We start from the raw sequence: 230,686 nt of genomic DNA on the forward strand, positions 1-230,686 counted from the left end.
CAACAACCTGCAGCGCATCCGTGAGCTGGCGGTGCAATCGCGCAACGCGAGCAACAGCGTGAGCGACCGTACCGCGCTCAACAACGAAGTCCAGCAGCTCAAGGATGAAATCGACCGGGTAGCTTCGACGACCGCCTTCAACGGTATCAAGCTGCTCGATGGCACATTCACCAACCAGGCGTTCCAGGTTGGCGCCAACGTCGGCGAAACGATCTCCATCAGCGGCTTGGTCAACGCCCAAAGTTCGGCTCTGGGCTCCACGACCAGTACCACCGCCAATGTGACCGGCGTCGCCGCCACGGCTTTCACCGCGATCACCGCGGGCGACCTGACCATCAACGGCACCAGCGTGGGCGCGGTTGCCGCCGGGGGTAACGCCGCCACGCAGGGCGCCAACATTGCGGCGGCCATCAATACCGTGACAAATACCACTGGCGTTATTGCGACAGCCGATGCGGCCGGCCTGGTATCGCTGACCAACATGTCGGGCAGCAACACGGTCGTAGCCTTTGCCGGCGCCTCCGCCACCACGGCAACCACCGGCCTGACAGCCGCCACGACTACCGCGACAACCACTACAGTGGCCGGTTTTTCAGGGGTGGATATCGGCAACACGTGGGGTGCCGACATTGCCATTGCCTCAATGGATTCGGCGCTGAGCGCGCTCAATGCGGGCCGTGCGGATCTTGGCGCTTATCAGAACCGTTTTTCATCGGCGATTGCAAATGTGCAAACCGCAGCGGAGAACCTGACCGCATCGCGCAGCCGTATCGTCGATACCGATTTTGCGGCGGAAACCGCTACATTGTCGAGGAACCAGGTGCTGCAACAGGCAGGTACGGCGATGCTGGCCCAGGCCAATGCCATGCCGCAATCAGTGCTGGCACTGCTGAGAGGTTAACAGGTAGGTGATTAACCGGTCATGAGCCGGTTGTCAGGAGCGAATCCGGGGGTGATCCCCCCGGATTCCAGTTTTGGAATCAAATTCTTTGTAATCCGATTTCGACTGAAGTCCGATTACAAAGACGGCATCGAATCGAATAACCCCGGCCGGATCGCTCGCGTGTGTCCGGCAGCATGGTAAATGGGATCATAACGAGGACAGGCGGGAGATAGGCATGGGTATATCCGCACCGGGCGTTGGTTCAAATCTGGATGTGAATGGCATTGTCAGCCAGTTGATGGCGGTCGAGCGGCAGCCACTTGCATTGCTGGCGAAACGTGAATCCGATTATCAGGCGAAGTTGTCCGCATACGGGACACTGAAGAGCGCATTGGCATCGTTTCAGACAGTGATGGAAGGAATGGCCGATGGGTCCAAGTTTCAAGCGCTCACCGCCAATCCGGCGGATACTTCCGTATTGACCGCCACGGCCAACGCCAGCGCCAAGGCGGTGCCGGGCAGCTACTCAATAGAAGTGGAGCAACTGGCGCAACAGCAGAAAATCCGTTCCGAAGGCTTTGCCAATACCGCCAGTATGGTGGGCAGCGGCACCTTGACGATTCAGTATGGGAATTACGATAGCGGTACCAACAGCTTTACCCTCAACGGCGCGAAACCGGCGCAAACGGTGACTATCGATCCGTCCAACAATACGCTTGCCGGTGTGCGCGATGCGATCAATACCGCCAATATCGGCGTTAGTGCGACGATCATCAACGATGGCAGCAGTAACAGGCTGGTGCTGACTTCCAAGGATACAGGCGCCGCCAGCAGCATCAAAATCACCGTCGCTGATGATGATGGGGCCAATCTGGATGCGGCCGGATTATCCCGGCTCGCTTTCGACCCGGTGGCCGCCGCCGGAACTGGCAAGAACCTGACGGAGGTCCAGGCAGCGCAGGATGCCAAGCTTGAAATCGATGGAATTACCATCAGCAAGGGTTCTAATACGATTACCGATGCAATTGAAGGCGTGACGCTCAATCTGCTCAAGAGCAATCTCAACACCCCCACCACGCTTGCCGTCGCACGTGACGGTACCGGTGTGAAGGCGGCGGTGGAGGCCTTCGTCAAGTCTTACAACAGCATCAATCAAACACTGGCGGATCTCAGTTCCTACAACGCGGCGGCAAAAAGGGGCGGTATATTGCAGGGTGACTCGGCAGCCTTGTCGATCCAGACCCATATTCGCGCCACGCTGTCAGCTGCGGTGGGGGGCACGGGGAGCGGCATTGATTCATTGTCGCAGATTGGTGTCGCCTTCCAGAAAGATGGCAGCCTGGCACTGGACCCCACCAAACTCCAGAAGGCCCTCGACAATGGCTTCGATGGTATCGCCGGATTGTTCGCGGTGCGCGGCTCTCCGACAGACAGCCTGGTTAGTTATAGCAGCGCCACCGGCAAGACGGCAGCCGGAGATTATGCGGTCGCAGTTACGCAACTTGCGGCACGGGGCAGCCTTGTCGGCAGCCAGGCGGCGGGATTGGGCATTATCGCCGGGGTCAACGACCAATTGAATATCAATGTGGATGGCGTGGCGGTCAGCGTCACCCTTGCGGCGGGAACCTACGCGTCGGCGGATGCGCTGGCGGCCGAAGTGCAAAGCAAGCTGAACGGCGCCGCGGAGTTGATGGGCGCCGGTAGTTCAGCCGTGGTTTCACAAGCCGCCGGGGTACTCAGCATCACATCCGCGCGCTACGGTTCCGCTTCAAGTGTCACGATTACCGGCGGCAACGGCGCCGCCGGTCTGATGGGTGCAAGCCCTGCGTCAACGGCCGGCGTGGACGTGGCCGGCACTATCAATGGCGTAGCCGCGACTGGCGCGGGACAGACGCTTGCGGCGGCTTCCGGGGACGCGTCGGAAGGCTTGCGCATCGCTATTAATGGCGGTGCGCTCGGCGCCCGCGGCACCGTCAGTTTCTCGCGCGGTTACGCCGATCAGTTGAATACCCTGGTGGAAGATTTGTTGACGAGCGATGGCATCATCGCCAGCCGTACGGACGGTATTAACGCCAGCATCAAGGATATCGATCGCCGTCAGGATGACTTTAACCGCCGCCTGGAGGGGATAGAAGCGCGTTACCGTGCACAATTTACCGCGCTGGATACCATGCTCAGCAGCCTGAACCAGACCAGCCAGTTTTTTGAGCAGCAACTGGCCAGCCTGCAGAAAAACAATTCTTAAAAAGGAGATACCTGATATGTATACCGCATCCGGCTACGGCATTCATGGCATCAGCGCCTACGCCAGGGTTGGTCTGGAAACCGGCGTTATCGCAGCCAGCCCACATAAGCTTATTCTGATGCTGTTCGAGGGCGCCCGCATCGCATTGTCATCCGCGCTCATTCATATGAAAAATGGCGAGATCACCTCCAAGGGACAAGCTATTTCCAAAGCCATCGCGATCATCAGTTCCGGCTTGCAAGCCAGTCTCGATATCAAGGCTGGCGGCGAACTATCCCAGCAGCTCCATGCTCTCTACGATTATATGAACCACCGGCTGTTGCAGGCTAATCTGCATAATAAACCCGAGTATATCGAGGAAGTGGTCCGCCTGCTGGGTGAGCTGAATGAAGCATGGGAGGCGATAGGTTCATCACCTTTGCCACAAGCGGGGCATCCCGGTGTGCAGGCAGCTGGGCTTGCCGCCGGCTACGGAAAGGCATGAGTCCCATGAACAGCATAGATACGCTCACTGCCTACCAGAACATTTCCAATGTCACCGGCGAAATGGCCGCGGCCGCGCGAGCCGGCGAATGGGACAGGCTGACGGTGCTGGAACGCCATTACGCCGCCCTGGTGTCGCGTCTCGCAGCCGCGCAACCCGCGCGGCTTACAAACGATATGCTCCGCCAGAAAATCGAATTGATTCACAAGATCCTGGCTGATGATGCTGAAATACGCAGCTACACGGAACCCTGGCTTGGGCGTGTGCAGAATTTACTCGGCAATGCGGGGATGGAGTGGCGTTTACGCCGGGCGTACGATCAGGAGCCGGGCGGGGCGTAACAAACCGGATGGGGGCAGCGAATGAATCAAATCAATTTTTCGCTGTTCTTCTCCCGTAAATCCTGGAAATCTTGATATGTCTGCGTTCAACGCGCTCGCTGCATTAACCCGTATTTATCCCAGCCTGTCACTGACGCGCCGTCAATCCGGCGATGCGCCGTTGCTGGCAGGTTTGGAACCGGGCCAGCGGTTACGGGCCACGGTACAGAACAGTCTTGCCAACGGTGAGTTCATGGTGGCGCTGGATGCCCGGAATGCGGGAAATGCGGGGAGCGGGCAGACATTACACATGAAATTGCCCACAGGTGTGCGTTCAGGTGATGTGTTGAACCTGATTTTTGTCTCCCGCGAACCCCAGCCAACATTTACGCTCACAACGGATACAGCGTCCGCGGGCGTATTTTCGCGATTGAGCGAGACGGGCCGCCTGATCGACAGTCTGTTGCGCCACCCGATCTTTCCGGGTGGTTCCGCAGCGTCCGCCGGCGCGGCCACCTTTCAATTTCCCTTGCTGGCCATGCCGCCGTCCAATGGCATCGATCTGGCCCGCAGCCTGGAGAGCGCCCTTGGCCGTAGCGGGCTATTCTACGAATCCCATCTGGCGCAGTGGCTTGCAGGCACAAGATCATTGGCGGAATTGTTGCTGGAGCCGCAGGCGCGCCTGTCGGGACAGCCGATCCGGTTTTTTGCGGATGCCGGGCCGGATGCGGCCATTGCGCTACGCAACAACAGTGCAGATGACGTCAGCCCCGCTGATGCCACGTTCACATCCGAGGCACCCGATCCCGTTCACCCCTCAGCCTTGGCACTGGTGCGGCAGCAACTTGAAGCGTTTGAAATGCGTCATTTTGTCTGGCAGGGCATGGCGTGGCCCGGGCAGACCATCGCATGGGAGGCGGTCGAGGAAACACCTGAAAAGCATGAGGAACGGAATGGAGCGGATGAGCCATCCACAGCGTGGCAAACTCGCTTGCGGCTGACGTTGCCTAATCTGGGAGCCGTTACTGCCAGCCTGCGGCTCGACGCATGCAGAGGTGGAGAGATGAGCGGGGTGGATGTGCGTCTTACCGCGGCGGAGCCGGTGACGGTAGCCGCTTTACGGGCTGGGATCACGCCGCTGGCAAATGACCTGGAGGCCGCCGGCATCAAACTGCTGGGCATGGGGGTGGATCTTGACGAAGAAACCTGATCCACGCGAAGCGGCCGTGGCGCTGGCCTACCGTGCGGGCCAGTCCGCTCCGCAGGTGGTAGCCAAGGGACGTGGCCTGGTTGCCGAGAGCATAATCAGGAAGGCGCGAGATCATGGCATCTACGTGCATGAGTCGGCTGAACTGGTGTCGCTATTGATGCAAGTGGATCTGGATCAGCATATTCCGCCGCAACTTTACCGGGCAGTAGCGGAATTGCTCGCCTGGCTTTACAAGCTGGAAGCGGGTGCGGCCCTTTCATTTCCCTATAAGGCCTTGCCTTCGCCATCTGCATCCACCGGAGGAACAGAAGCTCTTTTGCTCGACAAACCCGGTACCTTGCCGGATAAGCCGGTAAACCGATAAATGGCGGCAGCGTGTGGAAATGACGAAAACATATGAGGCAAGCGCAAGCCGCGCCACTATTTAACATTACACCGGCATGTTCATGATGTCCTGATATGCCATGACGAACTTGTTGCGGACCTGCAGGGTGTATTGGAGCGAAATGTTCGCTTTTTGCATCGAGATCATCGCCTCGGTCAGATTGGCGCCGGGTGCGCCCATTTCAAAATCCTGCATGAGTTTTGCGGCGTTTTGCTGCGTGTTATTGACCTGATCCAGCGATTGCTTGAAGACTGTGCTGAAATCAACGCGTCCACCTTCATTCGTTTCCCGCGTGCCTGGCGTGGTTGCGCCGGATACCGGTTTGCCGGAGGCCACCGCTGCACCGGCGCGCAACTGCGCCAGCATTGTGTCTATCTTCGATACATCCATATGGCTCCCATTTTTCATTCGGAATATACGCACGATAGCATTCCCGGCCCAAATCCGTGTTCTGAAATAGCGGGAAAATTTGCTTCTGTTCCCCGCATTAAATTCGGATGGGGCATTGATAATGCTGTCATTCGGTTAAAGCAAGCGTTGTGTCCAATAGATTAGGCGCAAGTTGCGTTCGAGACTGCGAGCAATAAAAACACTTTGATTGATATTGAATCCCCGGGGAGAGCATGATGACGGCAGGCGCGGAAGCGGTTGCGATAAGCAGTCCAATGAGTTTGAGTAGCCCACAGATTTTTCTAAGCCGGATGTCCAGCCAGCAAAAGATGGGCTTTATGGTAGCTGTTTCCGCCATCATTGCCTTGTTCGCGGGCGGCTGGATATGGAGCCAGGCTCCCGATTACAAGGTATTGTTCAGTAATGTATCCGACCGCGACGGCGGGGCCATCATCGCCGCCCTCCAGCAAATGAATGTGCCGTATAAATATGCCGATGGCGGCGGTGCCATCCTCGTGCCTGCCAAGGAGGTGCACGATGCCCGTCTCAAGCTCGCCGCGCAAGGGTTGCCCAAAGGCGGGTTGGTGGGCTTCGAACTGATGGAGAATCAGAAATTCGGCACCAGCCAGTTTCTCGAACAAGTTAATTTTCAGCGCGCGCTCGAGGGCGAACTTGCGCGTTCGGTCCAGTCGCTGGCGGCGGTCAGCAGCGCCCGCGTGCACCTGGCCATGGCCAAGCAGTCGGTATTCATGCGTGAACAACAAAAGCCCAGCGCCTCGGTGCTGGTTAATCTTTACCCGGGACGCACGCTCGATCCGCAGCAGGTGAACGCGATCGTACATCTGGTATCGAGCAGCGTGCCGAATTTGCCCATCAAGAATGTGACGGTGGTGGATCAGACCGGCAGTCTTTTAAGCAAAACCGATGAGGCCAACCCCGGTACCGGTCTGGACCCCAACCAGCTGAAGTATGTGCAGGCGCTCGAGCAGAGTTATGTGAAACGGATTGAGGCGATTCTTATTCCGATCGTCGGGCAGGAAAATGTGCGTGCCCAGGTTGCGGCGGATGTGGATTTCGCCCATTCGGAGCAGATGGACGAGCGCTACAAGCCCAATCAAACGCCGGAAAGCGCCGCGCTGCGTAGCCAGCAGACGTCCGAATCGACGACTACCGGCCAGGGCGAGGGAGGGGTGCCCGGTGCGCTTTCCAATCAGCCCCCCGCAACCGCGACAGCCCCGATTACGACCACCCCGGCTACGCCGCCCGGCCAGACGCCGGCACTTGGTTCACCTGCCGGTGCATCTGCGCCAGCAGGTGAGCCCGCCACCCCAACCACGCCGCCGCCACCCGTCAATACGCGCAAGGATGCCACGACCAACTACGAAGTGGACAAAACCATTCAGCATGTGCGCAAGCAGATTGGCGGGATCAGACGGCTATCGGTTGCAGTGGTGGTGAATCACCGCAAGGTAACGGATGAGAAGGGGGTAACCCGCATGCAACCGCTGGCTGAAGCGGAAAAGGCGCAGGTCATGGATCTGGTGAAAGAAGCCATGGGTTTCAGCAGGGAGCGCGGCGATACCCTGAACGTGGTCAATAGCCCCTTTACGGATATAGAGAAAGAACCTGTGCCGGAGCTTCCCTTGTGGCAGCAGCCGGAGATGATCGAACTTGCCAAGGAAATCGCCAAGAATGTACTGATCGGTGCGCTGATCCTGTATCTGGTGCTCGGCGTGCTGCGGCCGATGCTGAAGCGTATGACTCAACTGCCGGCGCAGGCGCCCGCATTATTGACCGGGAACAATGAGGATCAAGAGGCGCCATCGACATCTGCTCTAACACAAGCGCCGCCGCCTTCCCAGTATGATGAAAAATTGGCCCTGGCCCGGCAACTGGCGCGGGACGACCCGAAGATGGTGGCGACCGTGGTCAAGAAGTGGGTGGCTGGCCATGACTGAGCTGGGCGTTAATAAAAGCGCGATCCTGCTAATGTCGCTGGGCGAGGACGAAGCAGTGCAGGTGCTCAAGCATCTTACTCCTCGCGAGGTGCAGAAGGTCGGCACCGCCATGGCAAAAATCAAGAACCTGAGCCGGGATCAGATCGATAGCGTGATCACGGATTTCTGCAGCCAGCCGAAAGATAAGACCACCGCCCTGGCTCTCGACCCGGAGAATTATGCCCGCTCTGTGCTTCATAAAGCCCTGGGTGAAGACAAGTCCGCGGACCTTATCAGCCGCATCCTGGAAGGCAGCGACACCAGTGGCATAGAGGGCCTCAAATGGATAGATTCTCCATCCGTGGCGGAACTGATCAAAAGCGAACATCCCCAGATCATCGCCACCATCCTGGTGCATCTTGACCGCGATCAGGCAAGCGAGATCCTGGGACAGCTTCCCGAACTGCTACGTAACGACGTGCTGCTGCGCATCGCCACGCTTGACGGTATCCAGCCCTCGGCATTGCGGGAGCTTAACGATGTTCTGACCGACCTGCTGTCGGGTAGCGAGAATATCAATAAAAGTCCGGTGGGGGGTACCCGCACCGCGGCGGAAATCATCAATTTCATGGGTAGCGCGGCCGAGACTTCCATACTCGACAATTTGCGGGAGTTCGACCCGGATCTGGCACAGAAAATAATAGACCAGATGATCGTGTTCGAAAATCTGATGGATATCGATGACCGCGGCATACAGTTGGTATTGCGCGAAGTCCAATCCGATACGCTGATGGTCGCGCTGAAAGGCGCCGCGCCGGAACTGAGGGAGAAGATATTCAAGAACATGTCCAGCCGGGCTTCGGAAATGCTGCGTGAAGACCTGGAAGCAATGGGCCCGGTGAAAGTGCGCGAGGTGGAGGCCCAGCAAAAGCAGATATTGCAGACCGTCCGGCGGCTTGCGGATGAAGGTCAGATCGCATTCGGCGGCAAGGGCGAGGAGAGCTACGTTTAAAACGTGGCTGCGGTAGTTGATCGCTATTTAAAGCTTCCGCTCCCATCAGGGAGGGAATGACAAAGGAAGAAACAGTCATGGCCAGTCAGATTATTCCCAGAGAACGCCTCGCCACCTACGAGCGCTGGGAGATGGGTACTTTCGAAAAAGCCGCCGCCACGGGATCCGCATCCAGTTTCGGAACCGAGGAGCCGGAACAGCCGACAGCGGTTATTCTGCCCACGGTCGAGCAGATTGAGCGAATACACCAGGAAGCGCAGCATGAAGGCTATGCGGCGGGATACAACACGGGTCGCGAGGCGGGTTACGAAGCAGGCCGCGAGCAGGCCGCGATGGAAGCGGCCAAGCTGCAATCCCTGTTCAGCAGTTTCCAGCGGGCACTGGTTGACGCCAACCGGACCATCGGCAACGATTTGCTTACTCTGGCCCTCGATCTCGCAAGACAAATGGTACGCGAGGCCCTCAAGGTGAGGCCGGAACTCGTATTAGCAGTGGTACGCGAAAGCATTCACAATGAGGCGGCATTCAGTCAGCCGCCACAGTTGTACTTGCATCCGGAAGATGCCGCGCTGGTGCGTGAACACTTGAGCCAGGAACTCAACGACGCTGCAGTCTGTGTGGATACTCGTCTGGAGCGCGGCGATTGCAAGGTGAAGACCGGCAGCGGCCAGGTCGATGCCACCCTCGCTACCCGGTGGCAGCGTATCGCGCAAGCGCTGGGGCAGAATAGCAGCTGGCTGGAACAATCCTGATGCCATGAGCGAAATAATCCAAGCCATCGTCCATTCTCCTGCCGACCCCCATGCCGGACAGTGGCGCAACTTCCTCAAGGGTTGCGGCGACGCAGCCGTTGCCGCGGAACCCTTTCAACGGTCAGGTCATCTTACCCGCGTCACGGGGCTGGTAATGGAAGCGGTGGGACTCAAGCTTGCGGTGGGGAGCGGATGCACGGTGCTGATGCCCAACGGCAACAGGGTGGAAGCGGAGGTGGTTGGGTTTAACGGGGACCGGCTTTATCTGATGCCGACCCAGGACGTATTCGGGCTAACGCCTGGCGCCAAGGTCGTTCCGTGGGAAAACATCACGAACCCCGCGACATTGTCCGAGCCCCGTGTTGCCAGCCATCCGCGCCGCCGCGCATCCGATCGGGTCAGGCATTTCCCGGTTGGGGAAGGCTTGCTGGGGCGGGTGTTGGACGGTGTCGGACGCCCGCTGGATGGGCTTGGGCCGCTAAAAGCGGAACGCGAAGCGCCGCTCGTAAACCAGTCATTCAATCCGCTTGACCGGGAACCCATCAGGCAAATACTGGACGTCGGGGTGCGTGCCATCAATGCGCTGCTCACGGTGGGGCGGGGTCAACGCATGGGCTTGTTTGCCGGCTCCGGAGTAGGGAAGAGCGTTCTGCTCGGCATGATGGCACGCTATACCAGCGCCGATGTGATCGTGGTCGGATTGATCGGCGAACGGGGCCGCGAGGTCAAGGAATTCATCGAACAAATCCTCGGTGCGGAAGGGCTGGCCCGCTCCGTGGTGGTGGCCGCGCCTGCCGATACCTGGCCCTTGATGCGGTTACAGGGCGCCTCCTACGCCACGTCCATTGCCGAGTACTTTCGCGACCAGGGCAAAAACGTGCTGCTGATCATGGATTCGCTCACGCGCTACGCCATGGCGCAGCGGGAGATTGCGCTGGCGATCGGGGAACCCCCCGCTACCAAGGGGTATCCGCCTTCCGTATTCGCCAAACTGCCGCAACTGGTGGAACGGGCGGGGAACGGTATCAAGGGCGGGGGCTCGATTACCGCGTTCTATACCGTATTGACCGAAGGAGACGATCAACAGGATCCGATCGCCGATTCGGCACGCGCGATTCTCGATGGACACATCGTCTTGTCGCGCCAGCTTGCCGAAAGCGGGCACTATCCGGCTATCGACATCGAGGCTTCAATCAGCCGCGCCATGTCCGGCCTGATCGCACCCGAATATTTCGAGCAAGTGCGAGGTTTCAAGCAGCTTTACGCACGTTATCAGCGGTCGCGCGATTTGATCAGTGTCGGGGCTTACGCGCCGGGGAGCGATCCATTGCTGGACCGGGCGATCGTATTGCATCCGCAGCTGGAGGCGTTTCTTCAGCAGAGTATGTTCGAGTGTGCGAGCCACGTGGATAGTGTGGCTGATCTGGGTGCATTGCTGGCCCCGCAAAGCTGATTCATTCCAATTGAACCAGATGGGGATCTGACTGAAATATGCCGAAACAATCCGCTTTGGATACTCTTCTTGAGCTTGCCCAGACGCGCACCGATGATGCAGCGAAACGACTGGGCGCGCTCAACGCGCAAGGTGTCGACATGGAAGCCAAGCTTGCTCTGCTGGTGCAATATTGGCAGGAATATTCTTCCCGTTTTCAGGCTTCGATGAAGCAGGGAATAACGGCATCCGGCTGGCGCAACTACCAGGAATTTCTCGACAAACTTGATGCCGCCATCGTGCAGCAACGCGGGCTTCTGGCCGCGACGCAACAGCGTGTCGAGAACAGCCGGCTTGATTGGCAATCGGCCCGGCGCACCCTTAAGTCTTATCATACGCTCGCGCAGCGTCAGATGAGAGTGGAATTGCTGCATCTGGCCAGGCACGAACAAAAGGAAACTGACGAGTACGCGGTTAACGCGGCCGCCCGCCCGAAAGAATAGATGTACAACAGATCAATTACATGACAACCGGGAATACGCTATGCTAACCTTACCCATGTTGCAAAATTCGCCGAATAATACGCCGTCCCCCGCAGTCAAGAATACCGTCAACACCGCCGTTGCCGACGAGGAGGACATGCAGACTGCCAGCTTCGGCAAGGTGCTGGCTCAGGAAATGAGCGGGAAGGGCGAAACTCGCTCAGTGGATGGGAATACAAAGGCCGGCAATATTCCCGAAGATACGAAAACTGCCGGTGATTCGAGAAATATGGCCGATGCCAAGGATTCAAAGGTATTGGAGGACTCAAACGATGCGAAGGATTTAGCGGATTTAAGTGGATTGGAAGGCTCAGGGGATTTGAAGGATCTGAAGAAGGATAGTGTCGTCAATAGCCCGGAGCCACAGGAAACAAGAGAAATGAAGCTGGATGCGGTCACTGGCTCTCCCCAATGGGCGGGTCTCGCGGGTATCCTGCATGGCCTGATCGCCGCATATCGGCCTGAAATCCGAACCGATGCTTCAACCGGCAGCGATGCCGGAGACGATGTCCTAGCTGCCAATACGTTAATTGATACAGAGAAGGATCGAGCAACCACCATTGAGCATCAGGCTGGCCTCTTGGTCATGCAGCCCGGTCTGGCCGCTGCGCAACTTGATAAAGACGGAAGAATGAGATCACCGAGTGCAGCGGCTTCTGCGGTTGCCGATACTACCGATCCGGTATCAGAGATAGCCGGAATTCCGGCTGCGGTACCGGCACCATCCGCAGGAGCGAAAAATACCTCCGAGATTCACGATATCCGGAACGGGATGGCGATCCCGCGGGAATCGGATACCAGGCGGGCTGACCCGCAACAAATGGAATTCAAGGCGTCGGCATCCGATCCATCCATCAACACCGCAGGGCTTGGGAAATCACTGTTGGAACTCGCATCCGGCGCACCCAGGGATTTACCCGCAGTGGATTCATCCGTCACGGGATTGCTCAATATGCCGGCGCCGTTGGGTGCCGCACCTGTTGAGCACACCGTTGCGGCTGCTTCCGGTGGTGTTCCCATTCATGCTTCACTTGGGCTGGAGACTCGTGTCGGTGCGAGCGGTTGGGACAATGCCCTGGGGCAGAAGATTCTGTGGATGGTTTCCAACCAGCAGCAGGTTGCGGAGTTGAATCTCAACCCGCCTGATCTGGGTCCTTTGCAAGTGGTTCTGTCCCTTTCAGATGACCAGGCCAGTGCGACATTTGTTTCGCAGCACGCCGATGTGCGGCAGGCACTGGAAGCCGCGCTGCCGCGACTCAGGGAAATGATGGCGGACAGCGGAATCAGTCTGGCCGAGACCACCGTCAGCGCCGATGCCTCGCAACGGCAGGGTGGATTCGAGCAGCAGGATCGCTCTGGTGCGCGCCACGTAGGAAACAGGGAAACAGCGGGCGCGTCAACCGTCAGAACCGCCGATATCGGCATGAGCCGTATTCCCGCAGGAGGGAACCGGCTGGTGGATACTTTTGCCTAGTCTGTCGGATTTAAAGAAGCGAAGCGAAAATGCGGCTGGGTGACCCGGCCCCATGCTTTTACCCCGGATCTTGCAGCGGCTCCTTTTAAGTCCGAGGCTGCCAGGCGAAACCTGCCTAAAAGAAACACGTTGTTATCCCGCTTCTAAAGAAAGCGCCCGCACCGTTGTTATGAAGTTATTGCTACTGAGATCATATTATAGAGATCGGCATGCATAGCACCTACAATTACTGGCTGGTCGCCCTGTCCCTTGTGGTGGCTACGTTTGCTTCTTATACCGCCCTCGATCTATCGAATCATATTTCCGTATTGACCCGGCCCAGGCTACGTCATATATGGCTCGCCGGCGGCGCGGCGGCGATGGGGATCGGCATCTGGTCGATGCATTTTATCGGAATGCTCGCTTTCTCGCTGCCAACTCCGCTCGGCTACGATTTTGCAATTACCTGCTATTCGCTGGCAATCGCCATATTGTTCTCCTATTCCGTGCTGTATATCGTCACGCAAACAAAACTGACACTTTTGCGTCTTCTCACAGGCGGCACCTTGATGGGCTTTGGCATCTCCGGCACCCATTACATCGGCATGGTCGCCATGCAGATGCGCCCTGCGATTCACTACGATCCAGTGCTGTTCGTCGCTTCGATTGTCATTGCCATCGCCGCGGCCAATGCCGCCCTGTGGATTGCGTATACGCTCCGGGGCGCGGATCAGACCCGCTTGATCGCCAAACGCATCGGCGCCGCCTTCTTGATGGGTATCGCGATTACCGGGATGCACTACACAGCCATGGCTGCTGCTCATTTTTCGCACGATTCGGTGAGCGGCGCAGCGAACGGCATCGATTCGCAATGGCTTGCCGTCACCATCATTTTACTCACCTTCACGATCCTGATCGTGACGCTCATATTGTCGCGTTTCGATGCGAGAACCAATTTTCTTGTGGGCTCGGTGTCTCAGCTTAATAGACAGATCGTCCACTTGGCAACGTTCGATACCTTGACGGACCTGCCAAATCGCTGGACGCTTATGGAGCGGATGGAACGCGCGATTCATACTTCCAAGCGCCACCAGAACATGTTCGCCATCCTGTTCATGGATCTCGACGGGTTCAAGATTATCAACGACTCACTGGGGCACTCAGCGGGCGATGAAATCCTGAAGGCATTTGCACAGAGGTTGCTGCATTGCGTGCGTAGCGACGACACGGTCGCCCGGTTGGGCGGTGATGAATTCGTGGTGTTGCTCGAAAACCTTGCGTCTCCGGATGACGCCGCGGAAATGGCGGATAGCGTGCTCAGTCGCATGCGCCAAGGCCTATGGGCCGATAGCCAGCCCCTGCAGGTAATGCCGAGCATCGGTATTTCCCTGTTCCCGCAAGATGGCGATACCGCCGAAGTGCTGCTCAAGAACGCGGATGCTGCGATGTACGAAGCAAAACGTGGCGGACGCAGTACATATCGCTTCTTTGAGGCAAGCATGAATGAAGCAGCCACCCGTACTTTACAGATCCAGCATGCCTTGCACGAAGCACTCAAAGCCGGCTATTTTTCCTTGTATTTCCAGCCAAAATTCCGTGGTGACAATGGCGAGCTGACGGGTGCCGAGGCACTGCTCCGCCTGCACCATCCAGAGCTCGGGTTTTTGTCACCGCTGGAGTTCATTCCGATTGCCGAACGCTCCGGGCAGATTGTCCCGATAGGCTACTGGGTTGTGCGCGAAACATGCCGGCAAATACGCCGTTGGAAGGAAAATGATCTACCAGCGATCAAAGTGTCCATCAATTTATCGCCTCGCCAATTGGAGCAATCGGATCTCGTCGCCACAATGCTGGATATCGTCCGGTTCGAACAGGTCCCATGCGAGCAGATCATGTTCGAAATCACCGAGACCGTGGCCATGCAGGATGCACCCAAAACGACCAACATGATCCGTGAGTTTCAGGAAAACAGCTTTGAAATCTCAATCGATGATTTCGGGACCGGCTATTCAAGCCTTGCCTACTTGCAACGCTTTCGCGCCAAGCAGCTGAAGATAGACCGTTTCTTCACCAATGGCCTGGATGACGGTCACGAAGGCAGCATCATCGTTTCCGCGATAATCAAGCTTGCCCATACGCTCGAGATGGATGTGGTGGCCGAAGGCGTCGAAACCGATTCGCAATTCGCTAAATTGAAGGGGATGATGTGCGACGAAATGCAAGGGTTCCTTCTCGGCAAACCCGTGACTGCGGAAGAACTCAGCGCTTTTCTGCATCAGCAGACGAGCCAAAATTTGATCAAGTTCAAGGCGCGCAAGGAGAGTACATAGTAAACCCGTTTTGGCCAGATGCCTGTTACACCTGCGGTATCGGGTCGATGCAACTATGGGTACCTAGCGGTGCGGCAATCGCTCGCCAACTTCATTGGTCTTCCGCGAAGACGACGTTGGCCTCTGAAATCCCCGAAATCCGTTTCTCATCCTTGCATTTTCAATTCTTAAAGTCCGGCGGGCTCCAAACCGGCATATTCATGCGTCGGACTTTCAGTTCTCCAGTTTTTGCATGGACGGTGTTCCGGCACCAAGTTCCGAGATAATGCCCTTTTCCCTCTCTTTTTTCCGCATTATCCACCTGCAATTGGTTTGATAATTCGCATCACACTATGCACGGGACACAATCATGACAAACAAGGCAAACGCGCAAGACAAGGGAAACCGGGCGGAAACAAAATCCGGAGGCAAAAAACTGACCCTGATTATCGCTTCGGCGGTGCTGCTGCTCGGAGCCGGAGGCGGCGGCGCGGCGTGGTATATGATGAGCCGCACCCAGGATGGAGCGCAGCCCCAAGCAAGGCAGGAGCCGCCGGTTTTCGTAAATCTGGAGACATTCACCGTCAATCTGGTGTCCGAGCACGGCGATCAGCATCTTCAGACCAATCTGACCCTGAAAATGGAAAGCCCCTCCGCAGCTGACTTGATCAAACTGCATATGCCGGAGGTACGTAACCGCGTCCTGCTGCTGCTTTCCAGCAAGGCGGCATCCCAAATCGCCGGTGTTGACGGCAAGAAGAAGCTCGCTTCCGAATTGCTTGCAGAAATAAAGCAGCCATCCGGCGAAGGCAGTCCCACGCATGCCGTTCAAAGCGTACTTTTTACTTCGTTCGTCATTCAGTAGTTATTGATCATGAGCAACGATTTTCTTTCGAAGGAAGAAGTGGAAGCCCTGCTCAAGGGCGTTGTCGGCGATGACGCAGGCGGCGGGACCAAGCCAGTCTCAGGCTTCCGCCCGTACAATCTGGCAACTCAGGAACGCATCGTGCGCGGGCGCATGCCCACGCTTGAAATCATCAATGAGCGTTTTGCACGGCTTTTACGCCTTGGCTTGTTCAATTTTCTGCGTCGCAGCGCGAACGTCACGGTCGGTCCGGTGCGGGCAATTAAATTCAGCGAGTTCGTGCGCCATCTGGTGGCGCCGAGCAATCTGAATCTGGTGCATGTCAAGCCACTCCGTGGCACATCGCTGTTTGTATTCGACCCGACACTCGTATTTCTGGTGGTGGATAATCTGTTCGGCGGCGATGGCCGTTTCCACCCTAGTTCAGAGGGCCGCGATTTCACGCAAACCGAGCAGCGCATTATTCAGCGACTGCTTAACCTGGTGTTTGACAGCTATGGCAAGTCGTGGCAACCGGTCTATCCCATCGAGTTTGAGTATGTGCGGGCGGAAACGAACACCCAGTTCGCCAACGTGGCTACCCCCAACGAAGTGGTCGTGGCTACCACTTTTGAGGTCAGTATCGGCTCGGCAGTGGGAGAAATGCACATATGCATGCCGTACTCCATTCTCGAACCGATTCGCGACCTGCTATCCAGCAGTATGCAGGGTGAGTCGCTGGAGGTGGATAAACGCTGGGTAGGCCGGCTGTCGAAGCAGGTGCAGGCGGCCGAAGTCACGATGCTGGTAGATCTGGCGCATGTGCAGGTCACGCTCGATCAGATACTCAACATGCAAGTCGGCGATGTTATTCCGCTGAATATCCCCGAGCTGGTTACCGCCAGTGTGGATGGCGTGCCGGTAATGGAATGCCGCTATGGTATCTCCAATGGCCAGTATGCGCTACGCATGGAAAGAATGCTTGGCCCAGCCATAGGCGAATGATGTCCGTCGAACGCCGCAATTTGTCGAAACGACCCTTTACGAATAAACCCGAGGAGCCGAATATGCCCGTCAATAAAACCAGCGCCGCCCGTATGACAGAGCAGCAAGATACCGCAGTGCCCACCGTTGCTGAAGACACCGTCGCCCCGGCCCAGATTTTTGAACAATTCGGCAGCACGCAGACGGTGGAAATCCATAATGATATCGACATGATTATGGATATACCGGTCCAGCTTACTGTCCAGTTGGGGCGCACCAAAATCGCCATCAAGAACCTGCTGCAGCTGGCCCAAGGCTCGGTAGTGGAACTGGACGGCCTGGCGGGCGAACCCATGGATGTACTGGTCAACGGCTATCTCATCGCACAGGGGGAAGTGGTTGTGGTCAATGAAAAATTCGGCATTCGTCTGACGGACATCATTACCCCGAGCGAGCGCATTCGCAAACTAAACCGCTAGCTCCTGAGGAAGATCGCCATCGTGATGGATTCATTGTGTCGCATCACCACTACGCTTCGTCCGCAAAACGGCGAGGCAGCTCACCGGATGACGCCAGTCCGGTCAGCTCTCCTGTGGGTGCCCGGCTATTGCGTGTTTCCGGCCAGCGCCGCACCGGCGGGTGCCGCGCCGGTTGCCGACGGCGGCATGTTGCAGGTCATGCTCGGACTGGGACTGGTACTTGCCGTGATAGCCGGCGCCGCATGGCTGCTAAGGCGGTTTGGCGGCATGCCAAGAGGTCCCGCTAATGCCATCAGGGTTATCGGTGGTTCAGCCGTCGGTCAGCGCGAGCGGGTCGTGCTGTTGGAAGTTGCCGACACATGGCTGGTAATCGGTGTGGCACCGGGTCATGTAACGGCCTTGCATAGTATGCCAAAAGGGGAAACCGCCGCTATTGATGATGCCACAGACCATGCAGCGGGAACCAACACTCATTTTTCCGCGTGGTTCAGGCAGGTGATGGAGAAGCGGAATGGAAAATAACAAGGTGCGGGCTGTAACCCGTATTGCACTGGGAGCGGCTTTGCTCGAAACATCGTTTGCCGCGCTGGCCGAAGTGCCCGGTCTGCCCGCATTCACCAGCACACCCACTGCGGGTGGCGGGCAAAACTATTCGCTGAGTTTGCAAACCCTGCTGCTGCTGACGGCACTTACTTTCCTGCCCGCCGTGCTGCTGATGATGACCGGCTTCACCCGCATCATTATCGTCCTTTCACTGCTGCGCATGGCGCTCGGTACCCAATCCTCGCCTCCCAATCAAGTGCTCGTGGGGCTGGCGCTATTCCTTACTTTCTTTGTCATGGGTCCCGTGTTCGACAAGATCTATACGGATGCCTATGAGCCCTATACCAGCAGCAAGATTACGCAGGCACAAGCGCTGGAGAAAGGTGCGGCGCCGCTCAAAGCCTTCATGATGAAGCAGACCCGGGAAGCGGATCTGGCTCTGTTCGTCAAGCTTTCCGGCCATCCGCAACTGAATGGACCCGAAGATGTGCCGCTGCGGGTACTGGTTCCCGCCTTTGTCACCAGCGAATTGAAAACCGCATTCCAGATCGGTTTCGCGGTGTTCATTCCCTTTCTTATCATCGATATGGTGGTGGCGTCGGTGCTCATGTCCATGGGTATGATGATGGTATCACCCGCCCTGGTGGCGTTGCCGTTCAAGCTCATGCTGTTTGTGCTGGTGGACGGATGGCATATGCTGATTGGTTCACTGGCGGAGAGTTTCTATTAGCGGTCGATGGACCGGCCGGTAATCCCCCACCAATCGATCCAGTTTCGTTACTAATGATCATCAAGGAGAAAACTATGACACCTGAAAGCGTAATGACTCTCGGCCAGAAGGCCATGGAAGTGACCTTGATGGTCTCGGCGCCCATGTTGCTGGTGGCGCTGGCGACCGGACTGGTGGTGAGCATTTTTCAGGCCGCAACGCAAATCAATGAAATGACGCTATCATTCATCCCCAAGCTGGTGGCGCTGTTCGCAACCATGGTGCTGGCCGGTCCCTGGATGCTCTCCGTAATGGTCGACTACATGCGGCAAGTATTGGAGGGAATTCCCGCGATGGTGGGGTAGCGATAACGACGGCATATCGCTTAAAGCATTCGATGGATTTAGCGCCTGACTGGTAAATGATCACCATCAGCTACGCCGATCTTACCGCCTGGATCACTTCATTCGTGTGGCCGCTGGCGCGCATCCTGGCACTTCTGGCGGCGGCGCCGGTACTCGGAAACGCAGCCATTCCAACGCGGGTGAAAATCGGGCTTGGGGTGCTGATCACACTGATCGTCGCGCCCGCTATCGGGCCGATGCCGAAGGTCGAGCCAGGTTCGCTCGAAGGGCTGCTTATTCTTTGCCAGCAGATCATTATCGGGCTTGCGATGGGCTTTACGGTGCGCATCGTATTCAGTGCCGTGGAAATGGCCGGCGAAATAGCCGGCCTGCAAATGGGGCTGGGTTTTGCCACTTTTTTCAGTCCCCGCAGCGACGGCAGCACACTGGTGGTAGGCCGGTTTCTCGGCCTGCTGGCGACACTCACCTTCCTTGCCATGAATGGCCATCTACTGATGTTGTCGGTGCTGGCAGAGAGCTTCAATGTATTTCCCATTTCCGCGGAACCGTTCTCGGCTGGCGGCTGGAAGATGCTTGCGGGATGGGGTGGCAAGATTTTCGAGGCAGGGTTGGGACTTGCGCTGCCCGTGGTCACGGCATTGCTTATCGTAAACCTCGCCCTGGGCATTCTCACCCGCGCCGCACCCCAGTTGAATATCTTCGCAGTGGGTTTCCCGATCACGCTGATGGTGGGAATGGCGGCACTGATGTTATCTCTCCCTTATTTCATTCCGGTGATCGAGCGGCTGGTTACCGAAGCGCTGGAAACCATGCTGGAGATAGCCCGCGCCGCCTCCGGCCATTTACCCGAAGCCTCTTCACCCAGCCCGCCTGCCGCCTTGCCCTGATTCAGCCTGTCGGGAACGACGTAGGGAGGTGCATTCGCTAATGTTTCCTTCCGATATTCGTCCGGCTATTTTTGGGTAGTGTGACGGAATGATCCGGATTGAACTTTCCTGAATTGATGCTACAGTTAATTACAGAGTAGATATGTGAAGTATGCTGTGCGCAGTTTTTCGCCGCCAGGCCGTTTTTTCGTTGCCATGATCCCGGGAGCCGCATGATGCCAAAAATCGACCACAACACCTTTATCGACCGTTTAAAGGGAAAGTCCATCGACGCCGCCGCATTGCAGGGCGCTTATCCTGACTTGAACGTGAGGACCATCGCTGCAAATGGCATTATCACGGGCACAGCACAGAATCTCGAGAAATTGTGGGAGGTCATCGATAATTATGATCACGATGGAAACGTCAACACCATTTCCGATGCGCCGGCCCTGTCCATAGCGAAGTGGCTGTTTGACGAGGCAGGGAACACGGCATCTTCCGGCGGCGGAACGGGAAATTGGAAAAAAGTGGCTGAATTTGGCGACAGGAGTATCACCAGTAATAGTAACGCTCATAGATCCGCCATCGACAGCACCGGTATTGGCCTCTACTATGGGGATCATTCGTCTTTCCGGGAGAATATCCTGAGAGGGGACCGCCAAGGCCTGCAAATGCAGTTGGACGCCATGGGTGCGGGAAACTGGCGCATGGAGGCCATCGAGCCGGGGTCCGTTATTATCGAAAGCGCATCCGGCCAGTCTGCCCGCCTTCAGGAGAGCTCATGTATTGGCTGGGTAATGCAGAATGCCAAGGGGGCCTATGAAGGTGCCGGCATGGGTGCGCGTTTCGCCGAAATCGATAGGAGGGTGAAGGATGCCGATCTGCGCGGCACCATCCTGTGCGAGGAATTGCAGAAAGATGGCTGGACGGCTGTTTTCTACTCGCCGCGAACTGCCGAAGATCTTTCGGATTCGGGTGAGCGCGAGAAGCTTGGCGCGCTCAATATGGCAAAAGCAGGCGCCCGCGTGTGGAAGTCGCCCGTCGCGGAATCGATGGGTGTGCGTTGCGACGCGGTTATTTCCGGCTATCGCGACATCACACCGGACCCCAGTACCGAGGCTCTGCTGGAGAAGCTCGAGAATGCGCCCTTTTTCGTTGGTGTTGCCAATGGCGGCATACATACTTTTGTAGGACACAACGGGAGCGTTTGTGATTTCCACTGGACGGCGCAGCCGGATGACAAGAATGCCATGACCGAAAATCCCGTTCGCGAATGGAAATGGGATACGGGCCTCTACATGGTGCCTCCGGGGTACTGGTAAAATGTCGTAGCCGGCGCAGGAATTTAATTTTTACCAATTCGATCCATTCCATCCATCCAAAAGGATAGGAATAAGTCATGAGCACTTTCCGAGAAGCTTGAGGTAACGCAAATGCCAGACCGGTTTGCGGTATTGATTACTCTGCTGGTGACACCCCTGATCGTGGGTTGCGCCCAAATCAAATCATTTACGGTGGCGCCAAGTACCGTTTGCCCCGGCGAAACAGTCAGGGTTGACTGGCTTACCTCAGGCGCCGCGGACAATGTAACATTGGACTCGGTTCCGGTGCTGGCTGGCGCGGGAGAGGTACCTGAGGAAGGGTCACGCTTCTTTACGCCCGCGCAAAATACACGTTTTATACTCAAGGTTCCGGGCGTCCTGAAGAATGCTCAACGTGAGTGGGATATGCAGGTACTCCCGAATCAGAGTTCCAGGCTGCTGGGAGGTATTGCCCAATGTGGCGGCGAACCTCCATCGGTATCGGCTTCATTTACGATTCAGGCCAAGGATTCTTCATCACGTGTCCGCGCTGTATTGATCACGAACAACTACCCCCGGCCGTTATCGATCAGCAAAGATGGCATGGAAGTCGCTATTCCACCAAATGGCGCAACGGATGGCTTCAAAAACATGCCTATAATCGGAACCTGGATAGTTCGTACTCCCGTCGGCCCGGATGAAGCATGCGATAACGCACTCACGGCGGTTGCACGCAGGCTGACTATCAAGACACAGATGACTTGCGAGGAATAATCCATGGCGATCCTCGATCAGATTGAGACCATTGTGATCGTGATGCTGGAGAACCGTTCTTTCGACCATATGCTGGGTCATCTCAGCATCGCCCGGTTCGGCAACCGAAAAGATGTCGCGGGTCTGGTCGATCCCGAAGCAAATCTGGACTATACGAACTTTCTCGATGGCCAGGGCTACCAGCCGTTCGAGTTGAAGGATGGACCCCTGCTGCATGATCTGCCTCATAGCAGATCTCTCGTGGGGGCTCAGTTAGGGGCGCCCGGTGCTCCCTTTACGATGAGCGGTTTTGTGGAGGCATACTATCGTGCCACCGGAAGCAAGGTCAACGATCCGCCACCAATGGGTTTTCTCTCGCCTGCCGATGCACCCATGTCACGTTTTCTGGCGGCGCAATATGCCGTGTGCGACAACTGGTTTGCGCCGCTGCCAACGGATACCCAGCCCAACCGTTCGGTGGCTTACACGGGCTACTCGCTGATCGAAGATACGAAACCTCGCCCTATTCCTACCATCAAGGGTAGCTTCATTTTCGAATGGCTGAAAGATCATAACGTCAGTTGGCGCGTGTATCACTGCGGAATATCCTTCTTCACGCTGTTTGATCGATTTGATGAAGTGCTGGGGCCCAACTTTCGCAGCTTCAGGCATTTTCCGGGAGATTTCGAGTCCGAGCCGGTATCGGAAATGCCAAAAGTCATATTCATCGAGCCTGAATACACCGATTCGCCTGTCCATTTTGGCTGGACCGCCAATGACAATCATCCGCCCACGCCTGTGGGTCCCGGCGAAAATTTTCTGCGTGATATCTACAGGCTGCTGACCAGGGATACCGACAAATGGAATCGTACGTTATTGATTACCATCCATGATGAGCATGGCGGGTTCTTCGATCATGTTCCGCCGCTGGCGATTTCCACCCCGGTGCCGCCCGGCGCGCTTTTCTCGACGGGATTCGAGAGTACTGGCCCCCGGGTCCCGGCGCTCATCGCATCGCCCTGGATTGCGCCCGGCACCGTATTCAAGGGTGCGATGGACCATACCTCCATATTGCAGCTGCTGTCCGAAAAATTCGCGGGCACCCCGGACTATAATGAGGAAGTCGAGCGGCGTAGAAGATTGGGCATACAAAGCGTGTCGCAAGTCCTGGCTCAGCCACTTGCCCAGCCGAGAACCGATAGCCCGCCCCCGCCACAGGATATTATTTCAAGTTCTGTCGTGCTGACGCCGTCGACCGAGCCGCAGACCGATAGTCAGCAGGCTTTTACCGAGGCGGCGAAGAAACTATTGAGATACGATCGCACGCGTGCGGTCGAAAAGTATCCAGAACTTGTGCATATGCCCCCAGAATAAGATTTCGGGGAATGCAACCGTATCCAGACGCTGGCAGGCTGCTAACCAAGTGCTTTTGCGATGCGCCGTAACGCGTTTTCCAGGTTGGCCATGTGGGTGGCGAAGGAAAGCCGGATATAGCCTTCGCTGCCGAAGGCCGACCCAGGCACCACCGCCACACCGCCATGTTCGAGCAGATATTCGCTGAAAGCAATATCTGTAGAATCCTTAGTCACCCCTTTGGCATGCAATCCGCTGATTGCTTCCCGGACATCGGCAAAGGCATAAAATGCACCTTCAGACAAGAGGCATTTGACGCCAGGGATGGCATTGAGTGCGCTGGTTACGAACCGATTACGTTCCTTGAATGCTTCCACCATGGGCACAATACAGGACTGATCGCCATTAAGCGCCACTTCCGCGGCAGCCTGCGAAATGGAGGCGGGATTGGAAGTGCTCTGGGACTGGACGTTTTCCATGGCAGTAATAATATGCGCCGGACCGCCGCAATAGCCAATGCGCCAGCCAGTCATGGCATAGGCCTTGGATACGCCATTAAGCACGAAGGTGCGGTCATACAGGGCAGGGCAGGCATTGAGGATATTCACGAACTTGCCGCCGGTAAGCAGGATATGCTCGTACATGTCATCGGTTGCGATCAGGATATTCGGGTATTTCAGCAGAACTTCGCCCAGCGCTTTAAGTTCATCGAATGTATAAACGCCACCGGACGGATTACTGGGGCTATTGATGACGAACATCCGGGTTTTGGGCGTGATGGCTTTTTCCAGTTGCGCCGCGGTAATTTTGAAGCCCTGTTCGATACCGGCTTCCACAATCACCGGCTTGCCCCCGGCAATCAGAACGATGTCGGGATAGGAAACCCAGTAGGGTGCTGGAATGATGACTTCGTCGTCCGGATCGATGACGGAGAGCGTCAGATTGAAGAAGCTTTGTTTGCCGCCGCACGAAACCAGAATTTGTTTTGCGGTATAGTCAAAGCCGTTTTCACGCTTGAATTTGGTTATGATGGCATTTTTCAGGCCGGGGGTGCCGCCTACCGCCGTGTACTTGGTCAGACCTTTATTAATGGCGTCAATGGCTGCATCCTTGATATGCTGCGGGGTGTCGAAATCCGGTTCCCCGGCCCCAAGTCCAATGATATCCTTGCCTTCCGCCTTGAGCCGGGCGGCCCGGGCGGTGACAGCAAGGGTGGGGGAGGGCTTGATGGCCTGAACGCGCTTTGAGAGTTCCACGATAATGTCCTTAGTGTTCTTGCACGATGCGGACTGTGCCCGCATGATAGATATGAGCCGAAGAATTAATTAACCGAATATTATACCTGTGATCGTTACCTTCCCCAATAGCCCTTACAAGCTGCATCAATCATTTACGCCCGCAGGCGATCAGCCTGAAGCCATCGACAAGCTGGTGGAAGGGATAGAGGACGGCCTCGCGTTCCAGACCCTGCTGGGGGTGACGGGTTCCGGCAAGACCTTCACCATGGCCCACGTAATCGCCCGGCTTGGTCGACCCGCGATCATCATGGCGCCGAACAAAACGCTGGCGGCCCAGCTCTATGCCGAAATGCGCGAGTTCTTCCCTGAAAACGCCATCGAGTACTTTGTATCCTATTACGACTACTACCAGCCGGAAGCCTATGTTCCTTCGCGCGATCTGTTCATCGAGAAGGATTCCAGCATCAACGAGCACATCGAGCAAATGCGCCTGTCCGCCACCAAGGCGCTGCTTGAGCGGGATGACGCCATAATTGTCGCCACCGTATCGTGCATATACGGCATCGGCGATCCGGTGGATTATCACGGCATGATTTTGCATCTGCGCGAAAATGAAAAAATTACTCAGCGCGAAGCCATACAGCGCCTGATCGAGATGCAGTATGAGCGCAATGAGTTTGAGTTCGGCAGAGGAACCTTCCGGGTGAGGGGCGACGTGCTCGACATATTTCCGGCGGAAAGCTCCGAAACCGCGGTACGCGTGTCGCTGTTCGATGATGTGGTCGAAAGCATGGTGCTGTTCGATCCGCTCACCGGACGCACGCTGAAACAAGTATCGCGTTATACGGTTTATCCCTCCAGCCATTATGTAACACCCCGGAGCACGACCTTGCGCGCCATTGGCACCATCAAGGAAGAATTGAGGGAGCGCATCGATTTTTTTCAGCAAAACCATAAGCTGGTCGAACTGCAGCGCATCGAACAGCGTACCCGTTTTGATCTGGAAATGCTCAATGAGCTGGGTTTCTGTAAAGGTATCGAGAACTACTCGCGCCATCTTTCGGGGAAAAAACCGGGCCAGCCACCGCCCACGCTTATAGATTATCTGCGGCCCGATACGCTGATGGTGATCGACGAGAGCCATGTGACCATTCCACAAACAGGCGGAATGTATAAGGGCGATCGTTCCCGTAAGGAAAATCTGGTGGAATATGGCTTCCGCCTGCCTTCCGCGCTGGATAACCGCCCGCTGCGGTTCGACGAATTCAGGAAAATGATGCCGCAAACGGTATTTGTCTCCGCCACGCCGGCGGAATTCGAGCGTGTTCACAGCGGCCAGGTGGTGGAGCAGGTTGTGCGTCCCACAGGCTTGGTGGATCCGCAGATTGAAATTCGCCCGGCAACCACGCAGGTTGACGACCTAATGTCGGAAGTCAGCCTGCGTACCGCCAAGGGTGAGCGGGTGCTGGTGACGACACTGACCAAGCGCATGGCCGAGGATTTGACCGATTATTTTTCCGATCATGGCGTCAAGGTGCGCTACCTCCATTCCGACATCGATACGGTGGAGCGGGTGGAGATCATTCGTGATCTGCGGCTGGGAAAATTTGACGTGCTGGTGGGTATCAATCTGCTGCGCGAAGGGCTGGATATTCCGGAAGTGTCGCTGGTGGCGATACTGGATGCCGACAAGGAAGGATTTCTGCGTTCGGAGCGCTCGCTGATCCAGACGATAGGGCGGGCGGCACGCCATATCAACGGCACCGCACTTCTTTATGCCGATAAAATTACCGATTCCATGCGCTGCGCCATGGATGAAACCGAGCGCCGGCGCAATAAGCAAATCAAGTTTAATCTTGAGCACGGCATCACGCCCCGAAGTGTGCACAAACGTGTCAAGGATTTGATCGATGGCGTTTATAACATCGAAACTGCGCAGCAGCATCTAAAGGCTGCGCAAGCGCAAGCCCGTTACGATTCCATGAGCGAGGTGCAACTCGCAAAAGAAATCAAGCTACTGGAGAAACAAATGCTGGATTCCGCAAAGAACCTTGAATTTGAGCAGGCAGCACACTATCGGGATGAGTTAAAAAGACTAAAAAACAAGCTGTTCGTGGGGTTTGTTGAACCTGAATCTGAAGTAAGCCAGGAAAAGACAGCGCCATTCAAGAGAAGGGCGCTTAAATGATAAAAAAATCATATGCATAAACTTTAATATTAAAGTTAATTATAGATTATTTTACGATTGTTGCAGAATTGACAAAAATAATCTGGTCGAAGGTACGATTCAGTGTCTTGCTATTGAAATTTTTCATGACCAGACTTTGTTCAAAACGCACACGATCGCCTACTTTTACCCGGGTCGTAGGTGCCGCAATCCAGAAACGTTTCTCGGTGGTCGCCAATTCCATATAGGTATAGCCGGGCGCATCCAGGGTGGAAAGGACCTTGCCTTCGTTGCTCGCCATACCCGCCGCGGTACCGTCGCCCGGTTTCTCGGCAGCCGCATGCAAAGGGTGCAAAGGACTTGACAGTGCAATTCCGATGGAGAGAGCGACTACAAAATAAGATATTTTCAAAAGCGCCTCCGATATATTGGGTAAATTTCACAGACGGCATGATACACCTCAATTCCCCGGAGTTTCAATCGGTACCGGGTTAAATACTGAGCGCGTTCCTGGTAAAATCGGGATGGTTTCACAATATTAGCGCATGGAGGGCTGGATCATGGAATTGGAATGGAAAGTAGTGGATGAACATCATCAGGAGGTCTTTGTAGAGAAACACGTCAGAGGCCTATTTATAGAAAAGCATGTCAGGGGCCTGCTATGGATTACATCTGCCGGTTTTTCATTCTGGCATAGCTACCCCAACCCGGCGGTGGATCTCTCTCATGTAAAGAGCGTTGATGAAGCAAGGAAAGTCGTGGAGGCCGCGCTTTGTTTAGAGGAGTACTCGGCTCCTTCAGCTAACTCAGGGGGTTAAGGCTGCGGACGCCCGCAACCGGGTTCATAAAACTAAGGTTTTCCAGTCCAGGGATCGGCCTTGGTATCACTCCGGGAATTAGTTTGGGAACCGGCTCCAGGAACGCTTCTGGGATCAAAGACAAAAATGGAGGGTGCTGAACCGTCCAGCACTGAGGACGAGCCTGGTGCGGTACGTTGCATTACGGTAATACCCGGCCCCAGAAATGATTCCATGGCAGGTTGGTCGGGTTGTTGTGAAGATTGTCCGGCATTGATACCTCCCGCCTTGTTTTTACGGGCACAGATGGCGGCACCTTCCTCTGTGCTGCGTCCCGCTTTTTGCTCCGCAGCTTCACAGGCCAGTGTTTGATAGACGGACATGAATTTCGATGCTTCCGTGTAACGGCCGGCTTTCATCAGTTCCTGCACATGGAGTTGCGCCTCCCTGAATTTGCTTTGAGCATCGGGCGTTTGATAAATTGGATTTGTTTCTTCGGCCTGGGTAGTGGTTGTAATCAGCGCCACGAAGATAGCCGGAATGATAAGTTTCACGTCTTCTCCTTTTTTATTGAGATGGATTCGGCTCTGGTCCGATAAGGAGCATTGCCGGTAGTTTCTGATAACTAAAAAACGTATCCCGAAATATAGCCCAATCTTACTACTTCATCGGCAGTCTTGCGGCAGTAGAGCTTGATTACAGATTGCCGACATTTCACATCGTCAATTATCCTAAATCCGGTAGCAACGCCTTTTCCAAGGTAAGAGTCAAATAATATGAAATATTATCAATCATGATACCGAGCTATTAAATGAGTGGTCAACTATCGGATCAAGAATTATAAAAGGCGGGGTATTGCCCGTGAATAACTTTCCCGATTTAGGCATAAAAATCTACATTCTGCCGTACTGCGATTGGCGTGGATGCAAAGATGTCCCAACTGGGCAGGAGACTTATTAGCGCCCGGAAATTTGAAGAAAATCGGATGGACAGCAAGAAGTTTACTGCTGAGCCTATAGACAGCGCTTATGAGCGTATCTGGAGTGAATGCGACGTTGAATCACGGAAATTGGCTTAAGGCGGATTCAAACAGGAGTAAACAGGATCTGAGCCCGAGGATTCAGCTAACAGGAAAAGTGGAATCAGGACAATGTAATAGCCCTGATCCTGCTTCTCATTTTTTGCGGTTGCGTGCAGCGAGCAGACCGATCAAACCGATACCCACCAGTAAGAGGCTGCCGGGTTCGGGCACCGCACTTACATTATTGAATCGCAAGGGTATCTGTTCCAGATGTTTGGGACGATCGCCGTCCAAGGCGAGCTGGGAGGCGATAGAATCAGGAAGACGGCCCGGCGGCGGAGTCCATACTTTACCAGAGGTCCTCTGATGTGTTTGATTGGAGGGGTGATCCGCATTCTTGCGCGGCGCCCAAGTGTTGCCAACGGCATTGCCATTTGTATGATTCGACGGATGATTTGCTTTTTCTGTCGGATTCCATTCCTGGCCAAATGCATTATTATGAGCCTGATCCGGCTGGCTCTTGTTTTTTTCGGCTGCCTGAGCTCCGCCCGCCAGAACACTCATCAATATCATGATCCCCATTGTTGCGCGCATCGTCATTCCCTCTATTTTAAATGAATCTTTCTTTTTTTCGTCAGGACAATTGTTATAAAGCAATAATCGGGCCATCATCATAAGATGATGAATATATTAATAAAAAGTGAAACGATAGAGCTCCATAGGAAGCTTTTTCAAGGGGACGTAAAAGTATCCGACAATTTATGCAAGGCTAATCAGGGGTTTAGTAGGAAAGAAACAGGACGGAATAGGCTTGCTCGTATGTTTCGTAGCGTGCAGTTTTTCCGTTGGGATTCTGAAAACGGCTCGGGATTGCGGCGGGGGGATGTAAAAGAGGCCCGGCAAGGAGTAGTTGGCCTGTGCCGGGCCAGTGGTATCCACTACAAGAGGGAGAAAAAAGCGGATACCAGTGTGCATTGTCTTCTTCTTCGACTTTAACTTCTGTACGGAGCCACACATAAAAGCGCATTACCTCGCTTGCGATCGATTTTTTCAGTCCGGACACTAGAAGTGAATGGGAATCGATTAAATTTGACAGGATCTCGCAATAGTTAATTTGCTCATAATGTATATTATGTTAAATTATGTATAATTTAAGAGGCCCAATAGCAATTTCCACATTTCAAAGAAATTTATAGTTAGGTCATTGGAGGGAGTACATCCTGAGACAGGATGTCACGCAATTTACTACCTTCCGGCTGACTCCAATCTTGAGCAAGTTCAGCCATGAGGGTGTTTGTTGCCGTAAGCACTACCCCTTCTTTTTCCATACGACGACGAGACATATCTTCAGAAAGCTCATAGGGTGAGCCTGATGCGTCCATAACCGCCCGTACTTGGTAACCCTCATGAGAGGCACTAATCCCGTGAACTGGTGAGAACTACAGGAATATTCAAAATTTTAGCGGCTTTAGCAAGAGCCAAAGTATTTCGCTTAACTACATCAAGAGGGATGTTATACATTATTCTCTCTTCTCTTCTGTCTTTGTATATGCGGGCCACTTCGCAAACGCAACAACCCACAGCAGGACCAGGATACCTCCAGGAACTAGTGCCAGTAATGAAAATACGGGCTTGAAACCTGCCCGGGCGAAAATTTTCCAAAATGGCACGACGACGAAAATTGCGACTCCGATCAGCCAAGGTACGATCTCAAATTCATCCATGTAACCTCCTGAAATAGATTGATGTTCAACAGTTATTAGCCAAGTAGAACATGTTAACGAGAATTGCCGGGCTGACTTCTTTTATATTCATATGTAATATCTTGCTCTGTGTGCGGCTACATGTATGTCTTTCCGCACAAATCTTATTATCGTTACCGCGCAAGGATAAAGTCTACTCCGCCCGGGAGATTGCCGGCCAGATCCTATGCGTTATATTGCACCCGCATCGGTCGTTGCAGATAAGAAGAAATTATCGGTTTGGTATGATGGACGATGGCAAGCCAATAATATCATTTTGCTCATGCTGCTTGGAAAGTTGGAAGGAATACCGGGCTGACCAAGGTGCTGTGTTTTAGGCTTAGCGGGAACTGCGGCTGTTACCGCTTGAAAGTAGCGGCCAGCTCTAATGTCCCGATTCTTGTGCGTTACGTGGTTGTTGGTTGCCGCTATGAAGGTTCCCTCCTCTACCGATAAAACTCCTGCAAATTTCTCCACTTCGTTCCGTGCGCGAATATCTTGCATGTCTTTTTCGCGCACAATTATATTTCAAGGATAATGACACTATTGACTCTACAAACCAGAATCCCATTTTTTCATGCACCTCTCAATTATCATTCCAGCTTTTAATGAAGAGCGGCTGATTGAACGCTGCCTGCAATCCATTTCCGTATCGCTTACGGCGAATTACAAACCTGGTTTTACGTCCGAGATTATCGTGGTCGATAACAACTCCACCGACAACACGGCCAATCTGGCAAGGCAGACAGGCGCACGGGTGGTTTTTGAGCCGATCAATCAGATCGGCCGCGCGCGCAATGCCGGCGCGGCGGTGGCGACGGGCGACTGGTTGCTGTTCGTGGATGCCGACAGTATTTTGAATGCCGGATTGCTTGCCGATATCTTGCGGCTGATTGAAGACGGCAAGAGCGTGGGTTGTGGCAGTACGGTAAAAATGCAGGGATTGCCATGGTGGGCGCACTGGCTATTGCAACTATGGACACGCATATCGATTCTGCTTCGCTGGGCGGCGGGCGCATTGGTGGTATGCCGTAGCGACGCTTTTCGTGATGTGGGCGGTTTCAATCAGGAACTCTATGCCGCCGACGAAATAAGCCTGAGCCAGCAACTTAAGAAGTGGGGCCGGCAACGGGGCCTTCAATTCGCCATCCTCACCAGACATCCTCTGGAAACATCATCGCGCAAGGCGCAGCTCTATTCCGGGCGAGAGATGGCTGGCCAGATCCTGCATGTCATCCTGCATCCGCGCCGGTCGCTGCAGGATAGAAAACAGTTGCCGATCTGGTATGACGGGCGACGTTAAATCCGGATTTCACTAGACCGTCCTGCGGTATCTTTTAATGTTTCAAGTTTATTCCGGGTTTCTGCCGCATAAAACTTTCGGAGGGATTCAGGCGAACCCCTTCAATGCGGCACCAGCCAGGCCATAGATCAGCACGGCCAATAGAATCACCGCAGCAAAACCCAGGTGAATGGCCAGCAAGGTAGCGAGGACAGCTCCCACCACCGAGGCGAAGCCATTGATGGCCCACGCCCAGGGGATGGCATCTTGCGCCGTGCTTGCCAGCCGCATCATACCGGTGGGAAAAGGGATTCCCATGCATACCGCCAGCGGCGCGATCAGCGCCACGGAAATCGCTATTTTTGCCGGATCGGATAAATGGATGAGCCCTTGAAACACGCTCGGCAGAACGGCAAGGTAGATCACCGAGAGGGTGGCTATCGCCACTACCGCGAGGCTGACATTCCGGTTGCTTCCCCTTCCCCGCCATCGTTCGGCAAGCCAGCTGCCCACGCCGGCAAACACCAGAAATGCGCACAACACGACCGCCACCGCATAGAGAGGATGCGCCAGAAACAGCACAAACTTCTGGATGAATGCGATTTCCATGAACATGAAGGCCAGGCCGATGGCAAGAAAGTACAGCGCCACCCGCAGCGTGGGCAGTGCGCGGCGGCGCCTCGATACTGCAAGGGGCGCCAGGACAAGAAGGATGCTTGCCACAAATGCCTGCAGCAGCGTCGCCACCAGTAGTGGATAGCTCCAGTCAAGGAGCGCCATTCCGCCCTGCTCGCGCAAGGCGAATAATTCCGCGGCGGCGTTCCACTTGAAGAAGTGGAAAAAATAAGGCCGATCGTCCGTCGCCGGTTCGATGGAGAATTTGTACCGGTCGAGGAATGCCTGCCGTTCCGTGCCCAGCAGCGCAACCGCTCCTTCGTAGAAATAGGGCTGCGCCAGCAAGTTATAACGATTCGCCTCGTCAGCGCGCATCCCGGGATAGTAAGCCACGTCGAAAGAACGCGCGCGGCTGAATTCCTTGATTGCCGCGATTTCGCCGGATGTGAAATCGCTGTGCTTCACCAGCAGCGTGACGGTCTTCCAGCCACGTATCATTGCCAGCCGCGCGGCAGGGTTGGAAACACCCGCCCGCTCCAACGCGGCCACGGCTGTTGCAAACAGTTTCAGGGAATCGCGCGGCGGCAGGCTGAGCCAGCGGGTGACAGCCAGCATGCCGCCGGGAGTCAGACGGTTGAGGTAGGTCTGCAATGCCTCGACCGTATAGAGATAGCTTTCGCTCAGACCATATAGCCCGGCGGAGGCGACACCAAATGAATCCAGCAACGCCACCTGAATGAGATCATAACGGTCATCATGGGTGTTGACGAAGCCGCGTGCCTCACCTTCATACGTATGTACTTCAGGCCGGGCATAGAGGTTTCCGGCGAAACCACTAAAGCGGCGCTGCACCAGATCGATGATGTTGCGATCAAGCTCCACCGCGTCGATCTTGCCGGCGCCGTGGTAAAGCGCCTGCAATACATCACCGCCCGCCCCTGCCCCCAGCACCAGCACGTGTGGCCGGCTGTGCGGCTCATTCAGCACATGATAAGGCAGCGCCGAGGTAAGTTGGTCCAGATAGGCCAGCGGTGCGAGCGTGCCGTCAAATCGCGTGATCACGGCCGGGCCGTTTCCGTCCACGAACACCGCCAGTTGCGGCGGTGGTTCATCCATGGCGTTGAGGCTCATCCCCGGCGCATGACGGAAGGGAATGCGGCTGCTTTCCACTACCGTAATCTGCCCCAGCGGGCTAGATCGTTCCTCGATTACCCGCATCCCGGTGATATTCAAGGTCTGGCTCAAATCCTTGTAGGTGGAGGGATGCGTTAGCATCCAGTTGCCGGGTGGCATCGCTGCCACTATTAAAGCCAGTCCAAAAAAAACCTTCGCCATCCATTTCGGCCGCATCTCCAGCTCGATGACAGCGACGGCGGCAGCCGCCAGGCTCAGCGCCGTCAGGACAATCAGCACTTTGTGAGGCGGCATGACATAGAGCAGGCCAATGACGCCCAGGCTGCCCGCTCCTGCGCCCAGAATGTCAAATGCATAGATGCGCCCCGCGTTGCCGCCGAAGTGCCACAAGACCAGACCCATGCACAGCCCCCCGAAAAAGAAGGGCAGCATCATCAGCAGATAAATGGCGAGCAGCTTGGCCGGCTGGGTTCCATCCCACAGCAGTTCGAGTGGATTGAAGGGAACTTGTTGCGCGAGCAGAAACGCCAAGGGCATCAAGAAAGCCGTGCTCGTGGCGGCGATGAGATATACGGCGCCGATGTGAGGTGCAATTTTTTCCTTCAGCAAGGCGAGCGCTGTACCGCTTGCCCCAAAGCCCAGCATGGCCGCGCTGATGATCATGTAGGCGAAGTGGTGCCACAGCACGATGCTGAACAGGCGCGTCAGCAGCACCTCATACGCCAGCAGGCAGCTGGAGAGCAGGCCAATGGCAAAAAACGGCGGCTTCAGCACCGGCATGCCGGGGTTCCCGATATCCGCCTAATGTTTGCCAGTGAGCGGGACGAACGCCACCGGCGCAATTTGATGGCTGGTTACCGAGCCATCCATACGCTTCTCCACCAGCATTAAATATTGGGTCATGAATTGCGCACCGAGCGGAATCACCATGCGGCCGCCCGGTTTGAGTTGTTTGATCAGAGGCGGCGGGACGTGGCTTGAGGCGGCCGTCACCACGATGGCATCGAATGGTGCCGCTTCCGGCCAGCCATAGTAGCCGTCGCTCAGCTTTACCTTTACGTTGCCGTAGCCAAGAGATTTCAACCGCTCCGCCGCCTCTTTTTCCAGCGGTTCAATAATTTCGATGCTGTAAACCGATTCGACTATTTCCGCCAGAACAGCGGCCTGATAGCCTGAACCGGTGCCGATTTCAAGAACTTTATCGCCTGCCTTGACCTTTATCAGGTCGGTCATCAATGCGACGATGGTCGGCTGTGAAATCGTCTGGCCATGGCCGATGGGAAGCGGACGGTTGAGATAGGCAAACGCAGCCAGCCAACCGGGCACGAAACGGTGCCGCTCCACTTTTCCCATTGCCGCCTGGACTGTAGGGTCGAGCGTGAAACGATCATTGGCGGTTATATCGGCCAGTATCTCCTCAACCATTTTATGGCGTTTTGCGTCGAACTCCTCGCCATGCGATGGGAAGGCGCAACAGAGATAAAGGAATGTGCCCAGGATGAGATGCCTCATGTCTTCATTAAAGCAAATTCCTGGCAGGATGCCAGGAATCTCCGAATAATCCTATATCCGGCAATGGATCGCTCATTGTCTTGCTGGGTGCTATGATTCACGAAATCTACCGAGCAGCGCGCAAGGATTCCGCCGCATTTGTTTATGACCGATACCGATAACAGGCCAACGAAGAGAGTGAGATGACGATAGCTTCCGATCTCTTGCATCAGCATATTCAGACGTTTGCCGGAAACAACACGCAATGGCAGACACTGATCGCCGATGATCTTTTGTGGGAGCTGCCCTATGCGCCCTCCCTTGGCCATCCAGCAAGGCTGACGGGACGCCAGGAGGTGATGAATCATGTAACGTGGTTTTTGGAGGCAGTAGAAAATTTTCATTTCTTCGACGCCAGGGTCTACACCTTAACCGATTCGGAAGTGGCGATTGCCGAATTTAGTGCAAAAGGCCGTATCAAGTCTACAGGACGTATCTATGTCCAGAATTACGTGCTATTTCTGCGGGCTTCGGAAGGAAAAATCATATTCCTACGGGAATATTTCGATCCCGTGCAGGCGGCCAAGGCTCTGGATACGCCGATTCTCGGTATCGAATCCTGAGAACAACGAGCGCATTCGGGCGCGATGAATTGTCAAGGTTAACAGTTGGAGGAAGCTAGGCGAAGCGTGTTTTTCGACAGCTTCGTGCTGGCGCCACAGCGGATTGATGCTGTTATAGCGATCCACTCGCTTACAGAAATTGCCTTTCCACCATGCTCCGCAGCCAGGGCTGCGACTTCTTCAAGCGAATCATCGGTTTTTTCATAGTTGAGAGCCAGGCAAGCTCCCTGCTTGGCAAACCGTTTTGCCGTTGCCAGGCCGATTCCATGCGATGCTTCGGTAATCGCTACGATATTATTTTCCACAGTCATGCCCCTTTCTCAGTATGCCATTGCACAATGGGCATGAAAGTCAGATAACCGTCAGGAAGGACACGCCATGGGCTCCGACAAAACCATCTGCCCGGCTTTCTCCCTGACCCGGGACTCCATAATCCGAGGAATAAACACGGGATACGCGGTTGCGATGCCAGGTGACCATCAGTTCCCGCAAAGGCATGACCGCCTGATGAGTTTCACCATACAGTTCCCTGTGTGCGGCTGGTAGCCGGTACCACGGCACTGATGCGCGTTCATGGTGCGCGTTGTGGTAGCCGAAGTTGAGCGTCAAGAGATTCAGGATGGGGAGATCGGCCGAAATCAGGTTGGAATAGGTATTGGCCTGCTCATATTTGCGGTCTCGGGAATGCGGAGGCAAGGGCTGTTTCGCATCAACGAAATACTGGTCGAAAGTATGATGGAAGGCGTCGAAGAAGTTCAATACATGCAGAAAAAGACCATACGAAAGGATATACAGCAAGAGTGCTTTGACAGACCATATCGCCAATGCCGTGAGCAATGCGCCTCTCGATATCAGCATCAGTGCGGAGCGCTTCAGGAATTTCCGCTGGGACCGCACAAAAAACGGGCGCCATATGACTTGCAGATGCATCACCACTTCTGTTGCAGGAATATATGCCCATTCCAGTATGAATAAGGCGCGCCTTAGCAGTGGATGTCTGCGCATCAGGCCTTTGAAATCAAAGCAGGTAACGTCAGCCCGTTCCCGGTGGTGCCTGATATGCATATGTCTGATGCGCTCAAAAGATGCATAACATGATCCTGCAATGAAGTTCATCCATTCGCCTATGTAACGATTGGCTGACAGACTGGAAAAGAGCGTGGCATGGGCAGCTTCATGCATTAGATAGGCCGCCAGGATCATCGTCTGGACGCAAAGTAGCACGCCAATGGCATTGATTGCGATGTTGTCCAGTCCCATCAGCCAGAAGGACAGAATCCATCCAAGGCTTGTCCAGGCTAGCACCAGCGTATTGGGGATGGCGCCCTCTTTTTCACGAAAGAGGGGGCGCCGCCCGACAGTATAAGCATTCATTATCTGAATTCCCTTTAATAAATTACAATGCGATAAAACTTTACCCTAGATTTGAATACAAAACAATATATAGATTTATATGTAGTTTTATGTGTATAATTCATTCCATCATGTTTTGCATCTTCAGGGTGCGCTGACTGTGGATGGAATGCAGGAGATATCGAATTGAAAAAAAGCAGAGGAAGACCGGCAGCTGGAAGTCATAAGGATCAACAGGACGAAACCAATAAAAGATTTCTGCTTGCCTTGCGGGAACTGGATGACGCGTGGGTGAGCATTTTCAAGGAGACCGGGTTCAGCGATATCTATTTTTCCCGGCTGTTTACCGAATTATGGTTAAGAGGTGGAAGTGCCGTTCCAAAGACTGACGCCTATGGCCTTGTGAAAGGATTAAGTCCTCAAACAGCAATGAAATATATTCGCCGTGCCATAGACGAGGGTTATCTGGAGGAAATCGAGAATCCGGTGGACGGGCGTTCACGGCTGTTACGCATGACGCCACTCCTCAAAAGCCGAATGGTGGACGTCATCAATCGCGCCAGCCCGGCTTTTCAGGCGGCATTTGGGGCTTCTTGATTTGGCGGTGTCCGCTATCGGCCGAAAGCAATGGGATGGACCCCTCCTCCCCGAAAGGGTACCGAGGTGTCCTCCCAGCAATAACCGTAAAAGAATTGGATAGCTAATTCCTTTATTGATCGATACTTTTTTATAGATAAGGAGTAGCGTGAAATGCAGGGTATCAAACGTAAGCTCGTTTATGCTTTTTCATATGAGCTCATTGCCGTGGGGATTACCGGCAGCGGTCTAACCGTTCTGGCTGGACATGATATGGTGCGCGCAGGGATAGCGGCGGTAGCGCTGTCCGTCATCGCCCTGATCTGGAACCTCCTCTATAACACCGCCTTCGAATGGTGGGAAGCGCACCAGGATAAACGTGGTCGTGGGATACTTCGCCGTATTGCCCATGCCACGGGGTTCGAAGCAGGGTTGATCATAGTGCTGGTACCACTACTTTCCTGGTGGTTACAGATATCCTTGTGGCAGGCTTTTTTGCTGGATTTAAGCCTGCTTGCGTTTTTCCTGGGCTATACCTTCGTATTTAATTTTGTGTTCGACCGCTGGTTTGGTCTGCCTGCCTCGGCAATACCGTAAATAAGTTGAGCTGATACAGTTATTTATCATGCCTTTAGTGTGACAAAAGGGAAGCCTTATGCACCGAAGGAATCGTGGATGCCAAGTGGGATTCCTTCCTTGGTTTCGTCCGTGTTTCGTGTAACGTTCCGTTAGCCTAAAAAGATTGACGCAGCAAGCTTACTTGGGGGAGTTCGTACATAGCTACAAAACCCGCTACGTAAACACCTAGCGGCTATGCCTGATGTGATGATGCAGCAGTGTGCAAGGCTACGGCGGTGCAGACAAGCACCGCCGGATTAACTTCGTTTGGTCGGGAGCGAGATCGGGCCGGTTCTTGCGGGATTGTTACAACCCGGTTGCAGACTCAGGCAGCTGCGTGTTGGCTGCGTGGTTTTGATTGAGCTTCGCAGCCATTTGACGATGCTGGGCTGCTACTTTTGTGCTCGCTTCCACGCTTTTCTCGTAATCACGGATCAGCGCCGAGGTATGCGATTGAAGGTCCTGAGCTTGCCGGCCATAGAGATAGCTCTTGTTTTCATATTGCTCCAGCAGCTCTTTCTGCTCCTTCACCTTTGCCTGCATCTGCGCGGCGGTATTCTCATAGTATTTTGCAATGGACTCATGGTCGCTGCGGGTAACGGCATTCTGAGCGGCAGCCCGAATTTCCGGGGTATCGATAGGCTGGGCTGCCACGACCGATGAACTTGCCGAAACCAGGATACCAATCATGGACAACGCTGCGACGGCATTTCCAAATTTTGTTTTCATGGCGGCAACTCCAAATAGAGTGAAAGTGATGCCATCCTACCTCAGTCAATACCCTGAGTATATTGGGGAAACCCTGGTTTTTTACTCAGTGTTTCCCTTAGAAAGAAACCTAAATCAGTCAAGGGGTTGGGAGCGGATATCGTGATCATGCTGCCCATGAATGACACACGGGGATTTCGCGCCCCGGCCAAAGCTGCGCCGGAGGTTCTTGAAGCTTTGAATCCTCAATACATTACACAGGCGCCCCCCAGACTGGGCGGGATTCTCCAGGTGTCACTTAGTGCACTGAAAATGAGGGGATCACGGGCTTCGCCTACGATTTTTTCGTTTCGTGAGCTGCCGTAGAGTTGGCAACCAAGCGGCAAAATCGAGCAAATAATGAATGGATAGCCGAGCGTGGCGACACGGTGCTTCAAGGGGATTGGGTTGGAGATTCCAGGGGATGAGGGATTACCACAAGTCCCCCAGCACCCTGTTGATAATAAAGAGCACCACGGCAAGGGCAATCAAGCCTAATAACGGCCGATTCTCCTCGATTATGTTGGTCGCCAGGCCGGATATCCGGGCGGACCGGCGGAGATAATAAAACGCGACAATAACGCCAACTACCAGCGCCGCGTACAATAATTCCACATACCCTGTTTCATAATACCATTCGTTGTTGTCCATGCTAACCATCCTGGATCAGCAGTTGACCACTTGTTTATTATCCATTTTATTACCCGTTTTCCAGCCTGGCGCCATGGCCCAGAAAAATCAGGCGGAGCGAAGCAGCTTCAGCAGCGCTTCTGCGCCAGGCCCTGAAGAAGCTGGATTCTGGCCGGTTACCAGCTTGCCGTCCACCTGGACATAGGGAACCCAGTTGGCAGCCTTGCTATAGATGCCGCCCCGTTCCTTCAGCCTGTCTTCCAGCAGGAAAGGTACCACTGTGGTCAGGTTCACCGCCTCTTCTTCCATATTGGTAAATCCAGCCACATGCTTGCCTTTGATCAGATATTCGCCATCTTTTCCTCGCACATTGACAAGCGCGACCGGGGCGTGACACACAGCGGCTACCGGTTTATCAGCCTTTACGAAGGCCTCGATCAGCGCGATGGATGCCGCGTTATCGGCCATATCCCACATGGGGCCATGTCCGCCAGGGTAGAAAACCCCATCGAAATCATCCGCCGACATGTCAGCGAGTTTTTTCGTGTGGGCAAGTTCAGCCTGCGCGGCGGTATCCGTGCGGAAGCGCTGCGTTAACTGCGTCTGATTTTCGGGTAGATCGCTTTTCGGATCGAGTGGCGGTTGGCCACCCTTTGGCGAGGCCAGCGTAACCGCCGCGCCGGCATCCTTCAGCACATAATAGGGCGCAGCGAATTCTTCCAGCCAGAAACCCGTTTTTTTGCCGGTGTCGCCGAGCTGGTCATGCGACGTGAGAACAATGAGCACCTTCATGGCAGACCCCCTGTCTTTGAGAAAACTTTTTCTGCTTGCCGGAAAATACAGTAACAAAGAATGGATCAATAAACTATGTTTTTATCTTGAATTTCCCACATTGGATGTGGAGCCAAACCCAGTCATCAACATGGTTCTCCAAATCTACGCAGGTGCTGGCGGCAGGTTTGCGATCATTTCGTCGCCGTTTTGCCACTGGCGCGGCATCCATAGACCCGGCTATGGACTTTTTCCAGTTGGCAAGCCTGTCGCAGCCTACCTCACCCTCATCCCGTGTCCTGACCGTGTCCTGACTATCGGATTAAACCGGCTGCTCGCACCGGCGATAGAAGCGCGCGTATATCGGATTCCCAGCCCTTGAATTTTTTTGCCGCATGTTTTCTTTGCGCTGCGGTTGCGGTGCTATGCAGGCTTGCTACAAAAGCGCAGTTATACCGCGATAATCGTTCTGTGTATTTTCGATAGTCATCATTGGGCGAGCGGTGAATACGCTCGACATAAGCGCGCAGCGCAGCCTGCGCCTTTCCCTGATTTAAGCCATTCCCGCTCAATTGACGCAGTACCTGCAGGAAATCCTGCTGGCGCCGTTGACGTTCGGTATTCCATATATTGACGTCATAGGGCGAAAGGGTTACCAACCGGGTGATAAGTTCTTGTTGCGTATGATCGAGATCACCGTAGAAAAACTCTGCTCGTTCAACTGTGCGCTTGATTGATTTCTTGAGCCGCTGAGAGGCGTCGCCCCGCAGATTTTCGTCCTGGAATTCCTTGTTGGACTTGGCGTAGCGCTGCTCGATATTCTGTATCTGCTGTGGCGTCAGCGTCGAGGCAATTTCCACGGTTGCCGGTGTGGCGCGCTCGAATGCCTCGTCCATGTAGCCGCGTACTTCGGTCCATAAGCCGCACGTATGCTCGGCTGTGATATCTTCCACAACGAGATTTTGCGCGTGAGCAAGCAGATTGGCGTATTCGGGCAAGTGCGCACGCCGATGCCAGGCAAACCACTGTGTGAGCGCTTCACGGGTGCGTGGTTTTTGCGCATCGTTGAAATCGACGAAGCCGTCAAGCCACCAGTAAGTCAGATAATCCGCCTGGTTGTAGCCAAGGCGCATTACGCTGCATCCCGCAAAGGTAGACAAGACCAATGCGAGCACCACGACTATTGGCCACTTCAAAGAAGGTTTAATCATGTCTATCATGCGCTGCACGACGATCCGGACCCTATATTTTCGATAGCGCTACGATACAGTCAACTCCAACAGAAATCTATTCTCGGCTTTATTTGCTCTGACGGGAAGATGCGGGTAGGCTTTGAAAAAAATTCGGACGCTCTTGACAATAAATGACGGAAACCTACGACGTGGTCGTCATCGGCGGTGGCATCCACGGTGCGGGCATTGCGCAAGCGGCTGCCGCGCGGGGTTTTTCGGTGATGGTGCTCGAGCAGACCGCGATCGCAAGCGGCACCTCCAGCCGCTCCAGCAAGCTCATTCACGGCGGGCTGCGCTACCTGGAAAGCAGGCAATTTTCGCTGGTGCGCGAATGCTTGCTTGAACGCACGCTGCTGCTCGAGCTTGCGCCGCAACTGATCGAGCTTAAACCATTTTACATTCCGGTATATCGGGATACCACCCGCCGTCCCTGGCTATTACGCGCGGGTTTGAGTCTTTATGCGGTGCTGGGTGGCTTGCATCCGGCAATGCGCTTTCGCCGCGTACCCCAAAACCAATGGAAGAAACTGGATGGGCTGAACACGGCTCACCTTGAAGCCGTATTTCAGTATAACGACGCGCAGACCGATGATGCGGCGCTGACTCGTGCGGTCATGCGTTCGGCGCAGCGGATGGGTGCCCAATTGAAAATGCCCGCCACATTTACCGGCGCTCGTCTTGGTGGCGAGTTCAACACAATCGAATACCGCCATGAGGGCGAAATTGAAACGTGCAAGGCGGCGGTCCTGGTGAATGCGGCTGGGCCATGGGTGCGGGAGGTATTGGAGCGGATAATACCGGTTCCTTCGCAGCTCAAAATCGAGCTGGTGCAGGGTACCCACGTCGTGGTGCCGGGCACACTTGCACAAGGAATTTATTATGTCGAGGCAAAAGATCGGCGGGTGGTGTTTGTAATGCCCTGGAAAGGAAATATATTGGTGGGCACGACTGAATCCATATACCAGGGCGACCCGGCGGATGTCAGACCGCTCCCGCACGAAATCGCTTACCTGATGGAAACACTCGCACATTATTTTCCGCACTATCGATCCGGGCAATCTATCCTTGGAGCAACCGCGGGTTTGCGTGTTCTCCCCTCGAATGAGGGCGGAATCGGGGAAGGTGCGATATCCATCAATGCCCGCTTGCGTGATACGATTCTGCATTTTGACCGGCAGAGTCACCCTCGCCTGCTTACCGTGTATGGCGGCAAGTTGACAACGTACCGCCTGACGGCTGAGCGGGTGATGGCGCATCTGGCAGGCATACTGCCGGCGCGTGGAGTGGTTGCGGATACGCGTCATCTGAAGCTGACTGAAACTGATTAGGTTGTGATAATGATGTCCGTCAGCTCAATTTAGTGGATCGGGAGTGACTCTCACCCTTGACGACCCGCGCGCCATGATGGCCATCGATATCCGGCACCCGGGCGGGCCGGAGGTACTAGTGCCCACCTCACATCCGGTTCCTCAACCGGCAAAAGAACACATTCTGATCAGGGTGGAGGCGGCCGGGGTCAATCGTCCCGATATTTTTCAGCGGCGCGGGCTGTATCCACCACCGCCTGGGACCTCCGAGATTCCCGGGCTTGAGGTTGCAGGGGAAGTCACCGTGCTCGGGGATGGAACCAGCCGTTTCGCTGCGGGCGACAAAGTGTGTGCGCTGGTCGCCGGTGGCGGCTATGCCGAATACTGTACCGTGCATGAAAGTAATGCGCTGCCAATCCCCCAAGGCTTCAGCATGATGGAAGCGGCGGCCCTGCCGGAAACGTTTTTCACCGTTTGGGCTAACGTGTTCCAGCGAGGCAAACTCAAAGCTGGCGAAACGGTATTGATTCATGGTGGCTCCTCGGGCATCGGCACGACCGCCACGATGCTGTCGAAGGCGTTTGGCGCGACTGTGGTGGTGACTGTAGGCTCGGAAGAGAAACGAGGGGCATGCTTGGCGCTGGGTGCCGATCTCGCCATCAATTACCACACACAGGATTTCGTCGAAGAATCAAAGAAGTTTACCGGTGGCAAAGGGGTCGATGTCATCGTCGATATTATCGCCGGCGACTATGTCGCCAGGAACTACAAGGCGGCTGCGATGAATGGGCGTGTTGTACAAATTGGAGTCCAGAATGGTCCCGCGAAGGAATTGAATCTGATGACCATGCTAGCCAAGCGTCTTACGCATACAGGGTCGACGTTGCGATCCCGTAGCATTCCCGAGAAAGCACAGATTGCACGCGAACTGGAGCGCGAGGTTTGGCCGTTATTGAATGAAGGAAAATTAAGGCCCCTGGTATTCAGGGTTTTCAGGCTGGAAGAAGCGGCGAAGGCCCACGCATTGATGGAATCCAGCATGCATATCGGCAAGATTGTTCTGACGATCGATGCTCCGCATGCGAAGCGCAATTTGTAATACTACCCTCAACCCGAGAGTACTCAATACACTCTCACGGATTCGATGAGGTAGCGATCGATTTTCCGCGGCGAGCAATGATGCTCATTAGCGCCAGTCCGGCAAGCAGCATGGCATTCGTCTCGGGCTCAGCCACCGCGGTTATTTGCAAGGCAACGAACTGAGTAAATTGCGCGTTGTTGAAGTTGTTGTCCGATACGAGAATCAGGGTTTCCATGCCATTGATTTGCGGGCCGAAGGTAATGCCTTCTATATTATCGAGCGCCAGCGGAGTGCCATCGTCATGCTTCAGGTCGGATAGGTCAAGCAGCAGAGTTTTGGTCACGGCATTGATGTTTTGGCCAGAAATCGATTCAAGGCCAGAAACATCGGTGGCGTTTCGCGCATCGGCGTAAAACAGGCGAATGGTATTGCCGGTGGCCGGTGTGCCGGGTGTCTGGGCGCCAACCGCAAAGGAGCGCTCGATAGTAATAAACTGGCGATCGCCCACCACAATAAAATCAGTCAGCCCGTTGGTGGCAAACAGACCTGCCGGAACGGGCGCGATGGCAACCGGCGACACATCATAAATATACTCGGCTTTTGACTGTCCCGTTGCGATGTCGAAGGACAGGATGCGCGAGCGGGAGCCGCTGGAAACGGATGCCGGCAAGCTATCCTGGGCCAGACCATTTTCGGTAGCGGTGTACAAGGTGTTGCCGTCTTTTGAAATAGCCAGATTTTCGAAGCCCAGGTTGTTGTGAACGCCCTTGTCGCCTGCGGCAAGTCCGGCAACGGAGCCGGAAGGGTGATAGCGATCGGGTACGGCGAAATCGCGCACCTGGCTGCCATCCGTGTTCATCTCCCGTACAGTGGGATTTTGAAATCCGGCCCCGCTGCGCTGGCCTTCATTGCTCCAGTAGATCTTGTTGCGAGCGGGATCGAAGCGTAACCCCTCGGGATCCACCGTGTTTGCCGCGAAGGCGCCGCCATCCGCTTTCTGAATGGTTGTAACCGTGTTGAAGCTTACGCCGCCCTGACCTGGAGCGGATGAGCGCCGGAACTTCTCGAGATCCAGGCTCAACTCATAAAAACGGGCCGGATTGATATTGCTACGGTCATCACTGATGGCAAAGTATCGCCCTGTGCCAGGGTTGTAATCCAGGGAAGATAGGCCACCAATTGTGGTGCCACTGAAGGTTGCTCCGGTAGGGATGATTTGTTGGCCCAGATAACTCAGCCTTGAATTTACTGAGAAATCGATCGCTTGGACTGGGGCGGCACTGGTGGCAAATACGCTGGCGGCGAATACGACGGCACACGTTGTTCGAATGAAATCCATTGCGGAAATCCCTCGTTTCAGGTTTGAGACCAAGTTACTATTTTGGACCCTCCAGATGTCAGTTATGTGATGGGAGCCATGTTCCCTATGCCCCATTGGGCATATTTCGTTCCAGCCTCTAAGGTTGAGTCTTGCTGTTATTTGCGGCTGGCTTACTTTTGGAGGTTGGCCTGGGGCCATACCTCAAAACTCATCGGGCCGATGCGTGCATCGTCAATAGTGTAGTTGCCCGCGCCCCGGTACGTGGCTCAGCTACACCTGAAGCGAAGCCGCCAGCCATGGTTTCCCGGAAAGAAACGCCTGTAACGGATTCGCGCCTCTGTGTTGCGCGAGGATCGGACGGCGTTGAATTCATCGCGATCCAATGTACGATTTTTCGTCTCACTATTTGTCGTTCTTGACGATGTTTTTTTCGTTGGTATCGACGACAAAGACGGCCAGTAGGCGTGCGGGCTGAGTCTTGCTGTTATTTGCGCTGACGCCATGATGATCGCCAGGTAGTTCGGCGAAGTTCTCACCGGCGCGATAAACCTTTTCCGGACCGTCATTGACTTTACTGCGAATTTCTCCCTCCAGGACAGTTGCATAGATGAAAGCCGACTTTGGGTGGGTATGTGCTGGCGATGAGCCACCGGGCTGGTATTCGACAAGCACGCCTTTCATGCTTTTGCCGGGCACGTTCGGAAGAACGTGATCAAACACTACCGTTACCTTGGATTTATCAGTGGGCGAGCTATCGGCTGAGGCTGCGCTTACGGAAAGTGCTGCGAAGGCAACTCCGCAGAAAAATCTGGCAAACATGGTGTTCTCCTTTCGTTGATAAAAATTAATGGATACAAATCCACCGCATGATGCCCTCCTCTCCATCTATCTGATCGGATCAGAAGACATATTCATTGATCAGGCCTGGACATTCCCAGGCGGTACTTCTCCGGGCTGTGATTCCTCCGTCCTCGGCCCCGGCTTCTCTCGGCAGATAATAAGACCCCCCATAACCACCAGTTTTTGCTACTTTTATGGCGATTATCCAGGCGTCGTTGCTCGCTATTATTTTTGGACAGAATGGTTCCCCAGTGTATTTATTGTGGTTTAAGAGTGGGGTACCCTTCAATATATACCCAGTCGGTTTGTTTTGCCGGCACATGGCAAGGAAGACAGCTTTGCAGATAACCTTTGGATGTATTGATCTTTCGGTTTTTGGCTTCAAACAGCGCCCATCCCCAACCTTCCCCCCAGTTGGCATTGCCTTTGAAACGACCTTTTGTATCCTTGATCATCACAAACCAGACATTCGTATCGCCTGCCCATAGCGCCGGTCCAGTGGTCAACGTACGTGAGCTGATCTTGCGGATTTCCTTGATTAAAACTGCGCCATCGGGAAATTGGCCAGTTTCGAGAAATGCCTTGACTACCTCCGGCTGTGTGTAAACATCGTGAAAACCATAGCCTGGCGCCTTGGCATCATTAACCACCCATGAGCCTAAATGACTCCAATACGGTCGGTAGTTTTCAGGCACGCTGATTTCGCCGGTTTTATTGACATAAGTTGTATAGGTTTTGGTTGCAAGATCACTTGCCTGGGATTGATAGGTAAGCAGAATTCCGGTCAAGCCCAGGACTACGGCAAAAAAATAGTTCATTGCATATTTCTCCATTTCGCCTGTTAGAAAGTCTACATGAACCGGCTCAACCCTTCCTCCAGCCTTCTATCTATGTCACTTTCTTGCCGGTTGCCGTGTGATCGGTGATCGTTATCAGACAGCTTCGAAAGCTCGGAGCCCACGGCCCCGGACCATCTACCACCAAGATCCCATACTGTTTCATTACGTAGCTCCTGTTTGGTTGAAATCGCCATGCTCACGGCTTTACCGGATAACGGCTGGAAGTGGCAATGCGATTCCAGGCATTGATGACTACCGAAAGCCACTCGACAGCCGATATTTCATCTCTTGACAGATTAGCTGTTGCTTGCTCGTAGACGGCATCTGGCACTTGCCCGTCAGAGATCAGTGTAATTGCTTCTACCAGTGCCAATGATGCGCGTTCCTTTTCGGTGAAATACGCCGTTTCCCGCCAGGCTGCCAAGACACTTATGCGATCGCTTGATTCGCCACTGGATAGGGCGTCTCGAGTGTGCATCCTGATACAGAACGCGCACTGGTTGATTTGGGATGCACGAAGGCGCAACAGATGTGCAAAGCCATCCGGGATGCTTGCGGAAGCTGCGGCCTCGGTCGCTAGCTTCTCAAGGCCAATGACTGCTTGGTAAAGCGCTGGAGCGGATTTACCCAAATTGATTCTTTCTGGCATGAAGTCTCCTTGACTGTATGGACAGGGTTAACGAATAAGCTCACCGGCCCGGCACGCAATACCTGCCGGCAAACAGCGGAAAACAAATTACGCAGCCGGGTCCGATACAGCGCTGGGTTCGGCGTGCCGAACCTTCAAGATCGACGACCGCCGAACTCATCCATGTGGAGTGGCACAAATTCCCGGACGCTCATTGTCAGTCGGCCGGTCACCCGCTCCACGCCGTCCGCCTGCTCATGACTATCTCCAGTAAAAGTTTGTCGATGGACCGTCTACCTGACAATGCCATTTCCGCATATTCATTTCATTTATAGGTGGGGATAAAGAAAAATCAAGCTAGAAAATGACCAAAGTTTTGCAGAAGGTGTTGGCGCAGCCTCACTGGGAGGCAGGCTCACACTCCGCGACTATGCTGCGCCGATTCCGCGGATATGGGAACACGTGAACCCCTCCTATATGGACGGTTTGATCCGGATATGATGCGCGATCTGTTGTGACCGGAATGGCGGGCTGATGACACGACTGTTGGTCTACCCTGATCGCAAGGCATGCATTAATTTCCATCCTCTACTTCGCACTTTTTCAAAAAACGATAGTCAAAATTAAGGGAGGGAGATTTTAAGTACGGAGGTCATCATGAAAACAATGCTTGAGATTTTGATGACGGCGCCGCCGGAACAAGTGACGCGATGCAAAATAGCCTTGGTGGAAATTGCACATGGCCACTGGGATGCCGCTGCCTCGACAATGGAAGACGCGATAGACGAATCTGAAGCGGGAGAATGGGTGTTTGATTGCATAGAAATGCGGGATTTTTGCCTGACCATGGATAGAGTGAAATGCCAGGGACTAACCGGTATAGAGCGGACTGAATCAGACAGGGTTTATTTAGTGGTCTGAACGCGTAAGCCAGGTGTCGAAAGGATAAATGTTGTGCTTTGGTAGTTGTTCTACCAAGTTCTCTTTTTTTTCTTGATAGATACCAGCCAGGGTGGCATGTTGCAGAATGCGTGGCCGCTATTAGTTGCCCGTGGTCGAAATACGAAACTCACGGACCGTTTCCAACGCACGTAATTCTTCCGCAAGAGCTGACGTGCTGCCGGGATTGGTCGTTCGAATATCCATGCGATATTCGAACAATCCGGCTTGGGTAATGCGATAACTTGTATTTGCAATCGTAAACCCATAATTAGATAAAATATTCTTTACTTCTTCTTCCGGCATCACGTTATTCCTGTCGAAGCTGACGTGATATTGCGCGTACGACTGCATGGGCACCCGATCTTCAATCAGTTGAAATAGAGTGAGAATCCCGATTGCGAGGATGGTCCCTACGATGGCGGGGAAATAAAATCCTATGCCCATCAGGATACCGATCCCGGCCGTAATCCAGATGGAAGCGGCGGTCGTCAACCCGCGAATGCTCAATCCTTCCTTGAAAATCACTCCAGCGCCAAGAAAACCTATGCCCGTCATGATCCCCTGAGCCATCCGGGTTGGATCCGTCCGCACACTCCCAGGCGGCATGCCGGGCATCCACATCCATTCATACAGCGCCACCAGCATCAACAGGCTGGACGCTAGGCATACAAGCGCATGAGTTCGGAAACCGGCGGGATGGCCGTGCAGGCTTCTCTCGAAGCCGATGGCCCCGCCCGCAATGAGCGCTCCAATCAGATGGAGGGTGATTATGGAATATTCAGCACTCATACCAGCCCCAAGATTTTGGATCCGGTGCCTGGGCAATAAAACTTCCCGCCGGATAAATACTATTCCCCCGATAGCATTTCCATCTTCTACCGGGCAACAGGAGGATGCTCGCGAGCTCCCTATAGTTGTTTTGGTCTGGCTATCTGCTTGAGATCATGCAACGCCGCCACTAGCGCTGATGTTTTGTCCCGTGACCCAACCCGCTTCGTTACTCACCAGAAAAAGTACCACCCCGGCTATGTCTTCCGGCTCACCCACACGGCCAACAAATGACATGCTTGCCATACGCTTGATGGTTTCCTCGCTTTTGCCGGTGGTAAACATTTCCGTATTCACCGGCCCCGGCGAAACAATATTGGCGGTAATGCCGCGCCTCCCCTGTTCCTTTGCGAAAACGCGCGTCAGCTGTTCCACGGCGCCTTTGCTGGCCGCGTAAGCCCCATAATTCGGCAGCATCAGCCGGGTGACAGTACTGGATAGGCTGACTACCCGGCCGCCATCCGCAAGCCGGGTTGATGCCTCGCGTAAAGCATAAAATACGCTCTTGACGTTGATATTCAAAACCCGGTCGAAATCCTCGTCGCTGATCTCGGCCATGTTCCTGGAAATAAGCACACCCGCATTATTGACGAGAATATCCACGCGGCTGAAGTGTTCGATAGCCGTATCGAAAAGCTTGCGCATCTCAGCCGAACTGCTGACATCCGCTCTGACCGGAATCGACTCGCCTCCTGCTTCCGCGATCGCGGCGCAAACGGCCCCGGCGGCCTTCTGGTTGCCAAGATAATTAACGATGACTTTCGCACCCGCACCCGCCAACGTTCTTGCAATCCCCGCGCCGATGCCACGCGACGCGCCGGTGATAATGGCAACTTTATCCTGAAGTGGTTTTTTCATTTTCGTGACCATGGCCGGCATCTTGCCGGTGCAATGTACTCGACGTTTGCTTCTTACTGGAATCGTATTCCTTGAATCCTATGCACATTGTTTCTTCGCAATCTCCGCCACATGCCTTCCCTGAAAACGGGCAATTTTCAGCTCATTTTCCGAGGGTTGGCGACTGCCATCGCCGCCAGCCAGCGTTCCCGCACCATAGGGTGATCCACCGGTAATCTCATCCATGTTAAGCAGTTCCTGACAGGTATAGGGAACGCCTACAATAATCATGCCTTGATGCAGCAAGGTGTTATGAAAAGACGTAATAGTGGTTTCTTGTCCGCCATGTTGCGTGGCGGTGGAGGTGAACACGCTGGCGACCTTGCCGGCCAGGCCGCCACTCAGCCACAACCGGCCGGTCTGGTCGAGAAAATTGCGCATCTGCGCACACATGTTGCCAAAACGGGTAGGCGTGCCGAAGATGATCGCATCGTACGTGGGCAATTCGTCCACCGTGGCAATAGGTGCAGCCTGGTCGAGCTTGGCGCCTGCTTTTCGCGCCACTTCTTCTGGCACCAGTTCGGAGACGCGCTTGATGGTAACCTCGGTGCCTACGACGCTGCGCGCGCCTTCGGCTACCGCTCCCGCCATGGTTTCGACGTGACCATACATGCTGTAATAAAGAATAAGAATTTTTGCCATGTCATGCCTCCCTTTTAGAATGTACCGATGCGTCGAATATCGTTACTGGAAATATAGGAATCAGGAATAACTTTCTGCAAAACTCAGTTCCACGCCGTTTCCCGCCGGATCCTTAAGGAATAATTGGCTGATTCCCATTGAGGGCACCCGGCCTGTCGTGAATGGGATGTTATGCTGTTTCAAGCGTGTTTCCATTTCTGCACGGTCGGTGCAGGTGAACGCCACATGATCAAAAGTGGTGGCGGTATGCATGAGGCGCGCTTCATTGGGCCGTGTCTGGCTCAGATGGAGAATGCATTGATTCCCGGCATAAAGCCAGTAGCCAGGAGTCCCAAGATCCGGCCGCTGGCCTTGCTGAAGCCCAACTATGTCGCAATAGAATGCCTTGAGTTTATCCATGAGATCACGCGGGGCGCGCAGATTGAAATGGTTGAAACCAATCGTAGTCATAGGAATTCCCGGTAGTTGGCGCTCAAGATGGGCATCATTCACGCATGTCGGGTTAGCGTAGCGTAACCTCCGACAATCCAATCATTCTACTTTTGCAGATCTATTGCTGGATCATACTCATCCGACTGCTTATGATATGTTCTTTATATGTCTTCATGTTAAGTTATTTTCTTAAACCAAAATATCATGTTTTCGCCTAATGAGGTTTGCAAGTAGCCTATTCGTTATTGCTTGGCCCCGCTATTTTTCAGTAATTCCGCGGTGTTATGGTGTTGCCTGGCCACCGCCCATTTCAGGGCGGTTCCTCCCAACTCATTGCTGATATTTGGGTCTGCCCCATTTTTTAGCAGGACCTTGACGGTATCGGAATGATTCCCTCTTGCCGCCATCATTAATGCCGTTGTCCCGTTATCGGATGTCGCGTTGATCGGCGCGCCCCCGTCCAACAGCAACTGGACAATTTTCGGGTGTCCGCCGGTTGCGGCATACAGCAGTGGATTCCATCCCGGATGATTGATCTCGGCACCCTTGATATAAAGTTTCTCTACGATATTGTAGAGGCCGTTGTAGCTGGCAAGCATGATGGCGGTTTCACCATACTTGTTGCGCAGATTGAGCTTGGCGCCTGCGTCTATCAAAAGATCCACCAGCTTGGCATTTTTATGCCGGACGGCCACCATCAGCAGCGTATTTCCCCGCTCATCCGGCGTGTTGGGATCGGCACCCTGGGTCAGCAGCTTTGCTATATCCGAAATTTGATCGTTTTCCACCGCCGAGCGTAAATCTTCATAGGCCCCTGCCGCGGCAAGCGGCGGCTGGCACAAACTGGCGGCGAGCAGAAGGCAAGCCAGGGAAAAGGGCTTTCTTGACACATTCATCATTCAGGCTGCCTTGAAAAGGTTGAAAAAATTAGCTGTCGTGACTGTAGCGACCTCGTCCACGCCGATGCCGCGCAATGCTGCTATTTCTTCCGCAACGTGCCGTACAAAGGCAGGTTGATTCATCTTGCCGCGATGAGGTACGGGAGCGAGATAAGGCGAATCGGTTTCTATCAGCATTCTTTCCAGTTTGATCTTTTTGGCGACATCCTTGAGCGCAAGGGCATTCTTGAAGGTGACAATGCCTGAAAAAGAAATATAGAAATTCATTTCCATCGCTTGCTGCGCCACCTCCCAGCTTTCCGTAAAGCAATGCATCACTCCGCCGACATTATCGGCGCCCTCCTCCGCCATGATGCGTAGCGTGTCCGCCGCGGCTTCGCGGGTGTGTATGATGAGCGGCTTGCCAGATTGCCGTGCCGCGCGTATGTGCTGGCGGAAGCGTTCCCGCTGCCACTCCAGGTCGCCTTTCAGGCGAAAATAATCCAATCCGGTCTCACCGATGGCAATGACTTTGGGATGGCCGGCCAGAGACGCTAGCTGCGCTGCCTGCGGCTCCGTCAGGTTTTCATAATCGGGATGAACGCCGACGGATGCAAACAGGTTCGAATGGGCTTCCGCCAGTGCAAGTACGCGGGGAAAGTCTTCGAGATTAACGCTCACGCAAAGCGCGTGGCTGACCTTATTGGCCTTCATGCCATCCAGCAGTTCGCCGAGATTGCAGGCAAGATCGGGAAAATCAAGATGGCAGTGGGAATCGACAAACATGGGTCATAATAAGAAAGGGTCGCAAAGTTGAACAGGGCCGGGTAGCTTACTATACCCCTCGTTCATATCCCCTAGTCATGCCTGATTTGGGCCGGAAGATGCGGGGGCAATCGACATCACGTAGGAAAACAGCATTTCCTCCAGAAATAATCTGGGATTAAGCGGATGATGCGCCAGCCGTCGTGTTGCATTCAAGGTACGCAAATAAGCCGCCAGCGCGCGTGGATCGATCTCCGATGCCAGTGATTTTATGGTGGCAAGCATATCCAGATGGTAGCGGATTTTTCCGGTAGTGCAAAAACTCATCAAATCATAGCACCATTTCTGCAACCAGTTGACCAGTGTGGGTAGATCCAGTTTCTGCATTTCCTCTGCCAGCACGATCGGGTTGAAGTTGCCCGGTGCGCTGATTTGCCTGATGAACGCCTCATGCCGCGCAAGATAATCGTCATCGTTGAATTCCAGCGCGGCCAATGGTGCGTAGCCTGCGGAAGCCAGACATGTCGCCGGATCTTTGACCCCCTGCTGTGCAAGCCAGGCAGTTGCCGTTGCGGGATCGGGTGCTGGCATTGGGATTTGGCGGCATCGGCTACGCAGGGTCGGCAGCAGATGTTGCGCGTGGTGCGTTACCAGAACGAACAATGTCAGCGGCGGCGGCTCCTCCAGATTTTTCAGCAAGGCATTGGCGGCGGCGGGGTTCATTGTTTCCGCCGGATGAATCAGGACAACTTTGTAGCCATTCTGATGACTGGATATATTAATGAAATCGGCAATGTCGCGGACTTGGGCAACGGTGATTTGTTTGCTGGGTTTTTTCTTGGATTTTGAACCACCGGGCTCCCCGGCAAAATCCGCGAGAGGTTCCATCTCGGCGCCCATTCCCGCGTCTGCGCCGCCCTCACTTGAACTGTTCTCGGATGATCCCGCCATTGCCATTAGTGCTTCCGGCTCGATCAGGCGAAAATCCGGATGACCGCCCTGTTCAAACCATCCGCAGCTTCGACAGTTCTCGCACGCATATCCTTCAATCGAGGGTTTTTCGCATAGCCAGAACTTCGCCAGTTGGCGGGCGAATACGAGTTTGCCGATTCCTTGTCTGCCCCTCAGCAACAAGGCATGGCCCAAGGACGCGCTGTCTTGCGTCAGCATTCGCCATGTCTCTTTTTGCCATGAGAATATATTGTTCATTAACAGATAGATATAATGATTTGATCAAGTGATTTCTTAACTTCTTCCAGAGGCTGGGTTGCATCTATCACACTTATACGCTGGGGAAATTTATGCGCCCGTTCCAGATAAGCGTCTCGTACCTTTTCAAAGAATGCATCCTGCTCTTTTTCGAACCGGTCAGCCGGTTTGATGGCATTTATCCGTTGCCTGCCTACTTCGACGGTCACATCGAAATAAAGCGTGAGATCGGGTTGAAATTTCCCTTGTACCCATTGCTCCAGACTATCGAGTTTCTGCATTGCCAGACCCCTGCCTCCCCCCTGATATGCAAAACTTGCGTCGGTGAAGCGGTCTGAAATCACCCAGTCGCCTCGCGCCAGAGCCGGAAAAATGACCTTATCCAAATGCTCCCGCCGTGCCGCGAACATCAGCAGCGCCTCGGTTTCCGCGTGCATTGTCCCATTATTGTCGAGCAGGAGTTCGCGTAAAGCCTCTCCTAAAGGGGTGCCTCCTGGCTCGCGTGTCACGACGACGGCTTTTCCCTTACTCCGAAGAATATTTTCCAGCCAGCTGAGATGGGTACTTTTGCCTGCGCCGTCCAAGCCTTCGAGCGTGATGAATTTACCGGGGATCATATTCGTGACGGAAAAAACCATTGTCCATTTTGCAGTGCAGTTTATCTTATACTCGAAGGCGGCAATAGCCCTTGCCTCATTTTGCTGGAAACCAATGAGGCGGAAACCATCATGACAATTGATTTATAATTGGAAACCTGCGCTAAAAGGTATACCATCAACGCAGGGAACCACTACCGCTGCCGTAGCGTTGGCATAGTTTCTCACGGAAGGTATAAAAGCACTCAGGAGCTTAACCATGGCTTACAATCGTAGCAGCTCATTGGCCCGGTATATCGGTTTGGTGGCGTTGATGTCCGGCATCTGCTTACCCACCGCTTATGCCGAGCCGGAACCGCAGGCGGCGAAGGAGGCATCCGAGAGTCGTTCTGTCAGCGAACCCTTGACGGATTTCGAGAAGATGGAATTGCACTATCGGCGCTATAGCACCGCCGCCAATAATATGGCTGAGTTAGTCAAACAGTTGAACCAGAAAATTCAGGATGTCTCCCTGGCCGCCAAGACCGTTGAAGCAAAAAACAATTCCCATAACAGGCGTCTGCTGGAAGAAAAATTACGCCAACTGGAAAATACCCGCACATCTGTCAGCCATCAGTATGCGCAGCTGCACTCGCAGATGCAAAATGAATATCGCAGCTACACCGCCTTGAGTAGCGACCTGAAGGCCCAATACAACCCGGGCAGCGACTCAAAGACCCCAACGGAAACCGCCACAGACATAAAAACCAAGCCTGTGAAGAAAGACTCAACGGCTAAAGACGCAAAAGCCAAGAATGCAAAGGCCAAGGATTTATCCAGCGAGCAAAAAATCAAGGAACCTCAAGCGGCAAACCTTCCCGCTAACGATCCGCAAATCCTGGACTTGGATACAGCGGAACTTAGGGCGAGGCGCGATGGACGAAAAAATTGAATCCAGCCCCCAGTCCCAACCTCCTCTGCTTCAGCACCGGTTTTAAGTCCTATCCTGCTAAGTTATTGACTTTCAATTAGATCCGGCGTGGGATAGTAGGTGTTTTGTCACGCCGGCTTGACCGGGAAGCCAGTCCAAACAAAATAATGACGTGCCTAGAAGGTCACTGGACGGGCCGAGCACCGGATCAATCATATTATCGTGAAATACCCCATACTTCAGCCAGACGCGCGTCACGGCCGCAATTACTGCGGTAGTACGAATAGCGAATCGGGTTCTTGATGTAGTAGTCCTGATGATATTCCTCCGCCGGATAAAACGTGGTAGCGGGCAATATTTCCGTTACGATAGGTTGGGTAAAACGGCCGGAGGCTGCCAGCTCTGCTTTGGATGTTTCGGCTTGCCGCTGCTGATCGGCATCATGATAGAAGATCGCGCTACGATATTGCGAGCCGTCATCGCAGAATTGACGGTTGGGTGTAAGCGGGTCGATGGTTGGCCAGAATGCCGTTAATAGCTTGGAGAAGCTCGTTTTCGCGGGATCAAAACGCACCTGCACCGCTTCGATATGTCCGGTTTTTCCCCCCGATACCTGCTTGTAGGTCGGGTTAACGGTCTTGCCGCCAATATAGCCTGACGTGGTGGATATCACGCCCGGTACTTTGTCGAAATCCGCCTCTGTGCACCAGAAGCAGCCTCCGGCGAAGGTGGCGATACCCACCGGTGATCCCGATGGAAGATCAATGTTTGCGAACTTGCTGCCCGTATCCGTGCGCGTGTCTGGCTGTCCGCATGCGGCTAACGCAGCGACCAACAGCACCAGCGCCAGCAGCGTGCCCCTGTGCTTTGGAGCGGTGGATTGAAAGCGAGCAGAATGATAACGAGTATGATCCTGGCCACTCATGATCAGGTCCTGAGTGCCGGTAGCGGTTGGCCTTTTAGGACAAACCGCAGGGCGAGCCCGTTATTGCACCAGCGCTCCCCGCGGGGAAGCGGTCCATCTTTAAACACATGGCCCTGATGCCCGCCGCAACGCGCACAGTGGTACTCAGTACGCGGCAAGATCATCTTGAAATCGCGCGTCGTGCCAACATGGCCCTCAATGGGCTGCGTGAAACTGGGCCATCCTGTGCCGCTTTCGTATTTATTTGCGCTATCGAACAACGGCAGGTAGCACGCAGCGCAGAGGTAAGTGCCTTTGCGGTCTTCCTTATTAAGCGCACTGCTCCCCGGCGGCTCGGTATCCTCCTTGAATAGCACATTGTAGGCTGCGGGCGAAACCAGGCCGCGCCATTCTTCATGCGGCTTTTTCAGAGGTTTGATGGAAATCGTACCGGATGAACTTGGCACGGTTGCACTACGGGAACATGCCGTGATCAACGGCAGTGCGGCCAGCGTGGCGAGACTTTGAAGTACGGCGCGTCTTTTCATAGGAATCTCCTCGCATTGCCAATTGGACCTTGAGCGCATGCTATGGTTCTTGGGAAGGAAATAGCATTTAAATCATCCGAGTCATTGCTCAAACTACGCAAAATGCAATCCCGTCGGATGCCATTTGCAAGAGGCGCAAAGAAGGTCTGATGAGCTGCGTGAACGGGAATCTTCACAATATCTTAACTAAAACAAAACAATTTCATCACATAAACTATGTTAAATGGGAGCTGGGCTTATCCATCCAAAAAAAGATGTGTCGTAATTATTGCGATGTATCCACCGCAAATTACGAACATAAAGCTTCCCGGCTTGCGCCAGGGAGGGATGAAGAAACCCGACTGCGCCGGGAAGGGAGAAACCTGCACGTGGCATTGAAATTCTTGTAAATTATTTTAGGAGAACTATCATGCGACATATCCGATCCCGTCTGCCATCATTCACCGCAGGAATTGTTTTTGCTCTTCTATCCATCCCCGCCTCGGCCGTTCCATTTACGGTGACCAATCTGGTAACCGATGATCAGACCATTAATACTGCACAGATCACCGATTCCGATCTCAAGAATGGATGGGGGCTCTCTTTCGCTCCAAGCGGTCCATTCTGGGTCTCCGCAAATGGTACCGGCACCTCGCCTTTATACAGCGTAAATCCGGTCAGCCAGGAAACCACCAAGCTGCCATTAACGGTTTCGATCCCCGGTAGTGGCGTAACCGGGCAAGTATTCAATAGTAGCTCATCTTTCAACGATAATCGCTTTTTATTCGTAACCCAAGATGGCACGGTTGCCGGCTGGCGGCCGGCTTTGGGCACCACAGGACTTATACCAGCTGAAACCATCGTGCCAACGTCAACAGCAAATCTCTATACAGGTGCGGCCATTGGTAGCGTTTCAGGGAACAATTACCTCTACGCCGCCGACTTTAAATCCGGCATGATCGATGTTTACAAGGGCACCGCGGCGGCACCCGCATTGACGGGTACGTTTACCGACCCGGGGCTTCCCTCTGGATACGCGCCTTTCAATATTCAGAATCTTGACGGGTCGCTCTATGTCGCCTATGCACTGCGTGATAACGCTACTAACGATGAAGTTGCGGGACCTGGATTGGGTTATGTCGATAAATTCACCTTGAATGGCGATTTTGTGGGACGAGTCGCGTCAACCGGCACGCTGGATGCGCCATGGGGGATGGCGGTTGCACCAGCCTCTTTCGGCGACATGGCGGGTAACCTGCTGGTGGGTAATTTTGGTGATGGCCACATCAACATTTATGATTCGACTACTTTTGCGTATCTGGGACAAGTGCTGGATGCCAATAATCAACCGGTCGCAATCGATGGTTTATGGGCTATTTCACCGGGAAATGACACATTGGCCGGGAGCAGCAGCCTATTGTACTTTACCGCGGGACCCAACGATGAGACCCACGGGGTATTAGGTGTTCTGACACCGGTACCGGAACCATCGGCTTATGCGATGATGCTTGCCGGGCTGGGAATGCTGGGGTTGCTGATCAGACGCCGTACCCTGGGATAGAGACGTTAATATCCTGATAAATCAAATATATCATATATCTAACCGCTGGTAAAAAGAGTACAATCGAGGCTGTCCGTTGCACATCGCAAGGTACTTGACTTTATTTTTTAATGGCCTATTATGTAAAGTGTTGGATGAGTAGTTCCTCTCCTTTGTAAGTGGAAACTATAAACCCGAACCCGTTCATGCGGTTTCGGGTTTTTTTTATGGACGGACTATCGATCGGAAATTTACGGAGCCTGACCCAACACGCATGGCAAACCGATGTCACGCAGCATCAAAGAGAATATCGCTATGCTGCGAATCTTATTTGCGATGTCCGAGCACCAGCCCCGCGATTTCTACCCCAATACCGAGAGCGAAAAGAAGTGCGCCGATCCAGATGTTTTCGGGTGCGAGAAACATCAGTACACCCCCCAGAATAAGCAGTGCGACGGACAAGAATCGTTTTGCGCGAGGGTTTCTGATCATGGCTGCAAAGAAACACTTCAGGCAGACAATCTAATTGTAGATTCAAATCAGGAAAATACTAGTGAATAGAACTATTTCGTTGTCAATATATGCATTTTGCCCAATCCATAGCAGCTCCATCTACATAATCGAAACAGAGAAGCATGTTGGGAATACTACCGGTTGCAGTCACTTCCTGTAGAGAATTATGCATTATTATTGCCACTGCCAAATGACGAACCTCGTCTCGAAACCTCAAGACGAAGTTCGTTACCTGCATACGCTCTAAGGAAACCGGAATTCACGCCTTTTGAAATCGCCAGTAAAGCGTTGAAGCGGACTGTCCGGTGTTCCTGCTTGATGAAATCGTACTCTACTTACATTCCCCACGCGCATTTCAACCGTTAAGCGCTCAAGATTCCAGTTATCCCCAAAAGCGCCGCCACCAAAAGTCGTATCAAGGCGAATCCCTATGACGTCATTGAATTGCGTACTCGCTGGCAGATCCAAGCCAACATCTTGGCGCGAATGGTCGATCCAACGCCTTCCTTTGTTTACGTTTGGAAAATCAATCGTCGTTCCATCTCTGAAAAGCACAGCTACATGGACGTTGTCATTGCCACCTCTCAAATCGTCGCCGCCGGTCTTGAACTTCACCACTAGTTCGGCATGGGCTGCGTCGATTACGGGAGGGATTTTGGGAACATATTTCTTGTCGACGAAGTAGGCGAGCCACTTCTTATCCATTCTCTCAAGATAATGCCAGCGCTTAGCATCCAGATCAGGCGCGAGTGTCAACGTTTCATTTGGAAAATTAGGATCATAAATTTGAATACGAAAATCTTCTTTGTGATCTCCCAGGTCGCCTTTATAGCGGCCCATATGGTATCCAATCGCCAATACCTGATGATCACCTGCGCAATCGTCCCCACAGCTTCTAAGTCCCAATGGAGCGGGCTTGTTCGAGTCAATTAATTGCCGCAATTCGTCGATTCGACCTCCGGCCTTAGCCTCCAATCCCCAATTGAAGAATTCATCATTCCGTGCGCCAAATGGGTTAAACGTTAGCTCCGTCCATTTATCTGCATTTGGAAAAACAGACTCTTGCTGCCGACCATAGATATAACTCTCTAACATAGTACTCTGAGCCGGTAGATAAGTTTGCACCGGGACAGGTATATGCGCATTAAAGTAATCGAGAGCTGAATAAACCATTCCCCCACATAAGCCACCAAATGTGATATCGAAAACGGGAGTAACATTGATAAATTCATTTGCGAATTTGAATCCATCCCGCCTTGATTCGAATGTTGTCATTGTGGGTGCTGACAAGATATGCACCTCAGTGGTACGCGTACCCGTACCATTCTTCTGAATAACGAATAAATCGCGCCTCGCCGCGACTCCGAACGCAAACCTGCCATCTGTCTCATGAAGTGCTGTTCCTGTCTGCACTATAAAACGTTGATAATTACTTTCTGCGGACAGGATATGCACCTCGGTGGTATGCGTGCCTGTACCGCTCTTCTGGATAACGAATAAATCACGGTTCGCTGCAACGGCGAACGCAAACCTGTCATCTGTCTCTTGGAGTGCTGTTCCTGTCTGCACTATAAAACGTTGATAATTACTTTCTGCGGACAGGATATGCACCTCGGTGGCATGCGTGCCTGTACCGCTCTTCTGGATAACGAATAAATCACGGTTCGCTGCAACGGCGAACGCAAACCTGTCATCTGTCTCTTGAAGTGCTGTTCCTGTCTGCACTATAAAACGTTGATAATTACTTTCTGCGGACAGGATATGCACCTCGGTGGCATGTGTGCCTGTACCGCTCTTCTGGATAACGAATAAATCACCGTTCGCTGCAACGGCGAACGCAAACCTGTCATCTGTCTCTTGAAGTACTGTTCCTGTCTGCACTATAAAACGTTGGTAATTACTCTCTGCGGACAGGATATGCACCTCGGTGGTATGCGTGCTTGTGCCGCTCTTCTGGATAACGAATAAATCACCGTTCGTTGCAACGGCGAACGCAAACCTGTCATCTGTCTCTTGAAGCGCTGTTCCTGTCTGAACTGAAAACAATTGATAATCGGCCATTACGAACTCCTTCCCTAGTGTGTAAACATTACAAGATTCGGCTTTTGCACAGTGACAATGCTCCTGGAAGCAAATCTCATCAATAGCTAATTTCACACATAGGTCTTACTAAAACCATTATTTGACATGGACTAAATTTCTAATTCTTTACATGAAGCCGTGCCACCAGCTCGCCGCGCGAGCGTACACCTAGCTTGCGAAAAATGGATTGCACCTGGTTGGCGACCGTATGCTCGCTCGTTCCTCTACGCTGCGCGATATCGGCGTTGGTGGATCCGGCAATCATGAGAGCGGCCACTTCGCGCTCGGTCTCGGATAGATTCGCGATGTGCCGGGTATTAACCAGGGGATAGTTGCCTGTGAGCAGCCGTTCTCCCACAACCGAGGTCTCGGCCAGCTTGCGCCTCAATCCGCTTGGCGCGAAGAATGCCACCAGTTCGGTCCGGGAAGCCATGCCCAGCTTATCCTGCGCACGGGCGGTGCAGTTGGTGATGGCCGAGTCCGAGAGTCCCAGCGTATACGCTATTTCCTTCGAGGCATGCCCCAGCCCCACATACTCGGCGACTTGCCGCTCACGTATCGTCAAGCCGCGCGGATCGGGGTGAGCGGGATCGTTTTTGACGGCCACGACAAAACGGCGTCCGTCGCTATCGAAGCGATCGATCATCGACCAGCGCCCGCTGACCAGGCCTTCCCAATTCCCTAATGCTTCATCCACTTCCATTCGTCCCGCATGAGTCCGCGACCGCTCGATACGGCGGACAGTTTCACGCAGATTCTCCCTGGCGTCATTGTCCTTTGCAGGCCCCCGGGCGTCGTGCAGGCTACCGCCCGAATCGAATATCGCCTCGACTTCGGGTGAATCGACGGTGAGAGCGGCGGCCTTGCTGCGCAACCGGATCGCTGCCCCCACATGTGCGGCGATCTTGGGCCAGCGCCGTCTTTCCTCTTCGGTCGCTCTCGACGTTTCCTTGAGCAGCATTCCAATCGATACCCCACTGCTTACACCCGACTGGCAATTGATGACCAACAGGTCTTGCACCCGGCCTCTGAGCAGTTTCATGAACATCTTGTGCATGTCCGGCAACCGGGGAAACACGAGCTCACTCGCTGTCGCAATGACAACGCCCGTGCGATAGGTCAGATCCAGGGATTTCTCCGTTGACAGGGCATGGGACATGCGTGCAGCATAGATCAGCGCCTTGGAGGTGCCTTCGGAAAAACTGCCCAGGGAGAAAGAAGTGGGAGTGCAATTGAAGGTCCAACCAACGGGCTCGCTGCCACGGGCGAGGATCGGCGATGCCCGGTCCAAGACCCGTTTCAACCAGACGGAATCGGTGTCTTCCAGGGTGTAGCTTTCTTCGACGAGAGAAACCCAATCGGCGCGCCTGCTGCTCAATTGGCACCGTTGGGCCCAGGATGGCCAGTCCGGAATAGGGAACTTCGAAGCTGGACCTTCAGGCTATCGATCCAACGGACAGAACCTGCAAGCGTCATGCTGGCGAAAGCCGGCATCCAGCAGCGTGTGGCGTCTGCCTGCCAATTTAGGCTGGATTCCGGGTCAAGCCCGGAATGACGGGATTCATGGTCTTTTCTCATGACATCGATAGTGGATTTGTGGATTCGTACAAAGCTCATCTTTAACATAGTTGATGAGAATGGGATGTCAAGGTTGTTTCTACCTAAATAGCGCTGGAATCTGAGTATGGGCCGCCCGTTTTTTCGACTGCGGTAAAATGCGCATCTTTCTCAAATTTGCTCCATGAAAAAATCTTCTGCCACATCCAAGGTGGACGCTGCGCGGCGTCTAGCCAATCTGCCAAAACCCGTTTATCCGGAAGATCTGCCGGTGGTGGCACGGCGTGACGAGCTCATGCGCGCGATTCGGGGAAATCAGGTGGTGATCGTGTGCGGCGAAACCGGTTCGGGCAAGACGACGCAGTTGCCAAAAATATGCCTCGAACTCGGGTGCGGGGTGGCGGGGATGATCGGGCATACGCAGCCGCGGCGCATCGCGGCGCGCACGGTGGCGGCGCGCATCGCTTCTGAACTCAAGAGCCCATTGGGCCACGCGGTGGGTTACAAGATACGTTTTTCCGACAAGGTAAGCTCGGGCACTTATATCAAGCTCATGACCGACGGCATTCTGCTAGCGGAAACCCAGGGCGACCCTTCCCTGCTCGCCTACGACACTATCATCATCGATGAGGCGCATGAGCGCAGCCTCAACATCGATTTTCTGCTCGGCTATCTCAGGCAGCTATTGCCCAAGCGACCGGAGCTGAAGCTGATTGTCACTTCCGCCACCATCAACGCGCAGCGTTTCTCGGCGCATTTCAACGATGCGCCGGTGATTGAAGTATCCGGCCGAATGTACCCGGTGGAAGTGCGTTATCACCCTGTCGGCCTGGATCAGAATAAAACCCGGGATGGAGACAAAGAAGATGAAGGCGATCTTGAGCAGGCCATTCTTGATGCGGTGGACGAAACCAGCCGTTCGGGCGCAGGTGATATTCTGATTTTTCTCCCTGGCGAGCGCGAAATCCGGGAGACCGCCGAGGCATTGCGCAAGCATGCGTTCAACAGGCCCGGCTCGGGTCATGGTGCAGGCGTGGGCGCCGAGATTCTGCCGCTATTCGCGCGTCTGTCATACGCCGAGCAGGAGCGCGTATTCAAGCCCGGCGGCTCCAGCGTGAGGCGCATCGTGCTGGCCACCAATGTGGCCGAGACATCGCTTACCGTGCCCGGCATTCGCTATGTGATCGACACGGGGTTGGCGCGTCTCAACCGGTACAGTTACCGCAACAAAGTGGAACAGCTGCAGGTGGAAAAGATCTCGCGCGCTTCCGCCAACCAGCGGGCGGGACGTTGCGGGCGGGTGATGAGCGGGATATGTATCCGCCTCTATACGGAAGAAGATTATCTGGCTCGTCCGGAATTTACCGACCCCGAAATTCTGCGCTCGTCGTTGGCCGCGGTGATTTTGCGCATGAAGTCTCTAAAAATCGGCGAAGTCGAGAATTTCCCGTTCCTGGAACCCCCTCTTCCGCGCATGATCGCGGATGGCTACCAGTTGTTGGCGGAACTCGGTGCGGTGGACGACACGGTGGACAGCGGTAAGATGCTAACCCGCATAGGCTGGCGGCTGGCGAAATTTCCGATCGATCCCAAAATAGCACGCATGATATTGGCAGCCAAGGATGAGAATTGCCTGAGTGAAGTGCTCATCATTGCTTCCGCCTTGAGCGTACAAGAGCCGCGTGATCGGCCATTCGAGCGGCAGGAAGCGGCGGACCGGGCACATCAGCGATTTCAGGACGAGCGCTCCGATTTTCTGGGCTATCTGAAGCTGTGGGATTTCTATGACGAGTTATTAAAGCATAAAAAATCCGGCCGCAAGCTGATGGCGCAATGCCAGGAGAATTTTTTGTCCCATCGCAGGATGCGCGAATGGCGTGAAATTCACGGCCAATTGCATGCGCTGGTGATGGAAATGGGGCTCAGGCCCAATCAGGTTCCCGCCGGTTACGACGAAATTCACCGCGCGCTGCTGGCGGGGCTGCTCGGCAATATCGGCTTCAAGACCGAGGAGGACGGCGAGTATCTGGGTGCACGCGGGATCAAGTTTTCCATTTTCCCCGGCTCCGTGCTGAAGAAAGCCAAGCCGAAATGGGTGGTAGCCGCGGAGCTGACCGAAACCACAAAGCTCTACGGACGCTGCGTGGCGAAAATCGATCCGCTCTGGGTGGAAAGAATCGCAGGCGGGATATGCAAAAAGCATATTTTTGATCCGCATTGGGAAAAACAGCCGGCGCAGGTAACGGCCTACGAACGGGTGACTTTGTACGGCCTTACGGTAATGCCGAAACGGCGGGTTTATTACGGAACCATCAATCCGAAAGAAGCGCGTGAAATTTTTATCCGTTCGGCGCTGGCAGCGGGGGAATACGTCACCCAGGCACCGTTCTTCGAGCATAACCGCAAGCTGATCGCCACCGTGGAAGCGCTGGAACACAAGGCTCGCCGCCAGGATGTACTGGTGGACGAAGGGGAAATTTTCTCCTTTTACGACGCCATTGTCCCGAATGGCATCTGCAACGGTGCGGAATTCGAGAAATGGCGCAGGCAGGCGGAGCGGGACAATCCGCGCCTGCTTTATCTTACCCGGGAAATCCTGATGCGCCACGCGGCGAACAGCATTACCGGGGAACAGTATCCTGACAGCATCGTCGCGGAGGGTACCGATTTGCCGGACGGGGTTGCGCTGCCGCTTGCCTATCGCTTCGATCCGGGACACCTACTGGACGGCGTGACCGTCACCGTGCCGTTGCCGCTGCTCAATAAGCTGGATACGGCACGATTCGACAGGCTGGTTCCCGGCTTGATTCGCGAGAAGATTACCTGGTATCTGAAGGCGCTTCCCAAGCAGATACGCCGCCACGTGGTGCCGATACCGGAGTTTGTGACCCGGTTTCTGGAAAATGAGGATTCAAGCATTACCGCGTCGCACCCATCCCCGCTCCTGCCCACATCTCTGGCCGATGCGTTATCCCGATTTGTTCAGGCCAAAACCAGGGTTGCCGTTCCGCAAGATGCGTGGCGAGATGAAGAACCACCGCCTCACCTGCTGATGAATTACAAAATAGTCGACGATGCGGGGCAGGAGCTGGCGATGAGCCGCGATCTCTCGCAGCTCAAGGCGCAGCTCGGCCGGGCGGCGCAGTTGACATTCTCGCGGGTGGACCCGGGGGAGCGCCTATCGATCGAACGCGACGATGTGAAATGTTGGGATTTTGGCGATTTGCCCGAAGAGATCGCTTTTACGCGCGCAGGCAAAAAACTTACCGGTTACCCGGCGCTGTCGGAGCGCGAGGGGAAAGTGGCTATCCATTTGTTCGATACGCGCGAGCTGGCTCGAGGCAGCATGCGCGGCGGGGTGCGGCAGCTGCTGCGGTTTGAGCTCAAGGAGCAGCTAAAGCAACTGGAAAGGAATTTGCCGGGATTGAACCAGGCGGCCTTGCAATTGCAAACCCTCATCAATCCCGGCATGCTCAAGGAAGACATGCTGAATGCTATCGTGGACCGTGCCTTTATTGCGGACGATGCGCTCCCGCGTGGCGAAAAAGATTTCATCGCACAGCGGCAGCGAGCAAGGGTGCGCCTACCCGCCGTGACCGAGGCCGTTACGCGGATCGTGCAAAACGCCGCCAATGAGTGCCAGCCGCTGCTGATGAAATTGTCCATGGCTGGCGGGAGTTTTACGAAATCCAGAGGTGATCTCGCGGGTCAACTGCGTCTGCAACTGGATAAGCTGGTTTACCCGGGATTTCTGGGCGCCACGCCATGGGACCGGTTGCAGCATCTGCCGCGTTATTTGAAAGGCATGGCTCTGCGGCTCGACAAATACCTCGCCAATCCGGAGCGCGACAGCCGCCATGGCGGCGTTGTCGCCGGGTTGTGGAATCAGTACGAGCAACGCCTGGAGCGGCATCGCAAGGCTGGAATCAACGACCCTATTCTCATCGAATTCCGCTGGCAGATCGAAGAATTGCGCATCTCGCTATTCGCCCAGGAATTGAAGACGCCCTACCCTGTTTCCGTCAAGCGGCTGCAGAAATTATGGGAAGAAATACGAGCCTGAAAGCACGCCGGCATCCTACCGGTAGCCCGCATAGCGTATTATCGCTCAAGCTGCTCCCAAGCTAAATCAGAGCAGGCTGACGTGCTGAGCTTTCCTTATCGGACAAAGTTTCAAGCCATATCTGAATATCGGTTTTAGCCTGTTCGATCAATGCGATAAAACCTGCTATCGCACCGGCCGCATCCGGTGAAACGGTCTTTTGCGACAGCTTGAACGATTGCTTGCCCAGCAACCTGGAGTCCTCGCGTGAAAAAGCACTTACCGCCAAGCTCATCAAAACGTGAGAACTATTCGCCGCCTCGAATTGCTGTTCGAATTGCATCAGCTGTATTTGCAACGTGAAGGGCTGCATCCCGGCGATAATTAATTGTCGCTCCAATAATAAGGGCAACGGCGCTTCCCAGCGATCCCGATGATAATAGCGGATGATGGTGGCATCTTCATAAAGCAAGCGGTAGCGTATCCGTTCATCCCACAGCCAGACCGGTGCATCCAGCGAAATCATGACGCTGTCAATAATCCGTTCCGCACCCGGGCCAAGATCGTGACTGACCGGCGACTCGCGCTTGGAACCAATACTGCAGGCGGAAATGGTTATGCTCATGGCCACTGCCAGTAGATTCTTCATGAATCGGTTCATGGCGACCCCTTGAAGTTCGGCTCGCCAGGTGCGTACGGGAGTGGCTCGGCCCCAAGCAAAAAGGCTTGCGGTTCCGTCTCCAGCATCGTCGCTACGCGATCGAAGCGGCGTGTAGCAGCTTGAATTTGCAACATTAACGTGTTGGCTCGGGGCAAGGTTGTTTGCAACAGTTGCCGACCGACAAAAGTGCCTGTCTGCATCAATTCACCCGACTGTTTGGAAAGCGCCACCAGTTCTTGCCGCATTTGGCTGCTCAACTGTTTGAATTCGCCTGTCAACCCATTCACCTCGGCTAGCGTGCGCCGGGCATCCGCCGTTAACGACGGAACTTGAGCGAGCGCTTTACTGGCTTCATCCTGCAATGCGTTGAATCGTCCGGTGGCGGATTCGACATTGATCAGGATCCGTTCTGCATGTCGGACGTTGTTTTCATTCAACAGCCGATTCAGGCGGAGCAGCAGTTCATGGGTTTCATTGACCGTACCCTCGCCGGACACCGATAACCGGTCGATGAGCGAAGGCTTGATCGGAATGCTGTTCTCAGGATCATCGCCATTCAGCAGCGGTTCGGGATTATCACCGCTATCCTTGAGCGCGATTAGCGTTAAGCCGGTAACGCCCTGAAGTTCCAAAGTCGCATAAACGCCACGGGTAAACTGCACAGCGTTATCGATTTCCATCGGTACAACGATAAGGTCGGGATTGTCCGGGGCGAAACGCACGGCGGTCACTTTGCCTACCGCTATGCCACGATAATAAACGGTGGAACCGGCCTTTAGCCCGGTCACCGAATCGCGGGTCTCGGCAATATAAGTTTTGGTTTGCTGCTGGACATCGCCCAGCCAGATAATAATGATCACAATCCCGGAGATCAGTGTGACCATAAATAAGCCGGTGATCAACGCATGGCTGTCTTTACCATGAAGAGCCTCCATTGAGGTGAATATTCGTTGTGCGCGGTGATTATGAAAAAATTCCTGGATAAAAGGATGGTCGCAGGCGAGCACCTTATCCAATGTGTCGAAGGCAACTAGGCGATGGTCCGCCAGCACCGCGACTTTAGTGCACAGGTCTCTTAGAATATCCAAGTCATGCGTGACCATAACCACGGTGAAATCGAGCTCTTGATGCAGTTGCCGCAACAAGGATACGAAATCCTCGCTGGCGATAGGATCGAGGCCGGAAGTCGGCTCGTCCAATAACAGTAATTCTGGCTCCAGAATCAGCGCCCGGGCCAGTGCGACCCGTTTGACCATGCCACCCGATAATTCGGAAGGCTCGCGCATGGCATCATGTGCGTTCAGTCCAACCATGCCCAGTTTCATGCACACCATTTGGCCGACCAGGTCTTCGTCATCAATGCCCAACTCTCGCAGCGGAAATGCGATATTGTCGAACACGTTCAAGGCGCTGAACAAAGCGCCACCCTGGAATAACACACCGGTATGATTGCGCTTCTTCCTGCATTCGACCCCGGAGGTTTCCTGTATCAGTTCGCCTAAAACTCTCAGTTTTCCCTGACTGGGCGTTTCCAGACCAATCATTTCGCGCAGTAGGGTCGTCTTGCCGCTGCCGGAGGCCCCTACGAGAGACATTATTTCGCCCTTCTCGAGACACAGGCTGATATCCTGATGAATCAATTGTTCACCGAAATAGGTCCAAATGTGTTCCAGTTCTATGGCGCACGGCTTTTTCATGGGAACCCCACATTCCTGAACAGAATGGAAAACACGGTATCGGTAAGAATCACCACGGTAATGGCGGTTACCACGGCACGAGTGGTTTCATTGGCGAGGCTTTCAGTATTCGGCTTGATGAGAAAACCGAAATGGCAGGAGATCATCGCGATCATCATGCCAAACGTCATTCCCTTGCCCAAACCGATATAAAAATTGGCGATCGGCACCGCCGTGGGCAGGTGATCAAGAAATTGCCGATAGCCGATATCCAAAGTCAGGTGTGCCGAAACCATGCCGCCGATAAGGGCTAGCGTATCGGTCCAGACGATCAGTAGCGGTAAGGCGAGGGACAGCGCGATGACTTTGGGCAAAACCAGCCGCATCGAATGGGAAACACCCAATGCCGACAGCGCGTCCAGTTCTTGGGTAACGCGCATGATACCAATTTCGGCAGTCATCGCTGAACCGGAGCGGCCGGCGATCAGAATGGCTGTAAGCATCGGCCCCAGTTCGCGTATGATACTGAGTCCGAGCAAGTCGATAATATAGATTTCCGCACCGAACCGTTGCAGTTGCAACGAAGACAGATAGCTTATCGATAAGCCTACCAGAAAGCCCACTAGTGCCGTGATGCCTAGGGCGTTGGCGCCGGTTTTGTAAATGGTTAACGATATTTCTTTATAAGGTGCGGCGCGTGGATGCCGCAAAAGATAAACACTATCGAGGATCAACCGGCCAAACAAGGTCACCCAGGCGCGGAAATGACGATAAAAACCCTGTAGCCACATTGGCTTGAAACGCAATGCCTTAACAAAATCCAGCAACATCGAATGGGGTACTGGAATATTACGACCATGCCAATGGGCAAATAACCGCTGGTGTTCCGGGCGCATGATCAATCCAACCGGCAATTTTTCGCCCCAAGCCTGCCAGAGTAGAAAAGCCGCCGCGCTGTCCAGCCGTTCGATGTGGCTGATATCCCACTGTTTATCCTTGGCTTTACCCAGGCTTTTAATCGTCCGACGTAAATCAGGGGATGCCGCTAGCGTACGCAGAATCCATGGACCTTCCAGCATGATCAGGTTACCGCCGAACTCCTCTGGAAGGACCAGAACAGGCTCATCAGCACCATGTAAGTTACTGTCAGTCATAAAACGCTCATACAGGGACGGCATTTATTTCAATTGATCGTCGATCGACAAAACCTTACTGCCCGATAAATTGAAGAATGCTGTTTTCTAAGCTCATCTGTGTTAATAGTAGACGATTTGCTTTAGAAAATCCGGACAAAGTCCAGCAAGACGGAGCGTAGATAAGTCAGTCCAAAACGCCTGCATATGCTTTGTTCGAAATTCGGTAGGTTTAATGGACTAGAAACGCTTCAGCGTGACGCCGGAACCGGTATCCAGCGTATTTAACCACGCCGCGATTTGCGAGAGGTTTTCTCCCGCGACGTATCGCCCGTGATTTCTGGGCGATACGTTTCCCACACTTCATTGTATTATTTGCTAGGCTTCACGAGTATCGCGTTTCTTCCTGATCCGGGGAGGATGGATCATCCTCAATTGGGGGAGGGGTTGTTACTGGTAATTCACTCTGCGATAGTTTGCCGTTAGATGATATTCGCCGCCGGGAGCGATTTCCACCACATCCAGGTCGGCGTTGGCAGTTTCGACACACAGAAAGCGCTCGTAATCATCATCCTTCAAGTCGCCCATTTCCGCCGAGATTTTTGCCCACGGATTCCACACCACGGCGGTATTGCTGCCTTGGGAGGTAATGCGAATCCTGCGGTCTAGTACGACGTCATCGATTATCAGCTCACCTTGAGCCTTCCGATAGATACGGTCGACTTCTGCGCCGATGGATACCGCGCCGGCCTGAAGCTTGTGGGTAGCGTTATCGGCTTTATCGATGTATTCAAGCCCATCCAGCCCCAGAACGGCCGTTTGATCGATATGCCCGACCTTGAAGTAGGTGTGAAATGCCTGGGTTATAAAAAACGGCTGCTTATCGGTATTGGTGTTGCGTGTGGTTAATTCCAGATTCAGCGAATCTCCGATCGTAATCTCCAGCGAGAGGTTGAACGAATGCGGCCAGATCACCCTTGTTTCGGGCGTATCGACCAATCCCAAGGTAACGATGGTGTCGCCATCTGCGGTAACGCCTGTCCGTACCACGTTCCAGAAACGATTTCGCACAAAACCATGCGCGGGGCGGCCGAGTCCATCGGGGTCGGGACCGAACCACGGCCAGCAAATCGGGACGCCTCCCTTGATGGCCTTGCCAGGCTGGTAATATGCCATTTCACTGAGGAACATGAGGTTGTGCGAATCATTGGCGGGCTGAAAAGAGAGAACCTGTCCCGCGTAGACCGAGATAACGGCGCTGGCTTTGTCGTTATCGATTTTGATAAAGGGGAATCCGCCCTTACCTTCGACGAATTTAAGTTGATCATCAATAGCATACTCGGCATTCAGTTGTTCGATATTCATAATTTCACTATTTCTTGCTAAAAAAAATCATCATAACACGCCAGGATTGTTGCCGGGGGCGGCATAGGGGCTTGCCGGCGATCAGCCGCACCAGGTGCTGCGTGCTATCGCAGCAAAATCAGTCTTGGAATTGCGTCCGGACCTGTCCATACGATAGCATTTTGCCCGAACTCCCTGCCGAGCGCTCGTGACGTTTCAAGATCGAGTCCGAGCACAAAGTAACTTTTCTCTGCCGGCCATGCACCAGAGGGGTCGCAGCCCTTTCCCTCCAGGATCGGGCCTGCCTGGGCCAGGCAGGCCAGTTTGTCGCGCAGACGCATGCAAGCGGCAAGGTTATGCGCATGATTTTGCGGCACACTGAATGGGTTGCAGGCGGTGATGAAAGCCGCACAGCGATGATCCGATGCGGCGAGAAGCCGCGATAGCGGCTCGGAATATTCATCAATCCGCAGGGCGATTGTACCAGTACCGAATCCCGCCGCTGCTGTTACTCGATACCTGGTTGCGCGGTAAGCAGCGATCAGGTCCGGAGAAATTTCAGATTGTGTCAAAAGTAAGATTTCGTATGACGTTGCATGGGTTCCCGGCAGCAAAAACATTTGGCGGGATATCCCGGGTGACCACACTGCCCGCCCCGATAGTGGTACCGCTCCCAATCGTTACGCCGGGATTGATAATTACGCCACCGCAAATCCAGACGCTATCTTCGATGGCGATGGGTTTGGCGGCCTCCAGGCCCTTATTGCGTTCTTCCACGGCCAATGGGTGCGTTGCGGTATAGATCTGGACATTCGGCCCCAGGAACACATTGTTGCCAATAGTCACTTTCGCGCAATCGAGAATGGTACAGTTGAAATTGGCATAAAAATTATCACCGATGCGGATGTTGTATCCGTAATCGCAGTAAAATGGGGGTTCGATTTCAGCCTGCCCGCCCAACGCGCCCAGCAGCTCTTTCAACATGGCAACACGCTTTCCGATTTCGTCCGGAAGCGTGTCGTTGAATACTTTAAGCAATCTTCGGGCTCGTTTTCTTTCGTTACGCAATAACTCATCGCTGGATCGATATAACCGTCCCGTACTCATCTTATCTTTTTCCGTCAGCTGAGCCACCTTTATCTCATGATTTCAAGCCAACGGCGGGAAATTTGAATCCGTTTCGTGAACTCCGGCAGGCTGCCAGCATTGTTGTCACCGTTGTTGTCAACTGCGGAGCATCTTATTCGTTGATATAAAATCAGAGTATCGATCTCTCGAATGGTCACCGTTACATGGAATTGCGGATCAATTCAGTTGCATTATGCAATCGATCTATTATACTTTCATTGTGCAACTGATCGCGGACAGGAACGGCTATTATCTGGCTAGCGGGATGTTGAATGTTTGAGTTTCGGGTATCGAATACTATAAGATAGAAGTTCTGAGTCCGCATATCGGATAGTATATATACCTAACCCAGTCTCTAGTAAGACAATGAAATCTGTGACGGTGAGTTTTTTCCATGGGAATAAGACAAAAATCGGCTCAACCCTAGTGTTTTTGCCGGTTTGGCTCCGACGCTCAAAAGCGTGGAACCGGGCAAACGTAGACCAGGAGGAGTAATCAATGATGATCAAGCAAGCGATGCAGGCCGGTGTATCGGTCATTACCGTCGTCATGGCGCTTTATTGCGGCGCCGCGGTTGCGCATGGGAAAGTGGCTATGGAAGAAGATACATGCATGCGCCGGCTCGGCGACAACAGCATGGTGCATTTAAGCGCTTACCAGCCACAGCATGAGCCAAGCGACCAGTACTGCACAGAGATACCCAAAGAAGGCAATACTTTTCTGGTGGTGGATCTCGTCGACCAGGCGCTGCGCGATATTCCGATAGGAGTAAGGGTAGTGAGAGGAACCAGCGAGGCGGAAGATGAGACGGTGACATATTTACGCCCGAGCTATCACCCTGATGGAGTGATCAGGGGAGAGACCAGCCTGGATCAGGGACTCTATACGGTATTTATTACTGGAGAGTCGGTGCCTCCCGTTCACTATCAGTATCCATTGCGGGTAAAGATGGTCAATTATGCGAATGTTTTTCGTGCCTCGATAGGGCCACTGATCGCCATGCTGCTGTTGACCCTGTTCACTTACAAGGTCATGAAATCAAAGCGCGTACAGAATTGGCGATCTTCCCGTCGCTCATAGGCGATTGAGGAGTATGTTCACATTGCCATTTGTGTTGAGAGCTGCCGAGAAAGATCGGTTTCGGTTTTAGCCGCCACAATGTCCGGAGCGTCCGGAGCCGGGCGCCAGACCGGAAAAGCAATCGTGGAACAGAAACCGCGGTATGGGGTGGCTGCTGGGTCCGTGGTCAGCGATAATAAAAGGTCCGGTCATGAGTAAGAAGGACAACGAAAAGAAAACGAACGAGCCACTGCCGCCGGAGCTATCCAAAAAAGACTATGAGGAGACGCTCTACAGACTCCAGGTTGAGCTCGTCAAGCTGCAACGGCACTTTATCAAGTGCGGCGACAAGATTCTGATTATCTTCGAAGGGCGAGATGCGGCCGGCAAAGACGGCACCATCAAGCGCATCGTTCAACATCTGAGTCCGCGCGAAACGCGCGTCGTGGCGCTTGGCAAGCCTTCGGACAGAGATCGCAGTTCATGGTATTTTCAGCGTTATACCCCATATCTGCCCGCGGCACAGGAACTGGTGTTGTTCAACCGCAGCTGGTACAACCGGGCGGGGGTGGAACCAGTAATGGGTTTTTGCACGGACACCGAGTATGATGAATTCATGACCTCGGTGCCGGAGTTCGAACATATGCTGGTCCGCTCGGGCGTTAAACTCATGAAGTACTATCTCGACATCAGCAAATCGGAGCAGGCGGAGCGGTTGGATGCTCGCAAGAAGGACCCGCTCGCGCAATGGAAGATCAGCGCGCTAGACGAACATGCAATCAAGAAATGGAAGGAATACAGCCTGGCACGCGACAAGATGTTGGCCCATACCCATAATCTCACGACACCATGGACAATAGTCCATGCCGACGATAAGCAGTTGGCGCGCATCAACATCATCAAGGATCTCCTCAGCCGCCTCGATTATGAGAATAAAGACGAACGGCTGGTCATGCCGGACAAGCGCATCGTGATGGAATTTGAGATTTCATTTATTGAGCACGGTGTGCTGGCGTCGTAATCAACCCGGAGTTGCCGCCAGGCCAAAGTTCAACCCCCATGGTGCCGTCGGCGCCTGATCGCTATTCGTAGCCGCACCTTCACAAGTCATCATCGGAGTTATCGCTGCATGGATTATTGCAATAATGTTGCAATGATCATGGTCTACAATTGCTAATGGAGAGACAAAAAATGAGACGAATACAGCGGTTTCCGGGTCAGGCAATGCTCATCGCGATCATCGTATCGGGGCTGCCCGTTTGGGCGCATGAGCCCGGTGCTCATGTGCATGGCCGTGCAGCGCTGGAAATTGCCATTGACGGAGCGGTGGCACAGGTCAACTTGAATAGCCCGCTGGATAATCTACTGGGATTCGAGCATGCCCCGAGAAACGAAAAAGAGCGTCAAGCCATCAAAGCCATGGCATCGAAATTGAATGAAGCCAGCAGCCTTTTCGTTTTCACGCCGGCAGCCCAGTGTCGATTGGAATCGGCTGATTTGAACTCTCCCGTACTTTCCGCGGACTTGCTGCCACCTGCCTCCGGTTCCGGCAAAAGTGCTGATAAAAATAGCGGAGCATCCGAATTTTCCCCGCCCGCCTCTTCCGCTGCCGTCGATGCGCATGCGGAATTGGACGCCACCTGGCAGTTCCAGTGCGCGAAGCCACAGGCCTTGCAAGGAGTCGATGTGCAGTTGTTCCGGATGTTTCCCGGTCTGCGGCGTCTCGATGTCGCCATAGCGGGCCCCAAGGGGCAGTCAAGCACGAAGTTATCGCCTGAATCCACCCGCTTAAAATGGTAATTGAGTGGGTGGATGAGGAATGAGTCCATTTGTGATCGATATTCAGAATCTGGTTTTTCAATGGCCTGGCAAGCATGGTTTTCGTCTGTCGATCCCTCAATTTCTGGTAAGACGCGGGGAGCGTGTTTTTCTGCAAGGCGCGAGCGGCAGCGGTAAAAGTACCCTGCTGAGCTTGCTGGGCGGTGTCCTGCAGCCGCAGCCATGCCACCTGCGCGTGCTCGATACCGACTTGACAACGCTCACATCCAGCGCTCGCGACCGGTTTCGTGTAGATCATGTTGGTTTCCTGTTCCAGCAGTTTAATCTGGTGCCATATTTGTCCGTGCTCGAAAACGTGCTCCTGCCTTGCCGATTTTCGCAGCGCAGGCGGCGGCAGGCGCTTGAATCAGCAACCTCGCTCGAGCAGTCGGCGGACCGGCTGCTGGGTCAGTTGGGACTGGATGCGACGCTGGCGCGGCAACCGGTAACCGCATTATCGGTTGGGCAACAGCAGCGTGTGGCGGCTGCTCGGGCACTGATCGGCCACCCCGAGCTGATCATTGCCGATGAGCCGACTTCCGCACTGGATGCGGGCCGGCAAGCGGAATTTCTTGATCTTCTGCTGAGCCGCTGCGATGATGAGAATGTCACGCTGATCTTTGTCAGCCATGACCAGCGGCTGGGATCCCATTTCAGCCGCACCGTCGACTTGAATGAATTGTGCGAAACCACAGCCCTCTGACCAATCGAATGGAGAGAAAAAATGTCACTATCACATAATCTTAAAGTAGTGGGTGCAGCCGTTGTACTGGGTGCATTGATGAGCGTCGAGGGCATGGCGGGCGCCGATACGGTCATAAAAGTCGATGGCTCCAGCACCATGTATCCCATCACGGAAGAGGGGGCAAAGAAATTTCAGACGACCAAAAAAGAGGCGGTCAAGGTATCGGTCGGCATCTCCGGTACCGGCGGTGGCTTCACGAAATTCTGCCGTGGTGAAATAGATATCGTCAATGCTTCCCGCCCCATTCAAAGAGCGGAAATGAAGGCGTGCAGCAAGGCTGGTGTGCAATACGTCGAATTGCCGATGGCGTTCGATGCGTTGACCGTAGTGGTGAATCCGAACAATACCTGGAGCAAAACCATGACCGTTGCCGAGTTGAAAAAAATATGGGAACCCGCCGCTCAGGGTAAGATTACCAAATGGAGTCAGGTAAATCCGGCATGGCCTGATGAAAAATTCAAGCTCTATGCCGCAGGCCCGGATTCCGGCACGCTCGATTACTTTACGCAAGCGATTGTGGGCAAGGCCAAATCCAGCCGTAGCGACTTTACGGCATCCGAGGAGGACAATAACACACTGATGCAGAATGTGGCTAAGGACAAGAATGCGCTGGGGTTCGTTGGTTTCGGATACTATATGCAGAATCAGGACAAGATCAGCGCTGTCGCGGTGGATGACGGCAGAAACGGCGGAGTTCTTCCCTCCGCTGAAACGGTGGAGGACGGAACCTATCAACCTTTGTCACGCCCCATCTTCATCTATGTGAACATGAAGGCGGCGGAGAAACCCGAACTTAAGGAGTTTGTCGCATTCTATATGAAGAATGCATCCGCCCTGGTAAGGGGATTCCAGTATATTCCACTACCACCCAGAGCCTACGCCGCCAACATGGAATTCTTCAAGACGAAGCGGTTGGGAACGGTATTCGATGGCTTTGTGCCAGGGGGTCTCACCCTCGATGACCTGCTCCGGCGAGAAGCCCGCTTTTATGAAAATTGATCATCGCATTGCCGTCACCTGCGATTCGCGATTGAGGCTCCATTCGCGACGAACCGCCAGCTTGAATGAATTGTGCCGAAGTGCGGGGGAAGCGGGCTGAAATCGCTGTTTTCCCTTGCATTTGCCAGCGCGTGGAACCGGCGCGCCACGCTGGGATTGATGGCGGTCAGTATCGCGCTTTCGGTCATGCTCCTGTTGGGCGTAGAGCAGTTGCGCACCCAGGCGCGCGAAAGCTTCTCGCAGTCCATATCCGGCACCGATCTGGTGGTGGGTGCGCGCACCAGTCCGATCCAACTCATGCTCTATGCCGTGTTCCGCCTGGGGGATGCCACTCATAACATCCGCTGGGCAAGCTTCCAGGCGATGGCAGCACATCCGGCGGTGGCATGGGCGGTGCCGATTTCCCTGGGTGATTCGCATCGCGATTTCGCGGTGATAGGCACCACTTCCGCTTATTTCAAATATTTTCGTTATGGCGATCGCCGACTGCTGGCATTTGCGGCTGGCAAGCCTTTTACGGATATTTTTGACGCGGTTATCGGCGCAGATGTCGCCGCGCAGCTTGGCTACCAGGTGGGTGACAGTATCGTGCTCAATCATGGCGCGAAAGGCCTCGGGCTGACCGAGCACGCCGATAAACCGTTTAAGGTGAGCGGCATTCTCAAGCGGACCGGCCTACCCGTGGATCGGAGCGTTCATGTCAGTCTCGAGGGTATTGAAGCCATTCATCTTGACTGGCAAGGTGGCGCTCCGATGCCTGGCGTATCCATTCCGGCGGAATATGTACGTAAATTCGACCTGGCTCCAAAGGAAATTACGGCGGCGCTTATCGGGCTGAAAAGCCGTGCGGGGGTTTTTCAGATGCAGCGGTTCATTAATCAGTACAAGGGAGAGCCATTGCTGGCGGTGCTTCCCGGCGTAGCGCTGGACGAGCTGTGGTCCATCGTCGGCATTGTCGAAAAGTCGCTGCTGGCTATTTCCGCACTGGTGGTTGCGGTGGGTCTGAGTGGGTTGGTGGCTGTTGTGCTGGCCGGCCTGGGCGAACGCAGGCGCGAACTGGCCATTCTGCGCTCAGTGGGTGCCGGCCCGCGCGTGGTTTTCCTGCTGTTGGCCATCGAGGGATTGATGGTGGTCGTGGCTGGCGCATTGCTGGGTGTACTGGGCCTGGCCGTGCTCAGCCTCTTTGCCGCGCCTGTTCTGGAGGCTCGCTTGGGGATTTCGCTGGCGGTAGGTATGCTATCGGCCGAAGCTTGGCAACTACTGTTGCTTGTCATGGCAATTGGGTTTCTGGTCAGCCTCGTACCCGGTTATCGCGCCTATCGGTTATCCTTAAGCGATGGTTTGACGCCAAGATTATAAAAAAGGATATCAATATGACTGTTTCTCAGTACGTCGCCCTTCCTCGTTTTTTCATTCTATTTTTAATCGCCTTGCTGGTTTTTACCGCACAAATAGCCATCGCGGCGGATAAGGATTATAAGGTTGGCGATCGATTGTCAGCGCCAGCGCCAGGCGCGGCCAAGAATAAATCTGCGCCTTCGGCACCCGCCTCAGCCGGTTACAAGGAAAAGACCTGGGATGATCTGATGCCCAAGAACTGGGACCCGATGGCGCCGCTGAAAGGATTGAAGCTGGACAATCTTAAGGATGGCGACCCCCGTGCCATCGAAGCGCTGGAAAAAATACGCGCAGCCTGGAATAACGCACCCATCGAGCCCGCCTTGGATGGTGAGCGTATCCGTATTCCCGGCTTCGTCATTCCCCTGGAGCGAGCAGGCAACAATGTCAGCGAATTCCTGCTCGTCCCCTACTTTGGCGCGTGCATCCATACGCCTCCGCCACCCTCCAACCAGATCATTCATGTGCGGACATCGAAACCCCTGGCCAATATGCGCACCATGGATACCATGTGGGTCAGCGGGGTGATGCATGCCGGCAAGATCGACACGGAAATGGGCCAGGCGGGTTATCAATTGAAGGCTGAGTGGATTACGCCTTATCCGTAAAAACCATGAACAGGAAGCGTTGGGACATTACCCTCCATTGAGAGAATGACGGCAGATCCGTGACGCCGCCCTATCGTCATGGATTGACTGCGTTTTTCCAGCAAAGCTCATCACCTTGTCGATATCTCTATTGATAATAATATCTCATTATATTATAATCAAACTGTTCAAATCATTTTCGCTATAACGATAACGCATCTTATCCTGGAGTTTCCATGAAGAACCTATTCTCCGGCTTGGCCTTAACTGCCGTGCTTGTCGCGCCCCAGGCCGGCCATGCCTTCAGTTACGATGTGCGGGTGGGCGTCTCGGGCGGACAACTCACGACTGGATTTCATGCTCATGGCAGCCTGCCCCCAGGCGGTGGATTCGCCAATGATTTCATAACCGGACAGAATTTGTATCCGACTGATTTTGGCGATTTTGGCGGCGGGCCATCGGCAACCAACGACCCTGGGTTCCAAAGTTTCGCCGGCACCCTCGCCCCCGGGACTGTCGTCTCTATCCAGGGAATAGGAAGCCTGGAGTATTGGACACCCGCAAACCAGACGTGGGCAGCGCCATCCAATGGCGAACTGATACGGGTGCACGGTGCGATCCCGACGGATATCGCCCTGGCTTATACTTTCTGCCAGAGCGGAGGCGTGCTTTGCGACCCCGCTCTGGCCGGTCAATATCCATTTTATGCCCAGGGTACCCACTTTTCCGCAAACGGCATTTCCGGCCCCAATCCGGCGATTATCGACGACGCAGATTCTCAGGGAGCCTTCCATGCACATCTGGATTGGTTTATCGAGAATCCTAATGGAACACCCGCTCCCGGCGCATACCTTGCCACCTTTGCATTGGTTGCGGATGGCTATCTTGCATCGGAGCCGGTCAAGGTGCTGTTCAACTACGGATTGACGGATGGGCAGTACTTGCTCGCTTTCGAATCCCGCATACAACCCGTTCCCGAGCCTTCCGCTGTGGCACTCATGCTTGCCGGTCTCGCGTTTCTGGGATTATGGGTCCGTCGGCAATCGGTGTTCGTCTGATCAATCCGGCTTTGGCGTCGCCTGGAACCGAGCCCAACCCCCTTGCCGTTCAGATAATGTCCTGGCAACCATTCTTCTCTCAGCGGCGTATTCCTTGAGGATGATCCAGCGGTATTCCCGTACCGAATAGCGGAAAACGCACTCCCCGGCTCTCAGAAAACCAGTTCTATACCCAGTTCGATGCTTCGCCCGGGTTCCGGGCTGAAGTTTCTCAGGAAGGAGGTCGAGCTGCGGATCTCCTCGTTAAGCAGATTGCGGGCCCGCACAAATACGGACGCTGGCCGACCCATTACCTTGTGCCGGTAGGATGCATGCAGGTTCAACAAATTGTAGCCCTTGGTTTCGGTTTCATTGACGCCTGCCCTGTCCTGCGCATTGGCATGCGTGTAGCGGATGCGTGCCGACCATGGCCCGGAGGCTGTGGCCAGCTGCACTCCATAGCGCAAGGGAGGTTGCCGAGGCACGTTTTCATTTATCGCGGTAAGCCTGGCATGAACATAATCCGAAAATAGAGTGACTTCCACTGGCGGCACGATATCCGAGAGCATACGCAGCGTTGCTTCGGCTTCGTACCCCATGAAACGTGCGCTGGCTTGCTCATAATTAATAACCGGCAGGCACTCATCGAGACTCACGCAACGCGTTCGGAATCGTCCTTCGTCCGCGTCGAAAAAAATATTGGGAATGCTTCGCTGAAAGACGAAATTATCCACGTCATTGAGAAACAAGGCCCCGTTGAGGCGTATCCATCTCGCATCGGCGTTCCAGGTCAAGTCTAGACTCCTCATCGATTCCACCTTCAGATTAGAATTGCCGACATCAAAAGTGTGAGTCGCCAAGTGCGGACCGAAGGAATACAGCTCATGCACTTCCGGCGCTCGCTTGGATCCTGAAAAGATGATGCCGACCGCACTTTTGTCGGCATACTGCCAGGTCAAGGAAATGGAACGGCTCTCCACGCTGAAACTACGGCCAGGAAAATTGAGAATCCGTCCATCGACAGTCGATTGCGGACCCGCCACCAATCTCAGTTGATCGTAGCGCCAGCCACCCTCCAGACGCAGCGTGTCGGTAATATCGAGCCGTTCGTGGATATAGGCGGCGGTGCTGAAGGTATTCGTTTCCGGGATAAATGCCTCGGCTCCAAGCGCGGAGAAATCGCGGTTCATCATTTGGCCGCCAACCACACCGGAAATGCGTGAGCCCAGCCGATGCTCCACTTCCAGACGCCCATCCAGCGCCTCGTTGCGAAAAGTGGTCGCGATGCTGCTGCCGGCTTTTTCATGATGCCGGTAGTGAACCCGGCTGACGTTCAGCCTGATACGGTCGATCCATTTGCCTGATCCCCATAGCTCCATCCGGCCGTCGTAACGGCGATTGGCCAGATCGATGCTCACATCGCTGCTTCCGCCCCCATGGGAATGCGAGCCCGCACTGGGGGGAATGCCATAGGTATTATCCAGCATGGTAGCCGAGGCCCCCACCATTCCCATGCCGGCAAACAATGATCCTCCCACGCTGCCACCCTGCGACTGTGCGCCGGTATTGGCGACATGGCCGCAGGTATTGCGCATATTGATAAGGCCGAATTGCTGCTGAATGGCCTTGTCATCGACCGCGCAGCCATTGATGGAAATGTTGTCACGGCGACGCATGAATCCATCGATATGCATCGCGAATCTGCCGGTGCCCGCGTCGACCTTGAAGGCATTGGTGCTTTCGTTGCCATTAGCGTTATAGCGCGATTGCACCATTCCGGTAATCACCTGTTTGGGGATACGCTGGGGAATACGGTTGTCTATCACATTCACGGCGCCGCCGATGGCATTGCCACCATAACGAATGGTTGCCGGGCCTCGCATTACCTGTATTTCATCCGCCAGAATGGATTCAATGCTGGCGGCATGATCCGGGCTGAACGTTGTCGCGTCATGCGTGGCAAGTCCATTGCTCAGGAGGCGCACGCGCGGGCCCGACATCCCTCGGATTACCGGCAGGCCAACCCCCGGGCCGAAGGTCGAATTGGAAATGCCGGCTTCGTCACTCAGCGTCTCCCCAAGCGTATTGCCTGCACGTTCCCTGAGTGTGTCGCCACGCAGCTTTACAGTCGGCCTGAGCGGTTCACGCGGCCCCTCCTCCGGTGCCGCCTTGATTTCTATCGGCTTGAGTGTCGTTTCAGTTGTGGCAGCGGCGGGCTGGTGTGCGGCTGTCTGTGCAAATGCCGCTGGTAAAGAGACTGTCATAACAGAATTGATAATTACGAACCATGACAGCGTCAGGCACGGCACACGCAGGGTTGAATACATAATCTTAATTTAGCGATTAGCGACAGCCTGATTGTTATTATTCCTTCCGCTGCCAGCCACTTGCGCGCGGACTCGCCCGGCTTGCCATCCCCCAGATAAGCCAGATATATGCCAGAAGAATATATCGTAGAAAAATAAATCTGGCTTTATCCCCGTATCTTCAAAGCATCAGAGCATTCGGCGATGCTGGTTTCAACAATTTCCAGAATAGGAGCGGCGATATTGTTGACAAAGCCCACGGCGTTTATTACATTATTGATAACGAGTTCTCAGTAGTATTATAAGAGTTCTCGTTTTGAAAGACAATCTCATCAGGCGACATAAATGCTTGAGATTCATTAGGCAACCCAAACTATAGGAGTGATACGATGTTCAGACCCATGCATGTGACTTTCGGCGCAGCGCTCACCACGCTGGCCATGATGATTTCTCCTCAGGTTCTCGCGCAGCACGCCGATATCGAGGCGGTTGTGGTCGGCGGCAAGCTGATTGTCGATGAGGAAAATACCGCGCCGGTCGCATTTGGAACCGGCTACAAGATTTTTGAAGGAGACTTTGGCGATCTGCCGGGCGGGCTTACGGGAACGGACGACCCAGGGTTTTTGGCGCCCTCTGGCACGTTTCTCTCCGGGGAGCAGCTCTGGTACCATGCCCTTGGCACTTTGAGCTTCTGGAATGGCACGAGTTGGGCGGCCGCTCCAAGCGGAATTTCGCTGACTGTCGAAGATGTACTGGGAAATGAAACACTCATTTCATCCCTCGGTGCAACCAATCCATATGGAGTCATCGATCAGGTCGACTCTACAGGCGGCATTCACGCTCATATCGATTTCTCGATATCAAGCGTTAATCCGGTGGGTGCCTATCTCGCGACTTTTGAACTTACCTCGCGCGACGCCTCCGGTAATCTGCCTTCTCCCTATCTGGATGGCGACCCGTTTCAGATTGCTTTCAACCGTGGGCTGAGCCACGAGGCTTTCGGGGCTTCCATCAGCGCCCTGGTATCTCCTGTTCCCGAGCCTCAAACCTATGCGATGCTTCTGGCCGGCCTGGCGTTATGCGGTGCCGTCGCCAGGCGCCGCAAGGAAATAGCCGGATAGCTGCCGGCCTCCCGATCAGTTTACACATATCTATCTCTTTTTATCCGCAACCCGTTTCAGGGTTGCGGATACCTCCTGATAAATACGCTATCGGTAAAAATAGAAGCATATCCGGAAATTACATGGCTTTCTGTCCAGCTCGGAGCAACCATGGGAACCGCCCGTGGGATGATTTCCGTAGTTGAGCCGATCGACATGGTTACGCCAAGCTGGATATCAGCGTTTCCGGGCTTGCCGAGCAGGCGGCAAGACAGCACCCAAAACTAGATCCGGTTAAGAATGATTCTGCTCTGATTGTTCCAGACGACATCAGTCAGGTTGGAAAAGCGGGTGATCATCTGCGCTGCGATACCGCCGGCAAACAGCCCCGACCAGCTCAGGATCACGAAACCCCAGTGCAGCGGTGCGCTGAAGAGCTCTTCCATAAACCAGAAAGCATGACCCCATTCGTTGAAACCGACGTTAGGCAGGATCATTAGCGGTCCTGCGATTGCCATTACCAAGGGAAACGAGACGCCCCTGGCATATAACGGCAAGCGGGTCCTGGCATACAAGAATGTCGCCACTCCGCAGGTGATATACATCGGGAACGAGCCATAAAATACAACGATATGGCTGGGGGTGAAGCTGGTATCCCGGATGATGACTTGATGCCAGGAGGCGTCCTGCTCGGTGAAGAAGCTGCCGCCCCAATAAACTCCGAAGAGATAGATGCCGGCCCACATGAGCAAGTAAAAATTACGCTTGATCTCCAGTTTCGGATCCAGGTTAGCCAACTCCTCCTCGGTATCCCGTGTTTTCCAGATCCAGCCCCAGGTAGCCAGCGCAAAAACCGGCATCACGATCATGTGCGCCCGCCATAGGCCCATCCAGACCTTTTCAAATTCGGGCTCCATCGAATCCATTCCATGTGAATACGCAAAGGTTCGCTGGTACCAGATCCAGAATATTGCTACGGCCAGCATGGCTAGCAATCCCATCTTGTAATACTTCGAATCGTACCACTGAGACATGTTGTCTCCGCGATCCAATTCTTCTACCGCCGCTTTCGCGTCTCTCAATGCTGTTGACATTTGAATTCCTCCTATTCCGTAATTAAAACCAAAACTGCTGGACGGATGGTCAGAGTCCTCGATATAAACCGGCATTGCGCCGACGGACAGGTATTCAGAGTCCAACTGCGGACGGGTGGTCAGAGTCCTAAGATGACAGGCAAACCTGTATGCTTATTGATGCATCCGAGTTTGCCTTGCCAAGTACGGCCTGTATCACTTACCTACTGTTTGTGGCATTTGGCCGTCATGAATCTCATAATTGGGCTGAGGTTATTGCGCCATTTGGCGATGGGAAGCAGCCTCCTCCATATTTGATCGCGCAGCTTGCTCATACTTGCGTATCAAGGCCGCGGTACGCGATTTCAAATTGTGGGATTGCCAGCCATACAAACGCATCTCCTCATACTGTTCAAGCAGTTTCTTTTGTTCATCCGCCTTGGCTTGCATTTCCCTGGCGGCATCTTCAAAATGCTCTACCAAAGCACAATGTTCGCTTAGAGATGCAACATTCTGAACAGCTGATTGACTAGAGGGAGTTTCTGCTTTTACGGCATTTATTGGCGCACATACAGCCAATAAACCAAGTAGAGAAAAAGCCGTAAGAATATCTTTTGCTTTTTTGCCGAGAGTCGTTGCCATTTTGATTCTCCTGTTCCAATTGATTAGATCAATATCGGACGGATAGTCAGAGTCCTTTTACTTCCGGACAGATGGTCAGAGTCGTAGGAGTGAGTCCATATTAACCCCGATGCCACTATGGAGATATTGGGGAAACCCTGATTCGATACTAAGGAAATGCTTGATTTTGTACTAAGGGAAATCCTTAGATAATGGAAAAAATCAGAAATACAATCCGATACTGGAGCTTGATCGCGAGATAAAAATTCAACAGCAGCAGCTTAAAGAAGCGCAATTATCATAGATAAATTCGAGGATCCAGACTGTCAATCCGGAGCTCCGGAATTGAAGGAGGATCAGCTCATCCAATGATTTTAGGGATGGCCTTTCTCAGAAAACTCATGAGCGCGCTAAGAAATTGGAATCTTTCGCCAGCTGCACCGAAGGAGATCCTAGCTGTCCCGAGCCACAATAAATAAATCATTGGAAAGAATTACAGCACCTCCCTTTATTGCCTCGGATTCCTCCGATGCGCAAGCAGGCGATACCATATGCTCTTCCTCCGCTTGAACCATTGGCCGAAAGGAAATCACTTCCTGCGCCGCTAATTGGAAACAACTTCAGACGAGTAGCGGAACATCCGGCATGCTCCATTCAAGGTTTGGGCTGACACTCGCTGCATCGGCCATAAAGAATCAGATCGTATTTTTCGATTACGAAATCGCGAGGGACCAGAAGATTGCTCTTCTTGATCCTCTCGTGTATGTCGAATACCCTGCTGCAAGCACTACACTTGAAATGATAATGATCGCCTAGCTGGGTCATCTCATAGCGATCTGCCTCGCCAGGTAGCTTGACCGGCAAAATCCAGCTCTCGGCCGTCAAGTCCTTCAATGTCCGATAAACCGTTGCGATGCTCAGTGACGGCACTACTGCCTGCCCCGCCGCGAGTATTTCCTGCGTGGAAAGCGGCCTTCCCGCTTCCGAGATGGCATCAAGAATCGCATTGCGCTGCCGGGTATTACGTTCCATGGATTCCCCTCAACAATATCGATTTCGGGATGGGTTGCTGGCGATATCAGCACAAGCAGCCCAATCTTTGGTTCATGGCATTAACAAGCCTTGACTATATGCTATTGATAACTTATTATCAATTAATCCATGTCGATCATGATATAGAAAAATTGGATCCTAATAGAGATGAAAGTAGTAGCACATGTTCATTTTATAACTGTAAAAGGAGAAAGTATATGCGGCTTACATTGAGAAGCACTGCTATGAACCTGGCAGGCCTGCTTATTCTGGCGTCGTTCAACGCATCAGCGTCACGGCATGATGAAGGTATTGGTTTTTACGTCGGTTACGACGGGCTAGCCACGATTGCTTCCGGCACCTACGGCGAACTCCCCAACCCAAACTCAGACCGCCTCACCCTTCTGCTCGACCACGGCAATCACTTTCATGGCATCGGGGCATATAGTTACAGCGGACCGGCGGCTGCACCGAAGGTATTGTCCACCAGCCCCAATAATCGTATTCCCGAAATTTCTTCGCGCGAGGAACCGCTTTCCCTGGCAGCGGGTAGCGGGCTCTATGCCGGAACGTTGCGAACCCATATAGACAGCTCCGAATACAGCTATCTCGGCATCGCTTCCATCCAATCCCTGGCGGGCCATTCTTCAGGCAGCACTGAAGACGTCCTTTTCCATAGCAGCAGCGATCGCTGGTCGGGGCAACTGGATAACGCTGAGATCGGCCTAAGATTGGTCGAAAGCACTCCAGGACTGCATATTGGAACCGAGACAACGCGGGATATTTATAGCCATGGCGACCTATTCACGCTGGGAGCAGGCAACAGCTTCGAATTCAAGCCGATTTACTGGGTCGATGAAAATGCCGCGGCGGGCGTTTACTCGGCAACATTCGAATTGTTGAATATGGGCGCGAATTCAGCTTTCCAGGACTCAGGCACGTTCCAATTCGATTTTGCCGTTTCACCGGTGCCGGAACCGAGCTCTTATGCAATGCTCGTCGCAGGCCTGTTTGTATTGACATGGACAGCGCGCCGACGAACCCAGTATTGATTTAAGCATACCCAGTTTCTCCTGACCAACCTGAGCGCTGGCCACCCACTTAGCCAGTTAATCTGCCAACTATCGGCCAACTAAGCAGCCAACTAAGCAGCCAACTAAGCGAGATCGTTATGACAATAAGGGATGAGCGTCTGCCGGTTACGGTCCTTTCCGGCTTTCTGGGTGCAGGCAAGACTACGTTGCTTAATCACGTTCTGGCGAATCGTGCAGGATTGCGTGTAGCAGTGATCGTGAATGACATGAGCGAAGTGAATATCGATGCCTCCCTGATTGAAAGAAGCACCGAGAATGCGGGAGCGGCATTGTCCCGCACTGAAGAAAGGCTGGTCGAGATGAGCAACGGCTGTATCTGTTGCACGTTGCGCGAGGATTTACTTACGGAGGTGCGCAAGCTCTCGGTGGAGGGGCGCTTCGATTATCTTTTGATCGAATCGACAGGAATCGGCGAACCGATGCCTGTCGCGGCAACGTTTGATTTCCGGGACGAAGAAGGCAGTTCGCTAAACGATATCGCGCGCATAGACACCATGGTCACGGTGGTGGATGCAGTTAACCTGCTGGATGATTTCTCAAGCGAGGATTCGCTGGCGCAACGCGGCGAGGTTGCGGGAGACGAGGACAACCGGACGTTAGCCAGTTTATTGACCGAGCAAATCGAGTTTGCGGATGTCATTGTGGTAAGTAAGGTGGATCGAGTCAGCCTGAATAAATTGAGGGAAGTGACCGGCGCGATCAAGGCATTGAACCCGGTGGCGGAAATCGTTTACGCCGAACATGGTGATGTTCCCTTAAGAAAAATTCTTGGCACCGGCCGATTCGATCTGGATCGTGCCAGCGGCATGGCGGGCTGGGCTAAGGAGATGGCTGGGGAGCATACCCCGGAAACAGAGGAATACGGCATCAGCAGTTTCGTCCTGCGCATACGCCAGCCCCTCCATCCCCAGCGTTTTGCAGCCTTTCTAGAAATGCCGCTGCCGGGTGTATTACGGGCTAAAGGCTATGTATGGTTGGCCAGCCGGCCGGAATGGGCAATATCCTATTCACGTTCCGGCAATACTGCTGCGGTGGAGCCGGTGGGGCGGTGGTGGGCGGCGGTACCGAAACAACGCTGGCCCGCCGAGGGAAGCCATGAGCGAGCCTTGATAGAGCAGAATTGGCAGCCGCCCTACGGGGACCGTATCAATGAAGTAGTCTTCATTGGTCGCCATAAGGATTGGGATCGGGCATTGATTGAAATGGCCTTTGCAACATGCCGCCTTACATCCACGGAAATCCGCAAGGGTGTGGAGCATTGGCGCACACTGACGGACCAGTTTCCTGAGTGGACTGCCACGGTGGCATCGACAGGGGAGGAAGCGAACCATCCATGAGTGCGATAATCCCGGAGACTTTCGGTGAATGGCATCATTGCATCGAGCATGACTGTGGCATTCGGTTGACCGAAGAATTCATCCAAGGGCGGTTGATGGTATTGCGCGACTCGCAGCATGAGGAAACACAACGTTTTATTCGGCACTATGGGGAAGCGCACTGGCAAAGAACCGTGAGCTGGTTTGAGCGTGCAAATAATGACATTCATCGCTGACGGCACATTATCCGTGGCGGGCAGCTTCTTATTGGTGAGAGCCATGAAAAAAGAACGATCGCCTGATCTTACAAAGAAAGCTATTCGCGCGGTCCCGCCGGGCGAATATATGTGCCCTGCACAGCTGGGGTTCTTTCGTCTCCGCCTGGAAGACGAACGGAACAAGCTGCTGGAAAATGCGCAAGGCACGCTTGAGCAGATGCAGGCCATTGTTTCCGAGCCTGATCCAAATGACCGGGCAAGCACGGAGGAAAAATTTTCCCTTGAGTTCCGAGTAAGAGACCGGGAGCGTAAATTACTTAAAAAAATCGAGGATACCCTTTTGCGCATTGAAAACGGCACCTATGGCTGGTGCGCGGATACAGGCGAACCCATCGGCCTCCCCCGTTTGCTGGCGAGGCCAACAGCCACGCTCTGCATTGAAGCACAGGAGCGCCACGAACTTCATGAGCGAAGCTATGGCATCTAACGGTTTCTCCCCCGTAAACAGATGCGAATTCCGGGATAAGCAGTCTTCGTCCATGCCTGCCAGCGTACTTGAAGAACCTTCTTCTACAGCCCATTCTCTTCAGCGGTATGCATGGACAACGCGCCAACCGGATGAGCTGCCCCGGATTTTTGATGCCGGCATTCAGGTTGTCCGCTGGCAACGGCAGGAGGAGCAGGCTATCAGGGCATATTTCCAGCATGCACTGACCAGCGGCGCTCTGGGCAGCGGTTTTCGTACAATTATTGGGCTGGGTGAACGATTAAAATCCGCCTTTCTGCCAAATCTACCTGGTCAGAATGCTATCGTTGATGACATCTGCCAGCTTTCAGATATCTATTCGGAACTTCTTGGATGCGACGCGGTGGGCCTGCGCCTGGAAATTCTCCATGGAGCGATGTGCCCGCGCTTTCACGTGGACCGTACCGGCATACGGCTGGCTTGCGCTTACCTCGGTTCGGGTACGGAATGGATCGACGACCGATGGGTCGACCGCAGCAAGCTTGGCCTCGGATCAAACGGGGTTTCCGACGAAGTTTCCGGTTTGTACGATCACAGAACCATGGTGGAAGCAGCCGCGCCTTTTGATGTGGTGTTTTTTAAAGGCATACTATGGCAAGGGAATAATGGAAGGGGCGCAATCCATCGCTCGCCAGCTGTCGCGCCTGGTAACGGGCCACGTGTCCTCCTCGTAATAGACGCGATCTGGAATTGAGCGAGGAAGAGGAGCGGCAAATCCTAAAGCGGGCTATCGTCATTAGCCGGATCAATATCGATCTGATGGCATTGAACTTCTGAGCAATGCAAGGGCTTCTCAATTCAGCAAGATTTGCAAGCCGCCGAGCCAGCCTGCCGCGATAGTCAGCAGCAGTCCCGGAATAACCTGTGATGCGAAACGGCTGCCGCCGTTCGATGCCGCCAACACCATTTTGGTTATGGTGTTTGCGCTCATGGCAAGAAGGATAGGCAATAGCGTTTCGGCGGGTTTAAGCTTACCTCCGGCAGCTAGCGAGGCTACCGACACCGCAGGCGAGTGCGTATCGGCGAAACCGGCGATTGCCGTGCCGGCAATCAGCCCCGCGCTGCCCAGCCAGGTATTGAGTGCAGCAGCGATCAGGAGAACCGCCCCCATTGTCGACGCAAGGATGAGCGCGCTACGAAAGCTGAAGGCCCTGCCCATCTCGATTGTTTCAGGTGCTTTTTGTCGCAGCGCCTTTATAAAAAACCATGCTCCATAGGCCACCGCCATCAGCCCCGCCAATATGAGCGGCATCGCCATGGCGGCAAGCGTGGCGGGATGGGTTACGCCAAGCACAACCACCATTTGCACAATGGTGGCGACAGTCGAGAGAACGGCACCTCCTACCGCAGCTGGCATGAGCTCCGGTTTCTGTTTTGCGAGCGCACCCATGGAGGCTATCGTCGCCGAACTGGATACGAATCCCGAGGCTAACCCAGCCACGGGCAATCCATAGCGCGGACCAAACAGGCGCAAGGCGATATACCCGCCTGCACTGATCGACATCATCAGTACCACGATGATCCACAAAGTATGCGGATTGATCGCATTGAAGGGGCCCATGTAGCGGTCCGGCATGAGGGGCAGCACCACCAGCGCCGCTCCGGCAAGAACCAGTGCATCATGCAGTTCCGCTTCGGTCAGGGTTTTTCGCACGAAGATGTGAATGCGGGTTCGTGCCGCGAGCAGCAGTGCTACCGTAACACCGAGGCTGGATGCAAGCAGCGGTTCGCGCATGGCAAGCGCGCCAAGCAATAGTGTCAGAAGTTGCACAAATTCGCTTGTAAGACCAGGATCGCGTTGACTGCGCGTGCGAAAATAACCCAATGCGATGAAGCCGGCTACCGAAACGGTTACTACCGCAAGTAACGGAATTCCCCCTAATTGGAATCCAATCGCACCTAGAAGAGCTGTGATCGCGTAGGTGCGAATTCCCGCCGGGGCGCGGTCCCGCCCCCCGCCTTTCCTGCGTTCGCGCTCGACGCCTATCAACAGGCCAATGCCCAGCGCCACGGCGACTTGCATCCAGTTATCGGTGAGAGAGGTCATCGTGGCAATCAATTCCGACAATACCGCGGCGCAACGACGAGGATGACATCCAAAACCCCAGTTGCATATGCTCCGCGGAAGTAATATCTAGATTGTTTTCGCCGGTCCCTGCCTAATAAGAAGCGTTTCTCCGGCCATCCCTCTCCATCACCATCGTGGGAAACCATGGATCATGAATCACATGGAGCGGGTGAAGCCAGGCACGGCCCATCGAGTTGTCTCCGCACCTTGCCCGCCAATACCCGCAGGTTGAGCTATGGCGTGCGGTCCTAACGAACTGCGCTTCTCCGGGGTCATATCAGAAGGCTATAAATTATTATAGTGTACTAACTACCCATTTTCTGGCTAAGGCGCCAAGCGTTCTTAAGACACTTTAAACATAACAATGTTGACAAAGTGTCCAGCGACTGATAGGCTATGTCCACGTGCCGCACTTTGCCCACGCGTTCTTCTCATCGTAGCGATGAGATTTTTCAAGCAGGTGTCGTATGAAAGCCACCCAATATGTAGCGCTGGCATCCATGCTCGGTTTATTGGCCGCTTGTGCCCCGATGAGTCCCCACGAGGCAATCCACAGTCCCGTTCTCCGTAAAGCGGTTCAAAGTGCAAGAACCCGCAGCGACCATACCGCCTTGTGGAAGCATTTTGAGAAACTGGCTCTGGAGATGCGAGTAAAGGCGGAAGAGCAAAGACAATTGCTCGAACATTACCAGGAAAAGAGTTATCTCTATGGGCGGCAGGCACAAGATCGGCAATCGCATACATGGGCTTTGATGAACAGGTATGAACTGGCTGTCGAACGAAGCCTTGCCGAGGCGGATTCCCACCGGCGAAAAGCAGCGAGCCTCGCGCGGGATGATCAGGGCGTTTTTGTCCGGAAAACGACTAATGCTCCCACTGAGGTAAAGTACAAGCTGCGCCTGAATGACGACATAGGTAGCAATTAGCGGGCGTAACAACTCGATAAATAACTCGCTGCATGAATTCATGGGTTTCATCGATGGATATGCGATCAAGCAGGCCTGGATGCAACGCTGATGAAACGAGTTGCGCCGGATGAGTCAAAAGGTGGAACATCGCAAAGGAGCAAATGCAAATGCGGACAGATTTGGAACCAGTGGAAAATAAAGCGCGCGTGAGATGCGACGATGCATTAATGGAAGCTCATGCGTTGATTGATTGGGAAGGGCTTCGCGGCGGCCTTGTCGAGGTCTATAGGCGCGAGATCAACCAGAATGGAGAGCAAAAACCCATCGACCCGGTGATCATGTTCAAAGCAGTATTGCTGGGCCAGTGGCACAGCCTGTCGAATCCGAAGCTGGAAGAGGCGCTGCATATGCGTACCGACTTCATGGACTTCTGCGGTGTGGGCGGCTTTGATGATGCGCCGGATGAAACCATGCTGTGCCGCTTTCGCAATCGCCTGATCACATCGGGCAAGCTGGCCGGAATACTTGCTGGCGTGAATGCGGAGTTGCAAGCCAACGGCATCGTGATCAAGAATTCACATAGTCCAGCCACTGCCCCCATTCGCATGCAATCGCCCCCTTTTTCCACAGGCGACACGATGAGTGGCAATCCAAATATCGCGGAGGCCCCCAAGGCTGACGAAATTGCCGGCAAGTCAGTTAAAATGACGATAGAATATCCAAAGTTGGCCAGCTTTACCAAGATCCGGCACCTTGAGCCGGATGCGACCTGGGTCGGAAAAAACAGGAAAAAATACTCTGGCTACGTCAGTTACGCAAGTGTGGCCAATGACGATAGCTATATCCCAAGAAGCGCCCATGGCGGCCAGCAAAAATAAAATCGGTTTGGCGTCTTATGCCAGGGAGGCGGTATTGGTAAAAAAATGGTTCCCGCTCATACTTCTTATTGTTTTTACAGTAATCAGCATGGCTGCATTAACTGGATTAGCGAGAAATCTGGCCCAGAGAACAACCCTTCTCAGTGATCCATTATGCCGGGTGGTATGGAAAAAGAAAAAGCCATCTCTGCTTGCACAAACCATAGCCCAGGCAAGAGAGCTGCAAACGGTCGAGAAGTAGTTTTCCTGCTTTATCACGCGTGCCGCCGGGCAAGCGGTAGGTACGCCGAGTGCGCCAAAGGCACGGTAAGGCAGGCAGGTGTCGATGCTGACGGAGTCCTCATGGCGGGAGGCATCAGGCTTCCACGTCGGCTATGACGGGCTAGCGGTGATCGCTTCGGCGGCATCGCTAGCCGCTGGCGTTCGGGTAGTCTTATGGAGAATACTTTTCTATTCCAAGAAGAATCAGGATCAATAAGGGTACAAAGCCGATTATGAAAATTGCAAGCCGCGCTCCCATCAGGTCGGGAAGCATGATTCTGCCACGGTTGCCCCACTTCAGAATCGTCGCATCCAGGTAACCCGACAATTCGGCATAGAGATAGCTACCCGCCAGCAGGCCCATGATGCCTGCAATCGCATCGTAATTGCCCTGCCCTAGCGCCGCGGCGCCAGTGCCGGGGCAATAGCCCAGCAATGCGAAGCCAGCACCAAAAATCAACCCCCCGATTATGTTTGCAGCATAATGCGTAGGCTTTACGTGCAGCTGCACGAGTCCCATGCGATGCATCGAGAAAATGCCGATCATGCCAACGGCAATCGCAGTGAGCATGATCTTCATTACCGTGAAATCGGTCAGAAAAAGCGCTCCCAATAATACGTCATATTTGGCAACACCGCCCTTTTGGAGCAGAAAACCGAATACGATACCAAAAATAAGCCCAAGTACAAGTTGCCTGGGTCCATTTGCCTTTTCTCGCAACGGCTTTTCCGATGTCTCTTTTTCATTTTTGGGTTTCTCCCGAGGAATCGGGAAAGTAACGGAGAGAAACATTTCCTGCGCTGTTGGCGTAATGGGATTCACGGCGGATGGCATCTATATGCTGAACATCAGTCTTGCGGTGACAACGCCACCCGCAAAAAAGCATATCAGCGCGATCCACGAACCCACCGAGAGTTGCAAAGTTCCACTAATGCCGTGCCCGCTCGTGCATCCGCCTGCGAGCCGCGCACCAAACGCCATGACCGTGCCGCCGATAAACGCCACCCCCAGGCGCAACGTGCGACTCGAGCCAAAGCGCTCTTCCCACAAGGGCGGTATCCATTGCGCCGTGATCTCGCCCCCTGTATAAGCGGCCAGAAAAGCACCGAGGATGATGCCGATCATGAGCATCACCCCCCACTCAATCTGCGGTTTTGTTTCCTGAAAAAACTTGAGGGATTCGGTATGTCCCTTGGAAAACAGGTTTCCTATAAGGCCGGCAATCCGCGCGAAAGACGTCGAGGCACCAATGGGCTGGTTGGAGAAGTAAAATGTCGCCATCGAGAGCACCCCGATGAGCGCTCCGACCAAATAGGGAGACCATGCACCGCCGTCATATTCCATCGATGCCTCGCGTCAGATTCAGGTAGCCCCCGGTGCACCTGATGAAGTTAATGCGGTGAAATAGCGCCTTCATTCAATCTTCTCCATCTCATTCCTCATTGATTTCTGCGATCAATACTTTATTTTCAGAAGATTCCTCCTTGTCCCCATTGCGGCTAGCCCCACTCCCAGCAACGCCAGGGAGATGGGCTCCGGCACTGGCGCGACCCGGGTGAAAATTGCCGACGAGTCGCTCATCAGGATCAGATTGGGTCCATTAATTCCATTGATCCTTCCGACGGTATTGATGCCGCATTCCAAGCCACCTAGCGTATTGGAGCCCACGCCATTTATTAGCGTGCCAGCGCCATTCTTGAAGCAGGATGATGGGTCGGTCCGTGAAAAGGGAGCATTGAACAGGGTGTGGAAATCGAGATTGAGTCCGGCTGCCAGCCCACCAGGAAAATAGCGTGGATCAAGGCTCTCAACAGTTATTCCGAGCGTATCGTTCCCAACTGCTGTGATGCTTTTCACGCCCGGGTAATTGCCGGAACCAAAATTATCGAGGCTGCCGGGCGGCACATTCCGGGCGGAAATTGCCGTTTGCCCTGCGGAAGGGTTCACCGTGCCGGATAATATGAGTACGGGGTCGCTATTCGTGGCATCCGGCCCGAACCCAGTCCCATTCCCCATGTTGGCGTCCGGCGTTGGATCGAAATACAATCTGAAGAAATTGTCGCCGCCCCTGATCGTACCCAGTACAACACTGTTGCCTACGGTGGAGACTACTTGTTGCTGATAGCCTGCAATATATGTCCATCCGTTCGATCCCGGGTTCCCGGTGCTACCGCCGTTGCTGTCCAGGAACCCGCCGAGCGAAGCATGGGCGTAGAGTTGGAACACATTTCCCAGAGGATGGGTAAGTATTGACGCATTACCGACCGGCGTCAACAGCGTGTTGCCGGGCGCCCAATCCAGGCCTTTCACATCTATCGCGGAACCAGGGCCGCCGCCATCGGCATTAATGATAATTGCATGCGATGCGGTTGCCAGCATCATAGATGCGATGGCGAAGGATAGTTTGCGTTGCAGGCTCATCATAGGCTCCTGAAGTCTGGTCTGGTATGTGGTTGGGGTTCCCTATTCAATAGCCTGAGAAATTCGCTACCATAAAAAGTATAGCTTTGCTGCTCACCATGCCACGGCATGCCCGCAACGTAGAAACAAAGCTGGATGACCCTGTGTAGTTTACTTTGTGGTTACCCCATTTTCCAATGGCAGATCCCGCCCTTCCCACGCACATAACCCCCCCAGCATGTTATAAATCCGGGTAAACCCATTCCGTTCCAGGATGCTGGCAGCCAGCCCGGCCCGGTGGCCGACGCTACAGTGAACCACCAGTTCGCTGTCTTTGGGAAGCTGGGGAATGTTGTCCTCCAGATAGCCCACAAAGGTATGGAGGGCGCCCGGTATGTGTTTTTTTATCCATTCACCATCATCCCGTACATCGAGCACGTTTGTTTTGCGGTCCTGCATCCAGTTGGCGCATTCCTCGGCACTGATGGTGCCCAGCCCGTAGATGGGTAATCCCCGCTCCCGCCAGGCTTCCACGCCGCCTGCCAGCATGCCTTCCACCCGGTCGATGCCGATGCGGGACAGGGATGTCACCGCCTCTTGAATATGGCCCGGCTCATCGAGCACGAGAAGTATGGTCGTGCTTTCATCCGCTATCCAGCCGCCGAAGGCCGGAAGTCCTCCCAGCCAGATGTTGTAGGATAGGGGAATATGCGCCGCCGCAAAGGCATCTGGCGAGCGGCAATCGATCACGATTGCATCCTTCATCTTTTCCTGGAACTCTTTGGGTTGAAGAACGCGAAATTCCGCCGATAATCCGGGTGGTCTTCCCCCCATCAGGTTGACCCGTTCCATATGGGAGAAATAGGGCGGGCGCGGCAGCTTCTCGGCCATCTTGTGATCGACGAATTCCATACGGCTTACCTTGAAGACGAGGTTGGTTTCTTTTTCGATACCCAGCGTGGAGTCGTCGCGCTTGGAAATATTCCCGCCGCAGGCCGAGCCGGACCCATGTGCCGGAAAAAGCAGGGTCTGGTCACCCAGCGGCGCAATCTTTCGGTGAATGGAATCATAGAGAATGCCGGCGTTTTCACCGGTCTTGTCCGGATCCGGCAGATCGGTGCGCCCGGTTTCGCTGACGAAAAGCGCGTCGCCGGTGAAGACGCCCCAGCACTTATCCTTGGTATCCTGCGGATAGACGGCATACGTTACGCTTTCCGGCGTATGGCCGGGCGTTTCAAGTGCAACAAAGCGCGTGGTGCCCACCTGGAACTCTTTTTTATCCGCAAGCTTGACATCCGAGTGGCCGAACAGCTCATGCGTGCCCGTCACGATTCTGGCGCCTGTCATTGCGGCCAGCGTTCGCGAACCGAATTCAAAATCTTCCTGACGGTGCGTTTCGAAAATATAGGCGATGCTCAAATCATTTTTCTGGGCGAGTTCCAGATATTCGTCGATATCGCGCCGCGGGTCGATCACTACGGCGAGCCCTTCCCCGCACCCAAGCACGTAAGAATTCTGCCCCAGGCCTAAAGCTTTTAGTCTTCTGAAAAACATTTGTTGCCCCCTGCCCTGGCTCAAGCTCGATAAATCCGGTTGGATTTGATTGAAGAATACAGCGTCTACAGACACTTTCATGTTTGGACCATTATGTTACGGGTGCTCCATATTGATCAGTGCGCTGGGGCACATAATCCAGAAGGTGAGGCTACGTCTCGAAATAAGCCAGCATTGGCGGCTGATGAACGCTATTCGCAGCAGCCCGATTGATTTCTATGGGGTCAGACTCGATTGGCTTTAGAGCTCTACAGCCGCCAACGCTTCGGGAATGATTCAGGTCGTAAGTATCCACAAAATGATTACTTCGAGGTCGTAGCATCCCCTAAATAACCACTTTTAGGTCGCGGGATTCACAAAATGACCACTTTAAGGTTGAAATATTCACAAAATGACCACTTTGAGGTCTCAATATTCACAAAATGACCATTTTCAGGACTCAATATTCACCAAATGACCACCAATATGCAATATTTCCCTGACAAGGGGTGTGGTAACTTGATTTCGTCCTTAAAAAGGAAAACTTGGAAGCTCATGGCACTGCAACTCACCATCCATACGATTGACGTCGAACAGGAAGAAAGTGCGCTCGTTGTTGCGGCAGATGTAGCAGCCGGGCGACAACGAACGATATTGATCGATGGCGGACTACTCGGGTATGCGGAGACAGTCCACAACTTTATCAATCCCATCCTCAGAGGTTACGGTTACTCCCTCGATCACATTCTCCTCAGCCACTACGACAAGGACCACTCAGGGGGAGTCATAGGACTCCTGAATGCGGACAACATGCGAGTCGTAAGCGAAGCTATTTCGAATGCGGTGGCAAATGCGGCGCAATGGGCCGCAGTAGGCACGCGCCCCCAGCAAATCGCCTGTGGAGCTGTGGCTGCGGCGGCGACCATCCTCGGAGCGTACCGCCTGAACGTGCACAAAATCCTGACAATGTGCCAAGTTGTTTTTCCCCGAGCGGTCGGGAAGACCGACGACGAGGCCGCCGAGATTGGATTTAACTATGCCCTGGAGCATACCAACACGCTTCAGAGTTTTCCCACCCTGCAGGTCGGCGAAACTGGCAGATGCAAAAATATCGCAAAAATATCCTCGGTCGCTGCGGCGATTGCCATCGCGTCGGGAAACAATCCGGCGACTGCAGCCTTCGGCGCCATCTTCCTCCTGATTGGCAAAACACTTCCTAATCAGCCACGGTTCGATACCGCGGGTCGATACTGTAACGTCCATCTTATCGATATCAGGCAACCCATCTGGCCATCACAATCTGCCAGATATATACCACCGTGGCGATCGGGCAAATACCTAAACATAACGAAGGCGAATCGGATGATAACGCCTGACATAAACCGGACCCTGACAACGCCTGTGTCAGGGGACGAGATTCTCCGGAATAGCTGGGCCGGTCCGACTCCCGCTTCCCCCCATTCTCCTGGGATATTCTGCCGGGCGATCAACTCCTGGGTTTGGCAAGGGATCGGCAATAATCCTGTTCAGACCGTTTGGAGGCGCAAGGCTGCAGGCCGCACGCCTAAACTTGAGTCGTAATAATTGCCAGTTTTTTACCGAAGGTATAAGAGGAAAATAGTATGAACCAGATAGTACTTATTGCGTTACGCAGGCCTTACACCTTCGTGGTTCTTTCAATTCTGATCGTCATATTCGGAATCCGGGCAATACGGCATTCGCCGACAGACGTCTTTCCCACTATCAAGATTCCCGTGATCTCCGTAGTCTGGGCTTACGCCGGTATGTTGCCGACGGATGTGTCGGGTCGGATCACTTTTTTCTTCGAACGCTTCTTGACCTCGACGGTGGAAGGTATCTCGGACATCGTCAGCCAGTGTTACTACGGCATCAGTATCACGAATATTTTTTTACAGCCCCACACCAACCTCCCTGGCGCAGAAGCGGAAGTCACCGCCATAGCCCAGACGATTGTCAAGGCGCTGCCGCCGGATATTTCCCCGCCCATGATCATGCGGCTGGAAGCCTCTCAGGTAGCGGTTGCCAGCCTGCAGGTTACCTCGGACGAGATGACGCCGGCAGACCTCTATAATCTTTCTTATAACCAGCTCAGGCCCTTGATTGTCGTGATCCCCGGGGCAATTGTTCCGCATCCTTACGGTGGAAAGCCCAAGCAGCTTCTGGTATCCCTCGATCAAGACAAGATGCTGGCCCGCAATATATCGCCAACCGATGTCCATGCGGCTTTCGATCGCCAGAATATCGTGCTGCCCGCGGGCGATATGAAGATAAAGCAGACCGACTGGATGGTCCAGACAAACGCGATGCCGCCGGAGATTCCGGAATTCAACGATATTCCGATTAAAAGGGAAGGAAATTCGTTCGTTTTCTTGCGCGACGTCGCCGATGTTCAGCTGGCAGGGCCGCCGCAAACAAACTCCGTCATCGTGGACGGCAAACAGGCCGTCATTATTGTCGTCATGAAAAGCGGCGAGGCGTCGACCCTGGACGTGGTCGACGGCATCAGGGCAACCCTTCCGCGTATCAAGGAGATCGTGCCGTCCCATGTGGACGTTAGAATCATCACCGATGCATCGGTCTTCGTGCGGGAATCCATCAACGAGGTGACGCATGAGATGCTGATCGCGGGCCTGCTTGTAGGTTTGATCGTCATGCTCATGCTTGGCTCGTGGCGCCCCATGATAGTCGTTACGACTTCCATTCCGTTGTGTATTCTGACCTCCCTCATCTTCCTGCAAGTGCTGGGCGAGTCAATGAATGTCATGACGCTGGGCGGATTGGCGCTCGCCGTAGGGATTCTCGTCGACGATGCGACAGTGATGATCGAGAACATCGATACTCACCTGGAAATGGGCAAGGAACTCGACGAGGCAATCATCGATGCGGCAAACCAGATCGTTATTCCGACGCTGCTCGCCACGTTATGCATATGCATTGTCTGGCTGCCACTATTCACGCTTTCCGGCGTATCGGGCTATCTGTTCAAGCCAATGGCGCTGGCGGTGATATTTGCCATGCTGGCGTCCTTCATCCTGTCGCGTACGCTCGTGCCGACCATGGCGAAATATCTTATCAAGCATCCCCACGCCGAAGAACACGAAAAGGAAGGCCACCATGGCGAGGAACAGCCGCCGGGGCAGGCGCCCGGTTTCAAGGAGAAGTTAAAATATCATCTGGGGGCTTTCTCCCGTTTTCAGCAGGGATTCGAGGCTCGATTCCTTCAATTCTGCGGCTGGTATGGCGGGCTGCTCGAACGAACCATTGAAAATCGCCGCCGGTTCGTAACGATCATGCTGGCTTTCGCGCTCCTCTCTCTTATCCTGTTCTACTTCAACGGCCGCGATTTTTTCCCGGAGGTCAGGTCGGGGACCATCCAGATGCATATGCGGGCGCCTCTCGGCACGCGGATGGAATCCGTAAACCGCATCACCACGCTCGTTTCGGAGGATATCTCGCGCATGCTTCCCGGGCAGGTTGAAGGCGTCATCAGCAATTGCGGCTTGCCCGTCGGGCCGCATAATCTGGCTTTTATTCCGACGCCCACGATCGGGACGCAGGACTGCGACCTGACGATCACTCTGTTCGACGACAAATCAGCGGTGTGGGATCTCCGGAAAATTATCCATGACGGTTTGAAGGAGCGCTACCCGGGGAGCGAATTCACCTTCCAGCCAGCCGACCTGATAGCGAAAATCTTGAATTTCGGTGCCCCTTCTCCGATTACCGTTCAGGTTAACGGGATGGATATATACGGCAACTACGAATACGCGCGCAAATTGCAAGGCAGGTTGCGCAAAATCGCCGGCTCCTCCGACGTGGTGATCCAGCAAACCATGCGCACGCCCACCATGTTTGTTGAAGGCCAAAGGACATACGGACTCGGTGTTGACAGGAGTGAATCCGATATTGCCCTGAATATGTTGTTGACGACTAACGGAAGCCAGCAGATCGACCAGAAATACTGGCTGGACCTGAAGACCGGCATGTCATACCAGATCAACATCTATCAGCCTCAACCTTGGGTCTCAAGCACTAATGAGTTGAACAGGATTCCTGTGAAGCCGGTGGGTGAGGCAGGCCTGGATCAGGATTATCAGCTCCTGGGCAACCTGACGCAGAAGACGCCGGTAGGCACGCCCGGCCTGGTCACCCATAGGGGCATCATGCCGTTGGTTGAAGTGTATGTATCCGCCGAAGGACGGGGGCTGGGCGACGTGCTGGACGACGTCAAGAAAATCGTCGCGGAGATGGACGAAGAAGTACCGCGCGGCTCCGATGTCCAAATCGCCGGCCAGGCCGCGAATATGGTTACCACCTATGGCGAACTGCTTGTCGGCCTTGCAGCGGCTGTGGTGCTGATCTATCTCTTGCTTGTCGTCAATTTTCAATCATGGCTGGTTCCCTTCATCATCATTACAGCCCTGCCCGGCGCTTTGGCAGGCATTGCCTGGGCCCTGTTCCTGACCCAGACGAATATTTCCGTCCCTGCGCTGACAGGCGCCATCATGGCCATGGGAACGGCCACGGCAAATTCCATACTGGTGGTGTCCTATGCCCTGGAGCGCATCGAAGCGCATGGCGATCCGCTGCTAGCCGCCATCGAGGCCGGCAAAGCCCGGATTCGCCCCGTTCTCATGACGGCGGCGGCCATGATCATGGGCATGCTCCCGATGGCGTTGGGAGGATCCACCAATGCGCCGCTGGGCCGTGCAGTGATTGGCGGCTTGATGTTTGCAACGGTATATACCCTGTTCTTTGTCCCGGCTGTGTATGCCATCATGTATTACGCCCGAAGCGTTTCTAAAGATAAGGAAAGCATTCCTGGCGACAAGGAAATCGCTCCTCAACTCGGAAATTCCTGACATGGAAAAATCACGTAAAAAAAGTACGCTAATTATTGCGATCGCTCTGTTTGCTTCTGTTTTCTATCTGGGTTACCGAGTGGTTGAATCCCGTAACCATATGGATTCTTTAACAGAAAAGGCGAAGGAAAATGATGTTCGGACTGTAGCTATCGTCCATGCCGAACCGCTGCCTGCCCAGGAAACCATCCAGCTTCCGGGTACCATCGAGGCATGGTTTCAGGCGCCGATCTATGCCCAGGTATCCGGTTACGTCAAGATGTGGCACAAGGATTGGGGGGCGAGAGTCAAAAGAGGAGATGTCCTTGCCGAAATCAATGCGCCGGCGCTCGATGCGCAATACCGGCAAGCCAAAGCCGATCTGGCGTCGGAAGTGGCCCTTAATGATCTGGCCATACTTACCGCGGACCGGTGGATAGCCTTGCGCAAGAACCAGGCGGTATCCGAGCAAGCGATTTCGGTAAAGGTGGCTGAGGCAAAAGCCCAACAGGCAAAAGTCAATGCCGCCGCGCAGAATGTCCGTAACTTCGAGGCATTGATTGGGTTTAAGACGATTATTGCACCGTATGACGGCGTAGTCATCAACCGTGCCATTAACGTGGGTGACTTCATCAATAAGGAAGGCACTATCAGCACCCCGCAAGGTGATATCCGCAATCTTTATACTGTCGCGGACATCAGCCGGCTGCGTTTGTTTGTCAGCGTGCCCGAGCGGTTCGGCGCCCTTATGCATGATGGCCTGAAAGCCAACCTGACGGTACCGCAATTTCCCAATCGGCGTTTCACTGCCGAATTTCTGACCACTGCTCGCGGCTTCGATGTGAGCACTCGTACGGTGGTCACCCAGTTCGTGATTGAAAATGAAGAGAAGGATCTGTGGCCCGGCTCCTATGCATCAGTCAACCTGACCGTGGATGTGGAGAACAAGCACCTCTCCATTCCATCCAGCTCACTGGTATTTGATGAGATGGGGACGCGAGTGGCCGTGGTGGATGACAACAACATTGTTCACTTCAAGCCGATCAAAATACAAAGAATCCTTGATGCTACTGTCGAATTAAGCGAGGGTATCTCAACAGAGGACCGGATTATAAATAACCCCAGCGCCGCCATACTTGAAGGCGACAAGGTGACCATCGTAACGCCTGCACCGGGATATGACATGATCAACAAACCAAAAGAGCCGGCTCAGGAGTCATCGAAACCAGCTTCCCATTCGAAAATGCCAGATCCGGGATCAAAACAAGCCTTAAACGGATCATATGCACCATGACTATGATTGACTTGCGGCATAAAAAAGAAACTCGTATTTCAGATCTTTGTCGTCTCGGCGTCAGATTTGGTGGTTTTCTATTTCTGACAACCCTGGCGGGGTGCGCCTCCCTTCCTTTTCCTGCATTCGATCTGTCACCCACTTATAAATCGACCGAATTTGTTGTCCCGGACTCCTGGGAGGGAACGAGTGATTTCGTTAAGGCTAATCCGTCGGATGATATACTCCGGCCCGACTGGTGGACACTATATAACGATCCAATACTGAATGGTCTTGTGGAACAGGGGATTGCAGCCAATCCAGACTTGCAGGCAACAGCTGAACGGTTCATTCAAGCGCGCCATTCAATGATGAAGGCGCGGTCTCGATATTTCCCCCAGCTCGGCTTTGGGTTCGGCGGCAGTAATAACAAACAATCCGATCATACGCTCTTCCGTGCTCCTGGAGAACCTGACAGCGATACCCAGGTATTGATGGAGGGAATTGCATCCTGGGAACCGGATTTCTGGTCGAGACTTCGGAATGAGGCGCAAGCCAGGATCTATCGTGCTGAAGAACGTGCGGCGGATTATGGGCTCGCGCGCCTTATTTTACAGGCGGAAATTACATCAAATTATTTCACGCTGCGCGGATTGGATGCGCAAATCGCGATTTACAAACAGTCGATTGATCTTTACAAGTACTCATTAGCCGTTGTAGTGACTCAGTTTGAAGGCGCGATCGCCTCTAATCTCGACGTGGCACGGGCCGAGTCGCTGCTGTTCGCTACCGAGTCAAAATTGGCCCTGATGCACGGTGAGCGCAAGGTGATGGAGCAGGCCATTGCAATCCTGCTTAATCTCGCTCCGGCCAGCTTCAAGATCGAGCCAGTAGACGATCTCCTTACCACGAATTTTCGCCTTCCACAGACGGTTCCATCTACTCTACTTGAACGCCGGCCCGATATTGCCGCAATGGAGCGCCGGATGGCACAGGCCAACCGCACCATTGGAATTGCACGTGCCGCTTTTTTTCCGAATGTAGCCTTCCGGCTGGGAGGAGGATTCGAGGATGCCGGACTCAATCTCCTCAGCCTGGCTAACAGTTTCTGGGCCTATGGTTCCTCTTTTTCCATCCCGCTTTTCCAGGGCGGATATCGTCGGGCCCAATTGCAACAATCGTGGTCGGTCTATCGCGAGACGGAGAATTTATATCGTTCGACCGTGTTGAATGCCTTTCGTGAAGTTGAAAATAACCTGACCCAGACGTATTGGATGACTATTGCTGCCGAGCGGCAGGACGCTGCCGTGGGAGCCGCACGTACAACACAAAACCTTACCATGGACCTCTATAAGGGCGGTTTGGCCACCAGCCTTGAACTCATTTATGCCCAGCTCGGCACACTGACGTCAAGCATCGATTCTGTACAGATCAAGACTGATCGGCTGAAAGCATCGGTGGCGCTTATTCGTTCGCTTGGAGGAGGCTGGAACCGCGATCAATTACCCGCTGACCATGAAATTCAACCCTTTGGCATATTACAATATACGGGTCTTGATAAGCCATCACCCGCCGGAGGAATTGATGTCAATGTGGACTCCGAGGACAGAAACAACAAAAACAATAATTTTACAAAGCCCCTGATTCCATCTGTGGGTAATGGCGATAGAAACAGCAAAAACAGTGATTTTACAAAGTCAATAATTCCATACGTGGGTAATAATAGAGATAGAAACAACAAAAACAATTTGACGGCTCCCTGGGTTCCCTATGCGGATAATAGCGATAGAAGCAGCAAAAACAATAATTTGACACAACCCGCAGTTCCATAGCTATATCTTGCAAGAGTTCCGCAGCTCTTTGATATGCCTGGTTAGGTGGAATAGACGTTGAACTGTTTCCCTAACCTACCAAGGGGGAGCCCGGCTCTGCCGGGGAGGCAGTTAAAGTTTGACATTAACTGAGGAAATATCTGGGTGAGAGGCGTTCCGCAAACTGGCTATCCAGAAGGAGAGCCGGATAGAGGAGCGGCATTTGATGCCGGATCGCGAACACATGCGGATAAGGATTCCGCCGAAGCATGCGGTGTCACAGGTAATCGGGTTTATCGAAGGTGTAGTCGTCAGCTGTAGTAGTCTAGGCTTCATCTGACAGTTACCCGGTTTGACGGGTGCAATGCGTCAGATCAGATTCAGCTTCAGCTATACTCGTGCTTCAAGCCGCTTAGCTCTTTTTTCATCTCCTGAGCCTTTCACCTTACTGGCTCGGTTAAAAGAAGTTCGTCGGAAATCATCTTTAGCTCAGAGCGCCACCCAACCTGGGCAGCTCGATCACTATTCGATCAATCAAAGACAGCGCTCTATCAAGGAGCAGTTCGGGGGTCATCGGTCATGCCTCATTGTCCTGCCCGGGCCTTTCATTTCTCCGGACATAAAAGCCTCATCAATTCTTCCCCCATGCTCTTCGGGGCTATATCTATGTATTCAATATCTTTTTCTGGATAGGAATATGAAAGAATAAGAGCTCCATTTTTACCATAGGCATATATAGCCGTCCTAGCAAACTTATGTTCATTACAATTTATATTTCCCTTGGTTACGGTGTAGGAATAGTCCTTAAAAGAAGGGTCCACTGCAATTGATTGTCTTAAAACCTCCTCTGTTATCACAAATTTTTCCCATATGGAAATAACACCATTTCCCAAGTCCTTTATTTTGCTGTCATCGTAATAAGCAGGTCCGGTGGTGCCAAGTGCAAACTGTACCCATTTCGCACTTGCGCTTGTGGAAAAGATTACTATTAACATTGCTGCCAAATACCTCATTTTGGCATCTCTACCATGTCATGAGAAATCCTGTCAGGCATCAACCTAAATGGCGTTTTCATTTTCTCTCTTTTTGTCGGTCATGTGGTCGTCGGTAATATCTATTGTACGGCTTCCCCGAAAAGAGAAAAACCCCGAGGGCTGGCCCATTGGAATTTTATTTCTGCCAGCCACGCGACAAAGGGCAGTTGCCGCTGGGCTGTAATAATTAACTGCTTGGTTACGCTCATTGCTACTGCCATTCCTGCTATTTACGCTATTACACAGTCGAGTTTACCTGACTTGAATTGCCGGCGGCGTTTTTCCCGCGCCTGCAAGGATGCCTCTGGTGGCTGCCTTATCCGCAGCAGTCTGATTGCATCTGGACCGGCGGACATTTGACGGTCCCAAAGGAACAAAAGACACAACAATCGCCGGGATGGGGGCGCAGCAGAACCTTACAGCTGCTGCATTCATAGTAGAACTGGCAGGCATGGGTCGGCATGATTTCCGGCTTGGCATATCCGCAGTGCGGGCATGTCAGAACTGATTCCAGGATTGGCAAATTGTGAATCATAAAGAGACTCGAGCAGGCATGTTACGGGTGCCTACTGGTCGGTGCACTGGGGCACATAATCAGAATATGAATTATCACACGGCTTACCTGAGCGATGGCGCCACAATGAATTAGGAAGCTATGGATGAGATTGATGGAGATAGATTAGTCCGAATTGACCATAGACAGAGATCTTGGCAAAACCTAATTTTAAAATGACGACTTGATGAATTGCTTGACTTGAATCATATGAATATTGTGATGCAAAACTTAGCTTGCGGGGAAGCACGCGCATGGAGAACGGGTAATTCCCTGAATGGATTATGGATTTCGGCTTCGCTTATTTCTCTTCATAGGAGGCAAAGAAATGTTAAAACGAATCACAGTCCCTGCCGCGGCGATCATGGCGATTATCGGATATCCTGTACATGCCCAGGAAGTCACCGTCCCTAATACCGCCGCAAGCTTTTCCGCAAGCGCAATACCGGTGACAGCAGGAACCATCGATTTCTGGGCAAAGTTGAGCGGTTTCTCTGGAGCTATTCCTAATAATGGCCCGCATTTCTTTATTTTCAATCACGATTTGACGAACTATTCGGTAGGGTTTACTGCAAATGATGGGACGGGCAATCACGGACTGACGGGTATAGCGGGGCGTCAGTTTCATACGGGGTCGGTAGGCAACTCCTATGAGGATATACTGGGTACCGGAGGTGAGGACACATGGCATCACTACGCCCTGAAGTGGGACCAAGACGGTCTTGCTGATGTTCCAAATCAAAAAGTCGCTGTATACCTCGATGGTGCATTGGCATCAGCCAGTTGGGGGATGGGGGGTGGTTTGTCGGTGGGGACGTTTCCCGCGCTGCCGGGTGGGACCTTAAATTTGATCACTGGCGATACGACTATTGGGAGGATTGCCATCGATGAATTCAAGGTTTTTGATGGCAACAACAACTTGGTGCTCTACAACACTCTCGATTCCATCAATGATGTTACACATAGCGCTGTAGGATCGAATGGGTCATTCAACGGATTCGGTGACCCCACATTTGTTACAGGGATACTTGGAAACGCGTTGGAAGCCACTCCAGTCTATCTCCTGGCTCCGATTCCGGAGCCTGAGACTTATGCCATGATGCTGGCTGGGCTTGGACTGCTTGGCTTCATAGGGTGTCGCAGGCAAGTTTCCCCCAGGTAATCGACGCTCAAATCAAATCCAGGCCGGGAGCATCAGCTCCCTGCTTGTGCGACTACCACATAGCTGAAGCGGCTGGCGCATTGGAATCTTTTGCTGGCAGCCCTGGGAACTGAAATATCCACCTAAACTACCCACAAGTTCGATAGCAGATCACCTTATTTTTCCGTTTTTCCTTTATGTTTGATTGCCAGGGCTCAGCAACTCACATGAAAGAGTCCGATGGCTGAGCCTTTAGCCTTGTTCCAGTGGTGAATGGCTTTGGGAGTGGGTGAAAGCTCGATCCGCACGTTCTCCTTCTTGAAGTACTCGGAGGCTTCTTTAGAGAGCCTTACATTGTCATTGTGGCCTGAGCCAATGATGAGCCGTTCGGTCCCTTTTTCGAATATGTGCTCAGCCTCGTCAAGCGAGATTTTATGAGATGTGCCGAACACCGCCTTGGATAGTTTTTTCTTTCTCTTCTTGATCTTGCCTGAAAGCCGGATGAGAACATCATGTTCGATCTCAGATCCATCTATAGTAATGGAGCCAAATTTAGTACCGTCAATTTTGGGTTTCATAATAGCATTCCTGTTGTTTGCGCCTAACGTTTGATCGAACGGACCGCAAAGGCCGCAGGCTGGAGGGTCCGCTCGATGGAAGGGCTGGGGTCGTGCGGCGGCAAGCGCCCCATCTTTGTCGATCCGGTCCTATCTTCCGTAGGGTCTATCCCGGAACTTCTTGCCAGGCATCATTCCTTGGCCTGGTCCGCCATCTGGCGCTGAGCTTCCGCCAATTTCCTGTTTGCTTCCGCGGCCTCCTCATAGAGGCGCGCCAGTGCCTTGGTATGCTCTTTCAGATCTTCGGTCACCCTGCCGTAGTAATAGCTGTGACCCTCGTATTCCGCAAGCCTGTTTTTTTGTATTTGCGCCTTTTCCTGCATTTTTTTTGCCGCGTCTTCATAATGCTTGGCCAGCGCGTTATGGTCCGCTTTGGTCTTGGCATTGCGAATGGCGCTTGACATGTCCATGGGATGGGGATCGAGATGCGCACACGACGCCAACGAGCCGAGGACAACCAGGGTTGCGAAGACGCTTTTGAGTTTCATGATGTACCTCCGTGATGGGGTTGATATGAAAAAAAGATAATACGCGGGAACATACGACTGTATTTCATAAATTGATGCGATTAAGCCGCAAGGCATTGGTGACGACGGATACCGAACTCATCGCCATGGCGGCACCGGCGAACATCGGCGACAGCAGCAGCCCGAAAGCCGGATACAGCACACCGGCTGCCAGTGGAATGCCAAGCGCGTTGTAGCCGAAAGCAAAGGCAAGGTTTTGCCGGATGTTACGCATGGTGGCGCGTGACAGCACGATGGCCCGTTCAATGCCTCGCAGATCGCCCTTGACCAGTGTAATGCCCGCGCTTTCCATTGCCACGTCGGTGCCGGTGCCCATGGCGATGCCGACTTCGGCTTGGGCCAGCGCGGGCGCATCATTGATGCCGTCGCCCGCCATCGCGACGATGCGGCCTTCCGCCTGCAAGCGTTTCACGTGACCGGCCTTGTCCTCGGGAAGCACTTCCGCCAATGCCTCATCAATGCCCAGTTGCCGTGCCACCGCATCGGCGGTGCGCTGTGAATCGCCGGTGAGCATGACGATATGCACGCCCAGATGCCGCAGTGCCGCGATGGCTTCCGGCGTGCTTTCCTTGACCGGGTCGGCGACTGCGGCGATGCCGGCGGCCATGCCGTCTACGGCGAAGAACATCACGGTCTTCGATTCCGCACGCCAGGTTTCCGCACGCGCTTCCCAACGCTGTGTATCCACATTATGCTGTGCGAGAAAATTGCGGCTGCCGACCAGCACGCGCTTACCATTGATATCGGCTTGCACGCCGAGACCATTGATGGCACTGAAGGCTTCCGCCGGGCGTGGCGTCAAGCTGCGTGCTTTTGCACCCTCAAGAATTGCAAGCCCGATCGGATGTTCGGAAAGCTGCTCTACGCCGGCGACCAGCTCGAGAGCTTCATCGTCCGCGAACCCCTCGGCGATGAAATCAGTCAGCGCGGGGCGCCCCAACGTCAGTGTGCCGGTCTTGTCCACCACCACGGTATCGACATCTCGCATACGCTCGATCGCATCGGCATTGCGGAACAGGATGCCCACGCGCGCGCCCTGCCCCATCGCGACGGTCATCGAGATGGGTGTGGCAAGACCGACCGCGCAGGGGCAGGCGATGATGAGAACGGCAATGGCATTGAGAAACGCGTAAGCAAATTTTGGCTCCGGGCCGAGAAACCACCATGCCAGCGCCGTAACGATGGCGATGGCAATGACGCTCTGGACGAAATAGGCGGCGATGACATCCGCAAGCCTCTGGATGGGCGCACGGGTACGCTGCGCTTCCCCGACCATATGGACGATACGTGCCAGCAGCGTGTCGGCGCCCACGCGCTCGGCGCGAATGATCAGCGAACCATTGCTATTCATGGTCGCGCCAGTGACTTTGTCGCCCGTGACTTTGGCCACCGGCACCGGTTCGCCGGTAATCATGGATTCATCCACCCGGCTTGAGCCTTCCAGCACCGTCCCATCGACAGGAATTTTTTCTCCCGGTTTCACACGCAGCCGGTCACCGGCGACGACCTTCTCAAGCGCGACCTGTTCCTCCGTTCCATCGTCACTCAATCGCCATGCCTGGTTAGGCGCGAGCTTCAGCAATTGCTGGATTGCCCGGCTGGTCTGGCCCATTGCACGCGTCTGAAGGTAGTCACCGAGTGTCACCAGCGTCACGATAACCGCCGCTGCCTCGAAATAAGTCCCCACTGCGCCATCGTGGGCGCGGAACGCCTGCGGAAACCAGCCAGGCATGAGGACCGCCGCGAGGCTGAAGAGATAGGCGAACCCCACTCCCAGACCGATCAGCGTGTACATATTGAGTGCGCGGTGCAGGAGCGAAAGCCAGAATTTGTGCAGGATCGGCCAGCCGACCCACAGCACGACGGGTGTCCCCAGTAGGAATTCGACCCGGCCGCGTGCATACGGCTCGAGCCCGAACGGTTCATGAATGCCCATCATGGGCGCCATCGCGAGCGCCACCAGCGGGAGCGACAAGGCGATGCCGGCCCATAATCGGCGCGCAAGGCCGCGCAATTCCGAATCGTCGGCTTCCGTGCCGCCTGTACCTGCAACAGGTACCAGGGCCATGCCGCAGATCGAGCAGTCGCCCGGCGCATCCCTCAGGATTTCCGGGTGCATGGGGCATGTCCATTGGCTTCCCGCGGCTGCCTGAGCGGGAGCTGGAGGTGCGGCCGCGTGCTGGCGATCGTGCGCGTGTTCGTGCCGGTGATCGTGTGATGGATGCGTAGGGTTCATGCCTGCATTCATTTCTGACTTTCGGTGAAATCGCGCCGTGGAATCGGGCTCGGTCAGCTATCGTTGTGAACCATAATTCATATTAGACCAGCTTTTACTGTTTGGACAATTTTCGGAAATTATTGTGTTGCCGGGCAGATTGAGGGTTACTTGCTCCGCCCGGCCGCCAAAGCCACCTGGGAACAGCTGCCTGCGCTCGTCAGGCGCATGTCATACTTCCTCTTGCTTGCGCAGATTCCATTCCTTCACCAGCGCATAGATGGCGGGGATGACGATCAAGGTGAGCAGGGTCGAGGACACCATTCCGCCGACCATGGGTGCGGCGATGCGTCGCATCACTTCCGAGCCCGTGCCGCTGCCCCACATGATCGGCAGCAGACCCGCCATGATCGCCACCACGGTCATCAGCTTTGGGCGCACGCGCTCGACCGCGCCTTCCATGACTGCCGCATACAGGTCGGCCACCGTCGGCTTGCCTCCTGTGGCTGCGCGTTTCGTCTTGATGGCTTCCCAGGCATGGTCGAGATAGATCAGCATCACGACCCCCGTCTCGGCGGCAACGCCGGCGAGCGCGATGAAGCCCACGCCTACCGCGACACTGAGGTTGTAGCCGAGCAGCCATATCAGCCAGACGCCGCCCACCAATGAAAAGGGTACCGAGAGCATGACAATGAAGGTTTCGGTGAAGCGGCGGAAATTGAGGTAGAGGAGCAGAAAAATGATCGTCAGGGTGAGCGGCACCACTACTTTCAGCTTTTGCTGAGCCCGTTCCATATATTCGAACTGACCGCTCCATGTGGCATAGTATCCCGGGGGGAATTTAACCTGCTCGCGTACCGCTTGCTGTGCCTCGGCCACGTAACCACCGATATCGCGGTTACGAATGTCAACGAAGATGTATGCTGAAAGCAGTGCGTTCTCGGTGCGAATGCTGGGCGGCCCCTTGACCGTTTTGACACTGGCCAGCTGTCCCAAAGGGATCATGCCGCCGTTCATGATCGGTATCAGGATCTGGCTGGCAATAGCCGATGGATCCTGCCGCAGTTCACGCGGATAACGCACGGTGACACCGAAGCGCTCGCGGCCCTCCACCGTGGTCGTCAGCATCTCGCTTCCCAGGGCTACCGAAATCACTTCCAGCAGGTCGCCGACCGCTAGGCCATAGCGGGCAAGCGCCAGACGGTCGGGCTCGATATCGAGGTAGTAACCGCCGGTCGTGCGTTCGGCATAGGCACTGGTGGTTCCAGGCACCGTTTTTACAACAGCCTCGATCTGCCGGGCGAGCTCCTCCATTTCCCCCAGGTCCTTACCGAACACTTTGATGCCGACCGGGGTGCGGATGCCGGTAGCGAGCATGTCGATCCGGTTTTTGATGGGCATGGTCCAGGCATTGCTGACCCCCGGTATCTGCAGCGCCTGGTCCAGTTCGGCAATCAGTTTGTCGATAGTCATGCCGGCGCGCCATTCACTCTCCGGTTTCAGGTTGATAACGGTTTCGGCCATTTCCAGCGGAGCCGGGTCAGTGGCCGTATTGGCGCGTCCGGCCTTGCCGAACACCGAATCGACTTCAGGAAAGGTCTTGATGATCTTGTCCTGGGTCTGCAACAACTCCGCGGATTTGGTGACCGACAACGCCGGCAACGTAATTGGCATAAACAGCAAGCTTCCCTCGTTCAACACCGGCATGAACTCGCTGCCCAGTTTCATCGCCGGAAATACCGAAAGTGCAAGCGTGATCAGGGCCATTACAATGGTAAGCTTCTTCCAGCGCATGACCCAGGCGATAACGGGGCGGTAAATCCATATCAGAAAGCGGTTAACGGGGTTTTTCCGCTCAGGCATGATCTTGCCGCGGATGCAAAGGAACATCAGTACCGGCACCAGCGTGATGGAGAGCAGCGCCGCCCCCGCCATGGCGAAAGTCTTGGTATAGGCGAGCGGCGCGAACATGCGCCCTTCCTGCGCCTCCAGCGTAAATACAGGCAGGAACGAAACCGTGATGATCAGCAGGCTGAAGAATAATGCGGGCCCGACTTCGCGGCAGGCGTCGATCATGATCTGCAAGCGGGGCGCGCCCGGGGGAGCGCGCTCCAGATGTTTGTGGGCATTCTCGATCATGACGATTGCGGCATCCACCATGGCGCCGATGGCGATGGCGATGCCGCCCAAGCTCATGATATTGGAATTGAGCCCCAGCACATGCATGGCGATCAATGCGATAAGCACGCCGATTGGCAGCATTATGATCGCCACCAATGCGCTTCTCGCATGCATGAGAAACACCATGCAGACCACGGCCACGACGATGCTCTCCTCGATCAGGACCCGTTTCAAATTGTCGATGGCGCGGTGGATCAGGTCGGAACGGTCATAGACAGCCTGTAACGACACGCCTTCCGGCAGGCCGCTGGATATTTCTTCGATCTTGCTTTTCAGGTTGTCAATAACATCAAGCGCGTTCTGGCCGTAACGTGCCACGGCGATGCCGGAGACCACCTCACCTTCACCGTTCAGCTCCGCGATCCCGCGCCGTTCGTCCGGCGCCAGTTCGACCCGCGCCACGTCGCGGACCAGCACCGGCGTGCCTTGTTCCGCCTTGAGCACAAGATTCTCGATGTCGGCGATGCCATTCAGGTAGCCACGGCCTCGCACCACATATTCGGTCTCCGCCATCTCGATCACCCGCCCGCCCACGTCGCGATTGCTGGCGCGGATCACCGCGGCGACCGTGTTGAGAGGAATGCCGTATGCCTGCAGTTTGCGCGGCTCTACCGTGACTTGATAGGTTTTGACAAATCCGCCCACGCTCGCCACCTCGGCCACGCCTTGGGCCTTAGTGAGCTGATAACGCACGAACCAGTCTTGCAGGGTGCGCAGTTCCGCCAACGTATGCTGGGCAGCGACCACAATATATTGATACACCCAGCCGACCCCTGTGGCATCCGGCCCCAAAGTGGGGGTGACGCCGCGCGGCATGCGCCCGGCCGCAAAATTAAGATATTCAAGCACCCGGCTCCGCGCCCAGTAGATGTCGGTGTGGTCCTCGAAAATGACGTAGATAAAGGAGGCGCCAAATACCGACAACCCTCGTACCACCTTCGATTTCGGCACGGCCAGCATGGCGGTGCTCAAAGGATAGGTAACCTGGTCTTCCACCACCTGCGGCGCCTGGCCTGGATATTCGGTGTAGATGATGACCTGCACATCCGAGAGATCGGGGATCGCATCCAGCGGTGTGCGGAATACGGCGTAAATACCGAGACTGATCACGAAGGCTGTCGCCAGCAATACCAGGAATATGTTGCGCGCGGACCATTCGATAATTCGGCCCAGCATGTCAGTGTCCACCCTGATTGCTGGCGGCTGAACTTGCGCCCAGCGGCTGGATGCGAACGATGACGTATTCGCCAGCCGGCTCCTCGATTATCTTGAAGTCCACCCTTTGACCGGGCTTCAGCGGCCGCAGCAATGCGGGATCCTTGGTGCGAAAATCCATGGTCATTGCCGGCCAATTAAGGCTGGCAATCGGATCATGGGCGATGGTTACCGTCGCGTGCGCCCAATCCATCGCTTCTATGCTGCCGACGCCATGATGGTTCGCCGGCATCGATGCACCTGACGAAGTGCCGGGTTTGACCTGTTCGCTTGCGCCAGGCGTGGAAGCCGGGGCGTTGTAGCCGAAGCCGTTGAGTGCCGCCCTGAGATTGCTCTCGGCGTCGATCAGAAAGTTGGCGCTGACCACAACCGCTTCTCCCGCGGCAAGCCCGTCCAGCACTTCAGCGTAGCCCTCCGCATGTATGCCCAGTTTTACCGTGCGCGGCTCGAACCGGCCTTCGCCCAGAGCCACCAGCACCAGCCGCCGCGTGCCGGTATCGAGCACCGCCGAGTCGGGCACGGCAAGCACCTTGTCCTTGCTGTGGAATGAAGCGAACTCCACTCTCCCGTACATGTCCGGCTTGAGCAGACCTTGCTTGTTAGGGAGTTCGATGCGTACTTTGGCGGTTCGCGTCTCCGGCATCACCGTGGGGTAGATGAACGTCACCTCGCCGTTGAACACTTTGTCCGGATACGCATCCATCCTGATGGTGGCGCTCTGTCCCCGATGCACCATGCTCAGATCCTGTTCGAAAACGTCCGCCAGCATCCATACCTTGGTGAGATCGGCAATCTGGTAAAGTATCTCTCCGGGCATGAAGCGTTTTCCCTGGATTGCAAGTTTTTCGATCACCACGCCGCTGGCTGCGGAGCGCAAGGTGAGATACCGCCTGATCTGACCTTCCTGCTGCAGCATTTGCAGGTCGGTCTCCGATATGTCCCAGTTGCGCAGTCTTTGCAAGGCATTTTCTGACAGCCGCTGCATGCCTGCCTGAACCTCCAGGCCGCTCCCCTCGACCGATTGCATCCCCTTCCTGGCGATGAGATATTCATGCTGCGCCGTGATGAGTTCAGGGCTGTACACTTCCATCAACGCTTCCCCTTTGCTTACCGCCTGGCCGGTGGTATTCACATGGAGCCGCTGAATCCAGCCTTCGAACTTGGGTGCCACGGTGTACAGCCGCCGCTCGTCCGTCTGCACCGTCGCCACCGCCCTCACCGTGCGGGTGAGTTCGCGCAGTGCGGCGATCTCGGTTTTCACACCCAGCTTTTGCACTTTCTCGGTACTGATCTTCACCACTGAATTGTCGGATGGGGGTTCTTCTCCCTCGTAAACCGGGAGATAGTCCATCCCCATCGAATCTTTCTTGGGCAGCGGTGAAGTGTCGGGGTGTCCCATCGGGTTGCGGTAATAGAGAACCTTGCCCTGAGTCTTGCCCTGTGGTTTTGTAGCCTCGGGCGCCGGTTTGGACGGCATGAGCGCCAAGGCGGGCGATTTGCCGCTGCCCCACCAATACCCCGTGGCCAAAGCCATCGCAGCCAGGATGATGACCGCTATTAATTTGGCAGCGGTTTTCATAGAGGCTCCGCTGGTGTAGAAGGATTAATCGGCGGTTTGCCGGTGAGCCAATCGATTTCCGCAAGCGCCTTGTTATAACCGGCCATGGCTGCCGCCAAACTGATTTCATAGTTGAGCACCGTCATCTGGCTATCGAGCAGCGTGAGGAAGTCGACGCGATTGACCCGATATGCGGCTAACGCCGATTCAACCGTAAGCCGGGCCTGCGGCAGAATGGCGGTTTGGTAAAGCCGCGCCGATTGCAAATTTTGCTCAGCCAGCGCCATCTGCTGACGCAGGCTGGCGGTCACCTCATTGCGCTGCGCTTCGTACAGGCTCTGGGCTTGATCGCGCTTCGCCACGGCTTCCGCGATGCGCGGCGTGAGCTTGTTTTCCCGCCACACCGGCAGATTGACCGCCACGGTCAGGGTCACCATGTCCGGGCGCCGGGAGCCGTCCAGCATGTTGTCGCGCTGGCCGTACGCCAAGCGCACGTCGAAGTCGGGGTAGTAATTCCTGCGTGCCAGATCCATCGCTTTTTCGTTGCGCGCAACAATACTTTGCAGTGCCAGCAATTGCGGCCGCCGCGAAAGAGCGGATTCCCGCAGCGATTCCAGGCTCAGGATTTCTTCCCTCAGTTGCGGCGGCTCCGGTACCGGCACCGGGATATTTGCGTTTCGGCCAAGCGCACGAATGAGCTCGGCTTCGATCGCAGGCCGTTCACGCGCGAGCCTGAGCAGTTCATCCACTATTCTGGATACCTGCGTCTGCGCCTTCAGCGCATCGGCTTGGCTTCCCAGTCCTATTCCATAGTGTTTCTCGGCGATGTGGAGAAGATCCTCCAGGATCAGTTTGTTTTTCTCGACCAGCCGGGTCCTTTCGAGCGTGAGTCCCAGATCGAAATAAGCGACCTTGATATCCCGCACCACACGGTTCACGGTTTCCTGGTGGCCGTAGCCGACGCTCTGCGCATCCTGGGTGGCGACATCCTTGCGTAAACCTCGTTTACCTGGGAATGGCAGGCGCTGGGACAGACCAATCATTTTCATGGTCATGTCTTCGCGATTGAAAGTCGATGAAGTCAGCGGCGCATTGACCACTCCCGCTTCAAGCACCGGATCGTCGAGCGCTTCCGCGGGTGCTATTCGCTGGCTTGCGGCCTCTCGCTCCCGTAGTGCGGCCCGAATTTCGGGGTTGTTCTCCAGTGCCTCCGAAATAAGGGAAGAAAGGAGAGGGGAATTATCGGCGTTTCCCGTTGCGGGGGCCTTTGGAGGGGCGGCCGCGAAAGTCTGTATACCCGCTTCCATGCGGGTGCCGCCTGGGCCCTCAGCTTGTGCATTGACTGAGACCATTGCCCCGGCAAGCACTAGGACAATGGCTTCGCCGCGGATCAATGCGAATCTCCCTTTACAGGTACCTGTTTCCGAAATTTCACGATGACGTAATTTGAACCTGATTTTTCCATGAAGAACTCCACCGCATCGCCTTCCTTCACATGATCGGCTAACGCGCGTTCCTTGAGGCGAAAAGGCATGGTCATTCTTGGCCAATCCAGCGCGGGAATAGGATCGTGATCGATTTTTACCGTGGCTTTGGCCCTATCCACATGCAAGACGACTCCCTTCGCCGGAATGAGATCCGAAGATGTCGTATTTCCGGATACACCCGCAACGACTGTGCGCTCGTTTTTTTCCAGCATGGGTTCTTGCTTCGGGGAAAGCCGTTTATCGGGAACTGCTGACCCGGACTGAGTCGAGAAAGCAACCCGCACCGTATCGGCCGGAGCTGCGAGTGTTGGAGCAGCTATGGATGCGAATACCAGCCCCAAGTGCAACATGACAGAGAACGGAATATTCATTCTGACCTCCTGGAAATTTGTAACCGCTGCGATACCGCGTCCGCAATGGCCGGATAGCGGTTACCGCTTACGACCTGTCGAACCTTGCACCGCAAAGGCGCTGCGCTCGGATGCAGGCTCAATAAAAGTTAAAAACGATGGTTTGCCCTTGTTACAGGCGGATTTCTTCTGTCGAAGAATTAAGCGAGAGGAGGATGCTGCGGTTGCTGAAGAATGGCTGAAGTAAAGCGGGAGTCAAAAGCGGTGGCGTAAGAGAAGCTGCTGGTGGAGATCAACGAGGCGTGTGTTGCGGGAAGCAGTGTACTGAAACTTGCGTAGCAAGGGAGGCTTTCACACGGCAGGCTGGATGTCATGTCACTGGGTGCATTGTGCGTCGCCGAAGCTTCCTCACCCTCATCGTGAAGGTCGCAAGGGGCAGTAACGGCGGGAATATCAAGGCTTGCGCCCATTTGCTTCGCCTGCACGCACAACGGCATGATGGCGGCGATCGCGCCTTGCAGCGGGAGCCACAGCATGATTAAAACCAGTAGAAGCTTTCGTCCGGACACCATGATAGTCTCAGTATAGGTGACTTTTCCTGTGAGAGGCAAGCTGTCTGTAAGCGAGACCCCGTTTTATGGTCGCACTAAATTGGATAAATACAAGATCCTGCACTATCATGGCACCCATTCGCCCCCCTTCTCCATGCCTGATATCGACTCATTTTTTGCGCCCACCGGTCCGCTTGGCAAAACCGTGCCGGGCTATCGCATGCGCGCGCAGCAACTGGAAATGGCACAGGCAATTGCGGGCACCATCGCCGCCAATACCATCCTCGTTGCCGAGGCGGGTACCGGCACAGGCAAGACCTTTGCCTATCTGGTGCCGGCGTTGCTGGCGGGGGGCAAGGTGATTATTTCCACCGGTACCAAAACCCTGCAAGACCAGCTTTTCAATCGCGATATTCCTACTGTGCGGGCCGCGCTCAAGGCGCCGGTTACCGTGGCGTTATTGAAAGGGCGCGCCAACTATGTGTGCCATTATCATCTGGAGCGCACATTGCAGGATGGGCGCGCAAGCTTTGCCAGCCGTGAGGAAGCGAAGTATCTGCAGCTGATCGAGCGTTATGCGGGTGTGACCCAAAGCGGCGATAAAAGCGGTCTGAGCGAAGTGCCTGAAAACGCCGAAGTCTGGCAACGGGTAACTTCAACGCGCGACAATTGCCTGGGTTCCGATTGCCCGAACTATAAGAATTGCTTCGTCATGGAGGCGCGCAAACAGGCGCTTGCGGCGGATGTGGTGGTTGTCAATCACCATCTTTTTTTCGCCGACGTGATGCTGCGTGACGAAGGATTGTCGGAACTGCTGCCCGCCTGCAACACGGTGATATTCGACGAGGCCCATCAATTGCCCGAAACCGCAAGCCTGTTTTTCGGCGAATCGGTGAGCACCAGTCAATTGCTGGAGCTCGCTCGCGATGCCGAGGCCGAAGCACTGCTGGGCGCGAAGGATTTTGCCGCTCTGCCCCCGGCTATTGCGGCAATGGAAAAATCGGCGCGTGATTTGCGCCTGACAATAGAAGGCGAGAATACGCGCATGCCGCTGGCCGCGGTGATGCAAAACGGCAAATTCGGTGGCGCGCTGAATGAATTGATAGGCAACCTCGATGCGCTGGGCGCAATGCTGGAAACCCAGGCAGAGCGCTCAGAGGGGCTGGAGAACTGCTGGCAGCGCGCGCGTGAAATTGCCGGCGATATCAAGCGTTGGCGCGACCAGGCCGAAGCCGAGGGATTCGTGCGCTGGGTGGAAGTGTTCAGCCACGCGCTGCAACTCAATGCCACCCCGCTTTCCATTGCGGAAATATTCAACAAGCAATTGAGCGGTTCGCCGCGTGCCTGGGTTTTCACCTCCGCCACATTATCGGTAAAAGGCGATTTCTCGCATTACAATAGTGAAATGGGCTTGAGCACGGCGTCGAGTGCCGCGCAATCCGCCTGCTGGGAAAGCCCCTTCGATTTCGCCAATCAAGCTCTGCTCTATGTGCCAGCCGGCCTGCCCGAACCGAACAGCCGCGAATACACCGAAGAAGTTGTCAAAGCGGTGCTGCCGGTACTGAAGGCGAGCCGCGGCCGCGCATTTTTCCTGTGCACCAGCCTGCGGGCGATGCAACGCGTGCACGAATTGCTGCTGGTGGCGTTTGAGCGCGAGAAACTCGACTACCCCATACTCTTGCAAGGCCAGGGTTCGCGCTCCCACATGCTCGAACGCTTCCGCAAAATGGGCAATGCCGTGCTGATCGGCAGCCAATCCTTCTGGGAAGGCGTGGATGTGCGCGGCGAGGCGTTATCGCTGGTGGTGATCGACAAACTGCCCTTCGCGCCGCCTGATGATCCGGTGCTCTCGGCGCGCATCGAGAAAATCAACAAGGAAGGACGCAATGCCTTCATGGAGTATCAACTGCCACGCGCCGTCATCAATCTCAAGCAAGGAGCGGGACGGCTGATTCGCGACGAGACCGACCATGGCGTATTGATGATCTGCGACCCGCGCCTCATCACCAAAGCCTATGGCAAAAGGATCTGGCAAAGCCTGCCACCGATGAAGCGCACGCGTGAGTTGTCGGAAGTGGAGGAATTCTTTACGAGAAGTGATGCGCTCGCTCAAAGCGAATAATATAAGCTCGATTCCGTATTTATTCTTATGAAGACTGCTGCATCCGTGGCCTGGAGCGGTAGAGGACGGCGAGTAGACCGATGCCAAGGAGAATCCAGGCGGAAGGCTCGGGTACGAGCGTTACTGATGCGGAGGCGTAACCTTCGGGCCAACCGTTACCATACACAGTCCAGTGATGCGTCAAGGTTAAATCGGCGCCAGGGGTTATTTGCGAAACATCAACCGGCCTCGTTAGGTCGCTTAAAATCGTTAGGTCGCTTAAAACAATGTTCGGATTTGGGCGGCCAGTGATAAAGTCTCCTTCTGCAAAGTCACCCGTAACACTCAATTCTCCTCCATCGACATTAACAGTTCCTTGCGCAATCATCTTATTGGAGTTTGTTTCAAAGAACTGAAAGCTGTATTGGGCGTTGCCCGCTCCCGCCGCCGATAGCTGAACGGAGGGAAGGAGAATATTCTGCGATCCATCGTTCCCTGTTTTTACAAAATCCGCAAAGCTCGCATGGATGGCGACAAAACCATTCGCTCCGAATGAATCTGATCCTCCCCCCTCCCCGACTGCCTCACCGAAAACTTTTAAATCCGGCTGTACTGAAGCGCGAGCTACACCATAGCCTCCTAGACCCGCACCGACCGCTCGAGTGCTAAGCGTCGTGGAGAGGCTTCCTTCTACGCTGTCCATATCCTGAACAGGCTCAAGGAATGAACTTGCTGCAAAAGCGTGAACGCTCAACTCCGCTGTCTTGGCCAAGGCGGGAGGGTTGAAAATCAATGACAGAATGAATAAGGGAAGAGAGATCTTAATCGGCATGATCGCTAGCTAAAAAATTGTTCCGATCCTGGACCGGAACATGACTGCTGTTTCCTCAATTGTTGCCCTATTGATGCGGACCTCTAAGCCGACGCTCCGTTGCGCCTTGCCATGAAGCCGACCAGGCCCAATCCGGCCAGCATCAGGGCGCAGGATGCCGGCTCCGGGATAGTAGAAATGAGAGTAGCGATTACCTGCCCCTGATTATTGATCCCCTGAGCATTGCTTAGATAGCTCCCACTTGAAAGATCTGCAATCGAATTAAGATCGATCATTCCCACGCCGTCGGGACCGGTGATGAAGGCGTGGTGAAAACCATCTCTGGAATAACTGACTCCCACTACCTGCCCGGAATCGTTGATACCGTTAGCTTCGCTTTGAAACCCGTCCAGTGTGCCAAGATCGGTCATTTCCATGCCGTTGGGACCAGTGATGAAGGCGTGGCTAAAACCATCTACGCTACTCCATCCTGCCACCTGTCCGGATTCGTTGATAGCGGAAGCTTCGCTGACAAGCCCACCCAACGTGCCGAGGTCGGTCATCCCCACGCCGTCGGGTCCGGTTATGAAGGCACGGCCATAATTAATGAGGTTACCGTATTCATCATAATCGACTACATGGTAATTTCCCGCCACCTGTCCGGAATCGTTGATGCCTTGAGGGGCTTTTTCGCCGAGATCGGTTATCCCTGCGCCATTAGGCCCGGTGATAAAGCCGCGCCAAGAAAGATCTACTATATTGGAAGCTTGTCCCACCACCTGTCCGGAATCGTTGATACCATAATAACCGAAGCCGCCCTCCGTGCCAAGATCAGTCATCCCTACGCCATTAGGTCCGGTGATGAAGCCATGCGGGCCTCCATCCGCGGCTATACTTGTTCCCGCTACCTGTCCGGAGTTATTGATGCTGCGGGCTTCGCTGTAATTCCCGCCCAGCGTGCCAAGATCGGTTACCCCTACGCCATTAGGTCCGGTAATGAAGACATGTATATGACCATCAAAGATACTCCTTCCCACTACCTGTCCGGAATCGTTGATGCCGAAAGCGACGTTGTTGTAATTCCCCCCTCTCGTGTCAAGATAGGTTATTTTGCCGTCAGGATTCACGATGACTTGGGCCTCACGAGTGTTTTGGGCAAAGGCCGAAGACGCGAAGCCGCCACCAGCACTAATGCCAAGGGCTATCGCAAGGATTAAACCATGGGCTCCGCGAGCCTCAAAGATGCGGATGATTTTCATGGGAATCGCTCCGGTAAAGATCGAACAATTGATGAGCAAAACCTATCTCTATTGCCAGTATTCCGTCTATCATCAGGAAAATGATAGGGAACACTGGATACCTTGCATCGCGAAGCAACGGGAAGTTTTGACCGTCATGGTTTCCTAGAGCAAGCATCCGCTCCATCCCTGATGCGGGTCCCCTCTAAGCTGACGCTCCGTTGCGCCTGGCCATGAAGCCGAGCAGACTCAATCCGGCCAGCATCAGGGCGTAGGATGCGGGCTCCGGGACTATCGTGGCAATCACCTGCCCCTCATTATTGATCCCCTGAGCACTGGTTAGGTTGCTCCCACTTGGGAGATCCGCAATCGAATTAAGATCGATCATCCCTACGCCATTGGGCCCGGTGATGAAGGCGTGATCATCATTATCACTTGCGTATCTACTGTATCCCACCACTTGCCCGGAATCGTTGATGCCGTATGCAACGCTGACAGGTCCGCCCAGTGTGCCAAGATCGGTCATTCCTACGCCATTGGGCCCGGTGATGAAGGCATGAACAATATCAGGTGCGACCTCAGAGTATCCCACCACCTGTCCGGAATTGTTAATACCGAAAGCGTGGGTATTTCGCCCACCCAGCGTCCCAAGATCCGTCATTCCTACACCATTCGGTCCGGTGATAAAAGCGTGCGTGGTAAAAGTGTTAGCGGTTTGGCTGTTTCCCACCACCTGTCCGGAATTGTTGATGTCAAGACCAACGCTATGGACAAACCCGCTCAGGGTGCCAAGATCGGTCATCCCTACGCCATTAGGCCCAGTGATGAAGGCGTGGCTATAACCACCATTTATCTTGTTACTGCCGGATCCTGTCACCTGTCCGGAATCATTGATGCCGTAAGCGTCGCTGAAGTCCAGCCCACCGAGATCGGTCATCCCTACGCCATTGGGCCCGGTGATGAATGCCTTGGCATGATTATCACTGTTTCCCACTACCTGTCCGGAATTGTTGATACCGAAGGCGTAGCTATAACGCGCGCCCTGCGTGCCAAGGTCGGTCATCCCTATGCCGTCGGGCCCGGTGATGAAGGCGTGGGCAGTATAAGGTGCGACATCAGAGAATCCCGCCACCTGTCCGGAATCGTTGATACTGCGAGCATCGGTGAAAAACTCGCCCAGCGAGCCGAGATCCCTCACCTTGCCGTCAGGATTCACGATAACCGCGGGATGGGCGAAGGCCGAAGACACGAAGCCACCACCAACACTGATGCCAAGGCTTATCGCAAGGATTAAACCACGAGCCCCACGGGCTTCAAAGATGCGGATGATTTTCATGGGAGGCGCTCCGGTAAGATGGGCTCAAGCAGGCCGGCGCAAGGCGCATTTGATAACCAGAAACATATCACCGACAGGATCGAGCCGTTGTTTAATAGGCGGACAAGATACTTTAACGACATATATACTTATATATCCATGATTTTTACGACTGTAAATCTTCCGATCGGACTATAGCAAGCCCTCTCCTTTTCGGTGATGTGTTGATCCGGCATTGCCGGAAAGTGGCGCCCACAAATCCCTGCAGGTTTTCCTATTCCGGGTGCCAGGCATTTCTCTGTCACCCCGCGCACAGCAGAAGGCTGTCAATAATCAATGAGGATACGGAATGGCGCTTTCGAAGCAAGTGCGACAAATTGTCGCGCGGCAATATGCCGCATTCCTGCATCGATAAAAATCGATTATTCTGATGGCGGATACTATTTCAAGAGCTGGATAGTTGCCACGCTTAACAAGAGTGTCTGTCATTGCGATTCAAGTGTTGTCGCAAGCTTGTAGTTCCATGGTTGTTTTACGTGTTACTTTCCTTCAAATTCCGGGTTCGTCGCACCTTGCTCTAGGTGTTACGAACCCTTCTCTTTTTCAGAAATATGACTTACTGCCATCGAGTGCGGGAATTTCTTGCATCAACTGTCTTTGATAAAACGAAATGCGGCAGCCCTCAATAGATGTCAGCCAACCCGATGATAAGTACTGCGCGCGAACGCTTCCACCCTCCCGGCAGCGCGCTATCCAACAATTTGCCCAGGTATCGTTCTGAGGGCAAGACGCACGGGAAAACAGGCATTTCCTTTCCATACAGCCTTAACATCTGGATTGCTCGATGACCTTTCTGGGCAAGGCCGAGATGATGGCAATTGCCGGGCGGCCAAACGATCGCTGGGGCCAGGTCGGGTGTTGTTTAAGTGGATGGCAAGACTCTTTTCCAAGATCCAGTGTTGCTTTACTATCAGTGAAATAGTTCGGTATTTCAGGGATTCCCAAGCTAAGATAGCCAGGCTGATAAGCAATGGAAAAGTCGTCACCCATCGCAATACGTCCCCCGAGTTTACAATATGTTAACCAATATTTAATATCTATCCTGTCACGATGGAATGGCAAGATTATCAATCTTGAGATATAAGATGAATATGGGACCGAGACTTATTGAATTGAGGCGTAAATACAAACTCAGCCAGACTCAGCTAGGGGAAATATGCGGGGTCTCGAAAGCCGCCGTGTCGCAATGGGAAACCGGTGTTTCCACGCCGGAAATCAGGAAGCTTCTCATTATCCGGTCCAAACTCGCTTTTTCCTTCGACTGGCTGATTACCGGCGAGGGCGAGATAGACTCTGATTTCCTTTCGGCTGGCAAGGAGCGGCGCCAGCGGACACGGCGGGATAGCCGGTACGACAGGCGAAAAATGGATAGGCGGGGCAGGCCTGACAGGCGTCGAGCCACGGGCACCAATGAAATTGTTTCATAAGAAGGCATCACAATCATGGTGATAGGCTCCCCTCCCCTGCGCGCCTGAAGCTCTCTCGCAACTTGTCTCGCCATCATTTCGCACCCTAAAGGATTATCTGGGTTAAAATCCGGCAGCTGATCCCCTTTGCAAGACAATATCATTGATCCACAAAGAATTTCTGCCTCGTGCGGCCTTCACACTCATGGATAGGTTCGCTACGGGCCGGATTTCGGATAAACTTGGCGGTGTAGTAATCTCGCGATGACGCTTTGGTGAGCGAGGCCGGGTGGCTGATCGCGATTGTCGACGGGGAATGGGCGAAAACATCAGATTGATCGAACGATGAAAGTCCTCAATGGCCTGCAAGGATAATAGCTCCGCCAATGCCAATGCAGCTCGTCACGCCGCAGGAACGTCTGCGGGCGCGGAGCAGGCGCTGCGCGAGCGTCTGAAGGAAATCACCTGTCTCTACGAGATTCGCCGTGGCATGGGGCTGGAGTTACCGGTGGATAATGTCTGCCAGCAGATCTTTGAGCACCTGATACCCGCCATGCAATTCCCCGAAATTGCCACTGCCATGATTGAACTCGACGGCAGACGCTTTACCTCCGAGAATCATGGCCAGGGCTTGACGCACGAGCTGCAGTCGAAGATCAGCGCCAACAGCGAATTTCGCGGCCAGTTGCGCGTGTTCTATCCAGAGGACAAACCCTTTCTGATACCGGAAGAGCAGCACCTCATCGATGCTGTCGCGAGCGATCTGGCGCGATGGCTCGAGCGCAAACAGATTGATGAAACGCTGCGCGAGCGTCTAAAGGAAATTACCTGTCTCTATGAGATTCGCCGTGGCATGGGACTGGAATTATCGGTGAACAGCGTCTGCCAGAGCATTTTTGAGCACCTGATACCCGCCATGCAATTCCCCGAAATTGCCACCGCCGTGATCGAGCTCGATGGCAGGCGCTTCACCTCCGAGAATCATGGCCAGGGCCTGACGCACGAGCTGCAGTCCAAGCTTAGCGCCAACAATAAGCCCTGCGGCCAGTTGCGCGTGTTCTATCCTGAAGACAAACCGTTCCTGATACCGGAAGAGCAGCGGCTCATCGATGCCGTCGCGAGTGATCTGGAGCGATGGTTTGAGCGCAAACAGATCGATGAGGCGCTGCATGAACGTCTAAAGGAAATCACCTGTCTCTATGAGATTCGCCGTGGCATGGGGCTAGAGCTATCGGTGGAAGCCGCCTGTCAGCATATTTTCGAGTACCTGATACCGGCCATGCAATTCCCTGAAATTGCCACTGCCATGATCGAGCTCGACAACAGGCGCTTTTCCTCCGAGAACCATGGCCAAGGCCTTACGCACGAGCTGCAGTCGAAGATTAGCGCCAATAATAGGCTCTGCGGCCAATTGCGTGTGTTCTATCCCGAAGACAAGCCGTTTCTGGTGCCCGAAGAGCAGCGGCTCATCGATGCCGTCGCGAGCGATCTGGAGGGATGGCTCGAACGCAAACGCCTGGAACAAGCTCTGATTTCCATCGCGGAAGAGCAGCAGCGGTTGATCGGGCAGGAGTTGCACGATAATCTCGGGCAGCAAATTGCGGCGATCAGCTATCAAGCCAAGGCGCTGGAGAAAAAAATATCTGCATCGGCCTGTGGGGATGCGGCAACGGTCGCCGCATCCATCGCGACACAAGCGCAGGTCGCCGTAATGCAATGCAAGCAGATCGCACAAGGGTTGCTTCCGTTTGAGCTGGAGACCAATGGCCTGACGGCTGCATTGCGGGCATTTGCATCGAGAATCGCAATCACGTATAAAATTACCTGCGATTTTGTATACGAAAACGAAATCCTCATCAAGGATAAGGAGTCTGCGCTCAATCTTTACCGGATTGCTCAGGAAGCCACCAACAATGCGATACGCCACGGCGGCGCGCAACATGTGACTATCTCGCTGGCCACCGAGGGAGAAATGCTCCACCTATCGATACGCGATAATGGCAGCGGCTTCGCCGGTACCGATATAAAACACGAAGTGACACCCGGGATGGGCATTAAAATCATGCAATACCGTGCCAGGCAACTCGGTGCGACGCTGGAATTCCTGTCGCGTGCGGAAGGGGGAGTGGAAGTGCGGCTGGAAATGCGAATGGCTTAGGAGTCTCCGAATATGTCAGTCTTGAAAGCGCAAGTAATGCTGGTGGACGATCATGCCATGTTGCGGCATGGCATGGCGATGCTCATCAATCTTGAGCCGGATATGGAGGTATTTGCCGAGGCCGGCGATGGCGACGAAGCGCTGGCCATACTCAAAGCGGGACATCAAGCCGATATCGTTTTGATGGATGTGTCTCTCAAGACCCTTTCCGGTTTTGAGGTCATAAAAAGCATGCATAATCTGATTTCCACACTTCCCGTACTCGTCGTTTCCATGCATGACGAAGGCGCATATGCGGAACGCGCTTTACGGGCCGGTGCGCGGGGCTATGTGATGAAGCAGGAGCCGGGTGATGTACTGGTGACCGCTATCCGCGAGGTATTAAAGGGAAACGTTTATCTAAGCAAGCAGATGCATGCCCGGCTCCTGAATCGGGTCGTGACCGGAAATTCTGAGCCTGAGCCGTTGATCAACAGTTTGACGCCCAGTGAGTTCGAAGTGTTGCACTTGATAGGATCCGGGCATAGCAGTCAGGAAATTGCCAAGTTACTCAACCGCAGTATTAAAACTATCGAAACGCATCGTTTCAACATTCGCACCAAGCTGAATTTGAGAGACGGCGCCGATTTGATACGTTATGCCACCCACTGGATTTCGGAAGCGCAATAGCAGGCGCATGCGTACCCGACCGGAAACCGGCGTTTTTCGAGCGATCTGATTTTATCCCAGGTTGTCTGGATGCGTTCCGGCTGATTTTCTTCAAAGTTGTCTTCCGCGTTATCGGTATCCACATTAACCACTTCCGGCATACAAATGTTGCCTAAGGGTTTCCCTTAGTATAAAACCAGGGTTTCCCCAATATACTCAATAGCATGGACCGAGCTAGGATGGGCTTGCCGTCATTCTATATGGGTTGCTACCATGAAGACAAAATTGGGAACATTTGTTGCGGTCCTCTCCATGCTTGGTCTATTAGCGTCCTGTGCGCAAACGGGGCCTCTCGAAAAACAGAGTGATGATATTCACAAGGCTGCGCAGAATGCCAGAACCTATGCCGACCATGAAAAATTGGCAAAGCAATATGCAAATACGGCCAAAGAAATACAGATAAAAGCGGAAGAGCAAAAGAAACTGCTTCAGCACTATGAAGAAAAAGGCTATCTCTACGGTAGACAGGCGCAAGATATCCAATCACGCACCTGGGCCTTGCTGAACAAATATGAGCAAGCCGCGGAGGAAAACATACATCAGGCTGCTTTTCACCAGAGAATGGCATCGGAGCTTGCGAAGCGTGATTATGCCACTCCAGCGGAAACACCGAGCCAGCGGAATCGGGAAAACAAGGCCAAGATCGGATCAGATCCCAAAGACCGGATTTAATCTCATTCGGCGATTGACCGCCATGACCATGACAGAAGTTTTCTATTTTCTGGATTGAGTCGGTGTCGCGAGTGCGACAGCTTGAGTGTCACGACACCTACGACAATCAGCGCAACACCCATGTACCTGGCGAATGACGCCGGATCGCCGTAATACAGTATGCCAACCAGGAACGCTCCCGCAGCGCCGATACCCGTCCAGACCGCATAGGCGGTTCCAATCGGGATGTGGCGCTGGGCAAGCCACAGCAAGAAGCCGCTGACACACATGAACCCAATAGCCACGGCGATCCCGGTCCAGCGCGTCTACGGTTCTTGGGCCATCTTCAGGCCGACTGGCCAGCTAATCTCAAAAAGGCCGGCGAGAACGAGGTACACCCAACTCATCTGTTCTTATCCTATCTTCTGGCAGGTGACGACTTCGGGAGGACGGGAGGACAGTTCAATGTATCCAAACTTTCTACCGAAATCGTTAGATTCATAGATCAGGATGTGCGATCTCGCATTCACCGTCGGTATTAACAAATAACTTGATAACTCCCTTATTTACAAACGAACGCCTATTATACGCTTCGAGGTGTTCCTTCTTCATTTCCTACAACCGCATCGATTTGGACCAAAGCATCATTAAGTAAAGCCGATACGCCAATTATTCTTCGTGCAGGAACACCGCCTGGGAAGAATATTGCGTAAGCTTCATCTACAGCATCGATATCCGCGATATTTTTAAGAGCGATATTTATTTTGACTACATCGGCCATATCGTGGCCGATACTTTCTAAAATCGCCTTGATATTTTTTAAGCACTGGCCAGCCTGCTCTTTTACACCGCCAGCTACCATTTTTCCAGATTTTGGATCGATACCTGATTGAGCGGAAATATGGTTGTAATGAGAAAAAGCTACCGTTTGTGTAGATAGAGAACTTTTTGGTGCATTATCCGTATTGTTCGCTTCTATGATAATTCCATGCCTGTCTTCGACAGCTTGTGGGGGTGTGCCGTCTCCGTGCGACACAACTGCTTCAATTTGTACCAAAGCATGCATGGGTAAAGCTGCAACTTCAACTATTGTCCGTGCAGGAAAATAGCCTACGGCCCTGGCGATACCCGAGTCCGGGAAAAATGTTTTATAAACTTCGTTTACAGCTTCAATATCCGAAAGGTTTTTAAGGAATACTGTGATTCTGACAATATCGTCAAAAGGAACATCGATACTTTCTAGAATTGCCTTGATATTTTTTAAGCACTGTCTAGCCTGCTCTTTTACACCACCCGCTACAATTATTCCGGATTTTGGATCAATAGGTAATTGAGCTGAAATATTATTGTAGTGAGAAAAAGCCACTGTTTGGGTAGAGAGAGAATTTTTTGGTGCATTCTCCGTATTATTTGTAAGTTTTATGAGGTCGCCTGCCTGCGGTGCGTTTGGAATTGAGCCTACACCGTTTGAAACAAGTGCTTCAACTTGTACCAAAGCATCCATAGGTAAAGCTGCAACTGCGACTGTCGTCCGTGTAGGAACATAGGTCGGGAAGAATGTTTTATAAACTTCGTCTACAGCGTCAACATCTGAGATATTCTTAACGAATACAGTGATTCTAATAACATCGCTCATAGCATGATCGATGCTTTCTACGATTGCCTTGATATTTTTAAAGCACTGTCCAGCCTGCTCTTTTACACCACCCGCTACTATTTCACCAGATTTTGGATCGATAGGTAGTTGAGCTGAAAGATTGTTGTAATGAGAGAAAGCTACAGTTTGTGAACATGGACCTAATCCTTTTGGAGCATTATTGGTATTTCTTGCTAATACAGCATTATAGCCACTCATGATATTTCTCTTTTTCAGTTATAACTTAAATATCGGACAGATAGTCCGAGTCCTTTTTGCTACGGACGAATGGTCAGAGTCCTGAGATAAACCGGCATTACGCCGACGGACAAGGTATTCAGAGTCCTGCTACGGACGGGTGGTCAGAGTCCTGAGATAGCAGGCAAATCCCCTGGTGCATCCGAGTTTGCCTTGCCAAATATGGATTGTATCAGTTATTTCCTATCTGGGGCGTTTCGCCGTCACGAATCACGGTAGACCCAACTTGCCGCTGCGCCATTTGGCGATGGGCAACAGCTTCCTTCATGTTTGAGCGCGCAGCTTGCTCATATTTGCGTATCAATGCCGTGGTCTGCGATTTCAGGGTTTGGGCTTCCCTGCCATACAGTTGCCCATCATACTGTTCAAGCAGTTTCTTCTGCTCATCTGCCTTGGCCTGCATTTCCCTGGCGGCATCTTCAAAGCGTTTCGCCAAAACACTATGCTGGTTAGAGGAGTCTACAGATTGAATGGCTGATTGATCAGGAAGGCTTTCTGCTTTAACGGTGCCCATGGGGCCACCGACAACCAACAAGCCAAGCAGGGAGAAAATTGCGAAAGTATCTTTTACTTTTGTGCCGAGTGTCGTTGCCATTTTGATTCTCCTGTTCCAATTGATTAGATCAATATCGGACGGATGGTCAGAGTCCTTTTTTTCTGGACGAATGGTCAGAGTCCCACACTGGACGGATGGTCAGAGTCCTTGCGACCTCCTGAAAAAGATGCTCAGAATCTCAGGAAGTGAATTCATATTAAATCCCTCACTTTAAAAATGGTATTGGGGAAACCCTGATTTTGTACTAAGGGAAACCCTTAGATTTTGATAATCTTCCTGCAATGTGCCGCGCTGGATCTTCATTTTGTGCGCTGTTTGCCGGGTCCGGAGCACCACTTTACCGATGCGCCCGATTGCCTGTGATCGTCGAGACCGGTACGTGATATACAGGGCTTACAGTGTTGGCATATCAAAAGCAACGTTTCTACAGTTAAGGGGAAAGGTACGGCGACTTGGCGGCCGATGGGGTCAGGCAGTTACATCAGCTCAAGGAGAGGATGCCTGATTGAAGGGCATCTGAGAAAAAGATCTGATACCAACTTGCTGCCGGAAGTTGTTCAATAGTCATCGACATATGCAAGGTGAGAGTTAAACGCGCGTGTCCGCTAACAATTTTTTGAGCAGGAGTTAATACCACAAGAGTAGGACAGCAAATTGGATAAAATCCTTGCCGCTTGTTTCAAGAGATTGAAAGCAAGCGGCAAGATAGCACTCGAAACTAGATTCGATTAAGAATGATTTTGCTTTGATTGTTCCAGACGACATCAGTCAGATTGGAATACCGTGTAATCATCTGAGCCGCGAGTCAGAGTCCAAGATGAAAGGCAAATCTGACTTCAGATCTGCCCTCTACAACTCTGCATCAGTTACTTTCTGCATGGGGCATTTGGCTGCCATGAATCGCGTAATTATGGTCAGGCTGCTGCGCCATTTGGCGATGAGCGATAGCTTCCTTCATGTTCGAGCGAGCGGCTTGCTCGTACTTCCGTATCAATGCTGAAGTGTGTGATTGCAAGTCTTGTGCCTGCTTGCCATACAGATAGCTTTTGTCCTCGTAGTGTTCCAACAACTTTTTTTGCTCATCCGACTTTGCTTGCATTTGCCGGGCAGCATCTTCAAAGTCTTTTGCCAAAACGCTATGTTCGCTAGAGGATGCTACAAGCTGGATAGCAGATTGATCAGTAAGATTTTCTGCTTTTACCGTGTCTATCGGGGCGCCCACGGCCAATAAGCCAAGCAGGGATAAAATCGCAAAAGTATCTTTTGCTTTTATGCCGAGTGTCGTTGCCATTTTGATTCTCCTGTTCCAATTGATTAGATCAATATCGGACGGATAGTCAGAGTCCTTTTTTGCTACCGGACGAATGGTCAGAGTCCTTACACTGGACGGATGGTCAGAGTCCTGAGATAAACCGGCATTGCGCCGACGGACAAGGTATTCAGAGTCCTGTTACGGACGGATGGTCAGAGTCCTGAGATGGCAGGCAAATCCCCATGATGGATCCGAGTTTGCCCTGCCAGTATAAATCTGTATCAGTTACTTCCTGTTTGGGGCGTTTCGCCGCCATGAATCACGTTAGATCCGAATTGCCGCTGCGCCATTTGGCGATGGGCGACAGCTTCCTTCATGTTTGAGCGTGCGGCTTGCTCATATTTGCGTATCAGCGCTGAAGCGTGTGATTTCAAATTATGAGATTGCCAGCCATACAGATGCATCTCCTCATACTGTTCAAGCAGTTTCTTCTGCTCATCCGCCTTGGCCTGCATTTCCCTGGCGGTATCTTCAAAGCGCTTCGCCAAAACACTATGCTCGTCAAGAGATATGACAACTTGAACGGTAGATTGTTCAGGAAGATTTTCTGCTTTAACGGTGTTAAAGGCCGCGCCTACAACCAACAAGCCAAGCAGGGAGAAAATTGCGAAAGTATCTTTTGCTTTTATGCCGAGTGCCGTTGCCATTTTGATTCTCCTGTTCCAATTGATTAGATCAATATCGGACGGATGGTCAGAGTCCTTTTTGCTGCCGGACGAATGGTCAGAGTCCCACACTGGACGGATGGTCAGAGTCCTTGCGACTGCCTGAAAATGATGCTCAGAATCTCAGGAAGTGAGTTCATATTAAATCCCTCACTTTAAAAATGGTATTGGGGAAACCCTGATTTTGGACTAAGGGAAACCCTTAGATTTTGATATGCTTAGTGTTAGTGGAAAGAAACCGCATCGGGGAGCAAGGCGGATCGCCAGCAACGTCAGGGGAATACCGATTAATCTTGGGTATGCTCCGGAACACCACCCGCTTTTGGACTGTGCTTGATAAGCGCACTTCCCGATAATTTACGGAGAGCGACATAGAACACAGGGGTGAGGAACAATCCAAACAGAGTTACGCCAATCATGCCCGCGAACACGGTAATCCCCGTGGCTGAGCGTACTTCCGCACCAGCACCTGTCGAGAGTACCAGCGGTACGGAGCCAGCGACAAAGGCAATGGATGTCATGACAATCGGCCGCAGCCGCAAGCGGCAGGCTTCCAGTGCCGCTTCAATGATCCCCTTGCCTTGAAATTCCAGTTCACGCGCGAATTCGACGATCAGGATCGCATTCTTGCAGGCCAAGCCCATCAGCACAACCAGCCCCACCTGCACGAATATATTATTGTCGCCGCCCGTCAGCCATACGCCGAGCAGGGCGGCACACATGCATACCGGCACGATCAGGATGACGGCAAGCGGAAGCGTCCAGCTTTCGTACAGTGCCGCCAGCACGAGGAAGGCGAGCATGACGGCAAGCGGAAATACGATCAGCTTGGCATTGCTTTGCGTCACCTGCTGATAGGTCAGGTCCGTCCATTCCAGCATCATGCCTTCCGGCAGCATTTCCCCGGCCATTTCCTTTAGCCGGGCGATGGCCTGTCCCGAGGAAAACTGATGCGGATCGGAATCGCCGATCAGGTCGGCAGCAGGATAGCCGTTGTAGCGCAGTACCGGATCGGGGCCGTAGGTCGGCGTGATCGTCGTCATCGCACTGATAGGTAGCATATCGCCGCTCTCGTTGCGTACACGCAATTTTTCGATGTCTTCAACGCGTTGCCGTTGCCAGGCGTCGGCCTGGACAAAAACGCGATAGACCCGGCCGAACAGGTTGAAATCGTTCACATAGGCTGAGCCCAGGTAGATTTGCAGTGTATCGAACAGCTCGTTCAGCGGCACGCCCTGGGCTTTGGCCTTGGTACGATCGACCTTGATTTCAAGCTGGGGAATATTTGCCTGGTAAGCGCTGACCGGGTAAGTGAACCCCGGCGTCTCCGCGATCCTCCCCTGGAATGCTTTGGTTGCATCCTGCAGTGCGCCATAACCCAGGCCGGCGCGATCTTCCACGTACAGCGAGTAGCCAGAACCGTTGCCCAATCCCTCGATCGGCGGCGGCATCAACGCAAAGGTAATACCCTCCTCAATGGAAGCGAACTTTTCATTGAGCTCGGCGACGATAGCGCTGGCGCTGCGGCTGCGCTGATCGAACGGCTTGAGGATGACGTAGGCGGCGCTGAAATTAGGCGTGTTGGTAAGCTGCAAGGCATTGAGGCCCGCATAAGCTGCCACTTTCTCCACGCCCTCGGTGTCCAGCGCGATATCGATCATCTTGCGCACGACCTCGTCCGTGCGTGCCAGCGAGGCGCCCTCAGGCAGCTTGGCGCCGGTGAAGAGATAAAGTTTATCCTGCGTCGGGATAAAACCATCCGGCACCTTGCCGAACAGCAGCGCGGTGCAGGCAAGCAGCATGAGGTAGACGCCGAAGACGAGCCCGCGTTTTGTCAGGGCGTGCCCCACGGTACGATGATAGCGCTCGGAGTTGCGCTGGAAGAAGCGGTTGAAGGGGCGGAATATCCAGCCGAGCAAACGCTCGATCACGCGCGATAGCGCATCTTGGGGCGTGTCGTGGCTTTTGAGCAGCATGGCCGCCAATGCCGGCGAAAGGGTCAATGAGTTGATGGCGGAAATCACCGTGGAAACCGCGATTGTCACGGCGAACTGCTTGTAGAATTGGCCGGTTACACCCGTCAGAAAGGCCATCGGCACGAATACCGCGCACAGCACCAGTGCAATGGCAATGATGGGGCCCGATACCTCCTTCATCGCCTGGTGCGCGGCGGCCAGCGGGGCCAGTCCTTCCTCGATGTTGCGCTCGACGTTCTCCACGACGACAATGGCATCATCGACAACGATGCCGATCGCGAGCACAAGACCGAACAAGGTCAGGGTATTGATCGAAAAACCGAGCAGGTACAGTACGGCAAAAGTGCCCACTATCGATACGGGCACCGCGATCAGGGGGATGATCGAAGCACGCCAGGTCTGCAGGAAAAGAATCACGACAACTACGACGAGTGCAATGGCTTCCAGCAGCGTATTCTGCACGGCGCGGATCGAATCGCGCACAAAAACGGTGGGGTCCCATGTCGGATCGTAGGTGACGCCCGGGGGAAAGCGCCTGGATAACTCATCCATCTTCGCATATACCGTGTCCGCCACTGCCAGGGCGTTGGCGCCCGGCGAGAGGAAGACGCCTACCGTGGCGTTGGTGTTCCTGTTGTTATAGGCGCGCACGGTATAATTGCCGGAACCGAGTTCCACGCGCGCCACGTTCGACAGGCGCACCACCTCACCATTCGGGCCGCTTTTCAGTATGATGTCCCCGAACTCGGCTTCGGTGCTGAGCCGGCCGCGCACATTGATTGAGACCAGGAAATCCGGCTTGTTTGGCGAAGGTTCGGCGCCGAGCTGGCCGGCCGATACCTGCACATTCTGTTCGCGCAGCGCGTTGAGTATGTCGCCGCCGGTCAGGCCGCGCGAAGCGACTTTATCCGGATCGAGCCAGATGCGCATCGCGTAGTCGCCCGAGCCGAACAGCTGTACATCGCCGATGCCGTGCAGGCGAGATAGCTCATCCTTGACATGCAACACCAGGTAGTTGCGCAAATAGAGCGAGTCGTAGCGCCCGTCCGTCGAGATCAGGTTCATGTACATCAACGGCGTCGGGGATTGCTTCTGGGTCGTTACGCCATATTGCCGGACTGCCTCGGGCAGGCGCGGCAGCGCCTGGCTTACCCGGTTCAGTACGCGCACCGCGGCGATATCCGGATCCACGCCCGGCGTGAAGGTAATCACTACCTGGAGGGTACCGTCAGAACTGGCGATAGACTTCAGGTACATGATGCCTTCAACGCCGTTGATGGCTTCTTCCAGCGGCACGGCTACCGATTCGGCAATCTCTTTCGGATTGGCGCCCGGGTAGTTGGTGCGCACGAGAACGGTCGGTGGGATGACTTCGGGATATTCGCCGTTAGGCAGCAGGGGGATCGCAATCAGGCCGGCGGCAAAAATCACGATCGACAGTACCGCCGCGAAGATCGGCCGGTCGATAAAGAATCTGGAGAAATCCACTGAAGCTACCTCACCGCGCCTTACAGCGCAGCCATCGGGATTTCATTGAGCTTAACCGCCATACCGGGATGGATTTTCTGCTGGCCGGTGACCACGATCCTGTCCTCCGGCGCAAGGCCGGACTGTATCACGCGCAATCCCTCCGCCATGCGGCCGAGCACGATGTCCCTGCGTTGGACTTTGTTATCCTTGTCCACCACGTAGACGTACTTTCGGTCCTGATCAGTCATCACTGCCTTGTCATCGATCAGCAGGGCATTTTCCTTCCCGCCACTGACAAATTGCACGCGCACGAACAAGCCGGGAGTAAAAACGCGATCGGCATTGGGAAGCACGGCGCGCACGCGTATCGTTCCAACGGCGGGATTGACCTGGTTGTCGAAGAAGTTGATCGTGCCCGCGTGGGGATAGCCTTGCTCGTTGGCTAGGCCGACGCGTACCGAGGTGCCTGCCGCTGCGCCTTCGCCCTCACGCTCCTGTTCGCCGTAGCGCAGGTAGCTGTTTTCGTCGACATCGAAGTATACGTACATGGGATCCTGCGACACCACCGTGGTCAGGATGGTCTGGTCGGCAACGGCCAGGTTGCCGACAGTCAGCACGGCACGGCTCGTTTTACCGGCGACTGGCGCGCGCACTTCGGTAAATTCCAGCTGGAGTTTCGCATTGTCTACCACTGCCTTGGCCGCATCAATATCTGCAGTGCTCTGCGTGAGCGTGGTACTGCGCGTGTCCATCTCTTCACGCGAGATTGCCTCGGCTTCCATTAGCAGCCGGGCATTCTTGTCCCGCATGCCCGCGAGCTTTTCCGCCACACGCGCACGATCGAGCTGTGCCTGCGCATTGGCCAGTGCCATCCGATAGGGACGCTGATCGATAAGGAACATCAGGTCACCCTTTTTCACCTCCTGGCCTTCCTTGTACGCGACACGCTGCACATAGCCGCTCACGCGGGCTCGCAGTTCAATGGTATCGATCGCGCTGACACGGCCAGTGTATTCATTCCATTGCTGCACCGGCCTGGAGAGTACTCGGGCAACGCTGATCTCCGGCGGAGGCGGCGCCTGACCGCCGCCCGCCTGCTCGCTGTCGCAAGCTGCCAGCACCAGCATCAATGCGACGATTACGCCTGGCATAATCGTGCGTATACGGAACACTCTACCCATTTGAGAGTGAGGCATGCATATCCCTTTTGGCTATTGCAACAAACAAGGCAGGAGCTCGTCCACCCCTATCGGAGTCAACAGATATACTCGTGAAATAGACACGCTTGTAATCATGCGGCATAGCCGAATTATGAAGGCGAATAGCATCGTGGTTGTCAACGAGGCAAAAAGGGCTTCATACTGTCCGCAACATAATATTCAAAAAGCACGGTTTCTTTCCACACCCCCCTGCAACTGCATAACCAGCTTTTGCTGCGAAGGCGATTAGATCCGTTTTCTGAGACGGCCCATTACGTTGCACCTTCCCCAACCCCAAGAACCACACCCTACTTAACCCGCCAGCAATCGGATTTGGATTCAGGATTTGCAGAGAAAATCACACCGCGTCGCGGAGCATATTACCATGCGAAGAAGTGCCATTATTTTCCTTCTAAGGGCGATACTCGCAAAGGGCATCCATTTCGACAAAATTCGATAAATGTTTGCGCAGGGGGTCTGAGTCTTCGAGTGAGGCCAGTAGCTTGCCGACCGCGCTTTGTTTTTTGAATTCGCATTCCTTGGCTCTGGGTGCCTCGCCCCGCAGATGATACAGCTTCGCAGCCGTCGCATATGCGCGCCAGGCAGCAAGCGGAACTTCCACGCTCTCCACGATAGCGAGTGCTTCCGCAATTTGCGAATCAGCCTCATCCAAAGCATTTTCCTTTATCGCAATTTCGGCAAAAAATGAATGACTCAGTGCAAGATAGGCATTCTCCGGCGCGCCAGCCGAAAGGTCGTGCAACCGCTGGGCGTAATAGCGCGCCTTTCCGAACTCGCCCAAGGATAGCCAGGCCTCGCAGGCTCCCTGGCAGGCGGGGAAGGAATAGTTGCGAGATAGCGGGAGCGATTCATTTTCCTCCGCTCGAAAAAAAATTTCAAAACATCGAATCGCTTCGTTATGGTCTCCAAGTCCGAGTAGCGCCCTTCCATGTATGGCTGAAAAATGAGCCGAGATATAGGTAGCCCAGGGTCCGGAATTCTCCGATGGGGCCTCCTCACAATATGTTTTGGCGCCTGCAAAATCGCAGGCTTCCACATGCAGCCAAGCCATCATGATCTGGCGATGCCAGCGGAGCGGTAAATTTGCATCGTTACAATTGCATTCGAATGCACGCCTGCTCTCCTCCGCAACCTCGCGCAATTTTTGCCATTCGCCCAGATGCAGCAAAGCTAATCCGCAGTAATAATGTCCCACCATAAACATGTAGCCATCGCCCAGCGTACGCGATAATGCCAAGGCTTCTTCAGCTGTTGCCCAGGCGCTTCTGTACCGCGAAGCCAGCAGTTCGATATAGATATGCTGTGTCAGCCGGGTGTGAAGCAACTGTGGGCTGGCGATGGTTCGAGCGACCCCCATGGCTTCGTGGCAAGCGCTGGCGCAGTCCTCGCGCCACTGACCGAACAATAGATTCAATCCACCCCACATGCCCTTGACCACCGATTGAAGAATTTTGTCATCGAGTCCTTTGCTGCGCGCCAATGCTTGTTCTGCCAGCTCCAGACATTCACGGCGATCCAGCCATACAAGAACGCGGCTCAGTTCGATAAGTGCCAAAACCTCCGCGCGGGAGCTTCCCGAGGCTCTGGCTGTGGCAAGCATATCCTCCAGATCGGCTTTGGCCCCCACCATATCGCCCAGCGAGCGTCTTATGGCCGACAATTGCTTCAAGAGGTCGATACGTGCTTCCGCCTGCTGTGCTCCCGGCAACCGGGCAATCATGCTCAATGCACGCACTAGGTAGTCATGGCCCTGGCGATTCGCGAAACGATGCGCGGCATTAGCAGCTGATAGCTTCAAATAGCGAACCGCTCGAATCCAGTCCCATCCTTTTTCAAAATGCAAGGCCAATTCCGCGGCATGTTTCAGATTCAACTCACCGTGCACCTGTTCCAGACATTCGCCGATGCGCAAATGCAATCGGATGAGTTCGCCGGGCGCGCATCGTCGATAGAGCACCTCAGCATACAGAGCATGACGGAACGCATAGTGGCCGACAACGTCACCCTGCGAACCCTGTTCCATGCCGTCGGGAAGCAGTATCTGTCCGCGCCTGACCAGGGCATCGCAGCAGCGTTCTACCTCGGCAGCCTTCATATCGAGTACCGCACCCAGCAATATCACCGAGAAATGCGACCCTATCGCGGCGGCAACCTCCAGCACACGCTGCTCATCACGATTTAATCGTTCAATTTCGCGTTCAATCACACGCCGGATAGTATCCGGTAACGCCTTGTCCACCATTGACTCCCGCGATGGGGGCCATTGAGGGTGCTGATTTACTAGATATTCGATCAGATTGGAGACGAATAGCGGATGTCCTCCGGTCCTGGCGAAAAGGGCCCGGCTTATAGAATCCGGCATTTCCATGGCCGGAAAACGCCGGGTAAGGTAGTCTTTGACCTCGTCCGGAGAAAACGGATCGATGGCTATTTCAGAACTCATCTCCCGTAGCTGCAATTCACGGTGTACCAGCGCAACGGAATGCGCCTGCATGGCGGCATCGACTGGCCGATAGCTCGCCAGTATCAAGAGGGCCGCAGACTCGCTTCGCCGTGCCAGCAAACCGAGAAAATCCAGGGTTGCATGATCGCTCCAATGGAGATCCTCCAGTACGAGAATCAAGGAAGCATTCTTGCTCAAGGTTTCCAGCAGCTCGCACCCCTCGCGTATCATGCGTTCCCGGCTGGCACCGAAGATTTCACGCTGGAGAGTTTCTCGTTCCTCGGGCTGCAGTACTGATGGCAGCTGCGCAAGCCAGATCGGCGCGTGACGATGCAATAACTCGATCAGTTTGGCACCTTCCGGCGCGCGACAATGCTTCTCGATGGCTTCAATCATTGGAAGTAATGCCTCTCCCTGGCCGAAATGCTCCACGCAGCGCATGCGTAACACCAATGGAGCGTATCCGCTGATCTCATTGAGAAACATTTCGATCAGGGTGGTTTTACCGATTCCCGGTTCACCCGTCAGGAAAGCTATCTGGCGCAGACCCTCCAGCGAACGCCGCCAGATATCCAGCAATTGGGCTTGGGCTGTTTCACGGCCGATCCACCAGTTTGCTCTGTCACTGGGCTGAATTGCACGGCGAATGCCGGCAGGGGACTGGTCTGCAAATTCCTCTCCTTTCGCCGATGCATTGACCGCGGTAACAGGAGCGATGAAGCGGTAGCCGCGTCGCGCGACCGTGACGAGATAAGCTGGAGCGCGAGCATCGTCCCTGAGAGCCTGCCGCAGCTCGTTGATGCAAACTTTCAGCACCGATTCGCCGACGTGGCGATGCTGCCACACATTATCCAGCAACTCATCCTTGGTCACCAGCTGCCCATGCCGTTCAATCAGATAACATAATGCAGCAAAATTCTTAGGCCGCAATGGCACCACCTGATCGTCATGCCATAACATGGCGTTGACCTTGTCCAATCTGAAAGAATGGAACTTCCAGCAACTTGTCTGAATTCCGGTATTCATATTTGTATTATTCCGCTTTCAGAGGACGGTAAATTTAACCAATATTTAACTGTATTTTTACGACTTCCCACTCAAATTAACATATTGTCCGGTTATACCTCATGGTTCTCCGGCAATTCCAGTGCGGTTGAGGAAAATCTGGGGGAGTTGGTTTCCCTCGGTCATGCTCAGTTGTGTTTTAAGGTTTTCTAGTTGAATTCCAGACGCATGAAAAATGAAATTGGAGCATAGCTTCATCCCATCGGGTAATAAACGAATTGTTTTGGCATTTATATAAAATGGCGGTTCAGATGCCTATTTTAAGACCAGGCACCGAACGCGCATCTATCCAGGCGGCAGCTCCGAGGAAATGGGTAATGAAAAAATCAGAATTGATAGATATGTTTGGTTTAAGTGGTGATTCATCAAGTAATGATCAGCTGGATGATTTACTTTTTTGCCTTGAATCAAACATTCCAAATGTACTTGAAACAAATTCGAAAGTCACCTGTTTACCATCCTTTACGCCAGCAACCACCGCACGTTCGAGGTCCGGCGGTATTACCGCCGCTTTTAAGAAACAAAACGGGATGGTTTCAGATTTGACACCGCCACGCAAAGCCCGAGGCTTATTGCATGAATCCCTATCGCGCTCGATGAGACGGATCGTAGCACAGTGATGATCTGCAACCATTATCAGACGCAGACGTTCACCGAGCAGTTGCCGCTTGAGGCGATCCCATCCGCAGAATTGCCCGGTCATTCAGCATCGATACAAATGCTGATTGAAATGAGCGGCGTGCATGCCACGGAGACCGTGCTCGATGTTGGCTGCGGCTCCGGTCTGGTCGCATGTGAGTTTGCTCCCCATGTCCGGTTTGTAACGGGTGTCGATATCACTCCCAGAATGATAAAAGCAGCCAAAGAAAGGCAGATTGAAAAACGACTCGATAATCTTGTCTGGCGAATTGGAGACGCGTCCCTGCTTTCCTTTTCATCGAATAGCTTTGACGTGGTTCTGGCTCGATACAGTTTTCACCACTTCGAGAAACCAGAAATGGTTTTGTCCGAAATGATTCGGGTTTGCAAGCCGGGGGGCCGTGTCCTGGTGGCTGATGTTGTCATGCCATCAGATAAGGCGGAGGCCTATAATCAACTTGAAAAGCTGCGCGACCCATCGAATATAAGGGCCTTGAAAATATCTGAAATCGTCAGGCTCATCCATAATTCGAGACTTTTGGATTTGAAGATCCAGCAACATAAAATCGAGGGCGACGTTGAGCAGCAATTAAACAGCTCATTTCTCGGCCCGGGCGACGCAGACAAAATCCGCATGCTGTTCAAATCGGATATCGATAAGGATCGTTTGGGAATCAACGTCCACCTCGACGGCAAGGCGATCCGCTTTGCTATTCCAATTGTGGTTTTCGCCGGCACGAAAGCCCGGTGCCCAGCCGGATTGAAGCCATCGCCCGTGGCTATTTCCAGCCCTTCGTTTACCGGCTAGGCACGGGACGGTCTACTTCTTTCTCGCCGGATCAAGTCTTATCCTCCCGCAGCCGCCTATCGGCGGCTGATTTTTTTGCCTATCCCTGTTAAGGTTGGGAGGAACATCATATCTTCTTGTCGCCTCGCCGGATTCAGGCGCGCTGCAGGCGGATATAAATACCCAATCCCCCATCCGGTTCGTTCCTCGCCCTGATTTCGCCGCCATACAACCGGACAGCGCGTTCGGCAATGGCTAATCCGAGCCCGTGCCCACCGCTCAAACGATCTCTTGCTTCCCCTATTCTTACGAATGGCTCAAACAGATGAGACAGCATTTCTTCGGGTGCCCCGGGTCCGTGATCACGCACTTGAATAATAATGCTGTCCGGCTTTCCAGCCTCTTCCAGCATGCTGATTTCAACTGTCGTATCCCGTTTTGTGTATTTGATGGCGTTGCGAACGACATTCTCGATCGCGCTGCGAAGCAGCATGGCATTTGCCTTGATCAGGGCAGGAAAGGCTTTTTGCAACTTTACTTGGCAATCCACTGACTCCGCTTCGAATTGTGCATCCTCTATAAGTCCTTCGAGCAGATCCCGTATATCAATCTGCTCGATATGTGCCGCGTCTACCCCCGCTTCCAGGCGGGCGAGTTCGAGTAGCTGGCCGATCAATTCATTCAGTCGCTCTATCTCAATCTCAATGCGGTCGAGTTCTTTTTCAGCCTGACCAGACGATCGCTGCCGGGCAAGACCTAATGCGACCTGCAAGCGTGCGAGCGGAGAACGCAGCTCATGGGAAGCGTCGCTCAGTAACTGCCGCTGCGCACCAAATACCCTCTCCAACCGTTCGGCCATCTTATCGAACGCACCCGCCAGGTCGGCAATTTCATCCCGGCGGCCGCCCATGGAAGGAACGACCCGCTGAGTAAGGTCTCCAGCCGCGATTTGTTGGGCGGCACGCCGCAGCCGCTCAAGCGGAAAGGTCAGGTAGCGGCTAAGCAGCAGGCAAATCAGCGCACTCACCAGCGCTGCGATAGACACCGGAAGCGCCATGACTCGGGGACGTTGCAGAACCCTCAGCAGGGTGATACTTTGAAAATCAGGGATCATGCGGTAGGAGCTGCCATCCGGTAACCTGATGGGCTGCCGGTGAGACGGCTTTTTTCGTACGCCGTGCTCCCCATGTTCCCGCCTTCGATCCAGCCTGGCAGTGATGTCGGCAGGAACTTCTCTCTCAAGCAGATCCTTCCCCGCCTCATCGATCAGGAAAATGGGTATGGCTTCACTATGGTCCAGGCGATGCAGCCATTCTTCAAGCCCTGCGATACCTCTCTGTTTCGCGATCGTTTGGCCTTGATCGAAATATTCCGACAGACGCGCATGCATGCTGCCGATATCTTGTTGTGTCCGGATATGTTCGAGATAGCTCGAAGCTGCGAACATCAGCAGTGCGGCAAAAATGATCAGCGTAAGCCAGAACGACAGGAATATTTTCCAGAATAGTCTATGCACTACGAGGTCCGCGAATAAATGTAACCAACGCCGCGGATGGTTTTAATCCGTTCCTGGCCATCGGATAACGGACCCAGTTTTTTACGCAGATTGCTTACGTGCATGTCGAGACTGCGGTCATAACGGCTCAATTTGCGGCTAAGCGCCCGTTCGGACAGATTCGCTTTCGACACAACGTTGCCGGCTTCGCGCAGCAATATCCCCAACACACTGAATTCCGTGCTGGTCATGGGTACGGCATTATTGCCACAAACCACGGTGCGTGAACCCATATGCATGACAAGATCATCCAGTGCGATCCGGTCAGTCCGCTCGGCGCCATTTTGCAACTCGCCTTTTGACTCCGCTCTTCTGAGGATCGCGCGAATCCGCGCTACCAGTACGCGCGGACTGGAGGGCTTGGCCAGATAGTCGTCCGCGCCGAGCTCAAGCCCGACAATGCTATCGATGTCATCCCCCCGGGCCGTCAGCATCAGCACGGGAAGTAAAGAGCGCGCGCGCAGGTCACGCAATACATCGAAACCGTTTCGAATGGGCATCATGACGTCCAGTATCAGGAGGTCATACGGGTTGGCCAGCGCCTTGCCCAGCGCTGCGCCGCCATCATGAGCCACATCGACGTCGAAGCCCTCCTTGCCGAGGTAATCGACCAGCATATGGCTTAACTCAATGTCGTCATCCGCCAGTAGTATGCGCGCCATCCGTTTTCCGAAGTGAAGCTGTTACGGGGCCACCCAGGTAATTTCGTCGTGTTACGGATATTGCCAAATTACGGCAAACAAATACAGCAATCCCTGAATTCTTTACATAAATTTACGCTTTCATCACCCACCTTGACAGCGCCTAACTTTATTCTTTGCCCATATCGTGCGGGCCATGGGGGTCATCACGATATCCGTAAAAACTTATCAAGAGGAACCAGCTAATGAAAACTATCACGAAAATTTCGCTAATCGGCTGCCTATTGGCGACCAGCAGCGCCTTGGCAGGCCCGCAAGCCGACACGGGTACCGGGAAAGCGGTGCAGGAATGCCGCCATGGCGCGCATTCCAGGATGGGGAACGGCATGGACGGAGGTGAACGTTTCTTGAACCGGATGACGGATCGCCTGAAACTTACCCCCGATCAGCGTTCCTCGGTTGAAGCCGTTTTGCAGAAATCGAAATCTCAAATGGTAAATTTGAAGGAAAAGATGCAGACAAACCGCAAGGCGTTACGTGAACTCAAGCGGAATGGCAACAGCGACAGCAGCCAGGTGCAAGCATTGGCCCAAGAGCGGGGCAATCTGGTGGCTGAATCAATCATTCAGCGTAGCAAGGTACGCAACGAGATTCGGCTGGTACTGACTGATACCCAGCGGGAACAGATGAAACAGATGCGCGAGGAGCATAAGCACGGGCATCACAATAAAGGGTAAGGTCAGACACGGGGCGGTTTGACATATGTCAAACCGCCGTGGCCCTTGCAAAGCCTCCACCAATTAGAACGACTCGCACTTTAATTTAACTGTTGGCAAGCAGATTCAAAACTCGCGACGAAACCTATTTCTGGTGACGACAGCCAGTGCGTGCATTGCGTAGTAACGGTCATGCCGCCGATGATGCGTTATTTGCATACCTATCGCCGCTCGGCTGGGAGCCCATCAGCCTGACGTGAATTTTTCTTTAGTCGATCGGCCATGGCATTGTCTTCGGCACAGTGACTTCCCTTCTTGCGTCAGGTTCGGGTTGGCGCCCGACCGGGTCGACATCGCGCCACCACGGTTCAACTCGTTCCGCATGCGCTGGTTCAATCGGTTCTCCGAGGCGCGGCATCACCAGTTGCACGCCCGCTTTCGGGCCCAGCTCCAGCAAGGTTTCCGGAGGCTCGTCCCAGGCGTGCATCGCCAAGTTGAATGTTCCCCAGTGCACGGGCAGGAAAGGACCGCCACCAAGCAACTTCAGTGCTTCAAGCGCGTTCTTCGGGCCCAGGTGCATGTCGCCCCAGGCAGGATCGAAGGCGCCCACTTCCAGCATCACCAGGTCGAACGGGCCAAACCGTTCACGGATGGCCTGGTATTCCGTGGTGAGACCCGTATCGCCGCTGAAGAACACCGTGTGATGCGGCGAGCGAATCACGAGCGAAGACCATAATGTCGTGTTGCGACCGCGCAGGCTGCGCCCGGAAAAGTGTTGCGACGGCGCGGCGGTTACCACCAGTTCGCTGTTCGGCAAGCGGTGCGATTCCCACCAGTCGAGTTCGACGATGCGCTCGGACCGCACGCCCCAGGCTTCAAGGTGTGCACCGACTCCGAGCGAAGTCACGAACGGCACGTCGCGCTTGGCAAGTTCGCGGATGGTCGGATAATCGAGATGGTCGTAATGGTCGTGTGAAACGATCACCAGATCTACCGGCGGCATGGCGCGCAACGGAACTGGAATGGGCTGGAATCGCTTGGGGCCAGCAAGCCGCGATGGTGATGCGCGCAGCCCCCAGACCGGATCGGTAAGCACGCGGATGCCGTCGATCTCGATCAGAAGCGTGGAATGCCCGAGCCAGGTGGCGCGCAGCCCGCTGGCCGGCCGCCTGGCCCAAGTATCCAGCGGATTCATTGAAGGTAGCGGCCGCCGTGGCACACGCCGTTTGCCGCCGCAGAGAAACTCGCTGAGCGTCGGCATCGCAGCGTTCGGATCTCGCAAGTTCGGAATGATCGGATGCACGTTCCGGAATTGGTCGCCCACCCATAGCGGAGATGCGAGCAAACGTTCCAGTCGTGCGCCCTGCGATCTTTTGCCCAACGATTTCATATTGTGATCTCCGATATAAAAGAAGTGCCATTCCTATACTTTGGCACTACCGAAGAAATTTTCAATATCCGCCGCCAGAATTCTTTACAATTTCTCGGGAATCTTGAATCCCAGATAAGTCAGATTGCTGATTCCCATTAAAATTAGCAGAGTCTCCGGAAACTCCGGGATAGACATACCGTCCGCCACGTAGCCAACGAATACCATGCCCAGGACAAGGGTCCATACGACAACCTGCAAACGATGGAAACTCACGCCATTGCCATCGTCGCATATATCCCGCCAGAAACCCCTTGATGGTGTGAGAGGAGCCTGATTACCCGACTTTCGGGAGAGTTCTTCGATTTTTTGTGAAATGGCAGCTAATTGATTTTCATTTTCCGGCGGCAATGTTGCTGGGATTTTTTCTTTTTGCTCCTTGAGCTTTTGTTCTTCCTGTCGAAGCCGGGTGATTTCATCCTCGGCCCCGGCTTTTTTGGTATTGCCAATCAATACCGCGCTCAACCCCGTGGCGCCGCTGATGCCGAGCAGGATCAACGCCTGCTGGGGGATATACTCCATCGTGCCGGTCAGTATCCAGACGCCGAGGAAGGCCAGCACCACCATTAATCCCCAGAAAGCCATCTGGCTCTTGCCCAGGCTGTAATAGCCGGTATCTTTGTCCTTCAACATGCTTGTCTTGTTTACGATCAGATAGTAGGCCACAAACAAAATCAGCAACGCCCCGCTGACAATGCCTAATATCTCCGAAGGCGGCGCGACATAAAAACGAAACGGATAAGGGGACTGCACCACCAGCGGCAGCTCATTGCCTATCGCCAGGGTTACCTCGATTGACATGACATATTCGTCCTTGCTTCTGAAGAGCAGGTCCCATGCCTCGCGGGATTCCTTGACCGCCGGATTGCGTTCCAGATAGAAGCTGAAGCGCAATGTATTTCCGTCATCGAGTTGTGTGATATCGGAGGGCAGATGAACCATCTTGATCCCATCAAACAATAAAAGGGGTGTTCTGGAAGCACCTGTCTTTTCCAGTTCCATTTTTAACCTTCTGGCAATATCGCCGGTTGCCTTGATATAGATTCTTTCACCCATTTTAAAAACGAAATCTTCCTTGTTCTTTCCCTCGTTTTTTCCGACGATAAAAAGTTCGCCTTTCCGCTTTTCCTGTTGAATCTGATCCCTTCCTGCGTCAGGGGATGGGGCGGAGATGGGAGTATCAATGGACGTTTCAGCAGTCTGTTCCTGAGCGAATGCCCGCGGAAAACAAGTCAGCAGTGTGGCCGTGATAATGATGGTTAAATAACGCATGAGGATTTTTCCCTTCATAGAATTGATCGCCGTATCGGCATGTACCTTCGCATCATCCCGCTTGCTGTCGAATATGCCGCAGGAAGCACTCTTCGTGTTTCTTTAATGCGGCAACATGCAAATAAGGAATATTGCAAGAATCTCATTATAAGAATAGCAGAGGGTTGGATTGCGGCGGCCAAGAATAAACAGGTATTCGCAACTTCGTGGCCTAACAAAAATTCGCTGGAAAGGTAAGTTTCCGCCATGCCAATCTCTCGCATAGACGAACGGAAGAACATTGCGATATCCAGGCTGCCTGTATCAACATTGAGTTTAGCATCGGAGTTGAGCGTACCCCATACGGTTTGTTCCCGCGCAATCACTTTCTTCCTGAATATAACTGGGCATGGTATTCATGTTGCGCATTCGCCGGAGATTCACACTTTCCCCGAGGACCCGAGACCTTGAAAAAATGACGCATTCTATGCTCTCGTATTTCCGGCTGCCTCGTTTATCCACACGCTCTACGTGCGACAACGTACAGATAGATGATGTCGTGATGATCATATTAGTAAGGTGCGGCAATTCAAAATAAAGGTGACCGGCCGATAGACTGAATTTCCGCTTGCCCGAATTGCCGGAAAAATGACCGTCCCAGCGCATTCGTCCCCTTCAACAACAATAAATGCAAGTCGATATCGATAAATTTCATGGCGGCGAAGGTATATGCTTTTGAACTCGCTGTCCCCCGATATTCGCCATCTCATGAGCCTGTCAGCCCTCCTTGCCGGATTTGGCCTGACGCAGAATGTCTATGGCGACAAAAGCAAGGCAGAAATCCAAACGGGTCTCCAGAGCAACAGACCGGAGCCGATGATATTCGATCTGGTTGATCCGCTCGGTGCGCCCAAAGGTGAGCTGGAGGTTAATACCTTGCTGGATTATTCACCTCGCACGGGACAGTTCCAATGGTCGCCGGAAGTCGAATATTCATTCGCGGATGGGTATGCAATAGAACTGGAACTGCCATTCGAAAATTCATCCTTAGACGAATACAAACTTTCCTTGCAGGGTACCTTTGGGAAGCTGGCAAACGGAAAAATGATTCACGGCTGGCAAGCAATCGGCCGTCGCCTGCGGCACGAAAAGGCGTTTGGAGCCGAGCTCCTTTATTTGAACGATTATCGGTTTTCAGACAAGTGGAGCATGATGAATATGTTAGGCCTCAGGCATACCGCGATTGGTAAATCCGGCGATTTTGTGGCGCTCCTTAACAACAGTCTTTTTTACAGTTATTCCCAGCATCTTGCGATAGGGATCGAGCTGAATAGTGAAATAGGAGAGCGTGACTGGCGTTATCGGCTGACTCCGCAGCTTCAGTACACCGTGGGTAAAAATGGGGTAATTCAACTGGGCGGAGGTCCTTCGCAATTGAATGATACCGGAAGAACCGAGTGGTTATTGAGCTCCCGGCTTGTCTATAATTTTTAGGGTATATCGACTAGACAATCCGACTTTCTGAAACGCATTGGGTGGCCCTGCTCGAATGCCGCAGAAGAATCAGAATGCGAATCGCCGTTTTAACGCTGTGGCGGTTCGGTATGGCGCCGCACAGAGTGATATCAATCCATTAATTAGAATGATCCCACTTTCTTTGTTTTCGAGGGAACTTGGTCGCACCCGATTTTTAATCAATGGAGACGATTATGACAAATTATTTAAAACCCGCCCTGACCGTAGTAGCGCTTGCGCTAGCGCTGACCGCTTGCGACTCCAAGCAGGAAAACCAGCGCGAGAAAGCTTTGGAAAACAAGGCGGATGCGCTGGAAGACCGGGCGGATGCGGTACGCAAGCAGGGCGAAGCAGCGGCTGACCGGGTAGAAAAACAGGATCCGGGAATCGATAGCCGCACAACCGATCGTTCTGCAGATGCCAATCGGGAAGTCGCCGAGAAGCGTGCCGATAGATTGGAGGATGAGGCGGATCGAGTTCGAGAAAAAAAATAATGCTCGGTCTGGCGCAGCACACGAACGATCGGTCGATAGGATAATGGTCTGTTATCAAGAACGGGGTGGCGTCTTCCGTTACTAGGTCACCCTGCTTCTTACAGATCAATGCTTCATGCAAGATTCATATGCGAATGATCTTAGGACAGCTGAACGAAAGATTCATGTGGAACGCATAATCGGATACGGGCTCAGAACAGCAATTTTTGAGCGGCAGGAAGTCTGCGGACGGAATTTCTTTAAAGAAAGCTCAGCCGAATATATCAATGAGCGATCGCCTTTGTTGCTTTCCGATGGTCTTCCCAGCCTATTGACATGAGCCAAGCCTTAGGCTCATATTGAAAGCGGCAATTCCGCGGATTGGCAGGGAAAATGTGGTTACCCGCACGCCCCTACGAGCAGATGCGGCTCCCAATAGGCATCGAAAACCTAACGTCAATCCTCCGGGCTCAGCTTCATGGATAACGTTCTTTCGTAAACATTAATAGGCGCTGATCATGAAAACCACCCATGGTACGTATCTTCTTCGCCGATTTATCCTCGGTGCGGCCCTGTCGGCTGGACTCGGTTTTGCTACCCATGCCCCTGCTCAAGAACGTGGCTACCTTATAGACCTTAACAGCAAGACAGCCATCGCACTAGGAAATCTTTATCCCAAGGCAATCAACAACATCGGACAGGTAGTCGGAGGCATAGATCCGTTCGGCTATGGGCATGCTTTTATTACCGGCGCTAATGGCGTGGGCATGAGTGACCTTGGCACTCTAGGCGGCAATTTCAGCTTTGCATATGACATCAATGACGCCGGGCAGGTGGTGGGGGTTTCCGGCACGTCCGCAAATGAATATAAGGCTTTCGTAACCGGCCCGGATGGCGCGGGAATAAGAGACCTTGATGCCCCCCCTTTGGGGGGTTACTCCTTGGCCATCAATAATTCGGGACAGGTTGTGGGTACAACCGAGTCCGGAGGTGAATTTAATGGTTTCATAACCGGTCCGGATGGCGTGGGGTTGAGAACCCTTAGTACATTAACGGGTGCCACGGGCATTAACGATTCCGGGCAAGTGGTGGGAAGCTTCAGCGCGCCATTTAATGGGGCTTCCAATGCTGCCATCACCGGGCCGGATGGCGTCGGCGCGAGGGACCTCGGCAGTTTAGGCGATGGTGGTGGCAGCTTTGCCATTGACATCAATAATACCGGGCAGGTAGTGGGAGGTTCCAGTCTATCCCCGGGCGATGTCTCCCATGCTTTCATCACCGGCCCGGATGGCGCCGGCATGAGGGAACTTGGCACTTTAGGGGGTGGTTACAGCAGTGTTGACGGCATCAATGATGCCGGGCAAGTGGTGGGGGCTTTCAGCACATCCTCGGGCGACCATGCTTTCATTACCGGCCCGGATGGCGTAGGCATGACAGACCTCAATTCGCTGGTTGACCTGCCGGACGGGGTGATCCTAACCCGAGCCACGGACATCAATAACGAGGGGCAGGTCATAGCCATCGCCATGGCTTCAAGCATCCCGGAGCCGGAAGGCTATGCCATGCTTCTGGCCGGACTGGGGCTGGTAGGGTTCGCGGTACGGCGAAAAATATGGATACATGGATCCATCAATAAGAGTATGGGATGAGGCTCAAGGGTAGTGCGCATTACGAGTACCTATATGCGCTGGGTTAATCCCGCCACGTCTTCAATTTGCTCAAAGTATGGGGATATCTTCCGCCAGGCCATTTAATTTCATGACTTCGTAAGTAAGTTCCGCACCTGCCGGCCTTATCACACGCCCCCGGCTGTGTATCTTGACACCCACGGTTTCGAACTCCTGCCGCGCGTGGCCTCCCAGTTGAACTGGTGGCAGAACCAGGGCGAAATCCAGGCCGCCCGCGTCGGCATTGGGTTGAAGCGTCACTGAGATAAGCCACCCCAGAATGGTTTGCTCCTGGCTGATATCGTTTCCCCGGAATACAAACTGGCCTTCCAAGCCATTATATTCAAGCTGGGCATCTGACGAGGGCTCGCTTATTCCCAGGGGACCCAGGGTCCTGGGGAAAAAGATAACGCGTTTGATGCCTTCGCAGTCGCTAAAGGTATAGCGGTTGGGCTGCCGGTCGCGTTGATCGTCCAGCCATGCCGTGATTGAACTTTGTGCGGCGTTTACCCGCACTCCCTTGACTTCCGCCGGAAAGCTATCCCATACATAAACCGCATGGATGGGAGAAATTACTTGCGTCGCGGGGCCCTGCGGAGGGTCAGCGAGGAAGTCAAAATCGTAAATTCCATCCGGTGGTGCCTGAATATTGGCGACGGGGCGCAACTGGGGGCTGGACCAACCCCCAGTTGATACATTGCCCGTCGCGGTAATTTGCAGCTTGGGGGGAAAGCTTTCCAGAACTGCGAGCCTGACTTCCGTTACTTCACGAATTTTTTCCATGATTTGATTTTTCCTCCAAGTTTTATTAAAGCTGAACTCTATACACGTTAGTTTCACTTCTTTATAGTTCAGTAAGCTAAAAAAACAAACATGGCTATTTTTCAAGAGGAATGCGTTTGTCATGAGTGAACGCCGGATCCTGGTCATTGGGTCACAATGCCGGGCCCTGAGCCAACTTGGTTTTTTGCCGCAGGCGGCATGTGAGCTTTACCGGGTGATGATCGATCCAGAGCGGGGTGCATGTGTTTCCGCGCTCGAGGGAGAAGGGTTACTCCTCGATCCCACTGTCCGGGATACCAAAGACGCCATCAAAAAAGCATACCTGCGCGCGGCGAAAGACGAGGCCACGTTATTCATCGCCTACATCGGCCACGGTGAGCGCGCGGATGAGGACTTCTATCTCCTTCCGCGAGATGCGGAAAATCCTCCCGACTCCGATACGGCGGTACACCTCACCCACCTGATCAAGGAGGTGCACAAGAAGGCTGTGGGCCAAGTGGATGGACTGGCTGTGCTGGTTGATGCCTGCTATTCGGGCCAAGCCGGCTTCGGTGCGGCGCAATCCTGGGTGAGGGGCCTGGGGGGCACGCTTCGATTCGAGGTCCTCACCGCCGCGGCTGATCGTCCGGCGGCGGATGGCTGCTTTAGCCGGAGCCTCGTTGCATTACTGCGTGATGGGGTTGCGACGGAACCCTCCGAACACCTGCACTGTGTCAATCTGCGTCCCCTCATTAAAAATCGCTGTCCGAACCAGGAAGCGCAAAACCCCGCCTATAATCCCGACGCAACGCTGTGGCTGGCGAAGAATGCGGCCAATATTCGCGAGCCATGGGCACAGACGCCGCTGGCGGACGAAATCCAGCGGCTCACACGAGCATATCAACCTACTCTTGCCCTGCATGAAATTGTGACGCGCTCGCAGGCGGAGCGCTGCGTGGCGGTGGTGGGCGACGCAGGTACGGGAAAATCGGCGCTGGCGGCGGCCCTGGCCTGGCCAAAAGCCGCGCCAGAAGTCATCCCTGCCGGCTTCGTACATGCAATCGTCCTGCTTAATGAAGCAATGACGCCACGGGAGCTTGCACGCATCCTGACCGAACAGCTTGTCCGGTCCGTACCTGGCTTCCGTAAAGCGCAGCAAGCGTTCACGCGCGATACACCTTACGACGAGCAGCAAAAACTGGATACGCTAGAGAAGCAATTGCTCGGTCCGCTCACATGGCTGGGTCGGCTGGAGCAGCCAGGTCGGGTCACGGAGATACGCATCGTCGTGGATGCGCTCGATCGCCTCGCGACCGGCGCGCGCGGCTCGGTAATCGAGACGCTGAATCAGCTGGGCAAGTTAGCCTTTGTGTATCTGCTGGTTACTGCCCGGCCGGATACGGAACTTCCATCGGAAGCTTCTTCATATACTCTTGCCTTCGCGCCAGATGAGAAAATCCATCAATATCTCGAACGGCGCGGTACCCTACCCGCGCGTCAGGTGGAAGTTGTTCAGGCAGCCGAGGGTAGCTGGCTAGTGGCTCGCGTGCTTGCCGATCTGCTTGGCGAACAGCCCGAGGCACCCATAGGCGCTGGTCAGCTCGCTCTAGGGGATGCCTATGAGGAGATGCTTTCGCGTTGCGGCGCTGCTGACGACAAAAGCCTTCGGCATGTGCTTGAGATTCTCGCCGCCGCCGGGGCGGGCCCCCTGCTGCCGCTCCCACTGCTATGCAAGGCGAGCGAAACGCTCGGCGTCCCGGCGTCCCCTGCACTTGTCCGCGACCAACTGGTGCGTCTGCGCGGGCTTGCGGTGCGAAGCGCGGCGGGTACGGAGAACGAGCATGCCGGTCTTTTCCACCAGACGCTCGTCGATTACGTTGCTGCCCGCGCGCCGCAAGAAATCATCGCCGCACACAAGGCCCTTATTGCTGGCATTGAGGCACTTGCACCCGCCGGCGCAGGCATGACAGACTTGAATAACGCCATCCAGCGCTATGCCTTCGAGCGCGAGGCAGAGCATTTATGGATACTCAAGGAGGCCGACAATGCCTTGACGAGCCTTCTCGCAAGAACTTCACCTATACCTCGCGACAACCTGCGACGCTGGCGCCTTTGGTTAATGCGAGTGGAGACGGCGGTCGGCACTGATCACCCGGTTACGCTTGCAATGCGCAACAATATCGCCCATTCGACCGCTGAGTGTGGAGATCCCCGTGAGGCACTGCAATTATTCGAGACGCTGCTCCCTGACCAGGAGCGCGTGCTGGGCTCCGATCACCCGGACACACTCATGACCCGCAGCAACATCGCATACTCGACCGGCCTGTGTGGAGACGTTCATCGAGCGTTGTGTCTGGCCGAAGCGCTGCTCCCCGACCAGGAACGTGTGTCTGGACCCGATTACCCAGCCACACTCACAAACCGTAATAATATTGCCCATTGGACCGGGGATTGCGGAAATCCTCGCAAGGCGCTCAGGTTGTTCCAGAAATTGCTCCCCGATCAAGAGCGGGTGCTCGGCCCCGGTCACCTGGCCACGCTTAAAACCCGCAGCAACATTGCGCTCTGGACTGGCAACAGCGGAGATACGCGTGAAGCATTGCGACTCGCCGAAGCGCTGTTCCCTGACCAGGAGCACGTGCTGGGCCCCGATCATCCTGCCGTGCTCACCAACCGCAACAATATTGCCAGTTGGACGGGTGAGTCAGGGAATACACATGAGGCGTTAAGGTTGTTCCAGGAGCTGCTTCCCAACCAGGAGCGTGTACTCGGTCCCGATCACCCGGATACGCTCAGGACCCGTAGTAACATCGCGCTCTGGACCGGCAATAGTGGGAACGCCCGCGAGGCGCTGCGGCTGGCTGAAGCACTGCTTACCGACGAGAAGCGTGTGCTGGGCCCCGATCACCCGAACACGCTCACTATTCGCAGCAATATTGCTCTCTGGACCGGTGAATGCGGGGATTCGCATAAAATGTTAAGTCTATGCGAAGCACTGCTCGCCGACCAAACGCGCGTGCTAGGACCCGATCACCCGGACACGCTCAAAACCCGCAGCAATATCGCCTACTCGACCGCGCGCAACGGGGATGCACGCGCGGCGTTGGGGCTGTTTCAAGCACTGCTCCCTGACCAGGAACGTGTGCTAGGCTCCGATCATCCCATTACGCTCATAATCCGCAGTAACATCGCCTACCTGACCGCCGAGTGTGGAGATGCCCGCGAGGCGCTACGACTCTTTCAGGCGCTACTCCCTGACCAAGAGCGCATACTCGGCCCGGATCATCCGAATACCCTCATCGTCAAAGCATCGATTGATCATTTGACCGGAAGCTGAATCTCGGTCAAACCACAGCGTTTGCGTTGCTACTGCCAAAAACCTCTCCCACTTCTCTGCCAATCTGCGCCTTGCCGAGATAGAAATCCGAATTGTGAGGATCGGCGCCGTTGTCAACAGTGTGGCCACCCTCGAACGATGCGCTGACGGGTATCCCTGCGTGGAATAAGCCTTCAAGGTCCGGCTCAGCGGCAATGAAATCGTCCCGGTCGGCTATATTCACCCAGCGCCGCACAGCCGGTGGAAACCCCGGTGGTTGCGGCCGCAATCGCTGGTAAACAATGGTCTGAAGCCCGAGGGGAGAACCTAGCGTCAGCAGTAAAGGAAGCGGCGTATTCATCAGATGCGCTACCTCATAAGCAATTACGGAACCCAGTGAATGCCCGATCAATACCTTGGTTTCAGGGCCGATCAGCTTCAACACCGATTTGAGGGCTGCGGAACGGATGGTGTCGTTAGTGAGATATCGCGTAACCTGGGCGAGGGAGCGATTGACGAAGCGTTCGGCAAAGCCCATGCCGAACGGCGCAAACCACGGAATCTTGGCAAGGCTTCCGATAGCGCCACGGACGATGTTTCCCGCGCCCTGCTCCACGCCCATCTGCCCGGTTACGTATGCCAGCTCAAGCTCACCGGTTTCGCGGGTCTTCCGCTTCGAAGCTCGCCCGGCGGCGTGCCTTAGCCATTCCAGCGCCAGAACCTGTGCGAACTGCGCTTCTTCGGATGTAAATTCTGCGGGATCGTCGCCTTGCTGGCCGGGCGTAAGGAAAAGGCTGCCGTAGAATGCCATTCGCGTTTCGATGCTGCCGGGTTTCCCAGCGTTGCGCCAAATCCGGTCCGCTACATCCGCAAACCCGGCGTCCCGCACACCCCCCGCCAGCGCGGGTAACCACGCGCTTTCCAGTTTGTCGGCGGATTTTTGCTGCTGGTCAATGCCGTGTACGAGAACAATCTCGGCCATGCCTCTTTCCTTTCAGAATGTATGTCAGTATATCTCAATCAGCATAATCAAAAGCTTTCAGTTAATGGCACCTGTTTCCTCCTTGTATTTATTCAACCTTTACTACTTTTAATCTTGACGCTTACGACAAACAGGAGCGGCGGAGCCGGCCGTATTGGAATTGCGCGCATCGAGCATCAGTTGTATCGGCGCGGATTTCCCTGCATTCCACTGCTGTTCGAACCAGTGCTGAGTTTGGGGGTGGGTCAATCAAGAGTCGGTCTGCTATCTCATGAAGCTAATATGTGAAGCAGGCCAGTTTCCTAGGAATCTCTAAAGAGAGATTTCTGAAGTTGTTATGGAGTTTCATCGGGGGATTCTTTTTGTCCCCGCTTCATGCGCTTGCTGTGCCGCTGCAAATGAGTATTCAACTGGGCAATGATGTCCGACGCAACATTGATGACCTGGCTTGAGCCGAAGCCCAGGCGGGTCATTTCCTTATAGAAGGATTTCGCCATGATTTTTGCAATTTGATCCGGATTATGCAAAGCGCTTCCCAGCGAGTTGCTCATATTTTTTTCCTGCACCAGCGCCAACTGGGCGAAACGTGAGTTTAGTATGTTCTGAAGTTGTATCGTCTGAATCGACTTGCCGATGAACAGGGCAATGACATCAAGGAGATCCAGGTCACCCGGTTTGAAGGATGCTCCGTTATCGCAATCCGTGACGTTGACGGTGCCTGCTATGCAAGTGTTGATTCGTATTGGCGAGCAAAGCAGGCTTTTATGGGGATCATCGGCGCGGCGCGCCCGATTGGCGAATTCCGACTTACCGATGTCCTCGATAAATAATGATTTTCCGGTGGCAACCACATATCCCGCAATACCCTCCCCCTTGCGTACGGATTCCTTGTACGCGGCTGCCGGCAGTGGACCATAGCTGGCGCAAACCCTCATGCGCGGATTCTGGGATTCACCATCATTTAAAAGCATGATGGAGCAACTTTTTGCGCTGAGGATTCCGGCGGTTTTTTCCGCGAGCTGCAAGAGATTGTCGTCGAAGCTCCCCTCTTCCAGGAAACAGGATATATCCTGCAGTTTGATCAGCTGATTTTCTGCTTTCCCAATAATGTTCATTCAGGCTCCTTCGCTACGACCATGTCTTCTTTATAGCAGCGGACCGGCAATGTAGCAAAAATTTCCATCCGTTCATAAAAGACGGTTGCGAAACAGCCAGGCTGCCAAGTCGTCTCGCGGCAGGCCCGGCATGCGCGCAAGCCCAAGATTAACGCCGTCGGCCGGTACTGCGGTCAGCAAGGTTTGCCAGTACTTGGGTGGTGACTGCGTTCGCAGGTGTATGAATCGACCGATGCCCCCCTCGATGTAAGCGGTAATGGAACCAGTCGTGCTGAAATTGCGTGCACTCCCTAAAGCGAAAACGGTATAGCGGCGCAGCTCCGTCCTGGAACAGGCTGCACACGGTCTTACCGTCTACTTGAGGGGCTTCAGATACCGGGTTACCGCCAGTTCGCCAATCTGTTTACCCATGGTAGTGCCTATCTCCCCGGAGTTGCGGTAGTGAACGCCATCATAGATGCGCGCATTCGCTACTTCCTGGGTAAAATCGTCGATTGTTTTCCAGCTTCGCGCCACGCCACCGGCAGCCTTGCTGACGGTCGTCAGGGTTGGCGTGAGCCCAGTCCCGATCTCCGCTTGCAGGACTGCGCCAACAGCCCCAGATATGATGCAATGCGCGCAGGGATACTCGGGATGCATGGGTGTGTCGATGAATGGCACCCACGACGGGTCCCGTTCGGTGGCATCGTTGCCGTCGATATCGGCATTACGGATCGCGGTGACCGGCCGCCAGAAATTATAGTGGTACTTGGCGTCGAATACGGCGACCAGCGCATCATTCGTGGCCTGCGTCACCGCGGCGAACAAGCGCGCGTTTTGCGTAATCTCCCGCCCGGGAGCATCGGCAACGGATCGCACGATACCATGATAAATTGGGGGCATCACTTCTTCCCAGAAGTGTGCGATATCGGTTTGCGCAGCGGTGCGGCGCGTGCTGTTCTTGCCACCCAGCGCCTTGACCTCATTGTAATCACGCGCCCACAATTCACTCGCAAGGCTGGGAGGCGGAGCGGGCCGAAATTGGGTGGGGCCGGTCATCAGCCAGGGCTTGATCCGCGCCCAGTGCGGAGCCTCCGGAATTACGGTGGGCACATAGACGCCTGCGCTGGTGTGCGGCCGGTAGTTTTCGCCTGCTGCAAATCCGTCATCAGCGCGCATAGCCAGGATAGCCTTCGCAGCCTCTTCTCCCACCGCAATGCCGCCAGCCTTTGACGTACTATCGGGTATGTTGGCAAGTGCGGCCTGGTAGGCAGTAGCGATGACTGTCTGTTGCACCGGTACAAGCTCCGTTAGCACGGTGCGGTTTGCCGCCGCGATTGCGGCATCGGTTGACGCTCCGGGCGCCACTTCCAATCTCAAACTACTGGCCGGATAGCGTTTAGTGATTGCATTTACCGCTTCATATACCGCGGTGGAGGGGATCGCCAGCGCCCGGTCGGCGGGTAGCGGTCCCATTCCCGCATTGACAACGATATTGCCAGCCGTGCGATTCCAGTCCGTGACCGCATCCGCCATTACCGTTGAACTTGTAAACAACGAAGTTGCGGTAATCAGCAACGCAATCTTATGGTTCCGCTCGATATGTATCATAGATTTTCCCTACTGGTTTCTTCGCAGAAATTCCATTGAAATATATTTTGTGTTGATGGGCTACACTTATATTATCCATTAGGAATATATTCATTCGCTTCTTCTCAGATGCCCCAAAGCTATGCTGATTAGATTATTAAACTCCAGCTCCACCGCATATGGGCAAGGATGCTAGCAGAATGTCAGAGGAAAAGAAACCAGGCTTATCATGATTCAGGCGCTCATGACACGGTTACGCGAATGCCCACTCACTATTTACAAAAGACGATTACGAAACAGCCAGGCGGCCAGCGGCAGCGTAATAGCTGAAATGATCAGCAGGGGAATCAGGTCGTGGATGAGGGTAAACAAGCCTACCCCTTCCAGATAAATACGTTGCACCAGGTCGATAGCAAAGCGCAGCGGGTTGACCAGCGTGGCGATCTGGAGGATCTGCGGCATGTTGCGCACCGGCGTGGCGAGCCCGGAAAGCAGTATCAGCGGCATGATCATCATGAAAGTATAGAGCATGGCTTGTTGCATGTTTGCCGAAACCGCCGAGATAGACAGTCCTATGCCGACGCTCGCAATAGCGAACAACCCCAATCCGGCATAGAGCGCCAGCAACGAACCCGCCATCGGTATCTTGAACCAGAAAAATGCCACCAACAGTACAATGGTGGATTGCATCATGCCGATCATGATGGTCGGGATAGCCTTGCCAATCATGATTTCGATGGGTGAATACGGTGTCACCAGCAGCTGGTCAAATGTGCCGTTCTCACGTTCGCGGGCGACGGATAACGCGGACAACATCATCATCTGGAGCATGCTGAGAGACGCGATCAAACCCGGCAACAGATTCCACCGTGTTTCCAGATTGGGGTTGTACCAGGCACGCGCCTCGACGGTGAGCGGTGGCCCGGCCCCGCCGCGCAGCGCCGTATTATATGACTCGATGACCAGCCCGATGTAGGCGGCAGCGGATCCCGCCGTATTGGAGTTGCGTGCGTCGAGTATCAGCTGTATCGGCGCCGATTCTCCCGCATTCAGTTGCTGCTCGAACCGTGGCCCGATCTGGATGACGATCAGCGCCTGCTGCGAGTCGATGGCCCGGGTGATATCTGCCGGTGTTTGCAGGTTCGCGACCCGGTGAAATATACCCGTTCCATCCAGGCGAGCGACCAGCTCGGTCGAGATCGCGCCGCGGTCCTGGTCGAGTAAGGCGTAAGGCACGTCCACCAGATCATAGGTTGCAGCATAACCAAACAGAAAACTTTCTATCAGGGATGGAACGACGAGAATGACTCGATTGGCCGGGTCCTTGAAAATGGCAAGCAGCTCTTTCCGGCACAGGCTGGCAATGCGATGCAGGAAGTCATACATGGTAAAGGTTCAACCTGAATCCGGCAGTTGGCCGGACGCTGCGTGGGATTTTTGGGTATGGGGCAAGGCGCAATGACGCGGAATTCCATTCCCAAGAGTTGCAACGCTGCCGTGCGTCGTAAAAACCGTGCAATTTGCCCTGTAGTGGGCTCTCTCGCAAGACAAGAGCTAAACGGCAATAAATATTGTTATCAATCATGCTAATGGAAAAATAAATGAGCGACCAGCTGCCGGTTCAGGGTCAATCCAGCTTCTTGCGGGTAACAAACCGCGCCAGTCCCAGCAGCAACACGGCGTAGCCGGCAAGAATGGCGCAATCCTTGAGGATCAGCGGCCACACATTACCTGCCAGAAACAGCGTCCTGATCAACTCCATGAAATAAGTGGCTGGCAACACTCGGCCGACAAGTTGAATAACCAGCGGCACATTGCGCAGATCGAACAGGAAACCCGAGAGCATCAGCGCCGGCATGAAACTTGTAAGCAGTGCGAGCTGGCTTGCGAGGAACTGGTTTTTGGTCACTGAAGAAATCACCAGACCGAGACCCAGCGCTACCAATAGGTAAAGCATTGAGCTGACCAGCAGTACCACCAGCGAACCGTACATCGGCACCTTGAACAAAAAATGAGCAGCGAGCAGGCACAGGCCCAGACCCAGCATGCCAACCAGGAAGTACGGTATGATTTTCGCCAACAGGATTTCGCCGGGTCGCACCGGCGAAACGAACAGTGCTTCAAGGGTGCCGCGTTCCCACTCCCGGGCCATAACCATAGCGGTGAGGAAGGCGCCGACCAGAGTCATGATCAGCACGATCAACCCCGGCACCAGATACCAGGTACTGGTATTCGCGGCATTAAACCACATGCGTTCAATCACCGTAATCGTACCTGAGCTGGCACCCGCCGCGCCACGGTCTGCCTGACGCTGCATCCACTGGCTCACGGCCCCGCTGATATAGCTGCGGATAATCAGAGCACGGCTCGCCTCGGAGCCATGCACCAGGAGTTGCACCTGTGCATCGCCCGCTGTCAGGCGGCGAGAAAAATCACTGGGTATCCGCACGATGCCATCCACCTCGCGTGCCAGCATCAGGCGCTCGGCATCGCGCATGGAGGTGACTGTTATAGGAGAGATATAGGCGGAAAGCTCGAGGCCCGCGATCACATCGACCGCCAACGGTGAAGTATCTTCCAACACAACGGCTATCGGCGCATTCTTGACATCGAGCGACAGGCCGTAGCCAAAAATCAGGATCAGTACCATTGGCAGGCCGATACCGATGGCAAGATTGCTCCTGTCACGCAGCAGTTGGCGGATTTCCTTGCGGGTCAACGAGATCAGGCGCAGCCAGAAGCCTTTGTATCCCTGATCCACTTTTTTGTCCGACCGGCTCGCCTCATCCTTTTCACTCATGGCCCGGTTTCCGTTGCGGCGGCTTCGCTATATTGCCGCCGGCCTTGCTCGACGATACTGATAAATGCTTCTTCCATGTTCAACCGGCTGTCTTTTCCACCGGCTTGTGTCCGTACCTCCCGCGGCGTTCCAAGCGCCAGCAGCTTTCCGGAATCCTGGATAACAATGCGGTCGCAATACTCGGCTTCTTCCATGAAATGGGTCGTGATGACTATCGTTGTGCCTACTTCCGACAGCGCGGTGATACGCCGCCAGAATTCGCGCCGCCTTTGCGGATCTGTCCCGCTGGTGGGTTCATCGAGAAACAGAATGTCGGGTTCGTGCAGCAGGCCTACCGCCATCGCGAGGCGCTGCTTATAGCCGCCAGGCAATTGCCCGCTTGGTGACTTTTCTTTATCCTTCAGGTCAAATTGCTGCATGACAATGCCGATGCGCTCGTGCAAGCGCTCGCCGCTCAAGCCATAGGCGCTGCCGAAGAATTCCAGGTTTTCCATCACGGTGAGATCGCCATAAAGAGCAAACTTCTGTGAGACGTAGCCAATCTTGCGACGTGCGACCGCACGCGCATGCCGCAGATTGACACCGGCCACCTGCAGGAAACCGCTGCTGGCCGGCAAGAGGCCGCAAAGCATGCGAAAGGTCGTCGTTTTGCCCGCGCCGTTCGGCCCCAGCAGGCCGAAGATCTCTCCGCGCCGGACCGAAAACGAGATGTGGTCCACCGCGGTAAAATCGCCAAATTTGCGCACCAGGTCGCGCACTTCAATAATCACGTCACCGACATAGTCTTCACCTTGCCCCTGATTCTTGCCTTCAGCCGCTTCCCGGCGCACGACGGCTTCCCGTGCAGTGGGGTCCACCGGATCGGCAATGTATTGCTTGCGCAGCAATGTCATGAACCCGTCTTCTAGGCGTTCCTCCACCGCCATAACCGGAGCCCCCTCAAGCATGGCATCAAGATGCCGTTGATCGCTTCCCGGACGACGAATGAAACGTACGGCTCCGCCCTGCGGAACCGCGTCGATGACGTTCTCGGCATTGTCCAGTAAGCGGGTCTGCAGGAAACGCGGCGGCTGTCCTTGCGGCGGCATGGCGACAAAACACAGGTTGCGGGCATGATGGCGGATTTCGGCCGGGGTTCCCTGAGCCACGAGCTTGCCTTCATGCAGCACAAATACCCTGGCACAGCGCTCGGCTTCATCGAGGTAGGCGGTACTGACCAAAACGGTCAATTGCTCATCATCGATCATTTGCTGAACGATTTCCCACAATTCCCGGCGCGATAGTGGATCAACACCCACCGTCGGCTCATCCAGCAACAGCAATTCCGGCAAACGCACCAATGTGCAGGCCAGGCCCAGCTTCTGTTTCATCCCCCCGGAGAGCTTGCCTGCGGGGCGTTGGGTAAAGCGCGCCAGATTGGTCATTTCCAGAAGCCGTGCATAACGTTCCCGGCGCATCGTTTGCGGCACACCGTGCAGATCGGCATAGAGATCGAGATTCTCCTGCACACTGAGGTCTTCATATAGACCGAAGCGCTGCGGCATGTAACTGATCCGATCCTGAATCGCCTGGGGATCGGCCGCCACATCAATACCCAATACATGAAGTTGTCCTTCGTTGGCTTTCATCAATCCAGCCATCATCCGCAACAAAGTGGTTTTACCTGCGCCATCAGGGCCCACCAGCGCCGTGAGGGAACCTGCCTGTACTTCCAGCGAGATGTCAGAAACAGCATGAACAATCTTACCGGATTCCTTGATTATAAAGCGTTTATGAAGCGCATGCGCAACTGCCGCAGCCATGTGCGGGTGCGTCACTGGGCCGCTCCGGCCGCGTCACGCTGGCTTTCCAGCGAAATGCGAACGGTGGCGGGCATGCCCAGGCGCAAGCGGTCTTCCGCATCTTCAACAAAGATACGGACTTCATATACCAGGCTGGTACGCAGTTCTTCGGTCTGGACTATTTTCGGCGTGAATTCGGCTACTGAAGAAATATAACCCACGTATCCCCGAATCGGCTGATCCGGGTGGCTATCGGTTGTTACGCGCGCGCCCATGCCCGGTTTGATCCGCCCCAGATCCACTTCCGTGACATATGCACGCACCCATTTCGGATCGGTGATCGCCAACGCATAAACCGGGCGTTGCGGAGAGGCCATGTCACCGGGCTCCAGCAGGCGCGAGCGCACAACGGCGTTGATGGGCGCCCTGAGTTCGGCCAGGCTGAGCTGGTGTTTGAGCAAAGCCAGTTCAGCCTTGGAAACATTCAGTTGTGCTTCGGCTTGGGCGATATCTTCCTTGCGGGGACCGATCACCGCCAGCTTCAGCGCTTTTTTGCGATTTTTCAGTTGGGCCTTGGCAACCTGCCGGCGTGAACGTGCGTTGTCCAGATCCTGCTGGCTGATTGCTTCATCAGTGGTTTTTTCCACCTCCTGCAAACGTTTTAGCAGTTGTGCGGCAAGGTCTGCGTCCGCTTGGGCGGAAGCAACCTCGGCCCGGGCCTGGGCGACCTCCTCCGGGCGAGTGCCATTCTTCAGGCGCAACAAGACTTGCTCCTGTACATCGATCCGTGCTTGCGCCTGAGTGATTTGCAGCATCAGGGTACGAGTATCGAGCGTGGCCAGGATTTGGCCGGCCTCGACCCGGTCGCCCTCCTGTACCCGCATTTCGGCAACTCTCTCGCTACCGTTGAAAGCCAGTGAAACCTGGCGAATATCGATATTGCCAAAAAGCTCCAGCGTATTTGTATCGCTCTGCTGGCGAAGGAGAGACCACCCCGCCAGCGATGCAATAATGGTGACAAGCGCTAAGACGATTATGACAAGTTTTTTATTCTTTGACATTTGGGCAATTTGCGGCATTACGGTACTGAATTCAATTATGAAGGCATGCCGGCGAGCCGGCAGAAAATCGGAACGTCGCCATCATCGGGACGCCAATTTCGGATTAGGGTTATCACGATTGAGCATCGGAGGATTTCACAATCGCCGCGGCGGCATCTTCCAGGGCGACCACCGCGGCGGGAATTCCAGCGACATTGCCGGATGTCACCGCGCCGGCGAAGAGGACCAGCGCGGAAGCAAGGTCAAGCGCTTGCTTGAAGATGGCAATGTGCCGCACCGCCGACTTTGCATTTTCTACACTGGAGCGCAATCGCGCAAGCGCGGGCTCGCTATCCGCCAGGGTCATCCCTATTGCGTTGGTGTATATACTGGACGCGGTGTTCAGAAGCACGATTTCCCGGTCGTCAAGTTCATTCCACTGGCTTTGGCTCAGGCTGGTTCTATTTTTCATGCGCCAATCTCCGAGTGCGATCGCCGCATCGCGGATCAGGTTCCCCAGCTCAAAAGCATCATCCGCCGTAAGCTTTTCCATGCCTATCCTTCCCTTTTTCCTATTATGGTGAAACGTCAAGCAGGTGCCGGTAAGCAGTCCGGAGTTCGTCGACAGCCGGCTTGAACCCCTGGCCGAAATCATTCCGGCCGATCTCATCCCTATGATCGTAAAGATATTGATGCCCATGCGCGATTTTCTCCAGCACGGTATCGTAGTGCTGCGCGCCCCTGATGCGGTTCTCCACGCGGTCGAGTGCTTCCACCCTGGCTTCTCTCGCCAGCGCCATCGCGACAGGCTCCGCGGGATTGCCTGGCGCAAACATGAAATTGTCATAGTAGCGTGCGGCCAGCGCCGATTCTGTCTGTAAATCGGCCACGATGCCACGTTTCACGATCTTACGGGTGGCGGCTATCACATCCTGAAGCGGCTGGTTGCCGTCTTGGACAAGCTGCTTCATTTCATGCTGCCGGTACAGCGTCGTGACAGTGCGCGCCAGCAAGGTCGAGAGCGCGCCGATGGCCTCTTTTTCGTTCCTGTCGAGCAAAGTCGCCTTATTGAGGTTAAAACTGAGATTGTCAAGCGACCTGTCGAAGGTTCTGATGTCGCCGGAGGCAAGGCTGTCGAGACCCCGCATGTAGTCTGTCACGGTTTGCTGGAGCAAGTCCAGGCTTGCACGCTGGGCTTCCCGGCGTGCCTTCATTGTTTCCAGATCGCCGTGGAATTTTTGCGGCTGGTATTGCTTGCGTCTATCGACTGCGCTGATATAGTCTTTGGTGAGCGTCTCGTAACCGGCGGCATTCGCTGAAAGTGACGCAAACGTTCTCACTTCCTTGAAACTGGCACATCCGGTAATACCTGCCGCCAGTAATACGATGGAAATTGCGACGATTGACAGCCGGTAGCAACCGCTGATTATGCGTGTATGGGAGATGATAGTCATATGTCATTTTCTGGGAAATCATGCGAACGCCGGCCTGCTGCCAGCCGATGACTATTCGCTACGCCGCAATATAGCTGGAATTCCAATTTGGGTAAACCTGCTTATGATACCCAAGGAATCCCTGACGAAATCCATGCCTATACCAGAAGAAGCGCAATACCGTTTTGGAAGATGGAAGCTTCAAAGGTGAGGCAACAGGGAATCGAAAGCAGTGCCGGAATAGGTATTAGATGTGCACGATGCCGGCTATTTATGGCGCTTTGGAGAATAGTACCCCAAGGCTTCTGATAAACCCAGATAATCCGATAGGATGCGCGATGACAAAGCAGCTTACGAGACAGTTTTGCCGGTTGGGAGAAATCCATAGCTGGGTCCATGGAGCCGGGCAAGCAATGCAAACGGAGGCAAACTGCCGCCGGCACTCGCATAGGCTTGCAGAGTCTCATACGGGATTATTTGAATTAAGGTTTCGTCCATGAAAATTAGCGTTAAATCCGGCAATTGAACAAGGTGAACCCGCCAAAAGGGTGGAGATCAATGGCGCGAAAAGCTTTTGTGGATTCCAACCCTGAGCTGAAAACTGAACGGTCGACCGCAGGATTCAGGATAATCCTTGCTGCCGCCCTGAGTGCAAGCTTTGCCGCCCACATCCATGCGATCGGTCATGCCGCCGATTTCAGTCTGAACTATATAGGCCAGCAAATCGTACCTAACAAGACAAGCTTCCTGCGCACTACCGTCGGCGGTTTGTCATCGCTGGATTACAACCCTCTCACCGATCGTTATCTGGCTATCAGCGATGACCGAAGCAAAACCAATCCTGCGCGTTTCTACGAATTATCTCTGGACCTTGCCCAGTTTCAGCGTTCCCCCACGCCAGGCATGGCGGGTGTGGCATTCCACGATGTGACCACGATCCAGCAGCCCGGCGGAGGAGCGTTCAAAAGCAATGCTGTCGACCCGGAAGGTCTGCGCCTGGATACCGTACGCAATAAAATCTACTGGAGCAACGAAGGGCAGCGCGGCATTCTTGGTTTTCATAACCCCACGGTGCGGGAGATGAATCCCGATGGCAGTCATAGCCGGGATTTCGAAGTACCCGCCTATTATCATCCTGTTGGTTCCAATATGGGGCTCTTCCCGGGTGACAGAGGCATCTACAACAATCTGGCATTCGAAAGCCTGGCTATTTCGGTTGATGGAGATACGCTTTATACTGCCACCGAAAATGGTTTGATACAGGATACTCCGCCCTCGAACATCGTCACGGGTTCTCGCTCGCGTATTCTTTCCTTCGATATCGCCAGCGGAAAACCCGGTGCGGAATATATTTACGATGTGGAGCCGGTCGTTTTCGCCCCCGCGTCCCTCATTGGCCTCGCCACCAACGGATTGACTGACTTCGTTGCCATCGGGGACCGTCAATTCATTACCATTGAGCGCTCCTTTACGCTCGGCGCAGCCACACCTGGCAACACCGCGACCGGCTACACCGTCCGGCTTTATTATGCCGATGCGCGCAACGCCACTGATATTTCAGGAATGAGATCCATTGCGGGCAAAAGTATTCAACCCGTGAGAAAAACCTTGCTGCTCGACTTGTCGGATCTGAGAAATACCGATGGCTCGGCGCTGGCGATCGGCAATATCGAAGGCATTACCCTGGGTCCGCGCTTCAATGGCAAGCGCACTCTTGTGCTGGTAGCCGATAATAACTTCACCAGAAATCAACTCACCCAGTTCGTGGCGTTGGAAATTGTCCCCCCGTTTGAACGAATAAACCGGCTTGCCCCTATTTTCCATATGCGGGGGGCACAATTTTGATGAATGAACCGGCGCCATGAAATAAGGAGTTAGGCAAGAGACCGCCTCCTTCTGATAAAATCGTTGGCATCCGCCTTATACGCAAGCTCCCAGGCAACAGGGAACAGCCAAGAGTATTCCCTTTCTCTCCAGTCTCTCAAACTTCTTCATGAAACATACCTACAGCGTTATCGGACTTGGCGTCTTTGGATCAACCATTGCTCTTGAACTTTCGCGCCTGGGCCATGATGTTATCGGGATCGATCTTAACCCCAATCTTGTCAGCGAGATCGCCGATAGAATCACTCAGGCCGTGATAGCCGACGCGCGCGATGAGAAAGTATTGCGCGATCTCGGCGTACATGAATGCGATGGTGTCGTGGTCGCCATCGGCGAAGATATTGAAGCCAACATACTTGCCACTCTGATTGTCAAAGGCATGCCGAAACCCCAGGTGTGGGCAAAAGCGCTCAATCCCAATCATCATAGAATTCTGGAAAAACTGGGTACCGATCATATCGTGCACCCCGAGCATGAAATGGGTTTGCGGCTTGCCCGCGGCATGATCTACCCTGAAGTCATGGATTACATCAGCCTCGGACACGAGCAGTTTACTGTCGAGGTGCGGGCCTCGGAGCGGCTTGCGGGGCAGAAGATGGATGCATTGCATCTACTTGAAAACGATCTTCAGTGTTTGCTGATCAAACACCAGAATAAGGTAATGGCCCCTCCTCCACAACAATATGTGTTTCAGCTCAATGATAAAATCCTGTTGCTCGGCACCCTCGGCAACTTGCGTAAAATCACCAAGTACTTGTAATGCAGGCATCATCGACTTTGCCTTTGCACTGGTTCCAGCTGATAAAGAAGCGGTTTCTTAGCCTCACCCCACCTCATGCCCTGGTCCTGTCCTATATCGGGCTAGCCATCCTCGGCACTCTGCTGTTGAAATTGCCGGGCGTCAGTCATCAGCCAACATCATGGCTGCAGGCGCTGTTCACGGCAGTCTCGGCTTCGACGGTAACCGGCCTTGTCGTGGTGGATACCGGCACGCACTTTACATTGCTCGGACACTGGATATTGCTGCTTCTAATGCAATGCGGCGGCCTGGGATTGATGACATTCGGCATTATCGTCATTCATCTGACACGAGGCCAGTTGGGCTTGAAACACCGCGCGGCATTGCGCGAAACATTCAATCACACGGGAAAAGGCGATGTGCGGCGCGTGATGCTATGGGCATTTGGATTTACCGCGATCATGGAACTGCTCGGGACCGTTTTGCTGGCCTGGCAGTGGGTGCCGGAAATGGGCTGGAGCGAGGGATTGTTTTACAGTTTCTTTCATACCCTATCGGCATTTAACAATGCCGGATTTGCGTTGCCGGCGGACAGCCTGATGGCTTATACAGGCAATCCACTGGTGAATATCGTGGTGTCCTTGCTATTTATTTCCGGAGGCATTGGATTCGTTGTCATCGCTGACATCATAGAAAAAAAACGCTTCGGGCAATTCGCGTTGCATACCAAATTGATGCTGATAGGCACGCTAATAATAAATCTAGCCGCCATAATCGTGATTTTGGCGCTTGAACACGGCAATCCCGCCACATTGGCCGCACTACCCGACTGGGGCACGAAACTGTGGGCTACTTGGTTCCAGGCCGTTACTCCGCGTAGCGCCGGCTTTAATACGCTGGATAGCGGAGCGCTATTTCCTTCCACCGCATTTTTCATCATGGGATTGATGTTCATCGGTGGCGGCAGCGGCTCGACAGCGGGCGGAATAAAGCTCAGCACCTTCATTGTGGCGTTGCTGGCAACATGGGCATTCTTGCGGGGACGGGAACGCCCTGTAGTGTTTGGCCGCAACATTGAACTCCATATCGTCCGTAAATCGCTGGCAATAATAGTCATCTCGCTGTTTTGCGTGAGCACCGGCATATTCCTGCTGGCCGTAACAGAAAAGGGGAATTTCCTCGATTTGGCATTTGAAGCCGTGTCCGCGGCCGGCACGGTCGGGCTATCGAGGGGAGCAACCGCGCACTTATCCCCCGCTGGACAATGCATCATAGTGGTGCTGATGTTGATTGGCCGTGTGGGGCCATTGACCATCGCATTTACGCTCGCCCATGCGCGCGGGGAAAGTATTCAATATCCGGCGGGCCAGGTAAATATCGGGTAACAAACTTGAATCCGGGAGTCGATCGTTCATTTAATAATCAGTATCAATAACAATATTTCATACCATTTGACACTCGATCTGGGTGAAGCCATCGCTACTGGATTCAGGATAAAGAAAAATTTGTTAATCTTGCGCAATCAATTTCCAGTTGCGTCCTTCTTATCGGTGACGCCGGAAATATCTTGCGTAGGCCGGGCGAATTTTTCCTTAAGATCGTCGACACCCGATTGGGGCTCGGCGAACTGTATCAAATTCTTACGTTGCATTCGTTTTTCGACGTGACTTATTCCCATTTTCTTATCGCGCTTTTCCACCAGTCCGGGCCGAGCTTCCCCATCCCGGTTGAAAGACCAGGCAAGCATTGGTTCGCCCAGGGGCAACGTGTCGCCGGGTTGTTCGTCGTGACCTGTGTTCCATACATGCCACGTTTTGCCATAGCTATTCATTTTTCCCTTCATGAGTGCTTTTTCGGCAATGCCAGGTATATCGGGTGCGACAAGAAGCCCGGAAAGAATTTCTCCGTTATGAGGATGCCAGTATTTCTTTTCCGCCTCAGGCAATTTAGCGAAGAGTTTCTCGGAAATAATATACTCGATGCCGTTCAAGTTCGCGTTTGCCATATTGCTATCGAATAATACGCACTGTGCAAAGTCTTCATTAACCTGGCTGCAGTAATGGTGGACCTCCATCTGATCTTCCGGGTGGTCTTTCATGGGATGAAAGCCTACCAGATAGATATCAAATGGTTTCAGCGGCGAATTGCTTTGGAGAAGTTTCGCACCCGCCTCCAGAATTTTTGTTTCAGAGGTCTTGGTCTCGCCGGCAGGTTTTGTTTGGGGTGTCGTATCCGATTTCGCGTCCCGCGTTCCCTGTGCATAGACGAGGTATGCCGGTGCGGCAGTCAGCAACGCTATATAAACCAAAATAAGTGCATGCCCGGTCATCGTTCTCATGTCGTACATCCTATGTATTGCCGAGCTAGTGAAATAAAATCGCCGCCCATCCCGAGGGCGTCAACAAAAAGGCGGGGTCGGATGTTTCGTTAAACAACGCTTCCACCTTTCCACGAGTCGTTTCGTTTTCACGCGTATGCTTTACCAACTTATTGGTCAGGTACGGCCAATTGAATAAAACCTCGGCTTTACGGTAGACCTCGAATTTGGGCTGAAGAGCGTCCATGCTTCGTTTGTAGGTTTGCGCCACTGCCGCGCGACCCAGGTGACGTTCCGCGATAATGGCTTCCGCGGCGAGAATGCCTGTTTCCATTGCTTTCCCGATACCTTCGCCGGTAAGAGGAAACGTCGTGCCGACGCATTCTCCTATTCCCAGCAAACCTCCATTGGCAAAACGCGTGCCGGACAGGCCCGTGCGAAGCGGCGCCCCTTTGAGCGGACTAACGATCTCGCCATCACGCATCAACTCCCGCACGAGCGGCAGTTTGGCAATAAAACTTTCGTAGTTGCGGCGGGGATTGTTGTGTTTGTGCGCGGACCCGAAGAATCCTATTCCGATATTGAATACCGCATCCGGGCCCGGGAAAATCCAGCCATAACCGCCTTTGACGGTGGTGTCGAAAACAAACACCAGTTCATTGAAATCTTTTGCCAACCGCTCGTTGCGCACATACTGGCGAACGGCGAAACTCCTGCATTCAGCATTCAGCAATAAACCGGCACGCTGGATCGGTGCAGGATGAGCGCCGGTTGCCAGTAATACCCACGGTGCACGATTGGAGATGATTCCTTGGCCCGTATTGAATTCGACCCGATAATATTTTCCATCCTCGTCAAACACGCGGATGAAATCATGTCCAGGAAAAAAAATGGCGCCGGTTTCGGTGGCACCATTCAACAACAATTCATCCAATTCCAGCCGCTGCATGCATGCGCCATGCGCCCGGACCAAAACATCGCTACCATCGGAGCTAATCAGGCGCATGCCATGAACGGCATGGGATATGCCGGCTATGCGCTGGGTCAGTCCGAGTTTGCTCAGTGCATGAAATGCATCTGGAATTAAGGCATCACCACAGGTTTTGTCGCGAGGAAATATGGCTTTATCAAATAGACCAACGGATAATCTCGCGCTGGACAAAGTGCGCGCAGCCGCACTACCTGCGGGACCCGCACCAATGATAACGGCATCATAAGCCTGTTCCATTTGAATTCTGTCAAACGTTATCCATTATTGAAGCGAAGCGGTATCTGTGTTGCCTCCGTGGCAACCAGGCATACCATGATGATAGGAAGATTCTATGACGTGTTCAGTACGGTGGCGCACTGAGCAGCATTGCTGAATCCAGCATAGAAGGTGTTAATGACAACGAGGCAATTTGCGGGAGGCGCACAGCAATCCCTCGCCTATTTATTTCTTGGAAGCATCCACCCCTTGTTCGTCGATTGAGCATTACGCCCGGCAAGAGTCATAAGAGTGGATTATTTAAGGATAAAAATCTCCCGGATATTTCACCGGACCGGCCAAAATTATCATGAGCAGCCGGAATCGCGGCATTTGGCCAGCAGCGCTGAATCCAATGGGTACCGTCAGCCTGCGGTGAAGTATTTCCGGGTTAATCAGGGCCTCCTCCACCCGAGGAAAATTTTTGCAGGTATTTTTTAAGAATGGTTTTGCTGGGTATCTTGTCGGCCTGATTCAGAACAATATAATTAATAAGACCGTGCACCGCCATGGCAATCAGCAGACCTTCGAAAATGCCCACCTTATAGACCAGCAGTCCGCAGAGGGTGGCAAGTATCATGGCGTATTGGCCGTGACCCGCCACATGCCACAGGCCCATGATCATTTTCCAGCCGGAGAAAATCATGATGGCCGCCAGCGAAAACTTGGGAAGATACTCAAGATACTGGGCATTCATGACAAAGAATGCGACTACGACGCCTATGACAAGGACGGAGAACTTGGTCATGGCGCCGGCCAATCTATTGGTGGTGCTTTTTGCCAGGCCGTCCAGATTGGTCATGCCGCCGAAGAAGCTGGAACCCATATTGGCTATCCAGATAGCCAGCAAGCTGTTATTGGTATTGCATTTGCGTCTTAGCGGATCTATTTTCTCGATGGCGGCGTTGCTCATGACCTGTTCTATCACGTCGATCACCGCCAGCATGGCCGCAAAGCCGATCACATACATCCAGGTCAATGCGCTGTCGAAATGCGGTATCGGCAGGTCAATATGAAGCTCCACATCATCCACATGCAACATGGACATGGGCACGAATTGCGCCAGCACTATGCTTGCCCCAATCAACAGGAAATAAGGGATCGCTGGTTTTGTATCCTTGAATTTCGAAAACAGGTATACAAACATGGCGAAACCAGCCAGCGATATAAGCGCTATCTGGATACGCGCGCCGTTCCAGAACACATCGGCCGATTCCTGATTGATAGGCAGTTCATAGGTAAATGTCAAAAACTTGAGAGCGATCTTCAAGCCGACCCCTGCCAGCAGACCTTCGACGAGGTAGTTCGGCACCGCCAGCAGAATATATTTCTGCCAATCGAATTTCCATATCAGGCCTTGCATAAATGCGGTCAGGAAAATGACGAACGCCATATTTTCCATGCCAAAACTATGCACCCCCATCGCAAGAACCGGCGCCAGGCCTGCCGCGACGCCAGGTGCGCCAATATAGTTGCCTGGCCTGATGAAAGCATTGATCCAGCCGATGAAACAGGCGAACGCAACGGTCGCCAGGGCGACCTTGATGGGATATTCCGACATCAAGGCAATGCCCACCGTCAGGGGAATCGCCATGGCCCCGGTTATGATCCCGGCCTGGACGTCGCGGGCAACATATTTGGCCTGAAATGCCGCCGATGCTGATGGATCAGCTGGCGAAGCAACTCGTTCCGTTTTGGCAGCTAAGTCTTGATCGTGTGAAGGTGTGGGTGGTTCGCGGTGACTGGATGACATGAATCATTGACTCCATGCAAGAGATACATTGGACTGCAATTCATACGGCCGGCTATTTAAAAATGAGATAATCATTACCTCCTTCCGTAAAGCTACCCTCGCAGTTCTACTTTGTGAGCATGCGAACTTGCTCACAAATTCCTTAAATCTGACCATCCTTTTTCCTGCCTTTAAGAGAATTTTTTGAGGATATGACAGACGCGGAAGTCCGGCGAGAGCGGGTTCTTTTCGTTTCTTCACGGTCGGTTTCACTTCCGCTGTGCGCATCCAGGGAAGCACGCTGGTGCGGAGTGCTTGGCCGTGTCGTATCCACGCTTGCCCGGAACTGTATGGCATCCATCCCGCTGCCCAAGGTCAAATCCATCTGACCCGAAGGCGCAGAAGGGACCAGTGGTTGCAAGGATGAAGGTGCACTGTTTTCACGCCCGGATTGCAATTCGGAAAACATCTTGATCATGCGCTGATGATCCGACTCCCTGTCCTGCTTGAGTTGCTGGAAAGCAGTGGCCATGCGCTCAAGCGTTGGCTGCGCGACCATCATGAATTCCGAGACGATCCCACTCATGCTTTGACCGCCGGCATCGCTAATCCTGCGCAGGAGCGCGTGCTGATGATCGGTAAGCGTGATGGTAATACGCGGCTTTGATGTGGGCATGGCAAGCACTCCTGAGGTGATGCACCTGATGCTAGTGCAGCACCTCAGGAGTGTCAAGCCCACCTGTAAAATATTTAGACGAGACTGGTTATGATAAGAAACAAGCCAAAAGAACTGTAAAAATGAGGCAATGGGACATGCCTGATTGCCTCTACGCCCTGCAAGCCAGCATTCCGAATCTGACACGCTTCGGCCTGCATTGCTGCCTGAACGGCGTTCTTGTTCATATATTTTTTCTCTCTTTTTAGTTTGATATCGTGATGCGCTTAAAGCCTTGTTAGATCAATGGCCTTCTCAATGGGATGGGCGAGCGGGTACTGCGGTCAGGGCGCAACCGGCACTCGCCGTAATCATTGCTGCTACAGCCAACCATTGAACCAACGTCAGTCGTTCTCCTAGAACGAGATAGCCGGCAAGGGCGCCAATGGCGGGAGCGCTGCTGATGATGACCCCGAACGTGCGGCTGCTGAGCCTCCCCAGGGCCTTCATTTCCAGAATATAGGGAATCATGCTCGACAACAACGCGACCACAAAGCCAAGCCACAGGATCGGGCCAGCAAGGAGTTTCTCTCCCGCAACCACTATCCCGAAGGGTAGCGTGACCGCACACGCAACTGACATCCCCAGCGCCACCGCCGTCCCGCTTCCCAGTTCCGATACCCGTTTCCCGAACAGGATGTAGAGCGCCCAGCATCCTGCCGAGCCGAGGGCGAAAACAATTCCGAGGGAATCCAGCCGTTCCTGGCTGCCGGGCCAGGGCATCAGCATCAGCAAGCTCGCCACTGCGAGCGTGAACCAGAAAAAGTCACGCATCGAACGTGAAGTCAGCAGGACAACCGAAAGAGGGCCGCTAATCTCGATAGCGATGGCTACCGCGATCGGGAGACGCTCGATTGCCAGGTAGATTAGGAGATTCATGCCTCCCAAAGCGAGGCCGTAGAGTGCCAGGAAGAGCGCTTGCAGTCTCGTCAAAGCAATTCTCCAGGGGCGCGATACCCCCAGCAGGATCAAAGCTGAAATACCCGTTCTGAGCGCTGCAATTCCCTCAGGCCCGGTTAGCGAAAAGAGGCTCTTTCCCAAAGCCGCTCCAAGGTTGGTAGATAATTGAGCCACGATTATCGCGAGACCCGCAAATGCTGCTTTTCGATCCATCATCGGGTATCCATGCCATCCGGAATTTCATATAGTAGGATTCTGCGCCAGCCACCAAGGGCGTGGCGGCATGCTGCCAATAATCCAAACTGCCATTCAGGCAGATAATCCGAGCTCAAAAGACTGTCAAATGCGGGCACTGCCGGTTTCAAACGTGAGCCGTTATCCTTGCTTGGTCGCCTGGCGGCCTATAGTGCGCGGTGATGCAGGAAACAACACCCGATGCGACAAGCACGAAAGCGGTGGTTTCCAAAAGAGTCGGGAGCCGCTGTTCCCACAGAAAGCAATAGATCAGGGCGAATAGAGTCTCGAAGAGGATCATCTGCCCGACCAGCGTCAGTGGAAGCAGACGACTCATCCGGTTCCAGAGTATATTGCCGACGATCGACGCCAGTACCGCCACGCCGATCGAGACACCGGCAAACTGCGCCCAGGCAAGCTCGCTATGCGGCGTGGTGGTGAGAACCAGCGAAATCGGGATAAGGACGAGGACTTGAGCACCGGTCACGATTCCCGTCAGCAGGTTCCAGTCATGGACTGAGATGTCATCCAGGCGGTTGAGCCAGCGGCTGTTGCCGATAGCATAGCTTGTCCAGGAAATGAGGGCTCCTATTGCGCAGAGCAGTCCGGCGGCTTGCGTGGCGACCGATCCCGGTGCTGGCAGCGCCACAGCCTGCCAGCCGATGCAGATAGTGCCTGCTGCGCACAGCAGCAAAGAGAAAGCGAGCTTGTGGAGCGGTACGGCGTTACGGTCCCGGCTCCCGATGATCGTCACCGCAACGGGCAGGAAACCGATGACGAGCGACGTCATGGCGATGCCGCCAAGTTGCACGGCGCTCGACAGCAAGAGGTAATAAAGCGTGTTGCCGGTCAGCGCGAGGCAGCGAGCGCCTGCCATTCGCGGCGCGCAAGCTTGGGAGAGAGCATCCGCCAACGCGGCACGATCAGCAGCGCGGAAATGACCCCGTAAGATAAATAGCGGCCGATCGTGAGCTGGAGAGGGCTGAACGCGCGTGCCAATTCGGGGGCAAGGAACACCAATCCCCACAGCATACCCGCCCCGATGCCGCAGGCGATGCCGCTTATGGTCGAGCTGATACTGGAGGGTTGATTCACGCCGGTTTATCCTCTTTTGATCGAAATTAATGTCGTTATCGAGTATTATCATCATATAGCTGTGATAATACGCTTTAATTTAAGGACGTAATTGCAATAAAAACTCGAATCATGACTGATCGGCATGCCTACTCCCGGCGCTCGCTCGACCCTTTCGACCGCGCCATTCTTCGTATCATCCAGCGCGACAACAAGACGCCACAACGGATGATCGCGGATGCCGTGAACCTCTCCACCGCAGCAGTGCAGCGGCGGATTGCCGCTATGGAGGCCGCTGGGATCATTGCTCAAAATGTTGCAATCATCGATCCCGACACGATCCCGTTCGCAATTACCGCCATTGTCGAAGTGCATTTGCGGGACGAACGTGCGGCGACCGTCGATCCGGCCAAGGCACTGTTTAGCGAAACACCGGAAGTTCAGCAGTGCTACTACGTCACGGGGGGAACCAGCTTCGTGTTGATTATCGTGACATCTGACATTCACGCTTATGAAGCGTTGACCCGCAAGCTGTTTGCGACAAACGATCTTGTGCATCGTTATCGCACGTTGATTGTGCTGGACAGAGTCAAGGCCGCGACAGAGATTGTCATTCCGGAGGCATAGGAATGGACCACGACATTCAAGTAGCAGCGGTGTGCGGGCCTTGAGCTCATCGTTGAATAAGATACTTCGGAAAAAAGAAATCGCAGCGTCGAGCTGACCGTCAACTCACGCCAGCATGGCGGATCGACGAATAGCAGCGGAATCTGGTGATGGCTGAAGCTCCTGGCAGATGAGCGCCTTCAGGCAACCAAGGAGCTTCCCTTGTTAAGCGACCACGCATCCACACCCTGAAACCCGTATTACAGAATGAATAGAAATGCTAGTATTATCAATATCGTATCGAATTACCCCGCGTCATTACCGGCTTTGCGCAGCGCCGCTCATCAGAGAGAAAACGAGAGCCCCAGTTGGAAAGACATGAAATTTATTCACGCATACCAAGGTAAATGAAGAAACTCTGTTCCGCCGCCAATCTGATGGAAGCCCATATCATGCTCGATCTTCTCGGACATGCATACATAGCGGCCAGGTTATTCAATGAGCATGCGCAAGGCGGGATGGGCGACATCCCGTTTACCCATGCCTACCCCGAGGTGTGGGTTGTCAACGACAACGATTTTGCCCGGGGACAGGCGATCATAAACGCTTTCGAAAAAGCGCCGCGCGAAACCCGCGTCGTATTCTGCCGCGCCTGCGGCGAAGAGAATCCGCACAATTTTCAATTGTGCTGGCAGTGTGGCGCCGGGCTGGAGGCGATGTCCTAGCAGCCTGCCGGACCTGAGGAATAGAAGCTTAGAAAGTATAACTCGCACTCACCCCTACCATATAGTTACGCCCCGGCGCGGGCTCATAAAAACGGCCGTTGCCTTCATTGACGATCACCGATCCACTGTATTTTGTATCGGCGATATTGTCTACGCGAACGAATTCAGTGAACTTCCAACCGCGGAACTGATGCGAATAGGCGACGCGAATATTTGCCATTGCGTACTGCTTCGCGGCTTCCGTATTGGTATCGTTGACAAAAATTCTGTCCCGGTAGATCGCCTCCACCGCCGCTGAAAAACCCGGTTGGCCGCGCCGCCAGGTTAATTCCGAGTAAGCTGTATTACGTGGCACGCCCGGCAGGAAATTATCGGCAGCTACCGTTACAGTATCCGGCGCCGCTGTCGGGCGATAAGTATAGGCGTCCTGGAAAACGGCATCGAGATAGGTATAGGATAGAAATGCGGACAGGTCGCGGCCGAAGCGGGAATCGAGGGACAGTTCCGCGCCGCGCCGTGTCGTATCGGCCGCGTTCTGGAAGGTGGCCCGCCCACCTGAATTCGTGGCGGGCAGGATTTCACCGGTGACGAAAGCCTGGAAAAGCGCAAGATTGATGCGCGTATTGCTCGTGGGCAACCACTTGAGTCCCGCCTCCATATTAAGACTTCGGCTTGGCCGAAGCGCAAAATTAAGGCCGCTGGCACCGTCGGGCCGATAGGCAAGTTCGGCGAAGGTGGGCGTTTCGAAACCGCTGCCGGTACTGACGTACAGGTTGAGACTGGATGTCGCCTTATACAATAGCCCCAGTACCGGATTCACGTTATGGAACGCGAGGCTGCCGCTGTCATCGGGATTGCCTATGCGGGTGTAGAAATCCTCGGATTTGAATTTCACTTCCGTGTGGCGCACTCCGGCGGAGAGAACCCAGGATGGCACGAATTGCCATTCTGCCTGCACGTATTGGCCAAAGCTGGTGACTGTATTGTTTTCATTGCGGCGAAGGTCGCCGCGTACACCCAGTATCGGGCCGGCGAAGTTTTCAAAACCTTTGCGCCGCTCCTTCGAGCTATCGTAGTCGATGCCCGCCGTCAGCGTCAGCGGCCGTGGACCGCTGGTGCGGTGCGTCCATCGCAAACCCAGTCCGCCGAATTGACGCTCCAGATCGACTACGCCACCGGAATTGGTAACCGGAATCTGCGCGCCGCGCGGTATGGCGAGAAATTGCAGGATCTCCCGCGTTCCTGCATAACCAATCAGCTTGATCGTGTTCGCGGGGGAAAGCTTGTGTTCATAAACCAGGCCGCCCTGCGTATTATCGATACTTTTACGCGTGTTGAAAGTGGTGGCGCTTATGTCCGCCTGCCGTGGATCAACGCTCATCTGGGCACGCGTCAGCCCGAGCGGATCCTGTGTGTTGCCTTGATGCAATTCGTTGGTCACCAGTGTCAGTGTGGCATCATGCGCAAATCGGTAGGTCAGTTTTGCACTCGCCTGGTAGCGGGTGGCGGCACTGTGATCGCGATAGCCCTGCGTCTCGAAACGGGAAATGTCGACCACATAATTGAACGGCCCCGTTGCGGCAACTCCCTTGCCGCCAAGCGTTCCGCCGAGCTTGATCTCGCCGCGGGTCGTGCCATAGCTGCCTCCCAGAAACATAGCGGATAACACCGTGCCCGGCGGGCCATCCTCGGTGAACGCCTGTATCACGCCCCCGGGGGCATTGCCGTAGATGGCGGAAAAAGGCCCCCGCAACACTTCGATGCGCTGAACCGACCCCAGATTGATAGTAGCCGCCTGGCCCTGGCCATCCGGCATGGTGGCTGGAATGTCATCGACGATCAACCGTATGCCACGAATCCCGAAAGTGGAGCGTGCGCCAAAGCCGCGGCTGGATATTTGCAGATCCTGAGCATAGTTCTGCCTATTCTGAATAACCAGGCCGGGAACGCGAGAGAGGGCTTCCGAAAGATTGACGAGAGGCCGCCCGTCCCGAATGACGGGAGCTTCCACAACGTCAATGGACATGGGTAGCAGAAAGCTCGGCTGGTCAACGCGGGTGCCGGTGACGACAACCGGGTGAAGTGTGGGTGTGTCCGCAGACGTAGCAGCCGGCCGGGGGCTTTGCTGTGCGGAAGACTGGGCTGAGGAGAAGCCGGAGGCAAAGGCCAAGGTGATCAGGCTCGCTACCCGGCAACCATCAGGTATGGGGATTTTCAATGGCTTCCGATTTTTGCTTCAATATCGCATCATAGCGATACTGCCGGTCATCAATCAACCTGCCGGTATATCGAAAGTGTTATTGCCGTAACGTCAGACTGCATTTATCAATTTTTCAAGATATTCGAATCCAAAGACTTTACAGTCCGTCATGCTTGAGATAGGATTGATTCTCATTCACATTTATGGAGGCAGATCATGACAACCTTGACGCATGCCGATGTCCAGGTTCTTGAAGCTTATACAGATGCCCTGAAAGCCCTCGTCACCGCCCTGGGATGGCAAATCGACCCGGTACGCTTACATGCGGATCTTCAGTCGATCGCGGGTGTCGTGAGGAAGGATGGTCATGGTGCCTCTGCTGGACTGATAGATGAGCTGGCACGTACCGTCGAAACCAGACTGCTCACAACGAAGGTAAGTATTGAGCGAACGGTCATTCCCTTCCGCTGATGGCGGGCGCGCTCAAGAGCGCATATGTACATGATTTGGCTGGCGATCGGTGAATCCTGAACAACTTCCCTGCGCTGCCGGCAAATGGAAAATCTATTCCAGTCACTAATCGTAGGTAGTCAATTGCGTGCCCGTCGGAGTGATGAGCGTAGCAAGAAGGCGTGCCGGTACCGTCGAGCTGGGATTCTCCATCAATGAATGCACGGTGCCGGGAGGCTCACTCCAGCTTTGTCCAGGGCGATATTCGATTATTTCGCCGCTGTTGAGCTGCGAACGAACCGTACCCTCGAGCACGTAGACAAACACCATGCCTCCGTGACGATGGCTACCGGTTCTGGCCTCGGGTGCCAGGTTCACTACAACGGTCGTCAGAGTGGTTTTAGAATCATCAGGAAGCACCTGCGACGTGACGGGCGTGAGAGTGATTCCGGTTGATGTCGCGCCAGCCTGGGCGTCGACCGCACCGGTTATCATCGTCGCAAGCCCCGTCACAAAAAATACAGAAAATACTTTAATAATATTTGGTAGCGATATGATTGAATTGGGTTTCATGACATCCATCTCCGATTGGCATAAATTGTTGCTCCAATATAACAACAATTCGCAAGAATGCCCAGATCTCGGTGACACGAGACATCGGAGATCAAAAAGATCAACTCTTTGACATCATTGTCACAGTAACGACTGCTGCGCAATCTACCATTGGCGGAAAAATTTGCGCATGCCGCGTGGCCACCCTGCCAATCTTCCAACTTCCCTGCTTATATTCTTAGGCTTGTTCTTCAACCGGTTGTTTTTACCGTAGGCCATGCCTAAATAAGGCCAATGTTCGTTCTCGCCGGGCGTACCATGAACCCAGGTGCCTCCGCCGCCGCCCCAGGTTTGTGCATCATCGGATGCGTTCAACAATCGGGAATACGTGGGATAAAGCCATCCCGCACCGAAGCGCGCCCTCGCCAGATCCACATAGCCGCTCAGATAATAAAGTACCCATGAAGCTGCCCATCCAATGGTTTTACGCATGATTTCCTCCCTCGGTTTGATGCCTGTATCGGCACACTATGCAGGAGTAATCTTACGAGCATGGGTGAGATTGACAATTGGACTCAGGTACTAACAGCCGCTCCTCGGTGGGTATCCATAGCGCAACGACGCAGTGTTGCCCCACACACCGGCGATGCAATGCATTTGATCCATACTTCGCGAATATCCGGCATTGTTATGAATGAGCCAGCGAAGTGCTGCAAATGAGCGAACATTGGCGGACAGGATAATGCAATCGAGTGTCATGACATGTTATTTGTTATGGGGTGCTGGCGGAATATTGAAATTCAGCGTGGCGCGGTGGCGGAACGCTTCAAATCTTTGTCCTTGAAATTCCCCTGCCTGCTTTTCCAGATGGATTACCTCCAGAACATACTGGCCTGGCCATGGCGTTGTAATGGCAACCCTGCCATTTTCATCAGTATGGCGCTCCTGCATCCAGAAATTTGGCGCATAGACCATGAGCTTGGCTTTTGCCAGCGGTACGTTCCGTGAGTAAACGATGAATACATTAGGCGCCCCACCTTCCGGCAGAATATCGAGCACAAGTTCCGGCTTGGATATTGACCCCCCCAGCAAAGGACTAAAGCGGGTATAAAACATCGGCTTTACAATACCTATTCCATGTTTGGTCCAATCCTTGACTTCGTAACCGAGTTCCTCGGCGATCACCGGTAATGTGCGATCCGGCGCCACTCCCAGATCGAAGTGATTCTCTTTCCGGGTCGCTTTCAGCTCCTGCCGCTTGCCGTTTGCGTCAAGCAGCCATGCCTGCGGCCCTTTTATCTCATCCAGCCTGCCGCCGCTTACCTCCCTTTCCTGATCCTGGTATTCACCGAAATACAGGCGCGCGTGATTCATTTCATCCCGCTCGATCCAGATATAATGCGCAGCTGCGGGAAGCGCCGGGAATAACCCCGCTAACACAATGGGCATGAGGCTCAGCAGTCTTTTAAGCATGGCATGTTCCTTGAAAAAGTAGATGGAAGAGACACCTGGAAAGGCGGGTAAAATAAAAGCAGCCAGGAAGATGGTTCGATTCATGAAGATAAGCCTGGATACGGATGAGCATGATTACGGGCAGTATATTTTTTTCATTGCGATGACAGCGGAATGCCAGCTCTGGCTAAAGCTCCCCTTATGGGCCAGCCAGTATATCAGGCATAAACCGTATGGTATTCTACAATAATGGTCATGCCATTCGGGAACATATGTCGACAATATGAATACACACTGCCACATGGCAGCGTATAAAGGGCCATATTGCATAACATGCATCGCTTTTACAATATTCACTTAAATCGTGCATAATTTCATGACATTTCTCTATCAGAAGCCTTGTCTCCCGCATTCCCCCGAATGACAACGGAAAATCCAGGCAAACATGGGCTTTGAACCAAGAACCTATGGTTCGGAGAACCGAATACCTCAAGACCCCATCAATTCAGCCAACGAGACGCAAAGTGCTTTTAAATGGCGCGGCGTGCTGGCAAAATCCGCGCTATTTTTTTTCGGCATCGCCTTATGGAGCAGAGGGCTCAGTTTTTATGCCTATTATCTTCTGATCCTGGCCTGGATCTTGGACAGTAGCCTGACCAGGTTTGGAGAGACGATTAAAGAACCCTTTGTGTTGGCAATGCTGATGCTATGCATTGTGCTTGCTCTTGGAATTCTATGGAGCGACTACCCCAAATTCGGGTTTAAGGTATGGAATAGATATTTTGCCTGCCTGATCTTTATTCCTTATTTCTCCCTCCTGAACAAAGCACGGGTATCATGGGCGATGGGGGGGGCGCTTATCGGTTATTTCGGTGTGCTCCTCATTGGCATATATCAGTGGTTAATTATAGGTGCACAAGGTATTCCGCCACTTAAGATAACTTATCTCGACTTTTCTTCAATGCTCGGCATTGGGGTTATCGTAGCGCTTTTTCTCGCAGGCACCAGCCGCAGCAACAAAGCACGATCATGGTTTTGGCTTTTAGCGGTTTTTCTGCTGCTTATTCAGTTTAACCAGAATGCACGTGGGTTGCTTTTCGCCACTCTTGTTTCATCAATATTTTTGATTTTCTTGCTGCATAGAAAAGAAATCAAAAAACTCCTAACTGCCATGGTGGTATTAATCGTTGCGATAGGGTTTTTTGCATACAACAGTGATAGCTTCCAGCAAAGGCTCGGTCAAGCCAAGAGCGACATTGAGCTATCTAAACAAGGAAAATATGACACGAGCCTCGGATACCGCTTTGCCATTTGGGATGTCGGCCTTCATGGAATCGGAGAACGGCCAATAATGGGACATGGCACGGGAACGGCGGCTCCCTATTTTGATAAAACTGTCCAAACCTACAAGGATGGCCTCTACAAGAATCTACCAACCTTTCTCAAAACTTATCATTATCACAACGACTGGATCGAGATCGGGATGCAGATAGGTGTACTTGGCATGCTGGCGTATGCCTTCTTCTTGTGGAATTGGTTTCGAATACTAAAGGCACACCAGCTAGGTATTCTGGGGGCAGCTTTTATGTGTTATATCATGTTGTTCGGACTAACAGATGTACTTGTAATATTTAGACAGAACATTTATTTGCTTCTTGTCATTACCGCCATCGGAATCGGCTGGCAAAAGGCACATGAGACGACTTCTCTCCAGACCGGAAACACCTAATGCGCGTATGTTTCATATCGCATTCCGCTAAAAGATATGGCGCAGAACTTGCGCTGCTTGAGCTACTAAGGGGCTTGGTCGAATTGGGCGTCGACTGCAAGGTTCTTGTTCCTGAGAGAGGACCTTTCCTGACAGCGCTTGATCAACTACATATCGAGTGGACGATAATCGGCTATCCTCGCTGGACATCCGGAGCTCGGCGTCAGAATATATTTCATCGCATTAAGCGCATGTTTGGGACATTGTTTTGGATAATTCCGATAGCACGAGCAATTGCAAAATGGCGTTGCGACGTAATCTATACCAATACCGTTATTGTTGGTGCTGGCGCATTGGCGGCATGGCTGGTACATCGGCCCCATATCTGGCATCTGCATGAGTCTGGATATTGTCGTGAACAGTTGTTTGACTTGGGGGAATATGCTCCGCGCTTGATCGACCACCTCTCTGCGAGCATTATTGTCATTTCACACGCGGTGCAGGATGAATATATAAACTATGTATGTCCGCGGAAGTTGCGTGTAATTTATCAGTCTGTAACTCTACCGGAGATAAATGAGAGCTTACCGGGTCGGGTTGAGAATGGGCGGCGCTTCAGGTGCGCCATAGTTGGGTCACTGCAGGCTCAAAAGGGTCAGGACGAAGCGATTGCAGCATTGGCAGAATTAGTGCACCGTGGAGTCGATGCCGAGTTACTCATCGTCGGTACTGGCGATAAGCGCTTCCGTAGTTCCCTCGTACACCAAGTAAAATATCTTGGTCTGGAAGAACGGGTTATTTTTCATGGTTACGCGGAAAATCCACTACCGCTAATTCATGCGACTGATGTGATTCTCATATGTTCGCGCTTTGAAGCATTCGGGCGAGTGACGGTAGAAGCAATGCTTGCGGGGAAGCCAATAATAGGCACCTCCAGTGGAGGAACAATAGAACTAATTGAGAATGGAAAAACTGGTCTGCTATATCAACCAGGTAATCATAATGAACTCGCTGACAAAATACAGTATCTATATGAAAATCCTAGAGAAAGTACGGAGCTGGGTACTGCCGCGCTCATTTGGGCAGAAGGCCGTTTTAGTCGGAAGCGATATGCTAAAGAGGTGCTCGACTTATTGAATGAAGTGGTGACAAAGCCTTCTTAATAATATTTACTGACATCCTGGGAGAAGGAGTTGAATATTTGTATAAAGAAAGAAGATGCAACGAAGCTTATGAGTCTGACCTGAGGTATCTTTATTCTGAGCAGAAACAGGAGCGAAGTCAGAGCCTATCAGGATCAGTAAACTACCTAAGCCTCTCAACATCACAAATCCATTACTGACTAATGGCGCGTATATGTCTACAATCGGCATTTACGTGGAGGAGCTTATATGAAACTGGTGCGTGCGCGAATTCAGGATTTCCGAAGTATTGATGATTCTGAGGAATTCAGTCTTGATGAGCATATCACCTGCTTCGTCGGGAAAAATGAATCGGGCAAGACCACCCTGTTAACGGCCCTCCACCGGCTCAATCCAATCTTCGATGATGCAAGATTTGACCGGCAAAAAGACTACCCGCGCCGCCATTTATCCGACTACGAAGAGCGCCATGAAGGCAAGGATGCGACCGTAGTCACGACCTGGTGGACCATCGAACCCGCCGAAAAGGAAAAAATCGCCGATACGTTCGGGGCTGGAGCGCTGGCAAGCGACGAGATTGCGGTGCAAAAAGACTATGGCAATCGGACCCGCTGGACAGTCAGTTTCGATGAAGCCGCCATCGTTCAACATCTCATCGATGCCAGCGGCTTTCATGAGGACGAGAAGGCGCAGATTGGCGTGGCCCGGACAGTCGCCGAGCTGAAGGCTAAAGCGGAATCGGTTCATGAAACATCACCGGGGCGGGCGCATTGCCTGCAGCAAATCGCTCGGCATTTTCCTCAAGACTCGGTTTCCCAGGGGATCGTGAACCTGCTGGATTTACCGAAATTCATGCTGTTCTCCCAGTATCAGCGGATGCAAGGGCAAGTCAGTCTTGAGCAGATTCGGCAGAGGGAATTGAGCAATACGCTCGAATCCGCCGACCAGGTGTTTATTGCGCTCTGCGAAATGGCTTCCACAACGGTCGAACAGGTCGCTTCCATTCAGGATTTCGAAAGCCTGGTGTCGCGCTTCGAGGGTGCCTCCAACAAGATTTCAACCGAAATGTTCCGCTACTGGAGCCAGAATAAATTCCTCAAGGTTATTTTTCGGCTCGACCATGCGCTGCCGGGCGACCCGCCCCCCTTCAGCAATGGCCGCATCTTCCGGACGCGCATTTTAAATAAACTTCATGACGTGACCGTCCCTTTCGACGATCGCAGTACGGGTTTCGTATGGTTTTTCTCGTTTCTTGCGTTGTTCTCACAAGTGAAAAAGCGGAGCGGGGCTAGAACCATTCTACTGCTGGACGAGCCGGGGCTGAGTTTGCATGGCAAGGCGCAGGGTGACTTGCTGCGATATTTCAGGGAGCGTCTGGCGCCTGATCATCAAGTTATCTACACGACGCATTCGCCCTTCATGGTGCCGTCCGATGATCTTTCCTCCGTACGCACGGTGGAGGACGTTGTCATTTATCATCAGGATGAAGCGCCGGAGGTACGAGGCACCAAGGTTGGCGGCGATGTGTTGAGTACGGACCCGGATACGCTGTTCCCCTTGCAGAATGCGCTGGCTTATGAGATTACCCAAGCCCTTTCCGCCGGTCAGCACACGCTGCTGGTGACCAGGCCTTCCGACCTGCTTTATCTGAGAGCGATGTCGGAAGTATTGCGCTCGCATAAGCGTACCCCGCTCGACCCGCGCTGGACTATCTGCCCGGCCGGAGGCGTGGAGAAGGTCAGTGCTTTCATGAGCCTCTTTGGCGGGAATCGATTGCAGGTGGCGGTACTGTCGGATTTGGCTTCAGCCCATGAAAAGGTTGAGGACCTCAGCCGCTGGAAGATTCTGCGTGACGGCCATATTTTCACGATTGGCGCCTACGCCGGCCAACAGGATGCTGACATTGAAGATATGCTCGGCGCGGGACTTTATGGGGAGATCGTGGGGGGGTGCTACGGCCTCAAGGGAAAACAAGCCGTCGCCGCCCTGCCAGCCGGTTCGCGCATTGTGAATCACACAATAGAACGTTTCCGCGCTCAGCCGGAAACGGTTCCGGGCACGGTTACGGAGTTCGACCGTTACGTGCCCGCCGTCTATTTCACCGAGCATCAATCCGATATCATCAAGAAACTGTTTGGAGCGGACTTAAAAGTAACCCTTGGCCGCTTTGAGCAATTATTCAGTGACTTGAATGCGTTATTACCCGAAACCGGGCAGGTTCTCTGATCTAGTGGTTTCTTACGCTCAACCTGTCGATTCGGTAGGAACTCTGGATTTCGTCATTCCAGGCTTGAGCCGGAATCAGCCCAAACCAGCAATGATGTGCTTCGAACGTCTCCGCCGGTATGACGTTTACGAGACCGGCCTCATATTCGGCATCGATCGAATTTTGCAATAGAACGGATTGCCGGGGGTGCTGGGCGTGGGGAGCACCCGATCTATCGAAAAAGTATGGAAGGGGGAAAAAACCGGATCGCCAATTCCTTTAGATCTACGTCCTGCTCAGCGCCATCTTCGAATTTGAATTTCCAAGTGCCTTGCGGATCATCCGGATTCGCCGGTGTGGGGTCATCCGCCAGATTTATGCCGCCTTTTCTCAGGATCGACCTCGCGCCTTTCGCGTCATTGCTTAACAGCAAGCTCAACGCGTCGGGAATACGCTTTTTCTTCGCTTCCCAGGCTTTGTTCATCCACGGCGCCATTTCCGTCAAGAGGCCGTGTTTTTTGTAGATGCCTGCCATTCGCGTAAGCTCATTCGGGTCATCCAGGAGATTGCCAGCCAACATGCGCGTGGCAATCACCTCATCCGCCGCCGGCGCGCGGGCGCGGTTTCCCGGAGCGTCGGATTCCTTTTGCAGGCTCATCAGGCCCGCACCCTGATTCGCCGAAACCGGGGGAATTTCCGATTGAAGCCCGTTCACGGAAAGCCGCCCGGTGGATCGCCGGGAAACGGCATCTGGTTCGAGCGGCGCATCCGGAACCACACCTGGCAGATCCGGTTCGGGTGTGCCGGGTGATTGTTGCCACATCGTTTTCTCCCAACCCGCGGCTATCTCATCATTGGCCGCTCTTAGCCGATCGCGCGTATCTTTTTGATAAGCGGCCTTATCCATTCTTGCCCCGTGAATTTCCGCCTCGCGCTCATCGGCTCTCGCCATCCGCGCCGCTCGTCTCTGCCTGAGCGCCATCTCCTGACCGCTGCGTGCGCCCTGCGCCAGCCCACCTGCAAATGCACCAAGGTTAAACATACTTTCCTCCATTCATGGTCGCGCTCATCGCTGCCGCACTGTTTCAGACTGGCACTCCAATCGTTCCAGCCCACTCGAAAATGCACCAAAACAAAACAACTATTTCCTGCGCAAGATCCATTCACTCCCTATCACCACTATTCAGATGAGGCCGGTAAGGAGTCCCTGCATAATCGGTAATGTCTCAGTTTGAATTTAGGTTTCAGGTGATGCCGTGCTTCCTTAAAAGCGCCTGCTCGTCGCCTGATACCCAGCCGAAGACCTTCGGCTCCCCATCCAACTTCTGAACGAAGTAGTGAACATCGAAATCTATCGCTACGTCCGATTGATTCTTGCGGGCATAGGTTGCCGTCCAAGCGACATGGGCCACGCAATGATGTTCGTCTATCGGGGAGAGGCGGACATCGCGTATTTGCATTTCTTTCGTTCCTATTGCCCGATAGTGCGCATAACCTTGCGCCATGACCTGCCTGAATTGATCATCGTTCTTTCCGGCCGTAACTCCGGCAGGTGTGGCGCCTATGAACTCGGAAGCATACAGCGATGCGACCTCATCCATGTCCATATCGCCGCCTAGGGATTGTTTGAAAAAGCCTTCGTATCGCTCGAACAGTTTCCTGACGCTGGTTTCCATCATTTCCTCTCCAAGCATAGCCAGTTTCAGATGGGTTTAATGAGATCATTCATCGCCTAACCCCCCAGACGACCGCAACGGATCGATAGCCGAAATTCAGACTGAGACACTACCCCGTAATCGGGATGTTTGGCGAAAGGGAAACTATTTGAGCTTCTTGAATTCGCTTGCCCGCATGAGCAGTTCCAGCGTGGTTTCGAGTTTGATCACGCGCTCCGTCAGGTTTTCAATCTTGTCCTGCTGGGTTTTGATCACCTCGCTTTGGCGAACAATCCTGTCCTCCAGCTTTATCATCGAGGTTAGCGCATCCCATACGCGATCCGTAACACCCATCAGATAGCCTCACTCATATTTCTGGATGCCTCGGCTTCCAATTCGGCTATCCGCTTATTGCTGGCTTCCACGAACGCCAGCACCTCATCGATGGACCCGGATGCCCGGTCTGCGGCGGCCTTGGCCTTATCGGCAAGAATGCCTAATTCTTCATCCGCCTCGGCGGATTCATATGCCGTGGCGCCGCGACGCATCAATTCCGCCACAGGAAGCCCCAGCTTCTTGGCCTTGAGCATGATCATTTTTTTTTCCTGGGGCGTGGCCTGAACCACAATTCTTTCAACCGCTGTCGCCATGATAAAACTCCTAGTCGTGAATAAGTTCAGCTTGTACATGTACAGTATATGTACATCAAGCGCTTGTCAATGATCATTTAACCTAAACCCGCTAGCTGGATGGGGTGAGGCGCACCACTCTGGGCGTACAGGGCAAGACGCAACGACGCGGAATGACCATGCCATTCCAAAGCGTTGCAAGCAATGCAGCCATGTGCCGGGTTTAACCCAGCGTTCATTGCGCTATACGCGGCATCGATCTGTGGCGTGTCTGAATGGGAGTCCGGATGACACCACTTGCTCATAACTTCTTCGTTATCGCAGCCGCGCGGCGAGACCCGTGTTTGGCATGTTGCGGCCGAATTTCACCACGCCTTCGCGCATTGCCATGCTTTGCAATTCCGTGTCGCGCCGCGCCTTGTTCATTGCGCCGGCGGTATCCTTGGCCAGCCCAAGGTTGATATCCTGGGTCAACGCCTGGAATCTGCCCGAGTCCGGGTTGATGCCCAGCCGCCCCATGGACCGCTGGTTCGATTCCAGCGCGCCCTGATAGCCGCGCGAGACATCCGCCGCTGCTTCTCCGGCCAGTTTTCCCTTGCGTTCGGGGGAATCGATTTCGCTGGCATCCCGGACCATGCGCGCTTCCAGCGGAGCGAAAAGATCGCGGTTGGACATGGCAGCCTGACCGATAAGCGGATCGGGTTTCGGCGGTTTTGAGCTACACATTTTCTACCTCCAGTATCTTGGTCAAGCCATTTTCCACATGACGGTAACCCAGAAGCCGAAAGAATCTTCCGGCCTTGTTCACGGTCTTCACCGAAATATTGATTTCGCTTACTCCGAGCAACCGCAGCGCGTCCTCGACATACCTCACAAAATGTTGCGCCACCCTGCCCTTGCGTGCCTCCGGCAATAGGTAAAGCGTGTCTTCCGTGGCAATAAGCGTTTGCGTATGCGCGCTTTTATCCAGGTACATGGCGCAATTGCCTGATAATCTACCGCCGCTTCTCACCGTAAAGAGAATATAGCGTCCGGCGCGCTCATAGCGAATGAATATCTCGTAATCCGGGTTGAAGGGTAATCCATGCCGATAAGCTTCCGTCTCATTCTAGTGCGCCCGGTGCAATGGTTTTATTTCATCGGCGACGGCTTCGATACTTTCGACGGAAAACGTAAAATCCTGGCAATCCTTCGGCTGAATTTTGCCAATCGCCTCAAGAGGAATGAGTGCCGGTATCTGGTCCGCGGCAAGACAGATGCCGGCGGCCAGCTCAGGCGTGAGAGGAAGTCCCATATTCGCCTTCAGGAATGCAAATAATTGATTATTGATCATCAGCCATCCAGTCTCGCAAGAATGTTTTCAACCGATCTACGCACCTCATTGGTGTATGCGTAAAGCGCCTCGCACTCAGCCTTTGTCGGAGTTGCCGAAAAAGTCAGCGTTTGGAACCTGGGAATTTCGATTGCATTGCCACGCCGCCCAATGATGATTTCCAGAAGGGTTTTGAGCCATTCCGGCGTTCCGGCGGGTATGCCGGGTTTCTTCATGCGCATCGTCCGGGCGAGACTGGCCCTCAGCGCCGCCTCCACCATAATGCCGTCGCTGATCGTTCCGCTACCCGAAAGATTGGTTTGCGCCGGATTCGCCCCGCTCAACATCTGGGTCCGGGCGATCTGACCGGTTCCCGATTGATTGGCCTGGGTCGATGGCGCGCCAACAAAATCGCCGCCAATACTTATCGCGCCAGCGCCGCAGGAATTGGTTTCCGTGGAATCCATGCAGGCGAGTGCATGGATTTGCGTTATTGCCATGGCGGTTGATGCGTTATTTTGCATCGATGCGGAAATACCCGATGCATGCGCCTGGCCTATCGCCGCCGCGCCGCTCGTATTGGCCTGGATCGATGCCACGCCGGCCAGATCATGGACCGCGCCCGACACGATGGCGTCCACGCTGCCCGAGTTGCCCTGTGTGGATGCGGCGCCTGCCAGGACGTGCGCCTGAGCGATGGCTGGTACATTCGTGGTATTGGTTTGGGCTGAGCCGGAACCGGTAAGATTCCATCCCCCGACAACCACCGTAAACGCGCCGATATTCCGGTGATGCCGGAGAATCATGCGTGGATGGTCTTGTGCCGCCGTGCCGGTCACGGCCGCCGGCGCGCCTAATTTATCAATTGCGCCGGAGCGCACCATCGGCAAATAGTGTTGCAGGGCTTCCGGCCTTATCTGGTCCGGGGAAATACCTTTTTGCAGTGCAAAAAATTCTTCATCGGTCAGGATGGCGTTCCACCATGCCACTTCGGCAAGGGACCCATCCCAGTTACGCGTTCCATCCGGGTTATTGCCGAAGTACCAGGTGTTCGATCCCGTCGGCCATGACGAATTGGATCCGGACTGCGTAAGTCCCGAACCGACGGTGAGCCTGGCTCCCGCCTGATAGATTATTGGATCATTGGCCGAAGATGATGTATCGGCAGATATTCCAATGGGTGTCCACACGCCCGCCGATGGGCGACCCCATAGCCAATTCGTCGCAGCGCCCGGACCGATGAAAAAACGGTAATTTGTGGCATCGTTGTTATTGCACAGGACAAAGGGAAGCGTCCCTTCACGCGCAAATATCCGCCCCAGGCTGCCGGCGCCCTCTCCATTGCGGTTCGTCCACACATGGAAACTGAATCCCGCCCCAATGCCTTCCGTCGGCCCGGTGATCTTGTCGGTAGAGGCCGCGCCCTTGGCCGCCCCAAAACCTATCGCCACGGATCAAGTCTCTTTAAGTTCGACAGCGATTAACTCCGCATCCCCTGCTGCTGTATCGTTCGCCACATCGCGTTTTATGCGCAGCCGGAACGCTTCGCCCGCGGCGATGCTATCCATGTTTGCGCCATTGGACACCGCAGCACTGAGTACAAGGATAACTCCGCTCGTTCCAGGCACGGTTGCCGCCGTTACCGCCTGATCCGCGGCAAACGAATCCGCATCCATGTCCATCGTCATGTCGGATAAGCGCTCAAATGCCATGAGCCACCCGAGCGTTCCGGCAATGGCGCCGCTCAGCGCCGCATGGATATAAACCGTTATGCCGCCTCCCGCGTAGTTTCGGGGAAGAATGCCTGTAAACAGGGCCGTTTCCGCCGTCACCGCATCGAAATCCAGCACCGGGTGATTATTCCGCGTGTCCAATGTTGCATAATTGCTCGCCGGAGGCTCATTGTCCGGCGGAAAGAACGCCAGCAGGGTATCTCCACTCGCCATCCCGTCACCCCTTATGCTGGCTGGTTGCTGGTGTAGGTCAAGGCCGGGAAATTGACCGTATTGCCGCTGGTCACGGCTTGATCCGAGGTTTCATCCGTCACCCACAGAACTTTGCCGACATTATCAGTGAAAGCAATATGCAGATCCGGCGCTGGGCCGGAGTTCGCGGATGCCGTGCCGCTCTTTGTTCCAACCGTACAGACACGCGGGTTATTGGCAGCGCCCGACAGGGTAAAGTCACCCGAAGCAAGGGTAACCGTGCAAATAGCGTTAGCCGTAACCGTGGCATAACTGTCACCCACAGTGTATGCCTTGAGCAGCAACATACGAATTGCATTATTCTTGATCGCGTTTAGCCCTCCGTCCAACACATCCGAATGCACCCATTTGGCCATTGAGAAACTCCCTTTGCATATGAACCCTGATAATCCATCAGGCGGCTCTCCAGGCCCACACAAATGCTGGTGTCCTGAGGAACTATCTGGTATGAACATAAAAAAGCCGCTGCAAGCGGCTCATGTTTTGAATCCAGTCCTGTTTTCGTCACGCTTGTTTCAACCCGGCCATGGTCTCTGCCAGCACGATCCCCGTCACCTTCACATTGCCGGATAACACAATTTCAACATTGTCCGCCTTGTAGCCCCCGGGGAGGCGGAAGGCGCGACTGTTCCCCACTTGATTGGTGAACTTCAGCGCACCATCAGCCCATAGCTGGAATTGCAGGGAATTGATAGTCAGCGGCGGGTTGGGCCGCATCTCATCGCCGCCTAGTTCATATTCCCCGAGGCAAGGATCAGCCAGGGCGTCGTTCATGGCATCAGCGGAAACAAGCGCCTGGTTCCCCGCGATCGCCGCGTCATAGGCGGATAAAGCTGCGCCGATTTCCGCTTCGGACATATCAAAATCGGCATCGACCTTCGCCGCGCCATAGTTGATCGGCGGCACGGTGATGAATTTCTTGCTTTTCCATTCGTAGGAAAGCTTGGTGCCTGCATTCCCCTCCCATTGGTAGATCTTCTTATCGGCGGCGACATAGAGCCTGCCTGTCTGCGGGTCAGCCCATATGGCAGTAATCCTCTGGTTTACTTTAACGAATGATGCGCTTTCGCCCTTGTCGATCACGAACATGAGAGAACTTTCGTCAACGGTATAACCGGCGTAATAGCGGTTATCGGCAGAGGCGGCGATGAATGTCTCGGGGTTGAGTTCCGCCCACTCTTTCTGCGTGAACAGATCCTTGGTTACAATATCATTGCCGGCGCCGATGATCACCATGCCTTGCGGCGCCGGGTAACCCACCCCGAACGCAAAGCTCGCCACACCGCGCTTCGCCATGCATGGCCAGGCAACGCCGAGCTTTTCCATGCCACCGCCCATGGTCACCGGTTCCACGCCGGTAATGGTGAAAGGACACCCCTTGGTCATTCCCACAAGTGTCGTCCCGGCAATTCCGATTGCTACAATATCCTGATCGTAGGTTTGCCGGTACGCTGCTGGCCAGGCATAAGGTTTGAACGGTTCGGAAAAATATACTTCATTTCCCGTAAAACCGGCTGCAATGCCGTTGGCCAGAACAACTATGCCCTTCATATCGGCAGGCGGCATGTTCCATGACGCGGACGGAAGTACTTCACCCAGTGCGGCACCAATGTCCGGGACCGTATCGTTGTAGGCGGTGGTAATTGCCCCGATGGTCACGATGTAATGGTACTCGGTACCGCTTGAAGTGGTCAGCGTACGATATATGCGCTTGCTCATGCCGAGGGTGTTGTGCGGAGCAACCCGCGTCCATGTTCCGGCGGCAGTGTAGGCCTGCATGGTTGACAGCGATACCACAATCTTTCTGGTCGCCGAATCCACGCTCACAAGGGTGAAGGTGCCATTGAGGTCCGTCATGCCGGCCACGGCTGCGAAGGTAACCGTTTCACCAGCGCGCAAACCGAACACTGAATCAAGCGTCACTTGCACATACCCGGCTGATGGCGTGTCCTTGATGGCTGCGGATATGTTGCCTGAGTTAGGCGGGGCAATATCCAGGTTTGACAGCATCCAGGCAGCGTCAGCTTTGCCGGTTGTGGCAATCGAGGCGGGAGACGGGGCGGATTCCTCGCCCCATTGCGTGACAAAGGTATAGACATAGGATCGGGTAACATCGGCCTCAACGCCTCCCGACGGAGTAACGGTGGGTTTGGTTACCGGCGGCGTCACTCCCAGCACATAGCACCCGGAAGGATAAGGCCCGATCCCGGCGGTGGCGGTCTCGTAATCCGATGTTCGCGGCTCGCCGTCGCCAGTGTAGTAGAAACGCTCGGAGATGTTCGCGGCAATGGGCGAACGCGCCACGTCCACGTCCTTGTCCCACGCCAGCCATTTTTCGTTGCCATCCCTTTCCATGTGGAACAGGGATTTTATGTCATTGCCGATGACGGGAGAAAACACATGCAGCGGGCCATTCCTTGGGCGCAAATCGCCGGATATCAGATTGCAGTTCGTTGCAACCTGCGCCTGGTTCGGCGCAAGCAACTGTTTTGCCAATCTCGGCACAAGCCCCGAGAAGCCGGCGATTCTGAATGCGGTCATTATCCTAAATCCGGCAACTGGGCGCAGTAAAATGCAATCCGCTTTGCAGAGGCGAACCCACCAATAGATAAAAATCAGGGGAAAAGAAATTTTTATGGATCATGGCGCCAGGCTGGAAGATGAACGAGAGAAGAACTGAGAAAATGAGCAGTCAACTACTGGATTCAGGATCCATGCCACCCAATGATGTGGGCGATTTTTTCCCTTCGCATATGGCTCGTTCCTCCGCCCGCCTTTTCACCAGCCCTGGCAATACCCTTCTGCCTGGCCCATATTTGAACGCCTCGATGCGTTGGCAGGCTTCCGCGTATTTCCCGGCATTGATCAGGTCGATCAGATTGGGCGGCTTCCCCGGTTTTGCCTTCTTGCAGAATGTGCCGACGCCAATGTTATAGGCGAGCGACACATATGCTTCATACTCATGCTGATACAGCGGCGCGGTAACGCACTTTTTAACCCCGGCCGCGTAGACGCCTTCGACTTCGTCGAGCAATCGCACCAGCGAGCGCGTGGGCGTGGTCCTGTCGCCCATCCTGACACCGGCGGTCGTTCCAAAGCCGATAGTAGGCACGTCGCCAGGTGCGGGAATATAGGCCTCCTCCTTGTAGTCTTCATGCAAGGCGATCCCGACAAGGGTCGAGGCCGCCAGCACCATTACCGCAATTGTGGAGCGGACTTGCGTGGGAGACGGATTAATCATCTGGCATGCTCCTGGAGGCAGTCAAGTTTCGCCTTTATGGTCGCCTTTAAATCCCCGGCGTCGAGATTCGCGCAGGGCGAGACATCGGATGCGGATGGCGCCACCGGCCTGGACTTCAGCTTGCGCCCCTCGGCCCGGGTCTCCGATGATTCGGGATTGGCCTCAGGATTTTTCCCGGGATTTTCCACTGGGGAGGTGGTCTGTTCAGCGCGTTCCTCTATGGGTGCAGGCGTGAATACGGTGCAGGATGCCAGAAGCAGGGGAGCGACGAGATACCTCATTGTTTTCTCCCCCGGGGCCACTGCTCGATGATTCGATCGAGCTTTTCGTTGAATTCCTTCATCGTTTCCCGCTGCTCGACTCTTATGGATCTGATCTCCTCGCTCAGGCGCTCATTGGTTCGCTCCTGATACAATTCTCCACGTTTCAAACTGGCGATATCATTCTGCACCGCGTTGTAAGTCGCCACACCCGATGCGAGCAGACTGGCTATCGCGATAAGTCCGCCGAAGGATAGCGTGGAAGTGGATGGGCCGCGCCGCCGCTCTGTTCGCTCTGTTTTGTGGTCGCTGTCGGAGTCCTGGTTCATCATGTCAGAACAGGCTCCACAGGACCACAATCACGATCGCCATGGCGGCGGCGAGCAAAATCGCACCCGTCCATTTCGAAGCCCGCAGCTTGTCGAGCAAGCTGTCCGCGCTCGCATCCACCATCGCATTCTGTCTGTCGATTTCTTCCTTGATACGCTTGCGCTGGAACTGAGTCATCATCAACCTCCAATAAAAAAAGGCCGCTAATGCGGCCTTATTGAACATCGCTTTGGAACGCTTACTTTCCAAATAAATAATTTTAAATCATATCGTTATTTAGAGCCTGGTCTACCGGAATCGCGATTGACGCGGCTTCCATCCCAGACGCCATTCATGGTGGAGGCGGCAGCAAGCGGCTGCGGCGCGGCAGCAGCCCACCGGTCGATAACCCATTGGAATTCCGCGATGCTGTCCAGAGGCGTGTTCGCCGCGTTGTCGTATTCGAGATGCCCGCTCGCCCCATTCCACTGTACCGCGCGGATCTCCGGTGGCAGCGCGGATAAGTCAACCGGCCGGAACAATCCATCCACTCCGGCAACGCCATCGTCGCGAATAATCGTCACTCGCATATCTTGCCCTCCCCTTGCAACAGCGTCTGTTGCGCCGCCTCGAACAATGCCTCTTGCGCCCATTGCGCCTGTGCGCCTTGTTTCACCATTTCATTGCGGAACGACTCGGTGGCAGCTACGCCCTTGCGTGATTCGTTGGCGGTATTGATCATCAGCGCGGGCATCCAGGCGATGGCGCAACCCCAGTTGCCGGTTTCCTGCCCCGTATTCATATCAACACCGCGAACCTGCACATACCAGGGACAGCGGTAGAGCACGGATTTTCCCGCTTCTACCTTGATTTCTTCGCACTTTGCCCCGAGCGGACAATCCGCAATCCGGGTCTCCATTAGTTTTTGCTCGCAAGAATCATGTCGATATATTGCACCGCGAGGTTAATCGCGGTGCCCGTGAATGCGTGATTGTGGGAGCCTCCGCCACCGGTGCCTCCATCGGTCAAGGGGTTTCCTTGTATGGAGCCGCCGCCCCCACCGCTAGGATTCGTACCTACGCCAGCGGTGTTATATACAGATAAAGCGTGCGTGTGCCATGGTATCTGCGCCATGGTCAGGGTCGTTGCACTGTTCGAACCCGTAACAGCCTGGGAAGCGAAGGCACTGGTAAAAGCCACCGATCCGCCCGATCCCGCCCCGGTTCCGCTCACGATCCGTATTGCCTTGTTATGATGCGTGGTGATCTGTGTCCAGCCAACCGGTGCCGCGGCCTGGAAAAACGACATGACGGTGCCGGACGGAATCAGTGTAGCCTCGGCTGCGCCAAGCGTCGCGCGCGCCGCCGCGGCATCCGCGCTACTCAGCAAGGCCCTGGCAAATGCGCTCAGGCTGGTGAGGGCGGCGGTGCCCGCACCGGAGAAATACGGCAGCGCGTCAGCGGATGACGCAAGCGCGCCAAGGGCGATGAGATTGGTATTGGATAACGATTCTTCCAGGGCCGCGCGAGTGATGCCCGCCACAAAATAATCGCCCGCCGCCCAGGTTCTGGCGACCGTGCCATCCAGCCCGCGCCCGCCCGTGGCGATGGCGAAGTTGTCCGTGCCACGGGCCTCGATCTTCACGATTTCCCGGTTGCCGGAGGCATCCTTGAAGATCCCATAGAAATAATCACCCGTACCGAGCACCGGAAAAAGAATTCCCTTGCCAGCTTCCACCGTGAAGCTCAGGCCAGCCGTTCCATCTGGGGCGGAACTGATTTTTGCCTTGCCGAAATTAGAGAACTTGAGTCCCATTTCACCCCCCTACTTTATCGGCCTATTTTCTGGCCATGATCGCGGTTCTCAGTGGAGCGCGCGTGTAGTTTCTGGCCACGCGCATTCCTGCTGCCGCTGTGGTGATGTCGAATTGCTGCTGATGATAGGCGGCTAGTTGCGCGTGCGTGTAGGGTTTTTTAGGCAAGAGCAGCAGTTGTGCCAAGGCCCCGTGCATAACCGGTTCCCAAAACTCACTGAACAGCGCGTCGTCGATTCCCGTGCTGTTTGCGGACGGCTTCAGCGCGACCGTCATTGTCAATACTCCGGCCGCATCGGGGATCGGCGCCAGCGTGGCTGCCGTTGCTCCGCCCAGAACATAGAGCGGCATGCCTGAGCAGCTGGCCCAATTCTGGATGGGTATGCCGGATTCTCCCACATGGGATTCGATTTCCTCTCCGTTTAGCGCCGCACGCGTAATGCAATGCACCGCGGCTCCCGCCGGGGGCACGAAGGCATACTCCGCCGTTCCGGCCATCACCGGTACCTCGGGATGATGAAACCGCCAGGCCAGCGATTGCTCGCAAAACACAATGGCTGATTGACGCAAGGCATTATCCACCATTGTGAACGGGCAGCCGGGCAGCGCAGGCATGACCAGGTCGTAAAAATCACTCCACAGCTTCATATTGCTGCGTCGGCAGCAAAGAGCTGCATGAAAAGAGCGGCACGCCCGGCGTTGACATACTCGTCGTCAGTCATTTCGGCTCTTGCCGTAACATAATCCGCTACCGTTTGCACATACTCGGCGGGGAGCGGGAAGATATCGGCGAGCAAGTTATCGCCATGGGGCAGATTGCCGAATTGGCCCATGAACAGGTCGGGGCGACGCTTGAAGATTTGCAGCATTGCCTGACTTGCGAAGGTCAATAGCGTCGCATCCGAATACCGGTCCTTGCCTGTATCATTAAGTGGAATTCGCGCGAGATCGACGGCTGACTGATAGGTAAAGGCCATCATTCACCTCCCTCAGCCCATTCAACCTGATGATGCCGGGCAAACAGGTCAATGAGCTTGTGCCGGATCACATTTTCATTCTGGCGCTGGTCCAATCGTTCGTTGTAATGGCGCGAGGCATATTCGACCATGGTTTTCTTGTCCATGGCATGGAAATCGACGACTGGCAGCGGTTCCTCCATCGCTTTCTCCTCCCGCGCCAGCCCGACGGGTTCATCCGCCGGGGGTGTTTGCGGCGCTTGTGGCTCCTGCTCTTTTTCCTGGGCCCAGGTATCGGAATATGCCAGAAGCCTCTCTGCGACCTCTGCCGTTACGTTCCTGACTTGTCCAGGCTCCCAGCGCAAACCAATGTTATTGATGCTGTCGGTTTTAATGCAGGTGCTCAAGTATTTCACTCGCGGCATATCAATTCCTTTTCTGGGATTTCATCGTTCTTGGCAGACTGCTAGATTTCCACGGTGGTGCGCGTTGCCAGCGCTCTCGCTCCAGTGGGCCTGCCCGTGAGCGATCTCGATCTGATATTCCTGATATATTTTGCATTCCTGTCGCGGCACAGCGAATAAGGGCCGGGTGGATAGGCCTGCTTGAGGCCCTGTACATATGTCGATAGTTCCGTAATTCCAGGAGGAAAATTGCCGGGCGCGTAGATGCCTTCCGCCCACCAGCAACCTGCCGTGGCGCCCGGATAGATGGTGGGGCCAACGAATCGGTACATTAGTCTGTCATCGAGATAAAGAGCGAAAAGCCCATCCTCTATCGACCATACGGCCTGGCAGACGACGTCGTGCCATACCAGCGCATCCACCGGCCAGCGCGCGACAATCTCATAATCGCCCGCCGCGTCGCTTTGATTCCATTTACGCAGACACACACCGAATTCATTGATGGCAACGGTCCATTTGGGATGTGTGGTGTTGTCAGTGTTCCGAGGATGAAACTGTTGGATATTGATCGAATAATCGGTGACCTTGGGTACCGAGGCTTCAAGTAAATGATGTTTCTCAAGCCACTCCGGCGCAAGCATGTAGCTCCCCCAGTAAAAACCACCGCCGGTTTTGAAAGCATATTCCGAGATGAATCTATCGCGGACTATTTCGGTGCGATGAGAACCACTCACTATGCCGTCGTTTATATTCCTTACAATCCTGACCACCTGCCCGCGCTGATTTACCGGATCGTCAACCATGCTGATACGCGCAGGTTCCCATCTTTTGAGCACATATTTGTTCGTATCGTTTAAATCGCTCGCGGATGCGATACGCGTCACGTTAGGATTAAGCGCCATTACACTGCGGGCCAGTAAAGTACGCTGACACTGCCTGTGGCGCCGGTGGCGTAGTTAAGAAATAAACCGTTGCTGCATGAAATGCCAACCGGGAAGATATATTCGCCCGCTATTTTGCCGGGAGGCAATGTTGCGACCGTCGCTCCGGAACCTGCCGTGATGCCGTTCTCGATGGTAATGGCTGCCGTGGCGGTTGCGGCATGGACGATGTATCCATAAAGAATACAGGCGCCATTGTTGATTAACGAGTCGACACTCTTGGGGCCGGATGCGACACAGAGTGCGCCGCCAAAAGTGCGGTCGAATACCGCGTCCTCTCCAGGATGTTCAGCCATGTCGGCGACGTTCAATTCACCGGAGGCTTGATATGAATTTGAATCAAGAACCGGGTAGAAGTAGATGAACGAATCCGTGTATGCGGTAAGCAAGCCTCCCATCTCTAGAGAAACTTCCCTGATCTGGCCAGGCTCCCAACTTACCTGGGAACCCGGCACCGAGTCCACTTTGGTAACGGTTCCTATGTACTTTACTAAGGGCATTTCGCCTCCTAAAAGTAAAGCGGCCATCCTTCCGGAGAGGCCGCTTATTCTGATTTATTCGAGTTGATGCTTATCTGACGCCGACTCCGTCGCCCTTGACGATTGCGGTAACTTTACCGGAAGTGAATGTGGCAGCCGTTGCGGTGAGGGTAATGGTCAGGAATACCGGTTTTTCGAATTTGATGGGCTGGAACGCCAGGGAAGTGCGGCCAGCGGTGCTGAGAAAGGTTTTTCCCGCCGCGGCAAAATAATCATCGATAGCGGGAGGATTATCCGCCGCGCTCAGCGGGGCATAACCCACCTTGCAGGCAATGGCCGGCGCGCCGCCGGAATCCAGATCATCGTTGACGATGTCGATATCGGTAACGTTCAGGCCCGCCGGGATTATGACGGGGAAATAAATATCCCCGGAGACCCCCCCAGTCGGCGCGACTGTGCCGATAACGACGACGGCATTGCCATATCCGCCCATGTGACGCGATTTACTGAACAAATCCGGTGCATTGAAAGTAGCCATGGTAAAAACTCCTTGAGGATGAATGAGTGGGAGGCGGAGCATTAAAGACTCCGCCTGTGCTCCAGGGATTAGAGGGAAATGACGGAATCGACCGCAATCACGCCAAAGTCGGTCGGTATCTTCGCGCCGGTACCGTCATTGATCGACAGGCGCACTTTGCCCTTGCCGCATACCCGCTCCCCCATGACCTCCAGATTGCTCTCAAAGTTGTACCAATGTTCCTTCCAGCCGAACTGCATGCCGCTGACTCCTGTTTTGCCGTAAGCCACTCCCAGTGCCTGCGCACCCAGCAAAAGGCCGCGCTCGACGGCATAACCGGCGCTCAGCGAGGGGTTGATGGCCTGGTCGGTTTCCACCGCGGTTGCCGCATTGACGGCGGTGACAATTTTTGTGCTTTCGCCCGTTAGAAAGCGAATGGCGCGCTCGTTTTTTATCACCAAAATACCGTTCCACATGCCGGCTTCGCCAGCGAATAACGGATGACGGGTATCCAGATAGGCGGCACGGTTCACGGCGTTCTGCTGGAATGCCCGCAGCGAGCCTTCGGTCAATAATATGGAATATTGGTTAGGCGTGGCGAGAAACACCCACATCTTCGACGTCTGCGCCGCCCGGTCGCCGGCAAGCTTCACCGACTGCAGGGGCTGATCCATGTCGTCCAATCGCTTGCGCAGATTGTCAAGATGCATCAGCTTGAGTTGATCGGTGGAAACAATGGAACCCAATTGCTGTCCGCCAGCGGTGAGGTTGGCGCCGTTGACCACGAAATGCCGGTTATAGGTCGGCGCCTTGACCGGGTTGATCATGACCGAAGCAAAATTGGCGCTGCTCTGGAGCGGTATCGTCCAATCCGTGCCGGTCTGCGACCCGCGCGCACCCGCCAGATGCACCAGTGACTCCTGCGTATCGAGGCGCGGAAAATACCCGGACAACTGGGCCAGTGCAATCTCGCGCAGGTTATGCTTAGTGCGCTGCTGCGACATGCTGCCGCCTGCATCAATCACCTTGCTGGCCAGATCGATCTTGATATCCATCGAAGAAAACGACAGTGTGTCGCCCTTGCCTTCGCGATTAATATCCCCCATCAACGGTTCTCCGCTGACGGTATCGACCAGATCGAGCGTAACGATATCCCCCGCATTTTTCATCAGGTTGTCGATCCTGACGATCGGCATGCCCGGTTGCGTCTGTCCGGCGATCTTTTCCATCGCGGCGGATGGTTCCACCGGACCAGCCAGATTTTCCATCGCCGATGCGCCTTTCAGCGTATTGGCAAAGAGCGCGGCGCTATAGTGTTTCACTGCAATCGAGCTGCCGCTTGCTACGTTGGTTTCAGCCATTTCATGGGTCCTTAATCAAGTTCGGATCTCAAGGCTGCCGCCTGTTGCGAGGGCATTTTCATCAATCGCCTGGTCAATTCATGCGGACTCAGGTTCTCGAGTTGCTCACGCTCGGAAGCGGGGTTTGCACCCCCTTGGATATCCGATAGGGTTGTGGGTTTTTTGGCCGGAGCGCTCTCAAGCCTTGCTTTCGCTTCGGCTCTTGTTTGCTCGGGATTAGCTTGTTTTTCTGGCAATGAAGCTTCTGGCATAATCGCCCTGACACGCCGGACAACTTCCTCGAATCTTTCGGAATAGGGCCTTGCAGTCCACTTGCTGCTGGTTCTCAGAATTTCATCCTGCTTGATGGCTTCATCCCACGCTTGCGGATCATTGCTTTCCCAGTGCACCAGGTCAGAGTTATTGTCTTTGGCTTCGACTACCTGCTCTTCAACGCGGAGTTGTCTCGCACGATCGGATTCCTCCTTTTCGCGCTTCAGTTCCTCAAGCGTTTTTTCGAGCTTTTCGCCTTGCCTGCGGCTTCCCTCAAGAACAGCACTAACCACCTGGTAGAGCTCGGGCATGTCTTCCTTGATACGCTCCAGATGCGCGTCGATGGCTTTATCCGCCAAGGTAATGCTGGCACCCGTTGCGTTCTCTTTTTTTTGCAGAAGCGCTTCCAGTTTTTCAGCCGCTTTAGTGTTTTCCAGTTTGGCAGCCTGTAACTGTTCGCGTAGCGCCGAGTTCTCCACCCGCAGTTCCTTGTGTTTCTCGTAAGGGATAACTCCTTTGCCGCTCTTGTTCAGAACGACCGGCTGATCTTCCTCCGCGGCCGATGCGGCGCCATTGTCCGGGTCATTGAGCGCGTCATGTTTCCCTTCCTGTTCGCGTTCGTCTTTTTCCCCGGTTTTTTCCTCTTCCTTCTGATTGCCCAGAATCTCTGACAGACGGTTCGGGTCATTCTCCAGCATCTCGATCTGTTCCGGCGTCAGGTTTACTATTTGTTCATCCGTAAGCTGATTTACTTCCATTGCCGTTTTTCTCCTACTGCTTGACCCAGTGAGCGGGCCGCCCGGATATGAGCGGGTTTATAAAACTGCGGTATCGCCGTGAGCGCGCTTGGGTTGTCCAAAAATCCGAATAACCGAATGCGGAAACAAAAAAGCCGCTCGAAAGCGGCTGGGTATGGCATAGGACGCAATGAACATTGCGTCGCATGAAGTTTCATAATTGGGTTCTCGGCATAACCTGCTGAGCCGGCCGGTCCAGCCCGTCCACACCACCTATCTGCCGCAACTGATCAGCCAGTTCATGCCGGTTCGGGATGTCGGACAATTCCAGCATCGCCGGATATAGCACAGCCTGATATGCAGGCGGCGCCCCTTGTACGATCTGCGTGAATGCTTGTAATTGTTGCGCCCTGAAGCTCGGCGTCGCGGGAATATCTTCCAGCACGACCCTGACCTCGGCGGTCTCGATATCATTCTCGATCACGGGGCCGGAATGAGTCATGACTTCGCGGTTGAAATAAACCGTCTTGCGTTTGTTGCCCTGTTTTACCGCCATGCTCATTGGCTTTCCCAGCAGATCATGTTTAATGAGCGCAAGCAGCTGCTGTCCGACTAGCCGCCGGGCATAGCGAAAATTATCGTTGGGCTCCGCCAGTACTGTGGAGCCCTGCTCCACCAGACTGTTGATGGCAACGCCGCTCGCGGCCTGCGTGGACGCACCGAGCATTGCCCGGTACACACCGCTTACCGCTTCAATCCTGTGCCTGCGCTCCTCCACCAGTTGAAATATCTGCGCGGCCAGCGCATGCTCGCGCGTTACCTTGAATCCGCCGGCATTCCTGCGCTGCGCGTTCAGGACGGTCATCGACCTCAGGCTGCTGATGTTGTGCGCGACCTCCTGATAGGTATTCTGGCTCAAATCGAGCGCATCATTATCCACCTCGACTTTTACTGAATTCAGCACTTCGTACAGCAGGATATCCAGATCGAGAATCTGGTCCTGCGGCCCCCGCATATCGCGGATCAATCCATACGGAACCCTGCTGCGGTCTTTGCGGAAGCACCAGAAGGGGACATAGGGAAAGTCCCGATGCGGCAGCGGGCTGGGCACATCCATCAGTTTGTGCGGCCCCAGCCAGATTGCTACGCGCAATCTCGGCAGCAAGGATTTCTGGACGTATACAAGACCCCTGCTCAGCGCGGCCCCATGGTAGGGATTGTCTTCACGGTACTCGATCGCCTTGCCGTCCGGCAATACCACAACGTAGGCCTCCTCGGAATGCCGGTACCATAGCTCGGACAACCGTACCATGCCCGAGTTGCGATTGAGATAATCCTCCTGACCATGCCCCCACGCCTGACCCCATGCCTGCTCGATTTCGTAGGCCCTGGCCATGCCCGTATCGGCGCCTTCGTATACATCCAGATTGTTCCAGCCGTTCCAGCTGTTGCCGATAAGCGCCTGCTGCTCCGGAAACATCCTCGCCGCCTGCGCGTAATCGACCCACTTGTCGCGCCGTAAATAGCGCGCATCCGACAGATCCGGCTCCTTCGATGTCCAGTCCCACCAGATGTCATTGCGATGAATTTCCCGCACCCGGTATGGATACCTGAGCGGATCGAACTCGCGTGAGACTTCCACCCAGCCGACTCCGGCCCGGATCATGCTGGAATAAGCATCGGACATTGCCCTGTCCGCCCTCGATTCCGCCTCGACCTCCTTGATTCTTGCGGAGAGCCCTTCCGCTATCTCGGCGTGCCGCTCATCGTCGGACGTGATCTTGTAATCGGTGCGGCTGCGCGCCTCGATTCCCAGCACGGCATTGATGGTGGGCTTGATCAGATTTGAATCCTGTGGCGGAATACCGGCATCTTTAAGACGCCGGATTACGTCAACACTGGTCTGAGCACCGTCGTAATAATCGCAATCTATATCGGAATCCAGGCGCCACTTTGGCTGGTTGCGGATATCCCGGCAGATGCCGCTGTATGCCTCGACCGATATGTCCGCCGCCATATCCGCCGCATCCACCCTGCCAGTACCCAGGGTCATGCGCGCCAGCCTCTCATGCTGATGCCGCGTGCGCTGCCGGCGGGTTTATCATCTTCGGTAGACACGGCAAAATAGCGAAATGCGTCCGCCGCGTGGCTGTGATGATCGTGCAGTGGCCTGCCGCTGAACTGTCTTGTGGCCGGATCGACATCGAACCGGTAGTGCCGCAAGCTTTGCAATCCCTCGGCACACTTCACCTCATCGAAATAGCAGCGATTAAATACCGTTCTCGCGGCATTGATGCCGTCAGGAATGGACAGATTCGGCACTATTCTCACCTTGCGCCCGGCCGCAAGCATGATTTCCTCCACGCTTCGGCCTGTCGCCAGCGTCTTGGCCCTGGCGTCGTGCGGCAGCCAATCCATGCCATACAGATATCCCTTGTCCTGTAGCACATTGATGTAGTGTTGTATTGGCATCTGATTGTTGCTGTAATAATCGATTAATCTGAATTCGCCGCCGACCGCCTGCGCAAACCATATACTGGTGTTGTCGGCCCAGCCCAGATCGAAGAACGTATGCACCGGTTTCGCAGCGTCATAAGGCACATTTCTTACGCGGCCTTCTTCCTGGGTCAGTCTCAACTCCCTGGCATAAACCGCACCGTCCAGCGTCACGCGGCAATAACCTTCCCAGATATTCCGGTACGCGTCGGGATCTCTGGTTTTCAAATCGTCCTTCTCGCGCAACAATGTATCCGGAAACCACGGATTATCGTTCCAGTTGATCTTTACAACGACTGCTCCCGCCGGCGGATTGATAACGAACCGTCGATGGGTTTCGTCGGTCTCCAGTTCCGGATTGTAGGTCACCCAGATTTCCGAACCCTCTTTGCGGATAGTGGGAATAAGCGTATCCCAGCTTAGCTTGCTTACTGCCTGGGCTTCTTCCACCCAGGCCCGGTCAATGCCCTCGAACGACTTTATCCGGGTGATATTGTTGCGCAGTCCGGCAAACAAAAATTCAGAGCCGTTCCTGCCCAGAATGACGTTGTTCTGCACTTCGTAAAATGATTCCAGGCCGATTTCAGCAATCTGGGACTGCAACAGGTGATGCACCGACTCGACGATCGAATTCTGGAACTCACGCGCGCATAATATGCGCAACGGTGCGACTGCAGCCTGTATCAGCAATGCCCTGGCAACACTCCATGACTTTGCGCCACCACGGCCGCCATATAAAATTTTGTACCGTGCCGCTTTGAACAAAAATCGGAGTTTTTCAGGAAATTCCGCCCGGTACACGGTCATGCCGCGATCGAATATTCAAGAATCATGAGACCGGATACCTGGCTACTTGCCGGCGGCAAGCATTGTGACAAAGGCCACTTCGACCTTGTGCACAATCGGCTTGCCGGTATCACCGTCCTCTCGCGTATTCAGCAGTTTGTCGCCATATTTCTTGGGCGCAAGCCGCGCGGCATACCATTTGCGCGCGTCGATACGCAGCTGGGAGCGTGCTATGATCTCGCGATTCGTCACTTCTTTTCCCTTCTCGTCGGTAAAGGTATCTTTTGACCCGTCATCGGAGATTTCTATGATTTCTTCGGCATAGGCATCCACGCAAAGCTCTTTCGCATGCAGGTACTGCTGCATGAGCGCCGCATCGTTCGCCAGCCAGTTCCATAAGACCCGTTGACTGATACCGGTCTCCACACACATCGTCCGTGCCGATTTTCCCAGTGAGATGCCCGTACAAATTGCATCCACCAGTTCACGGGTTTTTATTGTTGGCGCACCCCTTTTCTTGCCGGATGACACCCCATGGACCGGCAATGCCGTGGCCGCCGAAGGCGATTTACGCTCACTCATGATTCAACTCTTTTTGCGGCAGGTTGTTACATCCCTTGAGCGCCGCGAGCAATTTGATCTCGCATGCCCATCGTTCCTCTATCTCGGCGCGCAGCGCCCGATTAATGGTCAGGGAATCGTCATTCACGGATACGCGATCAACCGCATAGGCCGACTTGCACTCCGCGGGTGTTTCCACCCGGCATAAAACGGCAACCGGTTTTTCGACCACTTGTGTCTGAATGACTGGCTTGCCGGCGCAACCCGCCAATGCGAGTACTGAAATCGTCAGCATGAGACTAGTACTAGTACGATGCTTCATGAAATTTGGTATGCAATTAACATGATTGGATGCCAGTCCCGGCTGGAGCCGGGCAAGCTGCGAAAAGACGCATCGTTATCCCCTTTTAATTGATAGCCTGCAAATCCTCGTATATCTGCGGCAGCGTATAATCGGCTGTTGCGGGAACAACTATGCATCCCTTGTAATGAACTTCCCTGCTCGCTATTCCGGCTGGAAAGTTTCCGGCTTTGTAGCATCCTACTTTCGTATACGGTCCTCTCAGGTCGTTGTAGCCAAGCGGGCCGGAGTAAGATCCCACCAAAACGCCATTCAGGTAAACATCAAGGGCACCGATCCCGGTGGGGTTGAAGTTAATCCTGAAGGTGAAGTAGTACCAGGTATCTGCGCTGGCAGGTAGGGTGCAAACGGTTGACCGGCGCGGCGAAGTGGTATTTTTGGGCGCCGTGGCATAGGTATGGTTGACGGTGAACGTCGATCCGGTCACGCACAGGAAAAATGGCGGGATGCCCGAGAAATCTCCCACATCTTCAGATTGGTGAATCTGGAAAATCACTATTTCGGAATCAGGAGCATTTATGAAGTCCCAGGCAGCCAGCTTCACCGCTATACCCATGTTGTAGGTGGTGCCGAACACCAGATAATTCTTCGCCTGGATAATTTCTCCCCTGAACCCGCCCGCCACCTTCAAATCGGTCGGCTCAACTCTCGATACGATCGCATCGGGATTGCTATAAACCCTGGCGGCCTTTCCAACGTCGACACTCTGACCGTTCGCTGCCGTTCCATTGGACTCGATCCAACGTGTATTAAGCTCGGTTTGTGGATGCAGTATGTATCGCGCCTGGGCCTCCCCACTATTATAGAGGGGGTAATAACCGGGTGACCTCAGAGGTGTTGTCGCTTGCCTGCCGTTGAGCAGCGCTAATATTTCCGCTGGCAGATCGGCGTAATCCGAGGATCCTTCTATCACGTATATATTCCCGTCGTAAAAGAAACGTTCGACCTGCGGTCTGGAAGCCTGGGCCAATAACATGTTGGCATCATTTAGGGCGTAAGTTTTCATGTTAATGATGGAACGAGAATTACATCGATCGAGGCGAGATAAGCGTTATCGGAACCCGAAGCCTTGACAACCATTATTTCCAGCAACTGATTGATTCTTGTATCCACCACGGCGGTATTCCAGGTTCCCGATCCTCCCGTATAGTTGCCGGCGGCTGCGGTTACCCCTGATGGAGTTCCGGATGCGATCTGCTGAGAAGTCTCGGTCAGATTCAGAATAAAGGCCATGGCGCCGCTGATTGACGTCGTAGAGGCCGAATATGAGGTGAATTCAACACCGCCAAAATAAACTTTGAATATCTTTGAACTTGGGCTGTTTTTATGGGCATGCCGGGTATAAACCTGCAGTCCGCCGTTCTCACCCATGCTTCCGGCAGGAACAATTCCCGAGAACAGGGTTTGTGTTTCCGTCCCGCGCATCGTGCCTGTGCCAATGCTGCTTATAGTCGAAGAAAGTGTTAAGGTATTCGCGTCAGCTACCGCCACTATGTCGTATATGCCGGTAGCTGCCAGTGTGCCGGTACCCGGTGACGGATAGAAAGCGTATTTGTCGCCCGGAAGCGCTCCATGCGCGGTATGCGATACAGTGATGTCGAAACCGCTTTGCGACCATGTTCCTATCGATGACGAATGGCATTTCTTATGCGTTTGCAGAATGGGATCCATTTACTATCTCCTTTTAGCGCCTGCGCGCCGTGTTTTTTAAACAAAAATTTCCGGTTCAGCTATTGCTTCCGGCCATGGGTATTCCACTCACTGCCAGTATTCGCTGGCAAAGATTGGCAATTCAAGAACTTATTCAGAGACTCCCGCGTTATTGCCGCGACGGTTCTGCACATACTGGATTTGCTCCGCGGCGATCATTTCGCAATGCTTCCCGCGCTCCAGGGGAACTGGCCGAAGGGATCGTATTTTCTTTGCATTGCCGGTATGTGTTGCTGCAGCCGTTGCAGCTGCGCGCATCGCCTTGACCGCGTCTTTTTCCCTTTTGGCCGCAGCTACCGTTAGCGCCTCCAATGCCATGCGTACGGACTGGATATCGGTAGCGCATTTATCATTCGCCGCCGATAACATTGCATTGTCGGTATTAAGTCGCTGTATCTGCGATGCCGTCCGCCAGTCGCTAAGGGCAAAACCGCCGCCGAAGGCGAGAGCGGCAAGAATGGCAATCACTACTGCTGTAACCGCTGGACTGATCATTTACGTTACTCGTGAAAGAACCCGCTCGGGGTAGAAATAAAAAAACCCGCGCAAGGCGGGCAGGCAAAAAAAAACCGCACGAGGCGGCTTTTATTTATTAAGGTCAAAAAAATACCCGCATAAGCGGGCATGGATACTGCAAGAAAAAACCGCATGCAGCGAGCGGATAATAAAAAAACCCGTTTAGGAACGGGTTTTAATTATTGTGATCGGACATAAAAATCCACAATATGGAAGCGTATTATATAGCGTTACTGGCATTTGTCAAGCGATTTGTTGCCAAGATTTACGATATTAATCCCATCCTGTTCATAAATTGATTTTTCCCTTATCAATGCTATAAATAAGTGCATGCAAACAGGCTGGTATATAATCATTCGAGATGGCTCATGGCTTTGATTACTGGATATTTTCTTATGACTGAGGCCCCATGATCAGACGTCTCGCATCGCTCCTCGTATTTGGTTTGGTGTGCTCGGGCCATTCAACCCATGCGGCGGCACAGGAAGTGGACACAATGGTTGCGCCCATGGGTTCCATTCCAGGCGGCATGGGTCATGACATGGCGCAGAATAGTCCGTTCGTCTCCCCAGGAATGCTCCCTAGCCACCCTCCCAACCCTCACAACAATATCCCCAGCAACCGCCTGCCCGGTTCCACACCGGGCACTCCGCTGGTGTTGTTGCCGGTGCCCGCCAGCAGCATGTCCGGGATCAACACTCCGTATGGATATCAGTTCCCCGGCAGTTACATGCCAAGCGGAACATCGCTCCATCGATACAACGGTTACGTGGTGTGCGATCCTCCAGACCTGAATAAGGGAACAGCCACCCAGACTACGGGCGCGACGGGACAGCGCATCGTCAAGATTACGACAACAAGATCTCCCACTGCCCCCGGTCATCAGCAGCCATGTCCCGTCTATACGGTAAATGGCGAGCCCCAGCAACCAAAGGGTTATACGACCACGCCATCGATTCGAAGCGCGCCCAATGACAAATAATCCTAAATCCGGTAGTCGGACAGCGTGGAGTGTGCGTTTTGGGGTCAGGGCATTCTTGATCATCTGGAGCCTCATTGGGCCGGATCGGAGACAAGGAGAAGTCTCGGTACAAAATAATATGGGGAAACCACAATGAATGCCGCAACGACGATGAGTAGGCACAATAATTTCCGTTCCATCTGCCTGGCTGCCTGCATGGCCGGATTTCTGGCCTTGTCCGGCTGTGCCAGTTTTCAGATTACCATACCGGATTCCGATCCCATCAAACCCAAGGGCCATACCGAGGGGTATCTCAAGAAAACCATGCATGCCTATTTCTGGGGACTGGTGCTCGATCCGCAGGTTCTTTCGGCGGAATGCGAGGGCCAGGGTATCAATGATGTTATTGTCTACCGCTCATTGGCGCATGACCTGGCGGGTGTTGTTACCCTGGGTTTATGGATGCCAACAGAGGTGTATTACCGTTGCAAGGCTCCGCCGACCAGGCCGGGTGTGCTTCCATCGCCATCCAAGCGATCAAAATCGCGACAGCTTTCCTGATCAGCTATTGGCTATTGAAAGCAAAGAAATTAAACATGCGCAGCACCAAACGTTCGATCGGGGGCCTGGCCTCATGATCTTTCATGGTGTTGTCTAGTGGCAATCATTGGAGCATTTCATCAATTCAACTGACAATTATGGGTTAATTGAAAAATCCGGATACCCTTGATTGATCCCTACGATTTAAAACGTAGATTCTTTACTTTTCTACTTTCTAAACTATAAATAAGAGTCGATTGAAAGCATATAGCGTCAACTCTATATCGTGGAGGGTGAAAAAATTAATACCGTATTCGTCAAATCCAGCCCTCGGTTCATCCATTTAGTTACAGCGAGTATTTTATTCGCCGCCTCAAGCCAGGCAATTGCCGTGGCCTATACCTTTACCGATCTCGGCACCCTGGTCGGCAGGGGCGGCTTTAGTGCCGCCTATGATATCAACAACGCCGGGCAAGTCGTCGGGGAAAGCACCGCCTTGGATGACACTTCTCACGCCACCCTTTGGAATGGCGCCGCCGCAACCGACCTCGGCGCCCTGGGTCCGAGCGCGGATTTCTCCGTCGCTCGCGGTATTAACAATGCCGGGCAAGTCGTCGGGTATGCCTATGGCCACGGCGACGGCATCCCTACCCAAGCCGTATTGTGGAATGGCGCTGATATAACCGAGCTTGGCCGCCTGCCTGGGGTTCGCTATCCAAACATTGCCTCCGCCATTAACGACTCTGGACAAATCGCTGGATCCAGCGGTCTCGGCGACGATTCTTCTGATTTTTTTTCTCAAGCCACGCTCTGGAATGGCACCACCGTGACCACCTTTGGCGTCATGGGCGGGCTGGCGACCAACGCCCATGGCATCAACAACTCAGGCCAAGTCGTTGGTCAAATCGTTGAAAATGACGACAGCAGGACGGCTATCTTCTGGGATGGTACCGTCTGGCACACCCTGGGTAACGGTACTGCCTATGCCATCAACGATTCCGGCCAGATCGTCGGGGAGGATAGCGGCACGGCCATCCTCTGGGAGGGCACCGCCAGAACGATCCTGGGCAGCGGTACCGCCTATGCCATCAACGATTCCGGCCAGATCGTCGGGGAGGACAGCGGCACGGCCATCCTCTGGGACGGCACCGCTGCATCCGACCTCAACAGCTTGCTGGATGCCGGCACGATCGGCGCTGGCTGGGTATTGACCAGCGCTTCAGGTATCAATGATAACGGGGCGATTGTAGGAGCTGCGTCTAACAGCCGTTTAGGTATTATTTCTCACGCCTTCCTGATGACACCTGTTCCTGAACCGGAAATCCATGCAATGCTGTTGGCAGGACTTGGCGTCGTGGGCTTCATGGCGCGGCGCAGAAAGCGCCGGTAGATCAGGTTAGAGCAGCCTTGTTTGACAATGAGCCGATCCCTGCCGTTGCGCAACTTGAAATGCCGATGATGAACGAAGTACATTCCCGCTGCCAGCTCCGCGGGCATACTTCCGGCATCATTCAACAGACACAAGAGAACAAGGAAATAGATCATGGCCAATGAACACGGACGCAGTTTCTTCAGGCCGCAGACTGTTGAAACAGGGCGGCACCAATCTTATGAACAGGCGATTGAGGGAGAATACGCTTTTAACATAGACCGGGGCGGCAAACCGCCCTTCGAAACCTACAACGGTGCGACCAGGGAATTGCAGGGTATCATCCAGGCCTGTATTCAGGATGGCGCGTCGCTGCGGGCGCACGGCAGTCTCTGGTCGCTGAGCACGGTCGCTGTCACGGATGGCCGCCTGATCGATACCACGGCCCTGCGGCTGGCGTTCGAAGTGCCCAAGGATCTGACGAATCCCGCTTATGGCGGCGATGCCGCGAAACTGCGCTTCGTCGAATGCGGCAACTCGGTTGCCGCGCTGAACGACTATCTCTTTGCCGCCGGTTTGTCGATCAAGGGTTGCGGTTCCAACAACGGCCAGACCATTGCCGGCGCCCTGTCAACGGGAACGCATGGTGGTGCCTACAAATTTGGCGCCATGCAGGAGATGGTCGTCGGCCTGCACCTCGTCACCGGACCGGACAAGCATGTCTATCTGGAACGCAAATCCTACCCCATCATGCAACCCGCCTTTGCCGAAAGCATCGGCGCCGATTTCATACGGGATGATGCATTGTTCAATGCCGCGCTGGTTAGCTTTGGCTCCTTCGGAATCATCCATGGCATCATGATCGAGACGCGCGAGCTGTTTCTGCTTAACGCCGTGCGCTTCCGGCACCCTTACGATGCCACACTCAAAGCGGCGATTACCGCTTGCGATCCCACACGCATTCCCCTGCCGGCGGAAGCCAATGCCGTGCCCAGGGACAAACCTTATCACTTCGAGATCTTTTTCAACCCCAACGAAGGCACGCCGCCTGACGAGGCCATCGTTCTCATCATGTATGAGGGGGCTTACGACCCTGACAACTACCATCCGCCGGAATGGAACGCCGGCGAGCCCGGTTTGGGCGCATCGGGGCTGGATATCATGGGAGCGGTGGTGGGCAGGATACCCAGCCCGCTCAACAAATTGGCCGTGCCGTTGCTGAACAGCCAGGTAAACCAGGAGTTTGCGCCCTACTTCAAGCAGGCGCTCATTCGCGATCTCTTCCGTGGCGAGAAAACACTGGGGAAAACACTTGCCTGCGGCGTCGGCATGCCGGTGGCGCACGCGGTCGAGGCGATGGAAATCGCCTTCAAGGCCTACAAGGATTCAAACACCGTTTTGCCGGTCATCCTCTCGCACCGCTTCGTCAAAGGCACCCAGGCATTGCTGGGATTCACCCGCTTCGACACTACCGCGATCATGGAACTGGATGCGGTCAATACACCGGAAACCCGGGCGTTCTACAACCGGATCTGGAACAATCTGGATGCAGCAGGCATCCCGTTTACGCTGCACTGGGGCAAGTACAACGACTTCCTCACGCCGGAGCGCGTGCGCAACCGCTACGGCGATGCCGCCGTCGATCAGTGGATTGCCAGCCGAGAAAACCTGCTGGAAAACGCGGCAGTGCGGCAGATCTTCAACAACAGCTTCACCACCCGCGTTGGATTGGCGACCTGAAAGCCGGGGCCAAATGCCAACCAACTTTCAACCTATAGCCGCTATCCAGAATGTCTCAGCAATTTGTGACCAAATCACCCAGAAAAACCAGGCGGCAGCTTACGCGCCCCGTTTCGGGTCAGCCGGGTCAGCCGAATCGGCCTTTAGCGCGTTCATCCCGGAGTGGGATTCCCTCTCCCATTCTCCAGCTGCAACGAACACTGGGCAACCAGCGTGTCGCGCAGTTGATCCGGGCCAGGCGCCTTACACCGCAAGGCAGGATTATCGGTCTCCAGCGAAAATTGACCGTCGGTGCGGCGGACGATCAATACGAGCAGGAAGCCGATCGCGTCGCCCGCCAGGTGATGAACATGCCGGACGCCGTCTCGGCAACGCAGACAGCCATAGCGCGAGCCGCTTTGCCGCAAGGGGTGCCGGGAGAAAAAGCAGCGGAGGAAGACGAGGACAAGACATTGCAAACCCCGCCGCCAGCCGCCGCCATCACGCCATTGGCCCAGCGGCAGACCCTGCCGGAGGAGGAAGAAGCCGAACCGATTCAGGCCAGCCCTGCCGGATCGCTGGCCGACAGCTTCGAGGCGGGAGAGGATGTCGAATCCCGTCTCAACCGCAGCAAGGGCGGCGGCAGTCCCCTGCCGGATGCCGTGCGCAGCTTCATGGAGCCGCGATTCGGCATGGACTTCAGCCAGGTGCGCACCCATATCGGCAGCGATGCCATCCAGATGAACCGGGATGTAGGCGCCAACGCCTTCACCCACGGTGCCGACATCTACTATGGCGCCCATAGCAGTCCCGACAATCTGGAACTCACGGCACACGAGCTGACGCACGTCGTGCAACAAACCGGTGGCGCGCCATTGCAGCGAAAACGAATGGCCGAAGCAGCCCTGCCTCATCCCTTTCCATCCGTGCAGCGAGCCGGCGCGGATACCTCCATTGCACTGTCTTCCAGGACAACAGAACTTCCGATTCAACGGGACAAAATCGGGCATCGTGCGCTTACATGGGATGATTTTCAGGGCGATGCACCCAAAAAAGCAAAGTATGATGCCGTAACTGCTTCGTTTTTTGAGGAACCGGATCTTAAAGCATTGCTACCCGCCAATGCTGCGATAGATACTACTGAACCCTGCAAGGCGAAAGGGAAAGACCTCACCCGATTTACCGTCGACATCACCATCGATTCATCGCTGATCCAGGTTAAATCATTCATGGATCAGGAAAAATCATGGCATAAACTCTGGACGACGGATGAGCCGGCACGGCGGGAAAAGTGCGAGAAAGATTTTTCCTCCAAATGCGAGAAAGCTTTCAAGAAACAATTCTCCAAGATCAAGAAGGCAGTTGCCAAGGAAAAATCTAGTTGTCAAAAAGACTTCGGCAAAATGGAGAAGGATGCCAAGAAACAATGCAAACCGGCGGTGGCCGACTGCAAGGCGGCATTCAAAAACGGTGACCCAAGTTTTACCATTGAGTTCGATGGCACTGAAATCACGGCAAATACGAAAAAGGAATGTACAAAAGTATTATTGCCGGGTTGTGTAGCTGCTTCCATGGAAGGCCAGGAAGTTACACGAACCCTTGGTAGTGAATCCGCCACCGCAACCACCAAAGCCGAGTGCAAGACTAAATTTGCCCCGGAACTCGAAGCATTGTTAAAAAACGAGATTACCTGGGAAGCTACGATGAGTGGCGCATCAACGACTGTAAGCAAGCCCGAGGACTGCCGGACAACGTTTCTGGATGCGTGCGCAACCGATTTGATGGAAGCAGGCAGCGACAGTTTGTTAAAGCATGAACAGGCGCATTTTGACCTGACAGAGGCCATGGCCCAAAAAGCACAGAGTGATCTCAGATCTCTAGTCGATGGTTTTTCTACAGAAGTCGATGCATGTGGCCAGAAGGCGGCCGAGGCGAAGGCAAAAAAGACATTGGCGGGCGAATTGAAGAAGATGAAGAAAAATTACGCGGGCAATGAAAAATTACGGAAGAAGAAACAGTCGCAATATGACAAGGAAACCAAGCACGGCATTGTCGAAGAAAAACAGGCAGCCTGGGAAGAAAAAATCAGTAAAGGTTTCTGAATTGCGTTGCTAATGAAATCTTTGCCACGGATTGACGAAATAAATGCTCCGCCAATCCGTGGCAAATGAGCGGTCAACTACCGGATTTGGGTTCGCTACTGCACGGTGCTAAGCCGTATCACGCGCGGGTCATCGGCAAACTCCAGCAGCAGTCGCCGCACGCGCTCCTGCCAGGCTTCAGCGAAGGCGGCCCGCTGGGATTCATCGGCGCTGTCCTGCAGAATGGCTGCTAAACGTCCTCCTTGAGCCGGATCGCTCGGCACTAGCGAAACATCCAGGCTCACCGCCACGCTAGTGCCGGTATCGAGGCGTTTAAAGGTGATCGCGTCACCCTCGCGGCGATCCGCAAAACTGAGCAACCCCTTGCGTTTGAAGCGTCCCTGGATGCCATGAAAACCATTATCGGCGGCCGCGCCGGTGAGCAAAGTCAGTACCTGCGCGACGACACCGGTAGTACCGTCATTTTCCGGTGCGGGCATATGCACGGCAATGGCGCCGCGCTCGGCAGGTTCGTTCGGATAAAGCGCCGCCAGCGCCGCGCGTCCCATCAGAAACGCACCGGCGACGGTGGGGCAGGAATGCCCGGCCAGGCGCACCGCATCCTCATAGTGATATTCGAGCACGCCGTCACGGGCGGCGCCCAGCGTGGCGGCAAATGGGTCGTGGGTCAGTACCACCGGCGCCTGTTCATAGAAATCGGGAAAATTCATGCGGATCTCCTTATTGAGTTGATTGAGTTGGCTGAAGTTGATCGGAATCGCCGCTTAAGGATCGGCATCGGTAACACAGGGATGGGATTGCAATTGTGGAAAAAGCGTGCGTTCCTCATAGCGCACATGTGCACTGATCAGATCGGCGAAGCGCCGCAGGCGCGCAGCGGGTTCAAGCGCGCACGGACCCGCGGCCAGCATACGCAGTTCGGCATGTTCAGCGAGAACACGCGTTACCGCCTGAGGATCAAGCATATCCCGCGCGATCCGTATCAGCCGTTCCTCCTTTTCGAAATGAGCGGCCATCACGGTATGCCAATGGGCCTCGATGGAAGCTATTGCGGCGGTCATCAAGACCGCGCTGGCCATCACGCCGTTTCCATCTTCATTTGCCGCACGCCGCGCAGTACGCGCCATTACCAGCGAAGTATGATGTTCGCGTGACAACGAAAGCAAAGCGCCAATCCGGGGCATTCAATAGATAACGGTGAAATGAATCATAACGAGACGGTGGAGGGATTGGACGGCTCATTGCCTCATGGTTTTCAGCGCCTGCGCCCATTTGTGTAACTCTTCCAACAATATCGCACCTGAATTCTTGTGATGATCGCCCGGTAGAAAATTTTCGTTGTCATCGAAGTGGCTGGAGACATTCTGCACCGTAACAGCCTCCGTCATCGGCATCATTTTCAACGTGGTCAAAGTGAGTTTTTCTATCAGCGCGGCGCGCATGCCGCCCGAGACTCCACCATAACTGACCATGCCGGCCGGCTTGTAGTTCCATTCCTTGTAGACATAATTCAGTGCATTCAGAAGAGAAGGCGGCGGTCCGAAATTATATTCGGGTGTCACGAATACATAGGCATCGGCCGCATTGACGCTGGCGGCCCATTTCTTGGTATGCGCATGCCGGTAGTTCTGGCGGATGGGATGTTCCGGTTCATCGTATACCGGAAGATTGAATTCGGCGAGATCAACCAGTACCGCGTCAAACTTGCCATCCTGCACCGCGAGTTCGTGGAACCAGTTAGCGATGGAAGGCCCGATGCGACCGGGCCGCGTGCTGCAGATGATGGTATGAAGTTTTAGTGGCACGATTTTTTCTTGTTAAGCCAAATTCGGGCAGTTGGACGAGGTAGCTAGACTATTACAGATTGGCCGCATTTGTCCATCCAGGCTTCTTCATAGTAGCCATTTTATGTGGAATCCTCATGCAATATAGTATAATGAGATATAATGAGAATGGTTCGTATTATTGGTAACATTAGAGTTATCATGGTTATTTGGCAGCAACAAAAAATGATGCGCATGGATGCCATCAAATAATTGATTTAAATAATCATAATTTAATAAAAAATTAACTAAATAAAAATTTAGGGAGAAGAATATTGTGTCACGCCAGTCGGAATCACTAAGCAATCGCGCCGCCATTCTGCTCAAACACCCAACCCGGGTCAAGCAAAAATACTCTCGTAATTCATTTATAAAAGCCCTAAACAGGGGCTTGATCTGCTTAAGTGTAGGCGTCGCCATGGGGATCCCCCATGGCGTCTTAGCCGAGCCGGCCGCCGGTGCCGAAATTACTCCCGGTGCCGCCAGTCGCGCCTACGATATTTCTTCGGGATCATTGGAAGCAGCGCTTAATCAGTTTGCGCAACAAGCAGGCATCGACATCACGTTCAACACCGCAGAGGTGCAAGGAATGGCGGCACACGAACTGAAAGGCAGCTTCACCGAGCAAGCCGGGCTGAATCGCCTGCTGGCCGGAAGCGGTCTTGAAGCAGTGCCACAAGCTGGCGGGTATGCTGTTAAGAAATCCGCGGCGGCGCATCAACCCGCCATACTGCCTGCCGTCAATGTCACTGCACCCGCCATAACAGGCCCCACGGACGGCTACATGGCCACGAAAAGTTACAGTGCGACCCGGACGGATACCCCCTTGCGCGATGTACCGCAATCCATAACCGTGGTAACGAGAAACCTGATCAAAGATCAAAACATGCTGAGTATGGGTGACGTGGTGCGTTACGTGCCGGGTGTCGGCATCTCGCAAGGGGAAGGCAATCGGGACGCGGTGATTTTCCGCGGCAATAATTCCACAGGCGATTTCTATGTGGATGGTCTGCGCGACGATGTTCAGTATTTCCGCGATCTCTACAACATCGACCGGGTTGAAGTCCTGAAGGGTTCCAATGGCATGATTTTCGGCCGCGGCGGCGCGGGCGGCGTGATCAATCGGGTAACCAAGGAAGCCGGCTGGACGCCGATTACTGAAATTTCGGCACAGTATGGATCCTTCAGCCAGAAGCGCGTGGCGGTTGATATCAATCGAGCCATAAACGAAGTAGCCGCGTTTCGTCTCAATGCCATGTACGAGCACTCGAACAGCTTCCGCAATGGCGTGGATCTGGAGCGTGGTGGTGTCAATCCCACCGTTACCATCAAGCCCAGCGCACAAACCAAAATTGTGGTGGGGGGAGAATATTTTACCGACAACCGCGTGGGCGATCGTGGTATCCCCTCTTTTGGAACCGTATCCGGCGTGGTGGATTCGGGCCGCCCCGCCGAGACTCACCGCTCGACATTCTTCGGCGATCCGAACCGCAGCCCCAACAGTGTCAATGTTTGGGCCTTAAATTCGCTGGTCGAACACGCGTTCGACAACGGGCTCACCGTCCGCAATCGCACGCGTTATGCCAGCTATGATAAGTTTTATCAGAATGTATTTTCTAGCGGCCAGGTAAGTTCCGCGGGAACTGTACCTATCCAAGCGTATAACGATGCGACCCAGCGCGATAATATTTTCAATCAGACAGATTTTCTGTATAACCTGAACACGGGGCCGATCAAGCATGAAATCATGACCGGCGTGGAATATGGCCGCCAGGTCACGGATAATTTCCGCAACAACGGCTATTTCAATAACGTTTTTACCAACTCCGGCAGAACTTCAAGCGTATCTTTCTTCAACCCGATCAGCCTGACACCTCTTACCTTCAGGCCCGACCCCACCGGCACTGCCAGTGGCGGCTCCGCCACCGCCAATAATCATGGCGTTATCGAGGTGGTTGGCGTGTATTTGCTGGATCAGATCACGCTGCACCCTCAGCTTAAAGCGGTCCTCGGCATACGCTACGATAATTTCGATACAAAATTCCGCAACAACAACACGGGACAATCATTCCATACCAATGACGGATTGATTTCACCCAGAGCAGGCCTGATTTACAAGCCAATCGAAATGGTGTCGATTTATGGCAACTACAGTCTTGCCTACGTACCGCGCGCCGGCGACCAGCTTACCTCGCTGAGTCTTACCAACGCGTCGCTCAAACCGGAACAGTTCATGAATCTGGAGCTGGGTGCCAAGTGGGATATCCGGCCGGATCTGGCGCTTACCGCGGCATTGTATCAATTGGAGCGCAGCAATGTCATCGCTCCTGTTCCTAATGACCCTACTCAAACCATGCTGGTCGATGGCCAACGTGCCAGAGGGGCTGAAGTCGGTTTGATGGGCCGTATCACCCCGCAATGGAGCGTCATGGGGGGTTACGCCTATACGGATGCCGAGATCACGCGCGCAATCACCGGCGCGCAAGCAGGGGCGGTGGTGGCGCAAGTTCCCAAACATACCTTCTCGATGTGGAACCGCTATGATTTCGCCCCGTGGCTCGGTTTGGGGTTGGGGGTGGTTTATCGCAGCAGCATGTACGCCGCGCTTGACAATACCGTGTTATTGCCGGGTTTCACCCGACTGGATTCGGCAATGTTCGTGCGGCTCAACAAGACCTTGCGCGTCCAGGCGAATATCGAAAATATCGCCGATATCGAGTATGTGGCGTCGGCTCATAACAATAACAACATACTGCCGGGTGCGCCGCGCATTTATCGCTTGACGGTCATCGCCAACTTCTAGGTACAATCAAAATAATCCTGAATCGGGTTGTTGGAGGTGTGCGGTTTCTGGCTGCAAGACAGGTTTAGGATCATGGGAATTATCCGCTTCGCTAGGATGAGTGCGCTACGTGCCATCCATCCTAGCGGCTGCGTCGCTACTTCCCGCCGTATTCCACGATCAGCGCCAACAGTTGCTTGAAATCGATCGGCTTTGTCATATGAACATCAAACCCGGCTTCTTTTGCGAGGTTTTTATCCTTCTCCTGGCCCCATCCGGTAGCTGCAAACAGTCGCATATTCGCACCCCACGAAGCTGATCGAATTTCGCGCGCCACTTCATAACCATTGAGATAGGGCATGCCGATGTCCAATAACGCGATGTCGGGCAGAAATCGTGCCGCCTCTTCCAATGCCGCACGGCCATCGTGAACAGCTGACGTCTCATGTCCATCGCGCTGCAATAGCATGGCGATCGAGGTAGCTGCGGACGTATTATCGTCCGCAATGAGAATCCGGTATTTGGTCCGGGATGCATGGGTATCGGAATCGGGAACCGGCTGGGATTGCGACGTCATCATTGAAAGAGAATCTTGCGTCGCGATTTCCGTCGGCTTTGCCAGGGGCAAGCCAACCCGAAAGGTGCTGCCTTGCCCTAACCCCTTGCTCTCGGCCCGAGCCCAGCCGCCATGCAATTCCGCGATAGCCCGTACCAGGGCAAGCCCGATTCCCAATCCGCCCCCGGATCGATCATGTTTGGTCTGCATCTGCGAAAACATACCGAATATGCTTTCTGTGCATGACGGATCAATACCTATGCCGTTGTCTGCAACGCTTATCACTACCGAGTCCGCGGTCGCCTCGACATCCAGGGCGATCTTGCCGCCCGCGTCGGTGTATTTGGCCGCATTGGCCAGCAGATTGGAAAGAATTTGGGTAAGACGTATCGGATCGCCATACACCGCTAGCGATGGAGGCGGCATCGTTACCGACAAAGTATGATTGCCGCCATCGATAAGAGTACGCGTTGTTTCCACAGCGGAATCTATGACCGAGGCCAGGGTCAGGCACTGCTTATGAAGAATCATCCGTCCCAGCGACAGGCGTGAAATATCCAGAAGATCCCCCAGAAGAAGCTTCATGGCTTTGCACTGGCGTTGCACGATCTGCACGGCTTTTTCGCGCTCGTTGGTGCCCAGATTCGGTGATTCCAGTAACATGGCTGAGCTGTCGATCGCCGCGAGAGGATTGCGCAACTCATGCGAAAGCGTGGCGATAAATTCGTCTTTACGCCGATCCGCCTCACGCAGCTGCTCGGTAATACGCAGGTGTTCGATAAAATCGGAGGCCTGCCGCGCATAAAGGTCGAGTATGCTAAGCTCGTGTTCGGCGGGAGCATGCGGCAGACAGAAATGCGTGGAGAGCATGCCGAGCGGCTGACCATCGCGGCTGAATAAGGGTGTGGATTGAACGGCGCGGTAGCCGGCTTTATCGGCGGCGGCACGGTAAGCCGTATACCGATCGTCAGCCCGGATATCCTCGATCACCCATCGCTGCCCGCTGGCAAGCGCGCGCAAGCAGGCGCAATCTCCCTCTGCATCAATGGTTTTGAATTGGTCGATAAAATCCTGCTCAAAACCATGGTGGGCGGCAATGGTCAACAACTTGTTTACTGGATCGTACAATTGGATAAACCCCATGTCGGCGCCGAGCAAAACGACTGCTGCTCCCAATATTTCTTTCAGCGCGGCTGGCAAATCGGGGGTATTAACCATGCGCGAACTGAGTTCATGCAAACGATTAAGAGAAGAAACCTCGGCTTGAAGCTGATTCTGGACATTTCTCAGCGCCTCCTCGACCTGACCTCGCTCGCGGATTTGCTGGCGCAGTGTTTTGTTGACGTGCGACAGCGCCACGGTGCGCTCATCCACCCGCTTTTCAAGCAAGTCGCGCGCATTCATGCTTTTATTGATGGAGCACATGATGTGATAGGCTGCGGAAGCAAAGCGCGACAAACTGGTCATCAGACGGACATCTTCCCGGTCTAGCTTGCGTTCAGGTGAGTGCTGGACCACCCAAACAGTGCCGACAGGCCTGTTCTCGTCATGAAATGGCAGGATTAAAGCCTCCGCTATGGGCGGCTTGATGTGCTTCAAGGGCGCAAAATAGCTACTTGGTTCCAGGAACAGAATCGGCGAGTTTCGCTCCAGGACAATACCGCACGGACTTTCCGCATAAGCTATCCGAGCCCCTGCATTTTCCGCGAACGCCCCGGCACAGGCATGCCAGCGGAAAGCTTTGCTCTCGGATTCGAGAATGCTGACACCCGCCGATTCGGCCCGGCATAGCTCGAGAGCTACCTCTACCAATTTCTGCAAAAGATTACGCGGCTGGCTCGCAAGCTCATTCGCCAAGATCACAAGCGCGGCGTTTTCAGCCTTGAAATCCTCGGCACGAGAGGGGCGCTTGAACAACAAATCCGTTCCGAAAACATGCTCCGGAGGCAATCGGAGTGAATCGGGCGGTGGCAAGGCATTATCATTGTTAATCATTTTCACCTCCTGGCCGAAATATCGTCCTTTGGGAAATGCTATTTTTTACAATGTTCGCCTTTTATATTTTTGTCAGTTCCGTTATATACCCACGCTGAGGCCCGCTTCTGTGCGGCAGCGCGCATAATAAAAGCTAACCGGAAAAGCAATCGAAGAAAAAATTTGGCTCTTTCTTTAAGATTTAAATATAATAATTATTCTCATTATCAACGGGAATACCTCTTTCATCAGGCGAAATGATGGCGCGAAGCCCGATCCATCATCAGTAAATATCCACACTCGCCAACCGCCCGCCAGCCCGTCCTGGGCAAGCCAGCAGATTCAGTAAATATTATTCATCCCTGGATTTGAGGATGGACCTATCTATTGGGATGCAAACTGGCGGCAGCGCCTTATCAGTCATGCCGCTTCACATTGTTAAGGAAGGAAAATGGATATGATCCGTAGACATGAAAGCAGCGCGTGGTTGTTAAGTATTTTTCTTTTGATCGCGATTCCGGTCCACGCTGCCGGATACAAGCAGACCAATCTGGTTGCAAGTAAAGAAACCTACGGCGCAAGCATCGTCGATCCAAGCCTTATCAATGCCTGGGGAATTGCGATTCGCCCCGCTGGTCTGGGCGGGCATTTCTGGGTGGAAAGCAACGGTGGGGGAACGACAAACCAATTCGTTGGAGATGTAGGGGGGGTGCCCCTGTTCGCGGACGATCTTCGGCTGGTAACGGTTCCGGGTCCCGCGACGGGAAACGCGGTTTCGCCTGGAACGCCGACGGGTGTCGTATTCAACCCCGGCGCCCAATTTACTATTACCCAGGGATCGATCACCGCTCCGGCAAAGTTCATTTTCGTGACGGATACCGGCACCATTTCCGCGTGGACGGAACGCAAGAATCATGACGGCAGCTTCGATCGTCCGGCGTTCGCCAAGCTCATCGTCGACCGATCCTCGATGGATGCCCATTATTTTGGTGTTGCGATGAGCCCTGGCGATGATCGCATTCATGTGGCGAATTTCGGACCCAATGCCGGAATCCAGAGCTTTGACAGTGCGTTCGCCGAGATCGGTACACCGGGCGCGTTTGCGAATCCTTTCTCGCCCTCGGCAACCGCCCAGCCAGGCGGCTACGCGCCATTCAATATCCAGGCACTGACTGGTCCCGATGGGGCAAGCCTCTTCGTTCCCTATGCCAAAACACAGGAAAACCCCGCAAAGCCGGGACAAATTCTGGGCGGCGAAGAGGTAAGCGGCGCGGGCCTGGGGCGGCTCGCACAGTTCGACGCATCGGGTACCCTGCTGCATACGTGGGATGACCGTGGCCTGCTGAACGCTCCCTGGGGCGTTGCATTCGCGCCAGATGGCTTCGGCATCCACAGCGGCCATCTGCTGGTGGGCAATTTCGGCGATGGCACCATCGTGGCGTTTGACCCCGCCACCCATACGGCAATTGACTATCTGCGCGACGCGCAGGGCAACATCATATCAATCGACGGATTGTGGGGGCTGCAATTCGGCAACGGTGCGAGCCTCGGCAAAGCCGATGCACTTTATTTCGCGGCAGGGCCGCGCAATGAAACCGAAGGTCTCTTCGGGAAGCTCGAAGTTGCGCCGATTCCCGAACCCGAAACCTGGGCGCTGTTTGCCGCGGGCCTTGTTCTTCTCGGCTCCGTTACCAGGCGGCGTGCGCCCAGTGCCTGCAACCCGGTGAGAAGAAAGGTGGAGGTAGCGCGGTGAAACCCGCAAAAAATACCCGTGGGGGACGCGCTGCCCTTAGGCCACTTGACCCTGAATCCGCCTCCTCTTACGGCGCCATATAAATCATCCATGACACGCCAAAACGGTCGGCCACCATACCGAAGCGAGGCGAATAAAAAGTTTTGGCCAACGGCATTTGCACCTGCCCACCCTCGGCCAGCGCAGCGAACAGACGGTTGGCGTCGGCCTCGCTGGACACATTGAGCGACAATGAAAAACCTTGAAAGCTGGGCTTTCCCTGGCAGTGACCGTCGGAAGCCAGCACCGTGGTATCGCCGATGCGGAAGCTCGCATGCATCACCTTATTTTCGGAACCAGCGGGGGGCATACAGGAGCCATCGGATTTCCCGGCTTCACTGGATTCAGCGGGTTCAGGAGGCGCGTCTTTGAAGCGCATGAGCATCATTACCTCGGCACCGAGTGCGCCACGATAGAACTCCAGTGCTTCTTCGCACCGGCCATCAAAGAATAGATAAGTTTGAACTTGCATGATGTCTCCTTTCAAGATTGTGAGTAAACTTACGGAATGTCTATCCGGCTGTAATGCAACTATTGACTATTGTTTGCCGCTATCTGCGCGCGCATGCGCTCCTCCGCCTCCCTGAGCTCTGGCGTGAATTCGGCACCGAAGTCATCCGCTTCGAATACCTGGCGAATCTCGATCTCGGACTCGCCCTCCATCGGATTGGGGCAGCGCTTGACCCACTCTATTGCCTCTTCCTTCGACTTCACCTGAAACAGCCAGTAGCCGGCGATCAATTCTTTCGTCTCGGCGAAGGGTCCGTCAATTACGGTGCGTTTATCTCCGGAGAACTTGATACGGGCACCCTTCGAGCTCGGCTGAAGCCCCTCGCCCGCAAGCATCACACCGGCTTTCACCAGTTCCTCGTTGTACTTCCCCATATCCGCGAGTAGTTTCTCGCTTGGCATGACACCCGCCTCTGAGTTCTTGTCAGCTTTGACTATTACCATAAATCGCATTATCGTACCTCCATTTGGTTTCGGGTTGTGAGCCAGGCTTCCCGGACGGGCTCGGCCGGATAAACCAGGACTCTATCTTTATATCGAACGAAGACCCGCGAAATCGACAAGCCGGACATTTTTTTATCGTGTCACGGGTTCTCCGCCGAGCCGAATCTCCACGGCAGCGTAAAGACAACGGACTTTGACGGCCCTTATTTCATTCTCCGTGCCCCGGCACTTTTGCCAGATAATCGGCAAGATTGTCAAAGGACTCACTCCAGCCCCCTTCATGCGAATCACGATCTTCAACCGATTTGAAGATCGCCTGACGGAAGGTCTGCGTTGTTTTGCCGTTTTGTTCGGTGAAGCTTACCGTCACCAGCGTTTCATGGCCAGGCTTGCCTTCTGCATCCTCCCAGGCATGGGTGAAAACAAGCTGCTCAGGTTCCACGATCTTCCGATAAAAGCCCTGAACCCAATAGTCTTTCCCTTCCGGCGAGCGCATACAGACTCGCCATGCGCCGCCTGGCCGGATATCCGACTGATGAAAAGGCGTGGTGAAGCCGCGGGGACAGCACCAGTGCGCGAGATGCTCGGGCTGGGTCCAAGCGTTGAAGACCAGGCTACGCGGTGCATCGAAGATGCGAGTGATGACAAGGACCCGTTCCGCCGGTTCCGTGGCGGCATCATTTTTTTCGCTCATATTTTCTCTCCTTATCCTAAATCAGGCGGTTGCACAGGGTGAAGTGCGAAATTCCTGGAGCAGATTCATCCCAAAAGATGAAAATCAAGCGCCCCAAAGATTCTGTCCGAATTACGATTCCAGACTGACAGATCAGCGGTCAGCCCCTAGATTCAGGGTTATTTTGCAACTCGAGCAGATAATCGTCCAGACGATCAAAGCGCTGCTCCCACAAGAGCCGGTAGTGTTCGAGCCAATCCGTCGCCTCGGCGAGCGGCTTTGCCTCCAGGCGACACGGACGCCACTGCGCCGAGCGGCCGCGCACGATCAACCGGGCACGCTCCAGCACTTTAAGGTGCTTGGAAACGGCGGGCAGACTCATCTCGAAGGGCGCGGCCAACTCCTTGACAGAGGCCTCGCCCATGGCAAGGCGAGCCAGGATTGCCCGCCGGGTAGGATCGGCAAGCGCGGCGAAAGTATTGCTTAGTTGATCAGGCAGCATAAATATTAAACTAAATGGTTAATTAACCTTATGGTAAATTAACCATTTGAAAGAGATTTGTCAAGTGCGTACTTTCAAATTGCGGAAGAA

The 230,686-nt window shown here is 54.1% G+C and carries 221 protein-coding genes and 1 pseudogene; 87 read left to right on the forward strand and 135 right to left on the reverse strand.

Features of this window, described 5'->3' with window-relative positions; translation table 11 throughout:
- The 6 genes from SQ11_RS12665 to SQ11_RS12690 all read left to right on the forward strand — a co-directional run.
- A partial coding sequence (locus SQ11_RS12665; RefSeq protein ID WP_041514558.1) for a flagellin occupies window positions 1-901 on the forward strand: 901 nt, incomplete at its 5' end.
- A gap of 217 nt (window positions 902-1,118) precedes the next feature.
- The gene (fliD, locus tag SQ11_RS12670) at window positions 1,119-3,128 is read left to right on the forward strand and encodes a flagellar filament capping protein FliD (RefSeq protein ID WP_041514559.1); all 2,010 of its coding nucleotides are present in this window, start codon (window positions 1,119-1,121) and stop codon (window positions 3,126-3,128) included.
- A gap of 16 nt (window positions 3,129-3,144) precedes the next feature.
- The gene (gene fliS, locus SQ11_RS12675) at window positions 3,145-3,612 is read left to right on the forward strand and encodes a flagellar export chaperone FliS (RefSeq protein ID WP_041514560.1); all 468 of its coding nucleotides are present in this window, start codon (window positions 3,145-3,147) and stop codon (window positions 3,610-3,612) included.
- A 5-nt stretch (window positions 3,613-3,617) separates the two neighbouring features.
- Complete coding sequence (locus SQ11_RS12680; RefSeq protein ID WP_232297999.1) at window positions 3,618-3,953, forward strand: flagellar protein FliT; 336 nt, start codon at window positions 3,618-3,620, stop codon at window positions 3,951-3,953.
- 76 nt (window positions 3,954-4,029) lie between these two features.
- Window positions 4,030-5,142 (forward strand): flagellar hook-length control protein FliK, encoded by a 1,113-nt coding sequence (locus tag SQ11_RS12685; protein WP_041514562.1) that lies wholly within the window; start codon window positions 4,030-4,032, stop codon window positions 5,140-5,142.
- Window positions 5,078-5,506, forward strand: a complete 429-nt coding sequence (locus SQ11_RS12690) for an EscU/YscU/HrcU family type III secretion system export apparatus switch protein (RefSeq protein WP_084226858.1) — start codon at window positions 5,078-5,080, stop codon at window positions 5,504-5,506. Before SQ11_RS12685 ends, SQ11_RS12690 begins: the two co-directional genes overlap by 65 nt.
- Before the next feature lie 66 nt (window positions 5,507-5,572).
- Here SQ11_RS12690 and fliE read toward each other — a convergent pair whose 3' ends face one another.
- The gene (fliE, locus tag SQ11_RS12695; protein ID WP_084226887.1) at window positions 5,573-5,917 is read right to left on the reverse strand and encodes a flagellar hook-basal body complex protein FliE; all 345 of its coding nucleotides are present in this window, start codon (window positions 5,915-5,917) and stop codon (window positions 5,573-5,575) included.
- Between the two features lie 236 nt (window positions 5,918-6,153).
- On the opposite strand from fliE, the gene fliF reads away from it, so the two are divergent.
- The 17 genes from fliF (at window position 6,154) to SQ11_RS12780 (ending at window position 23,575) form a co-directional block, all read left to right on the forward strand.
- On the forward strand, window positions 6,154-7,875 hold the full coding sequence (fliF, locus tag SQ11_RS12700; protein ID WP_041514565.1) for a flagellar basal-body MS-ring/collar protein FliF: 1,722 nt from the start codon (window positions 6,154-6,156) through the stop codon (window positions 7,873-7,875).
- Window positions 7,868-8,866: a flagellar motor switch protein FliG gene (fliG, locus tag SQ11_RS12705; RefSeq protein WP_041514566.1), complete on the forward strand. Its 999-nt coding sequence runs from the start codon at window positions 7,868-7,870 to the stop codon at window positions 8,864-8,866. The genes fliF and fliG overlap by 8 nt, the downstream gene beginning before the upstream one ends.
- Before the next feature lie 56 nt (window positions 8,867-8,922).
- Window positions 8,923-9,618, forward strand: a complete 696-nt coding sequence (locus tag SQ11_RS12710; protein WP_232298000.1) for a flagellar assembly protein FliH — start codon at window positions 8,923-8,925, stop codon at window positions 9,616-9,618.
- A gap of 4 nt (window positions 9,619-9,622) precedes the next feature.
- On the forward strand, window positions 9,623-11,071 hold the full coding sequence (fliI, locus tag SQ11_RS12715; protein WP_041514568.1) for a flagellar protein export ATPase FliI: 1,449 nt from the start codon (window positions 9,623-9,625) through the stop codon (window positions 11,069-11,071).
- A 38-nt stretch (window positions 11,072-11,109) separates the two neighbouring features.
- A complete protein-coding gene (fliJ, locus tag SQ11_RS12720; RefSeq protein WP_041514569.1) occupies window positions 11,110-11,553 on the forward strand; it encodes a flagellar export protein FliJ in 444 nt (147 codons plus the stop codon).
- 40 nt (window positions 11,554-11,593) lie between these two features.
- The gene (locus SQ11_RS16520) at window positions 11,594-13,066 is read left to right on the forward strand and encodes a flagellar hook-length control protein FliK (protein ID WP_084226859.1); all 1,473 of its coding nucleotides are present in this window, start codon (window positions 11,594-11,596) and stop codon (window positions 13,064-13,066) included.
- A 209-nt stretch (window positions 13,067-13,275) separates the two neighbouring features.
- On the forward strand, window positions 13,276-15,375 hold the full coding sequence (locus SQ11_RS12730; protein WP_041514570.1) for a bifunctional diguanylate cyclase/phosphodiesterase: 2,100 nt from the start codon (window positions 13,276-13,278) through the stop codon (window positions 15,373-15,375).
- 349 nt (window positions 15,376-15,724) lie between these two features.
- Window positions 15,725-16,219, forward strand: a complete 495-nt coding sequence (fliL, locus tag SQ11_RS12735) for a flagellar basal body-associated protein FliL (protein ID WP_041514571.1) — start codon at window positions 15,725-15,727, stop codon at window positions 16,217-16,219.
- Between the two features lie 9 nt (window positions 16,220-16,228).
- A complete protein-coding gene (gene fliM / locus SQ11_RS12740; RefSeq protein ID WP_041514572.1) occupies window positions 16,229-17,203 on the forward strand; it encodes a flagellar motor switch protein FliM in 975 nt (324 codons plus the stop codon).
- Window positions 17,204-17,265: 62 nt separating this feature from the next.
- Window positions 17,266-17,661 carry a flagellar motor switch protein FliN gene (gene fliN, locus SQ11_RS12745; protein WP_041514734.1) on the forward strand — a complete coding sequence of 132 codons (396 nt, stop codon included), beginning with the start codon at window positions 17,266-17,268 and terminating at the stop codon, window positions 17,659-17,661.
- 24 nt (window positions 17,662-17,685) lie between these two features.
- Window positions 17,686-18,183 (forward strand): flagellar biosynthetic protein FliO, encoded by a 498-nt coding sequence (gene fliO / locus SQ11_RS12750; RefSeq protein ID WP_041514573.1) that lies wholly within the window; start codon window positions 17,686-17,688, stop codon window positions 18,181-18,183.
- Window positions 18,173-18,934 (forward strand): flagellar type III secretion system pore protein FliP, encoded by a 762-nt coding sequence (fliP, locus tag SQ11_RS12755; RefSeq protein ID WP_041514574.1) that lies wholly within the window; start codon window positions 18,173-18,175, stop codon window positions 18,932-18,934. Before fliO ends, fliP begins: the two co-directional genes overlap by 11 nt.
- Window positions 18,935-19,008: 74 nt before the next feature.
- Window positions 19,009-19,278: a flagellar biosynthesis protein FliQ gene (gene fliQ / locus SQ11_RS12760; protein WP_004178655.1), complete on the forward strand. Its 270-nt coding sequence runs from the start codon at window positions 19,009-19,011 to the stop codon at window positions 19,276-19,278.
- Window positions 19,279-19,334: 56 nt separating this feature from the next.
- Window positions 19,335-20,165 carry a flagellar biosynthetic protein FliR gene (gene fliR / locus SQ11_RS12765; RefSeq protein ID WP_041514575.1) on the forward strand — a complete coding sequence of 277 codons (831 nt, stop codon included), beginning with the start codon at window positions 19,335-19,337 and terminating at the stop codon, window positions 20,163-20,165.
- A 212-nt stretch (window positions 20,166-20,377) separates the two neighbouring features.
- The gene (locus tag SQ11_RS12770) at window positions 20,378-21,469 is read left to right on the forward strand and encodes a hypothetical protein (RefSeq protein WP_156972501.1); all 1,092 of its coding nucleotides are present in this window, start codon (window positions 20,378-20,380) and stop codon (window positions 21,467-21,469) included.
- A 111-nt stretch (window positions 21,470-21,580) separates the two neighbouring features.
- Window positions 21,581-22,222, forward strand: coding sequence for a hypothetical protein (locus tag SQ11_RS12775; protein ID WP_041514577.1), 642 nt, complete (start codon window positions 21,581-21,583; stop codon window positions 22,220-22,222).
- Window positions 22,223-22,225: 3 nt separating this feature from the next.
- Window positions 22,226-23,575 carry an alkaline phosphatase family protein gene (locus SQ11_RS12780; protein WP_052494232.1) on the forward strand — a complete coding sequence of 450 codons (1,350 nt, stop codon included), beginning with the start codon at window positions 22,226-22,228 and terminating at the stop codon, window positions 23,573-23,575.
- A 41-nt stretch (window positions 23,576-23,616) separates the two neighbouring features.
- Here the strand turns inward: SQ11_RS12780 and SQ11_RS12785 are convergent, their stop codons facing one another.
- A complete protein-coding gene (locus SQ11_RS12785) occupies window positions 23,617-24,810 on the reverse strand; it encodes a pyridoxal phosphate-dependent aminotransferase (protein WP_041514736.1) in 1,194 nt (397 codons plus the stop codon).
- A gap of 88 nt (window positions 24,811-24,898) precedes the next feature.
- On the opposite strand from SQ11_RS12785, the gene uvrB reads away from it, so the two are divergent.
- A complete protein-coding gene (gene uvrB, locus SQ11_RS12790) occupies window positions 24,899-26,980 on the forward strand; it encodes an excinuclease ABC subunit UvrB (protein WP_041514578.1) in 2,082 nt (693 codons plus the stop codon).
- A gap of 46 nt (window positions 26,981-27,026) precedes the next feature.
- Here uvrB and SQ11_RS12795 read toward each other — a convergent pair whose 3' ends face one another.
- Complete coding sequence (locus SQ11_RS12795; protein WP_041514579.1) at window positions 27,027-27,371, reverse strand: hypothetical protein; 345 nt, start codon at window positions 27,369-27,371, stop codon at window positions 27,027-27,029.
- A gap of 148 nt (window positions 27,372-27,519) precedes the next feature.
- Here SQ11_RS12795 and SQ11_RS12800 point away from each other — a divergent pair, with 148 nt between their 5' ends.
- Entirely contained in the window at window positions 27,520-27,777 is a 258-nt protein-coding gene (locus SQ11_RS12800) for a hypothetical protein (RefSeq protein ID WP_156972502.1), read from the forward strand.
- Between the two features lie 32 nt (window positions 27,778-27,809).
- Here the strand turns inward: SQ11_RS12800 and SQ11_RS12805 are convergent, their stop codons facing one another.
- The 5 genes from SQ11_RS12805 to SQ11_RS17335 form a co-directional block, all read right to left on the reverse strand.
- A complete protein-coding gene (locus SQ11_RS12805; RefSeq protein WP_041514581.1) occupies window positions 27,810-28,310 on the reverse strand; it encodes a hypothetical protein in 501 nt (166 codons plus the stop codon).
- 620 nt (window positions 28,311-28,930) lie between these two features.
- On the reverse strand, window positions 28,931-29,371 hold the full coding sequence (locus SQ11_RS12810) for a PEP-CTERM sorting domain-containing protein (protein WP_041514582.1): 441 nt from the start codon (window positions 29,369-29,371) through the stop codon (window positions 28,931-28,933).
- A gap of 602 nt (window positions 29,372-29,973) precedes the next feature.
- Window positions 29,974-30,159 (reverse strand): hypothetical protein, encoded by a 186-nt coding sequence (locus SQ11_RS17620; RefSeq protein ID WP_198140878.1) that lies wholly within the window; start codon window positions 30,157-30,159, stop codon window positions 29,974-29,976.
- Between the two features lie 138 nt (window positions 30,160-30,297).
- Window positions 30,298-30,501, reverse strand: coding sequence for a hypothetical protein (locus SQ11_RS12820; protein ID WP_041514584.1), 204 nt, complete (start codon window positions 30,499-30,501; stop codon window positions 30,298-30,300).
- A 210-nt stretch (window positions 30,502-30,711) separates the two neighbouring features.
- Window positions 30,712-31,038, reverse strand: a complete 327-nt coding sequence (locus SQ11_RS17335; RefSeq protein WP_156972503.1) for a hypothetical protein — start codon at window positions 31,036-31,038, stop codon at window positions 30,712-30,714.
- Between the two features lie 58 nt (window positions 31,039-31,096).
- Here SQ11_RS17335 and SQ11_RS12825 point away from each other — a divergent pair, with 58 nt between their 5' ends.
- The gene (locus tag SQ11_RS12825) at window positions 31,097-31,822 is read left to right on the forward strand and encodes a glycosyltransferase (protein WP_041514585.1); all 726 of its coding nucleotides are present in this window, start codon (window positions 31,097-31,099) and stop codon (window positions 31,820-31,822) included.
- 87 nt (window positions 31,823-31,909) lie between these two features.
- Here the strand turns inward: SQ11_RS12825 and SQ11_RS12830 are convergent, their stop codons facing one another.
- Together SQ11_RS12830 and SQ11_RS12835 are read right to left on the reverse strand one after the other, a co-directional pair.
- A complete protein-coding gene (locus SQ11_RS12830) occupies window positions 31,910-34,330 on the reverse strand; it encodes a spermidine synthase (RefSeq protein WP_041514586.1) in 2,421 nt (806 codons plus the stop codon).
- Window positions 34,331-34,351: 21 nt separating this feature from the next.
- Window positions 34,352-35,062: a protein-L-isoaspartate(D-aspartate) O-methyltransferase gene (locus SQ11_RS12835; RefSeq protein WP_084226861.1), complete on the reverse strand. Its 711-nt coding sequence runs from the start codon at window positions 35,060-35,062 to the stop codon at window positions 34,352-34,354.
- A 182-nt stretch (window positions 35,063-35,244) separates the two neighbouring features.
- On the opposite strand from SQ11_RS12835, the gene SQ11_RS12840 reads away from it, so the two are divergent.
- Window positions 35,245-35,664, forward strand: a complete 420-nt coding sequence (locus SQ11_RS12840; RefSeq protein ID WP_041514587.1) for a nuclear transport factor 2 family protein — start codon at window positions 35,245-35,247, stop codon at window positions 35,662-35,664.
- Window positions 35,665-35,702: 38 nt separating this feature from the next.
- Here the strand turns inward: SQ11_RS12840 and SQ11_RS12845 are convergent, their stop codons facing one another.
- Together SQ11_RS12845 and SQ11_RS12850 are read right to left on the reverse strand one after the other, a co-directional pair.
- Window positions 35,703-35,975, reverse strand: coding sequence for an SDR family NAD(P)-dependent oxidoreductase (locus SQ11_RS12845; RefSeq protein ID WP_041514588.1), 273 nt, complete (start codon window positions 35,973-35,975; stop codon window positions 35,703-35,705).
- A gap of 40 nt (window positions 35,976-36,015) precedes the next feature.
- Window positions 36,016-37,038 carry a fatty acid desaturase gene (locus tag SQ11_RS12850; protein ID WP_041514589.1) on the reverse strand — a complete coding sequence of 341 codons (1,023 nt, stop codon included), beginning with the start codon at window positions 37,036-37,038 and terminating at the stop codon, window positions 36,016-36,018.
- Between the two features lie 165 nt (window positions 37,039-37,203).
- On the opposite strand from SQ11_RS12850, the gene SQ11_RS12855 reads away from it, so the two are divergent.
- Together SQ11_RS12855 and SQ11_RS12860 are read left to right on the forward strand one after the other, a co-directional pair.
- A complete protein-coding gene (locus SQ11_RS12855; protein WP_041514590.1) occupies window positions 37,204-37,614 on the forward strand; it encodes a helix-turn-helix domain-containing protein in 411 nt (136 codons plus the stop codon).
- Window positions 37,615-37,767: 153 nt separating this feature from the next.
- Complete coding sequence (locus tag SQ11_RS12860) at window positions 37,768-38,190, forward strand: PACE efflux transporter (RefSeq protein WP_041514591.1); 423 nt, start codon at window positions 37,768-37,770, stop codon at window positions 38,188-38,190.
- Between the two features lie 327 nt (window positions 38,191-38,517).
- On the opposite strand, the gene SQ11_RS12865 is transcribed toward SQ11_RS12860, so the two are convergent.
- The 4 genes from SQ11_RS12865 to SQ11_RS12885 form a co-directional block, all read right to left on the reverse strand.
- Window positions 38,518-38,940 (reverse strand): hypothetical protein, encoded by a 423-nt coding sequence (locus SQ11_RS12865; protein WP_041514592.1) that lies wholly within the window; start codon window positions 38,938-38,940, stop codon window positions 38,518-38,520.
- A gap of 450 nt (window positions 38,941-39,390) precedes the next feature.
- Window positions 39,391-39,609: a hypothetical protein gene (locus SQ11_RS12875; RefSeq protein WP_041514738.1), complete on the reverse strand. Its 219-nt coding sequence runs from the start codon at window positions 39,607-39,609 to the stop codon at window positions 39,391-39,393.
- 87 nt (window positions 39,610-39,696) lie between these two features.
- The gene (locus SQ11_RS12880; RefSeq protein WP_041514594.1) at window positions 39,697-40,380 is read right to left on the reverse strand and encodes a type 1 glutamine amidotransferase domain-containing protein; all 684 of its coding nucleotides are present in this window, start codon (window positions 40,378-40,380) and stop codon (window positions 39,697-39,699) included.
- A 293-nt stretch (window positions 40,381-40,673) separates the two neighbouring features.
- A complete protein-coding gene (locus SQ11_RS12885) occupies window positions 40,674-41,570 on the reverse strand; it encodes a DUF6279 family lipoprotein (protein WP_156972504.1) in 897 nt (298 codons plus the stop codon).
- A 152-nt stretch (window positions 41,571-41,722) separates the two neighbouring features.
- On the opposite strand from SQ11_RS12885, the gene SQ11_RS12890 reads away from it, so the two are divergent.
- The gene (locus SQ11_RS12890; protein WP_041514595.1) at window positions 41,723-42,919 is read left to right on the forward strand and encodes an FAD-dependent oxidoreductase; all 1,197 of its coding nucleotides are present in this window, start codon (window positions 41,723-41,725) and stop codon (window positions 42,917-42,919) included.
- A gap of 43 nt (window positions 42,920-42,962) precedes the next feature.
- The gene (locus SQ11_RS12895) at window positions 42,963-43,997 is read left to right on the forward strand and encodes an NAD(P)H-quinone oxidoreductase (RefSeq protein ID WP_041514596.1); all 1,035 of its coding nucleotides are present in this window, start codon (window positions 42,963-42,965) and stop codon (window positions 43,995-43,997) included.
- 34 nt (window positions 43,998-44,031) lie between these two features.
- Here SQ11_RS12895 and SQ11_RS12900 read toward each other — a convergent pair whose 3' ends face one another.
- From SQ11_RS12900 to SQ11_RS12915, 4 genes are all read right to left on the reverse strand, one after another.
- Complete coding sequence (locus SQ11_RS12900; RefSeq protein WP_084226863.1) at window positions 44,032-45,318, reverse strand: esterase-like activity of phytase family protein; 1,287 nt, start codon at window positions 45,316-45,318, stop codon at window positions 44,032-44,034.
- Window positions 45,319-45,702: 384 nt separating this feature from the next.
- Window positions 45,703-46,119 carry a cupin domain-containing protein gene (locus tag SQ11_RS12905; RefSeq protein ID WP_041514597.1) on the reverse strand — a complete coding sequence of 139 codons (417 nt, stop codon included), beginning with the start codon at window positions 46,117-46,119 and terminating at the stop codon, window positions 45,703-45,705.
- A 278-nt stretch (window positions 46,120-46,397) separates the two neighbouring features.
- Window positions 46,398-46,973 (reverse strand): cytochrome P460 family protein, encoded by a 576-nt coding sequence (locus SQ11_RS12910; protein WP_041514598.1) that lies wholly within the window; start codon window positions 46,971-46,973, stop codon window positions 46,398-46,400.
- Window positions 46,974-47,175: 202 nt separating this feature from the next.
- On the reverse strand, window positions 47,176-47,628 hold the full coding sequence (locus tag SQ11_RS12915; RefSeq protein WP_041514599.1) for a carboxymuconolactone decarboxylase family protein: 453 nt from the start codon (window positions 47,626-47,628) through the stop codon (window positions 47,176-47,178).
- Window positions 47,629-48,264: 636 nt separating this feature from the next.
- Here SQ11_RS12915 and SQ11_RS12920 point away from each other — a divergent pair.
- Entirely contained in the window at window positions 48,265-48,528 is a 264-nt protein-coding gene (locus SQ11_RS12920) for a hypothetical protein (RefSeq protein ID WP_041514600.1), read from the forward strand.
- A 120-nt stretch (window positions 48,529-48,648) separates the two neighbouring features.
- On the opposite strand, the gene SQ11_RS12925 is transcribed toward SQ11_RS12920, so the two are convergent.
- The 8 genes from SQ11_RS12925 to tmk form a co-directional block, all read right to left on the reverse strand.
- Window positions 48,649-49,338, reverse strand: coding sequence for an MgtC/SapB family protein (locus SQ11_RS12925; RefSeq protein WP_041514601.1), 690 nt, complete (start codon window positions 49,336-49,338; stop codon window positions 48,649-48,651).
- Between the two features lie 153 nt (window positions 49,339-49,491).
- Complete coding sequence (locus SQ11_RS12930) at window positions 49,492-50,235, reverse strand: SDR family oxidoreductase (protein ID WP_041514741.1); 744 nt, start codon at window positions 50,233-50,235, stop codon at window positions 49,492-49,494.
- A 78-nt stretch (window positions 50,236-50,313) separates the two neighbouring features.
- On the reverse strand, window positions 50,314-50,916 hold the full coding sequence (wrbA, locus tag SQ11_RS12935; RefSeq protein ID WP_041514602.1) for an NAD(P)H:quinone oxidoreductase: 603 nt from the start codon (window positions 50,914-50,916) through the stop codon (window positions 50,314-50,316).
- Window positions 50,917-50,976: 60 nt separating this feature from the next.
- Complete coding sequence (locus SQ11_RS12940) at window positions 50,977-51,366, reverse strand: VOC family protein (protein ID WP_041514603.1); 390 nt, start codon at window positions 51,364-51,366, stop codon at window positions 50,977-50,979.
- 224 nt (window positions 51,367-51,590) lie between these two features.
- Window positions 51,591-52,247 (reverse strand): ankyrin repeat domain-containing protein, encoded by a 657-nt coding sequence (locus SQ11_RS12945; RefSeq protein ID WP_232298001.1) that lies wholly within the window; start codon window positions 52,245-52,247, stop codon window positions 51,591-51,593.
- Window positions 52,248-53,012: a TatD family hydrolase gene (locus tag SQ11_RS12950; RefSeq protein ID WP_041514604.1), complete on the reverse strand. Its 765-nt coding sequence runs from the start codon at window positions 53,010-53,012 to the stop codon at window positions 52,248-52,250.
- Between the two features lie 75 nt (window positions 53,013-53,087).
- The gene (gene holB, locus SQ11_RS12955) at window positions 53,088-54,161 is read right to left on the reverse strand and encodes a DNA polymerase III subunit delta' (RefSeq protein WP_232298002.1); all 1,074 of its coding nucleotides are present in this window, start codon (window positions 54,159-54,161) and stop codon (window positions 53,088-53,090) included.
- A gap of 38 nt (window positions 54,162-54,199) precedes the next feature.
- On the reverse strand, window positions 54,200-54,817 hold the full coding sequence (gene tmk / locus SQ11_RS12960) for a dTMP kinase (protein ID WP_041514743.1): 618 nt from the start codon (window positions 54,815-54,817) through the stop codon (window positions 54,200-54,202).
- Window positions 54,818-55,055: 238 nt separating this feature from the next.
- Between tmk and SQ11_RS12965 the strand changes: the two genes are divergently transcribed.
- On the forward strand, window positions 55,056-55,727 hold the full coding sequence (locus SQ11_RS12965) for a hypothetical protein (RefSeq protein ID WP_041514606.1): 672 nt from the start codon (window positions 55,056-55,058) through the stop codon (window positions 55,725-55,727).
- A 196-nt stretch (window positions 55,728-55,923) separates the two neighbouring features.
- Here the strand turns inward: SQ11_RS12965 and msrA are convergent, their stop codons facing one another.
- A complete protein-coding gene (gene msrA, locus SQ11_RS12970; RefSeq protein WP_041514607.1) occupies window positions 55,924-56,631 on the reverse strand; it encodes a peptide-methionine (S)-S-oxide reductase MsrA in 708 nt (235 codons plus the stop codon).
- 2 nt (window positions 56,632-56,633) lie between these two features.
- Window positions 56,634-57,158: a peptide-methionine (R)-S-oxide reductase MsrB gene (gene msrB, locus SQ11_RS12975; RefSeq protein ID WP_041514608.1), complete on the reverse strand. Its 525-nt coding sequence runs from the start codon at window positions 57,156-57,158 to the stop codon at window positions 56,634-56,636.
- Window positions 57,159-57,567: 409 nt separating this feature from the next.
- On the opposite strand from msrB, the gene SQ11_RS12980 reads away from it, so the two are divergent.
- A complete protein-coding gene (locus SQ11_RS12980) occupies window positions 57,568-58,698 on the forward strand; it encodes a TIGR03118 family protein (RefSeq protein ID WP_041514609.1) in 1,131 nt (376 codons plus the stop codon).
- A 306-nt stretch (window positions 58,699-59,004) separates the two neighbouring features.
- On the opposite strand, the gene SQ11_RS17340 is transcribed toward SQ11_RS12980, so the two are convergent.
- From SQ11_RS17340 to SQ11_RS16525, 3 genes are all read right to left on the reverse strand, one after another.
- Complete coding sequence (locus tag SQ11_RS17340; RefSeq protein WP_156972505.1) at window positions 59,005-59,169, reverse strand: hypothetical protein; 165 nt, start codon at window positions 59,167-59,169, stop codon at window positions 59,005-59,007.
- 264 nt (window positions 59,170-59,433) lie between these two features.
- Window positions 59,434-61,251, reverse strand: a complete 1,818-nt coding sequence (locus SQ11_RS17625) for a hypothetical protein (RefSeq protein WP_198140879.1) — start codon at window positions 61,249-61,251, stop codon at window positions 59,434-59,436.
- Window positions 61,252-61,390: 139 nt separating this feature from the next.
- The gene (locus tag SQ11_RS16525) at window positions 61,391-62,650 is read right to left on the reverse strand and encodes a LuxR C-terminal-related transcriptional regulator (protein WP_052494236.1); all 1,260 of its coding nucleotides are present in this window, start codon (window positions 62,648-62,650) and stop codon (window positions 61,391-61,393) included.
- A gap of 363 nt (window positions 62,651-63,013) precedes the next feature.
- Between SQ11_RS16525 and hrpA the strand changes: the two genes are divergently transcribed.
- Entirely contained in the window at window positions 63,014-66,892 is a 3,879-nt protein-coding gene (gene hrpA / locus SQ11_RS13005) for an ATP-dependent RNA helicase HrpA (protein ID WP_041514611.1), read from the forward strand.
- A 61-nt stretch (window positions 66,893-66,953) separates the two neighbouring features.
- Here hrpA and SQ11_RS13010 read toward each other — a convergent pair whose 3' ends face one another.
- The 6 genes from SQ11_RS13010 to SQ11_RS13035 all read right to left on the reverse strand — a co-directional run bounded on the left by SQ11_RS13010 (window position 66,954) and on the right by SQ11_RS13035 (window position 72,819).
- Complete coding sequence (locus SQ11_RS13010; protein WP_052494237.1) at window positions 66,954-67,532, reverse strand: hypothetical protein; 579 nt, start codon at window positions 67,530-67,532, stop codon at window positions 66,954-66,956.
- Window positions 67,529-69,229: an ATP-binding cassette domain-containing protein gene (locus tag SQ11_RS16890; protein WP_084226865.1), complete on the reverse strand. Its 1,701-nt coding sequence runs from the start codon at window positions 69,227-69,229 to the stop codon at window positions 67,529-67,531. Before SQ11_RS16890 ends, SQ11_RS13010 begins: the two co-directional genes overlap by 4 nt.
- A complete protein-coding gene (locus SQ11_RS13020; protein ID WP_052494272.1) occupies window positions 69,226-70,362 on the reverse strand; it encodes an ABC transporter permease in 1,137 nt (378 codons plus the stop codon). Before SQ11_RS13020 ends, SQ11_RS16890 begins: the two co-directional genes overlap by 4 nt.
- A gap of 429 nt (window positions 70,363-70,791) precedes the next feature.
- Window positions 70,792-71,706, reverse strand: coding sequence for a D-hexose-6-phosphate mutarotase (locus tag SQ11_RS13025; protein WP_041514612.1), 915 nt, complete (start codon window positions 71,704-71,706; stop codon window positions 70,792-70,794).
- Window positions 71,707-71,810: 104 nt separating this feature from the next.
- Window positions 71,811-72,257, reverse strand: coding sequence for a DUF3293 domain-containing protein (locus SQ11_RS13030; protein WP_041514613.1), 447 nt, complete (start codon window positions 72,255-72,257; stop codon window positions 71,811-71,813).
- Window positions 72,244-72,819, reverse strand: a complete 576-nt coding sequence (locus tag SQ11_RS13035) for a sugar O-acetyltransferase (protein WP_269746051.1) — start codon at window positions 72,817-72,819, stop codon at window positions 72,244-72,246. Before SQ11_RS13035 ends, SQ11_RS13030 begins: the two co-directional genes overlap by 14 nt.
- A gap of 495 nt (window positions 72,820-73,314) precedes the next feature.
- On the opposite strand from SQ11_RS13035, the gene SQ11_RS13040 reads away from it, so the two are divergent.
- From SQ11_RS13040 to SQ11_RS13075, 8 genes are all read left to right on the forward strand, one after another.
- Window positions 73,315-73,893, forward strand: a complete 579-nt coding sequence (locus SQ11_RS13040) for a hypothetical protein (RefSeq protein ID WP_041514750.1) — start codon at window positions 73,315-73,317, stop codon at window positions 73,891-73,893.
- 190 nt (window positions 73,894-74,083) lie between these two features.
- Entirely contained in the window at window positions 74,084-74,893 is an 810-nt protein-coding gene (ppk2, locus tag SQ11_RS13045; protein WP_041514751.1) for a polyphosphate kinase 2, read from the forward strand.
- Between the two features lie 170 nt (window positions 74,894-75,063).
- Window positions 75,064-75,672 (forward strand): DUF2796 domain-containing protein, encoded by a 609-nt coding sequence (locus SQ11_RS13050; protein WP_041514615.1) that lies wholly within the window; start codon window positions 75,064-75,066, stop codon window positions 75,670-75,672.
- A gap of 19 nt (window positions 75,673-75,691) precedes the next feature.
- A complete protein-coding gene (locus SQ11_RS13055) occupies window positions 75,692-76,393 on the forward strand; it encodes an ABC transporter ATP-binding protein (RefSeq protein WP_041514616.1) in 702 nt (233 codons plus the stop codon).
- A 21-nt stretch (window positions 76,394-76,414) separates the two neighbouring features.
- Entirely contained in the window at window positions 76,415-77,434 is a 1,020-nt protein-coding gene (locus SQ11_RS13060) for a PstS family phosphate ABC transporter substrate-binding protein (RefSeq protein ID WP_041514617.1), read from the forward strand.
- Window positions 77,435-77,506: 72 nt separating this feature from the next.
- A complete protein-coding gene (locus SQ11_RS13065) occupies window positions 77,507-78,793 on the forward strand; it encodes an ABC transporter permease (protein ID WP_232298003.1) in 1,287 nt (428 codons plus the stop codon).
- Window positions 78,794-78,807: 14 nt separating this feature from the next.
- A complete protein-coding gene (locus SQ11_RS13070) occupies window positions 78,808-79,440 on the forward strand; it encodes a DUF3299 domain-containing protein (RefSeq protein ID WP_041514618.1) in 633 nt (210 codons plus the stop codon).
- 215 nt (window positions 79,441-79,655) lie between these two features.
- The gene (locus SQ11_RS13075; RefSeq protein ID WP_041514619.1) at window positions 79,656-80,477 is read left to right on the forward strand and encodes a PEP-CTERM sorting domain-containing protein; all 822 of its coding nucleotides are present in this window, start codon (window positions 79,656-79,658) and stop codon (window positions 80,475-80,477) included.
- A 152-nt stretch (window positions 80,478-80,629) separates the two neighbouring features.
- Here SQ11_RS13075 and SQ11_RS13080 read toward each other — a convergent pair whose 3' ends face one another.
- A complete protein-coding gene (locus tag SQ11_RS13080) occupies window positions 80,630-82,720 on the reverse strand; it encodes a TonB-dependent receptor (RefSeq protein ID WP_198140880.1) in 2,091 nt (696 codons plus the stop codon).
- Between the two features lie 431 nt (window positions 82,721-83,151).
- Here SQ11_RS13080 and SQ11_RS13085 point away from each other — a divergent pair, with 431 nt between their 5' ends.
- A complete protein-coding gene (locus tag SQ11_RS13085; protein ID WP_052494239.1) occupies window positions 83,152-83,883 on the forward strand; it encodes a PEP-CTERM sorting domain-containing protein in 732 nt (243 codons plus the stop codon).
- A 263-nt stretch (window positions 83,884-84,146) separates the two neighbouring features.
- Here the strand turns inward: SQ11_RS13085 and SQ11_RS13090 are convergent, their stop codons facing one another.
- The 3 genes from SQ11_RS13090 to SQ11_RS13100 form a co-directional block, all read right to left on the reverse strand.
- Window positions 84,147-84,956, reverse strand: a complete 810-nt coding sequence (locus tag SQ11_RS13090) for a methane monooxygenase/ammonia monooxygenase subunit C (protein ID WP_052494240.1) — start codon at window positions 84,954-84,956, stop codon at window positions 84,147-84,149.
- A gap of 252 nt (window positions 84,957-85,208) precedes the next feature.
- Window positions 85,209-85,577, reverse strand: a complete 369-nt coding sequence (locus SQ11_RS13095) for a hypothetical protein (protein WP_041514620.1) — start codon at window positions 85,575-85,577, stop codon at window positions 85,209-85,211.
- A 633-nt stretch (window positions 85,578-86,210) separates the two neighbouring features.
- Window positions 86,211-86,588, reverse strand: a complete 378-nt coding sequence (locus SQ11_RS13100; RefSeq protein WP_041514621.1) for a Fur family transcriptional regulator — start codon at window positions 86,586-86,588, stop codon at window positions 86,211-86,213.
- 218 nt (window positions 86,589-86,806) lie between these two features.
- Between SQ11_RS13100 and SQ11_RS13105 the strand changes: the two genes are divergently transcribed.
- The 5 genes from SQ11_RS13105 (at window position 86,807) to SQ11_RS13125 (ending at window position 90,436) form a co-directional block, all read left to right on the forward strand.
- Entirely contained in the window at window positions 86,807-87,640 is an 834-nt protein-coding gene (locus SQ11_RS13105) for an all3515 family Zur-repressed PEP-CTERM protein (protein ID WP_232298004.1), read from the forward strand.
- A gap of 119 nt (window positions 87,641-87,759) precedes the next feature.
- A complete protein-coding gene (locus SQ11_RS13110; protein ID WP_052494241.1) occupies window positions 87,760-89,019 on the forward strand; it encodes a GTP-binding protein in 1,260 nt (419 codons plus the stop codon).
- Complete coding sequence (locus SQ11_RS13115; RefSeq protein WP_041514623.1) at window positions 89,016-89,234, forward strand: hypothetical protein; 219 nt, start codon at window positions 89,016-89,018, stop codon at window positions 89,232-89,234. Before SQ11_RS13110 ends, SQ11_RS13115 begins: the two co-directional genes overlap by 4 nt.
- A 43-nt stretch (window positions 89,235-89,277) precedes the next feature.
- On the forward strand, window positions 89,278-89,703 hold the full coding sequence (dksA, locus tag SQ11_RS13120) for an RNA polymerase-binding protein DksA (RefSeq protein ID WP_041514757.1): 426 nt from the start codon (window positions 89,278-89,280) through the stop codon (window positions 89,701-89,703).
- 52 nt (window positions 89,704-89,755) lie between these two features.
- Window positions 89,756-90,436: a DUF1826 domain-containing protein gene (locus tag SQ11_RS13125; RefSeq protein ID WP_084226867.1), complete on the forward strand. Its 681-nt coding sequence runs from the start codon at window positions 89,756-89,758 to the stop codon at window positions 90,434-90,436.
- Between the two features lie 99 nt (window positions 90,437-90,535).
- On the opposite strand, the gene SQ11_RS13130 is transcribed toward SQ11_RS13125, so the two are convergent.
- Window positions 90,536-91,789, reverse strand: coding sequence for an MgtC/SapB family protein (locus tag SQ11_RS13130; protein WP_041514624.1), 1,254 nt, complete (start codon window positions 91,787-91,789; stop codon window positions 90,536-90,538).
- 488 nt (window positions 91,790-92,277) lie between these two features.
- On the opposite strand from SQ11_RS13130, the gene SQ11_RS13135 reads away from it, so the two are divergent.
- From SQ11_RS13135 to SQ11_RS13145, 3 genes are all read left to right on the forward strand, one after another.
- Window positions 92,278-92,736 (forward strand): hypothetical protein, encoded by a 459-nt coding sequence (locus SQ11_RS13135; protein ID WP_041514625.1) that lies wholly within the window; start codon window positions 92,278-92,280, stop codon window positions 92,734-92,736.
- A gap of 149 nt (window positions 92,737-92,885) precedes the next feature.
- The gene (locus SQ11_RS16530) at window positions 92,886-93,596 is read left to right on the forward strand and encodes a transposase (protein ID WP_052494242.1); all 711 of its coding nucleotides are present in this window, start codon (window positions 92,886-92,888) and stop codon (window positions 93,594-93,596) included.
- On the forward strand, window positions 93,577-93,837 hold the full coding sequence (locus SQ11_RS13145) for a hypothetical protein (RefSeq protein ID WP_041514626.1): 261 nt from the start codon (window positions 93,577-93,579) through the stop codon (window positions 93,835-93,837). The genes SQ11_RS16530 and SQ11_RS13145 overlap by 20 nt, the downstream gene beginning before the upstream one ends.
- A 192-nt stretch (window positions 93,838-94,029) precedes the next feature.
- Here SQ11_RS13145 and SQ11_RS13150 read toward each other — a convergent pair whose 3' ends face one another.
- The 4 genes from SQ11_RS13150 to SQ11_RS13165 form a co-directional block, all read right to left on the reverse strand.
- Entirely contained in the window at window positions 94,030-94,692 is a 663-nt protein-coding gene (locus SQ11_RS13150; RefSeq protein ID WP_232298005.1) for a YeeE/YedE thiosulfate transporter family protein, read from the reverse strand.
- Window positions 94,693-95,202, reverse strand: coding sequence for a YeeE/YedE thiosulfate transporter family protein (locus SQ11_RS13155; RefSeq protein WP_041514627.1), 510 nt, complete (start codon window positions 95,200-95,202; stop codon window positions 94,693-94,695).
- 111 nt (window positions 95,203-95,313) lie between these two features.
- Complete coding sequence (locus SQ11_RS13160; RefSeq protein ID WP_084226869.1) at window positions 95,314-96,282, reverse strand: PEP-CTERM sorting domain-containing protein; 969 nt, start codon at window positions 96,280-96,282, stop codon at window positions 95,314-95,316.
- A gap of 147 nt (window positions 96,283-96,429) precedes the next feature.
- A complete protein-coding gene (locus tag SQ11_RS13165) occupies window positions 96,430-97,812 on the reverse strand; it encodes a rhodanese-like domain-containing protein (RefSeq protein ID WP_041514629.1) in 1,383 nt (460 codons plus the stop codon).
- A gap of 534 nt (window positions 97,813-98,346) precedes the next feature.
- Here SQ11_RS13165 and SQ11_RS13170 point away from each other — a divergent pair.
- The 5 genes and pseudogenes from SQ11_RS13170 to SQ11_RS16895 form a co-directional block, all read left to right on the forward strand.
- Complete coding sequence (locus SQ11_RS13170) at window positions 98,347-99,372, forward strand: hypothetical protein (RefSeq protein ID WP_041514630.1); 1,026 nt, start codon at window positions 98,347-98,349, stop codon at window positions 99,370-99,372.
- Window positions 99,373-99,413: 41 nt separating this feature from the next.
- Complete coding sequence (locus SQ11_RS13175; protein WP_041514631.1) at window positions 99,414-102,674, forward strand: efflux RND transporter permease subunit; 3,261 nt, start codon at window positions 99,414-99,416, stop codon at window positions 102,672-102,674.
- Window position 102,675: 1 nt separating this feature from the next.
- On the forward strand, window positions 102,676-103,947 hold the full coding sequence (locus SQ11_RS13180) for an efflux RND transporter periplasmic adaptor subunit (RefSeq protein ID WP_041514632.1): 1,272 nt from the start codon (window positions 102,676-102,678) through the stop codon (window positions 103,945-103,947).
- Complete coding sequence (locus SQ11_RS13185; protein ID WP_198140881.1) at window positions 103,944-105,758, forward strand: efflux transporter outer membrane subunit; 1,815 nt, start codon at window positions 103,944-103,946, stop codon at window positions 105,756-105,758. The genes SQ11_RS13180 and SQ11_RS13185 overlap by 4 nt, the downstream gene beginning before the upstream one ends.
- Before the next feature lie 148 nt (window positions 105,759-105,906).
- Window positions 105,907-106,041: pseudogene (locus SQ11_RS16895) on the forward strand (IS200/IS605 family transposase); the annotation flags it as partial.
- A gap of 301 nt (window positions 106,042-106,342) precedes the next feature.
- On the opposite strand, the gene SQ11_RS13190 reads toward SQ11_RS16895, so the two are convergent.
- Both SQ11_RS13190 and SQ11_RS17905 read right to left on the reverse strand, forming a co-directional pair.
- Entirely contained in the window at window positions 106,343-106,750 is a 408-nt protein-coding gene (locus SQ11_RS13190) for a surface-adhesin E family protein (RefSeq protein ID WP_041514633.1), read from the reverse strand.
- 337 nt (window positions 106,751-107,087) lie between these two features.
- Window positions 107,088-107,306 (reverse strand): GDCCVxC domain-containing (seleno)protein, encoded by a 219-nt coding sequence (locus SQ11_RS17905; protein WP_084226872.1) that lies wholly within the window; start codon window positions 107,304-107,306, stop codon window positions 107,088-107,090.
- Window positions 107,307-107,652: 346 nt separating this feature from the next.
- On the opposite strand from SQ11_RS17905, the gene SQ11_RS13195 reads away from it, so the two are divergent.
- The gene (locus SQ11_RS13195; protein ID WP_232298006.1) at window positions 107,653-108,486 is read left to right on the forward strand and encodes a PEP-CTERM sorting domain-containing protein; all 834 of its coding nucleotides are present in this window, start codon (window positions 107,653-107,655) and stop codon (window positions 108,484-108,486) included.
- A 194-nt stretch (window positions 108,487-108,680) separates the two neighbouring features.
- On the opposite strand, the gene SQ11_RS13200 is transcribed toward SQ11_RS13195, so the two are convergent.
- The 8 genes from SQ11_RS13200 to SQ11_RS13235 all read right to left on the reverse strand — a co-directional run bounded on the left by SQ11_RS13200 (window position 108,681) and on the right by SQ11_RS13235 (window position 119,151).
- Window positions 108,681-109,043 carry an MTH938/NDUFAF3 family protein gene (locus SQ11_RS13200; protein WP_041514635.1) on the reverse strand — a complete coding sequence of 121 codons (363 nt, stop codon included), beginning with the start codon at window positions 109,041-109,043 and terminating at the stop codon, window positions 108,681-108,683.
- A 170-nt stretch (window positions 109,044-109,213) separates the two neighbouring features.
- Complete coding sequence (locus SQ11_RS13205) at window positions 109,214-109,570, reverse strand: hypothetical protein (protein ID WP_041514636.1); 357 nt, start codon at window positions 109,568-109,570, stop codon at window positions 109,214-109,216.
- 64 nt (window positions 109,571-109,634) lie between these two features.
- Complete coding sequence (locus tag SQ11_RS13210; RefSeq protein WP_232298007.1) at window positions 109,635-111,728, reverse strand: copper-translocating P-type ATPase; 2,094 nt, start codon at window positions 111,726-111,728, stop codon at window positions 109,635-109,637.
- 327 nt (window positions 111,729-112,055) lie between these two features.
- Complete coding sequence (locus tag SQ11_RS13215; protein WP_041514637.1) at window positions 112,056-115,181, reverse strand: efflux RND transporter permease subunit; 3,126 nt, start codon at window positions 115,179-115,181, stop codon at window positions 112,056-112,058.
- 1 nt (window position 115,182) lies between these two features.
- Window positions 115,183-116,799 carry an efflux RND transporter periplasmic adaptor subunit gene (locus tag SQ11_RS13220; protein ID WP_041514638.1) on the reverse strand — a complete coding sequence of 539 codons (1,617 nt, stop codon included), beginning with the start codon at window positions 116,797-116,799 and terminating at the stop codon, window positions 115,183-115,185.
- The gene (locus SQ11_RS13225) at window positions 116,796-118,172 is read right to left on the reverse strand and encodes a TolC family protein (RefSeq protein WP_041514639.1); all 1,377 of its coding nucleotides are present in this window, start codon (window positions 118,170-118,172) and stop codon (window positions 116,796-116,798) included. The genes SQ11_RS13220 and SQ11_RS13225 overlap by 4 nt, the downstream gene beginning before the upstream one ends.
- On the reverse strand, window positions 118,169-118,636 hold the full coding sequence (locus SQ11_RS16535) for a copper-binding protein (RefSeq protein WP_052494243.1): 468 nt from the start codon (window positions 118,634-118,636) through the stop codon (window positions 118,169-118,171). The genes SQ11_RS13225 and SQ11_RS16535 overlap by 4 nt, the downstream gene beginning before the upstream one ends.
- A gap of 179 nt (window positions 118,637-118,815) precedes the next feature.
- Window positions 118,816-119,151: a hypothetical protein gene (locus tag SQ11_RS13235; protein ID WP_156972506.1), complete on the reverse strand. Its 336-nt coding sequence runs from the start codon at window positions 119,149-119,151 to the stop codon at window positions 118,816-118,818.
- Between the two features lie 169 nt (window positions 119,152-119,320).
- Here SQ11_RS13235 and SQ11_RS13240 point away from each other — a divergent pair, with 169 nt between their 5' ends.
- Window positions 119,321-121,288 (forward strand): ATP-dependent DNA helicase, encoded by a 1,968-nt coding sequence (locus SQ11_RS13240; protein WP_041514764.1) that lies wholly within the window; start codon window positions 119,321-119,323, stop codon window positions 121,286-121,288.
- Window positions 121,289-121,313: 25 nt separating this feature from the next.
- On the opposite strand, the gene SQ11_RS13245 is transcribed toward SQ11_RS13240, so the two are convergent.
- Together SQ11_RS13245 and SQ11_RS13250 are read right to left on the reverse strand one after the other, a co-directional pair.
- Entirely contained in the window at window positions 121,314-122,099 is a 786-nt protein-coding gene (locus SQ11_RS13245) for a PEP-CTERM sorting domain-containing protein (protein WP_041514641.1), read from the reverse strand.
- 83 nt (window positions 122,100-122,182) lie between these two features.
- Window positions 122,183-123,337, reverse strand: a complete 1,155-nt coding sequence (locus tag SQ11_RS13250) for an HAF repeat-containing PEP-CTERM protein (protein WP_052494244.1) — start codon at window positions 123,335-123,337, stop codon at window positions 122,183-122,185.
- Here SQ11_RS13250 and SQ11_RS17345 point away from each other — a divergent pair.
- Window positions 123,336-123,485 carry a hypothetical protein gene (locus tag SQ11_RS17345; protein ID WP_156972507.1) on the forward strand — a complete coding sequence of 50 codons (150 nt, stop codon included), beginning with the start codon at window positions 123,336-123,338 and terminating at the stop codon, window positions 123,483-123,485. The genes SQ11_RS13250 and SQ11_RS17345 overlap by 2 nt on opposite strands.
- A 36-nt stretch (window positions 123,486-123,521) precedes the next feature.
- Here the strand turns inward: SQ11_RS17345 and SQ11_RS13255 are convergent, their stop codons facing one another.
- Both SQ11_RS13255 and SQ11_RS17350 read right to left on the reverse strand, forming a co-directional pair.
- Window positions 123,522-124,652 carry an HAF repeat-containing PEP-CTERM protein gene (locus SQ11_RS13255; protein ID WP_052494245.1) on the reverse strand — a complete coding sequence of 377 codons (1,131 nt, stop codon included), beginning with the start codon at window positions 124,650-124,652 and terminating at the stop codon, window positions 123,522-123,524.
- An 804-nt stretch (window positions 124,653-125,456) separates the two neighbouring features.
- On the reverse strand, window positions 125,457-125,681 hold the full coding sequence (locus tag SQ11_RS17350; protein WP_156972508.1) for a hypothetical protein: 225 nt from the start codon (window positions 125,679-125,681) through the stop codon (window positions 125,457-125,459).
- A gap of 95 nt (window positions 125,682-125,776) precedes the next feature.
- Here SQ11_RS17350 and SQ11_RS16540 point away from each other — a divergent pair, with 95 nt between their 5' ends.
- From SQ11_RS16540 to SQ11_RS13275, 4 genes are all read left to right on the forward strand, one after another.
- Window positions 125,777-126,118: a helix-turn-helix domain-containing protein gene (locus SQ11_RS16540; RefSeq protein ID WP_052494246.1), complete on the forward strand. Its 342-nt coding sequence runs from the start codon at window positions 125,777-125,779 to the stop codon at window positions 126,116-126,118.
- A gap of 337 nt (window positions 126,119-126,455) precedes the next feature.
- A complete protein-coding gene (locus SQ11_RS13265) occupies window positions 126,456-128,255 on the forward strand; it encodes a sensor histidine kinase (RefSeq protein ID WP_041514642.1) in 1,800 nt (599 codons plus the stop codon).
- Between the two features lie 12 nt (window positions 128,256-128,267).
- Window positions 128,268-128,924 (forward strand): response regulator transcription factor, encoded by a 657-nt coding sequence (locus tag SQ11_RS13270; protein ID WP_041514643.1) that lies wholly within the window; start codon window positions 128,268-128,270, stop codon window positions 128,922-128,924.
- A 252-nt stretch (window positions 128,925-129,176) separates the two neighbouring features.
- Entirely contained in the window at window positions 129,177-129,635 is a 459-nt protein-coding gene (locus SQ11_RS13275) for a hypothetical protein (protein ID WP_041514644.1), read from the forward strand.
- A 2-nt stretch (window positions 129,636-129,637) separates the two neighbouring features.
- Here SQ11_RS13275 and SQ11_RS13280 read toward each other — a convergent pair whose 3' ends face one another.
- The 8 genes from SQ11_RS13280 to SQ11_RS13315 form a co-directional block, all read right to left on the reverse strand.
- Window positions 129,638-129,925, reverse strand: a complete 288-nt coding sequence (locus SQ11_RS13280; protein WP_269746053.1) for a multidrug efflux SMR transporter — start codon at window positions 129,923-129,925, stop codon at window positions 129,638-129,640.
- A 272-nt stretch (window positions 129,926-130,197) separates the two neighbouring features.
- Window positions 130,198-131,469 carry a RidA family protein gene (locus SQ11_RS13285; protein WP_041514645.1) on the reverse strand — a complete coding sequence of 424 codons (1,272 nt, stop codon included), beginning with the start codon at window positions 131,467-131,469 and terminating at the stop codon, window positions 130,198-130,200.
- Window positions 131,470-131,680: 211 nt separating this feature from the next.
- On the reverse strand, window positions 131,681-132,103 hold the full coding sequence (locus SQ11_RS13290) for a hypothetical protein (RefSeq protein WP_041514646.1): 423 nt from the start codon (window positions 132,101-132,103) through the stop codon (window positions 131,681-131,683).
- Between the two features lie 823 nt (window positions 132,104-132,926).
- Window positions 132,927-133,355, reverse strand: coding sequence for a hypothetical protein (locus SQ11_RS13295; RefSeq protein WP_052494247.1), 429 nt, complete (start codon window positions 133,353-133,355; stop codon window positions 132,927-132,929).
- A gap of 242 nt (window positions 133,356-133,597) precedes the next feature.
- Window positions 133,598-134,023 (reverse strand): hypothetical protein, encoded by a 426-nt coding sequence (locus SQ11_RS13300; RefSeq protein ID WP_052494248.1) that lies wholly within the window; start codon window positions 134,021-134,023, stop codon window positions 133,598-133,600.
- Window positions 134,024-134,328: 305 nt separating this feature from the next.
- On the reverse strand, window positions 134,329-137,505 hold the full coding sequence (locus SQ11_RS13305; protein WP_041514647.1) for an efflux RND transporter permease subunit: 3,177 nt from the start codon (window positions 137,503-137,505) through the stop codon (window positions 134,329-134,331).
- Window positions 137,506-137,525: 20 nt separating this feature from the next.
- Window positions 137,526-138,683 (reverse strand): efflux RND transporter periplasmic adaptor subunit, encoded by a 1,158-nt coding sequence (locus SQ11_RS13310; RefSeq protein WP_232298008.1) that lies wholly within the window; start codon window positions 138,681-138,683, stop codon window positions 137,526-137,528.
- A gap of 415 nt (window positions 138,684-139,098) precedes the next feature.
- Window positions 139,099-142,176, reverse strand: coding sequence for an AAA family ATPase (locus SQ11_RS13315; RefSeq protein ID WP_052494249.1), 3,078 nt, complete (start codon window positions 142,174-142,176; stop codon window positions 139,099-139,101).
- 356 nt (window positions 142,177-142,532) lie between these two features.
- Between SQ11_RS13315 and SQ11_RS13320 the strand changes: the two genes are divergently transcribed.
- Both SQ11_RS13320 and SQ11_RS13325 read left to right on the forward strand, forming a co-directional pair.
- Window positions 142,533-142,835 carry a hypothetical protein gene (locus SQ11_RS13320; RefSeq protein WP_041514648.1) on the forward strand — a complete coding sequence of 101 codons (303 nt, stop codon included), beginning with the start codon at window positions 142,533-142,535 and terminating at the stop codon, window positions 142,833-142,835.
- A complete protein-coding gene (locus SQ11_RS13325; RefSeq protein WP_084226875.1) occupies window positions 142,835-143,662 on the forward strand; it encodes a class I SAM-dependent methyltransferase in 828 nt (275 codons plus the stop codon). The genes SQ11_RS13320 and SQ11_RS13325 overlap by 1 nt, the downstream gene beginning before the upstream one ends.
- A 133-nt stretch (window positions 143,663-143,795) precedes the next feature.
- Here SQ11_RS13325 and SQ11_RS13330 read toward each other — a convergent pair whose 3' ends face one another.
- On the reverse strand, window positions 143,796-145,157 hold the full coding sequence (locus SQ11_RS13330; RefSeq protein WP_041514649.1) for an ATP-binding protein: 1,362 nt from the start codon (window positions 145,155-145,157) through the stop codon (window positions 143,796-143,798).
- A complete protein-coding gene (locus SQ11_RS13335; protein WP_041514650.1) occupies window positions 145,157-145,858 on the reverse strand; it encodes a response regulator transcription factor in 702 nt (233 codons plus the stop codon). Before SQ11_RS13335 ends, SQ11_RS13330 begins: the two co-directional genes overlap by 1 nt.
- A gap of 224 nt (window positions 145,859-146,082) precedes the next feature.
- On the opposite strand from SQ11_RS13335, the gene SQ11_RS13340 reads away from it, so the two are divergent.
- Window positions 146,083-146,574 carry a Spy/CpxP family protein refolding chaperone gene (locus SQ11_RS13340; RefSeq protein ID WP_041514651.1) on the forward strand — a complete coding sequence of 164 codons (492 nt, stop codon included), beginning with the start codon at window positions 146,083-146,085 and terminating at the stop codon, window positions 146,572-146,574.
- Window positions 146,575-146,821: 247 nt separating this feature from the next.
- On the opposite strand, the gene SQ11_RS13345 is transcribed toward SQ11_RS13340, so the two are convergent.
- Together SQ11_RS13345 and SQ11_RS13350 are read right to left on the reverse strand one after the other, a co-directional pair.
- Window positions 146,822-147,943, reverse strand: a complete 1,122-nt coding sequence (locus SQ11_RS13345; RefSeq protein WP_041514652.1) for an MBL fold metallo-hydrolase — start codon at window positions 147,941-147,943, stop codon at window positions 146,822-146,824.
- An 84-nt stretch (window positions 147,944-148,027) separates the two neighbouring features.
- Window positions 148,028-149,254 (reverse strand): hypothetical protein, encoded by a 1,227-nt coding sequence (locus SQ11_RS13350; RefSeq protein WP_156972509.1) that lies wholly within the window; start codon window positions 149,252-149,254, stop codon window positions 148,028-148,030.
- Window positions 149,255-149,962: 708 nt separating this feature from the next.
- Between SQ11_RS13350 and SQ11_RS13360 the strand changes: the two genes are divergently transcribed.
- From SQ11_RS13360 to SQ11_RS13370, 3 genes are all read left to right on the forward strand, one after another.
- Window positions 149,963-150,727: a hypothetical protein gene (locus tag SQ11_RS13360; protein WP_041514655.1), complete on the forward strand. Its 765-nt coding sequence runs from the start codon at window positions 149,963-149,965 to the stop codon at window positions 150,725-150,727.
- Between the two features lie 215 nt (window positions 150,728-150,942).
- Window positions 150,943-151,242, forward strand: coding sequence for a hypothetical protein (locus tag SQ11_RS13365; protein ID WP_041514656.1), 300 nt, complete (start codon window positions 150,943-150,945; stop codon window positions 151,240-151,242).
- Between the two features lie 497 nt (window positions 151,243-151,739).
- Complete coding sequence (locus tag SQ11_RS13370) at window positions 151,740-152,870, forward strand: HAF repeat-containing PEP-CTERM protein (RefSeq protein ID WP_052494250.1); 1,131 nt, start codon at window positions 151,740-151,742, stop codon at window positions 152,868-152,870.
- Between the two features lie 69 nt (window positions 152,871-152,939).
- Here the strand turns inward: SQ11_RS13370 and SQ11_RS13375 are convergent, their stop codons facing one another.
- Window positions 152,940-153,671 (reverse strand): hypothetical protein, encoded by a 732-nt coding sequence (locus tag SQ11_RS13375; RefSeq protein ID WP_041514657.1) that lies wholly within the window; start codon window positions 153,669-153,671, stop codon window positions 152,940-152,942.
- Between the two features lie 121 nt (window positions 153,672-153,792).
- On the opposite strand from SQ11_RS13375, the gene SQ11_RS16545 reads away from it, so the two are divergent.
- On the forward strand, window positions 153,793-156,987 hold the full coding sequence (locus SQ11_RS16545) for a tetratricopeptide repeat-containing protein (RefSeq protein WP_052494251.1): 3,195 nt from the start codon (window positions 153,793-153,795) through the stop codon (window positions 156,985-156,987).
- A gap of 7 nt (window positions 156,988-156,994) precedes the next feature.
- On the opposite strand, the gene SQ11_RS13385 is transcribed toward SQ11_RS16545, so the two are convergent.
- The 9 genes from SQ11_RS13385 to SQ11_RS13430 all read right to left on the reverse strand — a co-directional run bounded on the left by SQ11_RS13385 (window position 156,995) and on the right by SQ11_RS13430 (window position 167,707).
- The gene (locus SQ11_RS13385; RefSeq protein ID WP_041514658.1) at window positions 156,995-157,948 is read right to left on the reverse strand and encodes a hypothetical protein; all 954 of its coding nucleotides are present in this window, start codon (window positions 157,946-157,948) and stop codon (window positions 156,995-156,997) included.
- A 335-nt stretch (window positions 157,949-158,283) separates the two neighbouring features.
- Entirely contained in the window at window positions 158,284-159,063 is a 780-nt protein-coding gene (locus tag SQ11_RS13395) for a GAF domain-containing protein (protein ID WP_052494252.1), read from the reverse strand.
- Window positions 159,064-159,417: 354 nt separating this feature from the next.
- Window positions 159,418-160,653: a vanadium-dependent haloperoxidase gene (locus SQ11_RS13400; RefSeq protein WP_041514660.1), complete on the reverse strand. Its 1,236-nt coding sequence runs from the start codon at window positions 160,651-160,653 to the stop codon at window positions 159,418-159,420.
- Window positions 160,654-160,908: 255 nt separating this feature from the next.
- On the reverse strand, window positions 160,909-162,018 hold the full coding sequence (locus tag SQ11_RS13405; RefSeq protein WP_041514661.1) for an ABC transporter permease: 1,110 nt from the start codon (window positions 162,016-162,018) through the stop codon (window positions 160,909-160,911).
- 241 nt (window positions 162,019-162,259) lie between these two features.
- Entirely contained in the window at window positions 162,260-163,432 is a 1,173-nt protein-coding gene (locus SQ11_RS13410; protein ID WP_052494253.1) for an ABC transporter permease, read from the reverse strand.
- Complete coding sequence (locus SQ11_RS13415; protein ID WP_232298009.1) at window positions 163,429-165,249, reverse strand: ATP-binding cassette domain-containing protein; 1,821 nt, start codon at window positions 165,247-165,249, stop codon at window positions 163,429-163,431. The genes SQ11_RS13410 and SQ11_RS13415 overlap by 4 nt, the downstream gene beginning before the upstream one ends.
- On the reverse strand, window positions 165,246-166,274 hold the full coding sequence (locus SQ11_RS13420; RefSeq protein ID WP_041514777.1) for an HlyD family efflux transporter periplasmic adaptor subunit: 1,029 nt from the start codon (window positions 166,272-166,274) through the stop codon (window positions 165,246-165,248). Before SQ11_RS13420 ends, SQ11_RS13415 begins: the two co-directional genes overlap by 4 nt.
- A 112-nt stretch (window positions 166,275-166,386) precedes the next feature.
- Entirely contained in the window at window positions 166,387-166,806 is a 420-nt protein-coding gene (locus tag SQ11_RS13425; RefSeq protein WP_041514663.1) for a hypothetical protein, read from the reverse strand.
- Between the two features lie 22 nt (window positions 166,807-166,828).
- On the reverse strand, window positions 166,829-167,707 hold the full coding sequence (locus SQ11_RS13430) for a hypothetical protein (RefSeq protein ID WP_041514664.1): 879 nt from the start codon (window positions 167,705-167,707) through the stop codon (window positions 166,829-166,831).
- A 537-nt stretch (window positions 167,708-168,244) separates the two neighbouring features.
- On the opposite strand from SQ11_RS13430, the gene SQ11_RS13440 reads away from it, so the two are divergent.
- The 3 genes from SQ11_RS13440 (at window position 168,245) to SQ11_RS13450 (ending at window position 171,694) form a co-directional block, all read left to right on the forward strand.
- Window positions 168,245-169,531: an esterase-like activity of phytase family protein gene (locus tag SQ11_RS13440; protein ID WP_084226877.1), complete on the forward strand. Its 1,287-nt coding sequence runs from the start codon at window positions 168,245-168,247 to the stop codon at window positions 169,529-169,531.
- A 148-nt stretch (window positions 169,532-169,679) separates the two neighbouring features.
- Window positions 169,680-170,330, forward strand: coding sequence for a TrkA family potassium uptake protein (locus SQ11_RS13445; protein ID WP_041514666.1), 651 nt, complete (start codon window positions 169,680-169,682; stop codon window positions 170,328-170,330).
- On the forward strand, window positions 170,330-171,694 hold the full coding sequence (locus SQ11_RS13450; protein WP_052494254.1) for a TrkH family potassium uptake protein: 1,365 nt from the start codon (window positions 170,330-170,332) through the stop codon (window positions 171,692-171,694). The genes SQ11_RS13445 and SQ11_RS13450 overlap by 1 nt, the downstream gene beginning before the upstream one ends.
- 137 nt (window positions 171,695-171,831) lie before the next feature.
- Here the strand turns inward: SQ11_RS13450 and SQ11_RS13455 are convergent, their stop codons facing one another.
- The 6 genes from SQ11_RS13455 to SQ11_RS13480 all read right to left on the reverse strand — a co-directional run bounded on the left by SQ11_RS13455 (window position 171,832) and on the right by SQ11_RS13480 (window position 178,603).
- Window positions 171,832-172,647, reverse strand: coding sequence for an OBAP family protein (locus SQ11_RS13455; protein WP_041514667.1), 816 nt, complete (start codon window positions 172,645-172,647; stop codon window positions 171,832-171,834).
- 25 nt (window positions 172,648-172,672) lie between these two features.
- A complete protein-coding gene (locus SQ11_RS13460) occupies window positions 172,673-173,854 on the reverse strand; it encodes an NAD(P)/FAD-dependent oxidoreductase (protein WP_052494255.1) in 1,182 nt (393 codons plus the stop codon).
- 409 nt (window positions 173,855-174,263) lie between these two features.
- Entirely contained in the window at window positions 174,264-175,625 is a 1,362-nt protein-coding gene (locus SQ11_RS13465; protein WP_041514668.1) for a SulP family inorganic anion transporter, read from the reverse strand.
- A 142-nt stretch (window positions 175,626-175,767) separates the two neighbouring features.
- On the reverse strand, window positions 175,768-176,280 hold the full coding sequence (locus tag SQ11_RS13470; RefSeq protein ID WP_041514669.1) for a hypothetical protein: 513 nt from the start codon (window positions 176,278-176,280) through the stop codon (window positions 175,768-175,770).
- A 294-nt stretch (window positions 176,281-176,574) separates the two neighbouring features.
- The gene (locus SQ11_RS13475; RefSeq protein ID WP_084226878.1) at window positions 176,575-177,435 is read right to left on the reverse strand and encodes a DMT family transporter; all 861 of its coding nucleotides are present in this window, start codon (window positions 177,433-177,435) and stop codon (window positions 176,575-176,577) included.
- A gap of 145 nt (window positions 177,436-177,580) precedes the next feature.
- Window positions 177,581-178,603: a DMT family transporter gene (locus SQ11_RS13480; protein WP_198140883.1), complete on the reverse strand. Its 1,023-nt coding sequence runs from the start codon at window positions 178,601-178,603 to the stop codon at window positions 177,581-177,583.
- A 56-nt stretch (window positions 178,604-178,659) separates the two neighbouring features.
- Between SQ11_RS13480 and SQ11_RS13485 the strand changes: the two genes are divergently transcribed.
- Window positions 178,660-179,154, forward strand: coding sequence for an Lrp/AsnC family transcriptional regulator (locus tag SQ11_RS13485; protein WP_041514670.1), 495 nt, complete (start codon window positions 178,660-178,662; stop codon window positions 179,152-179,154).
- Between the two features lie 386 nt (window positions 179,155-179,540).
- Window positions 179,541-179,858: a DUF2007 domain-containing protein gene (locus SQ11_RS13490; RefSeq protein ID WP_041514671.1), complete on the forward strand. Its 318-nt coding sequence runs from the start codon at window positions 179,541-179,543 to the stop codon at window positions 179,856-179,858.
- A gap of 28 nt (window positions 179,859-179,886) precedes the next feature.
- Here SQ11_RS13490 and SQ11_RS13495 read toward each other — a convergent pair whose 3' ends face one another.
- Entirely contained in the window at window positions 179,887-182,076 is a 2,190-nt protein-coding gene (locus SQ11_RS13495; protein WP_041514672.1) for a TonB-dependent receptor, read from the reverse strand.
- A gap of 198 nt (window positions 182,077-182,274) precedes the next feature.
- Between SQ11_RS13495 and SQ11_RS13500 the strand changes: the two genes are divergently transcribed.
- On the forward strand, window positions 182,275-182,529 hold the full coding sequence (locus tag SQ11_RS13500) for a hypothetical protein (RefSeq protein WP_041514673.1): 255 nt from the start codon (window positions 182,275-182,277) through the stop codon (window positions 182,527-182,529).
- A gap of 105 nt (window positions 182,530-182,634) precedes the next feature.
- Here the strand turns inward: SQ11_RS13500 and SQ11_RS13505 are convergent, their stop codons facing one another.
- From SQ11_RS13505 to SQ11_RS13515, 3 genes are all read right to left on the reverse strand, one after another.
- Window positions 182,635-183,081 (reverse strand): cupin domain-containing protein, encoded by a 447-nt coding sequence (locus SQ11_RS13505; protein ID WP_052494256.1) that lies wholly within the window; start codon window positions 183,079-183,081, stop codon window positions 182,635-182,637.
- A gap of 144 nt (window positions 183,082-183,225) precedes the next feature.
- Window positions 183,226-183,552, reverse strand: coding sequence for a hypothetical protein (locus tag SQ11_RS13510; RefSeq protein WP_041514674.1), 327 nt, complete (start codon window positions 183,550-183,552; stop codon window positions 183,226-183,228).
- A gap of 273 nt (window positions 183,553-183,825) precedes the next feature.
- Window positions 183,826-184,617 carry a hypothetical protein gene (locus tag SQ11_RS13515; RefSeq protein WP_156972510.1) on the reverse strand — a complete coding sequence of 264 codons (792 nt, stop codon included), beginning with the start codon at window positions 184,615-184,617 and terminating at the stop codon, window positions 183,826-183,828.
- Window positions 184,618-184,957: 340 nt separating this feature from the next.
- Here SQ11_RS13515 and SQ11_RS13525 point away from each other — a divergent pair, with 340 nt between their 5' ends.
- The 3 genes from SQ11_RS13525 (at window position 184,958) to SQ11_RS13535 (ending at window position 189,588) form a co-directional block, all read left to right on the forward strand.
- On the forward strand, window positions 184,958-186,241 hold the full coding sequence (locus tag SQ11_RS13525; protein ID WP_052494257.1) for an O-antigen ligase: 1,284 nt from the start codon (window positions 184,958-184,960) through the stop codon (window positions 186,239-186,241).
- Window positions 186,241-187,383, forward strand: a complete 1,143-nt coding sequence (locus SQ11_RS13530) for a glycosyltransferase family 4 protein (RefSeq protein WP_041514677.1) — start codon at window positions 186,241-186,243, stop codon at window positions 187,381-187,383. The genes SQ11_RS13525 and SQ11_RS13530 overlap by 1 nt, the downstream gene beginning before the upstream one ends.
- Window positions 187,384-187,611: 228 nt before the next feature.
- The gene (locus SQ11_RS13535; protein WP_041514678.1) at window positions 187,612-189,588 is read left to right on the forward strand and encodes an ATP-dependent endonuclease; all 1,977 of its coding nucleotides are present in this window, start codon (window positions 187,612-187,614) and stop codon (window positions 189,586-189,588) included.
- 212 nt (window positions 189,589-189,800) lie between these two features.
- On the opposite strand, the gene SQ11_RS13540 is transcribed toward SQ11_RS13535, so the two are convergent.
- The 33 genes from SQ11_RS13540 to SQ11_RS13705 all read right to left on the reverse strand — a co-directional run bounded on the left by SQ11_RS13540 (window position 189,801) and on the right by SQ11_RS13705 (window position 212,828).
- Window positions 189,801-190,610, reverse strand: a complete 810-nt coding sequence (locus tag SQ11_RS13540; protein ID WP_041514679.1) for a hypothetical protein — start codon at window positions 190,608-190,610, stop codon at window positions 189,801-189,803.
- Window positions 190,611-190,812: 202 nt separating this feature from the next.
- Window positions 190,813-191,247 carry a nuclear transport factor 2 family protein gene (locus tag SQ11_RS13545; protein ID WP_198140884.1) on the reverse strand — a complete coding sequence of 145 codons (435 nt, stop codon included), beginning with the start codon at window positions 191,245-191,247 and terminating at the stop codon, window positions 190,813-190,815.
- 141 nt (window positions 191,248-191,388) lie between these two features.
- Window positions 191,389-191,577, reverse strand: coding sequence for a hypothetical protein (locus SQ11_RS13550; RefSeq protein WP_041514680.1), 189 nt, complete (start codon window positions 191,575-191,577; stop codon window positions 191,389-191,391).
- Window positions 191,577-191,873 carry a hypothetical protein gene (locus tag SQ11_RS13555; RefSeq protein WP_041514681.1) on the reverse strand — a complete coding sequence of 99 codons (297 nt, stop codon included), beginning with the start codon at window positions 191,871-191,873 and terminating at the stop codon, window positions 191,577-191,579. The genes SQ11_RS13550 and SQ11_RS13555 overlap by 1 nt, the downstream gene beginning before the upstream one ends.
- 294 nt (window positions 191,874-192,167) lie before the next feature.
- Window positions 192,168-192,578, reverse strand: a complete 411-nt coding sequence (locus SQ11_RS13560; protein WP_041514682.1) for a hypothetical protein — start codon at window positions 192,576-192,578, stop codon at window positions 192,168-192,170.
- Window positions 192,571-192,909 carry a hypothetical protein gene (locus tag SQ11_RS13565; protein ID WP_306463979.1) on the reverse strand — a complete coding sequence of 113 codons (339 nt, stop codon included), beginning with the start codon at window positions 192,907-192,909 and terminating at the stop codon, window positions 192,571-192,573. The genes SQ11_RS13560 and SQ11_RS13565 overlap by 8 nt, the downstream gene beginning before the upstream one ends.
- Before the next feature lie 51 nt (window positions 192,910-192,960).
- Window positions 192,961-193,185: a hypothetical protein gene (locus SQ11_RS13570; protein WP_041514684.1), complete on the reverse strand. Its 225-nt coding sequence runs from the start codon at window positions 193,183-193,185 to the stop codon at window positions 192,961-192,963.
- The gene (locus SQ11_RS13575; RefSeq protein ID WP_041514685.1) at window positions 193,185-194,615 is read right to left on the reverse strand and encodes a LamG-like jellyroll fold domain-containing protein; all 1,431 of its coding nucleotides are present in this window, start codon (window positions 194,613-194,615) and stop codon (window positions 193,185-193,187) included. Before SQ11_RS13575 ends, SQ11_RS13570 begins: the two co-directional genes overlap by 1 nt.
- A gap of 3 nt (window positions 194,616-194,618) precedes the next feature.
- Entirely contained in the window at window positions 194,619-195,110 is a 492-nt protein-coding gene (locus SQ11_RS13580) for a hypothetical protein (RefSeq protein WP_041514686.1), read from the reverse strand.
- Window positions 195,111-195,121: 11 nt separating this feature from the next.
- Window positions 195,122-195,505 (reverse strand): hypothetical protein, encoded by a 384-nt coding sequence (locus SQ11_RS13585; RefSeq protein ID WP_041514687.1) that lies wholly within the window; start codon window positions 195,503-195,505, stop codon window positions 195,122-195,124.
- A 148-nt stretch (window positions 195,506-195,653) separates the two neighbouring features.
- Window positions 195,654-197,690 (reverse strand): hypothetical protein, encoded by a 2,037-nt coding sequence (locus SQ11_RS13590; protein WP_041514688.1) that lies wholly within the window; start codon window positions 197,688-197,690, stop codon window positions 195,654-195,656.
- A gap of 151 nt (window positions 197,691-197,841) precedes the next feature.
- Window positions 197,842-198,390: a lysozyme gene (locus SQ11_RS13595; RefSeq protein WP_052494258.1), complete on the reverse strand. Its 549-nt coding sequence runs from the start codon at window positions 198,388-198,390 to the stop codon at window positions 197,842-197,844.
- Window positions 198,387-198,671, reverse strand: coding sequence for a hypothetical protein (locus tag SQ11_RS13600; RefSeq protein ID WP_041514689.1), 285 nt, complete (start codon window positions 198,669-198,671; stop codon window positions 198,387-198,389). The genes SQ11_RS13595 and SQ11_RS13600 overlap by 4 nt, the downstream gene beginning before the upstream one ends.
- Complete coding sequence (locus SQ11_RS13605; protein WP_041514690.1) at window positions 198,668-198,982, reverse strand: hypothetical protein; 315 nt, start codon at window positions 198,980-198,982, stop codon at window positions 198,668-198,670. Before SQ11_RS13605 ends, SQ11_RS13600 begins: the two co-directional genes overlap by 4 nt.
- Before the next feature lies 1 nt (window position 198,983).
- Window positions 198,984-199,160, reverse strand: coding sequence for a hypothetical protein (locus SQ11_RS13610; protein ID WP_156972511.1), 177 nt, complete (start codon window positions 199,158-199,160; stop codon window positions 198,984-198,986).
- A gap of 92 nt (window positions 199,161-199,252) precedes the next feature.
- Window positions 199,253-199,549: a hypothetical protein gene (locus SQ11_RS13615; RefSeq protein WP_052494259.1), complete on the reverse strand. Its 297-nt coding sequence runs from the start codon at window positions 199,547-199,549 to the stop codon at window positions 199,253-199,255.
- Window positions 199,540-199,878 carry a hypothetical protein gene (locus tag SQ11_RS13620; protein ID WP_052494260.1) on the reverse strand — a complete coding sequence of 113 codons (339 nt, stop codon included), beginning with the start codon at window positions 199,876-199,878 and terminating at the stop codon, window positions 199,540-199,542. The genes SQ11_RS13615 and SQ11_RS13620 overlap by 10 nt, the downstream gene beginning before the upstream one ends.
- Window positions 199,878-200,774 (reverse strand): hypothetical protein, encoded by an 897-nt coding sequence (locus SQ11_RS13625; protein ID WP_041514692.1) that lies wholly within the window; start codon window positions 200,772-200,774, stop codon window positions 199,878-199,880. Before SQ11_RS13625 ends, SQ11_RS13620 begins: the two co-directional genes overlap by 1 nt.
- A 22-nt stretch (window positions 200,775-200,796) precedes the next feature.
- Window positions 200,797-201,420, reverse strand: a complete 624-nt coding sequence (locus SQ11_RS13630; protein ID WP_041514693.1) for a hypothetical protein — start codon at window positions 201,418-201,420, stop codon at window positions 200,797-200,799.
- Window positions 201,417-201,752, reverse strand: a complete 336-nt coding sequence (locus tag SQ11_RS13635; protein ID WP_232298010.1) for a hypothetical protein — start codon at window positions 201,750-201,752, stop codon at window positions 201,417-201,419. The genes SQ11_RS13630 and SQ11_RS13635 overlap by 4 nt, the downstream gene beginning before the upstream one ends.
- Window positions 201,749-202,153, reverse strand: a complete 405-nt coding sequence (locus SQ11_RS13640) for a hypothetical protein (RefSeq protein WP_041514695.1) — start codon at window positions 202,151-202,153, stop codon at window positions 201,749-201,751. The genes SQ11_RS13635 and SQ11_RS13640 overlap by 4 nt, the downstream gene beginning before the upstream one ends.
- Window positions 202,154-202,194: 41 nt before the next feature.
- On the reverse strand, window positions 202,195-203,034 hold the full coding sequence (locus tag SQ11_RS13645; protein WP_041514696.1) for a heparin lyase I family protein: 840 nt from the start codon (window positions 203,032-203,034) through the stop codon (window positions 202,195-202,197).
- Window positions 203,034-203,573, reverse strand: coding sequence for a hypothetical protein (locus tag SQ11_RS13650; protein WP_156972512.1), 540 nt, complete (start codon window positions 203,571-203,573; stop codon window positions 203,034-203,036). The genes SQ11_RS13645 and SQ11_RS13650 overlap by 1 nt, the downstream gene beginning before the upstream one ends.
- 70 nt (window positions 203,574-203,643) lie before the next feature.
- A complete protein-coding gene (locus tag SQ11_RS13655) occupies window positions 203,644-204,090 on the reverse strand; it encodes a hypothetical protein (RefSeq protein WP_041514698.1) in 447 nt (148 codons plus the stop codon).
- Window positions 204,091-204,158: 68 nt separating this feature from the next.
- Window positions 204,159-205,430, reverse strand: a complete 1,272-nt coding sequence (locus SQ11_RS13660; protein WP_041514699.1) for a DUF4043 family protein — start codon at window positions 205,428-205,430, stop codon at window positions 204,159-204,161.
- A gap of 11 nt (window positions 205,431-205,441) precedes the next feature.
- Window positions 205,442-206,440 carry a hypothetical protein gene (locus SQ11_RS13665; protein ID WP_041514700.1) on the reverse strand — a complete coding sequence of 333 codons (999 nt, stop codon included), beginning with the start codon at window positions 206,438-206,440 and terminating at the stop codon, window positions 205,442-205,444.
- Window positions 206,441-206,633: 193 nt separating this feature from the next.
- Window positions 206,634-208,472 carry a hypothetical protein gene (locus SQ11_RS13675; RefSeq protein WP_052494261.1) on the reverse strand — a complete coding sequence of 613 codons (1,839 nt, stop codon included), beginning with the start codon at window positions 208,470-208,472 and terminating at the stop codon, window positions 206,634-206,636.
- Complete coding sequence (locus tag SQ11_RS13680; RefSeq protein WP_041514702.1) at window positions 208,469-209,722, reverse strand: PBSX family phage terminase large subunit; 1,254 nt, start codon at window positions 209,720-209,722, stop codon at window positions 208,469-208,471. The genes SQ11_RS13675 and SQ11_RS13680 overlap by 4 nt, the downstream gene beginning before the upstream one ends.
- 42 nt (window positions 209,723-209,764) lie before the next feature.
- Window positions 209,765-210,283, reverse strand: a complete 519-nt coding sequence (locus tag SQ11_RS13685; RefSeq protein ID WP_041514703.1) for a hypothetical protein — start codon at window positions 210,281-210,283, stop codon at window positions 209,765-209,767.
- The gene (locus SQ11_RS13690) at window positions 210,276-210,584 is read right to left on the reverse strand and encodes a hypothetical protein (protein ID WP_156972513.1); all 309 of its coding nucleotides are present in this window, start codon (window positions 210,582-210,584) and stop codon (window positions 210,276-210,278) included. The genes SQ11_RS13685 and SQ11_RS13690 overlap by 8 nt, the downstream gene beginning before the upstream one ends.
- Before the next feature lie 85 nt (window positions 210,585-210,669).
- A complete protein-coding gene (locus SQ11_RS13695) occupies window positions 210,670-211,629 on the reverse strand; it encodes a heparin lyase I family protein (protein ID WP_041514705.1) in 960 nt (319 codons plus the stop codon).
- Window positions 211,626-212,294, reverse strand: a complete 669-nt coding sequence (locus SQ11_RS13700) for a hypothetical protein (protein WP_041514706.1) — start codon at window positions 212,292-212,294, stop codon at window positions 211,626-211,628. Before SQ11_RS13700 ends, SQ11_RS13695 begins: the two co-directional genes overlap by 4 nt.
- A 129-nt stretch (window positions 212,295-212,423) precedes the next feature.
- A complete protein-coding gene (locus SQ11_RS13705; protein ID WP_041514707.1) occupies window positions 212,424-212,828 on the reverse strand; it encodes a hypothetical protein in 405 nt (134 codons plus the stop codon).
- Between the two features lie 430 nt (window positions 212,829-213,258).
- Between SQ11_RS13705 and SQ11_RS13710 the strand changes: the two genes are divergently transcribed.
- The 5 genes from SQ11_RS13710 (at window position 213,259) to SQ11_RS16550 (ending at window position 219,540) form a co-directional block, all read left to right on the forward strand.
- Entirely contained in the window at window positions 213,259-213,831 is a 573-nt protein-coding gene (locus SQ11_RS13710) for a hypothetical protein (RefSeq protein ID WP_041514708.1), read from the forward strand.
- A 132-nt stretch (window positions 213,832-213,963) separates the two neighbouring features.
- Window positions 213,964-214,371: a hypothetical protein gene (locus tag SQ11_RS13715; RefSeq protein ID WP_041514709.1), complete on the forward strand. Its 408-nt coding sequence runs from the start codon at window positions 213,964-213,966 to the stop codon at window positions 214,369-214,371.
- Window positions 214,372-214,636: 265 nt separating this feature from the next.
- A complete protein-coding gene (locus tag SQ11_RS13720) occupies window positions 214,637-215,740 on the forward strand; it encodes a PEP-CTERM sorting domain-containing protein (RefSeq protein WP_041514710.1) in 1,104 nt (367 codons plus the stop codon).
- Between the two features lie 153 nt (window positions 215,741-215,893).
- Window positions 215,894-217,459: an FAD-binding protein gene (locus SQ11_RS13725; protein WP_052494262.1), complete on the forward strand. Its 1,566-nt coding sequence runs from the start codon at window positions 215,894-215,896 to the stop codon at window positions 217,457-217,459.
- 50 nt (window positions 217,460-217,509) lie between these two features.
- On the forward strand, window positions 217,510-219,540 hold the full coding sequence (locus SQ11_RS16550) for a DUF4157 domain-containing protein (protein ID WP_052494263.1): 2,031 nt from the start codon (window positions 217,510-217,512) through the stop codon (window positions 219,538-219,540).
- A gap of 95 nt (window positions 219,541-219,635) precedes the next feature.
- Here SQ11_RS16550 and SQ11_RS13735 read toward each other — a convergent pair whose 3' ends face one another.
- The 3 genes from SQ11_RS13735 to SQ11_RS13745 all read right to left on the reverse strand — a co-directional run bounded on the left by SQ11_RS13735 (window position 219,636) and on the right by SQ11_RS13745 (window position 221,345).
- On the reverse strand, window positions 219,636-220,250 hold the full coding sequence (locus SQ11_RS13735) for an FmdE family protein (RefSeq protein WP_041514711.1): 615 nt from the start codon (window positions 220,248-220,250) through the stop codon (window positions 219,636-219,638).
- 54 nt (window positions 220,251-220,304) lie between these two features.
- A complete protein-coding gene (locus SQ11_RS13740) occupies window positions 220,305-220,697 on the reverse strand; it encodes a hemerythrin domain-containing protein (protein WP_232298011.1) in 393 nt (130 codons plus the stop codon).
- An 81-nt stretch (window positions 220,698-220,778) separates the two neighbouring features.
- Window positions 220,779-221,345 (reverse strand): NADPH-dependent FMN reductase, encoded by a 567-nt coding sequence (locus SQ11_RS13745; RefSeq protein ID WP_041514713.1) that lies wholly within the window; start codon window positions 221,343-221,345, stop codon window positions 220,779-220,781.
- A 436-nt stretch (window positions 221,346-221,781) separates the two neighbouring features.
- On the opposite strand from SQ11_RS13745, the gene SQ11_RS13750 reads away from it, so the two are divergent.
- On the forward strand, window positions 221,782-224,166 hold the full coding sequence (locus SQ11_RS13750; protein ID WP_232298012.1) for a TonB-dependent siderophore receptor: 2,385 nt from the start codon (window positions 221,782-221,784) through the stop codon (window positions 224,164-224,166).
- 136 nt (window positions 224,167-224,302) lie between these two features.
- Here SQ11_RS13750 and SQ11_RS16555 read toward each other — a convergent pair whose 3' ends face one another.
- Window positions 224,303-226,696, reverse strand: coding sequence for an ATP-binding protein (locus tag SQ11_RS16555; RefSeq protein ID WP_052494264.1), 2,394 nt, complete (start codon window positions 226,694-226,696; stop codon window positions 224,303-224,305).
- 436 nt (window positions 226,697-227,132) lie between these two features.
- On the opposite strand from SQ11_RS16555, the gene SQ11_RS17910 reads away from it, so the two are divergent.
- Window positions 227,133-228,428, forward strand: a complete 1,296-nt coding sequence (locus tag SQ11_RS17910) for a TIGR03118 family protein (protein WP_052494265.1) — start codon at window positions 227,133-227,135, stop codon at window positions 228,426-228,428.
- A 67-nt stretch (window positions 228,429-228,495) separates the two neighbouring features.
- Here the strand turns inward: SQ11_RS17910 and SQ11_RS13765 are convergent, their stop codons facing one another.
- The 4 genes from SQ11_RS13765 to SQ11_RS13780 all read right to left on the reverse strand — a co-directional run bounded on the left by SQ11_RS13765 (window position 228,496) and on the right by SQ11_RS13780 (window position 230,596).
- The gene (locus SQ11_RS13765) at window positions 228,496-228,939 is read right to left on the reverse strand and encodes a VOC family protein (RefSeq protein ID WP_041514715.1); all 444 of its coding nucleotides are present in this window, start codon (window positions 228,937-228,939) and stop codon (window positions 228,496-228,498) included.
- 59 nt (window positions 228,940-228,998) lie between these two features.
- Window positions 228,999-229,430: a YciI family protein gene (locus SQ11_RS13770; protein WP_041514716.1), complete on the reverse strand. Its 432-nt coding sequence runs from the start codon at window positions 229,428-229,430 to the stop codon at window positions 228,999-229,001.
- Between the two features lie 199 nt (window positions 229,431-229,629).
- The gene (locus tag SQ11_RS13775) at window positions 229,630-230,115 is read right to left on the reverse strand and encodes an SRPBCC domain-containing protein (RefSeq protein WP_052494266.1); all 486 of its coding nucleotides are present in this window, start codon (window positions 230,113-230,115) and stop codon (window positions 229,630-229,632) included.
- Between the two features lie 139 nt (window positions 230,116-230,254).
- Window positions 230,255-230,596 carry a helix-turn-helix transcriptional regulator gene (locus SQ11_RS13780; protein WP_041514717.1) on the reverse strand — a complete coding sequence of 114 codons (342 nt, stop codon included), beginning with the start codon at window positions 230,594-230,596 and terminating at the stop codon, window positions 230,255-230,257.
- Window positions 230,597-230,686 lie beyond the last annotated feature (90 nt).

Origin of the sequence: Nitrosospira sp. NpAV (genome assembly GCF_000832065.1) — a bacterium.
Classification (GTDB): Bacteria; Pseudomonadota; Gammaproteobacteria; order Burkholderiales; family Nitrosomonadaceae; genus Nitrosospira.

Bases quoted from the DNA above. Each gene is read 5' to 3' on its own strand.
- fliD (WP_041514559.1), top strand. From the start codon at position 1,119: ATGGGTATATCCGCACCGGGCGTTGGTTCAAATCTGGATGTGAATGGC.
- fliS (WP_041514560.1), top strand. From the start codon at position 3,145: ATGTATACCGCATCCGGCTACGGCATTCATGGCATCAGCGCCTACGCC.
- SQ11_RS12680 (WP_232297999.1), top strand. From the start codon at position 3,618: ATGAACAGCATAGATACGCTCACTGCCTACCAGAACATTTCCAATGTC.
- SQ11_RS12685 (WP_041514562.1), top strand. From the start codon at position 4,030: ATGTCTGCGTTCAACGCGCTCGCTGCATTAACCCGTATTTATCCCAGC.
- SQ11_RS12690 (WP_084226858.1), top strand. From the start codon at position 5,078: ATGACCTGGAGGCCGCCGGCATCAAACTGCTGGGCATGGGGGTGGATC.
- fliE (WP_084226887.1), bottom strand. From the start codon at position 5,917: ATGGATGTATCGAAGATAGACACAATGCTGGCGCAGTTGCGCGCCGGT.
- fliF (WP_041514565.1), top strand. From the start codon at position 6,154: ATGACGGCAGGCGCGGAAGCGGTTGCGATAAGCAGTCCAATGAGTTTG.
- fliG (WP_041514566.1), top strand. From the start codon at position 7,868: ATGACTGAGCTGGGCGTTAATAAAAGCGCGATCCTGCTAATGTCGCTG.
- SQ11_RS12710 (WP_232298000.1), top strand. From the start codon at position 8,923: ATGACAAAGGAAGAAACAGTCATGGCCAGTCAGATTATTCCCAGAGAA.
- fliI (WP_041514568.1), top strand. From the start codon at position 9,623: ATGAGCGAAATAATCCAAGCCATCGTCCATTCTCCTGCCGACCCCCAT.
- fliJ (WP_041514569.1), top strand. From the start codon at position 11,110: ATGCCGAAACAATCCGCTTTGGATACTCTTCTTGAGCTTGCCCAGACG.
- SQ11_RS16520 (WP_084226859.1), top strand. From the start codon at position 11,594: ATGCTAACCTTACCCATGTTGCAAAATTCGCCGAATAATACGCCGTCC.
- SQ11_RS12730 (WP_041514570.1), top strand. From the start codon at position 13,276: ATGCATAGCACCTACAATTACTGGCTGGTCGCCCTGTCCCTTGTGGTG.
- fliL (WP_041514571.1), top strand. From the start codon at position 15,725: ATGACAAACAAGGCAAACGCGCAAGACAAGGGAAACCGGGCGGAAACA.
- fliM (WP_041514572.1), top strand. From the start codon at position 16,229: ATGAGCAACGATTTTCTTTCGAAGGAAGAAGTGGAAGCCCTGCTCAAG.
- fliN (WP_041514734.1), top strand. From the start codon at position 17,266: ATGCCCGTCAATAAAACCAGCGCCGCCCGTATGACAGAGCAGCAAGAT.
- fliO (WP_041514573.1), top strand. From the start codon at position 17,686: ATGGATTCATTGTGTCGCATCACCACTACGCTTCGTCCGCAAAACGGC.
- fliP (WP_041514574.1), top strand. From the start codon at position 18,173: ATGGAAAATAACAAGGTGCGGGCTGTAACCCGTATTGCACTGGGAGCG.
- fliQ (WP_004178655.1), top strand. From the start codon at position 19,009: ATGACACCTGAAAGCGTAATGACTCTCGGCCAGAAGGCCATGGAAGTG.
- fliR (WP_041514575.1), top strand. From the start codon at position 19,335: ATGATCACCATCAGCTACGCCGATCTTACCGCCTGGATCACTTCATTC.
- SQ11_RS12770 (WP_156972501.1), top strand. From the start codon at position 20,378: ATGATGCCAAAAATCGACCACAACACCTTTATCGACCGTTTAAAGGGA.
- SQ11_RS12775 (WP_041514577.1), top strand. From the start codon at position 21,581: ATGCCAGACCGGTTTGCGGTATTGATTACTCTGCTGGTGACACCCCTG.
- SQ11_RS12780 (WP_052494232.1), top strand. From the start codon at position 22,226: ATGGCGATCCTCGATCAGATTGAGACCATTGTGATCGTGATGCTGGAG.
- SQ11_RS12800 (WP_156972502.1), top strand. From the start codon at position 27,520: ATGGAATTGGAATGGAAAGTAGTGGATGAACATCATCAGGAGGTCTTT.
- SQ11_RS12810 (WP_041514582.1), bottom strand. From the start codon at position 29,371: ATGCGCGCAACAATGGGGATCATGATATTGATGAGTGTTCTGGCGGGC.
- SQ11_RS17620 (WP_198140878.1), bottom strand. From the start codon at position 30,159: ATGGACGCATCAGGCTCACCCTATGAGCTTTCTGAAGATATGTCTCGT.
- SQ11_RS12820 (WP_041514584.1), bottom strand. From the start codon at position 30,501: ATGGATGAATTTGAGATCGTACCTTGGCTGATCGGAGTCGCAATTTTC.
- SQ11_RS12825 (WP_041514585.1), top strand. From the start codon at position 31,097: ATGCACCTCTCAATTATCATTCCAGCTTTTAATGAAGAGCGGCTGATT.
- SQ11_RS12830 (WP_041514586.1), bottom strand. From the start codon at position 34,330: ATGCCGGTGCTGAAGCCGCCGTTTTTTGCCATTGGCCTGCTCTCCAGC.
- SQ11_RS12835 (WP_084226861.1), bottom strand. From the start codon at position 35,062: ATGAGGCATCTCATCCTGGGCACATTCCTTTATCTCTGTTGCGCCTTC.
- SQ11_RS12840 (WP_041514587.1), top strand. From the start codon at position 35,245: ATGACGATAGCTTCCGATCTCTTGCATCAGCATATTCAGACGTTTGCC.
- SQ11_RS12845 (WP_041514588.1), bottom strand. From the start codon at position 35,975: ATGACTGTGGAAAATAATATCGTAGCGATTACCGAAGCATCGCATGGA.
- SQ11_RS12850 (WP_041514589.1), bottom strand. From the start codon at position 37,038: ATGAATGCTTATACTGTCGGGCGGCGCCCCCTCTTTCGTGAAAAAGAG.
- SQ11_RS12860 (WP_041514591.1), top strand. From the start codon at position 37,768: ATGCAGGGTATCAAACGTAAGCTCGTTTATGCTTTTTCATATGAGCTC.
- SQ11_RS12865 (WP_041514592.1), bottom strand. From the start codon at position 38,940: ATGAAAACAAAATTTGGAAATGCCGTCGCAGCGTTGTCCATGATTGGT.
- SQ11_RS12875 (WP_041514738.1), bottom strand. From the start codon at position 39,609: ATGGACAACAACGAATGGTATTATGAAACAGGGTATGTGGAATTATTG.
- SQ11_RS12880 (WP_041514594.1), bottom strand. From the start codon at position 40,380: ATGAAGGTGCTCATTGTTCTCACGTCGCATGACCAGCTCGGCGACACC.
- SQ11_RS12885 (WP_156972504.1), bottom strand. From the start codon at position 41,570: ATGATTAAACCTTCTTTGAAGTGGCCAATAGTCGTGGTGCTCGCATTG.
- SQ11_RS12890 (WP_041514595.1), top strand. From the start codon at position 41,723: ATGACGGAAACCTACGACGTGGTCGTCATCGGCGGTGGCATCCACGGT.
- SQ11_RS12900 (WP_084226863.1), bottom strand. From the start codon at position 45,318: ATGGATTTCATTCGAACAACGTGTGCCGTCGTATTCGCCGCCAGCGTA.
- SQ11_RS12905 (WP_041514597.1), bottom strand. From the start codon at position 46,119: ATGTTTGCCAGATTTTTCTGCGGAGTTGCCTTCGCAGCACTTTCCGTA.
- SQ11_RS12910 (WP_041514598.1), bottom strand. From the start codon at position 46,973: ATGGAGAAATATGCAATGAACTATTTTTTTGCCGTAGTCCTGGGCTTG.
- SQ11_RS12915 (WP_041514599.1), bottom strand. From the start codon at position 47,628: ATGCCAGAAAGAATCAATTTGGGTAAATCCGCTCCAGCGCTTTACCAA.
- SQ11_RS12920 (WP_041514600.1), top strand. From the start codon at position 48,265: ATGAAAACAATGCTTGAGATTTTGATGACGGCGCCGCCGGAACAAGTG.
- SQ11_RS12925 (WP_041514601.1), bottom strand. From the start codon at position 49,338: ATGAGTGCTGAATATTCCATAATCACCCTCCATCTGATTGGAGCGCTC.
- SQ11_RS12930 (WP_041514741.1), bottom strand. From the start codon at position 50,235: ATGAAAAAACCACTTCAGGATAAAGTTGCCATTATCACCGGCGCGTCG.
- wrbA (WP_041514602.1), bottom strand. From the start codon at position 50,916: ATGGCAAAAATTCTTATTCTTTATTACAGCATGTATGGTCACGTCGAA.
- SQ11_RS12940 (WP_041514603.1), bottom strand. From the start codon at position 51,366: ATGACTACGATTGGTTTCAACCATTTCAATCTGCGCGCCCCGCGTGAT.
- SQ11_RS12945 (WP_232298001.1), bottom strand. From the start codon at position 52,247: ATGATGAATGTGTCAAGAAAGCCCTTTTCCCTGGCTTGCCTTCTGCTC.
- SQ11_RS12950 (WP_041514604.1), bottom strand. From the start codon at position 53,012: ATGTTTGTCGATTCCCACTGCCATCTTGATTTTCCCGATCTTGCCTGC.
- holB (WP_232298002.1), bottom strand. From the start codon at position 54,161: ATGCTGACGCAAGACAGCGCGTCCTTGGGCCATGCCTTGTTGCTGAGG.
- tmk (WP_041514743.1), bottom strand. From the start codon at position 54,817: ATGATCCCCGGTAAATTCATCACGCTCGAAGGCTTGGACGGCGCAGGC.
- SQ11_RS12965 (WP_041514606.1), top strand. From the start codon at position 55,056: ATGGCTTACAATCGTAGCAGCTCATTGGCCCGGTATATCGGTTTGGTG.
- msrA (WP_041514607.1), bottom strand. From the start codon at position 56,631: ATGAGTGGCCAGGATCATACTCGTTATCATTCTGCTCGCTTTCAATCC.
- msrB (WP_041514608.1), bottom strand. From the start codon at position 57,158: ATGAAAAGACGCGCCGTACTTCAAAGTCTCGCCACGCTGGCCGCACTG.
- SQ11_RS12980 (WP_041514609.1), top strand. From the start codon at position 57,568: ATGCGACATATCCGATCCCGTCTGCCATCATTCACCGCAGGAATTGTT.
- SQ11_RS17340 (WP_156972505.1), bottom strand. From the start codon at position 59,169: ATGATCAGAAACCCTCGCGCAAAACGATTCTTGTCCGTCGCACTGCTT.
- SQ11_RS17625 (WP_198140879.1), bottom strand. From the start codon at position 61,251: ATGGCCGATTATCAATTGTTTTCAGTTCAGACAGGAACAGCGCTTCAA.
- hrpA (WP_041514611.1), top strand. From the start codon at position 63,014: ATGAAAAAATCTTCTGCCACATCCAAGGTGGACGCTGCGCGGCGTCTA.
- SQ11_RS13010 (WP_052494237.1), bottom strand. From the start codon at position 67,532: ATGAACCGATTCATGAAGAATCTACTGGCAGTGGCCATGAGCATAACC.
- SQ11_RS16890 (WP_084226865.1), bottom strand. From the start codon at position 69,229: ATGAAAAAGCCGTGCGCCATAGAACTGGAACACATTTGGACCTATTTC.
- SQ11_RS13020 (WP_052494272.1), bottom strand. From the start codon at position 70,362: ATGACTGACAGTAACTTACATGGTGCTGATGAGCCTGTTCTGGTCCTT.
- SQ11_RS13025 (WP_041514612.1), bottom strand. From the start codon at position 71,706: ATGAATATCGAACAACTGAATGCCGAGTATGCTATTGATGATCAACTT.
- SQ11_RS13040 (WP_041514750.1), top strand. From the start codon at position 73,315: ATGATCAAGCAAGCGATGCAGGCCGGTGTATCGGTCATTACCGTCGTC.
- ppk2 (WP_041514751.1), top strand. From the start codon at position 74,084: ATGAGTAAGAAGGACAACGAAAAGAAAACGAACGAGCCACTGCCGCCG.
- SQ11_RS13050 (WP_041514615.1), top strand. From the start codon at position 75,064: ATGAGACGAATACAGCGGTTTCCGGGTCAGGCAATGCTCATCGCGATC.
- SQ11_RS13055 (WP_041514616.1), top strand. From the start codon at position 75,692: ATGAGTCCATTTGTGATCGATATTCAGAATCTGGTTTTTCAATGGCCT.
- SQ11_RS13060 (WP_041514617.1), top strand. From the start codon at position 76,415: ATGTCACTATCACATAATCTTAAAGTAGTGGGTGCAGCCGTTGTACTG.
- SQ11_RS13070 (WP_041514618.1), top strand. From the start codon at position 78,808: ATGACTGTTTCTCAGTACGTCGCCCTTCCTCGTTTTTTCATTCTATTT.
- SQ11_RS13075 (WP_041514619.1), top strand. From the start codon at position 79,656: ATGAAGAACCTATTCTCCGGCTTGGCCTTAACTGCCGTGCTTGTCGCG.
- SQ11_RS13080 (WP_198140880.1), bottom strand. From the start codon at position 82,720: ATGACAGTCTCTTTACCAGCGGCATTTGCACAGACAGCCGCACACCAG.
- SQ11_RS13085 (WP_052494239.1), top strand. From the start codon at position 83,152: ATGTTCAGACCCATGCATGTGACTTTCGGCGCAGCGCTCACCACGCTG.
- SQ11_RS13090 (WP_052494240.1), bottom strand. From the start codon at position 84,956: ATGTCAACAGCATTGAGAGACGCGAAAGCGGCGGTAGAAGAATTGGAT.
- SQ11_RS13095 (WP_041514620.1), bottom strand. From the start codon at position 85,577: ATGGCAACGACTCTCGGCAAAAAAGCAAAAGATATTCTTACGGCTTTT.
- SQ11_RS13100 (WP_041514621.1), bottom strand. From the start codon at position 86,588: ATGGAACGTAATACCCGGCAGCGCAATGCGATTCTTGATGCCATCTCG.
- SQ11_RS13105 (WP_232298004.1), top strand. From the start codon at position 86,807: ATGCGGCTTACATTGAGAAGCACTGCTATGAACCTGGCAGGCCTGCTT.
- SQ11_RS13110 (WP_052494241.1), top strand. From the start codon at position 87,760: ATGACAATAAGGGATGAGCGTCTGCCGGTTACGGTCCTTTCCGGCTTT.
- SQ11_RS13115 (WP_041514623.1), top strand. From the start codon at position 89,016: ATGAGTGCGATAATCCCGGAGACTTTCGGTGAATGGCATCATTGCATC.
- dksA (WP_041514757.1), top strand. From the start codon at position 89,278: ATGAAAAAAGAACGATCGCCTGATCTTACAAAGAAAGCTATTCGCGCG.
- SQ11_RS13125 (WP_084226867.1), top strand. From the start codon at position 89,756: ATGCCTGCCAGCGTACTTGAAGAACCTTCTTCTACAGCCCATTCTCTT.
- SQ11_RS13130 (WP_041514624.1), bottom strand. From the start codon at position 91,789: ATGACCTCTCTCACCGATAACTGGATGCAAGTCGCCGTGGCGCTGGGC.
- SQ11_RS13135 (WP_041514625.1), top strand. From the start codon at position 92,278: ATGAAAGCCACCCAATATGTAGCGCTGGCATCCATGCTCGGTTTATTG.
- SQ11_RS16530 (WP_052494242.1), top strand. From the start codon at position 92,886: ATGCGGACAGATTTGGAACCAGTGGAAAATAAAGCGCGCGTGAGATGC.
- SQ11_RS13145 (WP_041514626.1), top strand. From the start codon at position 93,577: ATGGCGGCCAGCAAAAATAAAATCGGTTTGGCGTCTTATGCCAGGGAG.
- SQ11_RS13150 (WP_232298005.1), bottom strand. From the start codon at position 94,692: ATGCCATCCGCCGTGAATCCCATTACGCCAACAGCGCAGGAAATGTTT.
- SQ11_RS13155 (WP_041514627.1), bottom strand. From the start codon at position 95,202: ATGGAATATGACGGCGGTGCATGGTCTCCCTATTTGGTCGGAGCGCTC.
- SQ11_RS13160 (WP_084226869.1), bottom strand. From the start codon at position 96,282: ATGATGAGCCTGCAACGCAAACTATCCTTCGCCATCGCATCTATGATG.
- SQ11_RS13165 (WP_041514629.1), bottom strand. From the start codon at position 97,812: ATGTTTTTCAGAAGACTAAAAGCTTTAGGCCTGGGGCAGAATTCTTAC.
- SQ11_RS13170 (WP_041514630.1), top strand. From the start codon at position 98,347: ATGGCACTGCAACTCACCATCCATACGATTGACGTCGAACAGGAAGAA.
- SQ11_RS13175 (WP_041514631.1), top strand. From the start codon at position 99,414: ATGAACCAGATAGTACTTATTGCGTTACGCAGGCCTTACACCTTCGTG.
- SQ11_RS13180 (WP_041514632.1), top strand. From the start codon at position 102,676: ATGGAAAAATCACGTAAAAAAAGTACGCTAATTATTGCGATCGCTCTG.
- SQ11_RS13185 (WP_198140881.1), top strand. From the start codon at position 103,944: ATGACTATGATTGACTTGCGGCATAAAAAAGAAACTCGTATTTCAGAT.
- SQ11_RS13190 (WP_041514633.1), bottom strand. From the start codon at position 106,750: ATGAGGTATTTGGCAGCAATGTTAATAGTAATCTTTTCCACAAGCGCA.
- SQ11_RS17905 (WP_084226872.1), bottom strand. From the start codon at position 107,306: ATGATTCACAATTTGCCAATCCTGGAATCAGTTCTGACATGCCCGCAC.
- SQ11_RS13195 (WP_232298006.1), top strand. From the start codon at position 107,653: ATGTTAAAACGAATCACAGTCCCTGCCGCGGCGATCATGGCGATTATC.
- SQ11_RS13200 (WP_041514635.1), bottom strand. From the start codon at position 109,043: ATGAAACCCAAAATTGACGGTACTAAATTTGGCTCCATTACTATAGAT.
- SQ11_RS13205 (WP_041514636.1), bottom strand. From the start codon at position 109,570: ATGAAACTCAAAAGCGTCTTCGCAACCCTGGTTGTCCTCGGCTCGTTG.
- SQ11_RS13210 (WP_232298007.1), bottom strand. From the start codon at position 111,728: ATGCACCCGGAAATCCTGAGGGATGCGCCGGGCGACTGCTCGATCTGC.
- SQ11_RS13215 (WP_041514637.1), bottom strand. From the start codon at position 115,181: ATGCTGGGCCGAATTATCGAATGGTCCGCGCGCAACATATTCCTGGTA.
- SQ11_RS13220 (WP_041514638.1), bottom strand. From the start codon at position 116,799: ATGAAAACCGCTGCCAAATTAATAGCGGTCATCATCCTGGCTGCGATG.
- SQ11_RS16535 (WP_052494243.1), bottom strand. From the start codon at position 118,636: ATGAATATTCCGTTCTCTGTCATGTTGCACTTGGGGCTGGTATTCGCA.
- SQ11_RS13235 (WP_156972506.1), bottom strand. From the start codon at position 119,151: ATGCTGTGGCTCCCGCTGCAAGGCGCGATCGCCGCCATCATGCCGTTG.
- SQ11_RS13240 (WP_041514764.1), top strand. From the start codon at position 119,321: ATGCCTGATATCGACTCATTTTTTGCGCCCACCGGTCCGCTTGGCAAA.
- SQ11_RS13245 (WP_041514641.1), bottom strand. From the start codon at position 122,099: ATGCCGATTAAGATCTCTCTTCCCTTATTCATTCTGTCATTGATTTTC.
- SQ11_RS17345 (WP_156972507.1), top strand. From the start codon at position 123,336: ATGGGAATCGCTCCGGTAAAGATCGAACAATTGATGAGCAAAACCTAT.
- SQ11_RS13250 (WP_052494244.1), bottom strand. From the start codon at position 123,337: ATGAAAATCATCCGCATCTTTGAGGCTCGCGGAGCCCATGGTTTAATC.
- SQ11_RS13255 (WP_052494245.1), bottom strand. From the start codon at position 124,652: ATGAAAATCATCCGCATCTTTGAAGCCCGTGGGGCTCGTGGTTTAATC.
- SQ11_RS17350 (WP_156972508.1), bottom strand. From the start codon at position 125,681: ATGGGTGACGACTTTTCCATTGCTTATCAGCCTGGCTATCTTAGCTTG.
- SQ11_RS16540 (WP_052494246.1), top strand. From the start codon at position 125,777: ATGAATATGGGACCGAGACTTATTGAATTGAGGCGTAAATACAAACTC.
- SQ11_RS13265 (WP_041514642.1), top strand. From the start codon at position 126,456: ATGGCCTGCAAGGATAATAGCTCCGCCAATGCCAATGCAGCTCGTCAC.
- SQ11_RS13270 (WP_041514643.1), top strand. From the start codon at position 128,268: ATGTCAGTCTTGAAAGCGCAAGTAATGCTGGTGGACGATCATGCCATG.
- SQ11_RS13275 (WP_041514644.1), top strand. From the start codon at position 129,177: ATGAAGACAAAATTGGGAACATTTGTTGCGGTCCTCTCCATGCTTGGT.
- SQ11_RS13285 (WP_041514645.1), bottom strand. From the start codon at position 131,469: ATGAGTGGCTATAATGCTGTATTAGCAAGAAATACCAATAATGCTCCA.
- SQ11_RS13290 (WP_041514646.1), bottom strand. From the start codon at position 132,103: ATGGCAACGACACTCGGCACAAAAGTAAAAGATACTTTCGCAATTTTC.
- SQ11_RS13295 (WP_052494247.1), bottom strand. From the start codon at position 133,355: ATGGCAACGACACTCGGCATAAAAGCAAAAGATACTTTTGCGATTTTA.
- SQ11_RS13300 (WP_052494248.1), bottom strand. From the start codon at position 134,023: ATGGCAACGGCACTCGGCATAAAAGCAAAAGATACTTTCGCAATTTTC.
- SQ11_RS13310 (WP_232298008.1), bottom strand. From the start codon at position 138,683: ATGCCTCACTCTCAAATGGGTAGAGTGTTCCGTATACGCACGATTATG.
- SQ11_RS13315 (WP_052494249.1), bottom strand. From the start codon at position 142,176: ATGAATACCGGAATTCAGACAAGTTGCTGGAAGTTCCATTCTTTCAGA.
- SQ11_RS13320 (WP_041514648.1), top strand. From the start codon at position 142,533: ATGAAAAAATCAGAATTGATAGATATGTTTGGTTTAAGTGGTGATTCA.
- SQ11_RS13325 (WP_084226875.1), top strand. From the start codon at position 142,835: ATGATCTGCAACCATTATCAGACGCAGACGTTCACCGAGCAGTTGCCG.
- SQ11_RS13335 (WP_041514650.1), bottom strand. From the start codon at position 145,858: ATGGCGCGCATACTACTGGCGGATGACGACATTGAGTTAAGCCATATG.
- SQ11_RS13340 (WP_041514651.1), top strand. From the start codon at position 146,083: ATGAAAACTATCACGAAAATTTCGCTAATCGGCTGCCTATTGGCGACC.
- SQ11_RS13345 (WP_041514652.1), bottom strand. From the start codon at position 147,943: ATGAAATCGTTGGGCAAAAGATCGCAGGGCGCACGACTGGAACGTTTG.
- SQ11_RS13350 (WP_156972509.1), bottom strand. From the start codon at position 149,254: ATGCGTTATTTAACCATCATTATCACGGCCACACTGCTGACTTGTTTT.
- SQ11_RS13360 (WP_041514655.1), top strand. From the start codon at position 149,963: ATGCTTTTGAACTCGCTGTCCCCCGATATTCGCCATCTCATGAGCCTG.
- SQ11_RS13365 (WP_041514656.1), top strand. From the start codon at position 150,943: ATGACAAATTATTTAAAACCCGCCCTGACCGTAGTAGCGCTTGCGCTA.
- SQ11_RS13370 (WP_052494250.1), top strand. From the start codon at position 151,740: ATGAAAACCACCCATGGTACGTATCTTCTTCGCCGATTTATCCTCGGT.
- SQ11_RS13375 (WP_041514657.1), bottom strand. From the start codon at position 153,671: ATGGAAAAAATTCGTGAAGTAACGGAAGTCAGGCTCGCAGTTCTGGAA.
- SQ11_RS16545 (WP_052494251.1), top strand. From the start codon at position 153,793: ATGAGTGAACGCCGGATCCTGGTCATTGGGTCACAATGCCGGGCCCTG.
- SQ11_RS13385 (WP_041514658.1), bottom strand. From the start codon at position 157,948: ATGGCCGAGATTGTTCTCGTACACGGCATTGACCAGCAGCAAAAATCC.
- SQ11_RS13395 (WP_052494252.1), bottom strand. From the start codon at position 159,063: ATGAACATTATTGGGAAAGCAGAAAATCAGCTGATCAAACTGCAGGAT.
- SQ11_RS13400 (WP_041514660.1), bottom strand. From the start codon at position 160,653: ATGATACATATCGAGCGGAACCATAAGATTGCGTTGCTGATTACCGCA.
- SQ11_RS13405 (WP_041514661.1), bottom strand. From the start codon at position 162,018: ATGTATGACTTCCTGCATCGCATTGCCAGCCTGTGCCGGAAAGAGCTG.
- SQ11_RS13410 (WP_052494253.1), bottom strand. From the start codon at position 163,432: ATGAGTGAAAAGGATGAGGCGAGCCGGTCGGACAAAAAAGTGGATCAG.
- SQ11_RS13420 (WP_041514777.1), bottom strand. From the start codon at position 166,274: ATGTCAAAGAATAAAAAACTTGTCATAATCGTCTTAGCGCTTGTCACC.
- SQ11_RS13425 (WP_041514663.1), bottom strand. From the start codon at position 166,806: ATGGAAAAGCTTACGGCGGATGATGCTTTTGAGCTGGGGAACCTGATC.
- SQ11_RS13430 (WP_041514664.1), bottom strand. From the start codon at position 167,707: ATGACTATCATCTCCCATACACGCATAATCAGCGGTTGCTACCGGCTG.
- SQ11_RS13440 (WP_084226877.1), top strand. From the start codon at position 168,245: ATGGCGCGAAAAGCTTTTGTGGATTCCAACCCTGAGCTGAAAACTGAA.
- SQ11_RS13445 (WP_041514666.1), top strand. From the start codon at position 169,680: ATGAAACATACCTACAGCGTTATCGGACTTGGCGTCTTTGGATCAACC.
- SQ11_RS13450 (WP_052494254.1), top strand. From the start codon at position 170,330: ATGCAGGCATCATCGACTTTGCCTTTGCACTGGTTCCAGCTGATAAAG.
- SQ11_RS13455 (WP_041514667.1), bottom strand. From the start codon at position 172,647: ATGAGAACGATGACCGGGCATGCACTTATTTTGGTTTATATAGCGTTG.
- SQ11_RS13460 (WP_052494255.1), bottom strand. From the start codon at position 173,854: ATGGAACAGGCTTATGATGCCGTTATCATTGGTGCGGGTCCCGCAGGT.
- SQ11_RS13465 (WP_041514668.1), bottom strand. From the start codon at position 175,625: ATGTCATCCAGTCACCGCGAACCACCCACACCTTCACACGATCAAGAC.
- SQ11_RS13470 (WP_041514669.1), bottom strand. From the start codon at position 176,280: ATGCCCACATCAAAGCCGCGTATTACCATCACGCTTACCGATCATCAG.
- SQ11_RS13475 (WP_084226878.1), bottom strand. From the start codon at position 177,435: ATGATGGATCGAAAAGCAGCATTTGCGGGTCTCGCGATAATCGTGGCT.
- SQ11_RS13480 (WP_198140883.1), bottom strand. From the start codon at position 178,603: ATGATGATAATACTCGATAACGACATTAATTTCGATCAAAAGAGGATA.
- SQ11_RS13485 (WP_041514670.1), top strand. From the start codon at position 178,660: ATGACTGATCGGCATGCCTACTCCCGGCGCTCGCTCGACCCTTTCGAC.
- SQ11_RS13490 (WP_041514671.1), top strand. From the start codon at position 179,541: ATGAAGAAACTCTGTTCCGCCGCCAATCTGATGGAAGCCCATATCATG.
- SQ11_RS13500 (WP_041514673.1), top strand. From the start codon at position 182,275: ATGACAACCTTGACGCATGCCGATGTCCAGGTTCTTGAAGCTTATACA.
- SQ11_RS13505 (WP_052494256.1), bottom strand. From the start codon at position 183,081: ATGAAACCCAATTCAATCATATCGCTACCAAATATTATTAAAGTATTT.
- SQ11_RS13510 (WP_041514674.1), bottom strand. From the start codon at position 183,552: ATGCGTAAAACCATTGGATGGGCAGCTTCATGGGTACTTTATTATCTG.
- SQ11_RS13515 (WP_156972510.1), bottom strand. From the start codon at position 184,617: ATGAATCGAACCATCTTCCTGGCTGCTTTTATTTTACCCGCCTTTCCA.
- SQ11_RS13525 (WP_052494257.1), top strand. From the start codon at position 184,958: ATGGGCTTTGAACCAAGAACCTATGGTTCGGAGAACCGAATACCTCAA.
- SQ11_RS13530 (WP_041514677.1), top strand. From the start codon at position 186,241: ATGCGCGTATGTTTCATATCGCATTCCGCTAAAAGATATGGCGCAGAA.
- SQ11_RS13535 (WP_041514678.1), top strand. From the start codon at position 187,612: ATGAAACTGGTGCGTGCGCGAATTCAGGATTTCCGAAGTATTGATGAT.
- SQ11_RS13540 (WP_041514679.1), bottom strand. From the start codon at position 190,610: ATGTTTAACCTTGGTGCATTTGCAGGTGGGCTGGCGCAGGGCGCACGC.
- SQ11_RS13545 (WP_198140884.1), bottom strand. From the start codon at position 191,247: ATGATGGAAACCAGCGTCAGGAAACTGTTCGAGCGATACGAAGGCTTT.
- SQ11_RS13550 (WP_041514680.1), bottom strand. From the start codon at position 191,577: ATGGGTGTTACGGATCGCGTATGGGATGCGCTAACCTCGATGATAAAG.
- SQ11_RS13555 (WP_041514681.1), bottom strand. From the start codon at position 191,873: ATGGCGACAGCGGTTGAAAGAATTGTGGTTCAGGCCACGCCCCAGGAA.
- SQ11_RS13560 (WP_041514682.1), bottom strand. From the start codon at position 192,578: ATGTGTAGCTCAAAACCGCCGAAACCCGATCCGCTTATCGGTCAGGCT.
- SQ11_RS13570 (WP_041514684.1), bottom strand. From the start codon at position 193,185: ATGATCAATAATCAATTATTTGCATTCCTGAAGGCGAATATGGGACTT.
- SQ11_RS13580 (WP_041514686.1), bottom strand. From the start codon at position 195,110: ATGGCGAGTGGAGATACCCTGCTGGCGTTCTTTCCGCCGGACAATGAG.
- SQ11_RS13585 (WP_041514687.1), bottom strand. From the start codon at position 195,505: ATGGCCAAATGGGTGCATTCGGATGTGTTGGACGGAGGGCTAAACGCG.
- SQ11_RS13590 (WP_041514688.1), bottom strand. From the start codon at position 197,690: ATGACCGCATTCAGAATCGCCGGCTTCTCGGGGCTTGTGCCGAGATTG.
- SQ11_RS13595 (WP_052494258.1), bottom strand. From the start codon at position 198,390: ATGATTAATCCGTCTCCCACGCAAGTCCGCTCCACAATTGCGGTAATG.
- SQ11_RS13600 (WP_041514689.1), bottom strand. From the start codon at position 198,671: ATGAGGTATCTCGTCGCTCCCCTGCTTCTGGCATCCTGCACCGTATTC.
- SQ11_RS13605 (WP_041514690.1), bottom strand. From the start codon at position 198,982: ATGATGAACCAGGACTCCGACAGCGACCACAAAACAGAGCGAACAGAG.
- SQ11_RS13610 (WP_156972511.1), bottom strand. From the start codon at position 199,160: ATGATGACTCAGTTCCAGCGCAAGCGTATCAAGGAAGAAATCGACAGA.
- SQ11_RS13615 (WP_052494259.1), bottom strand. From the start codon at position 199,549: ATGCGAGTGACGATTATTCGCGACGATGGCGTTGCCGGAGTGGATGGA.
- SQ11_RS13620 (WP_052494260.1), bottom strand. From the start codon at position 199,878: ATGGAGACCCGGATTGCGGATTGTCCGCTCGGGGCAAAGTGCGAAGAA.
- SQ11_RS13625 (WP_041514692.1), bottom strand. From the start codon at position 200,774: ATGGGACTCAAGTTCTCTAATTTCGGCAAGGCAAAAATCAGTTCCGCC.
- SQ11_RS13630 (WP_041514693.1), bottom strand. From the start codon at position 201,420: ATGAAGCTGTGGAGTGATTTTTACGACCTGGTCATGCCTGCGCTGCCC.
- SQ11_RS13635 (WP_232298010.1), bottom strand. From the start codon at position 201,752: ATGATGGCCTTTACCTATCAGTCAGCCGTCGATCTCGCGCGAATTCCA.
- SQ11_RS13640 (WP_041514695.1), bottom strand. From the start codon at position 202,153: ATGCCGCGAGTGAAATACTTGAGCACCTGCATTAAAACCGACAGCATC.
- SQ11_RS13645 (WP_041514696.1), bottom strand. From the start codon at position 203,034: ATGGCGCTTAATCCTAACGTGACGCGTATCGCATCCGCGAGCGATTTA.
- SQ11_RS13650 (WP_156972512.1), bottom strand. From the start codon at position 203,573: ATGCCCTTAGTAAAGTACATAGGAACCGTTACCAAAGTGGACTCGGTG.
- SQ11_RS13655 (WP_041514698.1), bottom strand. From the start codon at position 204,090: ATGGCTACTTTCAATGCACCGGATTTGTTCAGTAAATCGCGTCACATG.
- SQ11_RS13660 (WP_041514699.1), bottom strand. From the start codon at position 205,430: ATGGCTGAAACCAACGTAGCAAGCGGCAGCTCGATTGCAGTGAAACAC.
- SQ11_RS13665 (WP_041514700.1), bottom strand. From the start codon at position 206,440: ATGGAAGTAAATCAGCTTACGGATGAACAAATAGTAAACCTGACGCCG.
- SQ11_RS13675 (WP_052494261.1), bottom strand. From the start codon at position 208,472: ATGACCCTGGGTACTGGCAGGGTGGATGCGGCGGATATGGCGGCGGAC.
- SQ11_RS13680 (WP_041514702.1), bottom strand. From the start codon at position 209,722: ATGACCGTGTACCGGGCGGAATTTCCTGAAAAACTCCGATTTTTGTTC.
- SQ11_RS13685 (WP_041514703.1), bottom strand. From the start codon at position 210,283: ATGAGTGAGCGTAAATCGCCTTCGGCGGCCACGGCATTGCCGGTCCAT.
- SQ11_RS13690 (WP_156972513.1), bottom strand. From the start codon at position 210,584: ATGAAGCATCGTACTAGTACTAGTCTCATGCTGACGATTTCAGTACTC.
- SQ11_RS13695 (WP_041514705.1), bottom strand. From the start codon at position 211,629: ATGAAAACTTACGCCCTAAATGATGCCAACATGTTATTGGCCCAGGCT.
- SQ11_RS13700 (WP_041514706.1), bottom strand. From the start codon at position 212,294: ATGGATCCCATTCTGCAAACGCATAAGAAATGCCATTCGTCATCGATA.
- SQ11_RS13705 (WP_041514707.1), bottom strand. From the start codon at position 212,828: ATGATCAGTCCAGCGGTTACAGCAGTAGTGATTGCCATTCTTGCCGCT.
- SQ11_RS13710 (WP_041514708.1), top strand. From the start codon at position 213,259: ATGATCAGACGTCTCGCATCGCTCCTCGTATTTGGTTTGGTGTGCTCG.
- SQ11_RS13715 (WP_041514709.1), top strand. From the start codon at position 213,964: ATGAATGCCGCAACGACGATGAGTAGGCACAATAATTTCCGTTCCATC.
- SQ11_RS13725 (WP_052494262.1), top strand. From the start codon at position 215,894: ATGGCCAATGAACACGGACGCAGTTTCTTCAGGCCGCAGACTGTTGAA.
- SQ11_RS16550 (WP_052494263.1), top strand. From the start codon at position 217,510: ATGTCTCAGCAATTTGTGACCAAATCACCCAGAAAAACCAGGCGGCAG.
- SQ11_RS13735 (WP_041514711.1), bottom strand. From the start codon at position 220,250: ATGAATTTTCCCGATTTCTATGAACAGGCGCCGGTGGTACTGACCCAC.
- SQ11_RS13750 (WP_232298012.1), top strand. From the start codon at position 221,782: ATGGGGATCCCCCATGGCGTCTTAGCCGAGCCGGCCGCCGGTGCCGAA.
- SQ11_RS16555 (WP_052494264.1), bottom strand. From the start codon at position 226,696: ATGATTAACAATGATAATGCCTTGCCACCGCCCGATTCACTCCGATTG.
- SQ11_RS17910 (WP_052494265.1), top strand. From the start codon at position 227,133: ATGATCCGTAGACATGAAAGCAGCGCGTGGTTGTTAAGTATTTTTCTT.
- SQ11_RS13765 (WP_041514715.1), bottom strand. From the start codon at position 228,939: ATGCAAGTTCAAACTTATCTATTCTTTGATGGCCGGTGCGAAGAAGCA.
- SQ11_RS13770 (WP_041514716.1), bottom strand. From the start codon at position 229,430: ATGCGATTTATGGTAATAGTCAAAGCTGACAAGAACTCAGAGGCGGGT.
- SQ11_RS13775 (WP_052494266.1), bottom strand. From the start codon at position 230,115: ATGAGCGAAAAAAATGATGCCGCCACGGAACCGGCGGAACGGGTCCTT.
- SQ11_RS13780 (WP_041514717.1), bottom strand. From the start codon at position 230,596: ATGCTGCCTGATCAACTAAGCAATACTTTCGCCGCGCTTGCCGATCCT.